Here is a 208,585-nt window from a genome sequence, read left to right as displayed (position 1 = left end):
GCGGATCGCCTCGATCAGGGTTTCGGGAATGCCGCACAGGCCAAAGCCCCCGGCCATGATCGTCATCCCGTCCTTCACCAGTCCCGCCAGCGCCGAACCCGCGTCGCTGTAAACTTTGTTCATTGCTGTCACCATGAATCTTTATGGTCGCGAAGCGCGGAGCTTTGATCGAAGAGGATGCTCTGGGGAATCGACATAGGCCAGCCTACTCGGCATCCGGCTGAACGGCCGGATGCGCGCCCCTGAAGGCCTGATGTTCGCCTGCGAGCTTCTCCACGCGAAGAATGCGCGGATAAGCGCCCAAGGGTACTGCAAACCTTCGCGCAGCATAGAGCTGCGGCACAAGGTAGACATCGGCCAGCGAGGGCTCGGGGCCAAAGCAGAAGCCTCCGTCTCCGATCAGGGCCTCGACCGCGGCCAGCCCCTGCCCCACCCAGGTTGCAATCCAGTTTGCAACGTCCGGCTCATCACATCCGAGAGTTCTCCTGAGATAATTGAGAGGGCCGGCATTGTGCAGCGGATGAATATCGCAGCCGATGAGGGACGCAACCGCCCTGACCTTGGCTCTTGAGGCAGGATCGGACGGAAGGAGTGCAGGCGTCGGGTAGACCTCCTCGATATACTCCAGGATCGCGGGCGACTGAATGAGAACCGCGCCGTCATCGAGTTCGAGGGCCGGCACGCGGCCCTGAGGGTTGAGCGCCCGATAGGCGGGAGCATTCTGCTCGCCGCCGTTACGGACTAAGTGGATAAAAGCCTGCTCCGCCTCGATCTTCTTCAAGGCGAGGGCGATGCGCACACGATAGGAGGATGTGGACCTCCAGTAGGTATAGAGCTTCATCCCTTTCCCTCATCGCGCTGGCAGGATCGTGGCCCGGCATTCGCCGAAGCCGATCGAAGCAAAGCCCTCACGGTAACTGCGGGCCCGGAGGATCACCTCGTCGCCATCCTCGAGGAACCGCCGCTCCTCGCCGGAGGCGAGCACGATTGAATTCTTGCCGCCCAGGGTCGCTTCGAGAATGCTGCCGCAACTCGTGTGATCCGGCCCCGAGATCGTCCCCGTGCCGAGAAGATCACCAGGCTGGAGATTGCAGCCGTTGCTGGCATGGTGAGTGATCATCTGAGCCACTGTCCAGTACATGTGCCGCGCGTTGGAGAGGGCAAGCCGATGTGGCGGCAGTCCCTTCTCTCGCAGAGCGGGGGTGAGGAGCAGAACTTCGAGCTCCACATCGAGCCCACCCTCACGCTGATCGGCCTCGTCTGTCAGGTATGGCAGCGGAGCGGGGTCGCCCTCGGGCCGACGTGGCTGGGGGATGCGAAACGGCGCTAGCGCCTCCGGCGTGACGATCCACGTCGAGATAGTGCTGGCGAAGTTCTTGGCCAGGAACGGACCGAGCGGCTGGTACTCCCAAGCCTGGATATCGCGCGCCGACCAATCGTTCAGCAGACAGTATCCGCCAACATGCTCGGGAGCCTCTGCAATGTCGATCGGCTCGCCGTCGACATTGCCGGGGCCGATCCAGACTCCCAGCTCCAGTTCGTAGTCGAGCCTCTGGCTCGGCCCGAACATGGGGCTCGGTGCATCCGGCGGCTTCGTCTGCCCGCGCGGCCGCCGCACGGGCGCACCGGACGGGCGAATCGACGAGGCACGACCGTGGTAGCCGATCGGAACGTATTTGTAGTTCGGCAATAGCGGATTGTCAGGCCGAAACTGTTTGCCGACATTGGTGGCATGGTGAATGCCGACGTAAAAGTCGGTGTAGTCGCCAATGCGCGCCGGCAAGTGAAGCGCGCACTCGGAAGCCGCGTGCAGGCATGCCTCCACCCTACGCTGCTCAGGGCTGCCCTTTGCCAAGAGCTCGGACAGCCTCGCACGCAGAGCCCTCCGCGCCCTCGTCCCAAGTGCCAGGAATGAGTTGAGCGTTGAGCCTGAAGCCGCTTCCGCTGCCTTGGCGGCCTCACCGGTGAAGAGGCCGGCCGCGAGGGCGGCCGACAGATCAAGAATCCGATCACCGATGGCGACTCCGCCCCGGGGCTCGCTGCCTCCATGACTGAAGATTCCGAGCGGCAAGTTCTGGATCGGAAAATCCGGATGGCCGTTGGCCGAGGCCACCCAGCTTTCGAGCTTCGGGTCGTGTGTTTGATCGAGCTGAGTCATGGTCCCGCTTATCGCTGGTTCGGGTTGAAGTGCTTCTTCAGCTTGTGACCATAGACGCCGTAATCTTTCTGCAGCGACTCGGTCTCAGCCGCGAAGGCCGTCACCTTCTGTGGGAAGCGGGTCTCGAACATGAAGGCCAGCGTCCCCTCCAGCTTGTGAGGCTTGAGTTCCACGTTGCTCGCCTTCTCGAAGGCATCCACATCCGGCCCGTGCGGCAGCATGGTATTGTGCAGCGACATGCCGCCGGGCACAAATCCGCCGCCGGTCTTGGCGTCGTAGACGCCATAGATCAGGCCCATGAACTCGCTCATCACGTTCATGTGGTACCACGGCGGTCGGAAGGTGTTCTCCGCCACAAGCCAACGGTCCGGAAAGATCACGAAATCGATATTCGCCGTGCCGGGCGTCTCGGACGGCGAGGTCAGTACCGTGAAGATCGACGGATCGGCATGATCGTAAAGGATCGGCCCGACGGGCGAATAACGACGCAGGTCATACTTGTATGGAGCATAGTTGCCGTGCCAGGCTACCACATCAAGCGGCGAGTGGTCCATGTCCGCGACCCAGAGCGAGCCGCCCCACTTCACGTACATCTTCGAAGGAGCGTCCTTGTCCTCGTAGGCCGCCACCGGCGTGAGGAAGTCGCGCGGATTGGCAAGACAGTTGGCACCGATCGGCCCTCGCTCGGGAAGAGTGAATGCTCCGCCGTAGTTCTCACATAGATAGCCGCGCGCCGGACCATTCACCAATTCGACACGTATCTTAACTCCGCGCGGGATTACGGCGATTTCACCCGGTTCGATATCGATGATACCGAACTCCGTCCACAGGCGCAGGGAACCCTGTTGCGGCACGAACAGCATTTCGCCGTCCGCATTGTAGAAATACTCATTCACCATCGAGCGGGTGGCGAGATAGACATGAGCGCCCATGCCAGCTTGGCTGCCGGCATCGCCCGCTGTCGTCATGGTGCGGACGCCTTCGAGGAAGGAGACTTGCTCGGTTGGAATAGAGATCGGGTCCCAGCGCATGGGAGCGATCGGCACCTCGACTTCAACAGCCGGTGCCGTGCGCCAAAGCCCGATATCGGCCTTCTGGAACTGCCCCCAATGGGTCACGGTCGGCCGGATCCGGTAAAGCCAAGATCTCTCGTTAGTGGTGCGGGGCGCCGTGAAGGGCGATCCGCTCAGTTGTTCGGCGTAGAGACCGTACGAACACTTCTGCGGCGAGTTGCGTCCGATGGGCAATGCTCCTGGCAGCGCCTCCGTCTCGAAACCGTTGCCGAAGCCCGACATGTAGCCAGGCTGAATGGCGCTCTCCTGCACGATTGACGCTTGCGTCTGGGAGATTGAGTTCTGGACATTCATGGTCGTAACCTCCAAAGTTAGTTACATTCGTAACTGTCATTTTTGTAACTAACAACCCAATGGCGAAACTCGAACTCGAACAATTTTTGCCTTACCGCCTCAACAGGCTCAGCGCCGCCGTCTCTCGGGAGTTCCAATCCGTCTACGGCCCGCATCACGATCTGACGACACCTGAATGGCGGGTCCTCGCAACCCTGGGCCAATTCGGAGAGAGCAGCGCGAAGGAAATCGGGCAGCACTCGTCCATGCACAAAACCAAGGTCAGCCGAGCAGTCCGGGCTTTGGAAATGCGCCGTTGGCTTAAGCGTCGCGAGAGCGAAGAGGATCGCCGCGAGGAGATCCTGTCTCTGACTGCAGAGGGCCGCCGTGCATACAAGGATATCGTGCCTAAAGCCTTAGCATTCGAACAACGTATCCTCCGCGAACTCGGTCCCGAAGGCTCCTTCCTTCTCGTCGCATTGGCGCGGCTTGAGGAAGTCCTTCACCGATGACCTGCGTCGAAACTCAGCAGTAGCTATCGGAAGCCGCATCTCCAGACCCAATTGTACGGCATATACGCGCAGATCAGCCCATTCCGCTGAATCGGCTGCTGCAGGCTATGTTCTGCCGCAGGGGTCTGCGGCAGAACTCCTATCGCGATGCGGCATGGCGTCCAACGATGTAGCCGAATGTGAGTGCCGGCCCCAGTGTAATGCCTGCACCGGGATAGGATCCGCTCATGATCGAATTGACATCGTTCCCGCAGGCATAAAGACCCTCGATCACGCGGCCCGTCGTATCGCGGACCTGACCGTCAGCATTGATGTCCAGCCCCATTGTCGTGCCGATATCGCCCGGAAAGATTTCGACCGCGTAAAGCGTTCCTTCGAGTGGCTTCAGGCACTGGTTCGGTCTGTGGTCCGGATCGCCGAGAGCCGTCTGGTACGCTGTCGAGCCCTTGCCGAATTCGGGATCCACTCCCTGACCAGCAAACTGATTATAACGGCCGATCGTCATTTTAAGGGTCTGAGCATCAATGCCACATTGTTCAGCCAGCTCCTCGACGCTTGAACCGCGCTTGAGATAGCCTGACTTGAGGTATGGCCCGATCCTGCCCGGAAAACACGGGACCGCCCCCAGACCATACCGGCGCAGGGCGTGGTGATCGCAGATCAGGAATGCCGATTTCCGGCCCCCCTCCAACAATTTCTGCACCAATCCCTTGACGAAGTCGTGATAGCTGGCCGCCTCATTGGTAAAGCGCCGGCCGTCATGACCGACGGCAATAATGCCGGGCTTTGCCCTGTCCATGAACAGGTGCGGGAAAGGCCGCTTCGAGCCATCAGGCTGGGGAACGAGTGAGATCGGCGTCCAGGATGCGGCGTCGGAATTGGTGGTTACGAAGGCAGCTCCGATCGCCTCGGCAGCGGAGATCGCTCCTCCTGTGTTCGAGGAAGGAGACATGCTGTAATGGGGCAAGCCGTGACCGACATGTTCGAACGTCTCGGAACGACGTTTCGAATCATGAGGAAAGCCGCCGCCAGCGAGAACCACGCCTTTGATGACGTTGACCGTTCTGTCACCCAGCTTGGTGCGGATAGTCGCGGCCGTTACGCGACCCGCGGCATCCTGCTGAAGTGAGACGAGTTCGTGCTCGGTCAAAAGCGGCATCCTGAGGGCAAAGACCGATTCGGCCAAACGGCCTGCTACAGCCGCACCGAGGCTCAGTCGCGTGTTGCGTCCTGTCACCATCCTGTCCTTGCAGTACCGCAGAACCTGCTTGGTGGCATGCACGAAAGAGGGCCACTGACGCGTCATGCGCACGAAATGGTAGAGATCCATCCGGCCGAGTTGCAGGCCTCCGAGAATAGTGAATTCCTTGATTGGCGGGCGTAGCCGGGCAAGATTCTTACCTAAAGCTCTGCCATCGTATTCCAGTGCATCCAGCACACGTCCGCCCAGAGCAGCTCCATCCTTTTCAGGATGATAGTCCGGAGAATAGGGACGGTGCGCCATCTTCAATGCAGTCTTCTCGTTGAAGAACGCGATGGCCTTAGGACCGTTTTCAAGAAAAGCGTCGACCAGTTCCGCATTGAAGCGATTGCCGGTCTCAAGTTCAATGTAGCGGCGAGCGGCATTGGGGTCATCCTCCATTCCGGCCGCGCGCATGACCGGATTATCGGGCACCCAGATAGCGCCGCCCGAGATGGCGGTCGACCCGCCGAAGTATTCGGACTTTTCAATGATAACTGGCTTCAGACCCGCGTGAGCGGCACTGATTGCAGCAGCCAGACCCGCCGCGCCCGATCCGACAACGAGAAGATCACAACTCGACGGAAGCGTCTCAGCCGACATGGAGCGGCTCCTGTCTGGGGAAGCGCCCAATGGTCCATCCTCCGTCGACGGCCAGGATCTGCCCGGTGATGAAGGACGATTCATCGGAGGCCAGGAAGCGTACGGCGCGAGCAACGTCCTCAGGTTTGCCAACACGCTGTAGCGGACACTGCTCAACCATGATCTGGCGGCGCCAGGTTTCCGTTTGGATGCGATCAGCGGTAAGCGGCGTTTCGATAAGGCCGGGAGCCACGGCATTCACGCGAATGCCGGAGGGGCCGAAATCGGTGGCCATCTGGCGCGTCATTCCAATCACCGCAGCCTTCGATATCGAATAGCCCGCGCTGTTATAGGCACCGACCATGCCGAAGACGGAAGCCGTATTGACGATTGATCCTCCACCGGCCTCCATCATGCGGGCCACGCCCCAGCGCGAGAGGCGAAAAACGCCGAGAATATTAATGTCGAAGTAGCGCTGAAGATCCTCGTCCGAGGTCGCAAGGGCGTGAGCACCGCGCGCGACACCGGCGTTGTTGACTAGAATGCTGAGCGGCAAGCCTGCCCCATCGAGAGTGCTGCCGATTACCTCGGGCAAGCCTGCATCGGTCACGTCGCCTTGAATCGGGATGACCCGATCCGATCTCGCCGCTAGCGCGTTGATGCCAGCAGGTTCCCGGTCAACAGCAATGACGACAGAACCTGCAGAGATGAATGCGTTCGCAATTGCCTCGCCGATACCTTGACCGGCACCGGTAATAACGCCGACTTTTCCCTGAAGGGACGCGACAGGAAGGTCCATATCTGCTCTCCACCTCAGAATGCCGCCGTGCCACCGACTGAGCGGCCGCCGTCTACGATCAAGACCTGACCCGTGACATAGCTTGCACGGGGGTCTACGAAGAAGGAAACGGCATGAGCGATATCTTCTGGAACACCCAGTTTGCCCGTAGGCTGCGCAGCGCGCATCTCATCAAGACCGTCCTTGCGCTCTAGGAGCATATCGGTCTGGATGATGCCGGGAGCGACTGCGTTCACGGTGATCTGCTTCATACCCAGCTCCAACGCAAGAGCCTTCGTGAAACCGGCAACTGCCGCCTTTGAGGCAACGTAATGGGCATAGTGCCGTGCCCCGAAGGCTGCCCGCGAGCATAGATTCACGATACGGCCACCTTCGGGCATCTTCCGGGACGCCTGCTGGGAAAGGGTGAACATCGAAATCAGATTCACCTCGTACATTTTACGGAAATCATCCGCACTCAGCTTGTCGAACTCGATAACCGTGAAAATTCCAGCATTATTGACGAGAACCTGTAATGCTCCAATGCTATCGATTAGGGCCTGCGTTGCCCGCGGATCGGTAATATCGAGTATCGCCACACGGGCCTCATAGCCCTTCTCACGAAGCTGACGGACCGTCTCCTCGGCAGGCAGTTGCGCGCGATCGGCAACAACGATGGCAAAGCCGTCCTCGGCAAGGCGGTGCGCAATTGCTCGGCCGATTCCAGATCCGGCTCCAGTGACGAGTGCAGTGGGTGAATTGTGCTCAGACATAGGTATAGCTTTCCAAACACCTTGAGGGCAAGGCGGGCAAGAGCCGATAGATCAAGCGCAAAAGCTCGAGGCGCAGCAGGAACCCTATCCGCTATACCTCAAGCAACCGGCGCGAGAAGGCTCGCGCCGGTCGAGAAAGATTAGTTCAGGCCGAACTTGTTCTCGTCCAGCTTCGCAAAGATATTCTCGTGCACAACCTTTGCGATGGCTGCGGCATCATTGCGGTCAACGCCTTCGAGGAGCTTTGTCCACTTCTCCTGCAGCGCGAGGAACTCTTTCACGAAATCGGTCGGATCCTCCACGCCGCGCTCCTTCATGGTGCGAGCTGGCGCGTTCTCCACGAGATTACTCCTGAATTTAGCCAGAGCTTCCTTGAGTTCGGGATGAGGATCCTTAATGGAAATCTTGCGTTCCGCCGCACCAGCGAAGGCTGCACCGACGGCTTGGGCATAGGCCACCTGCGAGCGCGCGAGGCCGAGAGCCGTTGCATCAAGGATCTTACGGCGGTTCTCCGGACCGACCTCTTTCCAGAAGTCGCTGTTGTAAACGTAGGTCGCACCGAGAGATGTCCCTTGTTCAAGGGTGGTGATCGATTTCACAACTTCCCAGAACTTGTAGCCCTTATCGAGGTTTGTAGGATCGGAAAGTGTGCAATCCAGGGAGCCACGCTCAAGACCTGAATAAACATCAGGCATCGGCGCCGCGACAGGGATCGCGCCGAGCGAGGCGGCCCATTCATTCTGTGCGGTTCCAGCAGTCCGGACTTTCAGACCTTTGACCGACTTCAGATCGCCAAGATCCCTCATGCACAAGAAGACATAGGCGGGAGTCGAGTAGCCACCGAGGAACAGAGTATTATGCTTCGCATATTCCTTCTGCATTCTCGGGTTGGTCACGCCGATTTCTGTTAAGGCGAAAGCCGTGGCGAAGTCGTCTTTTGCCACAAACGCGAGATCATTGATCAAACCCGAGAGTGGCAGATCCGATGGCGTATACGACGCGGCAACAATACCCATCTGCGCCACGCCATCGCCAATTGCTCCGAGCGTCGTAGGCGCAGGAACCAACGATCCCGAGGAGTAGATCTCAAAGTTGACGCCCCCCTTCGTTGCAGACTTTACATCATCTACGAACTTCACGAAGGCAACCTCATTCAGGATGTGCGTTGGTGCCATCCAGTTGGTTGCCTGATACGATTCCGCTTGGGCCAGACTGGACATCATGGCCATTGAAGCGACAGTCGTCAGGATTCTCTTCATTATTTCTCTCCCTAGATAGGTTCGTTGGGGTCATCAGGCACGCCTTGGAGTGCCCAAGTCTTTCATCGGCCGTCAATTAGCCATGAATGCAGGCAGCCAAAGGCTGAGAACAGGGAAGGCAATCAGGAGAGCCAGCGTTACCAAGTCGATCGCGATGAACCAGCTTACACCCTTGAAGATCTCTCCGAGCGTGACGCGATTGCCCATTGATGATTTGATGACGAATACGTTCATCCCCATCGGTGGCGTGACAAGGCCGATCTCCAGAAGCTTGATCGTGAGGACGCCAAACCAAATCAAGTTCACATCATGCGCAATGAGAAGCGGCCCCAGAACCGGAAGGCAAAGGAGCATGATGGAAATCGATTCGAGAAAAGCACCCAGAATCAAGAAGAGGACGCAGATCAGCATGATCACAGTGAAGGTCGAGTAGCCTTCAAAGAAGCCGATGACAAAGTCCGGAATTGTGGCAAGAGCGACGAAGCGCGCAAAGAGTGCCGCACCGAGCATCACAATGAAGATTTCTGAAGTCCCGGCGGCCGTATCCACAAGAGCGCGTTTCATGATGGCAAAGTTCAGGCGACCGCGTACGAAGGCGAGGAGGAAGGCAAGGAACGCGCCTGCTGCTCCGGCTTCGGTAGCGGTGAAGATGCCGGCGAAGATGCCACCCATGACGCCGAGGATCAGCACCGGCAAGGGCCATGCGTCGGCAACCATCACTCTCCTTTCCTCTGCAGTGACCTTCACTTGGACCTTCGGCGCGAGCGAAGGATTCAGTGCGCAACGGACGGTGATCATTCCGAGAAACATCACCGCGGTCAGGATGCCAGGGATAATTCCTGCGATGAATAGCGTCGAGATTGAAGTGTTGAGCAGCATTCCGAAGACAATCATCAGAACGCTGGGTGGGATCAGCGCGCCGAGGGTGCCAGCTGCCGCGACTGATCCGGTAGCGAGGCCCTTATTGTAGTTTGATCCGAGCATCTCCGGAACAGCGATGCGGGAAAATGCTGCAGCCGTTGCAACCGATGAGCCTGATGCCGACGCGAACAGCGCGCTTGCCGCAACCGTGGACGACGCGAGCCCGCCTGGCAGCCACGACAACATGATGCGGGCAGCACCGAACAGGCCTCGGGTCAGGCCTGCCTCCACGGCGATGAAGCCCATCAGCAAGAACATCGGGATTGCGGACAGATTCCAGTCGCCGATCAGATGGAAGGGAACGGCTTTGGCAATACCGACGGCAGGCCTCCAGCCCATCATGGCCCAGATGCCTATGAAAGCAGTACTACCCATTGCGGCCCCGATCGGTACCCGCACACCGATGAGCGCCAGAACCAGGCCGATACCGAGAAAACCAATTTCAATGCGATCCATGGCAGGCCTCAGTGGCTATGGATTGGGGATGGATTGTCGACCAGGCGTATGCGATCGCCTGCGAAGATCTTGATCAGCAGCACGAGGCAGGCAATTGCGAGCCCAAGGGGCAACATGTACTTCGCAGGCCATACCGTTACGCGCCAAAGACCATCGACGGTCTCGTTAATTTTAAAAGCTCGCACCGCCACGTCCCACGAGAACCAACCCAGCCCCATATAGAAGATCAAAGTGCCGATTTGGCCTATCTTGCGCATGATCCGCTGTGCCGAGGGGCCTACATTGTCATAGATAAGATCAACGGAGATTGCAGATCCTCTTGCCTCGACGAAAGCGAGGATCAGGAACACAGAGGCGATCATATAGTAGTTGGCCACCACCTCGGTCGTGCTGGGCACCGGATAATGAAATACGTACTTCCCGATAACGTCTGCCATGATGTGAAACATCATCAGCGCGACGGATAAGCCAGCCAGAACAGTCAGTGAGTTTATTAGAAAGCGTAGTGTTTTTATCATGAGAGTCCTCCCTCGTGTGTCGTGGCCCCGTTTTGGCCAGGGCCGCGACACGGCTCTTACTGCATGCGATATCCGCCGTTGACGTCGACGACAGCGCCGGTGATGTAGGACGCATCCTTCCCCATCAGGAAGGCAACTGCGCCGGCGACATCTTCAGGCCTACCCACTCTCTTCAGCGGGATATTTCCAGTCACTGTGGAGTAGTTCTTCGGATCGAGCGATTGATGCAGCATCGGCGCATCGATCAGGCCGGGCGCAACGGCATTCACTGTAATGCCGAGGTGGGCCGCTTCCCGTGCACCGGCCTTGATCAGGCCTAGGACTGCGCTCTTCGACGCTATGTAGGCTGAGCTGGAGCGATAACCCCCGAGCTGAGCTGCGACCGAAGCGAATCCCACGAAGCGGCCGCCTCTGAGATTACGACGGTTTGCTCCACGCAGGTATTCGCGCAGCAGCAGAAAAGTCCCGGTTGAGTTCACAGACTGCGTCAAGTTCCAGTCTTTCAACTCGATTTCGGTGATCAGAGGACGCTCGCCGTTCGGGGCGAACAGAAGAATACCGGCAGCAGCAACAACGGCATCAACCGGTGCGCCTGCCTTTTCGGCGCTCTTAAAGGCATCCATGACTGCGTTCTCGTCAGCAACGTCGAGCGCAATGGCACGGTGGCCCTCGCCAGGCAGTTCGCTCAATGCGCCCTGTGCACCCTCAAGTGTGAGATCGGCGGCAAGAATGCTGAAACCATCTTCGGCCAGACGACGAACAACGGCTCTTCCAATGCCACCCGCAGCACCGGTGACGAGACAAACTTGTGACATTCTTGATATATCCTAACAAGCTACGGGCGCAGAAATGAACACATTTTGATCATTGTGGCAAACTCTATGTTTGCAATTACGTCATTTTGGATACATTTTCATCCCTGGCATTGCGCGACTTAAGTTGAATGCTCATAATGTTTCCAGAGGGGGAGCCATTTGACAGACAATCACACCAGTGCAGAAATGGTGGGTGAACGACTGCGTGAGGTGATTTTGCGCGGCGAGCTTCATCCTGGAGAAAAGCTGCATCAGAATCGTTTGGCTGAGCAGCTCGGTGTCTCGCGAACACCACTGCGCACTGCGCTTGCCGCGCTCGCTGATTCCGGTCTCGTCGTGTATGAAAGCAATTGTGGATACAGGGTCCGAGAGTTCTCGCCCGAACAGATCCGCGGAGCCTTTATCGTGCGCGCGGAACTTGAGGCTCTCGCCTGTACACTCGCTGCACCTAACATGAACGATGCCTTGGCGCAGCAATTGTTCGACCTCGTTTCAGAGGGCGATCGCCTGCTCGCTGAAGGGCAGCTTCTCGAAGAGAATCACGCTCCATACCGTGACATGAATGTGAGCTTCCATAAGCTGATCCAAACGATTGCGGGAAATCCGTGGATCGCGGATTTCGTTGCGCGCCTGCATAATGTGCCGCTGACGTCGGACCGCATCATCTTGTGGGAGCACTGGAAAATTATTCATCGCTCTCACGACGACCATCGCCGAATTGCCGAGGCGCTGTCGCGTGGCAACGGCATTCGCGCCGGGTCCATCATGCGGGAGCATGTGCTCTTTGCAATGGATTATCTCTTGAGTCAGCTGAACAGCCAGCCTGGAACCATGCTGCGCATCCTGCCTGAGCGGCCGAAATCCCACACCCGAAAAGCATCAAAAAGGAAGCCTTGATGACGATGAGACTTTTCCACTCCCCTGCGTCCCCATATGTCCGCAAGGTCATGGTGACCGCTTACGAGCGAGGTGTTGAAGATCAGGTTGAGATCCTTGGCTCGGCCGCCGGTCCGATCAAACGGGACCCCGAAATCGTCAAGCACAATTCGTCCGGCAAGGTTCCCTGCGCTTTGCTGGAGAATGATTTACCGTTGTTCGATAGCCGTGTGATCTGTGCTTACGTCGATTCGCTCGCACCTTCGGAAGGAACGGTATATCCGCAAGGAGCCGATCGTTTCGAAGTGCTGACGCTTGAGGCGCATGGAGATGCCATCCTCGACGCTTGTCTTCTGTGTCGCTACGAAACGGTCCTACGCCCTGCAAGTCTACGCTGGGACGAGTGGTATGCCGGTCAGATGGCGAAGGTCGATTCGGGCCTGGATGATCTGGAAGGCAAGTGGTTTGGGAAAGTATCGAGTGCGTTCCATGCAGGATCGATCGCGGCCGCCTGTGCTCTCGGTTATCTCGACTTCCGCTTTCCGGATAAGGACTGGAGAAGCAGCCATCCCAATCTCGCCGCATGGTTTGCGACGGTTTCGGAGCGGCGCTCAATGCAAGAAACCCTCCCGAGAGGATAATCGTATTGGGAGGTATCATTTGGCCCGTCCGCTTTACGGGCGGGCCTAGTTGCAACGCGCAGGCGGCTCACCTTGCATCTATGTATCTCAGCGTCGCCGTTGGAGCGGGATTGTTAGATGTAATAGGAGGAGCAAGAGGTTATCGGAAACATCCTCACGCATAGACCTTACTTGCCGGCGCTCACCGCACTTCCGCTGAGGCGTTCGACAAAGTAGACTTCATTATGGGTCGCAACGTAGAGATCACCCTCGACGGTAACCCAGCCACGGAACATGCCATCTGTATTGTACGGCGCCACGATGTTACCCATTGCGTCGATTGCCGCGAGGCCAGCTCCGATCTTATAGGGAGCCAGATCGCCCATAACGACCTTGTCGGCCGCTTTCTCAAGCGTCTCGCCAAGATAACGCATCCGACTGGCGATCTCGTGACCGACCACATGCCGGATGAAATACTCCCCTTTCCCGGTACCGGACACCGCACAGGCTCCATCACGCGCATAGGTCCCCGCCCCGATAATGGGCGAGTCCCCTACACGCCCGGCGGGCTTGTTGGTGAAGCTGCCTGTGGAAGTAGCGGCAGCGAGATGCCCATCGGCATCGAGTGCGACCGCGCCGACCGTGCCGTGTTTTTCCGCTTCGCTGCACTTAACGACGTCCCCGCCTGTTCATGTGCCTTCATGGAAGCAAGCGCTTCGCGGCGGCGCTCGGTGGTGAAGTAGGCGGGACTGACAATCTCCAGGCCCTGCTCCTGAGCAAAAGTGTCAGCCGCGCTTCCCGCGAGAAGAACGCTTTCGCCACGCTCCATCAGGGCGCGCGCTGCCTTGACAGGGTTACGAATTCGCCGTGCAGCACAAACCGCTCCGGCCCCCAGGGTAGCGCCGTCCATCACAGCAGCATCGAGCTCGTGCTCACCATTGGTATTGAGAGCCGCCCCGTGCCCCGCATTAAAATGGGGCGAATCTTCCATGACAATGACCGCCGCCTCTACGGCATCAAGGGCGCTGGCGCCGGCAGCCAACTTCGACCAGGCGATACGCAAGGCTTGAGCCAAATCGGCGCGCGCTTCGCTCCATTCCGCCTCAGTCAGGTTGAGCTTCGCCATAACGCCACAGCCGCCGTGAATGGCAATTGCGAAATGAGTCATCGGTTTCCTCTTCATACATCTGTCTTGGTAAGCTCGATAGAACCTTCATTCATTTCAGCCCCTAGAGCCATTTCCGGCTATTCCGAGTCAGAGGGGATTCCGCTCTGAGGCCTGATGTGGCCTGCTGGCTTCCAGACATGGAGGCACGGCATGGCACGCGCTTACAGTCAGGATCTGCGGGATCGCGTGATCAAGACAGCCCTGGGTGGCGTCTCAGTGCGGTAGGCCGCCGCCCGCTATGGCGTTGGCGCCTCAACCGCCATTCTGTGGGTGCGCCGCGCCCGATCTGGCGAGGTGAAGGCTCGCCGGCAGGGTCAACCCAAGGGCTCCAAGCTCGATGCGCATGCCGCCTTTCTTCTGGAGTTGATCGGCGCCTCCTCGCATATCAGTCTTCACGAGATGCAGGCCCGCTTAAGGGAGGAGCGCGGCGTCTCAGCCGGCATCGGTACGCTCTGGCGCTTCTTCCACGCGCGGGCGATCACAGTCAAAAAAAACCGCGCACGCCTGCGAGCGCGACCGGCCCGACGTCAGAGCCGCGCGCGGGGCCTGGTTTGACGGTCAGCTTGATCTCGACCTGGAGCGGCTGGTGTTCATCGATGAGACCAGCGCCTCGACGAAAATGGCTCGCCTGTATGGACGCTGCGCGCGAGGGCAGCGCCTGCGGGTTGGCATTCCACACGGGCATTGGAAGACCACCCCCTTTGTAGCCGGTCTGCGCCTGAGCGGCTTCACCGCGCCCATGGTACTGGATGGACCGATGACAGGCCCGTGGTTTGCGGCTTATGTCGAGCAGGTCCTGGTGCCGGCCCTCCGACCGGGCGACGTGGTGATCCTGGACAACCTGCCGCCGCACAAGAGTGCGGCCGTTCGAGAGCGTGTCGAGGCAACAGGCGCCACGCTAAAGCGCCTGCCGCCGTATTCGCCCGACTTCAACCCGATTGAGAATGCCTTTGCCAAGCTCAAGGCGCTGCTGCGCAAGGCAGCAGCCCGCACGAAAGAAACACTCTGGCAGACCATCGGCGAGCTGCTGGACGAGTTCTCGTCTGAGGAATGCGCCAACTACTTCAGGGCCGCCGGATATGAACCGGAGTAAGCGGAAATGGCTCTAGATCTGTTTCCCCAGGCTTGGATTCAGCTCTTCTCTTTGCTCCTGGCGCATTCTCCGACAATGAACTGGATCCCTTTTCCGAAGAGCCTTGAGATAGCGCGGCAGTCTGTGAGGCCTTCCGTGCATCAAGGGGTTCTGAGGTAAAACGCTCTGCGACAACACTCATGTGGTTGATACTAAGGCACCGTTTATAGAACGTCATAACCTCGTAGACGCCATAAACGGACAAAAGCGGCATGTCGAAGAACCGGCCAAGCAGTAGCAGGAGGACGGGTGCGTGGGTCGAGAGCGACCATACGCTTTCTAAAACGTTCGGCACGACGATGAGCCATCGTGCCGAACATCCTCAGGCATTATCTCGCGCGAAACGTGCCACATCGGCATGCGTGGCGAACCACACATCAGCGCGGCTCTTCATGTGAGCAATCAGTTCTTCAAGAATGAAGATTCGCGAGCGATAGGTGATGACATGAGGATGCATGGTCAGTAGGAACAGACCACCTTCCTCATACGCCCGGTCGAATTCACGGCGGAAGATGTCCAGCACTGCAGTCGGCGGCGTATAGGGACGCAACGCCGAGTGACGGTTCATGTTGAAGTACACTGCATCGTCACGGATCCATTCCACGGGTAGTTCAACGATGCCTGTCGGCTCACCACCTTCAAGAATTTCGTAAGGATCATCGTCCGCCATGAGCGAGGAGTCGTAGATGAGGCCGATGGACTCGCCGCCATCCCGCAGCTCATTCGTCTCGTGGTCGCTGTCGAACGAGAGAGCCACCGCGCACCGCGCTCCGTTCTTCCAGGATTGAGGCTTCAGAGAGCGGCCGGCGCGGACCTTGTGGACCTTCCTGCGCCAGACGTCATCCGGCCATTGCCATGGTTCCATCATTTTCTCCATTCGAGATACAGTATAGCGATCGGAATTATGCGAGGTGGCAAGCGGCAGCGCGCCCGGACGCAAGCGATGCCAGAGTCGGACGCTCGCTCCGGCACCGGTCGATGCTCAACGGGCAGCGGGCGTGAAAACGGCAGCCGGGTGGCGGCGATAACGGACAAGGCAACTCGCCCTCGATAGGTTTAAACTGAACGTCGACATCATCGTCGATGACGAGTTTCGGCACGCTATCGAGCAAGGCCCGCGTATAAGGGTGCCGAGGATCACTATAGACCTGCTGCGTCGGTCCCTGCTCGACGATGCGGCCGAGATACATGATTGCGATCCTGTCGCACAAATGGCGGACGACGCCGAGATCGTGCGAGATGAAGAGGAGCGTGAGATTGAGTTCCCGCCGCAGCTTGAGGAACAGATTGATGATCTGTGCCTGGATCGAAACATCAAGGGAAGCGACCGGCTCGTCGCAGAAGAGAACCTCCGACTTCATTGCCAAGGCACGCGCAATGGCGATGCGCTGCCGCTGGCCTCCGGAAAACTGGTGCGGATAGCGCATTACGTAATCAGCATCAAGGCCGACGGCAGTAAGCCAGTACTTTACATACTCTAACGCATCGTTCTTCGTGATCAAGCCGTGGGCAACTGGCCCCTCGGCCAAGGCCTCTCCTATGCGCATTCGAGGGTCCAGAGACGCGAACGGGTCTTGAAACACCATCTGAACCCGGGTTGTCGTTTTCAGCGAGCGCTTGCCCGCCGACATAACCGGCTGGCCATTCAACCGGATCTCTCCTTCCGTGGGTGGCAGGATGCCCGCAATGATGCGCCCGAGAGTAGACTTTCCACAGCCGGACTCGCCCACCAAGCCAACCGCCTCTCCTTTTTCAGGACGAGATCGATCTCATCGACCGCACGGACTGCACGCCTCTCGGGAGCGCTCCCAAGTGCAGCCGCGATCCTGTCGCTGAGCGTGAGTTGCGGCGTGAAGCGCTTGCTGAACATAGATACGGAGAGATATGGTTCCATGATTAAACCTCCGCGCCCAGCGGATAATGGCACCGATATTCCCGTTGGCCGTCCCTATGGACTTGCGACCAGTTTTCTCGGCGATCCCGGAACGATCTCGCTGCGAATGTCGAGTTATCTTGCTGTGATGGAGAACATCCTCGAAAGCCTTTATCGCGGGGCTTCCGCCGCATTGTTATCGTGAATGGTCATGGCGGCAATACGCCCGTGGCAGCCTTCATCTCGGAATGGATGGATCGGCGCCGCGACGCACGTGTGAAATTCCACGATTGGTGGCGTGCGCCTCGTGTCTGGTCCAAGGTCACGGAAGTCGACCCGGCCGCCTCGTGGATGGAGAATTTTCCCTGGACTCGGCTTGCCGGCGTTACCGTGCCCACGGAGCGCAAACCGCCCGTAGATTTTACGCGTCTCGCCATGTCGAACCCTACCGAGAAGCGAGCTCTTCTGGGTAATAGAAACTATCACGGTCTCTATCAGCGGCCGGATGAAGACATGATGGCGATCTGGTCGGTCGCCGTCGAAGAAACGCGCGATCTTATCGCTTCGAATTGGCCCTGAAGCCGATGTGACAGGACGAAATCATGCTAGGATTTCTCATCCAAAGGCTGGCGCAGGCGCTCATCGTTATGCTGGCGATGTCGGGCCTGGTCTTCATTGGCGTCTTTGCCATCGGCAATCCGATCGCCTCCATCGTGACTGCCTGGGCGATGCTCAAGGATAAGGTAACGATCACTCCGCGTTCAGGTGAAGGCACATTGGCGATGAACATCAAGCCGGTGAAGTAACGCTCTTCTATCAAGGGCTGAAGTGGCTCGCGAACTGTACCGTTTGCGAGCCACTGAAGGCAGGCGGTGGCAGGCCCAACTTTGCCAGAATGGCTGCGCACTGCAATCGAAGCGAGCCGATACCGCCACCGGGTCGGATGAATATACCCGCACTCGTGGTGTTTCGCTATTTCAACAATCATTGCATTGGAACAGATACGATCCGGACAAATCGGATCAACTCACATTGAGGCGTGTCGGCTTGCGATGCGTCGCATGAAGGCCAATCGGGGGCAGAATTTGGCACTTCAAAAACCCTCTATACGTTAAAAGCTCGTAGGAGCATTTTCAATTATGTTCCTGCTGTTTATTGAGAGTAGTTTGTTCAGCATCAGTAGCTTAAGTAAGCTCAATCTCAGCGAACGGTTGCCATTGCTAACGAGTGGTTGCCCGGCATAGAAAAGGTGGGAGCGCTTAATGCTGCTGCGGTAGAATACCAGCCGAATTTCCTATGCCACCTTATGGCTACGGATTTTGATCCCAAACGGGAAATCGATACAGCCCTCGAGAAGAAGGCCCAAGAAATCTTCAACGCTCGTAAGCAGTATGAGCAAACTATCACGCGCGATGATGTCCGTGCGTTGTATGAGGGATTCGACAAGGCCTGGAGTATCTATCCAGCAGAAATGAATACAGCCGTCGAGTTCTCCAGAAATTTTCAGGACTCGAAGGCATGGAGCCATAACATTTAGAAAGTGCAGCCTGCTTCATCTAACGTCCGCATAGCACTTGCAAATCTCGTACGTCTCAACGCAGACCTCTCAGCCGACGCACGAACAACGGCTGCGGCGGTCTACACTGCGATCCGAACCACGATCATCGCCATCCTGATCGGCGCAGCTTTGATGACCATTGCGATGTCAATATTGATCATTCGCAGCATCGTGCAAGGAATCACCGATGTGAATGCCCCGATGAGCGCGTTGGCAGCAGGCAATCTCTCAGCCTCAATTCCATTCTGAGGCCAGAAATCGAGATGGGCAGGATTACCGATGTCGTCCAGCTTTTCAAGGAGGCGTTGATTGCGAAGCGTGAAGCCGACGAAAAGGCTTCTCTCGAGGCTGACGCCAGGACATACCGGGCGCAGATGCTCGACAAGCTTACAAAGCGGCTTGAGGAGAATGTCTCCGTCCTGACGAATAACCTTTCCGCTTCGGCAATTGAGATGGAAGAGGCCGCCCGATCGATGGCGAGTGTCGCTGACCGGACCAATGGTCAAACCGTCACGGCAGCATCCGCCGCCGTGCAAACCTCCGCAAACGTCCAAAGCGACTGACGAGATTTCTGTTCAGATCGGATCGGTTCAGCAGGTCACGGAACACGCGGTCAGTGCGGTTGAGCAAATCGCTAGTACCATCACGAAAATGTCGCAGACATCGGTCTCGATTGCAGCTGCCATGGAAGAGCAGGAAGCTCCGCGGCGGAGGTTACCCGCAATGTGCAAGAGTCTGCCCGCGGCACGGAGCAGGTCACGGGAACTATCGCCGATGTGCGTCAGGGGGCCGGACGAGACCGGATCCGCTGCCTCCAAGGTGCAATCGGCGACTCAGGAACTGCGCGACAATCCTCCAACTTGGGGCAGGAGGTCAGCTCGTTCCTGCTTGGCGTCAAAGCAGCTTGAGGTGGGATAATCGGGCGATGCCGAGGCTCAAGGCGGTCTGCCTAGAGCCTCGACTACCTTTTATCACCGGCGCCATACGCAGCAAGCACATCCTTGTCGTTGTCAGATGGATCGCATGACGTTACCGCAAGCGTCTTACTATCGAACAGCACTGAAACAGCGGCCGGCTGCCGCCAGTGGTGCAGGCGCCGTCTTGACGCTCATGCACCGTTTAGATCAATGCGATCTCTTTGGCCTTACTCGCCGCTTCATTTCCTTGCGCCCCCTTCGCCAGAAGCGGCCGCGATGCTATTAGACACATTGCGGAGCATCGGCTGTCTCGGACCGTCCCTCGATCCCTTCATGGCAAGCCTGCTGCGAGGCGGCAGCGATGCCAAGGAAGGGCCTGGCATATTCTTCCCTGCGATTAGGAGGCCAGGCGTCTCCGATCCCTTTTCCCCGAAAGTACACATCTCTAGACAGGCAGCAGAAGCATCGTCACATTCGCGGAACAGGGCTGGGTATCGCTGTATGGACGAAGGCTGGCGATGTCTCATCCTTCGCATCGCGAGGTCAGCCGGGATAGTTCGCCGTTGGACCGAGTGTCCGCTTCGCTATACGCTCTATTTCTGATAAAGGCATTACGCACTATCTTCAGTAGCAGTGTCCCTAACCGGGACGACCCTCGTACCAGTGCGGCAGTTGATGGGAGGCAGCAATGGCGGACAGCGGCGTCGTGCGCGAGGGTGCATGCCGGTGCGGGCAGGTCAGGTTCCGGGTTGAAGGCTCCCCGATTATCACCATGGCCTGCCATTGCACCGGCTGTCAGCGTATGACCGCGAGTGCATTTTCCCTGAGCGCTCTATATCCGAGCGACAGCTTCAGGCTAATCCAGGGCGATCCGGTCATTGGCGGATTACATGGTGCAACTCGACACTACTTCTGCCCGCATTGCATGAGTTGGCTGTTCACTCGGCCCGAAGGCCTGGACGACTTCGTCAATATCCGCGCGACGATGCTAGACAATGCGAGGACGTTCATGCCATTCATCGAAACCTACACCAGCGAAGCACTACCCTGGGCCAGGACGCCTGCAGCCCACAGTTTCGAGCGTTTTCCTCCGTTGGAGCGCTATCCGGACCTGATGGCGGAGTTCGCAGAGCGGGACGATTTTTGATCGGCTCGCCAGCCCTTTGAGTCGCCACATCCCATTGCAGGCTGGGCTAACGACGTCCCGAAGGCACGACAGCCGTTGCCTCGATTTCGACAAGGGCTTTCTGCTCCACCAGTCGCACGACTTGAACCAGGGCCATCGCCGGATAATGCGTCCCGAACACGGCTTTATAGGCCCGACCCAGCTCACGCTGGTTAGCCAGGTAATCGTCGATATCGACCACATACCAAGTCAGCCGGATGACATGTTGGGGGCTCGCCCCGCCTTCCGCCAGAATGGCGCAGATGTTTTCCAACAACTGGCGCACCTGCGCAACGAGCCCCTCTGGAAACTCGCCAGCCTCGTTCCAGCCCACGATCCCGCCCGTCACGACGACCCGCCCTTCCGCCATCATCCCGTTCGAATAGCCCTTGGGAACCGGCCAATTTTTGGGCTGTAGAACCTCGACTCCATTATCGAAGTCTGATGTGGCTTGGGAACCTCTAGAGAGTGTCATTGGCAGTTCTCCTGGTAGCGCTCCAAGGCCGCGCGAAGATCGTCCGGAAGCGGAATGGATTGATGGATTTCAAGCGAAGTTGTTACGATGACGAGTTTCGCTAGGAACACTGGCTCCGAGCCACGGGAGCCATGGATACGAAGCTTAACAGATGACCGTCCTATGCGGTCAACCACGATGGCGAGTTCCAGCTTGTCTCCCATGAAGCTGGAATTGGAGAACTCGGCACCCGCGCTTACATATCCGAGGCCGACCCTGCGCCGCCCGGTCATCTCATGATAATCGATCTGCAGCTCTTGGCAGAACCAGTCCTCGATGACGCCATTGATGAGGTCGAAGTAACGCGCAAAATAAACGATCCCCGCTGGGTCGCAGTGGGAAAACCGGATGGGTACGATGGTTCTCCAGACCATTTCGCCGGGCGCATTATCCCGGGGCTTCGAGGATGCGCTATCCATGTCGCAAATCGCTAGCCGGCGAGCCTCCGGAGCGGACTTCCCTCAGCAGCTTGAGAAGCTCGCGCGCGATCACGATCTTCTGTACTTCCGTTGCGCCCTCATAGATTCGCAGCGCACGGTTCTCCCGATAGAGTTCCTCGACCTTCACGCCCTTTGTAACCCCAAGCCCTCCGAAGATCTGGACTGCTTTATCGATGACGCTTTGGGCGGCTTCGGTAGCGTGCATCTTGGCCATCGCAGCCTCCCGCGTCACCCGAGAAGCGCCCTGATCCTTCGTCCATGCTGCGCGGTAGACAAGAAGTGCTGCAGCGTCGACGTTTGTCGCCATGTCGGCCAAGGCAGCTTGCGTCATCTGGAGCTCCGCCAGCGGAGCTCCGAAGAGATGACGGGAGGAGGCGTGGCGTAAGGCCTCATCCAAGGCCCTGCGGGCAAATCCGAGCGATGCGGCTCCGACGGTTGCACGAAAGACGTCCAGAGTCGCCATGGCGACCTTAAAGCCTTCTCCTGGATTGCCGATCCGCTTCGTCAATGGAACTCTGCAGCCTTCGAATCGCAGTGTCGCGAGCGGATGCGGCGCGATGACGTCGATACGCTCTTCGATGATGAGACCGGGCGTGTCGGCATCGACCACATAAGCGGACAATCCCTTTGCGCCCGACGCCTCACCCGAGCGTGCAAAAACGATGTAGTAATCCGCAATCCCGCCATTGGAGATCCACGTCTTCAATCCATCGATCCGCACATGATCAGGACCATCCGGAACAGCGGTGGTGCTCATGGCGGCGACGTCCGAACCGGCCTCGGGCTCTGACAGGGCGAAGGCCGCAATGACCTCGCCTCGTGCCACCTTCGGCAGATACTGTCGCTTCACATCCTCGGAACCAAAAAGGCTGATAGGCCCGGAGCCAAGCCCCTGCATCGCAAAGGCGAAGTCCGCAAGTCCATCCTGGTAGGCCAGTGTTTCACGGGACAGGCAGAGCGTCCGCACGTCGAGAGTCGGATAGAGACCACCGTAGCATTCCGGGATAACGGCTCTCAGCCATCCATCCGCACCGAGCTCGCGCACAAGACGACGACACGATCCGTCCACGTCGTCATGGTCGACGAGGCTGTGAGATTCGGTTTCGGCCCAACTCCTCAGCGCCTCTGCATAGTGGCGATGACGATCGTCGAAGAAGGGCCACTTCAGAAATGTGGCGTCAATCATATCAGTCTCCCAGAAAGACTGGCTTTTCCTTCGCCGCAAAAGCCCTGTAGGCGCGGGCGAAGTCCTCCGTCGTCATGCACAGAGCCTGGGCGACGGCTTCCGCCTCGATCGCCTCCTCCACAGACATTGCCCATTCCATGGCCAACATGCGCTTGGTCATCGTATTGGCGTAGGTTGGCCCCAAACCAATCTCACGTGCCAAGATCTTCGCTTCGCGCAACAGCTCCGCCTCATCGACGATTCGGCTGAAGAAGCCCCATCGCTCACCTTCCTCGGCCCTCATGAACCGACCTGTGTAAAGAAGCTCCGAGGCCCTGCCCTGCCCGATCAGACGTGGCAGGATCGCGCAGGCACCCATGTCACAGCCAGCAAGCCCTACCTTGTTGAACAGGAAGGCTACCTTGGCGCTTGGCGCCGCGAGCCGCAGATCGGATGCCATGGCGACAATGGCTCCTGCACCGGCGCAGATCCCCTCGACAGCCGCAATCACAGGCTGTGGAGCGGCGCGCATGGCTTTCACCAGCTCGCCCGTCATGCGCGTGAAAGCCGTCAGGCTTTTCGTGTCCATTTCCACCAACGGACCGATAATTTCGAATACATCTCCACCTGAGGAAAAGTTGCCGCCGGCCCCTGTCACGATGATGGCCTTGACATCGTTGTCCTTCGCACAGGCCTGAAAGAAGTCCGTCAACTCGCGGTAGCTCTCGAATGTCAGTGGGTTCTTCTTCTCCGGACAGTTAAATGTGACTGTCGCGACCGGACCTTCCACCGAGAGAAGAAAGTGGCGAGGCGTATACTTGGAAAGGGGCAGTTGGACTGGATTGGCGAACTGCGTCACGAATGCACTCCCATGATGGCGTTTCTGGCGGAGAGTTTCGTCTTGGCGAGCAGGCGCATCAAATCCTTTTGCTCCTTCTGCGTGAGACCGCCGAAGATCTCTGCGATCCATGCCTCGTGCTCGGCAGCCATCGTGCGGAACTCCGCTCGACCGGCCGGTGTCAGGTTGATGATCTGAGCCCGCCGATCGACTGGTGAGACGCGGCGTTCGAGATGCCCGGAGGCAACCAGCCGATCGACCAAGCTGGTGAGATTGCCATTCGATACCATCATGCGCTTCGAGAGGTCCGAGAGCGTCATTCCATCCGAGGCCTTGTCGAGCTGAGCCATCAGATCAAAGCGGGGAAGCGTTACGTCGAACCGGTCCCGCAGACGGCGGCGAACCTCACCTTCGATCAGCGTGGAGCAGGTCAGCAGCCGCAGCCAGAGCCGAAGCTCGTCACGGTGATCCTCCGGCATCTCGATAGCCTTCGTCTCGGCATCAAGCGGGATTGTCTGGTTGCTCATGTCAGATCTCTCCACCAGCTACGGCAATGGCTTGGCCTGTAACGGAGCGAGCCCCCTCCCCGCATAGCCACAGAACTGCATCGGCAACTTCCGCTGGGCTGATCAGCCTTTGCTGAGGGTTATGCTTTATGAGTTCGTTCAGGGCCTGCTCGCGCGTTCTGCCCGTCTTCGCTACGATTTTTTGGAGACTCGCTGCAACGAGGTCTGTGTCGGTGAAGCCAGGGCAGACGGCATTGACCGTCACGCCCGTCGCCGCGGTTTCCAGCGCAAGCGCCCGCACGAAGCCGATGACCGCGTGCTTCGCCGCGCAATAGGCGCTCACGTAGGGATACCCTTTTAGGCCCGCTGTAGAGGCCACTGCGATGACACGCCCGAACTGCCTCTCGATCATGGAGCCGAGCACAGTATGGGTAATATTCGTGATGCCGAGCAAATTGACATCCAGCATCTGCCTGAACACATCCGGCGTGGATTTCAAGAAGGGAGCCGAAGCTGCCGATCCGGCATTGGCGATCATGATGTCGACAGGGCCATGCCAAGAGATCGCGGCCTGAACGGCGGCCTGAACGGCCGCCGGATCGGTGACATCGGCGACAGAGGCCGCATGGGCGTCGCCCTCCGAGACGGCGCGATCCAGAGTTGTCCGATCACGCCCGAGGATGGTGACCTTGGCCCCGGCCCCTACAAGCCCCTTGGCTATGGCCCGCCCTATGCCGCGCCCACCGCCTGTAACAAGGGCGTGGCGGCCCTGAAGAGGGTTCATGTCCATATCATTCCGCGGCGAGAGACTTATCGCCGGCCTCCATCTTCAATTCGGCCCGGGTCTTCGGCTTGGCCTTGATCTTCAGTTCTTCCAGGTCCTGCCGGTCACGAACACTGTTGCGGAAGATCTGATCCTTCCCGGAAAGGTACTGCGGCGGGCACGAGATGTCCTTCACGCCATACCAGGCCGCAGCCTTCATGGTGAAGAACGGGTCCGTCAGGTGCGGACGCGCCAGCGCAACCAGGTCCGCCCGCCCTGCCGCCAGAATGGTGTTGACCTGATCGGCCGTGGTGATGTTGCCGACGCACATGGTGGCGACCTGCGCCTCATTGCGCACCTGATCCGAGAACGGCGTCTGAAACATGCGTCCATAGATCGGCCGTGCCTCCCGCACCGTTTGTCCCGCTGAAACATCGACAAGGTCGACGCCATGCTCGGCAAAGGCGCGCGCGATCTCGACGGCATCCTCTCCCGTTATGCCGCCCTCGGCCCAGTCGGTGGCGGAAATGCGCACCGACATGGGTTTGTGCGCCGGCCAGACCTCCCGCATGGCGTCGAAAACCTCCAGCGGATAGCGCAGACGGCTCGCCAGGGAGCCGCCATATTCATCCGTGCGCCGGTTGGTGAGAGGGGAGATGAAGCTCGCCAGCAGGTAGCCGTGGGCGCAATGGAGCTCGAGCATGTCGAAACCTGCCCGGTCGCCCCGCTTCGCTGCCTCGACGAACTGCGCCTTGATGGTGTCCATGTCCGCACGGGTCACCTCCCGCGGCACCTGACTGTCCAGGAAATACGGAATCGGCGAGGCGGAGCAGATATCCCAGGCTCCGCTTTCGAGGGGGCGATCGATCCCTTCCCACATGAGCTTCGTGGCGCCCTTGCGGCCCGCGTGCCCGAGCTGCAGACAGAACTTGGCTGCGGAATTGCCATGGACGAAGTCGACAATGCGCTTCCAAGCGATCTCCTGCTCGTCGTTCCACAGACCCGCGCAACCGAGAGTGATGCGTGATTCGGGTGAGACGCACGTCATTTCGGTAAAAACTAGACCCGCGCCTCCTGTGGCACGCGAGCCATAGTGAACGAGATGCCAGTCGCCAGGAATACCCTCGTGAGCCGAATACATATCCATTGGAGAGACGACCACGCGGTTCGCGAGGGTCATGTCGCGCAGCCGGAACGGCTGGAACATCGGCACCTTCGGATTCTCAATGGAGACGTCGAACCCCTTGCCTCTCACCTGCTGCGCGAAGGTGCGATCCACGGCAGCGACAAAGTCCGGCGCACGCAGGCGCAGGTTGTCGTAGGTGATCGCCTTGGCACGGGTCATCACCCCAAAGGCGAACTGCACCGGGTCGAATTTCCAGAAGCGCGCGACATGCTCGAACCAGACGAGCGACACGTCAGCGGCGTGCTGGGTCTTCTCGACCTCCTCGCGCCGACCGGTCTCGTAGATGGACAAGGCCCGCTCGACATCGGAAGCGCGGCGGAAGGCTTCATAAAGGGCGATGGCGTCTTCCATGGCCAGTTTGGTGCCCGAGCCGATGGAGAAATGGGCCGACCCCTTGGCGTCTCCGAGCAGCACCTTGTTCCCCATGACCCAGCGCTTGTTGCGGATCATCGGGAAGTTGCGCCAAAGGGAGCGATTGGTGAGAATCTTGTGCCCATTCAGGAACCAGCCGAAGATCTGCTCCATGAGGGTCGCTGTTTCCTCCTCCGTTTTCTGCCCGAGCCCGGCGCGGTCGAAGGTTTCGGGATCCGTCTCAAAGACCCAGGTGGAGCGGTTCGCCTCGTACTGATAGGCATGGGCGATGAACGGTCCCCATTCCGTCTCCTGGAAGATGAAGGTGAAGGCATCGAGCGGGCGGGTCGACCCCATCCAGGCGAACTTGTTGGGCCTCAGATCCACCTCGGGCTGGAAGTGATCGGCATATCGGTCCCGGAAGCGGCTGTTGATGCCATCAGCGACGACAACGAGATCCGCATCGGCGAACAGGCTCTCGTCATCGACATCCACCTGATACCGCAGCCTGACGCCGAGCTCCTCTGCGCGGTCCCGCAGGATCAGCAGCAGCGTACGGCGCGAGCAACCGCAAAATCCATTGCCGCCGATGCGATGCTCGGTCCCTTTGAAATGGATCGCGATGTCGTCCCAATAGGCAAACTCGCGGGTGATCCTCTGGTAGCTCGGCAGATCGTACTTCTCGAAGCCGTCGAGGGTCGCATCGGAAAAGACGACGCCGAAGCCGAAGGTATCGTCGGCGCGATTGCGCTCATAGACCGTGATGTCCGCCCCCGGCTGGAGCTTCTTCATCAGAATGGCGAAATAGAGACCCGCAGGCCCTCCGCCGATGACCGCCGTTTTCATGCCAGACGCCTCCAAGGCAAGGTGTAATTATTTTAAGCATAAAATAATTACGAAGCAACTTCGGGGCAGCGATAAATGTGATCGATCCGGTCATATTTGCGCTTACGTTGCCGTTTTTCTTCTTCGACGCCATGTCGCGGCCACTCTCGTGGCCCAGGCACCGGACTGCCGTATCGTCACCAGGATGCGCCCCTCGGTTCTCACGTGGGGCGCAACTCCTCCGCGCGACGCGGCACCCTTCAGGAAACCATGGCCTCATGAGAGTGCTGCGTGGCCATCTGGCGAAGCTGGAACCGCTGCAGCTTGCCGGTCTGGGTGCGCGGAAGAGCGTCGACATATTCGATGAGGCGCGGATACTTGTAGGGCGCGATCTCCGCCTTCACGTGCTCCTGGAGCGCCTTCGTCAGGTCGGCGCTGGGGCTGGCGCCGGAACGCAGGACCACATAGGCCTTCACGACAGCTCCGCGCCCGTCGTCAGGCGCGCCCACCACGCCGCATTCGGCGACCGCCGGATGGGTGAGGAGCGCCGCCTCGACCTCCGGTCCCGCGATGTTGTAGCCCGCCGAGATGATCATGTCGTCGGAGCGCGCCTGATACCAAAAATAGCCATCCTCATCCATGAGGTAGGTGTCGCCGGTGACGTTCCAGCCGTCCTGCACGTAATTGCGCTGCCGCTCGTCGGCGAGATAGCGGCACCCGGTCGGACCGCGGACGGCGAGGCGGCCGATGCCGCCGGCGGGAAGGGTGCGCCCCTCGTCGTCGATGATCTTCGCCTCGTATCCGGGAACGGGCTTGCCGGTCGCTCCCGGACGGATCTCGTCCTCGGTCGCGGCGATGAAGATATGGAGCATCTCCGTCGCGCCGATTCCGTCCATCAGCTTGATGCTCGTTGCATCCCTCCAGCTGTCGAACGTGTCCTTGGGCAGCGGCTCTCCTGCAGAGACGCATTTCCGCAGCGAGGAGATATCGTGATGTTCCAGCTTGGCCAGCATGGCGCGATAGGCCGTCGGCGCCGTGAAGCAGATTGTGGCTTTGTAGTGCTCGATGGCCGGTAGGAGTTCGTTTGGCCCCGCCTTTTCCAAAAGAACGGTCGAGGCGCCGACCCGCAACGGGAACAGCACGATCCCGCCGAGCCCGAAAGTGAAGGCCAGGGGCGGCGAGCCGATGAAGCGGTCGGTCGCTTCGGGGCGCAGCACGTTGCGGGAATAGGCATCGCAGATCGCCAGCATGTCGCGATGGAAATGCATGGTGCCCTTCGGCTCGCCGGTGGTGCCGGACGTGAAGGCGATGAGGCACACGTCGTCCGCCGCCGTATCGACCGCGTCGAATTCGGGCGAAGCCTCGGCGATCAGAGCCTCGAGACCGTCGGCACGGTCCGAGCCCCAATACGCCACGTGCCGCAACTCCGGCGCCATGGTTCGCGCACGCTCCATCTCTTCTGAGAGGCGATGGTCGCACAGGGCAATGCCGATCCTGGCCTTGTTCAACGGATAGGCGATTTCCTTGGCGCGCAGCAGCGGCATGGTGGCGACGACCACGCCGCCCGCCTTCAGCACGGCGAGATAGGCCGCAACCATCATCGGGGTGTTGGCGGAGCGAAGCAGAACGCGATGGCCCGGCACGAGACCAAAGCGGCGAACCAGCACATTGCAGATCCGGTTCACGCGCTCCTGGAGCGCGCGGTAGCTGAGCGTCTCGGACGGGCTGATGAGGCAGGGCTCGTCGCCCCTGCCCTCATCGACCCAGCGGTCGAGGAAAGCCACGGCGCAATTCAGCCGCTCCGGGTATTGAAGTTCAGGACGAGTGAACAGGAGAGACGGCCATTGATCCCGAGGCGGAAGGTTGTCCCGTGTGAAGGTATCGACATGTGCCGTGTGCGCCATTGCTGCGTTTCCTCTGGTTTCGCCCGACCAACGAAGCGCCGCGAGGAGTGATGAGGCTTGGATCGACCTTTGTCGGGACAATGCGCAGCTTCACGATCACCAGAGCCTCGGCCGGGGTTCGCCGTTCAAGCCCCTCCTGCCACCTGCTTGTTGACCCAATAATTCGGGTGGCTTTCGTGCACATTTATTTAAAGCCTAAAATATTCCTTGGCAATCCCGGAGATCGAATCTACCATTCCTTTACTGTCGAAAACGGAGTATTCGGCAGGATCGTTTTGCGGCAGTATAGCGCCGACCTTCCGTCGAGGCGTCTGAACGTCCCGCCGGGAACAATGATGCAGCACGGCAAACGTGCGCAGGGAACAGCGACTCGGGAGACCATGATGAACGTGACGATCAAGACCCTTGGCTTGGCAGCGGCCGTGACGCTGGCCGCGGCGCCCGCCATGGCGCAGGAGAAGCTGAAGATCGGCCTGCTCCTGACCCTCTCCGGCCCCTCGGCCGTCCTCGGCCAGCACGCGCGGGACGGGTTCCAGCTCGCCGTGAAGGATCTCGGCGGCAAGCTGGGCGGACGGGATGTCGAAGTGATCGTCGTCGACGACGAGCTGAAGCCCGACGTCGCTGTCACGAAGGTCAAGGGGCTGCTGGAGCGCGACAAGGTCGATTTCGTCGTCGGCCCGATCTTCTCGAACGTGGCGGTCGCCACCCACAAGCCGATCGTCGATTCCAAGACGTTCTACATCAGCGTGAATGCCGGGCCATCGAACCTCGCCGGCAAGAGCTGCAACCCTTACTTCTTCGCCACCTCCTACCAGAACGACCAGAACCACGAGGTTCTCGGCAAGGTGGCCCAGGACCGCGGCTACAAGAAGGTTTATCTGCTCGCCCCGAACTACCAGGCGGGCAAGGATGCGCTCGCGGGCTTCAAGCGCCATTACAAGGGCGAGATCGTCGAGGAATCCTATGTTCCTCTCAACACCCTCGATTTCCAGTCGGAGCTCGCGAAGATCGCCTCCATGCAGCCCGACGCGATCTTCACCTTCATGCCGGGCGGCATGGGCGTGAACCTGGTCAAGCAGTATCGCGCCGCAGGCCTTGCCGACCGCATTCCGTTCCTGTCCGCCTTCACGGTCGACGAGACGAACCTGCCCGCGCAGCAGGACGCCGCCATCGGCATGCTCAGCGGCTCGAACTGGGCTCCCAACATGGACAATCCGGACAACAAGAAGTTCGTGAAGGCCTACGAGGCGGCCTACAACACGGTGCCGGCGTCCTACGCCATGCACGCCTATGACGCGGCCCTTCTCATCGACAGCGCCGTCAAGGCGACGGGCGGCAAGACCGACAACAAGGACGCCCTGCGCGCCGCGATCCAGAAGGCGGACTTCAAGTCGCTGCGCGGAGACTTCAAGTTCGGGACGAACGGCTTCCCGATCCAGGACTTCTACCTCGTGAAGGCCGCCAAGCGTCCGGACGGCAAGCTCGAGACGGAAGTGGTGGAAAAGGTGTTCGACGATTACACGGACGCCTATGCGAAGGAATGCACGCCCACGAACTGAGGCGCGAATGGATGGGCCTGTCTGCTCCGGGTGTCGCCTTCGAGCAGACAGGCCTTCCTCTTTCGCCCTATGAGCGTTCTTCTTTTCCGTGAGTGTCCGAGCGGGCGCTCGACCGATCCAGGCCTGCTGCCAACGAAGTGCCGATGACTGCAACATTCTTTGCGATTCAGGCTCTGAACGGCCTTCAATTCGGGCTCATCCTCTTTCTCATCGCCGCCGGGCTGACCCTCGTCTTCGGGGTGATGGACTTCATCAACCTCGCTCACGGCGTGCAGTACATGGTCGGAGCCTATCTGGTCGCCGCCTTCAGCGCCTGGACAGGCAGCTTCGGCTGGGGACTTCTGCTGGCGCTTCCGACCGCCCTCGCCTTCGGCCTCCTGCTCGAAGTCCTGATCTTCCGGCACCTCTACGACCGGGATCATCTCGATCAGGTCCTGGCGACCTTCGGCGTGATCCTGTTCCTGAACCAGGGCGTGAAATTCGTCTGGGGCGCAGCGCCGCTGAGCGTGCCCGTGCCGGAGATCCTGTCGGGATCCGTGGAGATCACGAACGGTCTTCTCTATCCGGTCTACCGCATCGCCATCATCGCGGCGGGCCTGCTCGTCGCGGCGCTCCTCTATGTCGTCGTCAGCCATACACGCGTCGGAATGCTGGTGCGCGCGGGCGCTACGAATGCCGCGATGGTGTCGGCGCTCGGCGTCAACATCCGGCGGCTCTTCATGATCGTGTTCGGCTTCGGGGCGATGCTCGCGGGCTTTGCCGGGGCGATGGTCGCGCCGATCCTCTCCGTGCAGCCCGGCACGGGCGACAACATCCTGATCCTCGCCTTCGTGGTGATCGTGATCGGCGGCATCGGCTCCATCCGCGGGGCCTTCCTGGCAGCCCTCCTGATCGGCCTCGTGGACACGCTCGGGCGCTCGTTCGCGCCCAACCTCCTGCGCCTCTTTCTCGACCCTTCGGCCGCGAGCCAGACCGGACGCGCGATCGCGCCGATGCTGATCTACATCTTCATGGCCGCCGTGCTGTTCTTCCGCCCCTCCGGCCTGTTCCCGGCGAAGCGATAAAGGCAGACCGATGACAGAACTGACCCATACCCGGTCTGCGTCCATGCCCTCCGCCCCTGCGCGGTTCGACCTTCTTCCCGTGGCGATCTTCGCGGCGTTCGCAGCAGCGCCCTTCCTCGCACCAGCATCCGGAGCGGAGGGCTATGTGCTCTCGCTCCTCACCCGCGTGATGATCTTCGGCATCGCGGCCATGTCGCTCGATCTCATTCTCGGCTACGGCGCGCTCGTGAGCTTCGGTCACGCGGCCTTCTTCGGCATCGGAGCCTATGCGGTGGGCATCCTGGCGAGCCACGGCACCGAGGATGCGCTCATTCAGGTTCCGGTCGCCCTGGCGGCGTCGGCGCTCTTCGCCGCGGTGACGGGCGCGATCTCCCTTCGGACAAAGGGGGTGTACTTCATCATGATCACCCTCGCCTTCGCGCAGATGCTCTACTTCCTGGCATCGTCGCTCGCCCCCTATGGCGGCGACGACGGCATGACGCTCCCGTCGCGCAGCCTCGTGGCCGGCGCGAACCTCCTGAAGAGCGACTATGCGCTCTACGGCGCGACGCTCGCCTGCCTTCTCGGCGTCTACATCCTCCTGAGGTCGATCGTGGCCTCCCGCTTCGGGCGTGTGCTACGCGGAACGAAGGAAAATATGACCCGCATGGAGGCCATCGGCTTCCAGCCCTTCTCCTTTCAGCTCACCGCCTACGTGATCAGCGGCATGATCGCGGGGCTGGCCGGATGCCTCCTGGCCAATCAGGCGGAATTCGTGAGCCCGGCCTTCATGACCTGGCAGCGCTCCGGCGAGCTGATCTTCATGGTCGTGCTCGGCGGGCTCGGCTCGCTTCATGGCGCGATCATCGGCGCGGCGGCCTTTCTCCTGATGGAGGAATTCCTGCCGGAAATCCTCCACGCGGCGGGTTTCTTCCTCAACGACGACCTCCGCTGGCGCCTGACGGAAAACTGGCAGATGGTCTTCGGCCCCATCCTGATCCTGATCGTGCTGTTCGCCCGTGGCGGCATCATGGGGCTCCTGCGGCGAGGCCGTCATGACTGAACCTCTTCTCGAACTGCGCGGCCTGAAGAAGACCTACGGGGCGTTCGTCGTCACCGACGACGTCGACCTCGCCGTTCGTCCCGGTGAGGTGCACGCCATCATCGGCCCCAACGGCGCTGGCAAGACGACGCTCATCCACCAGATCTCGGGCACGCTGAGATCGGATTCGGGACAGGTCCTGTTCGACGGCGAGGACGTCACCCGTCTGCCCATGCAGCAGCGGGTCCAGCGGGGGCTCGCCCGCTCGTTTCAGATCACATCCATCCTTCCCGCCTTCTCCGCCCTGGAGAACGTGGCGCTCGCCGTTCAGGCGCGCTCGGGATCGAGCTTCCGCTTCTTCGGGAACGCGGCACAGGAAAGACAGCTGAACGAAGCCGCCATGGAATATTTGAACATGGTCGGCCTCGGGCCCCGTGCGCGGATCGCGGCAGGCCTTCTGTCCCATGGCGAGAAGCGGCAGCTCGAGCTCGCCATCGGGCTCGCGACGCAGCCGAAGCTGCTTCTGCTCGACGAGCCGCTGGCGGGCACCGGCCACGAGGAATCCTTGCGCGTGGTGGAAACCCTGCAGCGGCTCAAGAGCCGCATCACCATCATGCTGATCGAGCACGACATGGATGCGGTCTTCTCCCTCGCGGACCGCGTCAGCGTTCTCGTCTACGGGCGCGTGATCGCCACCGATACGCCTGCGCGCATCAGGGCGAACGAGGAGGTCCGGGCCGCCTATCTGGGCGAGGAGGAGGTGGTCTAGTGCTGTCCGTCCGACATCTTCAGGCATCCTATGGTGCGGCCCAGGTCCTGTTCGACGTCTCTCTCGATGTCGGCGCCGGCGAGGTGGTGACGCTGCTCGGGCGCAACGGCATGGGCAAGACCACGACCATCAAGTCGATCATGGGTCTTCTGCGGCCGCGAGGCGGCGACATCCGGTTCGACGGAGCCGTCGTGACGGGGCTCGCGCCGTACAAGGTCGCGCAGACCGGCATCGGCCTCGTGCCGGAGGGGCGGCAGATCTTCCCGACGCTGACCGTCGAGGAGAACCTCGTTGCGACCGCCGCCGCGCGGAGAGGCGCGCGGCGCTGGAATCTGGACGCGGTGTATGATCTCTTTCCGCGCTTGAAGGAGCGCCGGACCAATCTCGGCACGCAGCTCTCCGGCGGCGAGCAGCAGATGCTGGCGGTCGGCCGGGCCCTCATGACGAACCCGAAGCTCCTCATTCTCGACGAGGCGACCGAAGGGCTCGCGCCCCTGATCCGCGCGGAAATCTGGTCGTGCCTCAAGCGCCTTCGCAGCGAGCGCCAGTCGATCCTGGTGATCGACAAGAACGTGGACGCGCTGACGAGCTTTGCCGACCGTCACGTGATCATCGAGAAGGGCCGCTCGGTCTGGACGGGCACGAGCGCGGAACTCGCCGCCGATCCCGGGATCAAGGAACGGTATCTGCACGTCTGAAAACTGTTGCAGGGAGCCTCTCCCTCGCGTTGGATGAGCGCCGGATGGCTCGATCTCTTGCTGGAGGGCGCATGCTCTATCGTGGAATGGACAGGACCGCGCTGGACGCGGCCTACGACAATCCCCGCGCCGTCGGGCTGCCCAGGCTGCAGGAGATGATGGCCGACTGGACGGCGCGCGGCAGGGACATCGCATCGTCCGGCCGCCTTACGGAAATCCGTTATGGCGAGGGAGAGCGCAACCGCATCGATGTTTTCGAGGCGTCCCGTGATTCAGGCTTCCAAGGCCGCGCGACGCTCGCCTTCATCCATGGCGGCTACTGGAGGAGCCAGGACAAGGAAACCTATCGCTTTCTCGCGAAGGGGGCTCTCGCGCGGGGATTGAACTTCGCGAACATCGAATACACCCTGGCGCCGCAGAAGACCATCGGCGGGATCGTCGAGGAGATCAGGGCGGCGATCGGCTGTCTCGACAGGCATCTCGCCCAGGCTGTTCCCGACCATGCGGTCCTCCACATCTCCGGCCACTCGGCCGGAGGGCATCTCGTGGCGATGAACCTCACCGAGAAAGGCGTTGCGAGCGGCACATCGATCAGCGGGATCTTCGATCTGGAGCCGATCAGCCTGAATTATCTCAACGAGGCGGTAAGGCTGACGCCCGACGATGTGGAGCAATACAGCCCGCAGCGCCGGGTTCCTGCCCCCACCCCGCCCCTCGTGATCACCTACGGCGGGAACGAGCTTCCGGAACTGCGCCGCCAGTCGGAGGATTTCCACGCCGCATGGACGGCCGGACGGCTCGAATCCTCTTTGGTTCCCCTGCCCGGGCACGATCATTTCAGCATCCTCGAGGAGCTTGCGGATCCGGACGGCGTGATCCTGAAGGAGATCGTCTCCCTCATGGCGCGAGGGCCTCTGGACTGACCGCGAGACCTTGATCCGCCTCGACCCACGGCGACCGAAACGAAACCAACATTCCTCTCCTGCGTTCCCCAGCCGTAGCAGTTCGAGTGCGTGAGGTGATGCGTATGCGGCGGTTCCTGCGTGACAACGGGCTATCGATAGCCCTGTTCAGCCTGTTCCTGGTCTCTCTCGTCGGCCAGGCGCTGACCGGATGGAGAACCTATATCGAGGAGCTGCGCCTTCACGATCAGCCTGCCATCGACCTGCTGACCTATCTCCGGAGCGGCCACTTCATCTCCGCCGTATTCGAGAACTGGGAGAGCGAGTTCCTCCAGATGGCGGCTTACGTGGTGCTCACCATTTTTCTGTTCCAGAAGGGCGCCTCGGAATCCAAGAAGCCGGACGAGGCGAATCCCGAAGACGAGTCTCCGTCCGCTCATCGCAGGGACCCGGATGCGCCCGGGCCCGTCCATCGCGGCGGCCTGCTGCTGAAGCTCTATTCCCACTCGCTCAGCCTGGCCCTGGTCGCGCTCTTCCTCGCATCCTTCTGGCTTCATCTGGCGGGGAGCACGCGCCGGATGAACGCGGAGGCGCTTCAGCACGGCCAGCCTCAGCAGACGCTGGTGGAGACCCTGGCGACGCCGGAATTCTGGTTCGAGAGCTTCCAGAACTGGCAGAGCGAGTTCCTGTCCATCGGCGTGCTGCTGGTGCTCGGCATCTTCCTGCGCGAGCGGGGATCGCCCGAGTCGAAGCCCGTCGCGGCCCCGCATACGATGACCGGGCACTAACTCATCAAGGGCGTTGAGGGAGCACAGGGCGGAATGGGAAACGTCCGATCACAGGGGATCGGGAGGGCGCCCTGTGAGCGCCGCCGGGTGCAGGACTGGCGCCGCGGTCGGCCGCCAGCGCATGACGGCGCTTCGCGGGAGACATCGTCTGCTCAGATCCCGAGCGGGATTGATGATGGAGCGGCTCATGCCTGGGATCTCGCCACGAATCAGGCTCGTTTGCCGAAAACATAGACGCATGGGAACAGAACCGAATCGAGCTGGGTCGCCTTCATCCACGCCACCGGTTTTCCATACAGCTTGGAATAATACTGGCCTGAGACGGCGATCGGCTTGGAGCCGAACGCTGCAGAACACAGATCGAACAGTTCCTGCTGCGTGAAGCCCGCATGGGCGCCGGCCTCGTTGCTCCACTGTCCCTTCAAACGCTGCTTGTAGTCGGCGAGGTTCCACTGGAACTTTTCCTTGAAGGACACAGCCGAGCCGACATAGCCGACCAGCCGGCTCTTGTTGGGCGTCCCGATCAGATAACTTCCGCCGGGCTTGAGAACGCGCGCCATTTCGGCGAGAGCCCTCTCCGGCTGAGGAATATGCTCAAGGGCGTGGAACGAGAAGATGAAATCGAACGTCGCGTCGGGAAACTGGAGCTCCCTGGCGTCCATGATCATCAGCTCTGCTGGTTTCGAACCGGCGTAGTCGAAATCGAACTCTCCTCCGATGTCGATTCCGACGGTGCTGGCCTGCAAGCCTCGCGCGAGGAGACCGGCCTCACGGCCGGATCCGCATCCGACGACGAGCGCCTTTTTCACAGGGACATCGGTACATGCCTTGATGACCTCGATCAGAGCCAAGCTCTTGTTGGCCTCTGTCGTTCGATAGGCTGGATCTATATCTCTTTCCGGCATGTCGCGTATCTCCTCTGGATGGGAACTGCAGAACCGCTTGATCATTCGTCACGGAACTCCGGAACAGGACTTCGCTGCCTCCACCGGCGGCCTCAGGCGGGAAGACATTGCCCATCGCCGGTGCGGACAACCCCGCCTTCGAGAGGCCGCGCGGGCTCATGCCCGGCCAAGACCTCCTGCACCCGAGCGTAAAGGTCTCCGCGTTCGAAAAGGATGCCTCTCACCCCGGCCGCTTGCGCTGCCTCCAGATCGGTCGTCTTATCTCCGATAAGAACGCACCGGGAGACATTCAATTCCCAAGCGCGCAGAAGACTCATGATCATCCCCGGTGCCGGCTTGCGGCAATCGCATTGGACCCGGTACGCTTCGACACGCCCATTCGGATGGTGCGGACAATAACGGATGTCGTCCACGGTGCCGCCGAGCTTGCGCACCTCGTCCGTGATAAACGAATGCAGCTCATTCACTGCCGCCTCGGGATAAAAACCGCGCGCGACGCCGGCCTGATTGGTGACGATGAACAGATGCCAGCCGGCGCGGCTTGCAAGAGCCATGGCCTCGCGGGCGCCCTCGATCCATTCAAAACGATCCCGCGTTCCGACCCATCCATGATCGACATTGACGACGCCGTCCCGGTCCAGGAACAGAGCCGGACGGCGCATCCGTTCGGGGACCTCCGTCCCGGCTCTTTGAAAATCGGCCGGAACGCCGATGTCGATGAAGTATCCCTCTCCGACGCGTCCCTCCAGCAATCCTTGAGAGGCGAGGCCTGGAAGAACATCCCGCTCCAGAGAGCAGATCGGCGCTATGGATTCGAGAACCGATTTCCGGAAGAGGTAGACACCGCCATTGATGAGATTCTCACCCGCGTGATCAGGCCGCTCCCTGAACTCGACGATCGTATCGCCCGCCAGCGAGACGGCGCCGTAGCGCGAAGCGTCCGGCACCCTGCGCAGCATGACCCTGCCGACAACGCGATCGTTCCGGAGAGGACGCGAAAGCAGCTCCGCGAGCGCTCCATCGAAGAACGAGTCGCCGTTCAACAACAGGAACTGATCCGACAGGTAATCGCGGGCGTGGTAGAGAGCGCCGCCGGTCCCGGAGCGGACGGGCTCTTCTGATACGAGAATCGAGACCTCGCGCGGCAACCTGGAGCGAATGTGAGGCAGGTCCCGACGGAACTCCTCCGCCATATGTCCTGCCAGAAGCACGACCTCTTCGATCCCGAACCGGACGAGCTCGCGCAGAAGCCAGCTCAGGAAAGGGCGATCGCCGCAGGCCAGCAGAGGTTTCGGCTTTTTGGCTGTCAGGTCGCCGAGACGGGTCCCAAGTCCTCCGACCAGGACGGCGGCTTGTTTCACAGAAGAGGGCATACACGGTCCTAGGTGGCGTGCTGCGGGAATCGATCACGCTCGACCAGGGCGCATATGATGTGGGCGGCAACGATGTGCATCTGCTGTATGATGGGGGTCGCGCGGGACGGAACGGCAAGAACGTAGTCGCACATGTCGTGCATCGGGGAGACGGTCTGCCCTGAAAATCCGAGAGTCGTCATCCCTTGGCGGCGGGCCGCTGCAAGCGCCCTGATGATGTTCTTGGAGGTCCCCGATGTCGAGATCGCAAGGAACACATCGCCCGGCCTGCCGAGAGCCAAGACCTGGCGCTCGAAAACGGTCTCGAAACCGTAATCGTTGCCGATGGCCGTAATGACGGACGTATCGACGGTCAGGGCGATCGCAGGCAGTGCCGGCCGGTCATACATCAGGCGCGAGACAAACTCTCCGGCAATGTGCTGGGAATCGCCCGCGCTCCCGCCGTTTCCAGCGATCAGCAGCTTACCCCCCCGCTCCATTGCGTCGGCAATGACACGCCCCATCCGCTGCATGATGTCCTGGTAGACGCTGTCTGCAGCCAAGGCGTTCAGGCTGTCAGCCGATCGTAGAAGGTACTCTCTGATATAGTCCTGCGCCTGCATGTCCACGACTCAACTCCTCTGGGTGTAAAGTCGGCGCCCGTCGCCACCGCGCCTGCCGTATTCAGAGCCTTGAGAACATCGTACCGGCGTTCGGGATCGACGATCAGCATCAGGAATCCGCCGCCGCCGGCGCCGGAAACCTTCGCTCCGAGCGCTCCCTGCCTGAAAGCATAGTCAAGCAGCTCTTCGATCCGCTCGGTTGATATTCCGCTCGCCGTGCGTTTCTTCGCCCGCCAGGAGCGATTGAGCAGCTCCGCCATGTAGCCGACCTCGCCGGCCAGCATCGCTCGCTTCATCTCGACGGCATCCTGCTTGAGCTGGTGCAGGCTTTCGATGCTTGCGGCATCCGCCTCCTTCATCGAACGCTGCTGCTCGGCGATGATCGCATCCGACCTGCGGGACACCCCGGTAAAGCAGGTGATGAGGGACATCTGGAGCTCATTGAAGTGATCGCTCTGAACCCGCAAAGGATTAACGATCACGCGATCGTCCTGCAGGAACTCGATGAAGTTGATGCCACCGAAGGCCGCAGCATAATGATCCTGCTTTCCTCCGGCGAGGTTGAGCTGCAAGCGTTCGACCTCATAAGCGATACGCGCGATCTCGTAGGGGCCGAGCGGCAGATTGGCGAGCGTCCGGAACGCCTCCACGAGAGCGATCACCAAGGCAGAGGACGACCCGAGCCCCGATCCCATCGGAGCATCGACCATCGTGCTGATCTTGATGGCGGGATATTGGCCGTTCATGTACTGCGACACGATCCGCTGCATCACTCCCGCATGAAGCTGCAGCCTTGCGCGCGAGAGGGTCTTGCCGTTCGCGGGAAAGGATTCTTCGATCCCAAGATCCCGCGCCTGAAAGTGAATGCGGCCATCCGAGGATGGCTCGATCGAGGCGAATGCATACCGATCGATCGTCACATTCAGGACAGCTCCTCCATACTGGTCGCAGTAGGGACTGAGATCCGTCCCTCCTCCAGCGAGTCCCAGTCGGAGTGGAGCTCTTGACCGTATCAAAGTGTCCCCAATCATCGAGATACTCCGAGCCACCTTCGATCTCTAAACAGAAGAGCATACGGACCAGCCGGAAACATGAGGGAAGAGCTTTCTGACAGCTTATCGGTTCTATTTCGTCTGCTTGATCCATAAGGCAGGCGAATTATGACCGCTCCGCCCGTCAAATGGTAGAAGGACGCGGGACATCAAAGGGAGTACTCCCTATTCCGAAGTCCGGATCCGGCGGCAGAAACCACGCCGACCTGAGTCTAATCGCCGTCTCTGCACGACGAGGACGTGCTTTGCTTCGAGCACTTTGCCATTTGCATGATCAGCGCGGGATTCAAGCCCTGCCGCCTGCCGGTCAGGAGAGCTTCCCGAGATCGGCTAGCCCCTTTGTATCCTTTCTTCCAAAGTGCTGCGCATATAAACTTGCAGAAATCTTCGCAGCCTGTTCCGATCGATGAGGAGCCTTCATGAGGGTGATCGTTTCCCCGGCGAACCAGCTCCCCGACAAACTGGCAAGCCGCTGGGCAGAGATTCAGGAGAACAACCCCGGCCTTGCAAGCCCTTTCTTCCGACCGGAGTTCACGCAGGCCGTCGCGCGGGTCCGGGAAGACGTCTTTGTCGCCTGCATCGATGACGGCGCCGCATTCCTCCCGTTCCAACGGAGTTCATTCGGCCTGGGGCGACCTGTGGGAGGCGCCATGTCCGATTATCACGGCCTGATCGCGCCGCCGGACTACACATGCGACATGGTGGAGGTTCTCAGAGCAAGCCGGTTGCAGCGCTGGAACTTCGATCACGTCCCCGCGGATCAAGCCGTCTTCGCGCGCTGGAAGACGGTCAGCACCTCATCGCCCATCCTGGACATTTCGGAGGCTGCTCACGCCGGGTCGACCGGACTGCATTCGAACCACAGGCGCAAGTGGCGCCGCCTCGAGGAGGCGCACGGCGAAATCCAGGTCGACCTGGACGTCCAGGATCCAGCACTTCTCGAGAGCTGCATTCGGTGGAAGTCGGAGCAATATCATCGCACCGGGCTTCTCGATCTTTTTTCGCGTCCGTGGGCGAGAGCCCTGGCAGATGTCATAGCCACTTACCGTGAGCAGCACTTTGCTGGAATTCTATCGGTGCTGCGCGTCGGCGACAGGCCGATCGCCGTGCATTTTGGCATCCGTTCACTCAAGTTCTGGCACTACTGGTTCCCCGCCTACGATCTCGAATTCCAGCGTTTTTCGCCCGGGATACTCCTGCTCTTGAAGATGATCCAAGGTGCACCCGCGCTCGGGATTGAAACAATCGATTTCGGAAAAGGAGACAATCATTACAAGCTACGGCTTTTCAATCGCAGGATCCCACTTCTCGAAGGTTGTGTGACCACAAGCCATCCCCTCTGGATGGTCACTCAGACGCAAACAAAGTTGAAACAGCTTGCCAAGAACTCGCCAGCCTCTGATTACATCATTCCACCCATGAGGAAACTCATGCAGTGGGCTAGATTCAGGTAGATCCGTTTCGCCGCCGACATAAGGCCGAACTCTTCATGGCATGTGCAGATGGCGAACACCACAGTGTCGAGTTGAGTGTCGAGTTGCCGGCTTCATTCCTTTCACGCGGCGCTATCGTCTAAAGCCAGTCGAGATCAGGTCTCCAGAAGGCTTCCGGCGATCAGAAGTTGATCGGTTGATATATCGATGATCAGAAACAGGAAACTTCGCATAGGCATTTTGTCGAGGAGCACAGCTTTATCGACCTATCATGCCGATTTCCTGAAGTGGTGCCTTTCCCATCCAAGCATCGATCTGTCTCACCTGATCGTCATGCGGGAACGTACTGCCGACAGGCACGGTTCCAATGGCCATGCCGCGTCATCTCCAACCCCGAGTATCATGCGCATCCTAGGCTTGATCGAGGAACCGGTTCTGCGAGCCTCGACCCACCACACGGAATATGTGAGCGAGTTCGATATCTCGGAATTGCTTCCATTCAAGATCTGCGCCACCACGTCGCTCTCGTCGCCAGACCTGGCGCACCGTTTCAAAGCGGAAGACGTTACGAAGATCAGGGAGCTCGACCTTGATCTTCTGATCATGCCTGTCGGAGTCAATCTCAGCGGCGACATCCTCGAAGCGGCGCGGCTCGGAATCATCACCGTCCAGTATTCCGACAACCGGGGCGGCCGCGACTCCCCTCCTGGCTTCTGGGATGTGTACTTTCAGAACGAGACGAGTGGCTTTTCCCTCACCTTGTTCACCCAAGAGGCACATGGCGGAGTTCCCCTGCGCCAGGGCCGGGTCTCCACCAAGTTCTTCTGGAAATACAACGAGGCCAACATTTATCAGCGCTCGATGTATCACCTCAAGCGCCTGGTCGAAGACATCGTGGAGAAGGACAGCCTGCCTGCCGCGCGGCCTCAGTTGCCGTATGCTGGCCCCTCGGCGCAAATGCCGACCCCCCTTCAATCTCTCAAATACAGCGGGAACGTCGCGCATCATATATTCCGCAAAGTGGCGATCAAGCTCTTGCGCCGTGCCGGATGGGACTTTCGCTGGAGAGTCGCTTATGTTCCGACCAACTGGGCTGACGCCGTTCTATCGCGCGGCATCGAGATCAAGAATCCTCCTCTGCGTTTTCTGGCTGACCCCTTCGTCGTCAGCCGGGAGGGGAAGCATTACTGCTTCGTCGAGGATTTCTGCTACAAGACGGGTCGAGCCGACATTGCGGTATACGAACTCGCGCCCGAAGGGGACCTACGGTTGGGAACAGCGATCAAGGAGCCCTTTCATCTTTCGTTCCCATACTTGTTCACCTACAACGGCGAATTGTATATGTGCCCGGAAACGGCGAGCAACAGGGATATTCGAGTTTACCGTTGCGTGAATTTTCCAATGGAATGGCGCCTGGAGAAGATCCTTCTGACCGATATCCACGCTGCGGACACGATGTTGTTCGAGCAAGACGGCCGATGGTGGATGCTGACGAACGTCGATCCTTTCGGAAACTACGATCATGGGTCGGAGCTCTCGATCTTCTATGCGGATTCACCTCTGTCCACCGAGTGGACGCCCCACGAGCAGAATCCCGTTCTCATCGACGCGTCGTGCGCAAGAAATGCGGGCCTCGTGCGGGAGGGCGGAAAACTGTACCGCGTGAGCCAATGTCAGGGGTTCGACTTCTATGGCCGACGCAGCCGCATCAACCAGATTGTCGAGCTCACGAGCACGGCGTATGTCGAGGAATGCGCCTTGACCATCAAGCCCGAGTTCAAGCCGAAAGCCAAGGGAACGCATCACCTGCACAGTAACGGGGACGTCACGGCGTTCGACTACATCGCATACGACAATCTCAGGATGTGATCGTACCGCAAGGTGGATTGAAAGATCTGAACCTCGCGAGCCCGGCTCATGGAGGGGCGAGGCCTTGCAAGCTGGAGTATCGGATGTGAAAAGTGGAAAGCCAGTTTCACGTCCGATGCTCTAAAATTGTGCCGTGCCGGCAGACGTTGATAACCGGCACGCACGATCTGAAGAGCCCGCTGCTGCTTACGATGCGCGCGAGACTCCTGCGCCTCGCCCGATCTGCGTCAGCGTTTTGAGCCGTCCCGCGTAAGCGCCACGATTCCGCAGCGACGCCCACTCCGCCGCTCTCGCCTGTGCGAGAGCAGCCGATACCATGATGTATGCGATCACGAAGCAAATGCCATGGATCGACGAGTAGGCCAGGAAGAACGACTCGGTGATATTCGAAAGGACGGTTCCCATGAAGAGCGCGGCGGCGAGCGGAAGAACCAGCCTCTCGTATGGAGCGCGGGACTTGAGGATCTGTACGACTTTGAGAACGAAGGAAGCCAGCACCAGCGCCAGAAGAAGAACCCCCACATATCCAAAATTGATGAACGTTTCCAGGTACCCGTTATGGGCGTTGACCAGGTTCTCCCCCGTGACCGCGAAGAACCGCGGCATGATGGTCTCTTCGAAGCTTCCATAACTAGTTCCGACCCACGGGTGCTCGTTCGCCCATGGCAGAATCGTGCCCCATATCGGCACGCGCCCCGTCAGGTCGGGCTTCTTGCCAACCATTTCGAGGCCGACGGTCAGGACCGGAACGGCGGTGACGAGAATCAGAGCGACGATCAAGGATGCGCTGCCGAGGATGAGCACTCTCGATCCCTGCTTTGCCTCGAGGATCATCGAGAATGCGATTGCAAGAGCGATCATGGTCATTGCGGCGACGAAGCCGGTGACGGATCCGGACCCGAAGAGACACGCGGCGATCGCGATCAGGACAGCGGCTCTGAAGGTGGTGCTCGTGAGCACGCGCTTTGCAAACACCACGTAGACCAAGAGAGCTATGCTGGCTGTGTTCCCCAGCGAGTTTTTATGGCTGTAGATGCCGCGCCAATGGCCCGCCCACCGGGGCTCGGCCCAATCGCTGGCCTGATGGATGCCGAAGGCAGGATCGACGAATACGCAGATCACGCTCAGCAAGATGGCCCAGCCGAGAGCGAGAGACAGCGCCCTGACGATGCGGGGCGGAGGAAGCAGGGCCACTAAGCAAGCGGCGGCGAGGAAGCTGAAAGAGAGTGCATAAGCGCGCCTGAACGTGACCGCTGGGTTATCAGACCAGAGGCATGACAGGAAGGCGAGCAGCGGAAACAGGAAAGGGAGCCATGATGCTCGGATCACGGCGTTCACCGCTCGTGAATGGCTCAAATAAATCCAGAACGTCACAAGGGATATGACGATGGTGTTGGCCCGGCCCAGATAGGAGGCAGGGTCATCCCCGGGCGGCTTCATCGGGCTGGACCCTGTCAGGATGAATACGAAGCCGCCGGTGCTGATCAGAAGCCAGTAAACGAAAAAATAATCGATCCACTTGCTCTGTGTCTGTCCGCCCATGGAATACGTTGCCTGGGGCCTATCGGCCCGCTTCTGGAAGTGGATGATGGCGCGCTCTGTCTCGCGAGAAACGGAATGCGCGGATTTGGACGAACGATCCCTTCGGCCCTGAGATCGCAGCGGGGGCGGCTACCGCCTCCGGATTGCTAGAGAGCCGGCAGCTTGATGGCGACCTCGATGACATCGCCGGGCAGAAGGGACATCGACTCCGTGGCGTTGATCTGTTGTTCCACCCCTGCCTCGTCGACTCTGAAAAGGGTGATCACGGTCGTTCCTGGGCCCTCTGTCCACACGGACTTCAGCGCGCCCGCGATGGCCAGCTTCTGCTGCGCGGCCGATAGCTGCGCCGTGATCCTTGCCCGGCGGGACAGGGCATCCTGCAACTCGGTCAGCAATCGTATCTTGTTTTCGTCCTGCAACTTCTGGGAGTCGCGGGTCGCCTCTTCATATTCCCGCTGCGCGCGGGTTGCCTCGACCGCTGTTTGAAGCGCCCTCGTCGACGACAGAAGCATGGCGCGGCGCGCATCGCTCACGCGCTGTGTCGACACCGTGCCCTTTTCGAACAGGCTTCTGGAACGCTCGAAATCCTCGACATCGGCCTTGCTGCCCTCCTCTTCTCTCGACTTCTGCTCTGAAAGGAGCGTGGCTCGGGAAGAGGCGAACTCGGCGGAAGCGACAACGTAGCGAAGTTGTTTCGTGTAGTCCTGCTGCTGCAGCTTAAGCCGTTCCGCGAGAGCGTTGGCCTCGTCCGAAGGCGTTCCGGCCGGCCGGGGAGCCGCCTCCGCGCCGGCGGCAGGAGCGCCTTGCAGCTGAGCCTGCAGCTGCTTGATCCGCTCGCCTTCCACGGCAAGCTCCTGGACGAGCGTTTTGCTTTGCGCCTGATACTCCACCGTATCGACGTAGGGATTGCTGATCCTCAGGCGCGCGACATCGAAGCCGCCGGCATGTGCGATCGCTTGTCTTACCGACATTCCGGGCCGGTACGGGACCTCGCCGGCGCGCGCGATGTCACCGTGGAGATAGACCGGCCGATACTCGGCGATCTTCACCGAAACGTCCTCCGGCGCCACGGAGGTGAGGACAGTTCTGCCATCCGGCGTACGAGCAGGGATCTGGCGCTTCGTGAACTCTGCTTGCAGGCCCGCCCGCAGATCAGTGAGGGAAAGACCCTTTGCAGGATAGCTCCCGATGATCGGGACGTTCACCGAGCCGTCGAGGTCGACCGGCACGCGCGCCGTCAATTCGGAGACACCCGCAATCGAGAGCTCGACGACATCACCCGTCCCAAGCTTGTACTCGGCCTTTGCGGATGGTGCGTCAGCCAAGGCGAAGACGCAGAGCGACAGGAGAAATGCCGGAAAAGCGGTCGACTTGCGTCGGAGAGGCAGAAACTTGAGCAGCATGGCACCCAACTTGGCTTTGGTGATCAGGATTTTCTCGGGGCTCGATTCAAGACCACTCCCAGGATCTTTCCACTCATGTAGGACCATGGCGCGAGTGCGCTCAGCACCTGCGACTTGTGGGCGGTTGTCGAATTCAGCAGGAGCAGCACGCCATCCGATAAGCTGAGGGATGGGAGCACGTCCAGCCCGTCCTCCAGAGGCGGAGCATCGATGATCACATAATCGAAGACGTTTCTTGCCGTATTGATGACTTTCTCGAGGGTGGGGGCATCGGAGATCATCTCAGCCCGCGTGACCACGATTCCATGCTGGTCCCGGTAGATATCCGAATGACCGGCCTGAGCCTCGCCCGCGCCCGGAGGAGACATGGTCCCCGCTTCTTGCGTGGGATCCGAGCCGCTTATTATGTTGGCGTCGATCAGGGACACCTTTTTGCCCAGTCGGCACAGATTGTGTGCCAATGCCGTTGCTATGCTCGTCACACCCTCCCCTTTCTTCAAGGATGTGACCGTAAGGACTCGTCGATCGAGAGGCTTCGTCTCTGCCAAGACAGCATGAGTCAGATGCGCCAAGCCGCTCTGCATTCTCATCCGGCTGAGGGCCGCTTTCTCGGAGAGATGCGGAGAACCGGGTCCACACAGAGAGAGCAGTTCGGTCTTCCCGGTATCCGGAATGGTGCCCAGGCACGGAAGCTCGAGCGTCGAGGAAACATCGTCCGCCGAACGCAACCTGCGGAACAATCGCTCCCGAATGAGGCCTGCGATGAGCCCCAGCACGCCGCCCAACCCGAGTCCGGCGCCTAAGATCAGGATCGACTTCGGCTCGCTCTTGTTCTGGGGTGGTGTCGCGCGCGTGATGACGCGTGCGCTGAGAGTGGGCGACGACATCTGCTGGTCGACCGCGATATGACGGTCGAGGAAGGTCTCATAGAGCTTTCGATAGGATTGCGCCTGAGCTTCGAGGTCGAGCAGCACCGCGCTCGATTGGCCGCTGCGGTTCTTGGCCTTGAAATCCTGAAGAGCATCCTCGGCATTCTGCGCTTCGGTACGAAGCGCAGCGAGGCGTTCGTCGAGCCACTTGCTTGCTTTGTCCATTGCGTCGCTGCGTGCTCGGGCCTGGTCCGCAAGGTATTCGTCTGCAACCGTGTTGGCGATCTCCGCAGACTTCAGACGATCCTTGGAGAGAATCTCGATCTCGAGAACGTTGGTCGCCCCCACGCGCCGGACTACCAGCGAACGCTGCAACTTTTCGATCGTTGCCTGAACGTCGTCCTGCACCGCAGCGGCACCTGTCTTGTCCTGCGCATCCGGTCGAACGAATGCGACAAGCTGATCCTTCAGTTTCCGCAACGAACTTAGCCCAAGGCCAGGATCCTCCCGAGAGGCTCCGAACTCTGGATCGTCGACCAGTTTCAGCGTTTGTACCACCTGTCGCAGCACGTTGCCGGATCGGCTGACCTCCACTTGCGTCTCGATCGCGAGCGCGTCGAGCTGCCTGTCGGGTCCGCTTGCATTCGAACCGACTTCAACACGCGCCGGATCGATCATGACTTGCGCCGTCGCGCGATAGCGAACCGGCCATACGATCAGGGCACAGATCGAGAGGAGAAGACAGAGAACCAGAAAGCTGGCGATGATCTTCCACTGCCGTCTGAGCACCGTGAGAATTTCGCGGGCGCCGAACTGGGGCTGCAGTTTATCCCATCCCGCAGGGACGGCTTCATACTCGTTTTCGATCGGCCACTTGACTCTATCAAGCATAGTTGAACTGAACCTCGCTGCGCTAGAGCCAATACTGCTGCTTTGATTGCTGCTTGTGCTTTGATGGAAACTTGTATTGCTTATTACGCCGACGAGATGCGCCGAGTATTGCATTATAAACCCAGAACGATCTGCCGCCGTTTGCTTTTTCGGCAACAAGTATCCTTTCCTTGATGATAGTGTTGCGCACATTCGAACGCAACCTGGGTTGCGTCACATAAGTATAGTTTGCTCTACCCACTCAGGATAACTCATTCGGGTGTACAACAACTCGCTGCACCTCCGGACGCCTCGCGGGAGCCTTCTCGGCGTTCTTGCGGGCTGGCCGTGCACCTGGGGCGAGTCGCGATGACGGTCTGCGCGTCCTGCAAGCCGTCGAAGACAATTCTTTCATCGAGACCATTCAGCGAATTTGAGTTGCGGCTAGCGCCGTCGCACTCCATTCCCCGCAGGACTTTGCCATGAGCGCCATGTCGTTGTCCGAACCGGCATGACGAGGGCTCCTTGCCGACGAACTGGCTCGGGAGACATCGATCCCGCCAGTCCTTTCTGCACCTTCATCACATCCGTATGCGCAGTATCTGTGCGCCCCCATGACCCTCCCTTCTTGGATGAGCATATGGGTGAGTGCGGCCCGCTGGGACTGCACGATATCCAAACATGAAGACATTGCGTGGTTCGCATGGAGAGCCACGAGCAAGATCGTACGAGTGGACATGGTCGATAATTCCGACTGTAAAAGAGTGCCGAACCCGCTACGCCAGATGTCCTTACACAGGGCGATAGGAATAACGCACTGCACTAGGAAGAAACTGATGCCCAAACTTCGCCTTATTTGATATTTAAGCCCGATTTGCCAGTACATCGGCAGATAAATAATTAAACTAAATCATATAATGGGCAGATAACCTATGTTTATATTCACATCAAGCAAGACGTTTACGCTTGGTAAGCCGAACGACGAGAGCCCAGTTCTGCGTTAAGCCTTTCGTTCCTGGTTTTTACTCAACCAAATCCTTTCATTCACACGAGCGTTCTCCACCAATCTTGGAATTGCAGCGTCTGGCCGGATCGTTGCTTGATCGTTCTGCTCACGTTTCGGCGTGCTCAGATTCCGGAAAGCGATGACCCGCCTATCCAGCGTTAAGCGGCCACTTGGATTCTTAATGAGCCAAGCGGATCGGCTCGGATGCCCTGCAGGACCTCTTTTCATCTCGGGAACGCTTCCCCGCGCTTCCTGAGCGTGCCTTCACGCGCACAAAGCAAAAAGAAACGGAAATACGTATGGCAAACCAATTGTTTTCGACCGGGTTTGAAGGCTCGGTGTCCCTGTCGTCGCCGCAGGTCAACAGCAACGTCGAGGCGCTGCAGAGCCTGCAGAACGTCGGCACCGTCTGGGGCCGCGCCCCGACCATCCAGATGCTCTCGGGCGCCGGCAACTACGACTCGGTGTTCTCCAACGCCATCACCACCACCACCGGCCATGACGGCGCCCAGACCCGCGCCCTCCACCTCGACGTCAACTCCCGGCCCGCCGACTACACCCAGTCGCCGCTGCTGTTCCAGCCCACCTCCGAGCCCGGCGACTTCTACATGAGCGCCTGGATCAAGCTGCCCGACAACCTCTGGTCGACGCTCGGCTCCGGCGGCTGGCTCGCCGCCCTGCCCGAATGGAAGACCGCCGGCGACTTCCGCGCCGTGGCCTCGATCATCGCGCTCGGCAACGGCGAGCTCGCCTGGAACATGCAGTGGGACACCAACGCCAACGGCAACGTGCCGCTCGAGACCCTCTGGCGCGGCGTCAACACCAGCGTGGCGGTGCCGCAGGGCGAGTGGTTCAAGGTTGAGATGTTCACCCACCGCGACAACACCGACGGCCGCACCTGGTTCAAGGTCAACGGCCAGACCGTGTTCGACCACACCGGCGACAACATCGGCGTCAACAACGCCCCGATCAACCGCGTCTTCATCGGCAATCCTTACGCCAACAAGCCCGTCGATGTCTGGCTCGACGACGTCCAAATCTGGGATGGCGCCCCAACCAATACAGACCAGACGCCGACGCCCACCCCAACGCCTACGCCGACTCCTACTCCCACGCCTACTCCTACTCCTACTCCTACCCCGACGCCCACGACCGGTAAGACGATCAATGGGACGTCCCGGAGCGAAACGCTCACCGGCACCTCGGGCAACGACGTCATCAAAGGTGGCGGAGGCAATGACTCCATCTACGGTCGCGATGGCGACGACGTTCTGACCGGCGGCCGCGGCCGCGACATCTTCGTGTTCGACAGCAAGACCGTCAAAGCCGGCGGGATTGACACGATCACGGACTTCAACCCGAATGACGATACCATCGACCTTGGATTCGCATTCACGTCGCTGACGAACGGCAGCATGCGGGCCGGCGAGCTCCGGATCGGCACGAAGGCGCAGGACTGGAACGACTACGTGATCTACAACCGCTCGACAGGCGCGCTCTACTACGATCCTGACGGCAACGGAGCGGCGGCGCAGAGCCAGTTCGCGAAACTCGCCCCGAACCTCAACCTCACTCACGGCGATTTCTTCGTCTACTAAGCGACCCGGGGGCCGGTCTTTGGACTGGTCTGGCGAGTCACCCCGACGGCGTGCCGTATCTGTGGCCCGCCAGACGTCACAATGGGATCTGCTGTTCTCGAGGAGGCGGGACGCGCGATGCGCCCGCCTCCACGCCGGGCCCTGATCCCACCCGACCATGAACGACCATGTCCCGGGCGGCCTTCATGCGCCGGCCTTTACGACCATCACAGACGCGGTGATATTTCCGTCACTGCGTCTGATATCATGTCGCGCGCCACGGCGTGCGCTCATGCAGAAATGGCTTCACTGCAGGAACTCACCCTGCGGGCTTATCCGTACCGGCATGCCGGCAACGACCTCAAGACGAACACTCAGGACATGCCACTGAACTGATGGTCGCCGACGGTTGAACCTGCAATCCGATTGATGAGGGACGTGTAGCTCCCGCCGATCGCAGTCCAACTGAGTTGGCGGAGCAGAACTCTGCGCGCCATGCGAGCGTCCCGCTCCCAATCCTCCAGAGAACGCTCTTGGAAGAGCTGCAGCGCGCCTGCAATGGCATCGACAGACAGATCGCCGTGAATTCTGACCCCGGCAAGCCCCATCTCGAACAGGTCCGCTAGACCGCCCGCATCGCTCCCGATGACCGGGCGCGCACTCATGCCCGCAAGGACCGCGACGCCGCTTTGCGAATTGAAGTCCCGGTACGGGAGCAGGACGGCATCGACTTCTGCAATGATGGATGGGATCTCCTCTTCCGGAACGAAGCGTATGTCGACTTCGGTGCCGCACGGATCGCGCTTCGCCAAATCCAGGCACTCGCCAGTGTAGGCAGCGGGGCCGCTCGATCCGACGACCAGGAGCCGCAATTGCCCACCATCACGACGATACTTCTGAACGGCGAGAATCGACTCCTTCACCAGCTTGTTGGGCCGAATAAAGCCGAAGACGAGAACCTGTCCGTTTCTCGGCAACGGGCTCGGCTCGCCTAAATCATAGGACCCGTGGGGAATGACCGTTACCCGGTCGGGATCCAGGTTGTATTCCTTGAGCAGGACTTCCCGAGACTTGCTGGACAAGCACACGACGTGTGTCGCAAGAGAAAAGTCGATTTTGTAGATCAATCGCTCCAGACCGCGTGCCCATTGAGGAAGCAGCCACGAATGCGGTGTCGGGTCGTGCACGACGATGACCAGGCGTCGTCCCCACAAGCGCACGAGCAGAGCCATGGGAAACTCGATGCCGACATGCCCAACGTGGTTGAAGAGAAAGACCTGAGCCGAGGACCGGGCTCTCCAGAGTTCCTTGATGTTCGTGACGAAGCGCTTGATCGTCGTCATTCGCCTCTTGATCAAGCCCGCTTCAACTGAGTCAACACGCGGAGTCATCCGCCGATCTATGCCACGACCCGAGGCTTCCTTTGATGGCGGAAGCATCGGGGGGGCGATGAGCGTCACGCGGAGGCCCGCTTGTGCGATGGAACCGGCAAGTTCGTGTGTGAACCACCCGCTTCCGCCTTTCCAGGAATTCGACAAAATGCATACCTCGGTCTCTGCAGCACTGCTTGTTTCCATTCGCGGTGTGTCCCTGGCGCTGATACTTTGGGAGAAAGCTGTGGCCAGCTTGAGAATTTGCGAGGGGTAAATAGTTCGCATCGTCGCGGTCAAGACTTCAAGCATCTGTCGAGCCAACGGACGGATACTCCATCAAAAGCTCCACACATCAAACTACCTATTCGGTATTAAACACTAAGAGCTTTCTCGGATCCTGCACCGGCCGCCGCGTGGGCAGTCGGCGTCGATTTTCTCGTTCAAGGAGAGAAGAACGCTCCGCGCCGCGCAGAGTTCGCGTAGTATCAATGTTTGCATGACCTTCGGATAGCTATTTGGGATAGTTGCTAACGGGGGCCTAGCCTTGTTTACTTTGAAAAGAGCAAGCGACGATCCCAGTCGCCGGATGCCGATACCTCCCACATGCGCAATCAAGCCAAGAGCGGATCGATAGGACAGACGACACGCCCAGGGCGCGCTCCTTATCCTCTGCGCGCGCACCTGATGGCCGATATGCACCGCGTCATAGGACGCTCCTCTCTCGGGGGCTTGCTCCGCCTGACCTTGTTGTCGCGACCCTTTCGCGCAGTCGTCACCATGCGCCTGTGCCAAGCGACCAACGGCAATAGCCTGTGCCGATTGCTGCACAATTGGGCTCAGGGCAAAGCAGGTCTCGATCTCCCCTGGGACATTCAGGTCGGGCATGGTCTGCTGATCGTCCATGGCTGGGGGCTAGTGGTGACGCCCCGTGCGAAGATCGGATCGAATGTGACCCTGCTTCACGGCGCGACGATTGGCGGCAAAGACGACATCCGGCCGGACGGCAGTCGTTCGTCATCGTTTCCGACGATTCACGACGAGGTCTGGATCGGAGCCCACGCTGTCATCATCGGCGGAATCACCATAGGCCATGGCGCCATCATCGCTCCAGGCGCTGTCGTTACAAAGGACGTGCCGCCTCGTACGATCGTGGCGGGCGTTCCTGCGCGGGCGATCAGATCCGACGCCGTCCCGGACGTTCAACATAAGGTTCGGTTCTGAGCGTCTGCTCGGCCGACATTCTGCTAACACATCAGATCACCTGCATCCCGGCGAGATTTACGTCCCTTGCCGCGGCCGATCAGCGTTCAGTATCCCGCATCTCTGCAAGTCGTTGAAATCAACGGCGAGATGGCTTCCCTGAGCTCAGGGCGACTTCCTTCGGCAGGATCCGACACTCACTTTGCGAGGAGGCCGACCATGTTTCCGACACGTGTCGTGTTTCTCGGCGAGATATCGTCGATCAGTTGATGCTCCCGGCGACGGAAGGGCCTCGCTATGAAGAGGGATGACATGAACGCCACGCCTGCAAGCAAACTCAGGCAGATCCTGCCCGCTCCGTCAAAGCCGAAATGCCAGATGATCGCCTCCGTTGCAACGACCAGAAAGATTGCGGGCGCGATTACCAGGGCGAGGCGCGCGGAATCAAAGATCGTCGCCGCACCACGGGTCTTCAACGCATAGATCATGATCGCGAGCTTCACGGCAGTGTCGACGCAAGGCCAGACCAGCAGCGCGGCAGCGCCCAACGACGCGCTCGTAAGATAGACGAGCACAAGGGTCAGCAAGCTTACGGGCAGCATTGCCAGGAACGTCACATGGACCTGTAGAATGCCCCCCAGAATTTCCGCGGCCCTGAAATAGCTCGTTCCAAGAGCCTGGACCAGCAGAATGGGCAGGATGAAGCCATAAGGGGCGAAATCCGGTTTCCCGAGCGTCGTGATGACCAAGGGCCCAAGCGGCGCGGCGACGACAACGGCACCCATGATGACAATCGTTTCCAGCTTGATCAGAACGCTTAGCGTCGTCTCCGCTCCCAACCGATCTCCCTTGACGATCATTTTTCCGACAAGCAGGGGCTCGACGATCGGTGACAACAAATGGACTGGCAGCCCGCGCAACGCGGAGAGCACCAGGGTTTGAACGAAGGATATCGCCGCAAGAGGGACAGCCGGCAGAGCCGTCGCGCTCGCCAGGCGCACGGAGGCCGGGCTCGCCGCGAGCCAAGAAAGAGCTGAAATATAGATGCTCGCCGAGAACTTGAGTTGCTGGCCGAAGGCAGGAATGAGACTGCGATCAATCGCATTGACATCCCGCCCGACGATCCCCTTGTATCTGACACAGAGGATCAGCACGACAAGCATTAACTGTATGGCTGATGTTCCTCCCCAGACGAGCATGAGATCGTTCGGATGAAGTCCATAGAGGCCCGCAATCAACAAACAGATGCCGGCCCTCGCAGCCACTTCGAGGAACGCCGTCACAGCCCAGACGCTATAAGCCTTCAGAGCTTGCGCGGCAGCCTCGATATCCAGCTGAACGGACAGGATGACGATCCAGGTGATCAATATCGTTTGATCGGGTGGATGCCCGCTCCAAAGAGTCACCGTATCAAGTGTTCCAAGCTGCAGCAGAACAGTAACGATCACTCCCAGGCCCAGGGTCTTGATCAAGAGATACGAGGCAAGCGTGCGGAGCAGATCCGAGCCTGTGCCATAGGCGATGACAAGGGGCAGGAACCGAGATAGCGAACGCGCGATCCCTAAACCGGACAGGGTTGCGACGACGACAGAGACGGCGAATGCGACGGAATAGGATGCGTATTCCGCCGTCATCATCGCCTTGGCCACGAGAATCTGGAAAGCGATGCCTAATACAAGGCTCCCCAATCGAGCCGCCGCCGCCAGCGCTACGCCACCTGACCCGCCGTGTGTCAATGTCATACCTTCTCTCTGGATCGCGAGAGGGCTCCGCGATCCCTGCGCTCTGAAGGATCGGCTATGCCCATCGGACGGCCGAATATACGGTACGGGTGCGAACTGCGTCCTCTGGTGATGCGCAAGAGCGGAGACATCATGCCGTCATTCGGTCCATGTGGCACAACAAGCTTCCGATAATCTACGCGCCTAAGCATCGAGCAGATATAGCCCGCCCATGTATCTCAAGGGCTAGTCCGAAATGTCAGCGGCACGAAACGAGCTTCTGTCGTCGATCCATCGAGAGATCGACAGATTGCCTCTCGCTCCCCAGGGGCCTTGACTACAAGATTTAGCCCATGACTCCGCCTTTCCGGGGTGTAGGAAGCCAATCAGAACGCCTCCTGCTTCCGCAGGATCTGCACCGCAGTGACGATAATGATCTTGAGATCGAGCGTCACTGTCCAGGATTTGACATACCAAAGATCAAGCTCGACGCGACGCTTCATCTGACCAAGCTCTGGTGTCTCGCCCCGCGCGCCGTTCACCTGTGCCCATCCCGTTATACCGGGCTTGACCTGCTGGCGCACATTATAATCCCCGATTAGCTGCGAGTAATAATTGTCATGGGCAAGTGCGTGAGGGCGGGGCCCTACGAGAGACATCTCTCCTCGAAGAACATTCACAAGCTGAGGAAGCTCATCGATGCTGGAGCTGCGAAGCCAGCGGCCGACGCTCGTGACGCGGCTATCACCGCGCCTTGCTTGCTGCACCACGTCGCCATCCTCGAGAACGAACATGGTTCGAAATTTCAGAATTCTGAAAGGCTTTCCATGTAAACCTCGTCGCGTCTGGCAGAAGAAGACCGGCCCCGGCGAATCAATCTTGATCATAAGCGCGACGGCGAAGAAAAGAGGGAGACAAAGCAGCAGCGCGCAGATGGAAACGATCAGGTCGATGGCTCGCTTTGCTATTGAGGCGTAAGTACGCCATCCGACAGAACTGCTCGGCCTGTCTGGAGCAGGACCATCATGAAGGAGAAATTGCTTAGCAGGTGCGCTCATGACGTGCATTTTCCGCTTTTATGTCGTGTTTGTTGATTTAGTCGTGAAAGGCTGCCTCTTACGGCGAGTTGCCCGTGTCGCCGACGTTGCGGCCGTCCGCCATGTTTGTGCTCCTGTTTTGAGGAGGCTGTCGCCAGTCACGCATGCAGCTTGTTTATGAGATTTGACCGACCATGCCATAGGGCAGCATTGCGCCCTCCCGACCTGCGCGTGCCAAACATACTTATAAGCTGCAGTATAAAGATGCTGGCGATTGAGCCGAGGCTTATTTCGGAGAATTTGCGTATACGTAAGGGTTACCCGGTTCTGTCAGTCGTGGCCGCTTGGCCACGCAGCGGCGGAACCAAAGACCCCGCTGCCGGTGTGGCGTGCTCCTCTGCTCTCTTATAGCGCAGCAGGAGGGTCGAGCTCGATAGGAGGAGCGTTCGACCGAGTGCTCAGACCTATCTCAACGGCGCCGGCAGCAGCGTTGCAAGACAGCCATAGGAGAAGGCCGCCGGTCATCCGCCTTCGATCACGATTTCGATATTCACAGTTACGAGATGGTCAGGCTCTCATTCTCTTCGGCACCTAGGGGACGTGGGAGCGCACTTTCCACCGGTGGCTTTATTCCAGCTCAATCCTCGTCTTGATCACGTCGCCGGAACGGACATTGACCCGGAGGTCCACTCGGGATGTCGATGCGAGCTTGTTGAATTGCGGAGAGAAGGGCACTGTCGACAGAGAAACCTGCCCCGTTCCAGTGGCGCCTCCAGAGAATGCGAGCCGCCCCAGAACATTCTCCTTGCGGCGCAGAACGACGGAATGGTCGCCCTGCAATTCGGCGCTGACGCTTGCATCCAGAAGATAACTGATGCACGCCTCGACAGGTTGGAAGGATCCCGTCAGCCGATCGCTGATCTCGATGACTCCGTCGTCATAGGACACCCCTCGCCTATGGATGGCTCCATACCGTCTGACGTAGCCGTCGTGCTCTCCTTCTACCTCCCAACCCGGGCCGTAGAAGCCTGATCGGATGATGCGGCCGGAGGCCTTTCGTTTCCAATTGAATGCGCCCGCCGTCTCGCTCTGACTGTCGTGCCCGATATGAAGGGTGCTGTGTGATCCTGTGGATCTGAATACGTCTCTAAAGGGACCGATCGAGTAATACAGATACGTTCCGCAATCTGCGAGGACCGCCTCTCCGTCGATCGATAGCCAGAGCGCCAGTGCATCGGCGTGACCGTGCGCCGCAATGGTTCCGAACCCCAATGGCCCGTGATCGAAGACGAGATGAAGATGCCGCTGTGACGAGCTTTCCTGATACGTCGTGTACCCGCCGATGGCGAACGTCGCGAAGCGAGTCTCGGGAAGGCGGGACGCAGCGCTGCTCCCGAAGAAGAGGTCGCGGATATGTGCATCGTGCAAAGGTGGCGGTTCCGGGTCTCCGGTAATGCCGCCAATTGCCGCAATGACGGAGGCGGTGTATTTCGGCTCGCGCGCGAGCGGCCCCGAAATGACGCGCGTTTCATCGTTATCGCCGATGTTTGGAGGAATTCCCTGTTCATTGAGAAAGCACCGCAGCGTCGATGCGGGCTTGAGCAACAAGGTCGGGTCCAACTGTACCGCTTCGGGAGTCCCCTTGAGGACAAGGGCCGCAAAGGCAAGCATTTCGAGTGTGAACGCCGTGTACGAAGGGGATTGCTCAACCCCTACCCCGTCGGCAAAGAATTGGGTCTGCGCTGCGTTCTGTAGAACCGACAGGGCCTCACGGTAACGCTGAGGTGACTCGGGTAGATCGGGCACGAGTTGGGCCGCCAGAAGGAGACCTAACCCTTCCGCGACACGATGGTTGTTAGCGGAGGAGTAAAGGGACGGATTGCGCTGGAGCCAGAATCCATGCGCCGCAACGAATGTGCGGATCTGACGCTTCTCGTCCGGCGTCAATTGCTCTCCGATACAGGCGACGACAATGGTAATCGAGACCAAACGTAGCGCCAATTCGATCCCGGACGACCAGTTGACCCCGCGAAAGGGCGGATTGGCCTGCATCCAGGACGAAATGATCTGCATGATCCAAGGTATGTCCCTTTGATCGCCTCGAACGCGAGCAAGGACAGCAATAGGGTGCAGCATTTGGAGCCGGTTCAGCTCCCATACGAATTTCGCGTCGCTATGCTGATTGGGATTTCGGTAATTGACATCAAAGCAGAATGCTTCCTTGCCGGGCCATTGCTTCTTTGTGACAGGATCCTGCAGCCACAGATCCGGACTGAGCGTAACCAATGCATCTACGGACCACTCCTCGCCCAGCAGGGTAAGTCCCCTCGTTCGAAGGCCCTCGACCTCGCTCGTCAACAAATCCAGATGCACTTCACGGACTGGTGACGCGAGTGCAGCCACGAGATTTCGATTGGCCTGGAGGTCACCGTCCGGAACATCAAACCTGCGCCACCCCGACCGGTCGAACCTCCATGCAAGGCGTCGTCCCTGTTCCAGAACCCGATGGAGCAGCTCGGGCGGTGACATCGAATGGGCGCGCTGCCAGTACCAGTAATACGTTCCGGCTCGCAGCTTCAGGGTTTTATAGAACTTGCTCATTGCGGGCCAAGCGATGCGCCTTCAATTTGCTGGGGGGCTACGCGTTCTGCAACGCGGATAGCGATTGATACGCGTGTAGCAATTTCGGCGCCTCATGGGGCCAGGAGAGCTCTTGTCTCACGCGGCGGCGTCCTTCAGCTGCCATCGCCACTCGCCGTTCAGGATCGTCGAGAAGATCGAGTATTTTTCCCCCGAAATCCTTGGGATCGGTGTTGCGCGCGTAAACCGACGCATTTTGAGCGGAGACCCGCCCTTCGGTGAGGTCATACTGCACGATCGGACGGCCCAGCGCCATGTACTCCATGATCTTGTTCATGGTCGACTTGTCATTCATTGCGTTCGGGCGGTCTGGATTGACGCAGACGTCCGCGGTGGAGAGCACTGTAAAAAGCGTTTCGTCGTCGACCCTTCCTGGAAACTCCATCCATTCGGACAGGCCCATTTCTGTGGCCTGACGGATCGTCGCGCTCAAGGACGGACCAGATCCCATGATGACGAATTGCACGTCCTTGCGGTCGCGCGCGTTTACGATGTAGTCGACGGAAGCAAGAAGAAGGTCCATGCCCTCCTGCTCGCCGATCACGCCGATATAGGCGACAAGATAAGATTTTCCCTTCTTCCACTGGTCATCGGGTGGGAGCTCCCTGATGCGGCTGAGATTGGGGCCGGAGCGTACCGTGAAGACCCGCTCCGGTTTCATCATCCCTCTTTGTATCGCAACAGATCGGAACGATTCATTGGTTGCGATCGATATGTCGGCGATCTTGAATGTAAGGCGCTCTAAGAGGACGAGCAGGAACCATAGAGGCCCTCGGCGCCCGAACTTCGCCTCAAAAAGCTCTGGGTTGAGATCGTGATGATCAAAAATGAACCTCACGCCGAACAGCAGCTTCCAGAACGCCCCGACGAGGAAGATGAGATCTGGAGGATTACAGGCGTGAATGACGTCAAACCCTCGCTCCCGGTACACTTTAACCGAGAGCGAGAACTGCCAGAACAGGGCATTGGCATATTCCCAAATGTACCCCAGCTTTCTCGAGGCCTCCGGAAGCGGGTGCCGATAGATGTGAATGCCTTCCAGCAGTTCATACTTGGCAGAATAATTGTCGCGTTGAGGGCAGATCACGGATACTTCGTAACCTGCCGCCTGAAGCGTCGTTGCCTCAGACCATACTCTTCGGTCAAACGGGACCGGAAGATTTTCCACGATGAACAGCACGCGGTTGGCTGCCTTGGGTCCGCTCCTCTGAACGAGCACTCCACCTGTAGACGTCATTTCTGCGTCTCCTGCTTCTTCTGGCTGGGTATGTCGGGGGCGAGTTGATGGAAGCATTTGAGCATCGAGCACGATGTTATTCGGACGGCGTGGGGCCGGATTTTCGTGGAGCTGCGGGTTATCTCTTACTGCAGTTCGAATTTATGCCGTCGCGTTCCGGCATCTGACTCGACAGGCTTGAACCGCGGTCGAACCGGCAACTGAAAGTCTCCTGGCCGGTTGAGGGAAACCATTGGCCCGCGTGCAGCCGGTCGTCACACAGGTTCGATCGGTTTGTCTGGACCAGATCATTCAGGTCGCCCCACAGCAAGTTGAGAATTTTTCGCATGCCTGCAGCATCGTATTGTTCGGCGCTATGGTTACATCAGAATTTCCATGCACATTCATACTCGACCCGAACAAGCAATTGTCTATGCAGACTCCATATATTACTATGATGTCCCAGGAGATTGACAAAAGCAAGAAGGCCTCGGGCAAGTCTACTTTAAGAATACGAAGGGTCCATGCTCGATTGAGGTACTCACTTAGTCGATCGAGAGCACGCCTGGCGCAATCCCCATCAGAGAGCGAAGCAAGTCATGTGCGGAATATTCGGCTGGTGCACCCGTCCTTCTCTGGGACCTCACCGCGATTTCATGAACGATGTCCATGCTGCTCTTGAGCACCGAGGACCTGACTCGCAGGGGCACTGCATCCATGAGAGCGGCGACTGGCAAATCGGGCTGGCCCATACCCGGCTCGCGATCATCGACTGCTCTGAAGCCGGAAGCCAACCGATGGCCCTTCAGCCGGGGCGGGTTCTGTCGTTCAATGGCGAGATCTACAACTACGTCGAGCTTAGGAATGAGCTTCCCAACATCAGTTTTCACGGGGGCTCCGACACGGAAGTCCTGTGGCATCTGCTGAATCGGTTCGGCACGGACGCGCTATCCCGCCTGCGTGGCATGTTCGCATTTGCCTTCTGGGACCAGAACAAGTCCGAACTCCTGCTGGCCAGGGATCATTTTGGGAAGAAGCCGCTGTTCTATAGCGAACTCCCGGATGGGGGGATCGTATTCGGGTCGGAGATTGCGGCGCTGCTCCGCTACCCGGGCATCCAACGCGAAATGGATTCGAATTCGATCTCCGAGTACTTTCGCTACCGATATGTTCCTGGCCCGAACACCTTCTTCAAAGGAATCAAGAAGCTTCCCCCAGGTTCCTTCGCCCGCTGGCACGAGGGCAAGCTCAGCATAACGCGGTTCTACACGCCTCCCTTCCAGACGGCGAAAGACCGCGACGCTTCTCCGGAGGATGCAGATGAGCGTTTCCGGAGCACCTTCGAGACGGCGGTGAGAATACGCCTCAGGTCAGATGCCCCTTATGGGGTATTCCTGTCGGGCGGGATCGACTCGGCTGCCGTTCTATCCGAGGTCTCGAGAGCCGTGACGCGCCCTGTGAGAACCTTCACCGCCGTGTTCTCGGGCTCAGACCTGTCCGAATTGTCGGCTGCTCGAGAAACGGCCCAATTCTATGGCTCCGAGCATAACGAGCACGTCATCGAATCGGGCGACCTCTCGGAGCACCTCGTCTCGGCGACCGCGTTCCGAGGAGCTCCCGTGTCGGAGCCTTCCGACATACCGATTTATCTTCTGTCGCGAATGGCTTCGCGCACGGTAAAGATGGTGCTCACGGGAGAAGGGAGCGATGAGCTCTTGGGCGGATATCCCAAGCATAGGGCCGAGCCCTATGTAAGAGTATTGCAAGGCCTGATGCCTGCGGCTCTGGATCCTTTTCTTGCGAGGCTCCTGCAGATGGCCCCGTATAAGAAGCGCGGCCGCATCTCCGTGCTTGCCCGGGCATTGTCGCAACGGGATCCTGTGCAACAGCTGCCGGGTTGGTTCGGCGCACTCAGCAGCGATGAGTGCCGGATCATGATCAACGCGCCGGACGACCGAAGCGGCTCTGACTTTCCGTTTTCAGCGGAAACAACCATGCTCAAGCGCCACTTGTTCTTCGACCAGACGTCATGGCTGCCGGACAACCTGCTCGAGAGGGGAGATCGAATGATGATGGCCCACTCGATCGAAGGACGCATGCCCTTCATGGATGTCGAGCTTGCCCGATGCGTGGCCGACCTCCCGACGCATCACTTCGTCAGCTCGGGTCAGGGAAAGCGCATATTGAGGAGAGCGCTGGGCTCCCGGCTGCCTCCGGCGGTGCTGAACCGGCGAAAGATAGGGTTCAAGGTTCCGGTCGATGAATGGTTTCGCGGGCCGCTCAAGGGCCTCGTTCATGACGCACTCTGCTCACCGACAGCTCTTACGCATCCCCTCTATAAACGAGGGCATGTGGCAAAGATCGTTGATGAGCACGAGAAGAAGCTGCGAAACCACGAAAAGCTTCTATGGACGATGTTGACGCTCGAGATCTTCTGCCGGGAATACAGGATGGCCCTTTAGCCGTCCCGTGCCGCAATTCTGTCGCAGCGATTGGGCGCCTCGCCGAGATGCGAAGCATGGCCCATCCGAAGGGGAGTGATGATGGCAAGCCTTCTTTTTTCGACCGGGTTTGAAGGCCCGGTGTCCCTGTCGTCGCCGCAGATCAACAGCAACGTCGAGGCGCTGCAGAGCCTGCAGAACACCGGCACCGTCTGGGGCCGCGCCCCGACCATCCAGATGCTCTCGGGCGCCGGCAACTACGACTCGGTGTTCTCCAACGCCATCACCACCACCACCGGCCATGACGGCGCCCAGACCCGCGCCCTCCACCTCGACGTCAATTCCAGACCCGCCGACTACACCCAGTCGCCGCTGCTGTTCCAGCCCACCTCCGAGCCCGGCGACTTCTACATGAGCGCCTGGATCAAGCTGCCCGACAACCTCTGGTCGACGCTCGGCTCCGGCGGCTGGCTCGCCGCCCTGCCCGAATGGAAGACCGCCGGCGACTTCCGCGCCGTGGCCTCGATCATCGCGCTCGGCAACGGCGAGCTCGCCTGGAACATGCAGTGGGACACCAACGCCAACGGCAACGTGCCGCTCGAGACCCTCTGGCGCGGCGTCAACACCAGCGTGGCGGTGCCGCAGGGCGAGTGGTTCAAGGTTGAGATGTTCACCCACCGCGACAACACCGACGGCCGCACCTGGTTCAAGGTCAACGGCCAGACCGTGTTCGACAACACCGGCGACAACATCGGCGTCAACAACGCCCCGATCAACCGCGTCTTCATCGGCAATCCTTACGCCAACAAGCCCGTCGATGTCTGGCTCGACGACGTCCAGATCTGGGATGGCGCTCCTTCCAGCACAGACCAGACGCCGACACCCACCCCAACGCCTACGCCGAAGTCCAATACCGCCGACGGCCAAATGCCTGATCCTAGCCGCCAACCATAGGCAGAGTGAGCGCGGTCAGTTCAGGCCTTTGGGATCCCAAGAGCGCGGAGGCCCTTTAGATCACTTGATCCTGGGAGAAGCCTCAGACATCGGCTTCACCTGGTCCGGACAGGCCCTGTCGCACGTTATTTCGTCTGCGCCCGATGCGCGATGATTGTTGTGAATGCGACTCCGAGAAAAGCGCCCAATGCCTTCACCAGCCCATCTGAAAGACGGCCATGTCGGCCCGGGATGTGATTCTGGGCGAGTTCGAGAAATGCGGCTGATCCGATAAGAAAAATCAGAATGGCATACCTGTGCTTCGGGTAGGCGTAGCAAAAGGCAGCCCCAATGAGCGCAAACGCTCCAAGGCGCTCCAAACTGACGGGCGCATGCGTCACGGGCCGCAACTCGATCGGCGAAAGGGTGAAGAACCCAATGACACCAAGCAGCAGCCAAGCTGCTACGCGGGAGACGGTCTGCGACGGCATCTTTATCCGTCTAGGCAGCTTCCAGGTTTCCATATTGATCTTGCACCGTGAGAGTTATGAATTGCGGCGCTTGGAAACACTCCGCAGTTCGGTCTGCGTTGTTCTCTGCATCCGATTCCTATCGTAGCATCGGCCCAAACGGCTTGCTAAATGCCCCAGTTCGAATCCGTCTTCTACAGCAACCCACCTCCTCTCTTCGAATTCGATACGTGGCTACCACCATCGAGCGAGGGGGTACCCACAAAGCAAAAGTCGTAGAATTTACCGAAATCTGTAAGAATAGCGGTAAGACACCGAAATCCATGGAGTATTGTGGCCTGGGGCATCTAACGCGGCAGGAAGGCGTGAAATCTCTTCTCGGGATCGCTGACGAGTCGCAAGGAAGTCGTCGCGTCCGCATTCAGGACGGACTTGGGCAATTCCTGTAGAGCGCGCCCTTCATGTTTTGAAACGCCCTGCCATTCTGCGCCGGGAAGAGTCATACCGGCGGGCATATGACAAACGTCGCTCTCCCTTACCAGAGCCCGTTATGGGGCGATAGGGCGGAAGACGTCATCTTGTCGTTCGTTGGCGTGTCGAACATTCGGTAGCAACAGCGCGCCACGTCCGACTCCGCTCGCACCTATCAACGTAGCGCAATCCTACATCAAAATATCCAGCAACCCTTACTTGCTTCTGCTGTATCTTGAATGCTTCATTGGAGAACTTCGCATGAATGACAATACCACTCCTTAGTTTGATCGGCATTTGCGCATACCGGAATTTCCCCAATCCATGGGATTCACCTATGACTTTGGCAGCTGACCCCAAACCGGGAATTCTCACGCCGGTCTTCGAGAGCGACGGCTTAGAAGTGTTGGCTTGCATGCTCGATGTGGAACATGAGTGCATCCACGAGATGGGCGCTTGCCTGACTGTGGACGAATGTCGCCGCGCCGAAAGCCTAAGGTGGGAGCGGGATCGTCGCCGCTTCGTCCTTACCAGAGGCCAATTGCGCCATTGTCTTGGTTCCAGGTTAGGGATCCCGCCGACTGAGGTCGAGCTGGAGTATGGCTGCCATGGCAAGCCTCACCTCTCACGCCGCATGCCTGTGCGGGATTTGCACTTCGGTGTTTCCCGCTCGGGTGATATGGGCGTCATCGCCCTGTCGAAGACACGCGAGGTCGGCGTGGATATCGAGGAGATACGCCTCGTCCCTGAAGCGGACGACATCGCAGAACTCTGTTTTTCCGCTTCCGAGCATCAATCTTACCGCGTGCTTCCGCCGGAGGAAAAGCCGGAAGGGTTTCTACGGCGCTGGACTCGGCTGGAAGCCGTCTCCAAGGCGCTCGGTTGCGGCTTAGGAGAGCCGGTTCCTACGGATGACCGGGATTGGGATCTCCACACATTCGTACCAAAGGTGGGATATATCGGGTCCTTGGTCGTCCAGAATTGAAGTGCATGCGATGACATCCTTCACTTACGCATCGGCGTGGATGGGCGGGAGCTCAAATTCTGCCATCCGGCAGTGTGCAAACTCATCCAGACCGCACGTCTCCTTCAGGCCCATGAGGAATCGAGCAGCAGCGCGCGGCTTCCATCTGCGGCCAACGGCCGGGCTTTTCCCGTTCTCCCCTTTCCGATGTGCTCCGGGCATACGGAGTGGCCACGAGACGTTCGCTCGCAAAGCCGTCGTGCCGGGGCCGGTACGCGGAAACTCACTGTATCTCCATCGTCAATCATGAAGGTATGATTGGAGGTCTCCTATGAAGACGGACCTGATGAAGATCCCGGACCTTCTCGCGAACCTCGCGGGCAAGGACATCACGGTCTGGGTGGATGGCGACCGCCTGCGTTGCAATGCGCCAGCGGGTGCGCTCACGCCGGAGTTCCGCGACCAATTGCGAGACCGCAAAAGCGAGATCATTGGGTTCCTGAACATGGCCGCGGCAGCGGTCCGGCAGCAGCCTGCCATCGTGCCGCTCCAGGCCTCCGGGACGGGCGTGCCCATCTACGCCGTACCCGGACATAACGGGGCCGTCTTCTCGTTCTCCGATCTCTCGAAACGCCTTGGGGACGATCAGCCGTTCTTTGCACTTGAGCCACCGGGTCTCGATGGGAGGATCGAGCCCATGGAACGCGTTGAAGACATTGCTGAGTACTTCGCCGATCAGATCCTCGAATTCCAGCCGAACGGTCCGTACGTCATCGCCGGCTATTGTTCCGGCGCCGCGACCGCTTTCGAACTGGCGAGGCTCCTGGGTCAACGCGGGGCGAAGATCCAATGCCTTGCCCTCTTCGGCCCCGTCCATCCCAGTACATATCAGGCGCTTCCCCGTCTGCTGTTCTTCTATGGCAGGCGTCAGGCCGGCGCAATCGCCATGCACCTGCGGCATTTGGCGAAACTGCCGTCGCTCGAGGCGCGCTTCCAGTACCTCGGCGAACGCCTGCGCAAACGCAGCGAAGAGGTCCAGTCCCTTCTGTCCAATGGTCGCGATGGCGAGGGATCGGCAAAGGCCGATCCGGTGCTGGAGCGCAGAGCCCGCCTCAAAACCACGGCGATCGCAGCCCTGCGGCGATACAGGCCCGCCCCATACTCGGGTCATATGTGCATATTTCTTCCGAACAAGGCGTGGCTGCGATCAGGTGCAGCGCCGCTCCGATGGCTTCGGGTGGCGCCTCATGCCGAGCTCTATTACGGACCCAAGGACTGCTATGGCCCTCATATGCTCCAGGAGCCGGACGCGCCGGCCATCGCAGAGTTGTATCGGCAGTCGGTCCGCAAGGCCGAAAGAGCCATTTGAGTGAACCCCCACATTGCGCGATGGAGAGAGAATCTCATGATTGAATTCCGGCCTGCCGCAACCGAGAGCTTAGCGCCACCTCTCCTGACAGATCGCGACCATCGAACATTGGTCGTGGATTACAACGCCACCGCGGCGCCTTATCCGTCGGACCGGACCGTCGTCGATCTCTTCCGCGCACAAGTGGAGCGCACCCCCGATTCTGAAGCCGTTCGCTTCGGCGCCGACACTCTAACCTACCAGCAGCTGAATGGGCGCTCCAATCAGATGGCCGCTCGATTGAGGTCGATCGGCATAGGCCCCGGTCGGATCATCGTCGTATTCATGGAGCACTCCATCGAGGTCCTCGTCGCGATCCTGGGCATCCTGAAATCCGGCGCGGCCTATGTGCCAGTGGATGCGGCGACGCCGAAGGGGCGCCTCGCCACGATCCTGAAGGACATCGCCGATGGAACGGACGGGCAGGCCCCGGTCACGATTACGCAGGCACACTTGCAGTCCGTCATCCCGTCCGACCTCGCCAAGGTCATTGTGCTCGATGCCGACTTCCGGTCGATTTCGGGTGAGCCCGCGACCGACCAGCCCTCCGCGGCCACTCCGGACCACATTGCCTATATCATCTTCACGTCCGGATCGACTGGCGTGCCCAAAGGCGTCATGATCGGACATCGAAGCCTCGTGAACTACATCTGGTGGGCCGAACGGGCGTACAGCGCCGACGAGCGCCTTGCGTGGCCCCTGTTTTCATCCCTGGCCTTCGACCTGACCGTCACCACGCTCTTCACGCCTCTGATCTCCGGCGGCCGCATCGTGGTGTATCGCGGCGATCCCGGCGTGCAGAGTCTTGTCGTCCTCAAGGTCATCGACGACAACGCGGTCGATATCGTGAAGCTGACACCTGCGCATCTCGCCATGATCCGGGACCGCGATCTCAGCGCCACGAGATTGCGCAAGTTCATCGTAGGCGGCGAGGACTTCAAGACTGAGCTGGCCCGCGACATCACGAAAGCCATTCCCCATCCCATCGAGATCTACAACGAGTACGGGCCCACCGAAGCCACGGTAGGCTGCATGATCCACCGCTTCGACATGGAGCGGGACCGGTCCCCATCGGTGCCGATCGGCACTCCAGCGGCGAACGCCGGAATCTATGTCCTCGATGAGCAACATCGACCGGTTCCCCCCGGGGTCGCCGGCGAGATGTTCATTGCCGGGGACGGTCTCGCGAAAGGCTATTTCAATCAGCCCGAGCTGACCGACCAGCGGTTCGTTACGACCGCCGATCCCAGGGATCCGGCTTCGAGGCTACGGCTCTACAAGACGGGCGACTTGGCCCGCTGGAACTCGGAGGGACGTTTGGATTTCCTCGGTCGTGCCGACCACCAGGTGCAGATCGGCGGCGCCCGTGTGGAGTTGGGCGAGATCGAGGCCCAGATCCTGAAACACCCGGACATCCAGGAATGCGCGGTCACCACCGTCACCGCTCCGGCAAAAAAACCGAGCACGCAGGTGCGCTATTGCGAGCGGTGCGGCCTTGCATCCGACATGCCGGGCACAACCTATGACGAAGCCGGCGTGTGCAACCTGTGCCGGGCCTTTGATACCTATGTCGGCAAGGCTCAGAGCTATTTCAAAACACCGGAAGATCTCGAAACTCTCATCAAGGATATGCAGGAGAACCGGAATGGACCCTATGACTGCATCGTGCTGCTGAGCGGCGGCAAGGACAGCAGCTTCATGCTGAGCAAGCTCTGCGCGATGGGGGTGAAACCGCTCGTCTTCACTCTGGACAACGGCTTCATCTCGGAAGAGGCCAAGACGAACATCAGGCGGCTGGTGCACACGCTCGGCGTGGATCTCCACTGGGGAAGCACGCCGTACATGAACGAGATTTTCGTCGACAGCCTCAAGCGGTTCGCAAACGTTTGCAACGGCTGCTTCAAGACGATCTATACCCTTGCCACCAATCTCGCACGCGAGAAGGGAATTCGGTACATCGTGACCGGATTGTCGCGAGGTCAGTTCTTCGAGACGCGGCTCACCGAGGAAGTCTTCAAGCGAGACGACTACGATCCCGAACGCCTGGACGCGCTCGTCGTCGAGGCGCGCAAGGACTATCACCGCCGCGAGGATGCCGTGTCACGCTATCTCGACGTAGACATCTTCCGAAATGACTCGCTCTTCGAGGAAGTGAAGTTCATCGACTTCTATCGCTACTGGAGCGTCCCGCTGGAGGATATGCTCGAGTTCCTGAAGACTCAGGTCGGCTGGAACCGCCCCTCGGACACAGGGCGCTCCACGAACTGCCTTATCAACGACCTCGGCATCTACGTCCACAAGAAGCAGCGCGGATACCATAATTACGCCCTGCCCTACAGCTGGGACGTGCGGCTTGGCCAGAAGACGCGCGATGAGGCCATCGACGAGCTGAACGATGAGATCGATGTTCACCGCGTCAGAGAGATCATGGCCGAGATCGGCTACATCGAGCCGGCCGCGGCCGAGGACGGCATCGCACGCCTTGCGGCCTACTACGTCTCCTCAAAGCCCGTGTCCGCGGAAGATCTGCGCGCCCATCTCGCCAAGGATCTGCCGGAGCCCATGATGCCTACGCATTTCGTCCGCCTGGACCGCATGCCGCTCACGACTAACGGCAAGATCGACCGCGCCGCGCTTCCTGATCCGGCAACGGAAAACACCCAGTCCACGCAGGACTTCATCGCCCCTGCGACGGCAACGGAGAAGACCCTCGCCGCCTTGTGGTCCGATCTCCTGAAGGTGGATTCCATAGGCCGCAACGACAACTTCTTCAATCTCGGAGGGCATTCGCTGCTGGTGATGCGGGCCGTGTCGCGCCTGCGGGAAACCTTCGGTGTGGATGTGCAGCTCCGCAATCTCTTCGAGCGTCCGACAGTGGCCGAACTGGCGGAAGTCATCGACGGGATGCTCTGGATGACAGAAGCGCGGATTCCCTCCCGGTCCGAGGGGCCAAGGGAAGAAATCGAACTCTAGTGCATCGGACATGTCCGAAGCGCTCGTCGGCCGGATGATCTTATCAGCGGCCTGCTGAACCAGGAGCGGGGAACGCCATGGACAGAGCCCGGGGAGACGCCCGAGGACCGAAGCTGCCCTGGACGTCGGGGGAGTACGAGATCCTGCGTCGCCAAGTGCGGCGCTTCGTCGAGCAGGAGATCAAGCCTCATGCGGAGGGCTGGGAAGAGAATGGGTTCATACCCCGCCCGGTCTTGCGCCGCATGGGCGAACTCGGATTCTTCGGCATCCGCTATCCAGAGGAATACGGCGGCTCCGGAATGGATGCCGTCGCATCCGCGATCTTCGCCGAGGAGCTCGGGCGCTCGACCTACGGCGGCGTCGGAATCGCGACGCTGGTGCACACCGACATGGCCTCCGTGCACCTCTTCCATGACGGAACCAGAGCGCAGCGGGCACGGTGGATGCCGGGCATCATCTCGGGTGAAGTGATCACAGCGGTTGCCATCACCGAGCCGGATGCCGGATCGGACGTGAAGAGCATCCGCACCCGCGCCCGCCGGGACGGCGGCTCCTACGTGATCGACGGCGCGAAGACCTACATCACGAACGGCGCTTCCGCAGACCTCATCTTCGTCGCCGCCAAGACCGATCCCTCGGCTGGAAGCAACGGAATCACGATGTTCGTTGTCGAGAAAGGAACGCCGGGCTTCAGCGTGGCCCGCGTGCTCGACAAGCACGGATGGCGCTCCTCCGACACTGCGGAGCTCGTCTTCGATGGCTGCCGCATCCCCGCCGAGAACGTTCTCGGAGCGGAGGGGCAAGGCTTCTACTCGATCATGCGCAACTTCCAGAATGAGCGCCTCGTGCTCAGCGCCATGGCGATGGGAGCGGCCCAGGCCGCAATCGAGATGACGCTATCCTGGGTGAAAACCCGCCGCATCTTCGGCGGAACCCTGTGGGATATGCAGACGGTCCGCCAGCGCCTTGCGATGCTTGATGCAAGGGTCGAGGCCAGCCGCCAGTTCATCTATGCCACGGCTTGCCGCATGGCGGCGGACGAGGACTGCATCCGCGAGGTCTCGATGGTGAAAGCCATCTGCGGCGAACTCGTCAACGAGGTCATGTATGCCTGTGTCCAGTTCCACGGCGGCATGGGCTTCATGCGCGAGAGCCCGATCGAGCGCATGGCCCGCGACGCCCGCGTTCTATCAATCGGCGGCGGCGCGACGGAAGTGATGCTGGAGGTGGTCGCGTCCATGTCCTGATAAGAAGTGCTCACGAAGAAATGGCTCCCAGAGAGGGCCTCGAACCCCCACGCCTTTTGGGCCGCGCGTCAACAGCACGCTGCGTCTTCCATTTCCGCCATCTGGGAACAACACGCTGGCCAACGATGATGAGCATTCGGTTCGTACCGGAGAGTCGCGACGTGCTCTTGCCTCATCGTTGAGCCAATTGTATCCAGCTCCGCATTAGCTGGCTATGCCTAGAAAGACGGAGGTATTGCCACCGGGAATTACTCCTGATGATGGCTGCACCGAGATGCTTGCGGAATTGAGCAAGGAGAAGTGATTACCGTTTGGCTTGGATGACCGAGGAAGTGGGATCGCACCTCCGCCCTGAACAGCCGCAGAGGTCGACGGCGGCTGGGCCTTACAGAATGGTGGTAAAGGCCAAGCCTGTTGATGACCGGCCGATCCTCGGCGGCCATGCTGCGAAAGGGCTGTGGTGTAGGGGGCGACAATGTGCCCGTGTCGCCCCCTGCAGGCCGTCCCTCGATTGGTGTGGCGCCCTACTGCTCCTCTAAGCAGGTCTCCCTAAACTACGACATCCACCACTGTCCAACCTAATTGCCGGCTCCTGCAGGCACCAGTCGGATCATTCCTACGGACAGTTCCGCAAGTGTCCGTTCCAGAGGATTCATGCGCTCGCCCGAAAAGCTCTCGAAAGGGTTACGTAAAGATCCGTCGTAATCCTACCCATCAGTATGCGCTTGTTAACCTAAGTTCATTCCGCCATCTCTTGGGCCCAGCAGCAAGGACAAGCAGAGGAAATTATGCGCCACAGGCCGCACCAAATGGACCATCTGCACTCACTCAACCTCACCGCCATGATGAGGGAGGTTGCTCATACTCTCGGAAATATCGACTTTGCCGTCGAGGTCGAGCTGGAGAATACCGATGCGAGTGTTCTTGACCCAATGCTGAAGGAACACATCAAGGGCAGGATCAGAGCCGCTCACCGGGAGAAGCGCCAACCCTATCTCGGCCTCCTGGAGTCGCTGCGGTGGCAACAACACCGCCAGTCCTTCGTATTGTGACCGTGGCAAGCTCAACCAGGATTGCTGATCCGTCTGCTTCATAAAACATGGAAAGAGACTCCACGACAGGCATGCAAAGGCAGACAGGAAGTAGCAGCCGATGAACGGAGGCGCGCAGTGACACGCCATAAAGCAAAGCCATTGACGGCTCTTCAGAGGCGGATCGCCCGGCTTGAGCGCGAGCTTGCCACGGTGGATGCTGAGATCGTGCGTCTCGAGCGGATCAAGAGCTTGGGACGATCTGGTCACGACGACTCTGTGCTCGGGGGGCGGGGCCCCCTCTTTCAGGCCTGCTGCTCTGAACGACGGCACTGAGCAAGCTTTGCCGAACATATCATCACCATTCGATATTGGGAGGAACCATAATGATCGAGAATCGTGAAGAGCTCGGTGCTCTCATCAGAGCCTACGAATCCGCGGCCCAGACGCACATTGCCTATGCGCGGCGGGCCGATACCGAGTTTCAGCGTTCGTTTCATGAGCGGCGCGCTTCGGAAGCGCTCCAGAAAGCCCACAAGTACCGGCAGGAACTGCAGTATATCTCCAACGGCGTGTGAGACACCCCATGGAGGCCGGATCTGGCCAGCGGGATATAAGCTCGGCAGATCCAGAACAAACATAGGTGGAAAAGTGAGGAACGCCTCGGGGTGGTCGGCGCGTTGTATTGTTGATGTCCGGGGCAGCAAGAGACGTTCGCGCGAGAACCTCTACCGTTCCTGCGTGCCTTGCGAGTTCCTGGCGAGTTCTTGCGGCTTCGGTCCGCAGACGACACCAGCATCGCGTTATCGGAATTTTAGACATTCAGCCCACCCCGTTTATTGTTAGGGAGACACGATGTCCGCCACTCAACGATTCAGCCAAGCGCCGCCTGACAAGGCGAACGATCTGTTCGAAAAGCTGCTCGCCACCTCTGATAGCGCGGTCAAGACCCGTGAGCGCCTGTTCGTCAGCCTGAAGGAAGAACTGGAACTTCTGGCCTCTTTGCAGGAGGAGCATCTCTTTCCGGTTCTCCGGCAGCACGGAATGCAGGAGCTCGTGCGCGAGGCCAATAATGACAACGAGCAGACCAGCGCGCTCCTGGACGAGCTCGACACGATGCCGAAGAACAGCACCGAGTTCCTGGCCAAGGTCGCCGAGCTAAGACGCATTTTCCAGCAACACATTCGGGACGACAGGAAAGAACTGCTTCCGGCCGTGCTCAAGGTTCTGAGCGACGAAGAGGTCGAGGCCGTTGTCGAGAAAGTGGAGGATGACATGGCAAGCATCGACGAGGCAAAACGGGCTGAAACACGCCGCGCCCGAGAGCAGATTGCGACGGTTCAACGGGTGACGGAGGACGTGGCCGACACGCTACGGGCCAGCGTCGAAAGTGCTCAGACCTTGGCTCACGCCATGCAGGAGGCCGTGGAGACCAGTTTCGGCGCGCTTTCGGAATTGACCCGCCGCTCGACCGGCCAAGGCCTGCCGCTCGGCGGACGTCACGATAGCGCCGCACTGGGACTGAGCGAAGAGGCGGCACACAACTTGCGTGCGGTGGCTCAGTCCAGCACGGCACTCGCCCGCGGCCTGCAGGAGGTCTCGCGGGAGGTGGTCGACCGCAGCCAGAAGCGCCTGCAGCGGAACCTCGACGGTTTGCAGGCGATGGCTCGCTGCCGGTCGATGACGGACCTCGTTGAGGCGCACACCACGCTCCTGCGCGACAACCTGGAGCAGACGATGGAGAACAGCCGGCGCATCGCCGAGCTCACGATCCAGATGGCCGAGGAGGCCACCCGGACCGTGACTCTGCAAGCTGAGAAAACCGCGGAGCGGGTCGGCCGCGTAGCGTGATCTTTCCAGTTCCATGGGACGCTCCCGACTCACCCCGCCGGGAGCGTCTTTTCGGGTCCGGGATAATAGGGGAGGTTGGCGACCTCATCCGCGGGCTGCCTGTCGCCTGACATTCGCTGAGCGCGGCTCCGATCCGCATGTAAGCCGCAGCAGATGGCGACCTGCGACGCCACGCCCTTTACCAACGGACGGCACAATCCAGTTACACTCTGCTTTCTTCCAACAAGGGCTGGGCGGAAGGACCTTGAGTACCGACACTCTTCAGTCAGAGCGGATTTGCCATGATGCCGCTGTACTATCTCCATATCCGTCATAGGGACAAACTCGAGGTGGATCCAGACGGCGCAGAGCTGCCCCATCTCGATGCCGCAATCGCGGAAGCCCTGAAGGTCGCGCGGGAGCTCCTGGGCGAGGTGGCTGACCTGGGGCGCGACGCCGTGATCGAGATTGCCGATGGAAGCGGCGAAACAATCCTGACCGTGCCATTATCGGATGTTGTCCGGCCGCATTAGGACTGCTTCCACATGCATGAGATCATCTCTTCTCTGGCTCGACGCACCTTATCTGACGACGAACCGGGTCCACGTCACCGACAAGCTCCTCAAGCATCGGATGAGAACGCGTCCCCACGTCCGATGCTTGAAGAAGGCACGTCAGTCCTGCCGGTTTTGCGATTTGGCCTGCAAACCCGCCGTGACCGCGATCTGCACCAACTCGGGCAGGCTCTGGGCGCCCAGGCGTTCCATGATGCGCGCCCGATGCGCCTCGACCGTGCGCGGGCTCAGCCCCAGATCCCGTGCGATCGTCTTGTTGGTGCCTCCGGCCAGCAACCCGTCCAGCACCTCCCGTTCCCGGACAGGCAGCGCTGCAATGAGCCCCTTTACCCGTTCGGTGGCCTGATCCCGCTCAGCCCGCTCCCGGATAGTCGCCTGAGCGGAGGCGAGCGCTTCCAGAAGCTGCTCGGGGCGATGTGGCACGTCGAGAAAATCCGCCGCGCCCGCCTTCATCGCCCGGACACCGACGGTGACATTCCCGTGCGCCTCGCCGAGCACGATCACCGGCAGGCCCGTGCGCCGGGCCTTGAGCTCTGTCGGGATCAGCAAATCGCCGGCCGCCGGTTCCCGGATGTCGAGCACCACGCAGCCGGGCAGCAACACCGGCGCCACCTCCAGGAAGGACGGGGCCGAAGCAAACGTCTTCACCACGTAGCCGGCCTCCTGGAGCAGAAGGCACAGATCCCGGCGTGACGTTGGATTGCTGTCGACGACATAGACCGTAGAGCCGTCATGCAAGGTGATGTCCTTGGCGATTCCAGCGATCCGCCGGACCCTCCCCTGCTCGTCGAGGATCGGGAAACTCGTCGAGTGGATATGACGCATGCTCCCGTCCGGCCGAACGATGCGGTACTCGTGAACGACCGTCTCACCCTGCAGGACGCGCTCGGTGGTCTGGACTGCGCGCTCCCGGTCCTCCGGATGAGTGGCTTCGGCCCATTGGTCCCGGTTTTGGAAATTCTCTGGAGACCGGCCCCAGATCCGCTCCACCGCAGGGCTAACATATTCGATCCGTAAGGTTTCGGCATTCATGATCCAGACCATGTCGGCCGAGTGCTCCGCAAATTGCCGAAAACGCTCCTCGCTCTCCCGCAGGGCTGTTTCCGCCCGGGCTCTGAGGACTGAAGTCCAGGTGCGTTCGGCGACCTCCTGCACCAGCGTCACCTCGTCCTCGCGCCAGTGGCGAGGCTCGCCCTGGTGGACATAGAGCGCTGCGACCAAGCGATTGTCCCGCAGGAGCGGCGCGATGATGCTGGCGCGCTTGTCGGCACGGTGGAACACGACGGCGAGGCGCTCCTCTGCCGTGCGCGGGTCCTCCAGAGCGTCATCGATTTGCACCGTGTGCCCCGCCTTCAACTCTCTCTCGATGAGCGGTCCGAAATCACGGACGCGGTATTGTCCCGCAAAACTCGGGGCTCCCTCCTCGGTCCAGTCGCGCTCGACGGTGAAGGACTCACCGGACTCGCTGAACTCCGCATAGCCGACGCGGCTGGCCTTCAGGTGCCGACCGAGCATCGCGGCGGCTGTCGCCGTGGCGTCACGCGCCTCGGCTATGCCGCGCAGGCGGGTGCTCAGATCGATCAGGAACCGGAGCCGCTGTTCCCCGAGGACCCTCTCAGTGGTCTCATGGATGATGACGAGAACGCCACCCACATCGCCGGCCTCGTCCATGACCGGGCTGAACGAAGCATTCCACCATGTCGACTCAGGATAGCCCTTTCGCTGCACGATCCAGACCGGCACATCCGGGATGTAAATGGCCTCGCCACCACGTGCCCGCGCGACAAGCGGCGAAACGACATCCCAGATTTCGGCGCAGGCTTTCGGCAGGGGCTGACCGAGCGCCTCTTGTCTGATGCCGCGCAACGGGAGACAAGCATCATTGTAGAAGGTGATCAGTTCCGGCCCCCACAGCAGGTAGGTGGGCAGCTTGGATCGAAGCATGTTGCTGAGTGTGATCCGAAGCGAGGGTGGCCAGGTCTCGACCGGACCGAGCGTGGACGACGACCAGTCATACGCCCGGATGCGGGCGCTCATGATGCCGTCGTCGGTCAGAAGCTGCATGGTGCTCAAGCTGCGAACCTCCTGCTCCCGCAGTTGATGATGCCCCCCTAATCTTGACCATATTGCGCTGCCTTCTATGCATCCGAAGTATAGGTCCGCATCGTCCGATGCGGGAGACGGCAGTCAGATCTCGTCGGCAAGGATCGCTCCGCCCTGATCCATAGTGCTTCCTTCCATTCGGTGGAAAAGACAGCACCATCAAGCTCCGGGATCGGACACCCTAGACCTCATAGGCCTTCGCGCATAGCGCGGTGCTGATGCTGGATCAGGCGGCGGGCACGTCTTGACCGGCCTTGCACCATCATGTCCCTGGCTGGGCGATGGGGCGCACCAATGATGATCAGTGAACCTTGGTTTGAGCCACTCCTTGATGGCGGCGCGGCAGATCCACCCTTGATGCTGGCCAAGGTGGGGCTCCCTACGGCTGCCCGTTTCGAGCGGTCTGCAGAACCTGCGCCAAGCTCCTGAATGCGACCGTCAATGTTTCTTGCCTTGTGACGGTTCTACTTGAGAACCACCGGAGTCTTCAGGTGCATTGGAACAGATCGAGATTGGCCTAAGGCTGGGGCAATTCGGCGGCCCCGGACGGTAGTGAAGCATGTCTCCAAACCACCAGAAGCCTGTCGACATACGACTCGATTGTAAGCGATTGCTGATATGTCAGCTTCGCGTTCTGGCCCAGCAACTCTCGAAGAGTGCGGTCAACGATCAGGCGCTCAAGCGCCTTTGCCAAAGCCGTGGCGTCCCGCACGGGGACAAGCAGGCCGTTTTCCTCATGCTTAAGTATGTCCGGGATTGAGCCGACAGGAGTTGCGACAACAGCCAACCCATGGGCGAAGGCTTCTACAACCGCCATTGGCAGATTCTCGAAGTGCGATGGAAGAACAAGAATGTGGGAGCTACTGAGGAGTCTCTCGACCTCTTCTGAATCCACCCAGCCCGGCACCGAGACGCGGCCCGGGAACTTCATATCGGCCAGTGCTCTCGTGTCCTTCACCATTCCATCGCCAGCGAGCACACAATTCCAGTCCTCCAAGTTCGACAGTGCAGAAAGTGCCTCGAGGAGCTCCGGAATTCCTTTGTCCGGCCCCACCCGTCCCAGGAAGAGGATTCTCACCCGCTCGCCGGGAGAATGAGGCATTTGGTTGCGACGGGACGCTCGTGTCGCGTTCGGGAGCACCACGAGACTGTGCGCGCATTCTGGAACATGCTTGAGGATCAACTCCTTCCAGGCTGCTCCCAACACAACCACAGCATTAGCATGCAAGAAGATGCCGCGGATCATTTTCTTATAGAAACTGGGCCTCGACTCCCAGAACTCCCGAAAATTACCAGCGTGCAAGTGGATTGTGTAAGGTTGTCTCAATGAGCGGGCGATGAGGACCAGAAGAAGCTTTCGTGCAGTACTCCCGTAGGACCCGAGGTTGATATGCCACACATCATATGTGCGCATGAGGCCAAACAAGATGGTCTGCAATACGCACAGGATGTACCTCGGCGGCCAAAGCGCGGATCGGCCGCGAGTGGTAATGAAACGCACGCACACATCGTCAGGACTCCGTCGCGACAACTCTTCGCGCAGGCCATCCATCATCCGATCGACTCCTCCTTCGCCACCCGGCCCCAAAGGAGTAAAGACTAGTACTCGCATGTTCTTCGCTCGCGGAAAAGAGAACTTCCAACCTCAGCGCCTGCCCCGACGATATTCTCAGACCTTGCCTCATGAACTGCGTTGAAACCAGAAGAACGCAGCACCCCTCGAGGACGACGGCGAATAAGGCCTCCCGAAATCGGGCAATGGCCGATGTGAACTCCGGCCGATCCTTTCAGATGAACGGGACCGCTAAAATCGAGTGTCGAATGACGCAGCACCGGATTATGGAAGCCATAGACGCTTGCACGCCGGAAGCCAGGCTTCGTCCTCATCGCGCCGGCTTGATTGGTTTCAGATGAACCCAGAGATGCCAGCCGAGCAGGCGACCGAGCGGCAGCCCCGACACGGGCAGTGGTGGCCCATGCATCCAGCGCTTGTAGGCACGGGTGACCTGAAACGAGGGGAAGTCTTGACGCACCTCGCGCAGGCCATAGACCTTCGAATAGGGATTGTCCGGGCCATCGGTGTTGCGGTGGATGAAGTTGCTCATCCTCAAATAGTCTCTCAACCCGATGCGGCGGGCGTTGGCGACATGGCCCCCATAGACACCGCCGGGGTCGAGATTGAGGCCATAGAGGGCCAGCAGACCGAGGCGGCGCAACAGACCGATCGCGACCAGATAGTTGAACGACCATTTGGCGTAGACCATCATGATCAGCTCGCCACCGGGCTTCAGCACGCGGGCAATCTCGCGTTCGGCCAGCCGAATATCGGGGATGTGGTGCAGAACGCCATGGCTGAACACCTTATCGAAGGCATTGTCCGGATAGGGGATGGCAAGCGCGCTGCCTTGCTTCAGCTCATCATAGGGCAACTGGCGCAGTTGTAGCCGGGTGCGCACCCGGGCTACAGACTCCGCGGTGAGGTCTAGCCCCGACCAGTGTGCTCCGCGGCGGATGATCTGTTCCGAATCAGCGCCCTCGCCGAGGCCAATCTCAAGCAGCTTCGCGCCGCGGAAATCAATGCCGTCGAGGCACTCCAGGATGTGGCTCTCATGGCTGTAGCGGAAGGCATCATACTGCCGGAAGAACGCTTCATAATCGCCGCTGAAGGCCTGATCGAGACCGCCGACCTGCTGATCACCGCAAGGATGAGCTTGCCAGAATTCTTGAACCTTTGCCTCGTTCATAAGCCCTCCTTCTTTGCCGATAAGGATGATGCACCTCGATATTGGCTGCAATCAGCTTCAGAGCTTCATTGGTGAAAATTGGAGGTACCGCCAACGCATGCTGCCCCTTGGTTGCGCCCGAACCATCGACAACGGATTGCACCCCTGGCTGATCCGGATTCCTCCGCCGTATGTTTCCGATATGACGAAGCGAACATCCCTGACTATTGAAGACCCACCCGCGTCGTGACTTGCCCCTTCAGGCCGGGCCTTGAAGCGCTCCTTGCGGGGATGAGCGCATTCTTTTTGCGAACGCGGGACTCTTGGAGGCAAGCCCACAGAGCCGGGGGCGGGCTTAGGCTCGCAATTCGCCTCAAATCCAGTTTCCCTGTATTCAAGGGCTCGCCCCATGATTCACTGCGTTTCCCACCAAGATGACATCCGATCTCTTCTCGAAAGCCCAGGAGCAGCGGCCCAAGCCTCTCGCCGCCGAGATCCGCCCGCAAACGCTCGACGAGCTCATCGGTCAGCGGCACATCCTCGGGCCGAACGGGCCGTTGCGGCGCCGTGTCCGGGCCGGGCGGCTCGGGACGGTCATTCTCTTCGGCCCGCCAGGGGTCGGCAAGACGACCATCGCCCGGGCGATCGGCCAGGAGATGAGGAAGGAGTTCCGCTCCCTTCACCCGGCCAGCAGCAACGTGTCCGACATCAAGGCCGTGGCTCAGGAAGCCCGGGCCAAGGACATCCTGGTCTTCATCGACGAGATCCATCGCTTCAGCAGCGCGCAACAGGATTATCTCCTCGATCTCACCGAAACCGGCACGTTCGATCTGATTGCCGCGACGACAGGCAACCCCTATCACGTGCTCACGCCCGCTCTCGTGTCCCGGGCCTCGATCTTCCAGCTGGAGCCCCACTCGCTGGACGACCTGAAACAGGTGGTCGAGCGGGCCGTGTCCTTCCTCGCGGATCACAAGAGCCTGGACATTCGCCTTGACGACGACGCCCTGAAGCAGCTGATCGGACGAGCCGGAGGGGACGCCCGCAGGGTCCTGAATGCACTTGAGACGCTGGTGCTCGGATCGCCCCCCGGGACACCCATCCCGATCACCGGATCCATGGTCGATGAGGTGTACCAGGCCTCACCCCTGCCCTTCGACAGAAAGGGCGACTTTCACTACGATACCATTTCCGCTTTCATCAAATCGATGCGCGGATCGGACCCCGATGCCACCCTCTACTGGCTGGCCCGCCTCATTCATTCGGGCGAAGATCCCCGCTTCATCGCCCGCCGCATTCTCATCCATGCCTCGGAGGATGTGGGCCTTGCCGACAACACGGCCCTTCAAACGGCTGCCGCCGCCCTCGCGGCCGTCCAGCATGTCGGCTACCCGGAAGCCCAGATCGTTCTCGCCCATGCCGCCTTGCACATTGCGCGGGCGCCGAAATCCAACTCGGCCTGTCGCGGCATCGGGGCGGCGATGGCCTATGTCAAATCCCAGCCGATGATCCCCGTCCCCCCGCACCTGCGGGACGGGCATTATGCGGGAGCCGCCAAACTGGGCCACACCGGCTACCGCTTTCCCCACGACGATCCGCGCGGATGGGTCGAGCAGATCTACGCCCCTGGAGTTCGGCCGGGCCAGTTCTACCGCAGTGACGGCCGCGGCGGACAGACGTTCGAAGCGCGGGCGGATGCCTGGTGGGAGCGCGTGACGGGCCAGCCGCAGCCACACAACGGGCAGGACGAATCCGATCGGGGTTGAGGCATTTTCCGTTGAGGTAAGGCTATTGCAGGGATGTGGCGATCTGGCGCCATGGCCGCAACGTCATGCCACGCGTGCGGATTGCACACCCTGCGGCTCCCGCCGCAGGACTCGGCCAGGACGCTCTCCGCTGGGCTTGCCGTCGCGCCACACGACCTTGCCGTTCACAAGCACCGTCTCGATCCCGCGTGACGCGGCGATCGGACGATCATAAGTCGCGACCTCATCGACCGTTTCAGGGTTCAGGATCACCAGATCGGCAAATGCGCCTTCGCGGATGACACCTCTGTCCGGCAGGCCGAAGTTCCTGGCCGTCAGTCCAGTCATTTTGTGAATGGCCGCCTCGAGCGAGAACAGACCGCGCTTGCGGCTGTAATGTCCCAGCACCCGGGGGAACGTGCCCCAGAGTCGCGGATGTGGCTTCTCGTCATGGGGCAAGCCATCCGATCCGATCATCGTCTGATCGAAAGCCAGAATGCGCTCCACGTCACCCTCGTCCATGCGGTAATAGACGGCGCCGGCCGGCAGAAGCCGCCCGATCACCTCCTCTTGCGTCCCACCGAGCTTCTCGATGATGTCGCTCAGATCCCATCCCGCGAATTCGGGCAGTGATTTGGACCAAGTGACCGTCACGCGCGTGGCGTTCGCCGCCAGATGCGGTGCGAGAATCGTGGACGACGCCGCATAGGGATAACAATCGAGGCAGATCTCCTGGGTCGCCATCTGGCATTCGATGAGTCGGAGGGTTTCCGCCGAGCGTCCAAAATTCCTTGCGCCCACCACCTTGTGATGCGAGATGACGACCGGAACGCCGACATCGCGCCCGATCCGGAAGGTCTCGTTCAGCGACTCGACGACCATGTCGCCCTCGTCCCGCATATGCGTGCAGTAGAGGCCGCCGCGGTCCCGCAGCGGCTGGCAGATCTCGATCACCTCTTCCGTTGGAGAGCCGACCGCAGGCGCATAGGCCAGCCCTGTCGAAACACCGATAGCGCCAGCTTCCAGAGCTTCGGAGACCATCACCCGCATCGCCGCGATCTGTTCCGGACTGGCGGGCTGTGCCAGATCATCCATCGTCGCCACGCGAAGCGTCGAATGGCCAACCAGCATGGCGCAGTTGGTGGCTGCAGGATGAGCCTCGAGTTCGGCTACATAGGCGGCAAAGGTCGGAAAGCGATACCACCGGCCATCCTCGTCGAGCAGATTCAGCGGCGGTGTGACGGGATCCGGAATGGGACGCGGCATCGGTGCGAGGGAGATCCCGCAATTGCCTCCGATGACGGTCGTCACGCCCTGGCTCACTTTGGGCGCCATGTCGGGATCAGACAACAACAGCCGATCATCATGCGTATGCGCGTCGATGAAGCCGGGAGCAACCACGAGCCCCGCGGCATCGAAGGTTGCCTCGGCCGTCGCATCGCCCAACATACCGACATGCACAATGCGATCGGCTCTGATCGCCACATCCCCCTCAAATCGATCCGCGCCCGTTCCATCGACAATGGAAGCATTGCGAATAATCACATCGTAGTGGTTGGTCATGATCCTGCCTTTGCTAGATATCGACAACGCCGTTTCGCTCGTGCATCAACAAGCACCCGGGCTCAGAGGACGGAAATTCTGGAAGTCCCAATTGCGTCCAGGCGCGGCGTCGATGAGCGCACGTGTGTATTCCTGCCGAGGCATCGTCAGAACCTCGGATGCGGGGCCCGCCTCGACGACCCGTCCCTTCTGCATCACCACGATGGTGTCGCAAATCTGGGCGGCGACGCGCAGATCGTGAGTGATGAACAGAACGCCGACACCGACCCTGGCCCGTATTTCGTCCAGAAGCTTGAGGACCTGAGCCTGCACGGACACGTCGAGCGCTGAGACCGCCTCGTCGGCCACAAGGATGTCCGGCTCCAGGGCCAGTGCTCGCGCGATGCAGATGCGCTGGCGCTGACCGCCGGAGAACTGATGCGGATATCGCTGCAAGGCGTCTTCATTCAAGCCGACCAGCCCGAGCAGCTCACGCGCCTTCGCAAGAGCTTGATGTCGATCCATACCGAAATTGACGATCCCTTCGATGATCGAGTCTCCCACCTTCATCCGTGGGTTCATGGAGCGATAGGGATCCTGAAAGACGATCTGGACGCGCTGGCGCAATGGACGCAGCTGTTGTCCCGACGCCTTGGCAATGTCCTGACCATGAACCAGCACGCTTCCGGAGGTCGGATCCTGGAGCCGGACCACACATCGCGCCACCGTCGACTTTCCCGAACCGGACTCGCCAACGATCCCGACGATTTCGCCCCTTCGAAGCGTCAGGCTTACATCCTGTGCTGCCGGAATGGGGCGGCCTCTTCCGAAAATCCCCTTACCGGCGTATGTTTTGGTCAGCGTCCTCACATCGAGAACGATCTCGCTCCCAAGCGCCGTCCTCGGCTTCGGCACGAGACTCGGTACGGACGAGACCAGCATGCGGGTATATGGTTCGCTCGGATGGGCGAGAATATCATCCCGCGTCCCGACCTCGACCACCCGCCCCCGGTTCATGACGACGATGCGATCCGCAATTTCGGCAACCACGCCGAAATCATGCGTGATGAACAGCACGGCGGTATTGTGCTTTTCCTGAAGCTCGCTGATGAGCGCAAGAATCTGCTTCTGGGTCGTGACGTCGAGGGCAGTCGTCGGCTCGTCCGCGATCAGAATACGGGGCTCGAGAATGAGCGCCATCGAGATCACGACACGCTGGCGCTGGCCGCCCGAGAGCTGATGCGGGTATGATTTGAAGATGCGTTCGACGTCCGGCATGTGAACGGCTTCGAGCATCTGCAGAATCCTGGCACGTCGCTGCGCCCTACCGAGCTTGCTGTGGATCCTCAAGACCTCATCGATCTGCTCTCCAACTGTCTCGACGGGATTGAGCGCCGTCATCGGCTCCTGAAAGATCATGGCGACCTTTGAGGCCCTGAGCTCTCGTAGACGTGAGGGGCTCGCTGCGAGAACGTCCTCGCCTTCAACGAGGATCCGGCCTCGCGACGGACGCAGAGCTCCGGGCGGCAGCAGCCCCATCACGGCAAGCGAGGTAACCGATTTGCCGGACCCCGACTCTCCGACGACGCAGAGCGTCTCGCCAGGGCTTATATTGAAGCTTACGTTCTCGAGCACGCGGCGCCCCGCCGGATCACCGACAACTTCGACGGCGAGGCCGTCGATCTCCAGAACAGGAGAGTCCCGGCCGGCGATCACACTGGATATTCTTGGATCAGTGGCACGATCGATCATGATTTTTTCGCCATTTTCGGGTCGAGCACGTCTCGCACGACGTCTCCGAGCACATTCACGCTCAGGAGCGTCGCAGCCAGCGCGACGCCAGGATAAAGGATGAGGCCTGGCAGCAACTGGAAGTACATCCGGCCTTCCGACATCATGTTCCCCCAGGATGGGATCTCCGGCGGAAGCCCTGCTCCAAGGAAGCTCAGCGTCGCCTCCGTGAGAATGGCTGCGGCGAACACATAGGTTCCCTGCACGATCAAAGGCGCCATTGTGTTGGGGACCATGTGCCGAACGAGCAATGTGGGCACCCGGGTTCCCAGCGAGATGGCCGCTTCGACATATGGTTCCGTCCGGACCGACAGGATGACGCTTCGGACAAGCCGCACGACGCGAGGAACCTCCGGGATCGTGATCGCCACCAGAACCGTCAGAATGCTTCCGCCGGTCAGCGATACCAGCGCAATGGCAAGCAGAATGCTGGGAATTGCCATGACTCCGTCCATCACGCGCATGATGATGGCATCGGCAGCGCGAAAGTATCCGGCGATGACACCAATCAGAAGACCGAGCAAGATGCTCATGATCGTCGCCCCAGCGCCGACGATCAGGGAAACTCGCGCGCCGTAAATGACTCTCGAATAGATGTCCCGCCCGTAGGCATCGGTTCCGAGCCAGTGCTCCGGCGAGATCCCCCGCAGACGGGACCCTGGATCGATCGCCACCGGGTCAGTTGTCCCGAGAAGCGGCGCAGCGAGAGCTGCCAGAACGATAACGCAAAGGATCGTGAAAGCCGCAAGCACTGGGCCGCTCCTGAGCGTGCCGACCAATTGCCTGGCCATGCCGACCGCTTGTGAAGCGCTCGAGCTCACAGGCGGCTCTCCCGACACTGGCGGGCTGTTGTCTGCGGATACTGGATTGACGATTGCTCGCATGGCATCCCTCAGTAGCGGATACGCGGGTCAAAGACGGGGTAGAGCAGATCAACCAGCAGGTTGATGAGGATATAGACGAACGAGAAGAGCAGGATCAGGCCCTGAATGACCGGGTAGTCGCGCGCCAGCACGGCCTCGACCACCAGACGGCCCAGCCCCGGCAGATTGAAGACGGATTCCGTTACCACCACCCCGCTGATCAGCGAGGCCATTCCGATACCGATAACCGTCAGGATCGGCACAGCCGCATTGCGCAACGCATGACGCATCAGGACCACGCGCTCAGTGGCACCCTTCGCGCGTGCCGTCCGGATGAAGTCCTCGCCCATGACCTCGATGATGCTGCTGCGGGTAATCCTGGCGATCAGTGCGACGTACACCCCGCTCAAGGCGAGAACAGGCAGAACGAGACGCTGAGCGAACGGCCAGAAGCCTTCCGAGAAAGGCTTGTATCCCTGGACCGGGAACCAGCCCATTTTGATTGATAGAGAATAGATCAGCAGATACCCGATCACGAAAGTCGGCACCGAAAAGCCGAGCACCGACAGCGTCATGATGGCCCGGTCCAGCAGCTTGCCCTGCCGCCATGCGGCAATGATCCCGAGAGGGATCGCAATGATCACCGTGACCACGATGGTTCCCAGCGCAAGGGCCAGGGAAGGACCCACACGGTCGCCGATCATGTTCAGCACCGGCGTTCCCGACAAAAGCGAAACGCCGAGATCCCCGTGCAGAAGACGCACGATCCACTGCGCCAATTGGAGATAGATCGGCTTATCGAGCCCCATCGTCTGTCGGATTTTGTCGAGCTGCTCGGCGGTGGCGTCGTCTCCGGCGATGATGGCTGCCGGATCGCCGGGGGTCAGACGCAGAATGGCGAATACGACGACCGCGACCATTGCCATTACCGGTATGGTCGCTACGAGGCGTCGCGCAATGTAGGCCAGCATGGCTATCCTCGCTCCATCCTCTCCTGAGAGGATCGTTTAGGAAATGGAGGCCGCCCTCTCGTCATCCGGACAGAGGACAGCCGCGGAAGATGCAACTCAGGGGATCGTGAGGGCGTTCCCGCCCTCACGGCCTCGGCTCGTTTTCGATGGCGAGAACGGATCTCGGACGAGATCAGTTGTCCGCCTTCTTGATGTTCCAGAACACTGTGATCGGAGACGCCAGAACGCCGGTCAGCTTCTTGCTGTAGGCGGCCGGCACGGAGAACTGCCCGAGTGGCCCAACGACACCCTCGTCGATGGCGAGCTTCTGAATCTGGGCTGTAATCTTTTTGCGTGCGGCCTCGTCGCTCGCGCGGGCGAATTCCAATCGCAGCTTTTCGATCTCGGGCACGTCCGGCCATCCGGCCCAGGCCTTGGTGCCGTTGGCGGCAATCGTCGTATTGCCGAAGGGATTTCCGCTGGTCGCAAGGGTGCTATAGGTCGAGAAGATGTTCCAGCCCCCATCCGATGGCGACTTCTGATTGCCCTGCTGCGTCACGACCGTTTGCCAGTCCATCGTCTTGAGATCGACCTTGAACCCTGCCTTGCGAAGGGCCGATGCAATCACGATGGGCTGCGGCGCCACCATGGCGAGATCCGTCGGTTGCAGAACGACGACCGGGGTTCCGTCGTATCCTGCTTGCTTCAGGAGTTCCTTCGCCTTCTCGGTATTGGAAGGGATGACGACATCCTGACCATAGGAATCCGCGTAGGGTGTGTCGCAACCGAAAACGGCGGCGCAGGTTTTCGCATATTTCGGGTTGCCGACCAGCGCCTTGAGCACGTCGTCCTGACCAACGGCATACATTGCTGCCTGCCGCACGAGCTTGTTGTTGAACGGAGGATGCAGGTGGTTGAACCGGTAATAGGTCCAGTTTCCGAGCTTATCCAGCACCTCGACATTGACGTCGCTGCTGTTCTCGAGCATCGGCAGAAGATCGAAAGGGACCTGCTGAATGAAGTCGATCTCTCCGTTCAGGAGAGCATTCACCGGCGTCATCTGGTCTGGCATGGCCACCCACTGAACGCGGTGTACGTTCACGACCTTGCCGCCTGCGGTCCAGCTTGCCGGCTCGGAGCGAGGCACATACTCCTTGTTCTTCTCGTAAACCACCTTGAGCCCAGGCTTGAACTCTGAGGCGACGAACTTGAACGGCCCCGATCCGACGAACTCCTTGATCGGTTCAGAAGCCGGCGTCTCGGCGATTCGTTTCGGCATGATGAAGGCCGGACGTGAGCTCAGCTTCGCAAGACTTTCCAGAAGGAGCGACGTCGGCTCCTTGAGGACGACCTTGAAGGTCTTGCCGCCGACGACCGCGATCTCGGAGACCATGGTCATCAGGACTTGGCCCGTGGAGTCCTGCTGTGCCCAACGCTTGATGGATGCGACGCAATCCTCAGAGGTGACGGCTGCGCCGTCGTGCCACTTCAATCCTTCACGTAAGGTGAATGTGTAGGCCTTCTGATCCTCGGAGACCTCCCACCTCTCGGCCATTTGCGGTTTGATCTCGAACTTCTCGTTCATCCCCAACAGCGTGTCATAGATCATGTAGCCATGATCGCGGGTAATGAATGCAGTACTGACGACCGGATCCATGACCCTGAGACCGGATTGCATGACGGCCGTTATGGTCTGCGCGGACACAGGCATCGCAAGGAGCGAGGCAACGGACAATGCTGCGACGGCGCCCATGGCCTTGTAACGAGAGGCTCGTTCGACTTTGGTGAACATCATACTTCCCTCTTTTTTGAATGTGCCGTTCGGCACAGGACGTGATTCAAGCCGCGCTTCTTCGAGCGCTTGTTCTTGATCCACTTGACGACAGTTCTTCTTGGATCCCCCGCAATCCGAAGATAGATGCCGGGATGCGGGTTGGCCTTTCAGCGATCTGATCGGCCAGCAAGCGGGCACTCCCTGCCGCGAGCGTGAAACCGAGAGCGCCATGACCGACGTTCAGCCAGAGATTCCGGAAACGGGTCGCTCCGATGATCGGCTTGCCGTCCGGTCTTGCCGGCCGCAATCCCGCCCAGGCCTCCGGCTCTCCCACAGGGTTGAGGTGCGGCAGGAAGGTCCTGACATTCTCCCGGAGCGACGCGATCCTGTGGGGTGCGATCGATACGCTCGTATCCCCGATATCGACCATGCCGGCGACTCGCAGACGGTTGCCGAGCCGCGCGTAAACCACCTTGTTCCGCAGATCACTCACGCTTGTCGTGGGGGCGAGGCTGTCGGGTCCGAGCTGATATGTGAGACTGTAGCCCTTGAGAGGATAAACGTAAGGATCGAGACCGGCCTGTTTCGCAAGGCGCTGTGCTCCGACGCCGTTTGCAATGACATAGCCGTCCGCAGCCATGTCCCCCTGTGATGTCCGCAGACCGGCGATGCGGCTTCCTTCTACCCATAATCCCTCGACCATCGTCTGGTACGAGAACGCAACGGGAGTCGGCCCCGCTCTCATGATCCGCTCCAACTCGGCGCATAGCTGCAGACAATCGCCGGCATCTTCGGTGGGCGTGAAGATGCCGCCCGCAATCGTCTTGCCGATCCCTTCGAGCGCAGGCTCGCGGTCGAGACATTCCCGAGGCGTCAGAAGCGTCTGACGGCACCCTAGGGAGGCCTGATAGGCCAGTTGCGCCCGGGCGGCCGTAAAGGATTTCATATCCTGATAAACGAGCAGCTTGCCTGACGACTCGAACTCAAAATTGGGGCGCTCACGGAGCACGAGCTGGTGAACCAGTTCACGACTATACATGCCGAGCTGCAGGAGCTCCGCCGTTGTCCGCTGCGCCTTGCTCGCCCGACAGGCTCTCAGAAATGCGAAGAGCCATCGCCATTGCTCGAAATCCGCTTTCGGCTGAAAGCTTAGAGGAGAGTTGCGATCAAGGAGCCAGGAAGGAAGCTTTGGCAGCACGCCGGGATCCGCCAGCGGCGACACGAAGCTATAGCTCAATTGCGCTCCGTTCGCTTTGCTGGTCTGTTGCCCGGCTCCCTCGCCACCATCGACAACCGTTACCGAGTGGCCGTCGCGCGCGAGATAGTATGCTGTCGTCAGGCCGATAATTCCCGCACCGATGACGATGATCCTCATGGAGCATGGTCCCGCAATTGAGCGATCGTGGCAGCCGCGGAGATATGCTCGAGGCTCGTGCGGACGGAAATGATCGTCGGTCTTTTCGACGCCAATGCCTCCCGGATTGCGTCTTCGGCTTGGTCGCTGCGGTCTACCAGGATGCCCAAGGCGCCGTACGTCTCGGCGAGCTTCGGGAAGTTCGGATTGACCAGAGCCGTCGCACTGACTCTCCTGGGAAAATGTTTCTCCTGGTGCATTCGGATCGTGCCGTATGAGCCGTTGTCGGCAATGACGAGGATCGGGCGTGCGCCCGATTGCATCGCCGTCGCGAGTTCGTTCCCGGTCATCAGGAACCCTCCATCGCCAACGAAACACACGACGTCGCGGTCGGGGCAGCGGAGGCTTGCGGAGACCGCAGCAGGGACGCCGTATCCCATGGCGCCCGAAGAGGGAGCGAGCATCGTGCGCCCTCCGCCGAACCGCATCAGGCGCTGTACCCACCCCCCGAAGTTTCCAGAATCGATCGTGATGATCGCATCATCGGAAAGGATGCGGTCGGCGGCCTGCACGGCGGCTGCGAAGACGACGCCGTCGTCGGCATCCACGGGGCCGCTTCGGCGCCTGAGTCCCGACGCGACCGCGTGCAGGTGCCGGCTCCATTCCATGCGGTGATCCGGGATATGATCGGGCGCATGAATGCGCAGTCCTTTGAGAAATCGGGCCGGATCACACAGGATGCCGAGATCCACATGGCGGATGCGCCCGACGACGACGGCATCGGGCCAGACGTGAATGAGCGGCTGGGCCGGCCTGGGCGCCGCGGGAAACTGGAAGCCCTGCGTCGTCACATCCCCGAGCCTAGTTCCGACCGCAATGACGAGATCGGCATCCCCAACCGCTGCAGCCAGTTCCTTCGGAGCCCCGTAAGTCAGATGACCTGCATAGAGCGGGTGTATGTTCGGGAGCAGATCCGCATGCCGGACAGCAGTCGCGACCGGAATGCCGAATGCCTCCGCAAGATCGCGCAGAGCGGCCTCACCTTCAGGGTTCTTGAGGAGACCTCCGGCAATGATCAGCGGCTTTCGCGCCTGCGCGATCCGCGCCGCCACATCCTGAAGCATCTCTTGGCACGGACCGGCGAGAGGCAAGGGCAACGGCCGGGCAGGTGCGCGATCGATCCTGTCTTCGAGCATATCCTCGGGCAAGGCGATCACCACGGGTCCCGGCGTGCCGCTCTGGGCGGCATGGAAGGCCGTCGCGACAATATCGGGCAGTCGTTCCGCATGGTCGACCTCGACGACCCATTTCACCATGGACCCGAAAACGCGCTCGTAATCGACCTCCTGAAAAGCACCCATGTGGCGATGCTCACGCTCGACCTGTCCTACGAACAAGATGAGCGGAACGGCATCCTGTTCTGCTGAATGCACGGCGATCGCCGCGTTCATGGCGCCGGGCCCACGGCTCACAAAGGCAACCCCCGGGCGGCCCGTCAGACGCGCGTCCGCCAGAGCCATGAAGCCCGCACCGCTCTCGTGCCGGCAAGTGACGACATCCACCGTCGAGCATTGTGAGAAACCATCGAGCACACTCAGATAGCTTTCCCCAGGAACACAGAATATGCGATCGACGCCATGGAGAATTAGCGTATCGATCAACAGATCAGCTGCCCGTCTCATCGCATCATCATTCCTTCGTTGGGCCTTTCGGGGCTTTGCGGCGCGTTTCCAAGGTCGCCAGGGACTCCCGATTCAGCTCAGGAGGGAATGCCCCGACAATGTGTTCAAGCGCGGCATATATCCGTTGCCATCCCTCGTCCGTGTGCAGCGGGACACCCAGAAAGTGGCTCTCTGTCTTGGAGCGCAGCATCAGGTACAGGACACCAGCCAGCATGATGCTCACGACTGCCGGCACGTCCATGTCGGGGGTCAATCCATCGATGCGATCAATGAAGCCCCGCGCGGCTTTCTCACGGCGGTTCGCCAGTTTGGCGGTCACATCGTTGACTTCGATGAGCTCCCACCGGCGGATCTCGCGGAGCGTTTCATTTCTCCCCAATGCCTCGATCTGGGCTTTGAGCATCGACAGCACGAGCGTTCCCGGCGATTGCTGGCTGGACTCCCCGGAAGCAAGCAAGTCGCGATGGCTCGTCCAAAAGTCCTGCTCCTGCATCCAGGCCAGGAGCAATCCGGGCATGCCATCGAAATACCGGTAGATCAGCTCCTTGCTGACACCCGCCCGGTTCGCGATTGCGTTGATTCCGACGCCACCCATGCCGGTTTCTCGAATCTGAGCTTCGAGGGCATCGAGAATCTGCCTTTCAGTTCGCTCGCGGCGGGACATGCTCTTTTTCAATGTGGTCCGCCCCGATTAGACTGTGAGTACGATGGATGCGGGGTTTCGGAGTTCGTTCGGACGGCCTCCATGACGATAGGCATAGGAGGAGTCTCGGGCTCCTTGCGAATCCATCCTTGCGATGTCTCGGTGAACAGTTCGGTAGCGGCCCGGCCGATCAGTTGCCCACCCTGCCAAACCTCACTGCCGAGATAGATTGCCGTCGCACGACGATGGTTCGATTGCAGCCGGAGGTTTGCACTCTCAATGGCGGTAATCGTGCCGTCGTCCGTCACGTGAACACGATCTCTCGACGAGAGTTGAACGGGAACGCACTCTCTCAGGAAGAGAAGACGGGTATTCGCCTGCCCTCCCACAAGGTGGGACCATGCCAAGTCTGCGAGCTTGTCCGCAAGTGGCCCATCGGAATAGATGGAATTGTGCAGCAGGACGATATGCGATGTATCCGACTTGCGCTCGGCGATGCCGCAATCCGTGCGCCGCGCGACGCGGGCGCTGTTGCCAAAGCCAATTCGGCCCGAAGCATCCATGGCAATTAGCCCTGCATCAATCTCGGGAGACTGAGAAAGAACCGCGTCAATCGCTTCCTGAGGCGCTTCGCCTGCAGCGAGACGTGCCAGCACCGTCTGATTGAGCGGAATTCCCCGAATGTCAGGCGTATTGGGAAGACGGTGCCCCGTGATGAGCCCGACGCGGTCCATACCCGGCAGAAACTGCTCAAGAGGCTCGGGCCGATCCGGCCCGCTCGAAATTGCGGCTGCATAGCGGACCCGAAGCCAGTCTTGCGGCACATCGAGACCACCGATGCCTCCACGCTGCGTAACCCGGTGCTGTACGCGTCCATGCCCGTCGAGGATAGCGAACACAGCGAAACCGCCGATAGCGCCGCGGCCGAGAAGTTCGGCGCCGAGGATCGCTGCCTGCACGGCAGATCCAGCATTCTCACCGCTTGCCGCTATTCCAAGCGTCATCGCCCAAACCCGCTTTTTCACCAGACGAGGCGGCAAACCTCATCATCGATACGTAATGTGACCATGCGGTCACATTCATGTCAACCGGGTGCGGTTGGGAAATTTTGCGGCAGAACGCGGTGATCAAGACGCATCGATAGGCCCTCTCATAAGGGCTCATCTGTCGTGTCCGGCTGAGATTGAGACAGGCACGTGGCGCTGACGACGACACGCGCGATCTCTCGGATGCAGCGCCAGGCTCACGTAGGCAGAACGGAGATCGAGACAGTCGTAACAGTCAAAAGCGCGATACGCGCGCGTCTTCCGTCAGCAACGGCGTTGCGAAACCTGCGGCAGCATCATCCGAGCAAGGAGCGCCTGCTGGCCACCCCGAAATAGCAGAGCCCGTCTCCCGGCTTCGCCGTGCTGTTCGGAAAGATGATGAAGCCATCCCTTGGAGCGGCCAGCACCTCCCCGCCGGCGCGGCGGGCGATCACCTGTCCGGCAGCAACCGCATCCCCCGTCTTCCAGTTGCCTTCGAGCCGATCGCCCTCGGCCTCGCAGACGACGATGTCCGTGACTTGGATCACGGTTTCGGCCGCGACCTTCGGCGCGGGAGCATCGATCAAGCCAAGATGCGCGAGGGCATTGACGATGGCCGCATACCCGACCTCGACGGCATGGGGATCGTCATGCGAGCCGCATTCCAGAGTGACGCCGTAGCCGCCGGAGAACCGCATATATTCCGTGGTGCCGACACCTTCCGAAATCATCCTGTTCGTGTGGCCGAGCCTCTCGCGCTCCTTGAGGAAGCGGCCATAGACCTCGAGCCAGCCATGGATGACGATTGCGGTGCCGAGCCTTGCGGCGAAAGCACCCTCGGCCTTGGAATGCCTGAACGGCTCAACCGGTCCGGTATTGTCGAGGGGACCAGCGAAGATGAACGGTTCACCCTCGCCCCGAAACGAATGGATGTCGAGCAGGACGTCGTGATCCCGCAACAGCGAGCAGATGCGGTTGCCGACCCGGTCCTCGTAATCCTCCGGGATCGTCTTCTCGCGCAGATCCCGGTTCAGGTTGCGGTCGCCTTCCCGCGTCCCTTGGCGATAGGCTTTCATATTGGCGACGGGCAGGAAGGTCACTTCGCCGCGGCGGATCGCGAGACGGCCGGCGCGGCAATCGTCGATTGCCCGCAGGATAGCTTGAGGGCCGCACGTCTCGTTCCCGTGGACCGCGCCGACCACCATCAGCTTCGGGCCCCGGCCGAGCCCGGTAAAGCGCACCGTCTCGACAGGGGTTTCGGGATCGAGCCGTTCGCGATCACCGGCCTGCGCATAGCCGATATCGATCAGCATCCCGGGCCTCAGGCGCCGGACAAGTTCGAGCAGCCTGTCCTTCGGAATACCGATGCACCCGGCGGTGCCGCTCATATCGGCCCGGGCAGCATGGATGAAGATCGCGCTGCCGCGACCGATCTCAGCAACGGCATCGTTGAACCCGATCGGAATGATCACGTCGAAGAGGCGCTCGGCGCGGGGCCTCGACAATCTCTCATCGGAACGCTCGCCGTTTTCGGAGAAGACCAGCCGGTTATAATCGCTCCCCTCCTCCTCCCAGATCATATCGTCGGAAAGAGGAACAAACGGAAAGGCGATATCGCGCGGGAAGTCCGGAAGGGCAACCCGATCGAAAAAACCATAGCGCAGTGGGAAGACGCCAATCGGGGTACACTTGTCACCCTCGCGTTTGAACGACGCTTGAACCAGCCCGCCTGCCCCGACTGTGCATGGGATTGTCCAATCGCCAATCGTCAGCTGACCCAGATGGGCGTTCCCGTCCGTACGGGGGACGCGGACGACGATTTTTGGAGCGCAGGTCATGTCAAGACACTTTCCGGATTATCGTTCAAACTTTGGACGGGGTCTCATGAGGTCTTGTTCGACCCGGCGAGATGAGCATGTCGTCCGGCACGGCGATCTCGTGCACCCGGCGGCACCGGGCAAAATGGGCCTCGCCGATTTCCTCCAGCTCCGGTATCGGCGGGGTGCGACAGACGTCCCGCGCCTCAGGGCAGCGCGGATGGAAGCCGCATCCAGTCGGCATGTTGAGCGGATTGGGAATTTCGCCGCTGATCTTTTCGCCCCGGCTACGCTTGAACGGATCCGGAATCGCCGAAATGAGCGCACGGGTATATGGGTGACGCGGATTCGTGAAGATCGACTCCCAGCCACCCGTTTCGACGATGCGGCCGAGATACATGACTGCGACTCGGTCGCTCATGTGCTCGACGACGCCGAGATCGTGGCTGATCATGACATAGGACAGGCCGAGTGTCTCCTTGATTTCCAGCAGAAGATTGATGATCTGCGCACGAATGGAGACGTCGAGGGCCGAGACCGGCTCATCGAGGATGATGATCTTCGGCTCGAGGATGAGCGCCCGCGCAATGCCGATCCTCTGGCGCTGGCCGCCGGAGAATTCGTGCGGGTAGCGCTCGGCATGATCCGGCCTCAGGCCGACGCGCCGGAGCATCTCGGCGATACGGTCATCGATCTCGCTCGGATTCGTGATGCCATGGAGGCGAAGCGGCGCTTCGAGAGTCTTGCGGACGGTCTGACGCGGATTGAGCGACGAATACGGGTCCTGAAACACCATCTGAGCGATGCGCGCCCGCGCCTTCCTGTCCATCCCCTGGTCGGAGACCTCGTGTCCGTCGAGAACGATCCGTCCGCGGGTCGGATCCTGCAGGCCGAGGATCGTGAGCGCCAAAGTCGACTTCCCGCATCCCGACTCGCCCACAAGGCCGAGACATTCCCCCCCCTTCAATTCGAGATCGACGCCATCCACTGCGTGCAGGAACCGGCGCGGTCCGCCGAACAGCCCGGAGCCTACCGGGAATTGGACGGCGAGATCCTCGACTTTGAGGATCGTATCGGTGGAGGAACTATTCATGGTAGTGGCACCGTACGAAGCCCCCGCCGGGGAACGACGTCACGTTGGGATCTTCCGCCTGGCAGCGCTCGGTAGCGGCATAGCAGCGAGGATTGAAGCGACACCCGGTCGGGAAGGATGACACGGGCGGGACGACGCCAGTGATCTCCTTGAGGCGCTGACGGCCATGCCGCGCGCGGGCTCCGAGCAGCGGCAGCGAGGCTACCAGGCCGCTCGTATACGGATGGCTCGGCGAGCGGAAGACATCCTCCGCCGGCCGCTCCTCGACGAGCTTGCCCGCGTACATGACGCCGACCCGGCGGCACATATTGGCGATGAGGCCGAGATCATGGCTGATCATCAGAACGGCGGTGCCCTTGGCAGCCGAAAGGTCCCGGATGAGATCGAGAATTTCCGCCTGCACGGTGACGTCGAGCGCCGTCGTCGGCTCATCGGCGAGGAGAAGGTCCGGACCGCAGGCCAGCGCGATCGCGATCATGACGCGCTGCCGCATTCCTCCCGACAGCTGGTGCGGGTAATCCTTGACGCGGCGCTCGGGCGCGGGAACACGCACGCTGGCGAGCGCCTCCACAGCCAGATTCTCAGCCTCCCTCCAGCTTGCCCCCTTGTGCAGCACGAACATTTCGGCGATCTGGCGCCCGACGGGGGACAGAGGATTGAGCGCCGTCATAGGCTCTTGGAAGATCATGGAGATGCGGTTGCCGCGAATCTTGCGCATCTCCGAGGGCGACAGGTTCTGGATTTCGCGGCCGTCGAAACGGATCGCTCCGCCGCCGATCATGAGAGGGTTGCGCAGGAGGCCGATCAGCGAGAGAGCCGTGATGCTCTTGCCGCAGCCGGATTCCCCCACGAGGCCGAGCGTTTCGCCACGATGGATGGTGAAGGACACATCCTGCACGGCGGGGAAGCGCTTGCCGCCGAAAGCCAGATCGATCCTGAGGTTCTCGACCTCGAGAAGCGGCTGTCCCGTCATGCGCGCCGTGTCCGTGCTTGAGGATCGAGGATGTCGCGCAGGCCGTCGCCGAGTAGGTTCAACCCCAGGACCGTCATGAAGATCGCGAGTCCGGGAAAGATCGAGATCCACGGTGCGGTGGTGATCTGGTCGCGGGCGTCCGACAGCATGCTGCCCCAGCTCGGATAGGGTGGCCGGATTCCAAGACCGAGGAACGAGAGGGCAGCCTCCGCCAGAACCGCTCCGCCCATGCCGAGCGTGCCGATGACTATGATCGGCCCCAGCATGTTGGGCAGGAGTTGTGTCAGCATGATCCGGATATCGCCGTATCCGAGCACTTTAGCGGCCTGGACATAGCCCTGGCTTTTAAGCGACAGCGCCGATGCGCGCGCCAATCGGCACGTGAACGACCAGTTCGTCAGGCCGAGAGCAATGAGCAGGCTGGTCAGGCCGGGATTGAGAATTGCCATGATTGCCAGAGCGAAGATGAGGGACGGAATCGCCAGCATCATGTTGGTCAGGCCGTTGACGAAATCGTCCCACCAGCCGCCCCAGTAGCCGGCAGAGAGACCCAGGCACACGCCGATGACCGTGTTGATGAGCTGCGAGACGATGCCGACCGTAAGCGAGATCCGGGCGCCATAGAGAACCCGGCTGTAGATGTCGCGCCCCTGCGCGTCGGTGCCGAACCAGAATTCACTCCCGGGCGGTTCCTCCGCATACATCAGATTGGCATCCATCACTGGATCGGTATGCGCGAGCAGAGGAGCGCAGATGCCGGCGATGATCACGCCGACGAAGAGCGCGCCTCCAATCACGAGATTGGCTCTGAACTTCATGTGATGGCCTCACGTGTACTTGATGCGCGGATCAATGATTGCGCAAAGGACATCGACAAGCATGTTGATGAGAAGGAACAGGAGGACAATCACAAGAATCGAACCCTGAACCACGGGAATGTCACGCAAAGTCACGCTGTCGACCAGGAGCGACCCGAGCCCCGGCCATGAGAACAGCTTCTCGACCACCACGGCCTGGCCGATGACCGTGCCGAACTGCAGGCCGATGGTCGTGAGGATGATCACGAGAGCGTTGCGTGTCAGATGCCAGCGAACGACCTTGCTTTCGCTCATGCCCTTCGAGCGGGCGGTGCGAACGAAGTCGGCATTCATGATCTCGAGCACGGCGGCCCTGGTGGTTCGCGCCATCAGGGCTAATGGGGCGACACCGAGCGCAATGGCCGGCAGGACGAGGTACCGCGGGCTCCCGCCGCCATATCCGAAACTCGGAAGCCAGCCCAGCAGCAACGCGAATACGTACATCAGCATCAGGCCGAGCCAGAACTTCGGCAGCGACAGGCCCGATACGGCCCCAACCATGGAGATGGTGTCGATCCAGCTTCCCGGCCGCAAAGCGGCGATGAATCCCAGGGGCACTCCGACGATGATCGCAAACAGCATTGCAGCGATTGCGAGCTGTGCCGTCGGCCACAGACGTTCGGCGATCACATGCGTGACGGGCTGCCGGGTCCGGAAAGAGTGACCGAGATCGAAGGTCGCGAGCTGGGCGACGTATTTGCCGAACCGGACATAGACCGGCTCATCCAGTCCGAATTCCTTGTTCATGCGTTGCATGACTTCAGCGTCCAGCACACTGCGTCCATCGTCGCTCATGCTCGATGCGAAAGTGCCCGGAATGACACTGAACATGACAAAGATCAGGGCCGCAACGGCCAGGACGATAGGCAATGTCTGCAGCAAGCGCCGCACGATGAATAAAAGCATTCAAGGCTCCTGACTGACGTTCCGGGTGATGCACCCGGAACGTCAATATCTGCAATCGTGGAGATGTGCGCTTCGTCGAGCACAGCCTACTTGGCAGCGGGCGATGAAGCATCGACCCACATATCCTCATAGTTCTGAATCGCCAGCTCGGTAGCGTTCGGCTGCAGACCTTTGAGCCAGGGTTGATAGGCCATGATGGCCTTGTTGTAGTTGAACCACCACATCGGCACCTCCTCGCGGAGGATCGCGTTTGCCTTCTTCAGGTTTTCGAGCTTCTTCGCCGCATCGTCAGTCGCAGTGGCCTCGTCCAAGAGCTTGTCGAATTCGGCATTCTTGAAGTGGGTATAGTTGCAGGCCGATTGGGGCGTTGCCGAGTGGAAGCACTTGAGCGACGTCAACGGATCGGGCCCGGAGGTCAGGGACCAGTTGAAGGCCTGATAATCGCCGCTGCGGGCCACCTCGGACAGCACCGTGCCTTCGACAGGCTTGATCTTGACCTTGATCCCAACCTTCTCGAGCATCGGGATTGCGGCCTCGACAATGGGAATGCCCCAGCTTTCGTTGGAGGTCGCCGTCCACTCGAATTCGAAGCCATTGGGATAGCCGGCCTCAGCCAGGAGTTTCTTCGCCTTCTCGGGATCGTAAGGATACGGCTTCAGGTCCTTGTCGTATGCGGGCGACGAGATTGGAAGCCAGCTCGTTGCGCGATAGGCCTTGTCTTTCACGAGCCTCTTGATGATGAGGTCCGAGTCGATCGCATAATTGATGGCCTGCCGCACACGCTTGTCGGAAAAAGGCTTGAAGCTCGGGTTGAAACCCGTGACGCGAGTGTAGACCTCGGCAACTTCGAGCAGCCCTTTCGAGAGCTCCGGATCGGCCTTGTAAGCGACGTACTGAGTCGGACCAAGGATGGAGGCATCGATCTCCTTGTTGCGGAAGGCGACATCCCGGGCAGCGGCTTCTCCCATGATCGAGACCGTCACGCGGTCCGCATAAGGTTTGCCCGTCTGGTAGAACTTTTCCCAGCGCTCCGCCACGAGGCGCGAACCCGGCACATATTCGACGAACTTGAATGGACCGAGGCCGATGGGCTTCGTCGCGAAAGTATCCTTCGAGGCCTCGTCCGCCGGGTAGATCGACGTCATCGCGGCATAGAAGTTGAAGCCGGGATCAACCTTCTCGGTCAGCGTCATCTCGAGGGTGAAGTCATCGATCTTCTTCAGGCCGGAAATTTCCTTCGCCTGTCCCTTCTCGACGTCGATCGCCCCCTTGATGATGCGGACGTAGCGGGCACCCGGATAGGCCTTCGTGCCGTCCATCAGGCGCGTGAAGGTCCAGATCACGTCATCGGCCGTCATCTTGCGGCCGTTGTGGAAATAGGCATCGTCGCGCAGCTTGTAGGTATAGACGAGGCCGTCAGCCGAGACTTTTACCTCCTTCGCCAGATCCAGGACCGGCTTGTTGGCGTTCGCATCCCAGTTGTAGAGCGCGCGATGGATGGCCTTGGCCCAGATCTCGTCTTGGGCTCGGTTCGACGTGTGGATGTCGAGATTCGCGAAGCTCGATCCGTAGGGCGCAGTGAAGCGGATCGTACCGCCTTTCCGCGGTGCCTCCGCATAGGCGCCTGTGCTCATGGCGAGAGCGAGCGCAGTGGTGATGACGAATTTCTTGAGCACGGCTGATCCTCCAAGCTGTGGCAATTGCGGACGCGCCGGCTTGATGCCGGCCCGCAAGATACAGTCCCTCGTCGATGCAGTTCTCTGTCGAGGCGCGTTCCCCATTATGGTTTTAGCTAACGCCAAGACGATCGTGAACGATCGAACCTCCCCGGATCGTAAGATCGCATTGTGTCTTGTCAAGAATATCCTCCGGTGTAGCGTCCAGAAGATTGCGCGAAAAGACAGCAATGTCCGCGAGCTGCCCGGGAACGATGCGTCCTTTCACCTTCTCCATCTTCTGCGAGAAGGCCCCAAACTCGGTATAGGCCTGAAGGGCCTCCTCGATGGATACCCGCTCGCCCGCGTCCATCACCGTCCCTTTCCACGTCTTGCGGGTCAGCATGGCATAGAAGTTCGGGAACGGGTTCGGCTCGCAGACCGGCGCGTCGCTGCCCGTGGCAGGCCTGAGACCGAGATCGATCCAGGTCTTGAAGGGATAGCTCTTAAGGCCCCGTTCCTCTCCCAGCACCGACACGTAGGCGTCGCCGAAATCGTAGATGAAGACCTGCTGCGGGCAAGGATAGATGCCGGCCTTGATCATGCGCTCGTGCTGAGCAGGGGTCGAGAAGCCGCAATGCTCGATGCGATGCCGCCGATCCGGATCGGGTATGGCCGAGAGTGCGCGCTCGTAGGCCGAGATCAGCTGTTCAATGGCGGCATCGCCGATTGCGTGGCAGATCAGCTGATAGCCTTTCGCGTGCGCATCCATGACGAGCTCGTTCAACTCGTCATCGAGCATCATCTGTACGCCGGTCGTATTGTCGTCGCCGAGATAGGGCTTCGACATCCAGGCGGTCCGACCGCCTGCCGAGCCGTCGAGAAAGTATTTGACCCCCCCGACCATGAGCATGTCGTCCCCGGTGCCGGAAACAAGGCCGGCTCCGTAGCATTGGGGAACGATGGATCTGTCTGGATCGCCCAGCAAGGCAAGCCATGTCCGGACCGGCAGGCGGCCTTCACGTTTCGCGCGATGATAGGCTGCGATCTCTCCGAAGCCGCCGCGCTGTCCGACGGCGGCATCCATGCAACTGGTAATGCCATATGAGAGCAAATGACGCCCGCCGCGCTCGATGGCGTCGACGAGGTCATCCTCCGTCGGCGGCGGGATGACGGCCCAAACCGGCGCGCGGGCGTTCTCGGCCAGAAGTCCTGTCAGGCGGCCTTCCCTTTGCTCGATGAGGCTACCGGGCGGAGTCGGCGAGGCCTCATCAATTCCAGCGAGTTCCAGAGCACGGGAATTGCAGATGGAAACGTGTCCGCAGGTCCGCATCAGCATGACGGGATTATCCGGGGCAACCCCGTCGAGTTCATCCCGATGCGGATGCCGTTTCACGTCGAGCTTGGTTTGATCGTAGCCGCGCGCCAGAATCCACTCGCCGGGTTTCACCTTTGAGGCTCGATCGCCGATCGCCCGGAGAAGAGCGTCAAGCGTCGGAGCAGAGGAGGGCTTGGCATCCACCCAGTCCATCATGAGACCGAGGGAGACCAGATGCAGGTGCGAGTCGTTGAGGCCAGGCGTTGCAAGACGGCCGCCAAGATCGATGATGCGCGTCGACGGACCGACGAGGGGTGCGATATCGGATTCGCGGCCTGTGGCCAGAATACGATCCTGCCAGATCGCGACGGCCTCGACGACACCCTCTTCCCGACCGCACCAGATTGGGCCGTTTCTCAGGACGATATCAGCAGCAATGCTCATTCTCTCTCCCCATTCTTGACCTGATGTTCCAGGCCGTCTTCGCACCCTCAGGAGGCGAAGCCCAATCAAGCCACGGAATTCAGATTTCATCCAGGGGCCATATCGGCCGCCTGACCCTCTTATAGGGACGTTCCTTGAAGTTGCGCGTCGACAAGGCGCCCGTGTCGACCTCGAGAACCTCGCGCGCAATCGGCTCGAACGCGGCGCGGAAATGCTGCATCGACTTGACGATAAGGGTCGACTTCCGGGTAGGATCGACCCCCAGCGAGGTGAATTGTCCGAGGTCGGTTGCCTGCCCGTTGTAGCTGATAACGATGATCTCGACGCCGCCGACGCGCAGCAGCAGGCTCAGACCATAGTTCCGCCGGGCGCCTCCCCCCATCGGGCCATAGGCGATGAACGAGCCATCCGTGATGGCAGCCACATGACCAGTGACTTCCAGAGGTGCGCCCCCCATCGTCGGATCGGTTTTCCCGCCGAGCCGGAGCGTCACGCGATTCCCGACCCCTGCCGCCTGTGCCTGCAGCACGGCTTCAGGATCGCAGATCGCATGGAAACCGACATTCTGAAGATCGGCCTCCAACACGGCCTTGAGCAGATTGGTGGCGTCTCCATAGGCGCCGGAGCCGGGATTGTCGGAGTAATCGGCAATGACGAGAGGCTTGGTCGCGCTGGCCTCGCCGGCCTTCGCCCGAGCGATGGCTTCTTCCAGCGGAGTGAAATGAATGGAGGAGTACGTCCGCTGATCCCACACGTAATCCATGAGCTCCTCAGCGACGGCCTGGGCAGCTGAGCGATCATTGGCCGTGACGGCGATCGAGGGTCCGATGTCTTGGACGTCAGCAGACGAAAAACCCGCTTGGACGCTGACCACGAGAGCCTGGCCTGCGGCCTCGATCCGATCCCCCCTGCGCAGAAGCTCCATCATGGGCGGTGACGTGGTGCGCCCGCCATCGAGGGCATACAGGATCGGGCGACGGGCGACCGCGACTTGCGGGGTCGCCTGTTTCAGCAGAGCCTTTTCGAGCAGTTCCGCAGCCTGCCAGGTCCGCTCGTACTGATCGACATGCGGGTAGGTCCGATAGGAGATGAGGGAGTTGGCGTTGTCCGCCATCTTCTGCGTCACGGTCGCGTGCAGGTCCAGCACCGCGATGATCGGCGTGTCGGCGCCAACCCGCGAACGGATGCGGGCGAGGAACTCCCCCTCCCCGTCGTCATGGGACTGAGTCGACATGGATCCGTGCAGGTGGAGCAGAACCCCGTCGACGCCGTCACAGGCCTTCAGAACCCGCTCTGATACGGCATCAAAGAACGCATCCGTGACGCGGCCCGAAGGGTTGGCGGAGGTTACGATGGGGTGGGCCACACTCCAACCGAATTTCTCCGCCGCCTCGAATGCCGCGCCCATCGACGTGCGCGTGCCGGTGAACGCGCCAGGGATGTCGTTATCGAGATAGTAGCAGCTGTTCCTGAAGGCGCCTTCATCCGTCACCTGGACGCTGAACGTGTTCGTCTCGTGCATGAATTCAGCCACAAGAACGCGCTTAGTCATTTTGTTTCACTCCCCCACGGGCCCAGGAGCTTTTGCCCGCCGATTCCGGCCGGTCCTCCCCGTAAGGCGACCAGGCGCAGCCTGTTGGGTGGGATGGTGACAAAGGTGAAATAATTCTTCAAATATCAACTTCTACGCAATACATTCATTTCTGATATGGGGCCTGGAAAAGCGTGACAATATCTCCTCGGCACATCGAGATTTTCCACGCCGTCATGTCGTCGGGCAGCGTTACGCGAGCCGCCGCTGCGCTCCGCACGTCACAACCGACCGTGAGCAGAGAACTCAAGGAGTTCGAACGCTCCCTCGGATTTTCACTCTTCGCCAGAAAAGGCAGGTCCCTCATCCCGACGGAAGCGGCTCTTTCCCTGCATGGGGAGGTGCGCCGCTCCTTTATCGGGCTGGAGGAAATCGGGAGAACCGCCGAAGCCATCCGCGCGAACGCATCTGCTCACATCAAGATCGTGTGCATGCCGGCCTACAGCACGACCCTTCTTCCTCCCCTATGCCGAAACTTTCTCCAGACGAACTCATCGATACGTCTGAGCGTTTCCGCTATCGGAAACGCTGTGACAGCCACCGGCATCTCGGCTCAACACTACGATCTCTGCATCGTGGAGGCGGATCTTGGTTTTGCGGGCTGGACGTCGATCAGCGTCGATGCTGGCGAGCAGGTTTGCATTCTGCCGGAAGGCCATCCGCTGACCCGCAAGCATATTCTTCATCCTGCTGACTTTGAAGGCGTCGATTTCATCTATTTCTCGGCCGACGACATGTATCGGCGTAACCTCGACAATGTCTTCAGGGAGCACGGAGTGACTCGCCGCCTGACGATGGAAGTATCGACGGCGGCAGCCGTCTGCTCCTTCGTGTCCCAAGGGATCGGGGTATCGATCATCAACCCGATCAGCGCAATGCATTGTCTTCATCAGGGGGTGGAGATGCGCCGTCTTTCATTCTCCGTTCCCTATATGGTGCGTCTGCACAAAAACCAGAGTGCAATCAGCCCTCAGCTCCTGAACGCCTTCGCAGAAAGCTGCATCGAGGAGATCAGGAGCGGAAAGCAGAGATTAGAGGAAAGCCTCCAGGGCCATGCCGCCCCGGCCCGAGCCGCTTGAACGCATGGCGGGAGCAGCCGACAATCGACCGGATAACGGCCGAGGGCATCCATGATCGTTGCCGAATTGATGTAGCGGCCCGCCGACCGTACCGTGCGGAACCGGAGTTCAGCAACTCGATGAACATTTCGGAGGCTGCAGCATCAGCCACGAATGTGAAGGTAACTTTTCATATCACGCGCATGACACGATGTAATGTATGATGAGGACGGACTGTGCCCTTTCAACCTCTGAAACGCATGCGGCAGCCGAGAAAGTGCCGCTTGCAGGCACCTCGATAAAATCTGTTTCTTTCTGGGACGTGTTCAGCTAATGCCGAGACACGGCACGCGCCCGTAGCTCAGCTGGATAGAGCACCAGACTACGAATCTGGGGGTCAGAGGTTCGAATCCTTTCGGGCGCGCCATTTTCTTGCAGCTGCGTTTCAAACCGCTCTAGCGGAAATGATCTTTCCGCGAGCAGGCACGCCACTTATGCCGCCTTCGCTTGATCCCATCGTCAAATGCCCGAGGGAACTGCTTCCGTGGCAAGACGCGTCTGCGAGGCAAGGCGGATAGGGGCGTTCACCGCCCCATAGCCTTTGTAGTTCCGTCTCTCGACGATCTCGAAGAAGAACCCACCTTCCAAGTTTTTTGTATAAACCTGAAAATACTCGGCTCCACCCTCCCGATCATAGAGGATATTATTGGCGCGCAGTTGCTCCATTTCCTCGGCGGAGAGATCCGCTCTGACTTCGAGATCGTCGTAATAGTTCTCCGGAATGGGCAAGAGATCGACTCCGCCCGCCTTGATTCGCCGGACGGTCGCGAAGATGTCATTCGTCGCAAGCGCAATGTGCTGGACACCAGACCCGAAGAGATCGCTCAGGAAACGCGACGACAATGTCCGCTGGCTCTGAGACGCGTTGAGGATGAGGCGCAGCGAGCCATCGATATTCTCGATGGCCTGACTCTGCACCACGCCTCCTGGATCAATCACGGTCTGAACCGGCGTCTTTCCCACGTCGAGAAGCGAGGTGTAGAACAGGAGCCAGGTCAGCATCTCCTCGTAATGCATCGACTGGGAGACGTGATCGACAGAAACCAGCCCTGCACCGGAGAAATCGCTCGCTCCAGCCGGCTCAAAATCGACGTCCCAAAGCTGGTCCAGTCCCGTCTTGTGATCCACGAAATACAGCAGGCTTCCGCCGAGACCACGGACGGCCGGAATGTCCATCTCGCCGGGTCCGACCGGCTGCTGAAACGGCAGGTCGAGGAGCGTCAGGGCACGATCCACAGTCGCTGGCGCGTCGTCGACCCGCAGGGCCAAGGCACAGACGGAGGTGCCATGCGTGATGTTGAAGGAATGGGCGAAACCCTCCTTCTCTGCATTCACGACGATATTGATGTCTCCCTGCCGCCAATGGGTCACGGCCTTCGAGCGATGTTTGCCGCCTCTCCTGAACCCGAGGCCGCTCAGAATCCGTTCGAACCCGATCGCGCTTCGTTCATCGACGGCGAACTCGACGAACTCGATCCCGGAAGACGCAGCCTTGGCTGGCAGGACGGGAAGGTGGGGACGAGTTGTTCCTGTTCGGCGGCGAAGTTCATCGAGCATGACGATCAGGGAACGCTGCCCATCGATGGCGACACTGCGTGCGGAGCCCGCACGGAAGCGATCATTGAAGATCTCAAGGGAAAGGAGCCCATTGAAGCCCGTCACACCGAGCGCACCCATGAACTCGTCGATGGGCAGATCTCCCTGCCCGGGGAAGCAGCGGTAATGTCGGCTCCAGGACAGATAATCCATGTTGAGCTTGGGTGCGTCAGCCATCTGTACAAGGAAGATTTTGTCCGACGGAATGGAACGGATCGCAGACAGATCCGTTCCGCGGGCCAAGATATGAAAGGAATCGAGCACCAGCCCGACGGCCGGATGGTTCGCACGCCTTACAACCTCCCAGGCATCACGGTAATCGTGGATGTGCCGCCCCCAGGAGAGTGCTTCGAAAGCCACCCGCATGCCCCGCTTTGCGGCGCGCTCACCGAGTTCATGAAAATCTGCGGCGGCTCGCTCGACTCCACCGAGAGAATCCGGAGAGACGTTGCTGCAAACCATCAGGAGATCGCAGCCGAGCTCCTGCATGACATCGAACTTGCGCTCGGCCCGGGCAAAGACCTTGGACCGCTGCGGCTCGGGCATGCCTTCGAAGTCACGGAAGGGTTGAAAGGTGATCGTCTCAAGTCCGAGGCCTTCGATCATGCGCCTCGCCTCGGCAGGTGTGCCGTTAAAGGACAGAAGATCGTTCTCGAAGATTTCGACGCCCTTGAACTGCGCCCCCGCGATGGCTTCGATCTTCTCGGCGAGAGTGCCGCTCAGACAGACAGTGGCGATAGCTGTGCGCATGCTCGTCGATCCATTCTCTCTCAAGGCATGGGCGCTTCTTGCGACGCAGTGCGCCCCTGCTCCCTTAGCTGATGGTTCCAGTGGCGAGCGCATGCTCGACACCGCCAGCGACATGACGCATCAACACCTCGCAGGCGCGCACCGCATCTCTCGCAAGAGCGTATTCCAACAGAAGTGCATGCTCGTCGGCCGCGATCTCGCCGCGATAACTCAAGGCGATCATTTGGTAGCGCAGATACTTGTCGAAAACGGCGGCGTGGTTGTCGATCAGCATCTTCGACCCGCAGGCGGAGATAAGCGCCTGATGGAACTGCCAGTCGTATCGTTTCCATTCCTCGGTCTGGCTTCTGTCGCCCTGAGCCATCCGTTCCTCCATCCGGGCGAGCCGGTAATGGGCAGCGACGACGCGCCCCTCCCACTCCATGTCGCCCGCACGGAACGACTGCTCCAACGCCCGGCATTCGAGAAGTTGCCGAAGCGCGGCGATTTCCTTCAGGTTCGCGATCGAGACAGACGCCACCTCGAAGCCCTTCTGCCCCTCGGCAACCACGAGCCGCTCCGAGTGGAGGCGGTTGAGGATTTCCCGCAGCGTGCTGACGCTTGCGCCGTAATCGGCTTTCAGGCGTTCAAGTTTCAGCTTTCTGCCCGGCGGCAAGCGGCCGAATATGATGTCGGACCGGATCTTCTGATAAGCGCTCTCCCCAACGGAGGAGGGCTGTTGCATCGCGTGAACATCCTCACTCATGCCAGCACTCCGCTCTCCAGCGTGTGGGTCACACATCCGTTCACATGCCGGGTCAGAACGGCGCAGCCCCGCTCGGCATCGCGTGTCAGGGCGCAATCCAGCAATATCCTATGTTCCTCCGCGGCGACCTCCCCGCGGAAGACAACAGCGATCATCTGGTACCGAAGATACTGGTCGAAAACGCCGCCATACAGGTCGAGCAGGGTCTGGGAGCCGCAGGCCTCGATCAGAGCCTGATGGAACTCGCGGTCATAGCGTTTCCAAAGTTCCGTTCCCTCCTTGTCACCTGTAAGCATCCGCCGCTCCATGGAGGCGAGTTTGTGATGAGCGGCCACGACACGGCCCTCCCATTCGAGATCGCCGGCCACAAAGGACAAAGGCAAAGCATAGGTTTCCAGGAGCAGTCGCATCGCTGCGACATCCTCGAAGCCTTCGGGGGAGACCGGAGCCACCCGGAAACCGCGCTGCCCTTCCGCGATGACCAGCCCCTCTGACGATAGACGGCTCAGGATCTCCCGCAGAGTGCTGACGCTCGCTCCGTAGGTATCCGCCAGACGGTCCAGCCGAAGCCTCGCTCCCGGGATCAGCCTTCCGAACACGATATCGCCCCGGATCCGGTCATAGGCACGATCCGCGATGGAGGTTGCCATCAGTTCGATGCTCATCCCGCCACCTTGTTTTCAGCCATCCTCAATGAAGGCCTCCCGGCTTGCGCACCTGCCGAAAGTCAAACATACGCTAAAACTCAAAATATCAGATGATTTGAATAATGCATATTGATTTTACGATCACCAGAGCGGATAGTTCCCTTCAAGACGCAGACCACTGCGCAGCAAAGCAAAGGAGAGGGAACCATGAGATTTGACATCAGCCGCCGCGTCCTGATGGTTGCAGGCGCCGCCTTTCTGGCATGGAGCGTGGCCGAGCCAGCCAACGCACAAACGTCCACGAACCTGAGATTCTCAGCAGTCTTCTCGGAGCAGGACATCCGGGCCGAGATGATGAAGCGGTTTGGCGAGGAGGTGAAAGCTCAGGGCTTCAACCTCCAGCCCTATTACGGCGGCACTCTGTTCAAGCAGGGCACTGAGCTCGTCGCCATGCAGCGTGGCAATCTCGAGATGGGCAACATCGCACCGCAGGATATCTCGAACCAAATCCCGGAGTGGTCCATCGTCACCTCCGCCTATCTGTTCCGTGATGCCGACCATCTGAAGAAGGTTTTTTCGAGCGACGTCGGCCAACAGCTCAAGAAGATGGCTTCGGACAAGCTGGGCATCCATATTCTCGGGCCCACTTACTTCGGAGCCCGCCACGTCGGTTTGAAGCCGAACAAAAAGATCAACAAGCCGGAGGATCTTTCCGGTATCAAGCTGCGCATGCCGGGCGGCGATGCATGGCAGTTCCTTGGGCAGTCCATCGGGGCCAATCCGACGCCAATGGCTTATGCCGAAGTCTATACCGGTCTTCAGACAGGTGCGATCGACGGACAGGATAATCCGCTGCCGAACGTACAGAACATGAAATTCTACGAGGTGATGTCCCAGATTGCCCTGACCTCGCACCTCGTCGGCTTCGACCTCCTGGCCGTATCCAACAAAGTCTGGAACGCCATGTCACCAGAGAAGCAGGCCGCCTTCCAGGCGACTGCCGACAAGGCGATCGAGTGGAGTACGCAAGAGCACCTCAAGAAGGAGACAGAGCTCGCGACCTTCTTCAGGGAAAAAGGCCTCGACGTCTACACACCCGACCTGAAGGCCTTCCGTGACTTCGCCCAGAAAAAGTACCTTTCTTCCGATTTGGCGAAGAGCTGGCCGGCGGGAATGCTGGATAAGATCAACGCAATGTAGGGCCTATGCCCTGGCCGCCGAGGCGAGACACGCCTGGCGGCCTCACTCCTACTTCTCTACACGTTCTGACGACGGAAACGGCTCCCATGATCTCATCATTGCGGGCAATCGGCCTGTGGTTCGCGAGGCGCGCCGAGAACGTGGCGGCCGCCATGCTGGGCGCGATGTTCCTGGCGTTTCTTCTGCAAATCGCGTTCCGGTATCTTCTTGATCTCCCGATCGGCTGGACACACGAGATCAGCGTCATCCTCTGGATCTGGCTCGTCCTCTGGGGTGCATCATTCGTCATCACAGAGCGTGAGGAGATCCGCTTCGACATCATTTATGGGGCCGTAGGGTCGGGCCCACGCCGCGTCATGTGCCTCATAACGGCCTGCGCGCTGATTGCGCTCTACTCCATCTCGTTTCCGGCAGTCCTCGACTATGTAGCCTTCATGAAGGTGGAGAAAACGGGGTATCTCAAGATCCGCTTCGATTGGCTATTCTCTATCTATGTCATCTTCGTTATCGCCACCATCATCCGCTATCTTTGGCTTGCGTGGCAGGCCCTGCGTGGGGTGGCTCCGGACGAATTCGACCCCACGAAAGCGAGCTCCGGCGTATGAACCTTGCAAGCCCATTCTCCATTTCGCTTGTCGCGATCACCGCTCTCGCATTCCTCGGTCTTCCGATCGGCCATTCAATGATTGCCGGATCGATTCTCTATCTTCTGCTCGCCGGCCTGGACATGGGAACCGCCGCCGAGCAGCTCCTCAACGGGATGTATTCCAACTATGTGATCCTGTCGGTGCCGCTGTTCGTCCTGGCAGCCGAGTTCATGAACATCGGCAGCATGACGGACAGGCTCATGGCGTTCTGCAACGCCCTCGTCGGCCGGTTCCGGGGCGGCCTCGCCCAGGTCAACATCCTGCAGAGCATCATCTTCGCCGGGATGTCCGGTTCGGCCATTGCGGATGCTGCCGGAACCGGGCGCATGATGCAGGTCATGATGACACGGGATGGCCGGTATACACCCAGCTATGCCGCTGCCGTGACAGCCGTTTCGTCGGTTATCGGGCCGATCATCCCCCCATCGATACCGATGGTTCTCTATGCTCTCATCTCAGACGCTTCCATCGGATTTCTCTTCCTGGGCGGCGTCGTTCCGGGGCTCCTGATGGCCTTGAGCCAGATGATCATCGTCGGCATCACAGCCCGCCGCAAGAACTTTCCTGTGGAGAAGCCGGTACCCCTTCGTAAGCTGCCGCGGATCACCTGGAGCGCCTTTCCCTCCCTTATGATGCCGGTCGTTCTGCTCGGCGGCATTTACAGCGGCGTGATGACGCCCACGGAAGCGGCGGCCGTGGCGGCGGCCTATGCGCTCATCATTTCGGCGGGTCTGTATCGAAGCGTGAGCTGGCACGACTTCTATCGCTCGCTTGCGATCAGCGCGCGGACGACAGCCTCCATCGGGATGCTGATCGCGGGTTCGCTCGTGTTCAATTATGTCATAACGGTCGAGAATATCCCGGAACTGGTGAAGGTGCTGCTGGCAGGATGGGATCTCTCGCCAACCGGCTTCCTCATCCTCGTCAATGTCCTCCTGCTGCTTCTCGGCTGCGTGCTCGAAGGGACAGCCATACTGCTCATCGTCGTGCCGGTCTTCATCCCGACTGCTCAGGCCTTGGGCATCGACCTGGTGCACTTCGGCGTCGTCGTCGTGGTCAACATCATGATCGGTCTGATCACGCCTCCTTATGGTCTTCTGCTGTTCATTATGGCGAATATCTCCGGAGAGCCGCTCCGCGACATCGTGCGCGACGTCATGCCGTTTCTCTTCGCCATGATTGTCGCTCTGGCCATCATGACCTTCGTGCCCGAAACCGTGCTCTGGCTGCCGCGCCTCTTCGGCTACCAGGGGTAACCTGCATCCATTGAGAAACACGCCAATGAGCAAGCCGATCTACATTCTCAACGGCCCCAACCTCAATCGTCTCGGAACGCGAGAGCCCGAAATCTACGGGCGAACGACCCTGGCCGAAGTTGAGACAATGTGCCGGGATGCCGCGCAAGGGCACCCGATCGCCTTCCGGCAATCGAACCGGGAATACGAGATCATCGAGTGGGTGCACGAAGCCATTGATGACGGCAGCGGCATCATCATCAACCCGGCCGCTTTCACGTTCACATCCATGGCGATCATGGATGCTCTGAAGATGTTCCCCGGACCGATCATCGAGCTTCACATCTCGAACATCCATCAGCGCGAGCCGATCTACCATAAGTCTTATGTCTCTCCGGTGGCTACCGCCGTGATCGCCGGCCTTGGCACCAGCGGCTATCCGCTCGCTGTGCGGGCGATTCTCGACATAGTCGGTCAATCGCCTTCAAGGGCATGACTTCCATGATGAATGATCCCTCACCCGAACCACCATCTCGGGATGGTGAAACCTCGAATTCACGAGCCCCTACCTCCGTTCTCATAGGCCTAGTGGGGACCGGGATCCAAGCGTCCCGAACGCCCGCACTCCACGAGCAGGAGGGAGCCGAGCAGGGGCTTCGCTACATCTACAAGCTGATCGATCTGGAGACGCTCGGCCTCGATGCAGGTGCCCTTCCTGAGATCCTCACGGCCGCGCAGCGCTTGGGTTTCTCAGGGCTCAACATCACCCATCCCTGCAAGCAGGCCGTCATTCCCCTCCTCGACGAGTTGTCGCCCGATGCTGCCGCGCTCGGAGCCGTCAACACCGTCGTGTTGAGAGGCGGCCGACGCATCGGGCACAACACGGACTGGTGGGGATTTGCCGAAAGTTTCCGGCGCGAACTCACCGGCGCTCGCATCGACCGCATCGTCCAGTTCGGCGCAGGCGGCGCGGGCGCCGCAGTGGCACATGCACTGCTAACCCTGGGAGCGGGTGAGATCACGATCATCGACACAGACGAAGCCCGTGCTCTGACGTTAGCGGCTGCTCTGTGCGAACGGTTCGGAGAGCACCGCGCCTCGACCGGTACCGCCGTAGCGGATGCCGTGGCCGGGGCCGATGGCATCGTCAATACGACGCCTGTCGGGATGGCAAAATACCCCGGCATGCCCGTTCCGGCCGACCTGCTTGTCCCCGACCTCTGGGTCGCCGATATCGTCTACTTCCCGCTGGAGACTGCCTTGTTGCGACATGCTCGGGACCGGGGATGCCGCACCATGTCCGGCGGTGGCATGGCCGTCTTCCAGGCTGTTGGTGCGTTCCGGCTCTTTACAGGTCAGGAACCGGACGCTGCGCGCATGCTCCGGCACTTTAGCGAGATGTGACATTTGGAGCTGGAACTGCACTTAGGCAGTGAGCCCGCGATGTGGAAAGAAAGCTTCAGCTTCCGCGCGATGCACCACCGGAGCAAAAGGGCCGATCCTCTAGGGCTGTTTCAAATTGTGGAAACAGCCCTCTTCATTGCCTTGATGCACATTTTTGAAGGCGGATCAGATCCACTTCGCCGAAAAGTGCTCTAGCCCTGCGGCGTCACATCGACCTTGAACCACTTCATCGACAGGTTCTTGGCAGTGCCGTCCTTGATGGCCGCCTGGATGGCCTCGTTGAATTTCGCCTTCAACTCGGCGTCGTCCTTTCGCAAGCCGATCCCGATGCCGCCTCCCAGCACCCCACCCGTGAGGGAGGGACCGACAAGCGCATACCCGGTCTTGAAGTCGGGCTTCTCCAGCGTGCCCATGATCTGCGTCGCACCCGCAAAGACAGCATCAAGACGTCCGGCCGCAAGGTCGAGATCGTGCTGCTCAACGGTCTTGTACTCGCGGATGTCCACGCTGTCCTTCAGGTACTTGTCAGCGAAGGCGGACTGAATCGTCGAGACCTGCACACCGACGGTCTTGCCTTTCAGCAATGGCTTTATGGCCTCGATAGCCTTTTCAGCCTCGGCGGGTTGGCTGGAGAGATTGTAGGCCTGCCCCGTGCCCGGCATTTTGGCGAGCGGCGAGTCGCTGGCCACAAGGAAACCGTTCGGCGAATCGGCGTAACGGTCGCTGAAGTCGATGGTTTTTCGGCGCTCGTCAGTGATGGTCATGGCATCCATGATGGCGTCGAACTTTTTCGCATTCAGAGCCGGAATCATGCCATCCCAATCCTGAGCAACGATCTCGCATTTCATTTTCATGCGAGCGCAGAGATCATTGGCAAGATCGATCTCGAAACCTTCGAGCTTGCCGCCCGCTCCGGTGAAATTCCATGGTGCGTAGGCGCCTTCAACGGCGATCTTCACCGTTCGATCCTGAGCTGTTGCGGAGCCGATGGCGAGCGGTCCGGAGAGAAGAGCAATGCTGAGGAACTTCACGAATTTCATGGAGGATTTCCCGGATCGGAGGCTGATCTTAGCGCAAAGGCTGTCCAGATTATGGATCTCTATGGACGGGGCTATCGCGTCGCCCATCGTTCGATATGAACCAGGACACTAGAGCATTGGATATAAAAGTGGAACGCACTTTCGGGTGCGATGCGCACCCCTGAACAGAGCGCAATAGCCTCGGTCGAATGGATCGCTAGGACGGGCCATGCAGAGGCACCTTCCTTGAAACCAAGCAAAGGTATTGTTATTAAGTTTCGTACGAGTCCGCGGAGCCCCTCTCTTAAGAACTGTTATTCTGTATAAACTGCCTGATGAGGTAGCGCAGAAGTCGTGCCTGTCGGTCAGAGCCTGGCCCGGTCTTCCCGCTGAGGCCGCGCCGGCCCAGAGCCTCAGTCAGCAGAACCGCCCGACGTCCCTCGTGATCTAAGGAATACTCAAAGCGGCGCAGGTATCGTGTCGGTTGAGCGGGATCGGCATGGACATGCACCATCCCGCTCAACCTCCGTAAGAGGTTCATGCCTGTGTCGGCAGGATGGGCCCGTTAAGCAACCTCGATTGCTCCGACCTCACGCCCCTTGCGGCCCTCCACGACCGCGACCCGGACCGCTTGCCCCTGCGCCAGCTCGCCAAGTCCGGCTCGCTCGACGACAGAGATATGCAGGAAGAGATCCTTGCTTTCACCTTCGACGGTGACAAAGCCGTAACCTTTCGCCCGGTCGAACCACTTGACCACGCCCGGGATCGTCGGTGAGGCCGGCTCCTGACGAATGGCCCCATGCCGTGCGTTGCCACCCGAGTGCCCTACCCTGCTCGAAAACCCACGCCGAGGCGGTTCGGGCGCGGCCGTGCTGGCATCGACACTGAGGACATCCGTCACCTGCGGGCCTTTTTGACCTGTGCCGACCGTCACCCGCAGGGTCGTTCCGGGCTCCAGAGACGAATGGCCGGCTGCCTCGACCTGCCTGATGTGCAGAAAGGCCTCACCGGAGCCATCCGTGAGCTCGACGAACCCAAATCCCTTTTCCGAATTGAACCATTTGACCCGGGCTTCGGCTTCGCTGCCGTAGCCGACGGCTCCCCCCTCCTGACGCGCCGGTCGCGCATACAATGGGGAAGGAGCTTCATCGCCCCAGGAGTCTGTGGATCGAGCGCCGAACTGACGTCGACGATCACGGTGTTCATTGCCCCGGCCCATCAGGAGCATCCTCTGTCTTTGAATACGGAACACATTAACGTGCGGAACACAGACGTACCGCTCCTGTCCTTACAACGCAAGAAGACGATAACCTCCAATGGAACATACGGAGCGCTCATCATAGTTACCACCAGCCGAAAAAGGCTGCCGCCCCGCCGAACCAGCCTATTCCCGGAGGTCGGAAGTCCCGACGGTGGCCGATTGCGGACCGGGAGCATGCCTTGCGGGCGACCGGGAGAGCCCTGCCAAGGCCATTTGCCCCTCGCCAAGGCTCTGAGCCTGGACGCTGACTATGTCAGCATGCTCGTAGGGTGGCAGCGGGGAAATGGCGACCCGTCTTCATCCCCCGACACGCCTCATCCCAGCCGCCCCGACGGCCATGGAAAGGTCCGAAACCCGGCTCCGCAGCAATCTGCATGGATCGAGAAGCGCCCTTACTCCAAAGCCGATCTGACGAGAACGATACACGACCTCCGTCACGAAGAGCTCGTCACGGATGGAGGCCAGCTCTACAGCCCGCCACTGCTCAGGAAGCCGCGATAGGCTGGATTGTCGGTCTCGTCCCAGTAGGGATAGCCGAGAAGATCCAGGCTGCGCTTCAACAATGGCCGTTCGGCAGGCGGAACCTGAACCCCAGCCAAAACCCGTCCGTAATCGGCGCCGTGATTGCGATAGTGAAACAGCGAGATATTCCAAGTGCCGGAGAGTCCGTTGAGAAATTTGAGCAGGGCGCCGGGCCGCTCGGGGAATTGGAACCGGAAGATCAATTCGTCTTCCAGGCCAGGCGCACGCCCGCCAACCATGTAGCGTACGTGCAGTTTGGCCATCTCGTTATCGCTCATGTCGAGCACGGGATAGCCCTGCTCTCGCAGGATCTCGACGATCTGCTGCTTCTCCAGATCTCCCTCAGAAAGTTGTACGCCCACGAAGATCCGCGCCGCGTGAGGGTCAGCATAACGATAGTTGAACTCGGTGATCGAGCGCCTGCCCAGAAGCTGGATGAAACGGCGGTAACTGCCGGGCTGCTCAGGAATGGCCACCGCCAACAAGGCTTCCCGATGCTCGCCGATCTCGGCTCGCTCCGCAATATGGCGGAGCCGGTCGAAGTTCATGTTGGCGCCGCTATTGATAGCGACCAGTCCGTTGGGCTCCGCGCCCTCGCGCTCCACATATTTCTTCAGCCCCGCAAGGCTGACGGCACCGGAAGGTTCGGCGATCGCCCGCGTGTCCTCGAAGATGTCCTTCACGGCCGCGCAAATCTCGTCCGTGCTGACGGTGATGACCTCGTCCAGCAACTCGCGACAGAGCCGGAAGGTCTCCTCGCCGACCTGTCGCACGGCGACCCCATCGGCAAAAAGGCCGACTTGGTTCAGGATGACCCTTTCGCCAGCGGCAAGGGCGGCGGCCATACTGCCCGCGTCTTCCGGCTCAACCCCGATTACCTTCACCGTGGGACGCAGGAACTTGGTATAGACGGCAATACCTGCGGCAAGCCCCCCTCCGCCGATCGGCACGAACACAGCCTCGAGCGGATCGGGATGCTGGCGCAAGATCTCCATCCCGACCGTGCCCTGGCCGGCGATCACGTCCGGGTCGTCGTAGGGATGAATGAAGGTAAGACCCTTTTCGGCCTCGAGCTGGCGGGCATGGGTATAGGCCTCATCGAAACTCTCGCCATGGAGTACTGCGCGACCACCCTGCCCCTTCACCGCCTGGACCTTGATAGCCGGTGTGGTGCGCGGCATGACGATAGTCGCCTTGGCTCCCAGCTTCTGAGCCGCAAGCGCAACCCCTTGGGCGTGATTGCCGGCTGAGGCACAAATCACCCCTCGCTCAAGAATTTCCCGCGGCAGGCCCACCATCTTGTTGTAAGCACCGCGCAGTTTGAACGAGAATACCGGCTGGAGATCCTCGCGCTTGAGGAAAACCGGGCTACCGAGCCGCTGCGACAGGCGCCGCATGGGATCGAGTGGACTTTCGATCGCCACATCATAAACCCGAGCCGCCAGGATCTTTCGTATGTAGTCTTGCACGCTCGACGCGCTCCTGTGACTTGAACCTGTCAGTGCCTTTACCATCAGCGGCAACAGACCAGAACAAGAGTCTCGATGGCTTCTCGGGCCGAGGAAATGATGGGGCGAGAGCGAAGCACTCTCGAAATCGAGCTCCAGTTGGGAGGTGAACGGCAAGAGGCAAGCTAGGGCTAGTTAGCACTCACAGCCATCAGCACCGTAAATCAGCATGTTATCACATGACAATCGCCAAGCGATCTTGATATGGCCGTGTCGTGGGAAAGTAGGTTCTCGTGACCACAGCCGCCAACCCAGTCTGTATTCAATAAGGAAAGAATATAAGCGGCACCTACTTCAGCATCATTCGCCCCAGCGCTGAGGCAACGGTGCGCTGCTCCTCCTTTGAGAGTGCCGCCACAAGCCGTCGCTCGGTTTCCGCATGGTCCCTCATCGCCGGCTCCACCAAGCGTCGTCCTTGCTCGGTCAATTCGACGATGACGCCTCGGCCGTCCATGTCATCCGCCTTCCGGCGAATATAGCCAGCCTTCTCCAGCCTGCGCAGCAGGTTCGACAACCCACCCGAGGTCAGGATCAGCGAATCGAGCAACTGTTTCGGCGACATCTGGTACGGCGCGCCTTCGACCCGAAGCGTCGCCAGAACAGCGAATGCAGGATACTTTAGTCTATGCTTCGCGAGCGTTCGATTGATCGCTGTCAGAAAGATCTCGTGCAGATGCAACAGGCGGCCAACAACGGCTTTGCCGGAGCAGTCCACGTCTGGAAATTCCCGATGCCATCGCTGCATGCCGGCGCCGATGCGATCCGTCTCCACAAACGCAGTTGCCTCTTCGGCCTTAGCATGTCGTAGCGCACCATTGCGCATAGTCGTCCTCCCGATCAGGCCTTTCCAGCCGATACGCGCGCTGCGCCGCAAGCTATCAGAGGCCGAGACCATGCAATATAACTTTCGATTATCTTTCTTGAAAGATAAATCGACACATGCCATGCTCGCTGCAAGAGGGAAGGCAGAAGCTCTGCCTTCGCGGCGCAAGGCCAGGAGAACACTGGCACCTGCTCCGCAACCAGATGGGAGCAGGAACCATGAGCCATTGTCTTCGCTACACGACGGCCGCTTTACTCACGGCCGGCCTGTCCGTCATTGCCCGCGCCGAGGAGTTGGTGGTGGGAGCGTTCGGAGGTTCGTTTGCCGATAACGTCAAGGCGTGCCATGTCGCGGCCTTCGAGAAGGCCACGGGCGCAACCGTATCCCTAAAGCTCGGCAATTCCTCGCAATTCGCGGCCGCGCTCCGTGCGACGGGCGGCAAATCGGACATGGACGTGGTCTATATCGACAACTCGCTGGCGGCTCAGACCCACGGCGAAAATCTCAACGAGCGGATCGATCGGACCAAGCTGAAGAACGCCGGCGACATCATTTCGACGGCCTGGGGCAAGGACGACAGCTACGTTGTCGCCATGGTGAGCGCGACCGCACTCGTGTACAACCCCAAGCTGGTCAAGACGCCGCCGACCTCCTGGCTCGATCTCGCCGACCCGGCCTATGCCGGCAAATATGCCATCGGCGATATCAGCGGCACCGCAGGCCTGCATTATTTCCTGGCCTTGAACAAACTCAAAGGCGGCACGCTGGAAAATGTCGATCCAGGCATCGAGGCGATTAGGCCGATCGCAAAAGGCGCTGCAGTTCTCTACACCCAGGCGGACCAGTTGATCTCGCTCTTCGAGCGGGAGGAGATCGCAATCGCCCCCTGGTACCCGGATCGTGCCGGCGTCGCCATGGACAAGGGACTTTCGCTCGCTGTCGCCTATCCCAAGGAAGGCGCCGTGGGCATCCTGCCGTCCGTGATCATCCCTAAGGGCACCACGAAGTCGGAACTGGCGCACAAATTCCTTGATCAAGTCCTTTCGGCCGAGGGACAAGCCTGCTTCTCCGAGCGTGCCTATATCGGGTCAGTCAACACCAAGGTTCAGCTCTCCGACAAGCTCAAGAAGATCGTTCCTTACGGAGAAACGCTCGAGAAGGCTTGGTTCATTGACCCCGAAATCATTGCCAAGAACTCGCCCACTTGGACGCGTCGCTGGCAGCGTGAGGTGGCACGCTGAGCCAACAGTCTGACTGGCAGGAGCTTCTATGAGCGCGCTATCCTTCGAGCGGCTGGGTAAATCGTACGGAGATGTCGCAATCGTTAGCGACATCTCCCTCACGATTCACGAGGGCGAGTTCGTCTCCCTGCTCGGGCCGTCCGGCTGCGGCAAGACGACGATCCTGAGAATGGTCGCTGGTCTCGTCCAACCGAGCCGCGGGCGTATTCTGATCGGCAGCGACGATATCACCGCATTGCCACCGAACAAACGTGGACTGGGTCTTGTCTTCCAGTCCTACGCGCTGTTCCCACATCTGACAGTATACGAGAACGTTGCATTCGGTCTGCGTCGTCGCAAAGTTGCAGGCGCGGAACTCGACAAACGTGTGAAGGATGCTCTCGCGATGGTTCGGCTCGCAGATTACGGCGAGCGCTATCCGCGTCAACTTTCAGGCGGCCAGCAACAGCGTGTTGCGATCGCCCGAGCCATCGCACCGCAACCTCGCGTTCTGCTGTTTGACGAGCCCCTTTCCAACCTCGATGCGCAGCTTCGGGACGAGATGCAGATCGAGCTCAAGCGTCTGCAGCGCGCACTCGGCATCACAACGCTCTTCGTAACCCATGATCAGAGCGAGGCTCTCTCGATGTCTGATCGCGTCGGGGTGATGGCCCGAGGTGTTATGCAGCAATTCGCAACACCTGAGGATATCTACCGTCGACCTGCGACCGGCTTCGTCGCGAGCTTTATCGGAAAACCGAACCGAATTCCCGGCACGGTCGCCTCTCGTACCGGGAAAGGCGGTGTCGTGCGACTGGGCAACGCCATTGAATTGCCTGCGGCATCCCTGGATCAGCCGGCGGGCACGAAGGTCGACGTCATCATCCGCCAGGAAGCCATCCGGCTCCTGAGCGACGGAAGCGAGCCCGGTGGCCTTCAAGGCACTGTCGCGCTTCGCTCCTTCAGCGGCGCGCGGGTTCAGTATGTCGTGCGCCTGCCAGGAGGTGTGGAACTAATCGCCGAAACACCATCGCATGGGCCGCATGCTGCGCTCTCGCCGGATACGCCGGTGGTGCTGGCGATCAACGCCGATTTGGTCTTTGCCATGCGAACGGAGGGAGCCGGCGCATGATGTCCGTCCGGCAAGGCCTGCTCCTGATCGCGCCCCTGGCGCTGGTGCTCGCAGGCTTCTTCCTGATTCCTGTACTGATGCTGCTGCCCACGAGCTTCGGCGAGTATATGCCGGGTTCAGGTCTGGCCAAGGGCGTCTGGACCCTGGAAAACTACACCCGGATCGTCACTGACGAGTATTACCGCGAAGTAGTCTGGCGGACACTCGGACTCGGCCTATCCGTGACCCTTGTCTGCCTCATGTTGGGATACCCGCTGGCGTTCCTCATTGCACGAGGCCCGGAACGCTGGCGCTTGCCGCTGATCCTTCTCGTGATTTTCCCGATGATGCTGAACCTAGTGGTTAGGTCTTTCGGCTGGATTGCCCTTCTGGCCAATCGCGGCCTCATCAACAATCTCTTGATTCAGATGGGAATGATCTCGGCCCCGATCAAGCTGATGTTCAACCTGACCGGGCTGATGATCGGAATGACGCATATCTATCTCCCCTTCATGGTCCTGATGCTGGTCGCTGCAATCCGGAATGTGCCACGTGATGTCGAAGCAGCGGCCGCGACGTTGGGATCGAACCGGCTTCACGTCTTCACCTCGGTGACGCTGCCACTGTCTGCCCCAGGCATTCTCGCCGGCTCGATCCTCGTATTCGTTCTGACCATCAGTGCTCTTGTGACACCACGCATGTTGGGCGGGCCGACCTACAAGGTCATGGCGACGCTGATCTATGATGAGTATATGCAGCTTCTCGATTGGCCGAGCGGATCGGCACTGTCATTCGCGTTAACGGCCATGGCTATCGGAATCATCTGGCTGTCGAGCCGGTTGACCAAACGATGGGCGGGCATGGCATGAAGGCAGATGGCGAAACTCGTCCAGGCCTTGGCGTGACGATTGCGGCCTTTGCCGTGGTTCTTTTTCTGCAGATCCCGGTGATCGTCGTGGTCCTCGCGGCGTTCTCCACCACGTCCTACCTCACAATTCCGCCACAAGGTCTGACGTTTGCCTGGTTCGGCAAGGTGCTGAGCGATCCGGCCTATCTCTCAGCCATCCGGATGAGTCTGATCCTGGCCTGTGGCTCAACCGCGATCTCGCTGGCACTCGGGGTGGCATCAGCCTATGCCTTGTTCCGCAAGTCGATCCCTGGGTCGGAGGCGATCATCGCCTTTCTCATGGCACCGCTGGTTCTGCCAGCGGTCGTGATCGGTGTCGCGCTCCTCCAATTCTACAGTCTGACAGGATTGCGCGGCAGCTTGGTCGGCCTCCTTCTCGCGCATGTTGTCATCACGGTTCCATATATCGTGCGCTCGGCACTCGCGAGCCTAAGCGGGCTCGACCTTGCAGTCGAGGAGGCCGCACGCGTGCTCGGAGCCAGCGGCTTCGAGGCTTTCCGCCTCGTTACCCTGCCGCTCATTCAGCCCGGTCTCGTGGCAGGCGCTCTCTTCGCCTTCATCACCTCGCTCGATAATGTTCCCGTGACCATTTTCCTGATCGGCGCCAACCAAACGACCTTGCCGGTTCTAATTTTCTCATCCGTCGAAATGGGCGTCGATCCGAGCGTCGCTGCCATCTCGACACTGCTCATCGTCGCAACAGGAATCATCCTCCTGCTCGCGGAACGTCGCGCCGGCTTCCATCGCTTCGTCTGAAAAGAGTTCATATTATGCCGTTGACCAGCAAAGGCTTCCCGCTCTTCCTCACATTCGATCTCGACGCTGAGACCATGTGGACCGCGCGGGACCCCTCCTATGCCAACCGGCCGATCCTGATGTCGCAGGGAGCCTATGGCTGGAAGGTTGGAACCGGACGCATTCTTGACCTTCTCGATCGTTACGGCATCAAAGCCACCTTCTTCGTTCCCGGTCTTATCATTGATCAGCGCGAGGGACTGATCGAGGAAATCTTGAAGCGCGGTCACGAGCTGGCGCATCACAGCTATTCTCACGCGTGGATCCTGTCACTTACGCCGGAGCAAGAGCGCGAGGAGATGGAGAAGGGAATTCAGTCTATCAAGCGGGTCAGCGGCAAGAACCCACGTGGCTGGCGATCACCAGCGGCCGAAATCAGCTCCGCCACCATGCCGATGCTTGTCGAGTACGGCTTCGACTACTCATCCAACTTCTTCGACGACGACTCGCCGTACCTTCATACGGTCGCGGGCAAGGAGACAAATATCGTCGAGTTGCCCTTCCGCTGGGTCCTCGATGATGCCCCCTTCTTTCAATACTCCATCGTACTGCCCGGCCGCACGATGCAGGCGCCATCAGCCCTACTAGAGGCATGGCGGAGCGAGTTCGACGTGCTCTATGCTGAAGACCGCATGATGATGGTCGGCATGCATCCGCAGATCATTGGTCAGCCTTCTCGTATCAAGGTCCTTGAGGGATTGATTGAGCACGCCGTGAAGCACCCGAATGTCTGGATCGGCCGCTGCGACGAGATTGTCGACGACATGCGTCCCAGCCTGGTGAAGGCGAGAGCGGAGGCACGGCGGTGAGCGGTCTTCTGACCCGGCGGCGCATCCTGGTCACGGGAGGCGCAAAAGGAATAGGGCTCGCTACCGTCCAGCGCTTCGTGGACGAAGGAGCGAAGGTTGTTGCGCTCGACCGGGACGTGTCTGCACTGGCGTTGCTGGCACAATCACCAGCGAATCACTCCATCCATGTCGCAACGGCTGATGTTACTGACAGCGCCTCCGTGGCCACTGCCGTCACCTTCGCCGCAGACGTGCTCGGGGGCATCGACGGTGTCGTCAATGCGGCCGGAATCGACCTCGTCGCAGATCTTGAGGCAATGACGCTGGCGGACTGGGACCGCGTTCTCGCAGTCAACCTGACTGGACCAGTGAGCGTGATGCAGGCTGCTCTTCCATATCTGCGTGCTGCGGGGGGCGGCACCATCGTCAATGTGTCCTCTGGAGCGGGATTGTCGCCGCTGAAGCACCGTACGGCCTATTGCGCGTCCAAGGCCGGATTGCAAATGGCGTCGAAAGTCGTAGCCATGGAGGCGGCGACATTCGGCATTCGCGTCAACACGATCTGCCCCGGCGCGGTCGAGACGGAGTTGTTCCGGTCGAGCGTCGACCATGAACCTGATCCTCAAGCTGCTTACGAGGCCGTCCGCGCCCGCTATGCTCTGCAGCGCATCGCCTCACCCGACGAAATCGCCGCCGCGATCCTATGGCTGACAAGCGCGGAATCGTCCTATGTCACAGGGACGGTGATTGCAGTCGACGGCGGGCGAACCTTCCATTGAGGAGACTGCAATGAGCGAGAACCACGGCCGCTTCTCGGGAAAGACGATCGCCATCACCGGTGCCGCGCATGGGATCGGTGCTGAAACGGCCCGGCGCTTTCTGAGCGAGGGCGGGCGCGTCGCCGCCATCGACCGCGAGGAGGATGGGTTCGAGGATTACCGTGGTGGCTTTCCGTCGGATCGATTGATGGTCATGGTTGGCGATTGTACCGAGACCTCCGTTCTCGCCGAGTTCCACACCCGCACCGTCGCAGCCTTCGGCCCTGTCGATATCCTGTTCAATAACGTCGGCCAGAGTGGACGTGAGCGGGCAGCGCTTTTTCATGAATCCGAGGAAGACGTATGGCGCTTCGTTCTCGAGGTCTCACTGCTGACAACTATGCGCCTATCGCGACTCGTCGTGCCGTCCATGCGCGAGCGGGGCGGACGCATCATCAACATGTCCAGCGACGCGGCTCTTGTAGGTGATGCGGGCCTCGCCGATTATGCCGCGGCCAAGATGGGAATTATCGGCTTTACCCGCTCGCTCGCCCGCGAACTCGCGCCCTTCGGCGTCACGGTCAACGCAGTCGCTCCTGGCGCTATTCGTACCCGTGCTCACGACCGGCTCACACCCACTGTTATCGAGAAGATCAAGGCCTCGACCCCCGCCGGATACATCGCAGAGCCGGCAGACGTAGCTGGCTGCGTCGCGTTCCTGGCGAGTGAAGAGGCTCGGTATGTCACCGGTCAGACCCTGCTGATCGATGGCGGCCGGTGGATGATCTGACAAGAGGGCCCGATGACTGCCATTGCCGATCTCTCCGCAAAGGATCTCGCGACCGCGATTCAGACGAGGACGATTTCTCCGGTCGAAGCAGTCGAGGCAGCGCTCGACCGGATCGAGGAGCGCCGTGAACTCAATGCCTTCATGGCGATCTGTGCCGATCGTGCCCGGGAAGAAGCGCGAACGGCGGAGGCCGCCATGATGAGCGGCACCTCACTCGGCCCTCTTCATGGCGTACCGTTCTCGGTCAAAGACCTGACGAATACTGAGGGCGTTGCAACGACACAAGGCTGCGCGCTGTTCGCGAACTCGGTACCCGCAACCGATGCCGTCGCCGTCGCTCGCGCACGAAATGCCGGCGCTATTCTGATCGGCAAGACGACAACGCCAGAGTTCGGTCACAAGCCGTTCACCGAGGGCCCCTTTTTCGGACGGACGCTCAACCCATGGAACTCGAACTATACCTGTGGAGGCTCGTCCGGGGGCGCCGCAGTCGCAGTCGCAGCCGGTATGGGGCCGCTTGCACTAGGCACCGATGGAGGCGGTTCCATCCGTATTCCCGCTGCCTGCTGCGGCGTAGTGGGGCTGAAGGCGACGCTCGGTCTGATCCCGAACCTTCAGGCCCCTGATCTGTTTGGGGCGAACTCTTTCGTCGGTCCGATGGCACGCGATGTCTCTGACACACGACTGATGTTCGACGTCCTGAAAGGGCCTGATCGGCGAGACCCGTATGGACAGATTAGCGCCGTACCGGAGCGTGTGCGTGCGGACGGCGATCGTCCGCGCATCGGCTTCTTGCTCCGATGCGGCAACATCCTCGATCCGGAGGTTGAGACATCCGTCGTCGCCGCGATGAAGCAGGCCGAATCCTTAGGTATGATCGTCGAACCGATCGAACTCGACCTTGTCTCGCTCGAGTCGCATTTTCTGGTGATTTTACGATCCCTCCTGTTGGCGCGGCTAGGTTCGCATGTCGAGCACTCGCCGGAAAAGCTCGATCCGACCCTGCGGGCGACGATCGAGGCTGGGCGCGGCTATAGCGCCGTGGATCTGCATGACGCTCAGTTTGCGAGAACGAAGTGTTTCCTTCAGATCCAGGATATCCTGTCTCGTTTTGATCTGATAGCCTCGCCGACGCTCTCAGCCCCGCCGCTTCCGGTTGATCTCGACCCACTCGGGCGAATCGAGATCGCAGGGCGCGATGCGGGCACGGTCCGGGGAGCCTGGTACCCCTATACATTCCCATTCAATCTGACTGGACATCCGGCGATTTCCTTGCCCTGCGGCTTTTCCAATGCTGGCCTTCCGATTGGCCTGCAGCTCGTTGGCCGCTGGTTCGAGGAAAGCTACCTCCTTGATATTGCATATCAACTGGAGGCGGGTCTCGACTTCAAAGCTCATGCGGCGGAAAAGATGCGCTCCGAAGTTGGAATCGGGCACGCAAGGCCGTCGAGGGGATAAGCACGCTCCACAACGAGCATGCTCCTTTCACATCGTAAGGATCAAGATTAGGGCATCTCGGACCGCAGCGATCCGGCGAAGACCGCGCGTGGACAGGTCAGAACCTTGGTTTTGTGACGATCATGTTCAATGCGCTCCTGCACGAAGCCCGAGCACGTGTGGCCAGAACCGAAACCTCATCAGCCGCGATCGATCGCTTAGGCGTGGGTCCGTTTAGCGAGCGTCCATCAGCAACTCACCGGCACGAAGCTATAACTGAGATTGAGCGTGTACCGAGTACAATTACCAGTAGCTTTCCGTCTTTCGGTGCACTGACCACACATATGCCAGACGCGGAGGCGTCTCTCGGCCATGCATATACTGCGGCGATGCTCCCGCGGCTCAAAGCCACGGCGATGGGCAGGTATGTCTCGTAGGACGCTCATTCCAATGCCGTCAATGAATGCCATCGTCTCCCCTTCAGGGTCGCTATGACCGCAACGTTGCAGTCCGCTCGTAGTGCCCCGAAAGGGCCCTCACGACTACTACGCGTTGACTAAGCTACCTCGCTTGACTGGATGACCTTGGTATGTATTCTGGTCTTACCACGGTAAGAAAGAAATGTCCGCTGATCTTGAGATCACGCGGCTTAGGGAGAGTGGCGGCAAAGGGTTCGAGAAGGTCTTCGCCTTCTTGCGCGAGCGCTTGCTCGCGGGCTCTTTGCGGCCGGGTGACCGGCTCATCCCTGAACGCGATCTAGCTGCGCAGCTCGGCGTGAGCCGGCCGATCTTGCGAGAGGCTTTGCGTGCCTTGACTGTCCTCGGGGTCGTGGAGATCCGTGACCGCGTTGGCACGATCGTTCGGCGCCCCGATCTCAGCGTTCTCAATGACTTCTTTACGTTCGCTTTCGCGCAGCAATCTGAAGTCATCGACGACGTGATGCAGGCGCGTATCGCAATCGAATGTCAGGCGGTCCGGCTTGCAGCCGAGCGGGCCACTGTCACGGATTTCGAGAAGCTTCAGCAGGCGCTCGCCCGCATCATCGAGACCATTGATGACGCCGAAGCCGGCGGCGTCGCCGACTTCGAATTTCATCGCACCGTCGTGATGGCGGGAAAATCCGAAACCCTCCTCGTCCTGCATGATTCCATGTCCGGGATCCTGATGCGATCTCACCAGGGGCGCCGAGAACTCCTCCAGGTTTTCGACACGATGAAAACCTACCTGATCGAGGACCATCGCCGCATCTTCGATGCGATCGTAGGGCGCGACCCCGAACATGCGGAGAAGATCATGCGGGAGCATTTCGCGATCGGCGACGATTTCCGCCGTCGCGCAGCAATCGGCGCACCCGGAACCCGGAACGCCCCGGGACAACACGATACAAGCGAGACGCGCTGATGCAGAAAGATGCTAAAAAATCAGTCGGGTTCGTCGGACTGGGGACGATGGGGCGTGAAATGGCGCTCAACCTGCTCAAAGCGGGCTATGCCGTGTGCGCTTACGACATCCGCAAAGATGCCGTGAACGAGCTCCGCTCCCATGGCGCGACGGCTGCGGAAAGCGTGGCGGACGCAGCGAGGGATGCGGATATCGTCATTTCCATGCTCCCCGATACTCCGCAGGTCGAAGGAATCGTCTATGGCGAAGGCGGCCTTCTGCACGCACCTCCGCAGGGGCGGCTCTTCGTCGACATGAGCACGATCGCGCCTGGCGCGGTCCGGCGCATGCATGCCGATCTCAGGACCGCGGGTGTAGCGTTCCTCGACGCACCCGTCTCCGGCGGTCCGGTCGGCGCGAGGAATGCTTCCCTTTCGATCATGGTCGGCGGCGACAAGGACGCCTTCCTGCGCGCCGAGCCATATTTCCGGGCCCTGGGCACGACGATCACCCATGTGGGCGAGATCGGAGCCGGACAGACCGTCAAGCTTTGCAACCAGCTCGTATGCGCCATCAATCTCCAAGCGATCTGCGAAGCGCTCGCGCTCGGTCGCGCCTCCGGCGTTGATCTCGACCAGCTCCGGGAAGTGCTTCTCGGCGGTTCGGCCGCATCCTGGATGCTCGATAAGCTGGGTCCGACTATGATCGCCGGCGATGTATCTGCTGGCTTTCGGATCGACCTGATGATCAAGGATCTGCGCCTCGTGCAGGAACAGGCCCTCTCGCTTTCAGTTCCGCTGCCGGGGACGGCGCTCGTGACCACCCAGTATGTCGAGGCACGCGCCCACGGCGAGGGCACGAACGGCAATCAGGCTCTTTTCCGGGTCTACGATCGGATGACCAGCCGAACGCCAGCCTGATGAGGGACCGACAAGGATGAACCTCAATCTGGACTTCGGCGCCATCATCGAGCGATGGCCCACCTTCCTCGACGGGGCGCTGCTCACTCTTCAGCTCGCCTTGATCGCGACCGTTCTGGGCACGGCGATCGGAGTTCTCGGCGCCATTGGCAGGCGCAGCCGGAATCCCGTCGCTTCAAGGATCTGCGGTATCTATGTCGAGACAATCCGTAACACGCCGCTTCTGGTTCAGATTTTCCTCGTCTATTTCGGCTTGGCAAGCCTGGGGCTGAAGTTCTCCGCGTTCGCAGTCGCGGCAGCCGCTCTCACGATCAATGTCGGTGCGTACACGACTGAGATCATCCGCGCGGGCTTCGACGCCATCCCTCGTGGACAGATTGAGGCCGCTGAAGGCCTCGCCCTGTCCCGCGGGCAGATCTACTGGCACGTGATCATGTGGCCGGCGATCGAAAAGGTCTATCCGTCCCTAACAAGCCAGTTCGTTCTGCTGATGCTGGCCTCTTCCGTGACCTCCCAGATTTCGGCGGAGGAGCTAACAGCGGTCGCGAACTACGTGCAGTCCGACACCTATCGTGCTTTCGAGACCTACATTCTCGTCGCGCTCGTTTACATCGTTCTATCGCTGATCATGCGCGCTGGTTTCTGGCTGCTCGGACTTGTCATCTTCCCGCGCCGCCGACGCCTTGGCACGCTTTTGTGAGGAGGGGTCGATGGGCGGTTCCCTGAATGCCAATCACCTCATGTTCCTGGGCCACGGGGCATTATGGACGATCGGCCTGTCCCTCATTGGCTTGGTCGGCGGTGGCATCGCCGGGTTCGTCATCGCCCTCTGCCGCATCTCGCCGAACAGGGTCATACGGCTTCTCAGCGCAGGCTATGTCCAGCTTATCCAGGGCACGCCTCTTCTCGTCATCATGTTCCTGACCTACTTCGGGCTGCCGACACTGGGCGTAACGGTCTCGCCGCTGACGGCCGCCGGCGCGTCGCTCACCATCTATGTCGGCGCATATCTTGGCGAGATCTGGCGTGGCAGCATCCAATCCGTGCCACGGCCACAATGGGAGGCTGCGGAAGGGCTCGCCCTCAGCCGCTCTCAGCGGATGATGAAAGTCATCCTGCCGCAAGCCATCCGGATCGCGACACCTCCAACCGTAGGCTTCATGGTGCAGATTATCAAGAACACCTCGCTGGCCTCGGTCGTGGGCTTCGTGGAACTCGCGCGATCCGGTCAGATCATCAATAACTCACTGTTCGAGCCGTTCCTGATCTACACGATCATCGCCGTGATCTATTTCGCTCTTTGCTATCCGATCTCGCGCATCAGCCGTCGCCTGGAAATGCGCAGCGGCCCTGGCCGCCTCTCACTCGGGACCGCCTGACATGCACACGACTTTGAACGCAGCGGCGCAAGCTCCGGTCGTTTCCCTCAAGAACGTGCACAAAAGTTTCGGCACGCTCAAGGTGCTCGATGGTGTCAGTTTCGAGGTGAAGCGCGGGGAAGTCCTCGTCCTGATCGGGCGTAGCGGCTCCGGCAAAAGCACCGCCCTCCGGTGCATTGACCGTTTCGAAACGATCGACAGCGGCGAGATCACCGTGTGCGATCATCGCGTCAGCGACCCGAAGCTCGATCTGAGGGCTCTGCGTCAGGATGTTGGCATCGTCTTTCAGAGTTACAACCTGTTCCCTCACCTCACGATCGAGGAGAATATTACGCTAGCCCCCTGTTCCGTGAAGGGTATCTCGAAGGCCCAAGCGAAGGAGCAAGCGCGGTGGGTCCTTTCCCAGGTCGGCCTGGAGGACAAGCTTCACCAGTATCCCGAGCAGCTTTCCGGCGGCCAGCAGCAGCGTGCAGCGATTGCCCGTTCGCTCGCCATGCAGCCCAAGGTGATGCTGTTCGACGAAGTGACTTCTGCCCTCGACCCGGAACTAACCGGCGAGGTTCTCAAAGTCATTGAGGCACTCGCTGCAAATGGCATGACCATGGTGATGGTTACGCACGAGATGGGATTTGCCAGAGGTATCGCCAATCGGGTCGTCTTCATGCACCGCGGAAAGGTCCACGAGACTGGACCTGCCGGGATCCTGATCTCACCCGCAACACCGGAACTTGCCCAGTTCGTTGGCACAGGGCTCTAAACGAAAACCAAGATCGAGGGAGATAATGAAGATGATGAAACGCCCAGTTTCTGCTGCTGTATTGGCTATGACGTGCATGGTGGCGCTCGGTACCACAGCCGCACAGGCCGACCTTCTCGATGACATCATGAACGCGAAGAAGATCAGGATCGCAACCGACATGGCGATCCCGCCGTCCGGCATGATGGATGCCAATCTCAAGCCGACGGGATCGGATGTGGAGACGGCTCAGCTCCTTGCGAAGGATCTGGGGCTCGAACTCGAATTCGTTCAGACCACCGGTGCGACCCGTATTCCGAATATCCAGACAAACAAGGCGGATATCATCATCTCGACCCTTTCCGTCACTCCGGATCGCGCCAAGGTGATCGACTTCACCAAAGCCTATGCAGCGCTGCAATCCGTCGCCGCCTGCCTGAAAAGTGTCGAAGCAAAGTCCTGGGAAGACTTGAAAGGCAAGACCATCGCGGTCTCCCGCGGAACGACCCAGGATACCGAACTTTCGAACATGAAAGATCGGAACCTCACCCTTGCCCGCTTTGACGACGATGCCACGATGGTGACGGCCGCCGTCTCTGGTCAGGCGGACTGCGTTGCAACTTCGGCGACAATTGCGAATCAGATCGGCGTCAAAAATCCGGCCCGCGTCTTCGAGCCAAAGGTTCTCATCCGTACCTTCGATCTTGCCATCGGCGTTCGCAAAGGTGAGCCTCGTCTGGTCGAGAAGCTCAACGAATGGATCTCGACCAACTTGAAGAATGGCAAACTCAACGAGATATACAAAAAGTTCCATGGCAGCGAACTTCCGCCGGAAATGCGGGGCTAAGCCCTAAGAATTCGAGTGGTGCTCCGGCACCACTCACCCTTCAAGGATCAAGGAAAGGCTCTTCAATGCGCGTCGTAATCGGGTCGGATCATGCCGGATGGCCCCTCAAGAACTCGGTGGTCGAACATGTCCGCTCGCTCGGACATGAGGTCATCGATGTCGGATCTTTCGATGATAAGCCTGTCGACTTTCCGGACATTGCCCGCGCACTGACTCAGAAGGTGAAGTCTGGCGAAGCCGATCGCGGCATCATGGTCTGCGGGACCGGCGTCGGTGCGTCGATTGCCGCCAACAAAGTCAAAGGAATTCGCGCGGCCGTTTGCCACGATATCCACTCGGCGCATCAATCCGTTGAGCATGACGACGTCAATGTCATGTGCATCGGCGCCAAGATCGTGGGATCCTGGCTCGCAGAGGACCTTGTCGCGTCCTACCTTTCGGCGACATTCTCGACTGATGAGGATTGCCGCCGCCGGGTGGAGAAGCTCCACGCGATGGATGCCGAAGGGTGAAAACGACCAATTTCTAAGTTTCGAGGGAGCGCGTGTGACATGATCCTTGTTTTTGGTTCAATCAACATCGATCTTGTTGCCCGCGTTGCCTCAATTCCACGTCCGGGAGAAACCGTTCTCTCCCCGAGCTATAAGACCCTGTTCGGCGGGAAGGGTGCGAACCAGGCAATTGCGGCAGCACGCGCATCCTTGCCGCATCGTGTGGCAATGGCAGCCTGCGTCGGCGATGACGGCTTCGGCCGATCTGCCCGCGACAATCTTGCTCGCAACGGCGTCGCGGCTGATCTTGTCGCCAGCGGCCCCCAACCAACCGGATGTGCTTTCATCACCGTGGATGAGCGAGGCGAGAATGCGATCACCGTTGCAAGCGGCGCGAACGCCTTTCTGACCGAGGCCCAAATTCGCGGTTTTCAACCGGACGCTTCGACGGTTGCAGTCCTTCAGATGGAAGTCCCCTTCGGGGCATCCCTCGATGTCGCCCGGCGGGTACGACAGGCGGGAGGCCGCGTCATCTGGAACTTCGCACCCGCTCCGCCAGCATTTCCGGCGAGTGACCTATCCGATCTGCTCGACGAGACCGACATCTTCGTGGTCAATGAGCATGAAGCCATTACGGCAGCCGGGCTCCTCGGCAGGACAGCCAGAGATTTCGAGGAAGCTGGAGCCTATCTCTCGACACGCGGCTGCACGTGCGTCGTCACGGCAGGCGCGCGCGGCGCCTTTGCGTATCATCCCGACGGGCACAGCGAGAGGGCTGCAGCAAAGCCGATCCGGCCTGTCGATACCACTGGGGCTGGCGACACCTTCGTTGGTATCCTGGCCAACGGCTTGGATGAGGCGCTGTCCTTCACGGCGGCTCTCGAGCGGGCGTGCCGCGGGGCCTCGCTTGCCTGCCTTGCCGATGGCGCTCAGGCCGGCATGCCGACGCGCGAGCAACTCGGAACGGCTTGAACCAGAGACACGGACCGGTTGGCCAAGCTCAAAAGTGACGCATCTGCCTTAATGTAGGCAGCAGGTGTTGCTATGCTGTCTCTGCCTGTGCTTTTGCCAAGGGTATGTCAATGGGAGACGACAGCCTTCAATACACGACGAAGCGGGATAATGTTCTCACAACTTTCGTCACACGAATGGTATCCGCTCCGGTTGTACACGCTATTGGATCCCGCTTAGTCAATGCGGACCACACCTCTTAGATGCCAGTCTCGATGTCGCGCTCTCCATCGTCACTCTTGTTCTGGGCTTTTATCGTCGTGGCATCCGGGATTGGTGGCTCATTAGCCTTCATCTATTCCGGCCTGTACGATGTCTCCGCTACCAGGCAGCACACACCACTAACCTACTGGGCCTTGAGCACAGCACGGCGCCAGTCGATCCACGCACATGCCGCCAAAGTATCGTCACCGCTCGACCTGACCAACGCAGATCTTGTCGCCGAAGGGCTCGTCCTGTTCGATCAGCACTGTTTACAATGTCATGGCGCACCAGGGATCGCGCCGGATGCGATCGGTCTCGGGATGATGCCCTCCCCGCCGAACTTCGCCCAAATGGGTCAGGAACTGCCGGCATCAGAGATCTACTGGGCCGTTTCAAAGGGCATAAAGCTTACAGGGATGCCCGCGTGGGAGTTCCGCCTGAGTGAGCGTGAACGCTGGGCGATCGTCGCATTCCTGAAAAGCTCTCCAGCACTGACGCCCGACGAATACCAAGCACGACGTGACAGACTGATGTCGGCGGACGAGGGACGACAGACGTCTCACGAATCGGAAACCCTCTGGAAAGCGGAAGGCGCGGTGGAGCGGGGCCGCGTTGCAATCCAGCAATACGCGTGTCAGACCTGTCACGTTATCCCTGGAGTTTGGGGCCCCGATGTGCAGGCTGGCCCCCCGCTTAAAGGCATCGCGGAGCAAATCTACCTTGCCGGTGTTCTGTTGAATACGCCCGCTCATATGATCGAATGGCTGCGCGATCCGCAGAAGGTCAAACCGCTTACCGCCATGCCGAAACTAGGCGTGACCGATCACGATGCCCGCGACATCACAGCTTACCTCTATACATTGCGGTAGAGGGCTTTCGCAGCGGTTTCCCATGAAAGGCGGCAGCACAATACGCTGAGCCGACACGATGCCTGGACGCTCCATCAGCTTATAATCGTCGTTGTTGACTACAATCTTCCCCGGTCGAGTGGTTCGGGACGCCTTCAAAGCAGATAGCAAGGTAATGAGAAGATTGAATTCCACACAAAGGAAAACAGCCTTAGCCAAGGGCGTCTCGATTCACTGTCGCAAACGACGAGTTATCCCGCCTGATCCTGGATCGCATAAGACATCGAGTCTCACGACCACCGCAAAACCGGATGCCATCTGTACCAAGTTGGGCGTCAATAATTAGTCCTTTGCCTTGAGATTGCCAGACTTGGTCTGTCAGGTTCAAGCAACAATACCTTAACGACACAAGGGCCGGGGGCAATGTGGCAGCCACTCTGCGGGATTCTGGAAGTTCGTGCGCTTCTCATAAAAGCACTTTGTCCGATAGCGCTGATCTTGATCGGCGGCGGATCCGAAGCCCAAGTTCTCTCTTCCCTCCCATCCCGATCCGATCCACTCGCCATTAAGCGCTATGCCGCTGCTCCAGTGCCGGCCTGGGCCCGCTTCTGTCGGCAAAGGCCCAAGGAATGTGCGGTGAACTCCTCCGAATTGGCGACGATCACGCTGACGCCTGAAGCTTGGGAGACACTCCTCCGGGTCAACCGCCAAGTGAACGCCACGATCAAACCCATGACCGACTTGGAGCATTGGGGGGTTGAGGATCGCTGGGACTTAGCCGAGGATGGTTACGGCGATTGCGAGGACTACCAACTCGTCAAGCGCAAGCGCCTCGTTGCGGCCGGCTTTCCCCAGCGGGCGTTGCGCATGACGGCGGTGATCGATGAGGACGGCGCACCACATGCGGTCATGATGGTACGAACCGACCATGGTGACTTCATTCTCGACAACAAGCGCAACGCGGTCCTGCCATGGCGGGAGACCGGCTACACCTACCTGCAGCGTGAAGGCAGCACAGGATCGACTTGGGTCTCGTTGGGCGGAGCCTATGCCTCACCCGTCGCTACGGCAGGCCGCTGATTGCGGTCGCCGTCAGTCTGTGGGTGTCGTCGCGCAGGGATAGAGTGCTGCCCCATCGATCAGGAACGGGTCTCAGTTTGTATTGACGACGAACGACAGATCCTTCCTGCCCTTCACTGGCGCAAAGGCGACGCTGCCACCGGTTTGAACCAGGATCGCGCGCGGTCGAAACGAGGAGTGCAGCGGTCGGCCTTAATGTTTTGGAGCCGGTCAACCATCGGAGGCTTCGCACAATTCAAGGGACATTGGATCCCCATAAAGAAGGAGGCAGATCATCTGCCTCCTTTGTGTGGCGCATCACGAATATTGCGCCGCTGACCCTTTCAGGCCGATCGTCACCGGATCGGAGGAGCAAATTGAATACCGCCCTTCGTCCAGAGGTTATTCACCCCTCTGGGAAGACCGATCTTGCTCTTTGAGCCGAGATTGCGCTCAAACGACTCACCGTAGTTTCCGACGTGGCGCACGATCCTCGACACCCAATCCGTCGTCAGACCCAAATTCTCGCCGAATTTGCCCTCGGTTCCCAGAAGGCGGCGGATTTCGGGGTTCTCCGTTTTCAGCATTTGATCGACGTTGTCCTGTGTAACGCCGAGCTCCTCCGCATTAATCAATGCGAAAACCGTCCAGCGCACGATGTCGAACCACTGATCGTCACCCTGACGCACATAGGGGCCAATCGGTTCTTTCGAAATCACCTCTGGGAGGAGCATATGCTCCTCCGGATCGGCCATCTTCAGGCGATATGAGACGAGCTGAGACATATCGGTGGAAAGCGAATCGCAACGCCCGCTCTCATAGGCCTTTACGGTGTCGTCAATTCCCTGGAAGGTGACGACATCGTATTTCATCCTGTTCGTGCGGAAGTAATCCGCAAGATTGAGTTCGTTCGTCGTTCCCTGAACAGTGCAGATGGTCGCTCCGTCAAGCTCTTTGACCGACTTGATATTGGCGCTTTCGCGGATCTGAAAGCCTTGTCCGTCGTAGTAGTTCACCGCCGTGAAGTTCAGGCCTTGGCCAGCATCCCGGCTTAGCGTCCATGTGGTCGTGCGCGGGAGCACGTCAATCTCACCGCTCTGAAGCGCTGTCAGGCGATCCTTGCTCGCCAAGGGAATGAATCTGACCTTCGCCGGATCGTTAAAGATCGCCGCCGCCAGTGCACGGCATATATCGACGTCCAACCCCGCCCAATTGCCTTGGCTGTCCGCCAAACTGAAACCCGCAATGCCCGTGCTTGTGCCACATATGAGGTGATCGCGCTCCTTGACCTTCTGAAGCGTGCCCTGCGCCAGCGCGGCGGAGCTCAATAGGATTGATCCCGCCAGTGCGAACAAGGCGGTTTTCACGGTCAGCGGCATGTCGTTTCCTCCTGCAAGAATTGTTGCGGTTGTCGTCCGCCAGGCTCCCTCTGGTGCGGCGCATTCATGGTGCCTGGAAGCGGCTTCCGAAGCATCGGATCGAAAGTGGAATTGCACTCTTTGGATCCATCCGAAGACCCTCCTTTGAAAGGGTGCATCATTTGAGCGCCCTCGAAAGGCCGCACGATGCGCTAAAGATCCATCTGTTCGTAGCGCCGGTGGGCCGTGGGCTTGGGTGTCGGATCCTCACTGATTGCGATGATTTCAGCCGGGCGACTGACCGGCTCGTCCAATCCTTCATGCCAGATCCAATAGTGGTTCTCCGGCAGGCCGTTCACGGCAACAACCTTGTGCCCTCCCGCCGCATCGATCGCGTGAATGGTCACGCGCCCGATCAAGCCGCCCTTGAGAGCACGCATGTCGCTCACGGCTTCGTAAACTGCCTCTTCGACGCTCATGCCGATTTTCATGTAAAGGACGACGGCCCGCGCCGTTCCAGCGCGTATGCTCATCTCGCCGACGCCCGTACAGGCGCATGCGCCGTATCGCGTATCCGCATATGAACCCGCCCCAATGACAGGACTGTCGCCGAGACGCCCAGGATACTTCCAGCCCCACCCCGACGTGCTTGTTCCGGCGGCGATATCGCCGTGTCTGTCCTGACCGATGAAGACCGTAGTGTCGCGACCGATCTCGGGATCGATGGCGTGTCGGCACAGGTCGACCATCGGCACGTTCGGCCAATGCTCGCGCTCACTTGCGTCGACCTCATCATTGAACCAGCGCTGCCAAGCGCTCCGGGCATGTGGCATGAGAAGATCCCCGGCTTCAGCTCCGATTTCCGTCGCGAAGCGTCTTGCGCCGTCTCCGACCAGGAACTCATGTGGGAGCTTCTCAAGAACCTGACGAGCCACGCTCACCGGGTGCAGGAAGCCTTTGAGAGCGCCGACAGCGCCCGTTCGGAGGGTTGTGCCATCCATCAAAGAGGCATCGAGCTCGACCTCGCCGAGAAGGTTGGGCCAGCCGCCACGACCAACGGTTCGAACAGTCTCATCGGCCTCGACCAGGCGGACACCGGCCTCGATCGCGTCGAGGCTAGCGATGCCTTGCGCGAGAAGCCTCGCCGTCGTCGGAATTCCCGATCGCCCTTCGTTATTTGTAACAATGATCATGAATGTCTCTCGTCACGTCGCTATTATGCAAATAGGAATTCATATCGCAAGCTATATTCAAATTTGAATATAGCTTGCATGGGCCTGAAAAGCATCGCCTTGCACGGCGCCGGCCAGGGCTGCCATAGAGGCGCAACTCCATCGGTGAATCTCAAGAGCGACTGTTACCATGATCGATTTCCGCCATATCGACGCATTCCGAGCGGTGATGAAGTCTGAGACCATGGTTCAGGCTGCCAAATTGACCGGCGTATCCCAACCCGGCATCAGCAGGCTCGTCGCCGAGCTCGAGAGACTTAGCGGCCTGAAGCTCTTTGATCGAAGCCGCGGAAGGCTTAGCCCCACACCCGAAGCCTATGCTTTGCTGGAAGAGGTCGAGCGGCGCTACGCAGGGTTGCAGGCGATCCGTGAGTTCGCGCACGGTCTGAAGGGCAGTGCGTCGTCCCCCGTCCGGTTCGGAACCGTCATGTCCTTCGGAATCGGGTTCGCAGCTCGGGCCATTGCCGCCTTCAAGACGGAACATCCGCAGATCCCGATCTCGCACACGACGGGATCATCGGCTCTCATCGCAGATCAGGTCACCATGAGAACCTGTGACCTGGGTCTCGTCACTGACAATGCCGATGTCTCATCGGTCTCCAGTTCGGTATTCGCCTCGATGGACCTGATTTGTGCAGTCCCGAGTGACAGCGCGCTTGCTAGCACCCGAACTGTTACCGCCGCTATGCTGCGGGATCAGACCATCATCGCCTATCCCCGCGAAGACATGATCCGGTGGGGGTTGACGAACGTGCTGGAGCAGGTGGGGGTCAGCTATTCGCGGGCTTCGGTGGAAACACCTTACTCGGTGAACATTTGCGCTCTCGTCCGTGAAGGAGCCGGAATCGGCTTTGTCCATCCCATCGCGGCGTATGACTTCATCGGTCACGGCGTGTCCCTACGGCGGTTCGAGCGATCACTGCCAGTCCGGACGTTGCTCATCAAGGGGATCGGATCCCCACTTTCAGCCGGGGTCGAGCAGCTCGGTGAGATTCTGACCAAGACGCTCACATCGACGGAACAGATCGTCGCCGACGCTCTGTCACCCTGATCGGCTAGTCGCACCGGACGACCCCGAGGCCGAGGGCGAATACAACAGTCCTGGCATCGTAAGGCCTCAGGAGGAGGTCACACGCGGACGGGTGAAGACGTTCCAATAGGTCAACCCAAAGCCGACGAATGCCGCGGCCCAGGACAGGCCGGCGACATGGAGGAACACATCGCTCCAGGCCGGATGAACCGCTGCGCACACCCGCGCGAGCGCTCCGGCGGTGAGCAGGATATAGAGGCCTTGCATGGTCGCCGATGCGACCAGCGGCCTGCCCGTATGCCCGAGGCTCGCCCGCGACATCACCGCCAGGGTCATGAGGCCCATCGCGCCCCCGGTCCAGGCATGAATGCCGGCTGCCCTGGGCAGAACGTCCAGCGCGGCCAGCCCCGTCAGCACGAAGCCGAGTGGCACGAAGGCATAGGCAACATGCAGGATCAGAACAAGGCGGTCGCGCCAAGTGCGCTCGCCCGCCCAGCGAGCCATCCGCACCGCCTGAAGGATGCCGGCGGCGATGAGCGCCGCTCCGGTGAGGTGCCACGCGGGCGCAGCAATCCAGGCCAGGAGCGCCACGCCGGCAGCAATCGTCGAGACCGTGTCAAAGCGCCCGACCGCTGCGGGCAGGCGGCCGGGATTTTCCCGCACAAGCCAATTGCGTGTGAAGCTCGGGATGATGCGGCCACCGATCAGCATGATCAGTATCATGACGGCGGCAATTCCGAGGCGCATTCCGTACTCCGCACTCCCCAGAACATGCGCCTCGACATGAAACGCCCCATTGCCGGCGGCGAGAACCCCAAGCGCAACGAGAACCTTGAGGTTGCGCCAGTTCCTCCCCTTGATGATTTCCCGACCCATGGCAGCCGCGACAAGCAACAGAAACGCGCAATCGACGACAGTGGCGGTTCTCCAGCCGATCCAGGCCGAGAAGGTAACGGCTAGGCGTCCTGCGATCCAGGCCAGCACGAGAACGAGCAGCGGTCGGCCTTGCAGCGGCATACGTCCCGTCCAATTCGGCACTGCCGTCAGGAGAAAGCCGGTGATCACCGCCGGGAGATAACCGTAGAGCATCTCGTGGATGTGCCAGTCACGTGGCGCGAACGACGTGGACAGCTCCAGTTCTTCGTAGAACATCGGCAGCCATGCGAGGATCGCGAGACCGGCATAGAGTGAGCCGAACAGGAAAAATGGACGGAATCCGTATGACAGGAGCGCAGGTCCCGTATAGTCGCGCAAACGAGGGATCGGAGCCATCAACGGCCTCCTTCCATGGGAGTGAAACTATCCTGGACCGTCACGGCCCCTTGCGAGACGATGTCGGTCGCGACGAATACAATGGCTTGACGGTCAGCCGCAGCAGCTGAGACGAGCACGCGCAGCTCGCGCGTGGTGTCGGGGGCAACGGCCACTGTTGCGTCCTCGCCAATGACCTCGACGGAGGCCTCCGGCAATCCGATTACCTCGAGCCAGAATATCCGCTCCACATCGGCCTTGTTATAGAGGCGCACCGTGTAGCCGTTTCTGATCCGGCCATCGGATAGCCGCACCGCGATGGGGTTGCGGTCATGAAGCACTGTAATCTTGGCGTCGCCGCGCATCGAGAGGCTCACTCCCATCAGCGTGAGGAGGGCAATAATGGAAAAGCCGAGGGCGACAGTCTTGGCCCGGACGACGCGGCGGCGCGGCGGCTCGTTCCGACGGCCACGCTCAATGTTGGTCCAGGCTTCGTAGTCGATGAGGCCGCGGGCGCGGTCGAGCTTAACCATGACGCTGTCACAGGCATCGACACACAGACCACAGTTGATGCAGGCGAAGTTCGGTCCCTGACGGATATCGATGCCTATTGGACAGACATTTACGCATTGCAGGCAATCGACACAGTCCCCGGCAGGTTCGCCCATGGCCTTGCGCTCAGCAGCCTTCTTGACGGATCCGCGTGGCTCTCCTCGATAGTCGCGGTAATTGACCGTGAGCGCCTCCGGATCCCAGATCGCGCCTTGCAGGCGCGGCCAGGGGCACATCCAGGTGCAGACCTGCTCGCGGGCGAGGCCAGCCAACGCGTAAGTGGTTCCTGTGAGAATGCCGACCCAGGTGTAGGCGATCGTAGAGGCCTGTCCGGTCACGAGTTCGCCCAGCAATGTCGGCGCATCGGCGAAATACAGCACGAATGCACCGCCCATCGCCATGGCGATGAGGATCCAGATCGCATGCTTCGCCCCGATCTCGAGAACGCGCTTCGGCGAAAGGCCAGCGCCACGCTTCTTCAGGCGCTCGCGGCGATCCCCCTCGATCCAGCGCTCAACGAGAAGGAAAAGATCGGTCCATACAGTCTGCGGACAGAAGTATCCGCACCAGACCCGCCCGGCGACGGCGTTGATCCAGATGAGGATGAGCGTCGCCAGGAGCAGGAGCCCCGTGAGATAATAGACCTCCTGCGGCCAGATCTCGATAAAGAAAAAGTACAGGCGTCCACGCTCGACATCGAAGAGCACGGCCTGGTCCGGCTGTCCGGGTCCGCGTGCCCAGCGGACGAACGGCAGCACGTAGTAGACGGACAGGCAGACGATGAGCGCGATCCATTTCAAGCGGCGATACCGCCCCGAAACCGCCTGCGGAACGACACGCTCGGCGATGACGCCCCGTCTCGGCTTGCGCAGATGAGCGCGCTCGGGTTTAAAGCTGATGTCAAGAGTGGCCATCGAATGCCCCGAAACAATGACGCCGCCGCGACAGGAAAGGCGCGGCGGCAGACTGGAAAACCGCGGGCGAGTGCGCCAGAAGCCGTTACTTCGCGGCCGTCTGGGTGGCGAGCTTGTCAAACAGGGCGCCGAAGACCTGCTTCGCCTTGCCAGGATGCACCACGGCTTTGGCCTGATCCGCATTTGTCGGTTCTCCGACCACCACCATGCCGACCATGCCCATGCCATAGTGCGGCTTGCACTTGTAGCCATAGACGCCGGGCTTATCGAACGTCACGGTGACTTCCTCGTTCATCGCGCCGACGAAGGGCTTCGCACCATCGGGGAGCATGGTCCCAACGCTCTCGACGTTGTGGCCCTTGTCCGCGGGCACGAACTTCACGGTGTCGCCGGGATTGACTCTCACGAGCGCCGGCTCGAACACCATCACACCCTCGGTGCCCTTGTTGAGCATCTTCACCTCGACCTCGGCTGCGCCAGCTGCGCCTGCTACTCCGATAGCCGCCATGAGAGCGCCGAGTACGATAACCTTTCGCATGGTCTTTCTCCTTAGATGCGAATCTGACGAGCCTCACGAGCGGCTCTCGGGGAAAGGTCATACGCGCTTGCAGACATGGGCTGTTTGTTGTGGAGCAAGGAGCACATCGTTTTCCAGATAAGAGAGCCGGCAGCGATCCTTCTGCGCTCCGAAATGCGGATTACCGACGCATGACCCGGCGGTGGCTCCGCCGCGGTTTCGGATCCGACGCGACTTCCTGGTATAGGATTCGAGCGACAGCCTCTATGTCGGCGATCACCAGCCGGCGGCGGTAGCGCCTGATCTGGCGCTGCGTCTCCCAGGCGCGAAGCGTTCTGCTGACCGTGGGCAGAGTGCTGCCGATCAAATCGGCCAAATCCTGGCGGCTCACCGGGAATGGAATTTCGATGCCCTCTCCGGTGTGCTGCCCGAAAGTCTCGACGAGCTTGAGGATCGCACGCGCCAGGCGGTGCTCGACCGGCTCGTTCGAGAGGTCTCGTAGCCTACCTTCCATTTCACGCAGGCGCGCTTCCAGGTCCCCAATGACATTGAGTCCCATATGCGGATGCTGGGCAATGAATGTCCTGACAAGCTCCGAGGGCCATTGAAGCTCAACGCCGTCCGAGACGGCAACGGCCGTGACTGGATAAAACTTGTCCAGCAGAGCCGGGCTGCCGAAGATCTCGCCGGATCTGACGTATTTGACGATTACCCGTGCTCCGCTGGATGTGGTCTGCACCAATTTCGCCGCGCCCAAGGCGAGCACATGCACTGAGCAGGCTGAATGCCCTGCGGTGAAAAGCACCTCGTCGGCGCGCACGATTCGCCGCCGAGCCTGTTTCAGCAGCTCTGCTGCAACGATGGGGTCAAGTCCTGCAAGCAAACCGATGGGCATTCCGGCGGAAGCCATACAGTCGCGTCGCCCGATGTTAGCCGGTTCCTGTGTCAGCATTTCGCAGCGAGGCATGGGATCAGAAGCGGCCGGATCAGGAGACAGCGCGGCACTTCTCCGCCTGCAGAGCTTTGATGGTTTCGTCATTGGGACAGTACCGCCGCACCGCGGTCGCCCGTCCACGCGCGAGATCGTGCCGGCAGCGCCGAGCGACCTCGCAACCGGAGCAGACGATCACCATGTCGCGCACGACGTCCGGCCGCGTGCGCCTCATTCGCTCGGGCTCGAGACCAGCAGCATGCAAGAGCTGCGGCAGCTCCTCACTGCCGTTGATGCCGCGCGCCGCGAGGCGGGCGAGTTGTTCCGTCGAAAGCCCAGCGTCCCGGGCAAGCACCCCAACTTCATTCGGTTCCAGGAAACTCAATTCCTGTCTCGCCTGTCGGTGGGACCGCCATCGTGTGAATAGAGTCATGAAGTCCATGGCAATCTCCATGCTGCTAGACAATAGTGACACAGGTTCTCTCTGTGACTTTGCTCCAGAGCAAATTGAATATGATCGCCTCGAAGATTGCGGCCCTGAGCCATGAGGCAGACTCGGATCAATGGGCAGGCTACGTTTCAGGCGGGCGGCTCATGTCTCCGGCGGTCTAGGAGCCGCCGTCTCATCCAGCCCACGGCGGCAATAGCCGACCTCGGCACATCCGGAGCATCCGAGGACCACGCCTCGTATCGGCTCATTAGCCGCATCCTTTGCAGCGTCCTCCCACTGACCGATGCTCGCTGATGGATTGTCGGCCAGTCCGCTGGACGGTCGCCCACCCGTATCCCATAGCTCAAGGCACATGAGATCCTCCCTGCTGCCCTGAAGAATGCGCAGGTTTACAGGTCGCCCGCTTTGATCTGGCGCAAACGGCACCCTCTGGCGCAAGCGGCCAGAGGGTGCCGGGGCTGATGAGGTGAGGTGCTTCGACCCTCACGGGTCCGCGCGCCGAACGGCAGCAGTGGCCTCTTGCTCCGGCTCGGCCGCAGAGGCCGATCCCCACGCGATGGCGGCCTCCAGATCGGCCAGGAATATCGTGCTATCCATACTGTGCTCGCGGCAAGCGTCGTTCACCGTATGAAAGCAGCCGATCGGGCAGCCAACACATCGCATGTTGTGGTTCAGAAAGACACGGATCGTCGAAGGCCATTGCCGCATGACGTCATCGACGAGCTGGGTAGGTTGAACAGGCATGATCGCCTCCAAGCTGGCATTGATGGCTCGGGTCGTGCGTTGCCCCAAACTATCAGGCTGATGGCCGATGCTCTTTGCGCAGCGACAAGAAACTGAGTGAGGTCTGCCCGAACTTCGCGTTTGTTTGAGGCAGGGCAAAGAAGACCGCGCCTCGTCCGGTCAAGGTCCCGGTATCGAGGCGGAGAATGAGGACCGCTGGGATGCCTTGCGCATCCGCTTTGAGGACCTGTTCCGCCTCGATGCTCAACTGGCCAGACGCCTGTCAGGAGCCCGGCCGTTATCTCGACCGCAGCGAAGAATTCGCAGCCCCTTACTGAGGAATGATGTCCAATGTGCAGTTGCAATGTCACCGAAACTGTCATCGATGTCCGTCAGATCATGCCACGGATGCGCCATCCGTTGATCTTCAATACCTTTGACCAGCTCGTCCCGGGCGAGGCCTTCGTGCTCGTCAACGATCACGACCCCCGGCCGCTGTTCTACCAGTTCAATGTCCAGAGGCCGGGCGAGTTCGGGTGGGACTATCAGGAAGAGGGACCAGACCTCTGGCGGGTTCGCATCAGTCGCGCCGCCTGAGGAAGTCCGGCAGCAGGCCAAGGGTGGAGTCGATCACCGCTCCACACCTTCCTCTATCCGCCGACATCCGACGCATCTCTCACGACACTATCGGCGGCTCCTCGCGGTTCGACTTTCACTGGGTGAGGAACAGGCCGAGTGCGATCACGATCGACAATGTCACGGCCGCTATGGTGCCGGTCGGGCGCAATACACCCATCCGATAGAGCATGATTGCAAAGATGATAATGAGAGGTGTCGCCATCACCAAACCAACTTGGGCGTCGCTCATCGAAAGGCTCTCCTGTGATCGCATCGGTGCGCAATCTCTATGCCTGAGAATGCACGGAACCTGTTTGTGCCAGAGCAACGAAAACCACGACCTCCGGCGGTACGAGGCGCTATCGACAGATCCGCCGAGCCGGAAGTGAGATGAACGCTGCGTCAGAAGACCGCCCCTGGGGGGCCCTCTCGGATCTACCCGGACACCCGATGATGTGGGTGCTCATCCTGACCGAGGTCGTAACCTTCGGGCTCCTGTTCGTGACCTTCGCTGTGACGCAGGCGGTTCATGCCGACATCTTCGCTGCTGGCCGAGCGCAGCTCAATCCCGTTCTCGGCGGCGTCAACACTCTCGTGCTGATCACCAGCGGCTGGCTCGCCGCCCTGGCGGTCGAGGCTCGGACTGTGGGGCGGCGCAGAACTGCGCGGCTGCAGCTTGGAGGAGCCATGGCGCTGGGGTTCGTGTTCATCGCCATCAAGCTCGCCGAGTACATCGCGAAGGCCCAAGCCGGCATCGGCCTGGAGACCGACACGTTCTTCACGCTCTATTTCCTTCTGACCGGATTCCACCTCCTTCACGTGGTGCTGGGGATTGTCATCCTTGCCGCCGTCGCATTCTCGGATAGCCCCGAGAACTTGAAGACCGGTACGGCCTTCTGGCACATGGTCGATCTCGTCTGGGTCGTGATGTACCCGCTCGTCTATCTGATTGGATAAAGTCATGGCACAGACCGCCGCGCGTCGCGTCACCCGGGCCTGGAGCGTTCTTGTCCTATTCACGTTCTTCAGTCTCGCCGCGAGCCATTCAGGTCTTTCCGGATCGATCGTCAATGGACTGATCCTCGCCGCCGCCTTTGCCAAGGGACGATGGATGCTGCTGGATTTCCTCAAACTCCGCAGCGTTCCACGAGGATGGAGGGGTCTGTTTCTCTGCTGGTTGGCGCTGGTCACCGTCGTTCCCTGGGCGACCGCCGCTCTTCCGTTGCTATGGGGCTGAAGCGGCCATTCTCTGCCGGGCTTGCTCTAGAGCAAAGAGGGATCGAGACGCTCCTGTCATCAGAAATGGGACCGCACCATCCGGTGCCTGACACGAACCCAGGGCCCGTTTCCATGTCCAGCTCCGATCACTCAGCCCTCCATTCGCGAAGTCCGCCATGACACCCACGCGCCCGCGGCGTGAGCCGCGCCTGTCACCTACCGCCTCAACAGAAAGGATCGCGTGATGGCCGAAGTCCTCACCAAATCCGCGGCGAGAAACGTGTTCTACGGGGGCTCGTTCTTCTTCTTCGCCATTTTCGTGGGCCTGACCGCCCACAGTCACTACTACATGAACACGACGTCGACCGATGTCTCAACCTTGTCCAATTCCGTCGCGCGCGGCAAGCACGTGTGGGAGAAGAATTCCTGCATCAATTGCCATTCGATCCTGGGCGAAGGAGCCTATTTCGCGCCGGAACTCGGCAATATCTGGGACCGCTGGGGCGGCAAGGAAGATCCGGCCGGAGCCCGCGAGACACTCAAGGCCTGGATGGCGGCGCAGCCGACCGGCATCGAAGGGCGGCGGCAGATGCCGCAGTTCAACCTGACCGACCAGGAACTCGACGATCTCGCCGATTTCCTCGAATGGACCAGCCGCATCAAGACCCAGAACTGGCCGCCCAACAAAGCCGGCTGAGACCAGGAGCCTTAAATCATGAAGTACCAAACCCAAAAGGTGGCCCTGCTCTATTTCTATGGAGCGCTGGCCCTGTTCCTGGCGCAGGTTCTGTTCGGTGTCCTCGCCGGTACGATCTATGTTCTGCCCAACACGCTCTCGGAACTACTGCCCTTCAACATCGTGCGAATGATCCACACCAACGCTCTGATCGTGTGGCTTCTGATCGGGTTCATGGGCGCAACCTACTACCTGATCCCGGAGGAGACCGAGACCGAACTCTTCAGTCCGCTTCTCGCGAAGGTCCAGTTCTGGATGTTCTTCATCGCCGCGGGCATCGCAGTCGTCGGCTACATGTTCAAGATCCATGAGGGCCGCGAGTTTCTCGAGCAGCCCTTCATCATCAAGGTCGGCATTGTCGTCGTCTGCCTGATGTTCCTGTTCAACATCACCATGACTGTGCTGAAAGGGCGCAAGACGGTCGTCACCAACATCCTGCTGTTCGGGTTGTGGGGCGTTGCGATCTTCTTCCTGTTCTCCTTCTATAATCCGTCGAATCTCGCCGTGGACAAGATGTATTGGTGGTACATCGTGCACCTCTGGGTCGAAGGCGTGTGGGAGCTGATCATGGCGTCCGTCCTCGCCTTCCTGATGATCAAGCTCAACGGGATCGACCGCGAGGTGGTGGAGAAGTGGCTCTATGTCATCGTCGGCATGGCGTTGTTCTCCGGCATTCTCGGCACGGGCCACCACTTCTACTGGATCGGCGCTCCCGGCTACTGGCAGTGGATCGGCTCGCTCTTCTCGACGCTCGAGGTTGCTCCGTTCTTCACCATGGTCGTCTTCACCGTGCAGATGACCTGGAAGGCGGGCCGCCGTCACCCGAACCGCGCGGCGCTCCTGTGGTCCATCGGCTGCTCGGTCATGGCGTTCTTCGGCGCCGGCGTCTGGGGCTTCCTGCACACTCTGTCGTCGGTGAACTACTACACCCACGGCACGCAGGTCACCGCCGCGCACGGCCACCTCGCCTTCTTCGGCGCCTACGTGATGCTCAACCTCGCCGTCATGGCCTATGCGATGCCGCAGATTCTCGGACGCAATCCCTACAACCAGATGCTGAGCATCGTGAGCTTCTGGATCATGTGCACGGCGATGTCGGTGATGACCTTTGCGCTCACCTTCGCAGGCGTCATCCAGGTCCACCTGCAGCGCGTGCTCGGCCAATCGTACATGGAAGTCCAGGATCAGCTGGCACTGTTCTACTGGATCCGCCTCGGCTCGGGCGTCTTCGTCCTGATCTCGGCGCTGATGTTCTTCTACGCCGTGCTGGTTCCTGGGCGCGAGACGCCGTCGCGCCTGGCCCAGAACCTGCAGCCTGCCGAGTGAGCCTGATCGGGGCGGCTGTCTGAAGACCGCCCCGACTTCCCTTTCATGAGGATTTGACCGATGAAGCCTCTTCTGCAAGCAATTCCCGAGCCTGCCGTCGAACTGCCCTATTACGTGCCCGCCGGAAATGAGTGCGCTCTTTTCGAACTCGCATGGCGCAAGCGCCTGCCGCTGCTTCTGAAAGGTCCGACGGGCTGCGGCAAAACCCGATTTGTGGCGCATATGGCGACGAAACTCGGTCTTCCGCTCCATACCGTCTCCTGCCATGACGATCTCACGGCCGCCGATCTCACCGGTCGCTATCTTCTCAAGGGCGGCGACACGGTTTGGGCCGACGGCCCTCTCACTCGCGCCGTGCGGGAAGGCGGCATCTGCTATCTCGACGAGATCGTGGAAGCGCGCAAGGACGTGACCGTCGTGCTCCATCCGCTCACCGACGACCGGCGCATTCTGCCGCTCGATCGGACCGGCGAAGAACTTCAGGCGCCGGATTCCTTCATGCTGGTCGTGTCGTACAATCCCGGCTACCAGACCCTGCTCAAGTCCCTGAAGCCGTCCACGCGCCAGCGCTTCGTCGCCATCGAGTTCGACTTTCTCCCCATGGACCACGAGATTGCCGTCGTTGCGGCCGAGAGCGGCCTGTCGGCAGAGCGTGTGCGTCCGCTCCTGGTCCTGGCCCGCCGCCTGCGAGCGCTCAAGGGACAAGACCTGGAGGAAGGCGTCTCGACGCGCCTCCTCGTCTACGGCGCCTCGCTGATCGCCGCCGGCGTCTCGCCGGAAGAAGCCGTGACGGCTTCCATGATCGAGCCGCTGACCGATGACGCCGACGTCAAGAAGGCTCTCGTCGAAGTGGCCTGCGCCACGCTTGCCTGATCCAGAGAACCGCCATGCTCGACTTTCTTGAACTCGAAGAGACCGTCGGCCAGCTCTGGCACCGGCTTGTCGGACGTGCCGTCACCTATCCGCGTCATCCCGAGCATGGTGTCTCTCTTGACGAGGTCCGCGGATATCTCGCCGTCGTCTTTCGCGGCCTCGGGGGCGAAGCCGGGGTGCAGTTGGCGGGAATGGCATCCCGTGCGTCGTCCCATCGGCTGAACTTCCGTCAACGCATCGGGATCGCGGAAGAGAGGCTGGAGCAGCCGGGGCGCGACACGGCCACCCTGTTCCTGCCGCCGAAGATCGAGATCTTCCCTTCGCGTGCATTGAATCGGTCGCTCTATCTCTGGCTTGCAGCCTATTTCGCTTATGTCCCTACGGACCCGATCATCGAAGCCGATCTTCTGCGCCGCGATGTCCTGATCCTGAGGCGGGTGCAGGAGACGACCCGCGCCATTCTGGCGGAGTGTCCTGGCCTCGAGACCGTCTACGAGCGGCTTTGCGCCGCGATGCGCGATGCGCGTCCGATCCGCCCCCTTCCCGCCATGGAGAGTCGAATTGAGCAGATCGTGCTCTCGCTCCTAGGAGACACGAAGGTCGCGCCGCCTGCGCTTTGGGATATGGAAGCCGGTGACGCAGCCCTGCCGCGTCAGGCCCCTGCGGGCTATCAGCCCTTTCTCCCCGTCCCTCTCTGGGGCGACACCTGGGTTCGTGAGATCGGCGCGCCGAACCGCAACAGCGATGATCCGGCGGCTCCGGGCAATCTTGCCGCGTCTGACACCCGCAAGCGCTTCGCCGCACGGCGCGAGGCGGACCAGACCCGGCGCAGCGACCCGTTCATCCTGAACAGGTTCGAGAAGATCCTGGCGATGGCCGAGATGGTCAATGTCAACCGTCCTTCCAACGATGACGAAGACGAGAACGCCGAAAAGGCGCTGGATGAAATGGAGGAGATCCCGCTCTCCCAGCACAAGGGAAAGCCGGCGACCCGGCTCAAGTTCGACCTCGACCTCCCGCCCGAGGCGGTCGACACCACCGCCCTCACCGCCGAGCTGACCTATCCGGAGTGGGACTATACCCGCAAGGCCTACCTGCCGAACCACTGCCGGGTGCTCGCTGCCCCTGCCTCGGAACAGGGCGAAGCCTGGGAGGCGGACGACGAGGCCCACCGGATGATCCGGCGCGTGCGCCGGCAGTTCGAGGCGCTGCGGCCGAAGCACGAGATCCTGCGGGCGCAGCCGGATGGCGAGGAACTCGACATCGATGCTCTCGTGCGCGCCCGCAGCGACCTGCTGTCCGGCGGCTGTGGCTCGGAGCGCGTTCACCTCGCCAGCAAGCGGCAGGCCCATGACTTGGCCGTGACGCTGCTGGTGGACGTCTCGTTGTCGACCGATGCCTGGGTCGACAACAGGCGCGTGCTCGATGTGGAGAAGGAGGCGCTGATGGTGCTGGCGCACGGCATGGCGGCCTGCGGTGACACCCACTCCATCCTGACCTTCACCTCCCGCCGCCGCTCCTGGGTGAGGGTCGAGACCGTGAAGGACTTCGACGAACCCCTGAGCCAGACGGTAGTGCGGCGCATCTCGGCGCTGAAGCCCGGCTACTACACCCGCATCGGCACCGGCATCCGCCATGCCACGGCCAAACTGTCCGATCGCCCGAACCGGCAGAAGCTGCTGCTGGTGCTGACCGACGGCAAGCCGAACGACGTCGACTATTACGAGGGCCGCTTCGGCATCGAGGACACCCGCCGGGCGGTCATCGAGGCCCGGAGAGCGGGCGTGACCGTCTTTGGGGTGACGGTCGACCAGCAGGCGCAATCGTATTTTCCTACCCTCTTCGGCCGGGGCGGCTACGCCATCATCGGCCAAGTGGCGAAACTGCCCTCGGCGCTGCCGGCGATCTACCGCCACCTCGTTCGCTAATGCAGCGGACACAAGACTGGGCATCTGCGTCGCGTGAAAAGATACTCAAAATCAAAAGCCTGAGGCCTTGGATATGGATCCGATCTCATGGCCGATGCTGGAGCCGTTTCCACGAGCGTAGAATCAGCTGTTCTCTTTGCCTCGCCGTATTTTCTGCCGCCAAACAGGTCGAGTTGGTCTGATTTTTTTCCACCAACCATGCCTAGAAAATTGGCATGCATTCAAACCAGGCTATAATTTTTCGTTTGCGCTCTTGCCTTAATCGGTCCAAGCGAACGCGAGATAAGCTAAGCCGATCTGATCATCGCGGGACTGCGGGGCGTCAACGTAGCCTTATTGTCTGCAGGTTTTCCCCTAAGGCAGGAGAGGCATTCTGCTTAGGAAAGGCCTGATGGACTGAGCGAGAATCACAATCGCTCTTGCGGGTTGCACACGGCTCAAAGGTCCGGATGTCGTCACTGCATTGGGATGGCCTCCCAGGTTGCGACGATTCCGAGCACCGGGAAGCGGCCTGTTGGACAAACGTTGTGACATCCACAGGAGTGGAGATTTCCGGTGATGTCTGCGTAAGCCTCTGATGCGCAAGGATGATCGAGGCTGGACCTCCGAGGATGGCGGCGGCTATGAGGCCATGAAGGATTTTTCCCATCGGCATACCTCGGACCTTCATGGTTAAGGCGAAGTTAACCGATATCTCCTGCAATGACAGCAGGGAAGGATCTCGCGCAACCTGCGCCATTCATTTTGAGGAAGTGAGCACATGACCAAACGTCCAGAACACGAGGACGAAAACGCAGAAACCAACGGGAAGCCCAGCACGCCACAACTGGATCGGCTGGAGAGGCTGGCCAGTGCGGCGGCCAATGCTGCTCAGGCGAAGCAGTGGAGGGCGCGCAAGAATGGTTTGCATCAGGAAGAGGAACCGTCTGAGGTGCGCAACCTCAGTCATGATGATGAAGCCAGAGCGCAAGCCGAAGAAGCAATGCGGCAGATGATGGCAAAACCACAAAACAAACGGCGCGGCCGAGTTTGACTCAGCATCCGACGCTTTAGAGGCTCTCTAGGAGTTTCTGATAGGGAGCGCGCCGTTCCCGATACTTCCGGAGCAACTGAGCCTTGATAAAACTCTTCTGCTCGATCTCGAGATCGCAGCAATCAAGGTTCAGGATCTCCTCACTGCACTGGTAATCCATGTTTGTTAATGTGCGTGATATCCAAAGTATTTTTAGATCGCGTTCAGTGATCATCCTCTCTGAAGATGATTTCTTGAAGTGATTTTGCGCCAAGGGAGAGCGTTTGGTCGACATGATAACCCTGCCGATATTCTGATTCTGACAGGCAGGATACCGATTCGATCGTTCAGGCGGCAATCAGTGTACCGCGGGCTTGCGGGGTAGTTGGCACATCTCTGTGTGGGTACTCCGAGGGAGTACACGGTTCCCTGAGGTGATGGAAAGGCTCGGAACCGGTCAGCGTGTGCAAGTCGGGCAGTTTCGAACTCAGCGAACGCATTTGGACCTCACGCAGTGTCCTGTAGCTCAGGCCCTTAAGCATCCCATTATGCTGCTCGCAAATCTTCCCCTGCGCCTCATCGTGAACCCAGCTTCATTTGATCTCGCACGGGTCTGCCGGGCTCGGGTAACTGCGGGCAGGATCATTCAGCCTGCGAGAGCAAACCCTTTGCGTATAAAGGATTTCACACTTCGGCACCCAATTCACCTGACCTTTATATCGGCTCTCAGCAAAGATTTTGACAAGAAGCCTTTAACCGGTGCTGCGCAAAGATCCTCTCGACGAGGAGGATCCCATGCATCCCAATCAACGGCTCGCCCAATTGTGGCTGGATGCGCTTGCGACCGAGATCGGCGCATCGATGGGCACGATTGAGACCTACACCGACGATCTCAACTGCTATCTGGCGTGGCTCGACGAGCACAAGCTCGTGCTCGTCGATGTCGGCCCGGAACAGGTTCGCACCTACATCGCCGCTCTCGATCAGCGCGGGTACGCCGGATCGACCATCGCCCGTCGCATCACGGTGGTCCGGGGACTTCACCGTTTCCTGATGGCCGAGGAGCTTGGCTCCCGCGATCCGACCGCCACCCTCTCGGCCATGAAGCGGTCGCGGAAGCTGCCCTTCGTTCTCTCAATCGGCGAGACCGAGGCTCTGCTGGAAACGGCCCACGCGCTCGCCGCCGACCCGTCGGTCGGTCTTTACCGCCAGGCCGGATATGCGCGCCGCGCCGCCCTGTTCGAGACGCTCTACGCCTCCGGCATGCGCATCAGCGAGGCGCTGTCCCTGCCCTCCGACGCGGCTCGTCCCGGCACCCGGATGCTGATGGTCCGCGGTAAGGGCGACAAGCAGCGCCTCGTCCCCCTTCATCCCCGCGCCGTGGAAGCCATCGCCCACTGGCGGAAGCTGTCTGCGGCCTATTCGGGAGGGGAGCCATCCCCCTGGCTGTTCCACTCGGTCAGGAACGGCGCCAAGGCCCTGACGCGCCAGGCCGCCCTCCTCGAAATCAAGGCCGCCGCAGCGGCGGCAGGGCTCGCCAGCCCGGACCGCGTGTCCCCTCATGTCCTGCGCCATGCCTTTGCCACCCACATGCACGCTGGCGGCGTCGATCTGAGGGTGTTGCAGGAGCTTCTGGGCCACGCTGTCATCGAGACGACCCAGATCTATACCCATCTCGATACGTCCCGCCTCAATCAGATGGTCCGGGATCTTCACCCCCTCAACGTGCAGGAGCAGGATGAGCCCGGGAGCACGGTCTGAACAGCAGGAGCATCCCGCTCCGAGACTGGATCGTGATTGCCGTTCCAATCCTTCAGCCTGCCTTGCAGCAGGACGGAACTCGACAACATCGTTTCTCTCCTCCAGAAGCAGCCATCAATGCGCTGTTGAGAAATCCGAATGGCCCAGCATCACCTTATCGCCTCCCCCGAGACTTGCCACTGGGGCTACTTCGATGCCCGACAGCCGGCTGCCCTGACCATCCGCAGTGGCGATCGGGTCACGATCGATACGGTGAGCGGAGGCCCGAATGTCCTGCCGCCGCAAGGCTTTCATGTGCCTCCTGAGCTTCTTGCCATCCATGCGGCCGAACCGGGATTGCCGTTCGGCCCCCATATTCTGACCGGCCCTGTCGCCATCGAGGGCGCGGAACCGGGCGATGTGCTGGAAATTCGCATCCTGGACATCAAGCTCCGCCAGGATTGGGGCTATAACTTCAGCAGCCCCCTCGCGGGCACTCTACCGGACGATTTCGCAGCCCATCACCTCATGCACATCCCCCTTGACCAGGATCGCCTCGTCGGGCGTCTTCCCTGGGGCCTAGAGCTTCCGCTACGCCCATTCTTCGGCGTGATGGGCGTCGCGCCGCCACCGGAGTGGAATCGCTGCACGTCGGTCGTCCCGCGCGCGTTCGGCGGCAATCTGGACAACAAGGAACTCACACCCGGGGCGTCGTTGTTTCTTCCTGTCTTCGTTCCCGGTGCCCTGTTCTCCTGTGGCGACGGCCATGCCGCGCAAGGGGACGGTGAGGTGAACGACACGGCGATCGAGACCGCCCTGTCCGGCACTTTCGAGCTCCTGGTCCGCAAGGACCTACCCTATACCTATCCATGCGCCGAAACGCCCACCCACGTCCTGACGTTCGGGATGGACCCGGATCTCGACAGATGCGTCGAGCGGGCGCTGCGAAACATGATCGCGCTGATCGTGGAGCGCCGCGGCCTCTCTCGCGAGGACGCCTATGCTCTGTGCAGTATCGCAGCCGATCTGCGCGTGACACAGATGGTCAACCAGCACAAAGGTGTGCACTGCATGCTGGAAAAGCGGCTCCTGGAAGGGTGAAGCCGCATCATGTGAATGATCTCGATGCGGCCCTTCGAATGGCCGTCGACGATCCGTTTCGGTTGAACATGCCGTTGGGGAAGAAGGTCAGACGCCGCTCTTCGCGGTCGTCCCGTCACCACGGAGGGCCATCCTCGTCTATCCGGCGTTTGCGAGAAACTGCCGAATTTCGTCGGCCAGCCAGTCGCGCACGGCACAGACCTTGGGGTGCTCCCGATTGTCCGGACGATAGACAAGGTCGTAGCCGCGTTCGGACTTGAGTCGAAGCTGCGGGAAAAGTGCTATCAAACGTCCTGCGGCGATGTCCTCCGCCACCAATGCGCTGCGCCCGAGCGCCACGCCCTCCCCGCGAATGGCTGCCTCGATGACCATGCTGCCGTGACTGTAGATCGGGCCTCGACCGCTGGAGACGTCATCGACCCCGGCCATGGCAAACCATCGCTCCCAATTGGCCAGCCAGCGGTCTTCGTAGAGCAGACGGTCTTCGTGCAGCAGCCTGCACGAGGCAAGGCTCTCGACCGACGGCAAGCCACCCATGTCCGTCCGATAGGCCGGGCTGCACACCGGCGTGAGGGTTTCTTCCAGAATCCGCTCCGCGACGACGTGCGGATAGCGTCCACTGCCGTAGCGCACCGCCGCATCGACCTGGCCATTGTTCAGATCAACGTCCGTATCGGTGATGTCGAGATGAACATCGAGTTCGGGGTTGCGGGCTATCAGGCGATGCAGGCGTGGTCCCAGCCACTTGCTCGCGAATGAGATCCCCGTGCTGATGATCAATCGCTCTGCGCTTTTCGGTCCACGGAGACGCTCGGCCTCCCGCGTCAGTTCTCCCAGCAGGCGGGTCACGACAAAAAGGAATTCGGCCCCCTCGTCGGTCAGGACGATCCTCCGGGTCATGCGCCGAAACAAGGCAACGCCAAGATAATCTTCGAGGGACTTGATGTGCCGGCTCACCGCGCCGTGGGTCACGTGCAGTTCCTGGGCGGCCAGAGTCATGCTCAAGAGGCGTCCGGTCGCCTCGAAAGCGCGCAGGGTCTGCAGAGGGGGAAGCCGATCGAACATAGCGCCTTACGTGTGAGTTTGGCTCACATGTTACGTGAGAACAAATGGTTTGTCAGCCGGCACCGGCAGGCCTAGCACTTGGGAAAGCCGCAATAGCGGCGCCTCTTTTCACGCAGGCCTGTTCCATGTCGAGCCACAGCGCAGCGGGCACCCCTCCGAATCCCTCTATTTCGCCCATCGCGCACCATAACGTGGCGCCCTCCGTGCGCAGCTTTGCCGCCATGCTGCTGCTCGCCGTGATGTGGGGACTGTCCATCCCCGTCACGAAGCTCGGCCTGCTGACGCTGCCGCCATTGACGCTGACCGCGCTGCGCTTCGCCGTCGCCGTGCCCCTGTTGATGCTCCTTGTCCTCGGCAGGCAGCGACTGCCGCGGCAGGCTCTGTCCCGCCTTGCCGCACTCGGGGTATTGGGCATCGGCGTGGGCCAGGTCGCCCAGACCTTCGGTGTGGCCGGTACCTCGGCCTCGGTCGGCACCATCATCTCGGCCACCATTCCGGTCTTCATCGTGGTTTTCGCCGCGTTTCGCCTCAAGCAAGCCGTATCGGGCCGGCAGAAATTGGGGTTGCTGGCGGCCTTCGGCGGCATTGCGCTGGTTGCGCTGGGGCATGGGGAGGGAGCGACGGGCCTGTTCGATTCCAGTGTGAGCGGCGCAGCCTGGGTGCTGCTGTCCGCACTGACGATCGCGTTCTATTACGTCTGGAGCGTCGAACTCACCGAGCAATACGGCGCCGTCGCCGTGGCGGCCTGGAGCACTTTGTTCGGCTTCATCGCATTGCTGCCCTGGGCGGGCTGGGAAATGTGGCTCGTTCCGATCCAGATCACAGGCCAGGCCCTGGCGGTCGCAGCCTATCTCGGTCTTGCAGTGACGGTTGCAGGCCTGTTCCTGTGGCTGAAAATCCTGCGCGTCGTCCCGGCCCGGATCGCGGCGAGCGTTCAGTACCTTCAGCCGGTCATCGGCGTCGCCGCTTCATCTGCGATGTTCGGCGACAGGATGGGGCCTCTCTTTATTGTCGGCGTCATCCTGGTCCTGGGCGGTCTCGCGCTGACCATGAGCTCCGGCAGGAAGGCGGGCCAAGCGATTCCGCGGTGAGCGCGACGGGGGCACGCCCTTTGGATATGAATCTTGCCCGATCTCTCTATCCGATGGCCGCCGCCCCGCGAACCGGGGACGGCAGCGCTTTGTTGCCGGCGATCTTGTTCCTGATCGCCGCTGGCGGAATCAGGCGACCCGCTTCAAGGCTCCAGACAACGTCTCGATGAGGGCATCGACCTGAGAGGTCTCGATGATCAGCGGAGGCGACAGAGCAATGATGTCGCCGGTGACGCGGATCAACAGGCCTTTCTCGAAGCAGTCGACGAAGGCATCGTACGCTCGGCCTCCCGGAGCGCCCGCGCGGCTTTCCAGCTCGATCCCCGCGATGAGACCGATGGTCCGGATGTCGGCGACATGCGGCAGTCCCTTCAGGCTATGGATCGCATCGTGCCAGTAGCTCTCGATCTCGGATGCCCGGGTGAGCAAGTCTTCCTCGCGATAGATGGAGAGCGTCGCCAGGCCCGCGGCGCAGGCGGCCGGATGGCCCGAATACGTATAGCCGTGGAACAGCTCGATCTGGCTTTCGGGTCCGTGCATCAGCGCATCGTGAACCTTCCGGCTGGCGAATACGGCTCCCATGGGAATGGCGCCGTTGGTCAGGCCCTTGGCCGTGGTCACGAGATCCGGAATGACGCCGAAGTAATCGACGGCGAACGGTGCGCCGAGACGCCCGAAGCCCGTGATGACCTCGTCGAAGATCAGCAGGATGCCGTGGCGGTCGCAGATCGCCCTCAGGCGCTCGAGATAGCCCTTCGGCGGAATGAGAACGCCGGTCGAGCCTGCCACCGGCTCAACGATGACGGCAGCGATCGTCTCGGCCCCATGGAGGGCGACGAGGCGCTCGAGATCGTCGGCGAGTTCGGCGCCGTGCTCGGGCTGCCCTTTCACGAAGGCATTGCGAGCCGGATCATGGGTGTGCCGCAGGTGATCCGCGCCGGGCAGCTGCGGGAACACGCGGCGGTTGTTGACGATGCCGCCGACGGAAATGCCACCGAAGCCGACGCCGTGGTAGCCGCGCTCGCGCCCGATCAGGCGCGTTCTCGTGCCCTGGCCGATGGCGCGCTGATAGGCGATGGCGATCTTCAGAGCCGTATCGACAGATTCCGAGCCGGACCCGGTAAAGAACACCCGGTCGAGACCGGCACTCGGCCCGCCCGGCGCGATCTCGGCAAGACGCTCGGCGAACTCGAAGGCAATCGGATGCCCCATCTGGAACGAGGGGGCAAAATCCAGCGTGGAAAGCTGCCGCCCCACCGCGTCGGCGATCTCGCGGCGGCCGTGACCGGCGTTCACGCACCACAAGCCCGCCGTGCCATCGAGGATCTGACGGTTGTCATCGCTCGTGTAGTACATCCCTTCCGCTCCTGCGAGCAGGCGGGGCGAGGCTTTGAACTGACGATTTGCCGTGAAGGGCATCCAGTAGCTGTCGAGCCGGAAGCTGTTGTGTCTCTGTGGAGCGTACATGTCCGAGATCCTTTCGATGGCGGATCATGGCCATGAGCGGGAGACCCCAACAAGTCCTTTTCTTTGTTCTGCTAATGCCTTGATATTGCTAACCTGGAATCTGCGTGTTTGTGTTATTCCGAACAACCGAAACACACGGCTTATGGGGATGAGATGGAATTCGATCTGGGCGGTCGGCTGCGCTATGTCCGGGGGCTGCATAACCTGTCCCAGCGCGAGCTCGCCAGGCGCGCAGGCATCACCAATTCGACGATCTCGTTGATCGAGTCCAACCAGAGCAACCCCTCCGTCGGCGCGCTCAAGCGTATCCTGGACGGCATCCCGATCGGGCTGGCGGAATTCTTCGCTCTGGAGCCCGAGAAGCCGAAGCAGGCCTTTTACCGCTCCGACGAACTGGTCGAGATCGGGAAGGGCAAGATCTCGTTCCGCCAAGTCGGCAACAACCTGTTCGGCCGGGCGCTCCAGATCCTCAAGGAGCGCTACGAGCCCGGCGCCGATACCGGCAAGGTTCCCCTGACGCATCAAGGCGAAGAGGGCGGCATCATCCTGAGCGGACGCCTGGAAGTCACCGTCGACGACGAGCGGCGGATCCTTGGGCCGGGCGACGCCTACTACTTCGAGAGCTGGAGGCCGCACCGCTTTCGATGTGTCGGCCCGGTGCCCTGCGAGGTCGTCAGCGCCTGCACGCCGCCGACGTTCTGACCATCTTGGTCAGATCGATGGGTTTGAAGAGGCAGGGCCCTGTTCAGGCGGCCTGGAACCGCCACTCGTCCCTGTAGCGATCGACCGCGAGGTCCGTATGGGACACCTCCGGCGCCCGGCGGGAGATGAGGTCGGCAAGCACGCGGCCGGAGCCGCAGGCCATGGTCCATCCCAGCGTGCCGTGTCCAGTGTTCGTGTAAAGGTTCCCGTACCGGGTGGGGCCCACCACGGGGGTGCCGTCCGGCGTCATCGGCCTCAGGCCCGTCCAGAAGATCGCCTGCCTGACGTCGCCGCCCTGCGGGAACAGGTCGGTGACCGAATGCTCCAGGGTCGCCCGCCGGGGCGCCCGCAGGCGCTGGCTGAAGCCGGCCAGCTCCGCCGTGCCGCCGACCCGGATCCTGTCGCCCAGGCGAGTGATCCCGACCTTGTAGGTCTCGTCCATCACGGTGGAGACGGGCGCCGCGTCCGGATTCGTGACGGGCATGGTCAGGGAATAGCCCTTCACCGGGTAGACCGGCAGGTGGATCCCCAGGGGCTTCACCAGCTGGGGCGTGTAGCTGCCCATGGCCGCCACATAAGTATCGGCGGTGAGCACCTCGCCGCCATTCACCTGAACGCCGGAGATCCGGTCGCCTTCGGTGAGCAGCCTCTGAATGGACGTGCCATACCGGAACCTGACGCCCAGCCCCTCGGCGATCGCGGCGAGACGCTGCGTGAACAAGTGGGCATCACCGGTCTCGTCGCCGAGGAGGCGCAAGCCCCCGGCCACCTTGCCTTTGACGAGGCCCAGGGCCGGTTCGACAGCGACGCATCCGGTGGGATCCAGGATTTCGTAGGGAACGCCATAGGCGTCCAGAACGGCCGTGTCCTCGCCGATTCCGTCGAGCTGCTTCTGAGTGCGGAAGAGCTGGAGCAGCCCCTTCTCCCGATGATCGTAGGTGATGCCGGTCTCCTGCCGCAGCTCGCGCAGGCAATCCCGGCTGTACTCCGCCAAGCTGACCATCCGGCTCTTGTTGCGCCGGTAGGCCTCCTCGGTGCAATTGGCCAGCATATGGGCGAGCCAGCCCCAGAGGCGCAGCTCGGTGCGGGGCCAGAGCACCAGCGGACGGTGCTTCATCAAGAGCCATTTCATGGCCTTGACCGGGATGCCCGGAGCGGCCCAGGGCGCGGAATAGCCGGGCGAGACCTGTCCCGCATTGGCAAAGCTCGTCTCCATGCCGGCGGCGGGCTGGCGATCCACCACCGTCACCTCATGGCCCTGCCTGGCGAGATAATAGGCGGACGTGACGCCGACGACGCCGCTGCCGAGAACGAGAACGCGCATGGTTCCTGAACCTCACGAAGGAATGGAATGACGGTGGGAGCGGCCGGCAGCTGTCGACGGCGGGACTGAACGGGTCACGGCAGGAAGCGTCGAACGGAGAAGCGGCACGGGGGGCACCTCAAAGGATGACCTAAGGTGACGTAAATCGTCGCGAAGATCCTGCCGAAGCGTCGCAGACTTCGCGTATTTGCATGGCTTCGCCGTCATAAAATTCGATTGAATCGAACTTTCTTCCGCCGTTGGCCGCGCCCGCAAACTTCCGCAAGGGAAGATCGAGCAGGACATGGGACGGCCGCTCGTGTCTTCGGCTGAAAGCTAAAGGTCCGGCGGCTTGATCACGGCCCGGATCGCGAAGCTCGATTGGATGCGGGCGACGCCGGGCAGGCAGGACAGAACGTCGGTGTGAATGCGCTCGTAGCTCGCCGCATCGGGGACGGTCACGCGCAGAAGGTAGTCCGACGTCCCGGTCATGAGATAGCACTCCCGGATGTCGGGACATTGGCAGGCGGCCTTCTCGAAGCGCCTGAGATACTCGTCCGTCTGGCGCTCCAGGGTGATCTGCACGATGACGACGGTCTCGGGCGCGGCGGTCCTGTCGTTGATGAGGGCGGAATATCCGCGGATCGTCCCGCTTTCCTCGAGAAGCCGCACCCGGCGCAGGCACGCCGAGGGAGACAGCCCGACCTTCTCGGCGAGGTCGGCATTCGTGATGCGCCCGTCGGCCCGGAGAATGCTGATGATGCGCTGGTCTATCGCGTCCATGGCGGCTCAAGGATCGGTAACGTCGAACGGCTTCGACACAGAGGCGTCATCGCATAGCGCCATCGCCGGCGCAAAGCGAGCGATCTCACGTCGTGCTCAGCAGATCGGAGCGGAAGGACGCGTCGAGGCGCTGCATGAAACTTTCCGCGCAGCACATGTGCTCGCGCATGATCCGGCTGACGGCGCGGCGGTCCTTGGCGCGGAAGGCCGCCACGAGATCGCGGTGGCTCGTCACGTTGTGCTGGCCGAAGGCCTCGTGCTCGTCGTAGCGGTCGCTGCGGAATTCGACGAGGTCGCGCAGGAGACCGTTCAAGAAGCGGCAGATGAAGGCGAGCAGGGGATTGTCGCAGCTCTCGCAGAGGATGTCGTGGAACTCGATCTCGAGCCGGCGGCCCGCGACCCGGTCGCCGCTGTCGCGGGCTTCGACGCATTGCTCGATATTGGCCTCCAGCCGCTTGAGCTGATCCTCCGTCAGGCGGCCGACGACGCTTTCCGCGAGTGACACTTCGAGGCTGCGCCGGAGCACGTAGATCTGCTCGAAATCGAGAACCTGGAAATGGAGATAGCTGCGCAGTTGCTGCATCGCCGCGTCGATGGACACGGGCTGGATCTCCGCGCCGCCGTTCGGGCCGGTCTGCATCTTCACGAGGCCCTGCACCTCCAGGGCCTTGAGCGCCTCGCGGAGCGTGCCCTTCGCGCAGCTGTAATGCTGCATCAGCGTCTTCTCGTTGGGCAGCCGGTCGCCCGGCTTCAGGCCCTCGCGCGCGATCCAGCGCCTCAGGTCCTCGGCTATCTGGTCCGAGAGCTTGGTGCGCTGCATCCGTCCGCGCCCGGGGGCCGGGACGCTTTCCCTGTCGTGTGTCATAGTCGAGCCGCCTCAGGTCTCCACGGGATGTCTTCCCGGAGAGGGTATACCGGACGGGCGAGCTTTTCGAAACGGAATAACTTATAATCCGAGCTCGTCACCCCGCGGCTCGCGCATTCGATGACGGCTCTCGCGATGGGCTCGAAAACGGGGCGGCAATACATGCGCGATTTCAGGATCAGGGTGCGGCACGCATGGGGATCGAGACCGACGCTCGTGAACACGGCGAGGTCCCACGGCTCGTGGGGCAGCTCCGTGACGAGCACCCGCGCGCGGCCGGTATCCAGCACGGCGGCCCGCCCCATCAAGCAGCGCATGCCCGTATAGGTCGGCCCGCTGATCGTGTATTCCCCGTCGCCCAGAACGCGCACCACGCCTTCGAGCCGCAGCGGTTCCTTGGAGACGCCGATGCGCGGCATGGCCACGCGGTTGCCGATTCCGATCTCGATCCGTGCGCCGACGCCCGCCGCGATCATCGCCGCGACAGCTTCCGGATCGCAGATCGGACCGGCGATGATGTCCTCGAGCCCCTGCGCCAGCGCCTCGCCGAGCACGTCCATGGTGTCGCAGGTGCCGCCGGACATGCAGTTGTCGCCGTGATCGAGCAGAAGCACGGGCCCCTGCCCCGCGCCCTCGCCCGCGGCGCGCGCCGCGGCGACCGATTGCCGAAGCGGCTCCTCGTGATAGACGAACTCGGCGCGGCGCTCCCACAGAAGCCTGCCCATCTCGCGCGCGACCTCCGCCGCGAGATCAGACGTTTCCGCGACCGTGATCACCGAGACGCCGGCTTCCGGAATATCCGCGATGGGAAAGCCGCCGAAGACGCTGACCGCGAGCACGCCGGGCCGCTCCTCCGCCCGTCGCGCGGCCGCGATCGCGTCCTGCATGGCGCCGGGAATTCCGGTGTTCATCTTCAGGGTATGGGCCAATTGCGGCGGATGGCACCACGCCCGCTTCGGCGCGAGCCCCTCGTCGAGCATGCGCCCGATGAGCCGGGCCACATGGGCGCCGGTCTCATGCATGTCCACATGGGGATAGGTCTTGAACCCGACCAGCACGTCGGCATTCGCGACCATGCGCTCGGTGATGTTGCCGTGCAGGTCGAGGGCGACGCCGAGCGGCACATCCGGCGCGACGGCGCGGACCCGCGCGAGAAGCTCGCCCTCGCCGTCGTCGAAACTCTCCGTCACCATCGCTCCATGGAGATCGAGGAGAACGGCGTCGCATCCGTTCCGGACCGCCTCGACGATGGCGGCCGCCATGGCTTCGAAAGCCTCGTCGGCCACGGGGCCGCTCGGGTTGGCGGTGGCGAAGACCGGCGTCACCACCTCCGCGCCGCGCGCTTCCGCGAAGGCCAGGAACGCGCCCATGGCCGTGCGGGAGCCGTTGCCGGCCTCCAGCGCATCTTGCGCCCAGCGCGGGCTGAACGACGCGAGCGGCGTCGGCACCGGCGAGAACGTGTTGGTTTCGTGATTCATGCGGGCGACGACGAAGCGCATGCCGGTTTATCCTTGTAAAGGCGCTGCCCAGCGCCGATGGGTTGTGTGCATCCGGATTCTTACTGACGCCTGTCAGCTCAGGCGTTCCGTCCCGCGCCCGTCGTAATCGAGCACGGCGCCGAGGAGCACCTGCGCCCCCGCGGCGCATTCCGCGAAGGACGTGCTCTCTTCCTCGTTGTGGCTCAGCCCGCCCGCGCAGGGCACGAAGATCATGGCGGTCGGCGCGACGCGGGCGATGTAGGCCGCATCGTGGCCCGCGCCCGAAATCATGCCGCGCGCCGGATATCCCGCCGCCTCGGCGCTCTTCCTCACGGAAGCCAGGCAGCCGGCATCGAATTTCACGGCGGGCGATTCCCAGACTTTTTTCGACTCCACGGCGAGATGTCCTTTGCCGGTCATCTCGTCGATGGCGGCCTGGAGCTTCTGCTCCATCACGTCGAGGACGCCGTCCTCGGGATGACGGAAATCCACCGTGAAGAACACCTGGCCCGGAACGACGTTGCGCGAATTGGGCTGCACCTCGATCAATCCGACGGAGCCCACGGCGGACGGCGCATGCTCCAGCGCGATGCCCTCGATCCGGTCGATGAGCCGCGCCGCGCCCACGAGGGCGTCGCGCCGCATGGGCATCGGAGTCGAGCCCGTATGCGCCTCCCGGCCGGTGACGGTGATCTCGTACCAGCGCATGCCCTGCACGCCTTCGACGATTCCGATGACCTTCTCCTCCTGTTCGAGGATGGGCCCCTGCTCGATATGCAGCTCGAACATCGCGCCGAACGGGATCGATCCGGCCTTGGCTTCGCCCCGATAGCCGATCGCCTCGATGGCGTCGCCGAAGGTGACGCCCTGGCGATCCTCCCGGCTGTCCGCATAGGCCCGGTCGAAGACGCCCGCATAGACGCCGGATCCGAGCATCGCGGGCGCGAAGCGCGAACCCTCCTCGTTGGTCCAGTTCACCAGCATCAGAGGCGCGTTCGTCTCGTAGCCGGAATCCTGCAAGGTTTTGAGAACCTCCAGGCCGCCGAGCACCCCGAGGATCCCGTCGAACTTTCCGCCCGTGGGCTGCGTGTCGAGATGGCTGCCGATGGCGATGGGAGGCAGATCGTTGCGCCGTCCGGGGCGAATGGCGAACATGTTGCCGACCTCGTCCACCATCACGGTGCAGCCGAGCCTTTCGCATTCATCCTTCAGCCAGTCGCGCACCTGCCGGTCGGTCTCCGTCAGTGTCAGGCGCGACACGCCGCCCTTCGGCGTTCCGCCGATCCTGGCGGTGTCCATCAAGCTGTCCCAGAGGCGCTGGGCGTCGATCTGAAGATTGGGAATCATTCGGTTTACCAAAACGCGGGGTCAATGGGCCTTCACGCCCAGATAGCGGTCCTTCGTCGCCTCGTCGGCGGCGAACTCGTCATGCGTGCCGTGATAGACGACGCGGCCGAGCTCCAGGATGTAGTGGCGGTCGGCGAGTTCGGTGCAGACGGCGAGGTTCTGCTCGACGAGCAGGATCGGCACTCCCGTCGCGCGGATCTTCTTGATCTGCTCGACGATCTCGTCGACGATCACGGGAGCCAGGCCTTCGACCGGCTCGTCCAGCATCAGGAGCTTCGGCGCGTTGAGAAGCGCGCGGGCGATGGCGAGCATCTGCTGCTCGCCGCCCGAGAGCTGGCCGCCGCCGTTGCGGCGGCGCTCTTCGAGGCGCGGAAAGATCCTGTAGACGTCCTTCAGCGACCAGGGCGAACCCTTGCGCTCCGCGATGCGCAGATTCTCCTCGACGCTGAGCAAGCCGAAGATGCCGCGGTTTTCGGGCACGAGGGCGAGGCCGCGCTGGGCGACCCTGTGAGGACGCCATCCCGTGACGTCCGTTCCCGCGAAGCGCACGCGCCCGGCGCTCGGCGACAGCAGGCCGCTGATGCTCTTGAGGGTCGAGGTTTTTCCGGCGCCGTTCCGGCCGAGCAGCGTCACGACTTCGCCCGCCCGCACTTCGAGCGTGACGCCCTGCAGGATATGGCTCTTGCCGTAATAGCCGTGCACGTTTTCGATTTCGAGCAATGCCGAGGTCATGCGAGATCACCCGTGATCATGTTGCCGAGATAGGCGCGCCGCACTTCCGGATCGTCGCGCACCAGGACCGGCGGCCCCTCCACCAGCACGCGGCCCGCGCGCATGACCGTCACGGTGTCGCTGATGTTCATGACGATGCCCATGTTGTGCTCGATGAAGAGCACCGTGTGGTCGCGGCCGAGATCGCGGATCAGGGCCTTCATCGCCTCGACGTCGTCGATTCCCATTCCCGATGTCGGCTCGTCGAGCAGGATCAGCCGCGGCTTCGCGGCGACCGCCATGCCGACTTCGAGCCGCCGCTGCTGCCCGTGCGAGAGTTCGCCCGCCGCCCTGTCCGACACATGGGTGAGTTCCATGCGCTCCATGACTTCGTCGGCGATGGCGAGCGCCTGGCCGCGCGGATCGACTCCGCGCCACGGCGCGAGCGCCTGCAGCGGCGTGCGCCCCTGCGCCGCGAGGCGCAGATTCTCGCGCACGCTCAGGTTCTGGAAGAGGCTCGTCACCTGGAAGGAGCGCGCGATGCCGAGCGGCACCCTTTTGTCGTCGGAGACATGCGTGATGTCCCGCCCGTCGAGGGAGATCCGCCCGCTCGATGCCCGCACGCGGCCGGTGAGGGCGTGGAACAGGGTGGTTTTTCCGGCGCCGTTCGGGCCGATGACGGAATGGATCGTGTTGGGCCGGATGGTCAGCGTGACGTCCGAGAGCGCGACGAAGCTGCCGTAGCGGACGCCGAGCTTCTCGGCCGCGAGAATCGGAGCCTGGGTGCTCATATGCCCCTCCCCTCGGATTCCGGCTGGATCGTCGTTTCCGGCATGGAAGACTTGCGGCCCGTGCGCAGGGCCTCGACGAGCCGTTCGATGAGCCCCCACAGGCCCTTCTGCATGAAGAGCGCCACCACGATGAGAAGCCCGCCGAGCAGGAGAAGCCAGCGCGGCCAGATCGACGAGAGCAGGTCCGACACGATCACGTAGAACCCGGCTCCGAGCACGGAGGCAAACAGGTTTCCGCTGCCGCCGATGATCGTCATGATCAGGATGCTCTCGCTCATGTGGTATTCGATGTTCGACAACGGCGCGACGCCGATGAGGAGCGCATGGAGCGCGCCTGCGAGCCCCGTCACCGCGCCGGAAATGGCAAAGGCCGTGATCTTGAAATTCCGGACGGGAAAGCCGATGGCGCGCGCGCGTTCCTCGTTGTCGCGCACTGCGAGCAGGGTGCGTCCGAAGGTGGATCCCGCCACCCGCTGCAGGGCCGCGAAGACGAGGAGGAAGAGCACGGCGACGAAGGCGTAGTAGGACCAGGAATCGCTCAGGGAGAACGGTCCGATGGCGGGCCGGGGAATGTTGAGCAGGCCATTGTCGCCGCCCGTGACGTCCTTGAACGTGTAGGCGAGGAAGTAGAAGAACTGCGAGAAGGCGAGCGTCAGCATGACGAAGTAGACGCCCTGCCGGCGGATCGAGAGCCAGCCCACTCCCGTGGCGACGACGGCTCCCGCGAGCGCGGAGAACACGAGCGCGAGGCCGAGCGGGAGCGAGGTATGCAGCAAGGTGAGACCCGCCGCATAGCTCCCGAGGCCGAAGAAGATTCCCTGGCCGAAGGACAGAAGGCCCGTATAGCCGAGGAGGAGATTGCAGGCCGCCGCCGCCATGGCGAAGATCAGCACCTCGGACGCAAGCGTGCCGGAGCGCATGAAGAGCGGAAGCGCGATGGCGACGAGCGCCGCGAGAACGAAATGCAGAGAGGCGCGGTTCATCATGGCGACTCTCATGCCCGGCCGAGCAGGCCGCGGGGCATCGTCAGAATGACGAGACCCATGCCGAGATAGATCATCAGGCGGGCGCCCTCGGGCCAGAGCGTCGTCATGACGCTCTGCACGATCCCCACCAGAAGACCTGCGATGAGCGCGCCCGTGTAGCTGCCCATGCCGCCGATGACGACGACAACGAAGGCGATGCCGAGGGCCTCGACGCCCATGAAGGGCTCGACGCCGCGGATCGGCGCCGCGAGCGCTCCGGCGAGGCCCGCGAGGCCCGCGCCGAGGGCGAAGACGGCGGTGTTCACCCGCAGGATGTCGATGCCGAGGAGCGAGACCATGTCGGTCGATTCCGAGCCCGCGCGCACCACCGCGCCGAGCCGCGTGCCCTCCAGGAGCCACCACAGGCCGACGGCGAGGACGAGGGTCAGGCCGATGACGAAGAGGCGGTATTGCGGATAGATGAAATCACCCAGGATGAGCACGCCGCTGAGCGCGTCCGGAGTCGGGACGTTGCCGCCCACAGGGCCCCACAGGATGATGACGAGTTCCTGCACCATCAGGGCGAGCCCGACGGTCACGAGAATGTGGAACGTATGCGGCAGATGATAGATGCGCCGCAGAAGGACCGCCTCCGTCAGGGCGGCGAGCCCCCCGACGATGATCGGCGCCACGAGAAGCGCCGCCCAGAAATTCAAGCCGCGCTCGGTCATGTCGTACACGAGGTAGGCGCCCAGAAGATAAAATGCGCCGTGGGCGAAATTCACGAAATGAAGCAGCCCGAAGATGATGCTCAATCCCACCGCGAGCAGGAAGTAGAGCATTCCCAGGCCGATGCCGTTCACCAGCTGAAACAGATAAATCACGCGGGCACCTGACGTTGGAGCCGATCAATATTCGCAAGAGAAAGGGGACGGCCGCGTGCCGTCCCCGCCGATGGTCAGGCCATCTTGCACTGAGCCTGCTCGGGAGACTGGAACGACTTGCCGAAGCTGATGATGTCGGCGTAATCGTCCTTGTCCTTCATGGCGCTCTTGGCCTTGCCCTTGAGCAGGTAATAGTTCTTGATCACCTGATGGTCCGCGGCGCGGATCTCCTCGTCGCCCGTGAGGCCGGCATATTTCATGCCCTCCATGGCCTGGATGACGGCCGGGCCTTCGGTGCTGCCCGCCTTCGCGGCCGCGTCGATGAGGATCTTCGTCGTCAGATAGGCGCTGGCGAAGGCGTAGTTCGGGTTCATCTTGTGCTTGGCCTGCACCTTGGCGACGAGCTCGCGGTTGAACGGCGAGTCGATGCCGTGCCAGTACTGCGCCCCGAAATAGACGCCTTCCATCAGGTCGGGCCCGAGGGTCTCGAACTGCTCCAGGCCCGAGGCCCAGGCGAGCAGGATCGTCATGCGCTTCTTCATGCCGAAGCTGACGGCCTGGCGAAGCGTGTCGGAGGATTGCGAGCCGAAATTGAGGATGAGGAGCGCGTCGGGCTTGGCCGCCATGGCGTTGGTCAGGTAGCCGCTGAACTCCTTCTCGGTGAGGGAGTGATAGCTGTTGCCCACATGCTCGATCCCCTTCTCCTTGAAGATCGCTTTCGCGGCGTTGAGCAGGCCGTCGCCGAAGACGTATTGCGGCGTGATCGTGTACCAGCGCTTCGCATTGGGAAGCTGCTCGATGAGCGGGCGCACGGTCTGCTCGATGGCGCCGAAGGTCGGCACGCTCCACCGGAACGTGCTCTTGTTGCACTCGGAACCGGTGATCTCGTCCGCGCCCGCGGTGGTGATGAAGACGCCTTTGCCCTTCTCGACCTCCTTGCCCATGGCGAGGGCCTCGGAGGACAGGATGCCGCCGGCGAACAGCGTCACGCCGCGCTCCATCGCCTCCTGCACCTTGCGCACCGCCGTCGCGGGCTTTCCTTCCGTGTCGATCTCGAGATAGCCGAGCTTGCGGTCGAGGACCTTGCCCACCTCCTCGACGATCATCGCGGTGCCCATGGAGCCGAACTTGCCGTTGGCCGCGAAGGGGCCGGACATGGGCAGCGGCGCCCCGATGGTGACGTCCCCACCGGCGGCGAAAGCCGGGCGGAGCCCTGCGGGCAGGAGCAGCGAGCCCGCGGCCACGGAGGACAGTTTCAGCAGATCACGACGGTTGAACATGGATACCTCTGGATTGGCTTATTTGTTCTATTTATACGTATAGTTATCATAGAATGCGGGGTGTCAAGGGGGCCATCGGTCGGATCGGCGGGCTCGTTTGGCGGCGGAAGGTGGACGGGCTCGGCGTGACCATCGATGCCGGGAGCAGCCTCGTTCGCCGCCCGCTCTCTTGGCGGAATGCGCGACGAAGCAGCGGCCGCGATGCCGGAGCGCGTCGGCGCGCATGGGATCAGGCCATAAAAAAGCCGGGCCAAAAAGGCCCGGCGAAGTTGAGGTCCGACAATTCAGTCAAAACCTTCCAGAGGGAACGGCCGATACGGCGACGCCGGGAGGAAGAAGAAAGCGCCGCCGCGTTGAAATCAGCCGCTGTTGATATGGGCCGCGCGCGATCCGTTTGCAATGCGGGCGGCCTCATGAAAGGGCTGCGCCACGCACATGTCACGCAATCGTCAACCCATGCAGTGACAGGAATCCCATGCGGAATTTTCATTCTCAGATTCAGCGTCGCGTGCGCGCCGCGAGTCGATCCTGCAGGGTGAGCCATGCGAAGACGGCGGGCATGAACCAGGCCTTGCCGTTGAAGAACGGAACGGCGGCGGGCGGCCTGAAATCGAGCGCGGAGCCGCCCTCGTCGAGCCCGAGCACCTGCATGGCGGCCTTCTGCCCGGCCCATCGCGCCCACACGACGCCAGAGCCGCAATAACCCGCCGCATAGCGGATGCCGCGCCGGGAGAAGATCCGGGGCACCATGTCGCGATTCATGGCCACATGGCCGTACCAGCTATGCGTGATCTCGGTCCCCGCGAGTTCGGGGAACAGGTCGACGAGCGTGCGGCGGAGCGCCTCGGTCGGCCAGTCCGGCTCCCCGGCGATGGTGCCGTCCCGCCCGCCGAACAGGATCCGCCGGCCGTCGGGCGACGGACGGTAGTAATAGCTGAGCTGGCGCGTGTCGCTGCACATCATGCGCCGCGGCATCAGCTCGGCCATCAGGTCCGCCGAAAGCGGAGCGGTCGCGATGATCCGGCTGCGGACGGGAACCAGCCGGCGCCGGAGCCAGCGGTCGGACTCGTCCGTATAGCCGTTCGTTCCCGTGATCACGTCGCGCGCGCGGACCTTGCCCCGCGCGGTCGCGACCTCGTAGCCGTCGCCCTGCGCGTCGATGCCGAGAACGGGCGTCTCGCCATGGATCACGGCGCCCGCCTGCTGGGCGAGCCGCAGCATCCCGGCATGGAGCTTCGCCGGATGCAGGCCGCCCATGTCCATCCGGACATATCCGCCATGATACAGATCCGTGCCGAGGAATGTGCGCTGCTCGCTTCTCGGCACCGCATAGGCGTCGATTCCGAGCGTGCGCCGAAGGTGCTCGGCGCCCCGGGCGAGCCCGTCGTAGTCGCGGGGAGACGCCGCTCCTGTGAACCGCCCGACCAGTTGCAGATCGCAATCGATGTTCTCTTCGGCGATGAAGCGGTAGAGATCCTCGCGCGCGACCTTCGCCTCGGCCTCGATCGCCGTGGCCCTCGCCTCGCCGAAGCGCCGGGTCAACTGCGCATGGCCGAGACGGAGATTCCCGCTCGTGATTCCGCCGTTGCGCGTCGAAGCGCCCTCGCCCGGCCGCAGCTTGTCGAAGACCTGCACCGAGCGCCCGGCCCGCGCGAGGGTGATCGCGGCGCTGAGCCCCGTATAGCCGGCGCCGACGATCACCACGTCGCTCGCGGGCGCAACGGCTCGCTGCTCGACGGTGGCGAGCGGCGCGGTTTCCCACCAGAGCGGTTGGCTGTGTCCCATCATGGCATCATCCCGGTTCGATGTCTTCGATTGCTGTTCCATTGAGATCCGAACGCCACCCCGCCGCAAGGGGGATGTCAGCCGACGATGCAGAAGACCTTGCGGATCGTCGCGTCGCTCGACCATTCGTTCGTGGCGCCCGCCGGCACGATAACGGTCTCGCCCGCGCTGACCGTGCACGAACGGCCCGCGCTTTGCGTGAACGTGACGGTCCCCGACAGGATGTGCATCAGTTCGCAATAGGCGGGCGTCAGGGCCTTGCGGGAGTAGGGCGTGCATTCCCACACGCCGATCTGGAGATCGCCCGACGCGTCCTCGTACCAGACCCGGCTCTGCGCGACGGGCGGCGGGCTCGTGAGAAGAAGATCGCGCGCGGGCCCCTTCGAGGCCTGAAGATCCGATTGCGGGTCGATCTTGACGATCGTGGATGACGATCCGTTCCGCAGGCCGGGAAAAACCATGAAGGTGCGGCTGACGGGTCCCGCCTGCGTCCAGCGCGCAGAGAGTCCCGCGGGAAGGACCGCGCAGTCTCCCGCCTTCAGGGTCACGGTCGTTCCGTCGCTTTGCAGCAGCGACATTTCCCCATCGGTGACGACGGTGAATTCCGTATGCGCGAGCGTCACGTCCGCATCGCGCGGGCCCGACCGGCTGACGCCTGCGCGGTAGCCGAGAGTTTCGTCCGACAGGTAATAGCTGCGCTCATCGGCGAGCGGGTCGCCGGCGAGCGCCGGAATGGGCAGGGGCGACGTCGTGCTGTCCGCCGGGATACCGGCGCGCAGATGCAGGCATGACGGTGTCAGGTCGTGTTCCATCGCGATGCTGAGCCTCGATTGAGCGATCTTGTGAATGAAGCGCGACTGCGATCCCTAGCGCATCGTGCGGACCCGGCGGCCCGCACCAACGATGCGCCCCTTTCGAGAGAGGGCATCGGATGGGCCCCAAAAGTGCCAATCCACTTTCGGGTCCGATGTTCTAGAGCCCGCCGTCGTTGAGGCGGTACCAGGCAATGACCGCCGAGACGTAGAGCTTGTGAAGCGCATGGAGCGGCAGGGGCTTGATCGGCGTGAGCGGAACCGGAAGCACGCCTTCGTCGCCGGTGGCGATGTATTCCGCCATGGCCCGCCCCATCGCGGTCTGCATGCCGACGCCGCGCCCCTGGCAGCCGATGTCGATCAGGAGGCCCGGCGCGGGTTCGTGCAAGTGGGGCATGAAATCCCGCGTGATCGCCACGCGGCCGCACCAGCGATACTCGATCGGCACGTCCTTGAGCTGCGGGAACATCTTGCCGACGATCCGCTCGAGATGCGCCCAATCCTCCGGCCCCTTCGGCTCGCGGAACGGCCCGCGGCCGCCCATGAGTAGGCGCCCCGTGTGATCGAGCCGGAAGTAGAGCAGCAACTTGCGGGTGTCGGAGCTGACATGTCCCTCGGGCAGAATCGTGCGCCGCAGGTTGTCCGACAGCGGCCTGGTCGCAACCTGGAAGGAGTTCGCCGGAATGATGGTTTCGTGCAGCCGCGGCCAGAGCCCCTTGGTGTATCCATTGGTGCAGAGAACCACGCGATCCGCGGTGACCGTCGCTCCGGACGCGGTCTTGACAATCCAGCGCCCTTTCTCCTGAGCGAGACCTGTCGCGCGAGTGCGCGTGTGGATGGTCGCCCCGGCCTTCTGCGCGGCCCGCGCGAGACCGCGGGCATAGCTCAGGGGCTGAATCCCGCCGCCCCGTCCGTCGATCCAGCCGCCCACATAACGCTCGGAGCCGAGGAGGCGTCCGGCCTCGGACCGATCGAGAATGCGAACCGGCGCGCCGCGCCTGCCCCACTGCTCCGCGCGGCGGCGAACCTGCTCCAGGCCCTCGGGCGTGTGCGCACCCTGGATCCAGCCGTTGCGCACATGCGGCACATCCATGGCGTATTTGTCGATCAGGCCGAAAACCGCATCGGCCGTGCCGCCGGCGAAGGCGATCAGCTTCTCGCCCTGCTCGCGGCCGAACTTGGCGATGAGTTCGTCGGGGTCGTATTTCAGGCCCGGGATGACCTGACCGCCGTTGCGGCCCGAGCCGCCGAAACCGATCTCCTCGGCTTCGAGCACGATGGGCTTGAAGCCGCGCTCGGCCAGATGCAGCGCCGTCGACAGGCCCGCATAGCCGCCGCCGATGACGACGATCTCGGTCGAGACGGACGTCTCCAACGGTACGGTTGGCGGCGTTGCGGCGGCGGTCGCCGCCCAAAGGGAGGGCTCAAGGGGGAAGGGGCTGGCCATGAGGCTTCTCGCAGGTCTGGAGCATTGTCGGCGGAAGGGCCGGTTTCACTGAAGTGGAACCTGCTCTAAAGGGGATGCAGGACGCGTCTCAGGAAATCCTGCGTGCGCGCGTGCTGAGGATGATTGAGGACTTCCTTCGCGGGGCCCTGCTCGACGATGACGCCGCCGTCGATGAACAGCACCCGGTCGGCGACCTCCTTCGCGAAGCCCATCTCGTGGGTGACGACCACCATCGTCATGCCGTCGTCCGCGAGCTTGCGCATGACGCCGAGAACCTCGCCGACCAGTTCGGGATCGAGGGCGGAGGTCGGCTCGTCGAAGAGAATGGCCTTGGGCTGCATGGCGAGCGCCCGGGCGATGGCGACGCGCTGCTGCTGTCCGCCGGAGAGCTGCGGCGGATAGGCCTCGGCCTTTTCCGCCAGCCCGACCTGGGCGAGCAGCATGCGGGCGCGCTCGATGGCCTCCTTGCGCGGCTCCTTCTTCACGAACACCGGACCCTCGATGACGTTTTCGAGCACGGTGCGGTGAGGAAAGAGATTGAAGCGCTGGAAGACCATCGACACCTGCGTCCGGATGGACACGATGGACGGCGCGTCGCGATCGACCCGCTGACCTTCGATGGTGATCTCGCCGCTGTTGTAGCTCTCGAGCCCGTTGATGCAGCGCAGGATCGTCGACTTGCCGGACCCGGACGGACCGATGATGCAGACGACCTCGCCTTTCTCGACGGAGGCCGAAATGCCTTTCAGCACCTCGAAGCTGCCGTAGCTTTTGCGGATGTCCTTCAGCTCGATCATGGGCGGCCTGCTTTTTTCTCGAAGTGACGGACGAAGAGGATGAGCGGAATGCTCATGACGAGATAAAGGATCGCCACGAGGGTGAAGACGCTCGTGTTCTTGAAGGTGGACGAGGCGATCAGCTTGCCCTGCAGCGCGAGCTCGGCGACCGTGATGGTGGACGCCTGGGACGAATCCTTCAGCATCATGATCATGGTGTTGCCATAGGGCGGCAGGACGAGCCGCACTGCCTGCGGCAGGACGACCCGGCGCATGGTCATCCACCAGCCCATGCCGATGGACTGGGCGGCCTCGATCTGTCCCTTGTCGATCGCCTCGATGCCGGCGCGGAAGTTCTCCGCCTGATAGGCCGAATAGGCGATGCCCAGGCCGATGATCGCGGCCTGCAGGGCGGTCAGCGACACGCCCAGATCCGGCATCACGAAGTAGATGTAGAACAGCTGGACGATGATCGGGATGCCGCGGATCACGTTGATGATGCCCGCGCTGATCCGAGAAATGAGCTTGATGCTCGAAACGCGCATCACGGCCCAGACGAGGCCCAGAAGAGTGGAGAGGATGAGCGAGCCGATGGTGACGAGAATCGTCAGCCTCACGCCTTCGAAAAGAATGGGGAGGAATTCTGTGGCATCGCGCAGAAAGGCTTGCATGAGCGCGGGTATCCGGGAGGGTCGGGAAAAGGTGGGAAGCGGCGGCGCGGATCAAGCGCCGCCGGAGGCTGTCGAAATCAGGAAGCCTTGAGGCCCCACTTTTCGAGGACCTTGTCGATCGTGCCGTTCGCCTTCAGCTTGGCGAGCGACGCGTTGATCTTCGCGAGGAGTTCCTGATCCTCCTTGCGGGTGCCGATGCCGACGGAGCCGAGCATGGTGGGCTTGTAGCTCTCGACGAGGCGCGCCTGCGGGAACTGGCCCTGCTTGAGGCTGTAGGCGACGACCGGGTAATCGGCGAACCCGGCCTTGAGGCGGCCCGCGTTCACGTCCCGCATGATGTCGGGGATGGTGTCGTAGATCTTCACCTCGGAGAACAGGCCGGTTTTCTTCAGCGGCTCGACGAAGGCGGTGCCGACCTGGGCTCCGACGGCTTCGCCCTTCAGATCGTCAAAGCCGGCATAGTCCTTCGTGTCGGACTTCGGAACGAGCAGCCCCTCGCCGTAGGTGTAGACCGGCTCGGAGAAGCTGATGACTTCCTTGCGCGCCGGGGTGATGAACATCGCCGCCGAGATCACGTCGATCTTCTTGGAGGTCAGGGCGGCGATCAGGGCGGAGAACTGCATCGGCTCGATCTGAACCTGGAAGCCGGCGTCCTTGCCGACTTCCGTGATGATGTCGACCATCACGCCCTGAATGCTGTTCGTCTTGGTGTCGAGGAAGGTGAAAGGAACGCTTGTCGGCGTCGAGCCGACCTTGACGACCTGCTGGGCCAGAGCGGGCGCTCCCGCACCCAAGGCAAGCGACAGACAGGTCACTTGCAAGACGGATTTAAGCATGATGGTCTCCCTCAATTGTCGCGACGCGAAGGGGGCCCTTACCCCCGTCATGTTGATCGCGTTTGACATATTTTCACATATGTGAAAAAATCAGTGCATATTTCGTAAGGTAATGCAAGCAATTTTCACTTAGGTGAAAAAGAGGGCAGAGATCAAGGCAATTTCCGCGTGAGCAGCCACAGCACCAGCACTCCACCGTCCGAGAGCCCCGTCGATCAGGCGGTCGGGCGCCGCCTTCGCGACCTGCGCCGCATGCGCGGCCTGTCGCTCGAGACCGTCGCAGCGCGCGCGAACCTTTCGGTGGGCTTCATCAGCCAGATCGAACGCGGATTGTCGTCCCCGTCCCTGCGCGTGCTCGCCACCCTGGCCGACGTGTTCGAGGTGAGCATCGCAGCCCTGTTCGATGCCGCTCCCCAGGAGAGCAGCCCCGTCGAGATCGTGAGACGGGAGCACGAGCGCGCCGAGCTCAACCTGTGGCGGTCGGGCGTCTCGAAGCAGCTCCTGAGCCCTCCGGGCTCGGACGGCCGCCTCAACCTGTTCCTGACCTTCCTGGAGCCGGGCGCCAGCACCGGCGACGAGCTTTACACCCATGACGGCGAAGAGGCCGGACTCGTTCTCGAGGGCGAAATGGTCCTCACCGTCGACGCCGCGACGATGTCACTCCGGAAGGGCGACAGCTTTCGCTTCGCGAGCCGCAGGCCGCACCGTTTCGGCAACCCGTCCGCCACCGCGAAAGCGGTCGTCCTGTGGGTGAACTGCGTCTGAGGCCCCGCACCGGGATCGCGGGCGGGAGCAGGTCGGCGAACATGAGACGCGTGACCAGCTCGGAGCGGATCCTGTACCGTCCCTCGGAGGCGATGAGCGAAGCGGCCATCGCCTCGGGGGTTCTGCGAAACGGGATTGGCTGATAAGCCCTTCCCGAACCACATCATGCCGAACATCTCCATGCTCCCCATGCCGCCCGTGACCATCAAAGAGACAGAATGCCGGATTCCGACCGAGGAGGGCCGCCTCTTCGCCAAGACCTGGGTTCCCGATACGCCCGACGCCGAGGATATCGCGCCGATCCTGCTGTTCCACGATTCGCTGGGCTGCGTGGACCTGTGGCGCAGCTTTCCGAAAGCGCTCGCCAAGGCCACGGGACGGCGCGTCATCGCCTATGACCGCCTCGGCTTCGGCCGCTCGGATCCCTATCCGGGACGGTTGCGCTCCGATTTCATCCGCACCGAAGCGCAGCGCATCGTTCCGCACCTGTGCGAGCGGCTCGGCGTGGAGGACTTCATCGCCTGCGGCCACAGCGTCGGCGGCGGCATGGCCGTCGAGACGGCCGCCCGCTTCCCGGACCGTTGCCGGGCGCTCGTGACGATTGCGGCGCAGGCCTTCGTCGAGGACAGAACGCTCGAGGGAATCCGCATCGCGCAACGCGATTTCCAGGACCCCGCCAATCTCGCGAGAGTCGCGAAGTATCACGGCGACAAGGCCCGCTGGGCGCTCGATTCCTGGATCGAGACATGGCTTTCGCCCGAATTCGCGGACTGGACCCTGGACGAGGCCCTGGCGGCTGTGCGCTGCCCTGTGCTCGCGATTCATGGCGAGCGCGACGAGTACGGATCCGTCGAGCAGCCCCGACGCATCGCCGCGGGACGCGGCACCGCGCACATCCTTCCGGAGACCGGACACGTGCCTCACCGCGAGCAGGAGACGCTTCTGATCGACGTGATCCATCGGTTTCTCACGTCGGTCGAGCCGCTGCGTCGATGATCCGCGCGACATCGTCGGTTCGCGCGGTGCAGGATCGGCTTTGACGATGATGATCCCCGCCGAAGGTCTGTCGTGCCCGGCGAGCAGACCAAAGTCTCACGGGCTGCATCCCTTGCCATCGAGGTCCAAACCACTAGGATGACCTCAAGCGCCGCCGACAGGCGCGGGAAACGCCGAGCCTCATGCCGACATCATCTATCGCTCCAGCCGTCTCACTCCGCAACATGGCCATCACCTTCGGATCGAAGGTGGAAGGCTACACCGCCGTGCAGGGAATCGATCTCGCGGCGCAGCCGGGCGAGTTCATCGCGATCGTCGGCCCGACCGGATGCGGCAAGTCCACCCTGCTCAACGCGTCCGCGGGGCTGCTCAAGCCGTCGGGCGGGGACGTGGAAATTTTCGGCGCGCCGTTGCAGGGACTGAACGGCCGCGCAGGCTACCTCTTCCAGCAGGATGCCCTGATGCCGTGGAAGACGGCGCTTCAGAACGTGGCCATCGCCCTGGAGCCGAAGGGAATATCGCGGGCCGACGCCGAGGCGAAGGCGCGCGAGTGGCTGCGCCGGGTCGGCCTGGCGGCCTTCGTGGACCGCTATCCGCACATGATGTCCGGCGGGCAGAGAAAAAGAGTCGCCCTGGCGCAGATGCTGATCCGCGATCCCGAGATCCTGCTGATGGACGAGCCTTTCGGGCCGCTCGACGCACAGACCCGGCAGATCATGGGCAATCTGCTCCTCGACCTGTGGGCGGCCAATCGCAAGGCGGTGCTGTTCGTCACGCACGATCTGGAGGAGGCGATCGCGCTTGCCGATCGCGTCGTGGTGATGTCGGCGGGCCCGGCGGCCCGCATCATCGGGGACTTCCCGGTCACGCTGCCGCGTCCGCGCGACATCGCGGAGATCCGGCTCGAACCCGCTTTCCATCACATTCACAAGGAGATCTGGGCGAGCCTTCGCGCCGAGGTGCAGAAGGCCTATGCGCAGGGAGAAGGAGCCACCGCATGAAACGGATGAAGCTGGTCCTGCTCCAGGTCGCGGTCGGTCTGGGCTTTCTGCTGCTCTGGCACGTCCTGACGGCCTATCCCATTCTCGCGCCGACGAAGCAGACGCAGTTCTTCTTCTCGACGCCGGCCGATGTGCTGGCGCGCGTCTGGAAGGAATTCACCTCCACCGAGATCTGGGGGCATCTCTGGATCACGCTGGTCGAAACGATTCTCGCCTTCGCGTTCGGCGCCGGAGGCGGCATTCTGTTCGGCTTCCTGTTCGCCCGGCGCGAATTGCTGGCCGCCGTGTTCGATCCCTACATCAAGGCCGCGAACGCCCTGCCGCGCGTGGTGCTCGCGCCCATTTTCGCCCTGTGGTTCGGGTTGGGCATCTGGTCCAAGGTGGCCCTCGGATTCACGCTGGTGTTCTTCATCGTGTTCTTCAACGTGTACCAGGGCGTGCGCGAGGTGAGCCCGGTGGTGCTCGCCAATGCGCGCATGCTCGGCCTGAACGAGCGCCAGCTCCTGCGTCACGTCTATTGGCCGGCGGCCCTGACCTGGATGTTCTCGTCCCTGCACACTTCGGTGGGATTCGCGCTCGTGGGCGCGGTCGTGGGCGAATATCTCGGCTCATCGGCGGGGCTCGGCTACAAGATCCACGAGGCGGAAAGCGTCTTCGACGTGACCGGCGTCTTTGCCGGCATGGTCATCCTTTCGATCTTCGTCATCCTCATCGACGCCTTCGTGACGATGATCGAACGGCGGCTCCTCGTCTGGCGCCCCGCACCGTCGACAAACGGGCAGGGATAGGGAATCCTTCGCTGCCACAATCTGCATCCAAGCAGGGAGATCAGGATGGAACGCCGTACATTTCTCATCGGAGCGGGCGCGGCCGCTCTGACCGCAGGGCTCAGCCATAGCGCCTTCGCGCAGGAAAAGCCCGAGAAGAGCAAGGTCACTCTCGGCGTGGGCGGCAAGCCCCTGCTCTATTACCTGCCGCTGACGATCGCCGAGCGGAGAGGCTTCTTCAAGGAGGAAGGGCTCGACGTCGAGATCAACGATTTCGGCGGCGGCGCCAAGTCGCTCCAGGCGCTCATCGGCGGCTCCGTCGACGTGGTGACAGGCGCCTACGAGCATACCATCCGCATGCAGGCCAAGGGCCAGGACGTGCGCGCCATCACCGAGCTCGGCCGTTTCCCGGCCATCGTGATCGCGGTCAAGAAGGACAAGGCGGGACAGATCAAGTCCGCGGCCGATTTCAAAGGCCTCAAGATCGGCGTGACGGCGCCGGGCTCCTCCACGGCTCTGACCACGCAATACGCCATGGTGAAGGCCGGCCTGAAGCCGACCGACGCCGCCCTCATCGGCGTCGGTTCGGGCGCGAGCGCCGTCGCTGCCATGCAGAAGGGCGAGATCGACGTGATCGCGCATCTCGATCCGGTGATCTCGAAGCTGGAATCGGAAGGCGATATCGCGATCCTGATCGACACCCGGACCGAGGCGGGCACGCGGGCGCTGTTCGGCGGCTCGAACCCGGCCGCGACGCTCTACACCAAGAAGGACTTCATCGACGCCAATCCGGTGACGACGCAGCGCCTCGTCAACGCCTTCATGAAGTCGCTCAAGTGGCTCCAGACGGCCAAGCCCGAGGACGTCGCCGACACGGTTCCGCCCGAGTATCACCTCGGCGACAAGCCGCTCTACATCAAGGCGGTGCAGAGCTCGCTGGAAAGCTATTCCCGGACCGGCATTGTTCCCCCCGACGGCATGGCGAGCGTCATGGACATGCTCAAAACCCTCGATCCGGAACTGAAGGACGCCAAGGTCGACCTCGCCGCCACCTTCGATGACCGGTTCGTCAAGAAGGCGTCGACCTGAAGCATCGGGCCCGAAAGCGGATCTGCACTTTCGGGGCCCACCCGCTGCGCCGCTCTTCGGACGAGAGCATCGGGCAGGCCGAACCGCGCGACGAGAGTATTTTTCGGCGAAGTGGATCCGGTTCGCCGTCAAAAAATGCGGCAAGGCAAAGGAGAGAGCTGATTCCACGCAAGGGGAAACGGCTCTAGGCTCTACCGCACGACCGACAAGGGGATCCGCTCCGCCGGCCGGGTCTCGGCCTCTCTCGTCCCGCGCCCGCGGAACAGGGCCGCGACGAGGTCGGATTGCGTCACGATGCCGACCAGCAGGCCCTCCCCGTCGACGACCGGAACCTGATGCAGCCCCGCGTCAGCCATGCGGGGAACCAGTTCCGCCAGGGCCGTGTCCTGCCGGGCCGCCTGAACCGGCGACGTCATGATTTCCCCGACCTTGCGGTCGAGCCGGATGACCCGCCGGGCGATCTGAGGCACGTTCATTCTCAATCCCGGGCGCGAATCCCAGTCGCTGTGCCGGATCAGGTCCGTCTGCGTGACGATCCCGATCACCTTGCGCGTGCCGGAGACGACGGGCAGGGCTTTGATGCGGTGCTGCTGAAAAAGCTTCCATGCGTCGCGCAGGCGCGTCTCCGGCGTGACCGCCGCCACGTCCCGCGACATGATCTCGGCGCAGGTCATCCCTTCGAAACGCCGGTTGTAGGCCTGCATCTCCACCTGCCGGAACAGGTCCTCCAGGCTGTCGCGATCCATGTCGATGACCTGGTCGTACTGGTTGAGAACACGATCGATGTCGCTTGTTCTGACTCCCACCCGCTCCATGGGCGCGGGATCGGAGGTCTGATGCCGGCTCACCGGAGCGGGCTTGGCGAGATGCGGATAGCGTTTGCCGGTCAGGTTGTTGAAGACGAGCGCGACCGCGAGCATCATCAGCGAACCGGCCCCGACCGGCCAGATCACGAAGCCGAACCCCGCCGCCTTGACCGCCGGGCCGCCGAGAACGGCCATGAGCGCCAGAGCGCCGCTCGGCGGATGAAGGCAGCGCAGGACGAACATCGCCGCCACCGACAGGGTTCCGGCCATGGCGGCCCCGAGGAACTCCTGCGGAACCCATTGGGCGCAGGTGACGCCGATGGCGGCCGAGATCATGTTGCCGCCGAGAATCGACCAGGGCTGCGCCAGCGGGCTCCCCGGCAGCGCGAACAGGAGGATCGCGGAGGCTCCCAGGGGAGCGGTGAGAAGAGGCAGCCCGTCCACCAGGCCGTGGGATCCCAGCCCGATGAGGCCGAGGGCGATGATGCCCATGAGGACGCCGGCGCAGACCCGGACCTGCTCGGCGCGGCTGACATGGGTGAGATCGGGAATGAGGCGTTTGAAAAGAGACACAGATGAAAGCACGTGATTGTCCGAAGGCTGCGGAGAGAACAGGCGTCCTATCCGAGCCTTCCGTCTTCGCGCGGACGCGTTCTTAGTTCAGGAAATGGGCGATGCCAACTATTGTCTAAGCCACAACGGAACGCCTCGGCTTGACTTGCCCTGGGACAGAAACGAGTGTTCGGCGTTCCGTCGGAGACGGGCCGGCTATCGCCTCCCCTGCTATGTAGTATATTGCCTTGACCGCTTTCCTCCCCAGTGGACGCCCGTTCTTGAAAATGCACGGTCTTGGCAACGATTTCGTCGTCGTCGATGGTCGCAGCGAGCCGTTCCGGCCCCTGCCGGAGGAGATCCGCTGGATCTGCGACCGCCATGTCGGGATCGGGGGAGATCAGCTGTTGGTGATCGAACCGGCCACGGCAACGGGCGCCGATGCGCGCATGCGGATCTACAACGTCGATGGCGCAGAATCTCAGACATGCCTGAACGCGACGCGCTGCGTCGCATGGCTCCTGCTGCAGGAGAGCGGCAGCGACACCCTTGTCCTGGAAACCCTGGGAGGCCTCGTCGCGGCCGCGCGCGCGGGCGAGCGTGAGGTCTCCCTCCGTCTGGCCGCCCCGAAATGGGACTGGCGCAGCATCCCTCTCGCGTCCGTGGCCGACACCCTCGCGCTCGATCTCGTCTCCGGTCCGCTCGCGCATCCCACGGCGGTGAATGTCGGCAACCCGCATGTCGTCTGCTTCGTCGACAGCCGCGATGAAGTCGACGTGCCGCGCTGGGCTCCGGCGATCCAGAACGACCCCATGCTCCCGGAGGGAGCCAATGTGGGCGTCGCGGAAATGGCCGCCCCGGACCTGATCCGGCTGGTGGTGTGGGAGCGTCCGGGCATCCTGACCCGCGCCTGCGGCAGCGGGGCCTGCGCCGCCGTGCTCGCGGCGCGCCGCCGCGGGCTCACGCGCGAGAACCGGATCACCGTCGACATGCCGGGAGGGCGATTGCGCATCGACGTCCATGACGATGAGAGCCTGACCCTTACCGGACCGGCGGCCGTCGCATTCGCCGGCCGGCTTCCGATCGACCTAAAGGTAGCATGATGTCCGCCAACCCCATCGTCGTCGTCGACCAGGTTTCGAAGACATTCCGCTCGGCTCACGGGCGCGGCGAGCATCGCGCCCTCGACAAGGTGTCCCTGTCCATCGATCCGGGACAGGTGCTCGTCATCATCGGCCCGTCGGGCTCCGGCAAGAGCACGCTGCTGCGCACGCTCAACGCCCTGGAGAGCTTCGACAGCGGCCGCATCGTCATCGACGGCGTCTCGCTGAGCGACAAGAAGACCGATCTCAACCACCTGCGGGCCGAAATCGGCATGGTGTTCCAGCACTTCAACCTGTTCCAGCACAAGACGGCGCTCGACAACGTCGTGCTGCCCCAGGTTGTCGTTCGCAAGCGCTCCCGCGAGGAGGCGGTCGCGCGCGCCCGCGACCTGCTGGCGAAGGTCGGCATCGCGGACCGCGCTAACCACTATCCGAGCCAGTTGTCCGGCGGTCAGCAGCAGCGCGTCGCGATTGCGCGCGCGCTCGCCATGGATCCCAAGATCATGCTGTTCGACGAGGCGACCTCGGCCCTCGACCCGGAAATGGTCGGCGGCATTCTGGACCTCATGCGCAAGCTCGCGGACGACGGCATGACGATGGCGGTCGTGACCCACGAGATGGGCTTCGCCCGCGAGGTGGCGGATCGCATCGTCTTCATGGACGAGGGACGGATTGTCGAGGAAGGAGAGCCCGGCCCCTTCTTCGCGTCGCCGTCCCACGAAAGAACCCGGGCGTTTCTAGATCAGATCCTCTGAGCCGACGGCTCCGGGGGACACGCCGAACAACTGACAGAGGGAGACCCTACGATGAAACTACGCACCTTGATCATGGCGGCCGTCACGGCCTGCCTGGGCTTCGCCGGCGCCGCGCAAGCGGACGAGATGGACGATATCCTGAAGCGCGGCGAGCTTCGCGTCGCCGTTCAGACGCAGGGCGCACCGGTCAGCTTCGTCGACAAGAACGGCGAGCGCACCGGTCTCGCGGTCGAGCTCGCCAAGATGATGGCGGCGGATCTCGGCGTGAAGGTCACGTTCCAGGACTACGACTGGAAGGGCCTGATCCCGGCGCTCCTGTCCGGCAAGGTCGACATGATCGCCGCCGACATGACCCCGACGCCCCAGCGCGCCGCTCAGCTCCTGTTCTCGCGCCCGATGTTCTATCAGGAAACCGTCGCAGTCGTCGCCAAGGACGCGCCGTACAAGACCTGGCAGGACATCAACAAGGACGGCCTCAACATCGGCGCCACCCAGGCCAGCTCCTACGGCGACGCCGTGAAGAAGTTCATGCCCAAGGCGAACCTCAAGGAATTCGCCGGCGGCACGGCCGCCGTGGCCCAGGCTCTCTCCAGCGGCCGTCTCGACGGCGCGGTGTCGGACCTCGGCAACGTCACCAACTTCGTGCGCGAGTTCGGCAACCTGAAGATCCTCGAAGGCGTCATCACCCGCGAGCCTCTCGCCTTCGCCACCCAGGCCAACGCCTTCCACCTGAAGCTCTGGCTCGACAATTATGTGGAGCTGATCACGGCCGACCGCCGTCTCGAGAACCAGGTGAACTACTGGTGGAATTCCAGCGACTGGGAAAAAGACCACAAGTAAGCGGCTCATCGCCGGACAGCCGGCCTCCGGGCCGGCTGCACTCCCCGCACGAGAATTCTCCCAAGCATCTTTCGGCGAAGTGGACCCGGTTCGCCGAAAGATGCGGCAACGCAAAGAAGAGAGATGGTTCCACCCGCGTGGAAACAGCTCTGGACAGTGATGACCTGGCTCCTCGACTACTACAATTACCGCATCGTGGCGCAGTATCTCGGCCGCTTCGCAGAAGGGCTGAGCAACACGCTGACGGCTGCCGGGGTGAGCCTCGTCCTGTCGCTCCTGCTCGGCACGCTCGTCGCCCTCTCGCTCCTCTCGAGCCGCACGGGTCTCCGCAAGCCGGTCGAAGGCTACGTGGCCTTCATCCGGGCGACGCCGCTCCTGGTCCAGATCTATCTCGTCTATTACGGCCTTCCCGCTCTCCTGCCTTTCGCGAAGAGCTGGAACGACATGTATTTCGGGATCGCCGCCCTGACCCTGAACAGCGCTCCCTACATGGGCGAGATCATCCGCGCGGGCATCGAATCCGTCCCCCGCGGCCAGATCGAGGGCGCCAAGGCGGTCGGGATGAATTACGGCCAGCGCATGCGCTACGTGGTCCTTCCGCAGGCCTTCGCCAACACGCTTCCGCCGCTGATCGGCCAGACGGCGGTTCTCATCAAGGACACGTCGCTGTTGTCCATCATCACGGTCTTCGAGTTCACGAGCGCCGGCATTCTCCTGAACAGCGAGCGGGTGCGGCCCAACGAGAGCTTCCTCACCATCGCTCTCGGCTACCTGCTGATCTATCTCCTGATCCTCCTCCTGTCCCGCGGTGTGAAGCAATGGCTAGCCGGTCCCGCCTGGAACGCGCAAGGCTGATCCGATGCTCGAACGCTACTGGTCCATCACCACGTCCCTGCTGCCGTTCCTGTGGAAGGGATTCCTGGAGACCCTCTACGTCTCCCTCGTGGCCATCGTCGCGGGCTCGCTGATCGGGGCTGTGATCGGCCTCGTGCGCAGCCAGCGCGTGCCTCTCCTTACCGGGCTTTTCGGCCTCTACATCCATATCCTGCGCGGAACGCCGTTCCTCGTTCAGCTCTATGTCTTCTACTTCGTGCTGCCGAACACCAAGATCTCCTGGCTCAGCTGGGACTCGCGCACCGCAGCCTTCGTGGCGCTCTCGGTCTACACATCGAGCTATGTGGCCGAGATCGTGAAGGGGGCCATCGAGGCCGTGCCGCGCGGCCAGTCGGAGGCGGCGACCGCGCTCGGCATGAACCGCCTTCAGCGCCTCTGGCACGTCGTCATCCCGCAGGCGCTGAAGCTGACCGTGCCGCCGATGAGCGGCGTCTATGTGATGATCATCAAGAGCACCGCGATCCTCTCGGTCGTGGGCATCTCGGAGCTGACCCGCCAGGGCGAGGTGTCGATCCTGCGCTTCCCCCGCGACGTTCTGTTCATCTACGGGCTCATCGCGTTCATCTACTTCCTGTACTGCTATCCCGTCCTGCGGTTCGCGCGCTGGGCCGAGCGCCGCGTGGGAGCAGCCCGGACAGTCGATCTGGATTGAGCGAATGCTGAACGCCTTCCCACGCGTGCCGCTGCTCCCGGGGCCGACGCCCCTGGAGCCCATGGCGCGGGCCGGCGCCCATGCCGGACATCCGCAGCTCTGGGTCAAGCGCGATGATTGCATGCCCCTCGCCTTCGGCGGCAACAAGGTGCGCAATCTCGAATTCTGGCTCGGCGAGGCGCTGGAGCGCAACAGCGACCTTCTCGTCATCGCAGGCGGGTCCGCATCGAACCAGATCAGGCTGACGGCCGCCGCCGCCGCCAGGCTCGGCCTGGAATGCCTGGTGCTCTATGCAGGTCCCGAATCCTCGCCCGTGCACAGCAACCGCCTGCTGACGGACATGATGGGCGCGCAGATCCGCCCCCTCGGCGAGGTCGATGAGGCGGAGCGCGGGCGGCTGGCGCGCGAAGCCGTCGCGGAACTCGCCGCCGCCGGGCGTCGCCCCTATCTGGTGGGAGATCCGGTGATCGGCGCGCTCGGCTATGTCCGCGCCGCTCAGGAGCTCCACGAGCAGGCCGTCGCAGCGGGCCTCGACCTGCGCCACATCGTTCTTCCCGGCTCCATGGGCGTCACGGAGGCCGGGATGATCCTGGGCGCGGCCATGCTCAGCCTGCCATGGACCTTTCATCTCGTCAGCGTCGAATATGAAGCGGATGAACTCGAAGCGCGGATCGGGGCCATTCTTGCCGGCCTGTGCCGGCTGGCCGAGTTCAGGCCCCCGCACGACATGCTGAGCCGCGTGCGCATTCACATGGATCAACTGGGTGCGGGGTACGGCCGGCCGACCGAGGCGTCCATCGAGGCAGCGCGTCTCTTCGCACGCACCGAGGCGCTTTTGCTCGAACAGACCTATGTGGCGAAAACCTTCGCGGGGCTGCTCGGCTGCGTCGCCCGAGGGGATATTCCCGGCCACGAGGCAGCATGCGTCGTCCATACGGGCGGCACGCCGGCCCTATTCAGTCCGCCGTCGCCGTTCGTCGGGTAGGGATGGAGCCGGCCCCTCATGGCCGAGAAGCCTGCCGCCATTGCGAGTCGCATAGACTCCACCTGCGATCACGAGGCTTCGGCACCGTTGGATTCCTCGCGCGCCTCCATTGTCCCGATCTGTGATCGCCTCGCCCATCGGGCCGGACACCTCGGCAGGATTTTCGGATGGGTCCCCAAAGTGCAAGTCCACTTTTGAGGCCGATGCTCTAAGCTACGACGCAAGGGTGGCGAGTGGGCAGGCGGTTCACGGCGCCTCTATCCTATGGGCGGTCCGCTGGCGCCTGCTCGTCGACTCGCCATCAGCGTGACGGTACCGGCCGCATGGCGCCCGGGCGATCGCGCCTGATTGGGAGGCTGCGATGGTTGAGCTCATTCCCGATGCGGACAGGCTGTCGAAAGTTTTCACCGAGGCAGCCGCACCGGCTTTCTTCCTGGGAGCGGTCGCGGGCTTGATCTCGATCCTCATGACCCGCCTGTCGGACGTGATGGATCGGATGAGGAAGGGTGATGCGGAGGCTTCTGACGATCGCGCCTATCTCCTGAGGCGCGCGCAACTTCTGCTGAGCGCGATCAGGCTGTCCCTGGCCGGGGGGCTCTGCACCACGCTGCTCCTGGCCTTGGCATTCCTCGGCGCGTTCATGCAGATGCAGCACATCTATGGCGCGGCCCTGCTGTTTCTTCTGGCGACGGCCTTCGTCGGCCTCTCCCTTCTTCGCTTCTTTCAGGAGGTGTATGTGAGCCTCGACGAGTTGAAGCGCTTCCGCCGCGAGTGACGGCCCCCCTGTCCTCGCCCTGAATCTCTGCCCGCAGCACCCGTTGCTGTCGCGCTTGCTATTGCCGCGCCATCGCCACCCTCAACTTGTCCTCCGGTGTGATCAGATGACTGAAGTTGTCCTGGCCCACATCGAGCTGCACCCAGTGGATCGTGCCCGTGAAGTGCCCATTGTGCGCCGCGTAGTCCGGAACTACCAGGGATCCGCTTTCGTATCCGATGTCGGTGCTTTCCTCGGCAGAGAAGATCAGCGGCTGTGTCTGCGGGATGCGGTCCCGGCCGACCTCCTGGCCATCATAGTACAGCGTGAGCGTGCCGCCCCTGCCGACACCGCCGCCGTCATAGGTGAATTCCGCCCGCACCTGATGCGTTCCCGCCGGAATGGGCTGCTGAGCCTGCACCCGGTAGAGGTTCAGGCCGAAATAGTTGTAAGCGAAAATCGCCTTGCCGCCCTCGGCATAGAGGCTCCAGCCGCCGAACCGGCCGCCCTGGGCGATGATGATTCCCTCCGTGGCACGATCGGCGACGGTGATCTCCGCCGTGATCGAGTAGGACACGTTTTTCATCGGCAACACGGCATGCTCCGAGAGCCGGCCCATGCCGGGAAACAGCATCTGGGAACGTCCCTGCACGAGAATCGGACGTCCGGCAACGGCAGGGTTGAAGCGCTCCACGAGCCGGTCATCGAGCGGGAAGACGTTGTACTTCACCGCCTCGATGGCGAACATCAGGTGCAACTCCTTGAGCTTCTCCGGCATCTGCTGGGCGAGATCGTGCGCCTGTGTCCAGTCCTTGGTTCCGTCGTAGAGTTCCCAGACGTCCTGATCGAAGGGGATCGTGCTGGTGGCCGTCACGACCCAGGGCGTCCGGTGCTTGGTGATCGCGCTCCAGCCCTTGTAGTAGATGCCGCGGTTGCCGAACATCTCGAAATACTGCACGTCGTGGCGTTCCTCCGCGTCGGCGTCGTCGAAGCTGTAGAGCATGGAGGCGCCCTCCATGGGACTCTGGGTGATCCCGTGCACCATCTCGGGTTCGGGCAGGCCCGCCGCTTCGAGGATCGTCGGCGCCACGTCGATCACGTGGCTGAACTGATGGCGCAGCTCTCCCTTGGCCTTGATGCCGTTCGGCCAGTGCACGAGCGTGCCGTTGCGGGTGCCGCCCCAATGCGAGGCGATCTGCTTGGTCCACTGGTACGGGGTGCACATGGCATGCGCCCAACCGACCGCATAATGATTGTACGCCGCCGGCGAGCCGAACTCGTCGATATGCGCCTTCAGGAAATCCGGAGTCTCGATGCCGGTGACGCCGTTGAGCAGCACCGCCTCGTTGAACGTGCCCTGCAGCGTGCCTTCGGCGCTCGCGCCGTTGTCGCCGATGATGTAGTAGACCAGCGTGTCGTCGAGGATGCCAAGGTCCTCCAGGGCATCGATCAGGCGCCCGACATGATGATCGGCGTGCTCCAGAAACCCGGCATAGACTTCCATTTCGCGGGCGAGCACCGGCTTCAGATCGTCGGGCATGTCGTCCCATGCGGGGATCTCGTCGTGGCGCTTCGTGAGCGCGCAATCCGCAGGGATCACACCCAGCTCCTTCTGGCGCGCGAAGGTCAGCTCGCGCTGCCGATCCCATCCATGATCGAATTTTCCCTTGTACTTGTCCGCCCATTCCTTCGGCACGTGGTGGGGCGCATGGGTCGCGCCGGGCGCGAAGTAGAGGAAGAAGGGCTTGTCGGCGCCTGCCAGCGCCTTTAGCTGGCGCACCCAGTTGATGGCCTTGTCGGCCAGATCCTCGGTCAGGTGGTAGCCTTCCTCGGCCGTTCTCGGCGGCGTGACGGCCGTGGTTCCTTCAAAGAGTTCCGGTTCGTATTGATTGCACTCGCCGCCGATGAACCCGTAGAAATACTCGAACCCGCCGCCGCCCGTGGGCCATTGATCGAACGGTCCGGTTGGACCGGTCTGCCAGGTCGGCACCTCGTGGCACTTGCCGAAATGAGCTGTCGCGTAGCCGTTCAGCTTCAGGATCTCGGAGATCGGCGCCTTGGTGTTGGGCCGCAGCGAGCTGTACCCGGGCGCGGAGGTCGCCGCTTCCGTGACGCAGCCCATGCCGACGCTGTGGTGATTGCGTCCGGTCAGGAGGGCGGCGCGAGTGGGAGAGCACAGCGCCGTGGTGTGAAACCGCGTATATTTCAGCCCGCCGGCCGCCAGACGCTCGGCAGTCTGCGTGTTGACGGGCCCGCCGAAGGCACTCGATGCACCGAAGCCGACGTCGTCGAGCAGCACCACCAGCACGTTCGGCGCTCCCTTGGGCGGCCGCAACGGCTCGATCGGCGCGAACCTCGTGTTGGGGTCCTTCGCGTCGTAGGTCGTCAGGCGAACCTGGGTCCGGTCGGGAATGGGGAGGATCGAACGCTGAATGCCGTTTGGTCCGTGGGTCATGGTGCGCTTCCTTCCGGCCTGGCTCGCTGATGAAAATGCTTTGGGGACGCGGCCCTCAAGTCGCTATGGCGATCGCAGCCTTGGCGCGCCTGATCTCTTCTTCGTCCTCGGGGGTGAGCTGGGTGCCGGCGAGCCCGATCACGACGCGCCTCAGATCGCCGGTGAACCGGAACGGCACCTCGTAGTCATCACAGACGGACGTTCCGGTGTCCTCGCCGATGTCGAAGGTCTCGTCGATGGAGACCCTGACAGGGATCGTGCGCGCCACGCGGCCTTCTCCAACCGCTTTCTCATCGACGCTGAGCACGACATGGGCGCCTTTTCCGATGCCGCCGCCGTCATACTGGAAATCCACCATCACCACATGATGGCCGGGCGGCAGCGCATCCGGCGCCGCGATCGTGGTGCGCTGCACGCCGCCGAGATTGTAGTGGAACACCGGCTTGCCGCCGAGCAGATAAAGGCCCCAGCCGTTGAAGCGGCCGCCCTGCGTCGCGATCACGCCCTCCGCGCCCCCGGCAGGGATGTTCACATCGGCCGCGATCTTGAACGACTTGTTCTTCAGGTCGGGCGCGGCCCCTTCGGGAATGCGCGTCTGGCCGGCATAATAGGTGAAGACCGAGCGGCCGTGGGTCAGACTGGGGCGGAGGCTCACATCGAACCGCTCGCCCGCACTGTTGTCGAGCGGAAGCACGTTGTACTTGGCCGCCTCGACCCAGAACAGATCCTGCATCTCGCGCAGCTTCTCCGGCTCGCTGTCAGCCACGTTCACGGCTTGCGTGAAGTCTTCGTCGACCTTGTAGAGCTCCCACCGGTAATCGAGAACGTTCGCTTTTCGCCCGAGACTGACCCATGGCGCGCCCGCAGGCGTCGTGGCGGCAATCCAGCCGTCATTGTAAATGGCGCGGTTGCCGAGCATCTCGAAATACTGCGTGCGACGAGGCGATGCTGCCGTCGCATCGTCGAACGAGTACACCATGCTCACGCCTTCGATCGGCTTTTGCGGCACGCCGTTCAGGATCGCGGGCGCTTCGACGCCGACGGCCTCGAGGATCGTCGGGGCAATGTCGATGACGTGGTGGAACTGCGTGCGAATGCCGCCACGGTCCTTGATGCGCGCGGGCCACGAGATCACCAGACCGTTGCGGGTGCCTCCGAAATGCGATGCGATCTGTTTCGTCCATTGGAAGGGCGTGTCCATCGCGTGAGCCCAGCCGACGGGATAATGGTTGAACGTCGTGGGCCCGCCGAGTTCGTCCATGCGCCGCAGGACCTCGTTGAAATCTTCGGTGATGCCATTGAGGAGAGCGATCTCGCTGAGCAGGCCCTGAGGGGTGCCCTCGCCGCTCGCGCCGTTGTCGCCCTGGATGTAGATCACCAGCGTGTTGTCCAGCTCACCCATGTCCTCGATAGCGTCGATGACACGCCCCATATGGTGATCGGCATGCGCGAGCGCCGCGGCGTAGACCTCCATCATGCGGGCGAACACTTTCTTGTGGTCGGCATCGAGGGAATCCCAGGCCGGAATCTCCGGGTGGCGCGGCGTCAGTTTCGCATCCTGCGGGACGATGCCCATCTGCTTCTGGCGGGCGAAGGTCTCTTCGCGGAGCTTGTCCCAGCCTTGGTCGAACTGGCCCTTGAACCTGGCGATCCAGTCCTTGGGGGCGTGGTGCGGCGCGTGAGACGTGCCGGTGGCGTAGTATTGCAGCCAGGGCTTATGCGGCGCGACCGCGCGTAGCATGCGGATACGGGCGATCGCGTGATCGGCGAGGTCCCGGTCCAAGTGGTAGTCCGGATCGTCCCGCGGCGGCTCAACGGGCTTGATGTTCTCGACGAGCGCGGGAGCCCACTGGTTGGTGTCGCCGCAGATGAAGCCGTAGAAATATTCGAAGCCGAGTCCGGTCGGCCAGAGATCATACGGCCCTGCCTGGCTGGTCTGCCAGTCCGGCACGTTATGGTTCTTGCCGTACCAGGCCGTGCTGTAGCCGTTCTGCCGGAGGACTTCGGCGAAGGATCCCACGCTCTTCGACATCACCGAGTTGTAGCCCGGATATCCCGTTCCGAGTTCCATCACCACGCCGGTCGAAGCCGAGTGATGATTGCGGCCGGACAGCAGGGCGGCGCGGGTGGGCGAGCACAGGGCCGTCGTATGAAAGCGGGTATAACGCAGCCCCGATTGCGCCAGGCGCTCGAAGGTTTTGGTAGGGACCGGGCCCCCGAAGGGGCTGGCGGCGCCGAAGCCGACGTCGTCCGTCAGGATGAGCAGAATGTTGGGAGCGCCTGTCGGCGCCTGTACCGCCTGGGGGAAGTCGGGAGTGGACTCGCTCGCCTGACGGGCGATGAAGCCCCTGAAGGGCTGTTCCGGCCGCGGCAGGACCGCGCCAATCTGCGAGGGCGCCACGTGCGGGACACTGCTGACGCTGGCGAGAAGGTCTGACTTCTTGGGCACGGCAGCCTCCCGGGTTCGTTCAGGCGGGGAGATAGCGATCCTACTCGGTCAGAAACATTGACGGTCGCACGGCGTGGACGGCGAGGGTCAGCGGCGAGGCACCTCTTCCCCGACAGCAGCGTGAGCGTCGGGAACCACGAGAGGCGAGAGGGATGTCGGATCGACGGCACCCGGAGAATGCTGACGCCTCATCGCTTCAGAAAAATTTTCGCACCTTGTGGAGGGTGGTCAATGGGGCATCGGGATAAGCTTCGTCGTCATCGTCACCACGTGGTCGATGATGGCCCGACCAGGATGGCGCCCCGAAGGGGCTCGCGAGCTGCCTTCGCTCCACCTTTGCCGGAACCCGCGTGAGCCGCCAGGACGAGTTACCCCGGCCGTTTCGTTGCCGAATATCCAGAATTGCCCTTCAGGCGTCCTGTTCGGTCAAGCAGAGACCCGCGATCCGGCCATACTGGAACCCAAGGGATGCAAGGCTTTGAGCGGAAGGAGGCGCTGCCGCACGGCCCTCAACCCCTCTGTGGCATCCTGCGTCGTTGATCCGTTCGGTCACGATGCGGCACGCTGCCAAAGCCCACGCATTCCTTGCACAGTGAGGTTCCCTCATGGCGCTGATCGACCCTGGAGCCGCCCCCGCATCGCCGAAGACGAACCCGCCGCATCCCGGCATGGTGTGGATTGCCGGCGGGACGTTCCGGATGGGATCGGACCAGCATTATCCCGAAGAGGCGCCGGTCCACCGCGTCACCGTCGACGGCTTCTGGATCGACGCCACCCCAGTCACGAACCGGCAGTTCCGGCGCTTCGTGCAGGCGACCGGCCACGTCACACTGGCCGAGACGAGGCCCGATCCGAAGGATTATCCCGGCGCGCTGCCGCATATGCTGCAGGCAGGCTCCCTCGTCTTCAGCCCGCCGGATCATCCGGTGTCCCTGAACGACTGGAGCCAATGGTGGGCCTTCGTGTTCGGGGCGAACTGGCGCCGGCCCTACGGCCCCGGCTCCTCGCTCAAGGGCCTCGACGATCACCCGGTGGTGCATGTCGCCTACGCCGATGCCGAGGCTTATGCGGCGTGGGCCGGCAAGAGCCTGCCGAGCGAGGCCGAGTGGGAATTCGCCGCCCGCGGCGGGCTCGACGGAGCAGAATTCGCCTGGGGCGACGAGCTGACGCCCGGCGGGCGGTACATGGCCAACACCTGGCAGGGCGTATTCCCGTTCCAGAACACGAAGCTCGACGGCTACGAGCGCACCTCGCCGGTGAAGATTTATCCGCCCAACGGCTACGGGCTCTCCGACATGATCGGCAATGTCTGGGAATGGACCTCCGACTGGTACGTGCCGAAGCACACGGTCGATGCGCAAAAGCCCTGCTGCATCCCGGTGAACCCGCGCGGCGGAGGCGAGGAGGCAAGCTACGATCCCTGCCAGCCGGAGATCCGCATTCCGCGCAAGGTGCTCAAGGGCGGCTCGCATCTGTGCGCTCCCAGCTACTGCCGCCGCTATCGCCCCGCCGCGCGCCATCCCGAGCCGGTCGACACCTCCACCAGCCATGTCGGTTTCCGCTGCATCGTCAGGGAGAAGGAGCCCCTCTGATGGCCGAGGCCCCGTCCAGGACAGGGCTCCTCCAGGCTCGCTTGGCTGTGGTGCTGACGATCGTCCTCATCGTCCTCGGCGCAATCTGGTACGGGTTTTCCACCGAGGTCTACCAGCGCCTGTGGCGGGACGTCGCTGCGCGCGCCGGCGGCCCTATGACATTCCGCTTTTTCTTTCAGCCCATGATGGCTGCGGCCGCGGCCATCCATGACGGCATCAAGGATGCTCGTCTCGGACGCTCGCCCTATTTCTGGGCCGCCCTGCACGATCAAAGGGAATTCGGCGCACGGCTGCGCGAGGGGCTGATCTCCACCGCCCGGATTGTCCTTCTCGGGCTCGCAATCGACGCTCTCTATCAGCATCGGGTGCTGAAGACGTTCTATCCCGGCGAGGCCGTGTTGATGGCGCTTCTGCTCGCCGTCCTGCCCTACCTGCTGCTTCGCGGCCCGACCGCGCGGCTCGCCCGCTGGTGGTCCAGGCGCGTGGCTTCCCTGGACCCCGAAGATCAGCGGCCTCGGCCATGACCGTGCCTCCCGCCCGTCCCGACCGCAACCCGGAAGAGATCTCCGTTGAGCTGTCGTCGCGGCGGACAGGAATGTCGTTTCAGCGAACCCGCATGAGCGCCGACCGCACCCTGATGTCGGTGATCCGCACCTCATTGTCGCTGATCAGCTTCGGCTTCACGATCTACCAGATCTTCCAGAAGCTCCGGGAGCAGCAGATCGTGTCGCACGCCGCCGCGGCGCGCAACTTCGGCGTGGCACTGGTCGGACTCGGAATCACGATGCTGGTCATCGGCATCATCTACCATGTGCAGTTCATGCTGGGACTGCGCAGGGAACGCCAGGCCATGAAAGCCGCCGGCCTCATCCATGGCGAGAGCCGCTTCCCGCCCTCGCTCACGCTCGTCACGGCCTTGATCCTGCTTCTCATCGGGATCAGCGCGATCGTGAGCATGACCCTGCAGGTCGGCCCGTTCGGTTGAGGGAGTTCCGCGCGGGTCACATCGAGCGCCCGTCGTTTCGTCACACCGTGAGAGGAGGAGCCAACCATGGCACAGCAACCGAAGGACACGCGCAGGCCCAATATCCTCGTCATCTGGGGCGACGACATCGGCATCTCGAATTTGAGCTGCTACAGCCACGGCCTCATGGGTTACCGAACGCCCAATATCGACCGCATCGCGAAGGAGGGCATGATGTTCACCGACTCCTACGGCGAGCAATCATGCACGGCCGGGCGCTCCTCCTTCATCACCGGACAGAGCGTCTACCGGACCGGCTTGTCGAAGGTCGGCTTTCCGGGCGCGCCGATCGGGATGTCCGACAAGATCGTCACGATTGCCGCGCTGCTCAAGAACCAGGGCTATGCGACAGGGCAGTTCGGCAAGAACCATTTGGGCGATCGCAACGAGCACCTGCCGACCGTGCACGGTTTCGACGAGTTCTTCGGAAATCTCTATCATCTCAATGCCGAGGAGGAACCGGAGCGGTATGACTATCCCTCAGACAAGGACTTCCCGAACTTCCGGAAGATGACGGGGCCGCGCGGAGTGATCCATTCCTGGGCGCAGAAGGAGGACGACCCCACCGAAGAGCCGCGCTGGGGCCGCGTCGGGAAGCAGAAGATCCAGGACACCGGCCCGCTCACCAAGAAGCGAATGGAAACCTGCGACGACGAGTTCGTGTCCGCCGCGAAAGACTTCATCAAGCGCCAGCACGATTCCGGAACGCCGTTCTTCGTGTGGTTCAACACCACGCATATGCATCTCTACACCCACACGAAGCCGGAAAGCCTCGGCCAGGCCGGACGCTGGCAATCGCCCTATCACGACACCATGATCGATCATGACCGGAACGTGGGCGCGATGCTCGATTGGCTCGATGAACTCGGCATCGCCGACGATACCTTCGTGATGTACTCGACCGACAACGGTCCGCACATGAATTCCTGGCCCGACGGGGCGATGACTCCGTTCCGCAGCGAGAAGAACACCAATTGGGAGGGCGCGTTCAGGGTGCCGCTGATGGTGCGATGGCCGGGCAGGATCAAGCCCGGCGCGGTCTCGAACGAGATCGTCCAGCACCACGACTGGCTGCCGACCTTCCTGGCCATGGCCGGCGATCCCGATGTCACGGAGAAGCTGAAGAAAGGGTATCAGGCCATCGGCAGGACGTACAGAAACCACATCGACGGCTATAATCTCCTGCCTCTCCTGACCGGTGAAACGAACCAGAGCCCTCGCAAGTTCTTCGTCTACATCAGCGACGACGGCGACGTCCTCGGCGTCCGCTTCGACAACTGGAAGGCGGTTTTCATGGAGCAGCGCTGCCACGGCACCATGCAGATCTGGATGGAGCCGTTCACGCGGCTGAGGTTGCCGAAGCTCTTCAATCTACGCACCGATCCCTACGAGCGGGCGGACCAGACCTCGAACACCTACTACAACTGGTTCCTCGAGCACGATTACATCCTGTTCGCTTCGTGGATGATCGTGGACGAGTGGGCCAAGACGTTCAGGGAATTCCCACCGGTCCAGAAACCGAACACCTTCACGATCGACGATGCGTTGCGGATGCTGTCCGAGGCGGCGAGCGGCGGAAAATCGTGATGTCCTGACCAAGCGGCAGTGATCGGACCGGTTCTCGCCCCGATCGCTGCCGCACACTCATTCCGTCATCATCTGTGGCAGGTCAGAAACGACAGGCAGCGCCGCGACGGCCGGTCTGGCGAACAGAAAGCCTTGAAACAGCCGTATGCCGGCTGCGTGCAGCGCCTCCAACTCGGCCCTTGTCTCGATCCCTTCCGCGATCACCGTGACGCCCAACTCCTGCGCGATGGCCAGAATGCCCCCTATGATGCTTTGCCGCGCCGGGGAGGTCGCAATCCCGCGGATGATCTCCATATCGACCTTGATGATATCAGGCTGGAAATTCGCCAGAAGATTCAAGCCCGCATAGCCTGCCCCGAAGTCGTCGATCGCTGTCGTGAAGCCAAGCCGCTTGTATTCCGCGATGATGCGCCCGACATGCCGCGTATCCGTGATGCGCTCGTTCTCCGTGAACTCGAACATGATGCGGGAAGGGTTGAAGTTGCAGCGCTGCGCCGCCTCCAGGGTCGCTCGAATACAGGCGCTCGGCTCGTACACCGCATTGGGCATGAAGTTGATGGACAGGCGTGTCTCATCGTCGGCCGCGAAGAGCTGACCGGCCAGCTCGATCGCCTTCACGCGACAGGCCTGGTCGAACTTATAGCGGTTTGCGTCATCCACGAGGCTCAAGACGTGGCCGGCGGATTGGCCCTCGGTCCCCCTCACGAGCGCCTCGTAACCCCAGATTGCTTTCTTCCGGAGGTCAACGATGGGATGAAAGGCCATGGTGAAGGCGAACGGTAACGGCTCGCCGGAGCGGCAGCCCCGACAACTGGTCCTGGTATCCACTGGCCTTCCTCCGCCCCTGACTCGTCGCTTAGGGCATCGGACGTGAAAAGTGAATTCCACTTTCACATCCGATGCCCTAAGCGATGGGAGCGTCCACAATGCAGGTGACGCCGGACTCGGCGAACTCGATTTGGACATTGCCGCCAAGGTCCTGCGCGAGGCTGCGCTCGATCAGACGGGACCCGAACCCTCTTCGCGTCGGCACTTGGACAGGCGGCCCTCCGCTCTCCGTCCAATGGAGGTGAAGGCGCGCAGGTGTGCCACCGTCGATTCTCCAAGCGATCCTGATTTCGCCCGTCGCATTGGACAGCGCACCATATTTCACCGCATTCGTTGCCAGCTCCTGGAGCACCATGGCCAGCGCCAGCGCCATGCGCGGCGGCAGACGCACCCTGGGTCCGCTCAGATGCAGGCGATCCTCACCGCGGTTGCTGTAAGGCTCAACCGCCTGAGCTGTGATTTCGCGCAACTCCGCCCCCTCCCAGTTTTCCCGGGTGAGCACGTCATGGGCGCGGGAGAGCGCCAGGAGGCGCCCCTCCAGCGCCATCTTGGCCTCCTCCATCGTGGGCGCATTCCGGAGGGTCTGCCCGGCGATGGACTGCACCGTCGCGAGCGTGTTCTTCACGCGATGATTGAGCTCGTTGATCAGGAGCCGCTGGTGCTCTTCGCTGCGCTTGATCTCGTCAATGTCCACGATCACCGCCAAGGCGCCGCTCATACGCCCATCGGGATCGCGGAGAGGGATGCCGCTCACCCGGGTCCAGCTCTCCTTGCCATCGGACAAACGGTGCAGGAACTCGATGCCGGTGACCAGCTCTCCCTGCAGCGCGCGTGCACTGGGATAATGGCTCTTCGGCACCTGACGGCCCTGATCATCATGAGCGATCCACTGCTCCTGGTCATCGGGCACTTGCGATGGAATGACGCCGTCCGGCCGGTAACGGCGAAAGGCCGGGTTCGACAGCACCGTCGTCCCCTGCGGATCGACGAGAGCCACGCCCACCGGGAGGGTCTCGATCAGGGTGACGAGGCGGGTTCGCTCCTGCGCGAGCTGGGCCGCAAGCTCCTCGATGGCGTCTTCGGCCTGCCTGCGGGCCGTCACATCGCTTGCGGCTCCGAACCATTCGAGGATCTCGCCGTCCTGGCGGAGGATCGGAAGCGCACGAGAGTGCATCCACCCGAACGTCCCGTCGGCCCTTCGCACGCGAAGCTCCACCTCGAACATGCTCGCTGTCTGGATAGCTTTCTGGATTGCCGCCGTGACCTGCGGCTGGTCGTCGGGATGAACATAGCTGCCGAGCCAGGCCTCATTCGGGCCTTCCGCGTCCAGGAGGATCCCTCGTCCGTCGAGCTGGCGCATCTCGGTCCAGTCGGGGCTCATGCGGTACACCACGTCGGAGCTGGCCGTCACGAACGCGCGGAAGCGCTTTTCGCTGTCCGCGAGGGCCGCCTCGGCCCGGGCCCGTTCGACGGCGGACCAGGTTCGCTCGGCAATGTCCTCGATCAGCGCCACCTCCTCTGGGGACCAACGGTGGGGATCCCGGAAGTTCACGTACAGAGATGCCGTGAAACGGCCATTGCGGACCAAGGGCACCGACACGAAGGCGCTTGTCTCGATCGCCGCCCAGGTTGCGTGAACCTGCGTCAGGTCGGCCCGAAGATCGTCGCAGACGTCGACCTGCCCCTTCCGCTGGCGTGCAATGCTGTCCGCGCCGAATGCGCGAAGCGAAAAGGTCCCGACGAGCGGCTCCACGCCGTCGGCGAAACACGTCTCGCAGACGATGGTCTCATCGTCCTCCTGCACCTCGCTGTAGCCGACCCGGTTGGCGCCCAGGTGCCGCCCGAGCGCCTCGACCGCCGCGGCCATGATGGCGCGGGGATCGGTGAGAGCGCGAAGCGTCTCCTCGATCTTGATGCGAAAGGCCTGCCGCCGCTCGGCGAGCATCTGATCGGTTGTCTCGGCGACGGCGCAGAACATGCCGGCGACCCGGCCGCTCTCGTCGCGCACCGGCGAATACGAGAAGGTGAACCAGGTCTGCTCGTCGAAGCCCTTGCGGTTCATGACGAGCGGCAGGTTCTCCCGATAACTCGCCTCACCGGCCAGGGCCGTATCGATCAGCGGAGAGATGTCCTGCCAGATCTCGGCCCAGATGTCCTGGAAGCGTGCCCCGAGCGCCTGGGGATGCTTGGCGCCGAGGATCTCGGCATAGGCATCATTGTAGAGGAAGCCGAGTTCCGGTCCCCAGGCCACGAACATCGGGAATTTCGAGCCCAGCAGCAGGCCGACCACCGAGCGCAGCGACTGAGGCCAGGTCGACGGCGCGCCGAGCGGCGAGGACGACCAGTCGTGCGCCCGCATGAGGGCGCCCGTCTCGCCGCCGCCCGAGAGGAAATCGAGGGCTCCGGGGACTACCCCGCTGGGCAGCCTATCGTGCATCAGGAGGATCCTGGGCAGGGTGCAGCCTGCGCTCCGCCCGCCGCTCCCGCTCGCCGAGCGGTCGCAAGGCGGCGCGAACGGCCTCGCTTGCGCTGCGACGGCGGCCGGAGGCGATTGTGCTGTCGACGCGCGCTTCGAGCTCAGGGGTGAGCGGGACGTGGCGGGTTTTGCGGGTTCTCATAGGCCGTGAACAGGAGAGCCGGGATTGGTATCAACTTTTGAAACCTGAACTAGCCCTTGGCCTCACCAAAACAAGAGGCCATCCCTGGACACATCCTCTCACACCCTCCCGCCAAGCTCGACAGGAATCATGCAGGAGAGCCTGAGCGCACGGGAACCATCAGTGCCGAGACGGTCCGAAGCGGGTCACCCTGAGCCATTGAGCCCTCGCCGATGACGGTCGGCTCAAGCCGCGAATGCGGAACCTGGGCTAAGATCTGCCTGGTGCCGGAAGGAGACATTCTTGGCTTTCGGTTCGGTTTCGCGCATGGCCCTTTGTGGAATATCCGCTACCAAGCAAAGGGCATGGCCGACGAGTGCTCGATGGCTCCGCGTTTGAACCGATCCCACTGTGCAGCAGTTGTACCTTCTACCTGCTGGGCGGCTCAAGCGACGCCGGAGGTTATATCATGGAATCTCCACACGAGGCGGTCACAACAGTTGATGCCTTAATGGCCGCAGCCAAGGACGAAACCACCCGGCGCATCGTCGTCAGCGGCGCGTTGGCCAATGTGCCAACCGTCAGCCTTTCGCCAGGACAATCCCTGCACGGAGCGGACGAACAATCTTCCATCAGTTTCGCTGATGGCGGCGATGGCCTTCAGCTTTCCTCGGATAACCGGGTTCACCATATTCGTCTCAATGTTGCTCCGGAAAGGCGCGCGATCTTCAACGACACCTCTGTCCCGAGCCTGGGGCGGATCGAGCTGCGCGCCGTCACCACCATCGGCCGTGTTCAGATCCTCGCGCGCGACAAGGTGCGGGGCGGGCATGTCGACGTGAACGGCCTCGACATCATCAAGGCCGACGCGCGGGGCGAGAGCGAACGACCACACGGCTACGGCGTCGATGTCCTCCAGGGCGCCTTCACCCTGTGGAACATGCAGCCGGAGGCCGATGTGGTCGTCAGCGCGGACCTCGTCGGCCTCTCGGCTGGCCGCAGCGGCGCGCCGGTTCTGGGCTCCGGTATTTTCGTGAGCGGTGGCGGTGACAAGGGCGGCCGGCTGATCATGCGCCGCCTGGAAACCGAGGCGGTTTACAGCGACGGCCGAATTGCCCCCGGGACGCCTGACCAGATCACCGGCGGCGTTTTCACGGTTCATGGGGCTCATGTCGATGTCGTTCGCAACCGCGGCCCGGTCGTGACCTACGGCGTCAACGATATGGCGCTCGACAATTGGGGCGTGGTCGACCGCTGGATCGCTGAGGAGAAGATCACTTCCTATGGTCCGAGCGGCATCGGCTTCGTCAATTTCGGGATCGTGCATGAACTGAAAGTCAACGCGCTGATCGAAACCTTCGGCCAGGGTGCGCGCGGGTTCAACGTCTATACCGGCACGGTCGATCTGGCGGAGTTCGATCGCATCACGACCCATGCAGACGGAGCGGTCGGCATCCAGATCAGTCAGCCCATCGGCCGGCTGGTCGTGCGGCGCGGCATTGAGACATTTGGCGGGACTGGTCCGTCGCTGGTCAAGGGGAAGGTGGTGACGCTGTCCGCGATCGGCCTGAGCATCAAGCCGGGCGGCTCGGCCCGCGAGATCGAGATCATCGGCGGCATCAAGACCCACGGACCCGGTGTGGCTCCAATCGAGCAGCATGGCGCAATTGAGTCCTTGCGCATTTCAGGAGGCATGACTGCGGCGGGCGGCGGCTTTGATGAGATCTGATGAGCAGGACACGAGCCACAACGGATAAAGATTGATGACCCCTTCATGCGCTGTTTGGCTCTGCAATTCCGGTAAGCCCATCCGAGGAACCGAATAAAGCTGCAATGCAGCGAACTCGGAATACCGCATCGGGACAGTCTGACGTGAGACAGTATCGAAACATTCCAAGCTGTCGCTTTGCCTGCCCTGATAGGGGCGCAGATGCCGAAGTGCACATGGAGAACCGCTGACGCCGAGCTGTCCAAGAGAGCGTCGTGCGTACACGGCAAATGGTCCCGACCAGTGCAAGTCTCCTTGGGGTCAAGCGTTCACGTTCCGTCCGCTTAACGGACGTCGGCGCTTGAGTGCCGAAGCGGACCAAACACTTACGTCTCAGGCGCGCCAGAAGGAGACATTCTGGGCCAGACCTGCTTTCACGATAAACCGCCTTGTTGTCGGAATGAAAACTCAAAGGTTGTTTATGACATGATCCCAGGCATGGCGGACAGTTCCTCGATCAGGCGCTTGGCGAGAAAGGCGCGGCGATGTCCTCGGGGTTGCTCCGCAGGACCATTCGTCAAAACTCCAAAGGGCTCGTAACCAAGCTTGATGTAGAACCGCTCGGCTCTTGCGCTGGATGTATCGAGCCATGCTCCATGACAGCCGCGCGACCGAGCGATGGTCTCGGCTTCTGCCATGAACCTTGCTCCAAACCCCTGCCCCCGAAGTTCCTCGGAGACCCAGAGCATCTTCACAAGAAGCCAGCCATAGGATGTCGAGCCGATGAGGCCGGCGATCATACTTCCCTGCAGGTCCCGAGCGATCAGCGTGAGCGGCTTCCCATCGCTCGGGGGAACATTCTGTCGAAGTGCGTCGAGGAGCTTGCGCTCCACTTCATCAGCAAGAGCTCCGCTTGGATCATCCTCAAACGTTATGGTCATCAACTTGAGGCTCCGACATGCCATCGCACGCCCCATGCATGATCCGATATCACGCAAGAAGAGAGCTGCGCAGTTCGCAGAACGGCCCATATGAACACGGTAAACAGGGTGAATGCCCTGTCTTCCGTGAACCTACCTGCGGCCGCTGAGAACAAGATAAGCGGCGGCCGTCCAGGAGAATGCATCCCCGCCCAGGCCCTCGCCTGTCGTCGGATCGAAATACTCACAGAAGCCGGCGCTCTCGATGGCCCGAATGGTGGTCTGCTCGATCCGGCGAGCGAGATCCTCGGATCCGTTCAGGCGTAAGCCGTCCGAGATGAGCCAGTTGATGACGGCCCAGACCGGACCACGCCAATACCGCTTCGGTTCGAAGGACGGTGAGAAGGACGGCGCTGAGGGAACGCCGACGACCATGCCGTCGAGCCAACGCTCAATCTCCGCCGTGGCAGCATCACGCTGAGCCTTGTCGAGCTTCAGGGCGACAAGGGGAATGAAGGCGGCCTGCGTTGGCACCTCGATGTCATGCCCCGATATCAGGTCGAGAGAGACGAAGCGCGAGAACTCTGGACGCCAGCGGCGGGCGAGGCCATTCAGCAACGTCTCATGCATGCGCGAGAGCTCGGCCTTCTCCTCGTCAGTCCCGAAGGTTCCGGCCAGATGCATGAGATCGGCCGTCGCGCGCGCCAGAATTCCGGTCATCTGCACGTCGGCCACCTTGAAGGGAGCGGCCGCCCATTGCCGCTTCGGATCCCAGCCGCAATCCCGATAGATGTCGACGAGATGGATGAAGCGCTGGTAGTCCTCGTCCCGCGGACGCATGGAGGCGTCCACGTGGCCCGTGTCCTTGCGGCGGATGGTAGTTGTCGTGGTGGTCGGGACGCGGGCCAGGGCCTCATCCCAAGCCGGCGAGTTGTCGCTGCCGCTTTCCCAGGGATGAAGGATCGACACGAGGCCGAGCCCTTCCGGATCGCGCGCGCTCAGCCACCAGCGGTGTGAGCGTAACGCAGCCTGGAACAGCATTCGTGTGCGATCCATTGCGCCGGGCGCGCCACTTGCGAGAGCGGCCTCGTGAACGTTTCGCAGGGCCATGCCGAAGACCGCCGGCTGCGTAATGCCGGAAGTCGGAATGCGGTGGCGCGTGCCCCATACATCCGGGCCGGGAAAATAGGTGTCGCTCGGCGCGTGGAACACGATGTGCGGGATCATACCATCATCCCACTGGCCTTCGACCAGACGCTCCAGCTCGCGGTAGGCTCGGTCTATGTCGAAGATCGCAAAGCCCATGGCGACGAAGGCGGAATCCCAATTCCACTGGAACGGATAAAGCCGGGCGGTCGGCACCGTGTAGCCGCCGCGATCGTTGCGGGCGAGAATGGCACGCGCGGCTTCTTCCTTCGGAGGCATGTTCATATCAAAGGTCCTTCAATTCGCAACTCAGGCCCGGGCAAGGGCACGCCCGGTAGTGCTGTCGATCCATGTCACGCGCGCAGGATCCACGGTCAAACCTACACGCTCGCCGGTATTCACCTTTGCCGTCGGCGGCGCGACGATGCGGGCGAGCTGGCCATCGATGGAGCCTGTGAGAAGGAGGTACGATCCCATCGGTTCCACGACGCGCACATCGAAGGGGATACCCGAGCCGTCGGGGCTCAGGATCGCATCCTCGCCGCGCAAACCAAGCTCCAGGTTCTGCGTCGTCGAGGGGCAAGGCAGCGTGGCATCCCCGATCCTGGCGGCGCCGTGACTGCTCTGGACCCTGATGAAGTTCATGGGTGGCGAGCCGATGAAGCCGCCGACGAAGCGGGTGGCGGGCGTGGTGTAGATTTCGAGCGGCGAGCCGATCTGGTCGATCTTGCCGCCATGCATCACGGCGATGCGGTCGGCGAGGCCCATGGCCTCGGTCTGGTCGTGCGTCACATAGATCGTCGTGGTCCCGGCTTCGCGCAGAACCGCCTTCAGTTCCGTGCGCATCTCCAGCCGCAGCAGCGCGTCGAGATTGGAGAGCGGCTCGTCCATGAGCAGCACGGCGGGCTCGACAGCCAGCGCGCGGGCTACCGCCACGCGCTGACGCTGACCGCCCGAGAGTTTCGCCGGATAGCGGTCGAGATAGGCTTCGATATGGAGCAGGGCCGCTGCGCGCTCGACCTTGCGTTTCACGTCCGCTTGCGAGGCCTTCTGCATGCGCAAGCCGAAGGCGACGTTCTCGAACACGGTCATGTGCGGGAAGACGGCGTAGTTCTGGAACACCATCGCCAGCCTGCGCTTGCGGGGAGCGAGATCGCTCACGTCCTGCCCACCAATGACCACGCGCCCGGAAGTTTGCGTCTCGAGGCCGGCAATGATGCGCAAGAGCGTGGTCTTGCCGCAGCCCGAGGGGCCGAGGAGGGCCACGAACTCGCCGTCGTTGACGGTAAGCGAGACTTCCTGCAGGGCGCGGAAGGAGCCGAATTCCTTGACGACCCGGTCGATGACGATGTCAGCCATGAGGTGATCCGTTACTTGCTGGCAATGCCCCACACCGCGAAGAGGTATCGTCTCACGGCAAAGATGAAGAGCACGGAGGGAATGATGAGAATGAAGCCGCCGGCGAAGCGGTAATGAAGAGGGCTCTCGGCCAGAATCCGGAGCAGATAGGCGGTGAGCGTCCGCTCACGCACGGTGAGGATCGAGGCGGCGAACACCTCGTTCCACGAGATCACGAAGGCGAAGATCGCGGTTGCGGCAAGGCCCGGCAGGGCCAGTGGCAGGACCACCTTCATGAAGGCCTGGAAGCGCGTGCAGCCGAAGACCCAGGCCGCCTCTTCGTATTCGCGCGGGATACCCATGAAAAGGCTCTGCGTCACGAGTGCTGCGAAGGGCAGCGCCAGCACCGTATGGATCAGCGACACGCCGAAGGGCGTGTCGTAGAGGCCAAGGCGGATGAACGAGACGGTGAGCGGCAGCGCCAGGATCGCGAGCGGGAAGGCGCGGGTGAGGAGAACGAGCAGGCGATAGGCATTTTGCCCGCGGAAGGTATAGCGCGCCAGCGCATAGCCGGCGGGAGCGCCGAGCGCGATGGAGAACACCACGGTCAGCCCGGCGGCGATAAGGGAATTGACGAGGGCGTTGAACACGCCCTCGATGGCGAGGAACTGGTTCATGGCCGCGAAGGACAGGTCCGAAGGCCAGATCGATTTCGGCCAGCGGAACACGCCGAGCCTGCCGCCGAAGGCGCCGAGCGCCACGAGATAGATCGGCACCAGCACCCAGGCGATCAGCACCGCAAGACCTGTCCAGAGCAGCAGGCGCCGCGCCGAGGGAAGAGCCATGACGCGGCTCGCGGAGGCGGGTTCGAGTTTTGCGGCGCTGGTCGTCATGGGAGCTGCTCCGGACGCGTTCTCAGCACGCGCAGGTAAAGGGCCGTCGCAGCGAGAGAGATCGCCATGATGAGCACCGCGTAGGCGGCGGCGACGCCGTAATTCTGGTTGTCGTTCTGCCAGACATAAGCCTCGCCGGCGAGGACGGGGAAGTTGCGTCCGCCGAGCGCATAGACGACGGCGAAGACCTCGAAAGCGAGAACCGTGCGCAAGATCAGGGCCGATTGCAGGCTGGGCTTCAGAAGCGGCAGGGTGATCTTGGTGAAGCGCGTCCAGGGCTTGGCGCCGAAGATCTCGGCCGCTTCCGCGAATTCCTTCGGGATCAGCTGCAGGCCCGCGATCAGGATCACCAGCACGATGGCGGTGGCGCGCCAGAGTTCCGCGAGCACGATGCCGAAGAACAGCGCGACGGGCGTTTCCTGCGAGAGCCATCCGGCCGGCCCCTGGATGAGGCCGAGAGCGTAAAGCGCGGAGTTCAGGTAGCCCGTGTTCTGGAGCAGGGCGAGCCAGGCGAGACCGGCTGCGAGATCCGAGATTCCGAGAGGAATGGTGAGCACCCACAGGACCAGATCGCGGCCCTTGTCGAGTTTCGCCACCATGGTGGCCATGCCGAGCGCCAGAACGACCTGGAGCGGCACGACCACGAGGGTAAGCAGGAACGTGTTCTTGACGGCGAGCGCGAAATTCAGGTCGCCGGCCATGCGCTGGTAGTTTTCGAGCGACAGGCCTTCGCCTGCGAAAAAGGACAGCCAGATCGTCTGCACGAGCGGCACGAGAAACAACGCGCCGAGAAAGACGACCGATGGCGCGATCAGTGCATAGGGAATCCAGGATGTGCGCGCAGGCATGAGGCCGCTCCACTCGCAAGGGGATGAGCCCGGCGCGTTGTCTTCGCCGGGCTCAAGCATCAGGTTATTGGACCGAGCAGGCGCCCTGGCTCGGCTTGTCCGGAGCCCAGCAGGGCGCGCCGGTTTCCTTCATGAGCGTGTCGAGAACCTTCGCCTGCGCTTCGAGCACGTCCTTGACCGGCTCGTTGCGCAGCACGATGCGCTGGAAGCTGTCCATGTAGACCTTGTTGAACTCGCCACCCTTGGCGCCGAGGCCCACGGGCAGGAGCGACACGAGCGCATCCTTGGCGTTCTGCGTCGCGGCCACCGCGCCGGCGAGCGCCTTGATGCCGGGCGCGAGATCCGCCGGCAGCTCCGCCTTCACGACTGGGAAGAAGCCGACCTCGGCAGCCGTGGCCAGCTGCGTCTCAGGCTTGGTCATGTGCTCAATCACCGCCACGGCGCCTGCGCGGTTCGGCGCATCCTTCGGGATGGCGAGGCCGGCGATCACCGGCATGTAGCCGCGTCCCTTCGGTCCGGCCGGGGCCGGGAACGCGATGAACTGATCGGGCTGTAGGGTGAGCGCTTCCTTCACGCGGGCGATGTGATCCCACGCGATCCACACCTCGCCGGAGAGCAGCGGCTCCTGCATGAAGTTGTAGTTGGTCGAATTGGGATTCGACACTGCCCACAGGTCCTTCAGCGCGTTCCATCCGGCTTCCGCGTCGGGCGACTTGAAGGTCGTGACCACACCGCCGGTGAAGGACGGATAGAAATAGCCCTGGAAGAATCGCGGCATGAGCCCCGTCGGACCCGCCGGGAAGCCGAGGCGGCGCTGACCTGTCCTGTCGACGATGTTCTTGCCCCATTGCTGAAGCTGCGCATAGGTGAGGGTGTTCACGTCCGCGCCGGGCGGCAGGTATTGCAGCGCCTGCTTGTTGGCCACCATCACGTAGGTGGCCTGCATCCACGGGATGTATTGCTGCTGGCCTGTGCCGAGCTTGCCGAGGTCCATCAGGCTCGCCGGAATGCCGCGATCGGTCAGCTTCGCGGCGACGTCATCGACGGGCTGGAGATCGGCCGGAACGTGCGGCTGCAATTCACCGTGCAGCGCGCCGACGACGCTCGCCGTGCGCTTGCCGGCCTGCGTCTCCGCCTTCATGCGGACAGCAAACGCGGGCGGCTCGTCCACCACATAGGTGGTCTTGCCCGGAATGCCTTTCAGCAAGACTTCGCGGACTTTCGTCGCTTCCTCGATGGGACGAAGCTGCGTCGAGTAAAAGATCGTTTCCTGCGCCTGCGCGACCGAGAGCCCCCCGAAAAGGGCTGCCGCGGCAGCGATGGCGCGAAGCGATACCGGATGCGTCATTTCCTTCCTCCATCGGTCCCTTCTTGTTGCCGCTCGATCCGGGGCCGGAAGATCGAGGGCCTCAGACTCAGTTCGCCGGTCCGTGGGTGGCCCTCGGAACCTGCCGAACCGGCAGAATGGTTTGCAATTCGCGGGCGTCGCGTCCGCCGAGCCGGGCAATCAGGATCTCGGCCAATTGCCGGCCTACATCGGGAGCGGCGATTTCCATGCTCGACAGAGGCGGATCGGTGAAAGCCGCGGAGGGCAGATTGTCGTGGCCGATCACCGAAATATCACGCCCGGCGGTGAAGCCGTGCTCCTTGAGCGCGCTGAGGGCGCCGATCGCCATGCTGTCGGTCGCGCACAACAGTGCCGTGGGACGCGCGCTCTGCTGGAGCAGCCGTTGCGCGGCCTCATAGCCGCCCTCTTCCGTCGGTTGCGCCGTGTATTCGAGCGCTTCCGGGGAGCCGATATCTTCGAGCGCCGCGAGCCAGCCCTTGCGGCGGAGGTGAGCGAAGGTAAGGTCCTGCGGCGCAGCGATATGGGCGATGCGCCGATGGCCCAAGGACGCGAGCTTTCGTGCAGCTTCCCTGAAACCGGCCTCGCCGTCGCCGTCGATGAAGGCGTGCTCCTGCGACCGGGCGGTCCTTCCATGGGTCACGAAAGGGATGCCGCGTTCCTTCAGGAAGGCGACGCGCTCATCCTCGAGCCTTGTGCGCACAACGATCACCGCATCGGCGCGCCTGCCGTCCAGAAGCCGCCGGTAGGTGTCCATCTCCCCCGCCCGGCCGGCGGTCGGCAGCAGCATCAGGTCCAAGCCCTCCTCGGCAAGACGCTGCCCGCAGGCCGTCAGCATGTTCAGGAAGATCGGAGGTCCGAACCGGCCCGGTTCCGTGGGCAGGGTCACGGCCACGGCTTCGGCTTTGCGCCGCCGCAAGCTGCGGGCCGCTGGATTCGGCCGGTAATTCATGGCCTGGGCAGCCGCCTGAACGCGTTCGCGGGTGGCCAGGGCGACGTCGGAATAGCCGTCGAGGGCCCTCGAAACCGTCGTGGTCGAGAGGCCGAGTGATTGCGCGAGAAGCTTCAGGTTCGACAAAGCGCAATCCCTCCGTAGATGGAAGATTGATTCCCAAAACGTTTTGGAAAGTCAAGCTAGCTTATGCAATTTTGTTGCATTGAGTCAACTCTGGTCGGGAGCGAGTGCCAAGCATCAGGTTATGACGACTAGAGCAGATTCGACTTAGACGGGCTCATACCCGCAGTTCCTGATGTAGTTCTGGCACTCATTCGGCTCGAAGGCGTCCAGCAGTTCTCCGATGGTGGTCCAGAGCGCCTCCTTGGTACGTGC

General features: G+C 61.4%; 186 protein-coding genes, 2 tRNA genes and 2 pseudogenes. 85 read left to right on the top strand and 105 right to left on the bottom strand.

Going from position 1 to position 208,585, the window contains the following annotated elements:
* From ACS5Q0_RS09295 to hmgA, 4 genes are all read right to left on the bottom strand, one after another.
* Nucleotides 1-123 (bottom strand): CoA-transferase (locus tag ACS5Q0_RS09295; protein ID WP_473126343.1); only part of this gene is annotated, 123 nt, incomplete at its 3' end.
* Between the two features lie 82 nt (nucleotides 124-205).
* The gene (gene maiA, locus ACS5Q0_RS09290) at nucleotides 206-841 is read right to left on the bottom strand and encodes a maleylacetoacetate isomerase (RefSeq protein ID WP_473126328.1); all 636 of its coding nucleotides are present in this window, start codon (nucleotides 839-841) and stop codon (nucleotides 206-208) included.
* Nucleotides 842-850: 9 nt separating this feature from the next.
* On the bottom strand, nucleotides 851-2,158 hold the full coding sequence (gene fahA, locus ACS5Q0_RS09285; RefSeq protein WP_473126327.1) for a fumarylacetoacetase: 1,308 nt from the start codon (nucleotides 2,156-2,158) through the stop codon (nucleotides 851-853).
* An 8-nt stretch (nucleotides 2,159-2,166) separates the two neighbouring features.
* A complete protein-coding gene (gene hmgA / locus ACS5Q0_RS09280; protein WP_473126326.1) occupies nucleotides 2,167-3,525 on the bottom strand; it encodes a homogentisate 1,2-dioxygenase in 1,359 nt (452 codons plus the stop codon).
* Between the two features lie 59 nt (nucleotides 3,526-3,584).
* Here hmgA and ACS5Q0_RS09275 point away from each other — a divergent pair, with 59 nt between their 5' ends.
* Nucleotides 3,585-4,016 (top strand): MarR family winged helix-turn-helix transcriptional regulator, encoded by a 432-nt coding sequence (locus tag ACS5Q0_RS09275; RefSeq protein WP_473126325.1) that lies wholly within the window; start codon nucleotides 3,585-3,587, stop codon nucleotides 4,014-4,016.
* A gap of 139 nt (nucleotides 4,017-4,155) precedes the next feature.
* Here ACS5Q0_RS09275 and ACS5Q0_RS09270 read toward each other — a convergent pair whose 3' ends face one another.
* From ACS5Q0_RS09270 to ACS5Q0_RS09240, 7 genes are all read right to left on the bottom strand, one after another.
* Nucleotides 4,156-5,859, bottom strand: coding sequence for an FAD-dependent oxidoreductase (locus tag ACS5Q0_RS09270; RefSeq protein WP_473126324.1), 1,704 nt, complete (start codon nucleotides 5,857-5,859; stop codon nucleotides 4,156-4,158).
* A complete protein-coding gene (locus ACS5Q0_RS09265) occupies nucleotides 5,849-6,637 on the bottom strand; it encodes an SDR family NAD(P)-dependent oxidoreductase (RefSeq protein ID WP_473126323.1) in 789 nt (262 codons plus the stop codon). Before ACS5Q0_RS09265 ends, ACS5Q0_RS09270 begins: the two co-directional genes overlap by 11 nt.
* 14 nt (nucleotides 6,638-6,651) lie before the next feature.
* On the bottom strand, nucleotides 6,652-7,389 hold the full coding sequence (locus tag ACS5Q0_RS09260) for an SDR family NAD(P)-dependent oxidoreductase (protein ID WP_473126322.1): 738 nt from the start codon (nucleotides 7,387-7,389) through the stop codon (nucleotides 6,652-6,654).
* A gap of 140 nt (nucleotides 7,390-7,529) precedes the next feature.
* The gene (locus ACS5Q0_RS09255; protein ID WP_473126321.1) at nucleotides 7,530-8,648 is read right to left on the bottom strand and encodes a C4-dicarboxylate TRAP transporter substrate-binding protein; all 1,119 of its coding nucleotides are present in this window, start codon (nucleotides 8,646-8,648) and stop codon (nucleotides 7,530-7,532) included.
* A gap of 72 nt (nucleotides 8,649-8,720) precedes the next feature.
* Entirely contained in the window at nucleotides 8,721-10,025 is a 1,305-nt protein-coding gene (locus ACS5Q0_RS09250) for a TRAP transporter large permease (RefSeq protein ID WP_473126320.1), read from the bottom strand.
* 8 nt (nucleotides 10,026-10,033) lie between these two features.
* Nucleotides 10,034-10,543, bottom strand: a complete 510-nt coding sequence (locus ACS5Q0_RS09245) for a TRAP transporter small permease subunit (RefSeq protein ID WP_473126319.1) — start codon at nucleotides 10,541-10,543, stop codon at nucleotides 10,034-10,036.
* Between the two features lie 56 nt (nucleotides 10,544-10,599).
* Nucleotides 10,600-11,358, bottom strand: coding sequence for an SDR family NAD(P)-dependent oxidoreductase (locus ACS5Q0_RS09240; RefSeq protein WP_473126318.1), 759 nt, complete (start codon nucleotides 11,356-11,358; stop codon nucleotides 10,600-10,602).
* 159 nt (nucleotides 11,359-11,517) lie between these two features.
* On the opposite strand from ACS5Q0_RS09240, the gene ACS5Q0_RS09235 reads away from it, so the two are divergent.
* The gene (locus tag ACS5Q0_RS09235) at nucleotides 11,518-12,255 is read left to right on the top strand and encodes a GntR family transcriptional regulator (RefSeq protein WP_473126317.1); all 738 of its coding nucleotides are present in this window, start codon (nucleotides 11,518-11,520) and stop codon (nucleotides 12,253-12,255) included.
* The gene (locus ACS5Q0_RS09230) at nucleotides 12,255-12,875 is read left to right on the top strand and encodes a glutathione S-transferase family protein (protein ID WP_473126316.1); all 621 of its coding nucleotides are present in this window, start codon (nucleotides 12,255-12,257) and stop codon (nucleotides 12,873-12,875) included. The genes ACS5Q0_RS09235 and ACS5Q0_RS09230 overlap by 1 nt, the downstream gene beginning before the upstream one ends.
* Nucleotides 12,876-13,042: 167 nt before the next feature.
* Here the strand turns inward: ACS5Q0_RS09230 and ACS5Q0_RS09225 are convergent.
* A pseudogene (locus tag ACS5Q0_RS09225) lies at nucleotides 13,043-14,022 on the bottom strand (isoaspartyl peptidase/L-asparaginase family protein).
* 150 nt (nucleotides 14,023-14,172) lie between these two features.
* Between ACS5Q0_RS09225 and ACS5Q0_RS09220 the strand changes: the two are divergent.
* Nucleotides 14,173-15,115, top strand: a pseudogene (locus tag ACS5Q0_RS09220) (IS630 family transposase).
* 361 nt (nucleotides 15,116-15,476) lie between these two features.
* Here ACS5Q0_RS09220 and ACS5Q0_RS09215 read toward each other — a convergent pair.
* Nucleotides 15,477-16,022 (bottom strand): polysaccharide deacetylase family protein, encoded by a 546-nt coding sequence (locus ACS5Q0_RS09215; RefSeq protein ID WP_473126342.1) that lies wholly within the window; start codon nucleotides 16,020-16,022, stop codon nucleotides 15,477-15,479.
* A gap of 34 nt (nucleotides 16,023-16,056) precedes the next feature.
* Nucleotides 16,057-16,884 carry an ABC transporter ATP-binding protein gene (locus ACS5Q0_RS09210; protein WP_473126341.1) on the bottom strand — a complete coding sequence of 276 codons (828 nt, stop codon included), beginning with the start codon at nucleotides 16,882-16,884 and terminating at the stop codon, nucleotides 16,057-16,059.
* A 120-nt stretch (nucleotides 16,885-17,004) separates the two neighbouring features.
* On the opposite strand from ACS5Q0_RS09210, the gene ACS5Q0_RS09205 reads away from it, so the two are divergent.
* The 4 genes from ACS5Q0_RS09205 (at nucleotide 17,005) to ACS5Q0_RS09190 (ending at nucleotide 18,564) form a co-directional block, all read left to right on the top strand.
* The gene (locus ACS5Q0_RS09205; protein WP_473126315.1) at nucleotides 17,005-17,232 is read left to right on the top strand and encodes a hypothetical protein; all 228 of its coding nucleotides are present in this window, start codon (nucleotides 17,005-17,007) and stop codon (nucleotides 17,230-17,232) included.
* 23 nt (nucleotides 17,233-17,255) lie between these two features.
* Complete coding sequence (locus tag ACS5Q0_RS09200; RefSeq protein ID WP_473126314.1) at nucleotides 17,256-17,606, top strand: hypothetical protein; 351 nt, start codon at nucleotides 17,256-17,258, stop codon at nucleotides 17,604-17,606.
* Between the two features lie 23 nt (nucleotides 17,607-17,629).
* On the top strand, nucleotides 17,630-17,833 hold the full coding sequence (locus ACS5Q0_RS09195) for a hypothetical protein (RefSeq protein WP_473126313.1): 204 nt from the start codon (nucleotides 17,630-17,632) through the stop codon (nucleotides 17,831-17,833).
* A gap of 410 nt (nucleotides 17,834-18,243) precedes the next feature.
* Nucleotides 18,244-18,564 (top strand): MCP four helix bundle domain-containing protein, encoded by a 321-nt coding sequence (locus ACS5Q0_RS09190; protein ID WP_473126340.1) that lies wholly within the window; start codon nucleotides 18,244-18,246, stop codon nucleotides 18,562-18,564.
* A gap of 101 nt (nucleotides 18,565-18,665) precedes the next feature.
* Here ACS5Q0_RS09190 and ACS5Q0_RS09185 read toward each other — a convergent pair whose 3' ends face one another.
* A complete protein-coding gene (locus ACS5Q0_RS09185; RefSeq protein WP_473126312.1) occupies nucleotides 18,666-19,091 on the bottom strand; it encodes a hypothetical protein in 426 nt (141 codons plus the stop codon).
* Nucleotides 19,092-20,190: 1,099 nt separating this feature from the next.
* On the opposite strand from ACS5Q0_RS09185, the gene ACS5Q0_RS09180 reads away from it, so the two are divergent.
* A complete protein-coding gene (locus tag ACS5Q0_RS09180) occupies nucleotides 20,191-20,649 on the top strand; it encodes a GFA family protein (RefSeq protein ID WP_473126311.1) in 459 nt (152 codons plus the stop codon).
* A gap of 46 nt (nucleotides 20,650-20,695) precedes the next feature.
* On the opposite strand, the gene ACS5Q0_RS09175 is transcribed toward ACS5Q0_RS09180, so the two are convergent.
* The 8 genes from ACS5Q0_RS09175 to ACS5Q0_RS09140 form a co-directional block, all read right to left on the bottom strand.
* Nucleotides 20,696-21,142, bottom strand: a complete 447-nt coding sequence (locus ACS5Q0_RS09175) for a RidA family protein (protein ID WP_473126310.1) — start codon at nucleotides 21,140-21,142, stop codon at nucleotides 20,696-20,698.
* Nucleotides 21,139-21,600, bottom strand: a complete 462-nt coding sequence (locus tag ACS5Q0_RS09170; RefSeq protein WP_473126309.1) for an acyl-CoA thioesterase — start codon at nucleotides 21,598-21,600, stop codon at nucleotides 21,139-21,141. Before ACS5Q0_RS09170 ends, ACS5Q0_RS09175 begins: the two co-directional genes overlap by 4 nt.
* Nucleotides 21,593-22,807, bottom strand: a complete 1,215-nt coding sequence (locus tag ACS5Q0_RS09165; RefSeq protein WP_473126308.1) for an acyl-CoA dehydrogenase family protein — start codon at nucleotides 22,805-22,807, stop codon at nucleotides 21,593-21,595. The genes ACS5Q0_RS09170 and ACS5Q0_RS09165 overlap by 8 nt, the downstream gene beginning before the upstream one ends.
* A gap of 1 nt (nucleotide 22,808) precedes the next feature.
* A complete protein-coding gene (locus ACS5Q0_RS09160) occupies nucleotides 22,809-23,645 on the bottom strand; it encodes an enoyl-CoA hydratase family protein (protein ID WP_473126307.1) in 837 nt (278 codons plus the stop codon).
* A complete protein-coding gene (locus ACS5Q0_RS09155; RefSeq protein WP_473126306.1) occupies nucleotides 23,642-24,151 on the bottom strand; it encodes a MarR family winged helix-turn-helix transcriptional regulator in 510 nt (169 codons plus the stop codon). Before ACS5Q0_RS09155 ends, ACS5Q0_RS09160 begins: the two co-directional genes overlap by 4 nt.
* Before the next feature lies 1 nt (nucleotide 24,152).
* Complete coding sequence (locus ACS5Q0_RS09150; RefSeq protein ID WP_473126305.1) at nucleotides 24,153-24,914, bottom strand: SDR family NAD(P)-dependent oxidoreductase; 762 nt, start codon at nucleotides 24,912-24,914, stop codon at nucleotides 24,153-24,155.
* A 7-nt stretch (nucleotides 24,915-24,921) separates the two neighbouring features.
* Complete coding sequence (locus tag ACS5Q0_RS09145) at nucleotides 24,922-27,276, bottom strand: bifunctional salicylyl-CoA 5-hydroxylase/oxidoreductase (protein WP_473126304.1); 2,355 nt, start codon at nucleotides 27,274-27,276, stop codon at nucleotides 24,922-24,924.
* Between the two features lie 239 nt (nucleotides 27,277-27,515).
* A complete protein-coding gene (locus ACS5Q0_RS09140; protein WP_473126303.1) occupies nucleotides 27,516-29,159 on the bottom strand; it encodes a benzoate-CoA ligase family protein in 1,644 nt (547 codons plus the stop codon).
* Nucleotides 29,160-29,542: 383 nt separating this feature from the next.
* Here ACS5Q0_RS09140 and ACS5Q0_RS09135 point away from each other — a divergent pair, with 383 nt between their 5' ends.
* The 7 genes from ACS5Q0_RS09135 (at nucleotide 29,543) to ACS5Q0_RS09105 (ending at nucleotide 35,960) form a co-directional block, all read left to right on the top strand.
* The gene (locus tag ACS5Q0_RS09135; protein WP_473126302.1) at nucleotides 29,543-30,718 is read left to right on the top strand and encodes an ABC transporter substrate-binding protein; all 1,176 of its coding nucleotides are present in this window, start codon (nucleotides 29,543-29,545) and stop codon (nucleotides 30,716-30,718) included.
* Nucleotides 30,719-30,861: 143 nt separating this feature from the next.
* On the top strand, nucleotides 30,862-31,782 hold the full coding sequence (locus tag ACS5Q0_RS09130) for a branched-chain amino acid ABC transporter permease (protein ID WP_473126301.1): 921 nt from the start codon (nucleotides 30,862-30,864) through the stop codon (nucleotides 31,780-31,782).
* Between the two features lie 10 nt (nucleotides 31,783-31,792).
* Nucleotides 31,793-32,824: a branched-chain amino acid ABC transporter permease gene (locus ACS5Q0_RS09125; protein WP_473126300.1), complete on the top strand. Its 1,032-nt coding sequence runs from the start codon at nucleotides 31,793-31,795 to the stop codon at nucleotides 32,822-32,824.
* Entirely contained in the window at nucleotides 32,817-33,572 is a 756-nt protein-coding gene (locus tag ACS5Q0_RS09120) for an ABC transporter ATP-binding protein (RefSeq protein WP_473126299.1), read from the top strand. The genes ACS5Q0_RS09125 and ACS5Q0_RS09120 overlap by 8 nt, the downstream gene beginning before the upstream one ends.
* A complete protein-coding gene (locus ACS5Q0_RS09115) occupies nucleotides 33,572-34,270 on the top strand; it encodes an ABC transporter ATP-binding protein (RefSeq protein ID WP_473126298.1) in 699 nt (232 codons plus the stop codon). Before ACS5Q0_RS09120 ends, ACS5Q0_RS09115 begins: the two co-directional genes overlap by 1 nt.
* A gap of 71 nt (nucleotides 34,271-34,341) precedes the next feature.
* Complete coding sequence (locus ACS5Q0_RS09110; RefSeq protein WP_473126297.1) at nucleotides 34,342-35,193, top strand: alpha/beta hydrolase; 852 nt, start codon at nucleotides 34,342-34,344, stop codon at nucleotides 35,191-35,193.
* Between the two features lie 104 nt (nucleotides 35,194-35,297).
* Nucleotides 35,298-35,960: a DUF6766 family protein gene (locus ACS5Q0_RS09105; RefSeq protein WP_473126296.1), complete on the top strand. Its 663-nt coding sequence runs from the start codon at nucleotides 35,298-35,300 to the stop codon at nucleotides 35,958-35,960.
* Nucleotides 35,961-36,169: 209 nt separating this feature from the next.
* Here ACS5Q0_RS09105 and ACS5Q0_RS09100 read toward each other — a convergent pair whose 3' ends face one another.
* From ACS5Q0_RS09100 to ACS5Q0_RS09085, 4 genes are all read right to left on the bottom strand, one after another.
* Nucleotides 36,170-36,865, bottom strand: a complete 696-nt coding sequence (locus ACS5Q0_RS09100) for a class I SAM-dependent methyltransferase (protein ID WP_473126295.1) — start codon at nucleotides 36,863-36,865, stop codon at nucleotides 36,170-36,172.
* Between the two features lie 92 nt (nucleotides 36,866-36,957).
* Complete coding sequence (locus tag ACS5Q0_RS09095; protein ID WP_473126294.1) at nucleotides 36,958-38,238, bottom strand: HAD-IIIA family hydrolase; 1,281 nt, start codon at nucleotides 38,236-38,238, stop codon at nucleotides 36,958-36,960.
* Between the two features lie 8 nt (nucleotides 38,239-38,246).
* Nucleotides 38,247-38,780, bottom strand: coding sequence for a D-sedoheptulose 7-phosphate isomerase (locus ACS5Q0_RS09090; RefSeq protein ID WP_473126293.1), 534 nt, complete (start codon nucleotides 38,778-38,780; stop codon nucleotides 38,247-38,249).
* Nucleotides 38,781-38,785: 5 nt separating this feature from the next.
* Nucleotides 38,786-39,760, bottom strand: a complete 975-nt coding sequence (locus ACS5Q0_RS09085; RefSeq protein ID WP_473126292.1) for a GHMP family kinase ATP-binding protein — start codon at nucleotides 39,758-39,760, stop codon at nucleotides 38,786-38,788.
* Between the two features lie 551 nt (nucleotides 39,761-40,311).
* On the opposite strand from ACS5Q0_RS09085, the gene ACS5Q0_RS09080 reads away from it, so the two are divergent.
* Together ACS5Q0_RS09080 and ACS5Q0_RS09075 are read left to right on the top strand one after the other, a co-directional pair.
* Nucleotides 40,312-41,346, top strand: a complete 1,035-nt coding sequence (locus tag ACS5Q0_RS09080; RefSeq protein ID WP_473126291.1) for a GNAT family N-acetyltransferase — start codon at nucleotides 40,312-40,314, stop codon at nucleotides 41,344-41,346.
* A gap of 381 nt (nucleotides 41,347-41,727) precedes the next feature.
* Nucleotides 41,728-43,194, top strand: a complete 1,467-nt coding sequence (locus tag ACS5Q0_RS09075; protein ID WP_473126290.1) for a glucosamine inositolphosphorylceramide transferase family protein — start codon at nucleotides 41,728-41,730, stop codon at nucleotides 43,192-43,194.
* Between the two features lie 186 nt (nucleotides 43,195-43,380).
* Here the strand turns inward: ACS5Q0_RS09075 and ACS5Q0_RS09070 are convergent, their stop codons facing one another.
* The 3 genes from ACS5Q0_RS09070 to ACS5Q0_RS09060 all read right to left on the bottom strand — a co-directional run bounded on the left by ACS5Q0_RS09070 (nucleotide 43,381) and on the right by ACS5Q0_RS09060 (nucleotide 48,058).
* On the bottom strand, nucleotides 43,381-44,736 hold the full coding sequence (locus tag ACS5Q0_RS09070; RefSeq protein WP_473126289.1) for an O-antigen ligase family protein: 1,356 nt from the start codon (nucleotides 44,734-44,736) through the stop codon (nucleotides 43,381-43,383).
* A gap of 146 nt (nucleotides 44,737-44,882) precedes the next feature.
* On the bottom strand, nucleotides 44,883-46,139 hold the full coding sequence (locus ACS5Q0_RS09065) for a polysaccharide biosynthesis/export family protein (RefSeq protein ID WP_473126288.1): 1,257 nt from the start codon (nucleotides 46,137-46,139) through the stop codon (nucleotides 44,883-44,885).
* 23 nt (nucleotides 46,140-46,162) lie between these two features.
* Nucleotides 46,163-48,058 (bottom strand): Wzz/FepE/Etk N-terminal domain-containing protein, encoded by a 1,896-nt coding sequence (locus tag ACS5Q0_RS09060; protein ID WP_473126287.1) that lies wholly within the window; start codon nucleotides 48,056-48,058, stop codon nucleotides 46,163-46,165.
* A 1,125-nt stretch (nucleotides 48,059-49,183) separates the two neighbouring features.
* Here ACS5Q0_RS09060 and ACS5Q0_RS09055 point away from each other — a divergent pair.
* Nucleotides 49,184-50,482 carry a calcium-binding protein gene (locus tag ACS5Q0_RS09055; RefSeq protein ID WP_473126286.1) on the top strand — a complete coding sequence of 433 codons (1,299 nt, stop codon included), beginning with the start codon at nucleotides 49,184-49,186 and terminating at the stop codon, nucleotides 50,480-50,482.
* 353 nt (nucleotides 50,483-50,835) lie between these two features.
* Here ACS5Q0_RS09055 and ACS5Q0_RS09050 read toward each other — a convergent pair whose 3' ends face one another.
* Nucleotides 50,836-52,143, bottom strand: coding sequence for a glycosyltransferase family 4 protein (locus tag ACS5Q0_RS09050; protein ID WP_473126285.1), 1,308 nt, complete (start codon nucleotides 52,141-52,143; stop codon nucleotides 50,836-50,838).
* Between the two features lie 384 nt (nucleotides 52,144-52,527).
* Here ACS5Q0_RS09050 and ACS5Q0_RS09045 point away from each other — a divergent pair, with 384 nt between their 5' ends.
* Nucleotides 52,528-53,055, top strand: coding sequence for an LbetaH domain-containing protein (locus tag ACS5Q0_RS09045; protein WP_473126284.1), 528 nt, complete (start codon nucleotides 52,528-52,530; stop codon nucleotides 53,053-53,055).
* A 176-nt stretch (nucleotides 53,056-53,231) separates the two neighbouring features.
* On the opposite strand, the gene ACS5Q0_RS09040 is transcribed toward ACS5Q0_RS09045, so the two are convergent.
* The 4 genes from ACS5Q0_RS09040 to ACS5Q0_RS09025 all read right to left on the bottom strand — a co-directional run bounded on the left by ACS5Q0_RS09040 (nucleotide 53,232) and on the right by ACS5Q0_RS09025 (nucleotide 59,669).
* Nucleotides 53,232-54,506 (bottom strand): hypothetical protein, encoded by a 1,275-nt coding sequence (locus ACS5Q0_RS09040; RefSeq protein WP_473126283.1) that lies wholly within the window; start codon nucleotides 54,504-54,506, stop codon nucleotides 53,232-53,234.
* A 635-nt stretch (nucleotides 54,507-55,141) separates the two neighbouring features.
* On the bottom strand, nucleotides 55,142-55,813 hold the full coding sequence (locus ACS5Q0_RS09035) for an exopolysaccharide biosynthesis polyprenyl glycosylphosphotransferase (RefSeq protein WP_473126282.1): 672 nt from the start codon (nucleotides 55,811-55,813) through the stop codon (nucleotides 55,142-55,144).
* Nucleotides 55,814-56,419: 606 nt separating this feature from the next.
* Nucleotides 56,420-58,393: a heparinase II/III family protein gene (locus ACS5Q0_RS09030; RefSeq protein WP_473126281.1), complete on the bottom strand. Its 1,974-nt coding sequence runs from the start codon at nucleotides 58,391-58,393 to the stop codon at nucleotides 56,420-56,422.
* A gap of 37 nt (nucleotides 58,394-58,430) precedes the next feature.
* Nucleotides 58,431-59,669, bottom strand: coding sequence for a glycosyltransferase family 4 protein (locus ACS5Q0_RS09025; RefSeq protein WP_473126280.1), 1,239 nt, complete (start codon nucleotides 59,667-59,669; stop codon nucleotides 58,431-58,433).
* 578 nt (nucleotides 59,670-60,247) lie between these two features.
* Here ACS5Q0_RS09025 and asnB point away from each other — a divergent pair.
* Together asnB and ACS5Q0_RS09015 are read left to right on the top strand one after the other, a co-directional pair.
* Complete coding sequence (gene asnB / locus ACS5Q0_RS09020) at nucleotides 60,248-62,110, top strand: asparagine synthase (glutamine-hydrolyzing) (protein WP_473126279.1); 1,863 nt, start codon at nucleotides 60,248-60,250, stop codon at nucleotides 62,108-62,110.
* A gap of 78 nt (nucleotides 62,111-62,188) precedes the next feature.
* Nucleotides 62,189-63,043 (top strand): hypothetical protein, encoded by an 855-nt coding sequence (locus ACS5Q0_RS09015; RefSeq protein WP_473126278.1) that lies wholly within the window; start codon nucleotides 62,189-62,191, stop codon nucleotides 63,041-63,043.
* Nucleotides 63,044-63,168: 125 nt separating this feature from the next.
* On the opposite strand, the gene ACS5Q0_RS09010 is transcribed toward ACS5Q0_RS09015, so the two are convergent.
* Nucleotides 63,169-63,546 (bottom strand): VanZ family protein, encoded by a 378-nt coding sequence (locus tag ACS5Q0_RS09010; RefSeq protein WP_473126277.1) that lies wholly within the window; start codon nucleotides 63,544-63,546, stop codon nucleotides 63,169-63,171.
* Nucleotides 63,547-64,300: 754 nt separating this feature from the next.
* On the opposite strand from ACS5Q0_RS09010, the gene ACS5Q0_RS09005 reads away from it, so the two are divergent.
* The 4 genes from ACS5Q0_RS09005 (at nucleotide 64,301) to ACS5Q0_RS08990 (ending at nucleotide 70,555) form a co-directional block, all read left to right on the top strand.
* Nucleotides 64,301-64,948 carry a 4'-phosphopantetheinyl transferase family protein gene (locus ACS5Q0_RS09005; protein ID WP_473126276.1) on the top strand — a complete coding sequence of 216 codons (648 nt, stop codon included), beginning with the start codon at nucleotides 64,301-64,303 and terminating at the stop codon, nucleotides 64,946-64,948.
* A gap of 310 nt (nucleotides 64,949-65,258) precedes the next feature.
* Entirely contained in the window at nucleotides 65,259-66,296 is a 1,038-nt protein-coding gene (locus ACS5Q0_RS09000) for an alpha/beta fold hydrolase (protein WP_473126275.1), read from the top strand.
* A gap of 36 nt (nucleotides 66,297-66,332) precedes the next feature.
* Nucleotides 66,333-69,308, top strand: coding sequence for an amino acid adenylation domain-containing protein (locus tag ACS5Q0_RS08995; RefSeq protein WP_473126274.1), 2,976 nt, complete (start codon nucleotides 66,333-66,335; stop codon nucleotides 69,306-69,308).
* 77 nt (nucleotides 69,309-69,385) lie between these two features.
* Nucleotides 69,386-70,555 (top strand): acyl-CoA dehydrogenase family protein, encoded by a 1,170-nt coding sequence (locus ACS5Q0_RS08990; protein ID WP_473126273.1) that lies wholly within the window; start codon nucleotides 69,386-69,388, stop codon nucleotides 70,553-70,555.
* A 21-nt stretch (nucleotides 70,556-70,576) separates the two neighbouring features.
* On the opposite strand, the gene ACS5Q0_RS08985 is transcribed toward ACS5Q0_RS08990, so the two are convergent.
* Nucleotides 70,577-70,662, bottom strand: a tRNA-Asn gene (locus ACS5Q0_RS08985).
* 717 nt (nucleotides 70,663-71,379) lie between these two features.
* Nucleotides 71,380-71,856, bottom strand: coding sequence for a hypothetical protein (locus ACS5Q0_RS08980; protein ID WP_473126272.1), 477 nt, complete (start codon nucleotides 71,854-71,856; stop codon nucleotides 71,380-71,382).
* Between the two features lie 116 nt (nucleotides 71,857-71,972).
* Between ACS5Q0_RS08980 and ACS5Q0_RS08975 the strand changes: the two genes are divergently transcribed.
* The 3 genes from ACS5Q0_RS08975 (at nucleotide 71,973) to ACS5Q0_RS08965 (ending at nucleotide 73,949) form a co-directional block, all read left to right on the top strand.
* Nucleotides 71,973-72,164 (top strand): hypothetical protein, encoded by a 192-nt coding sequence (locus ACS5Q0_RS08975; RefSeq protein WP_473126271.1) that lies wholly within the window; start codon nucleotides 71,973-71,975, stop codon nucleotides 72,162-72,164.
* Between the two features lie 277 nt (nucleotides 72,165-72,441).
* Nucleotides 72,442-73,437 carry a phasin family protein gene (locus ACS5Q0_RS08970; RefSeq protein WP_473126270.1) on the top strand — a complete coding sequence of 332 codons (996 nt, stop codon included), beginning with the start codon at nucleotides 72,442-72,444 and terminating at the stop codon, nucleotides 73,435-73,437.
* A gap of 281 nt (nucleotides 73,438-73,718) precedes the next feature.
* Nucleotides 73,719-73,949, top strand: a complete 231-nt coding sequence (locus ACS5Q0_RS08965; protein ID WP_473126269.1) for a DUF6894 family protein — start codon at nucleotides 73,719-73,721, stop codon at nucleotides 73,947-73,949.
* Nucleotides 73,950-74,090: 141 nt separating this feature from the next.
* Here ACS5Q0_RS08965 and ACS5Q0_RS08960 read toward each other — a convergent pair whose 3' ends face one another.
* The 3 genes from ACS5Q0_RS08960 to ACS5Q0_RS08950 form a co-directional block, all read right to left on the bottom strand.
* The gene (locus ACS5Q0_RS08960; RefSeq protein ID WP_473126339.1) at nucleotides 74,091-76,055 is read right to left on the bottom strand and encodes a PAS domain S-box protein; all 1,965 of its coding nucleotides are present in this window, start codon (nucleotides 76,053-76,055) and stop codon (nucleotides 74,091-74,093) included.
* A 556-nt stretch (nucleotides 76,056-76,611) separates the two neighbouring features.
* Nucleotides 76,612-77,649 carry a glycosyltransferase family 4 protein gene (locus ACS5Q0_RS08955; protein ID WP_473126268.1) on the bottom strand — a complete coding sequence of 346 codons (1,038 nt, stop codon included), beginning with the start codon at nucleotides 77,647-77,649 and terminating at the stop codon, nucleotides 76,612-76,614.
* Between the two features lie 328 nt (nucleotides 77,650-77,977).
* The gene (locus ACS5Q0_RS08950; RefSeq protein ID WP_473126267.1) at nucleotides 77,978-78,838 is read right to left on the bottom strand and encodes a class I SAM-dependent methyltransferase; all 861 of its coding nucleotides are present in this window, start codon (nucleotides 78,836-78,838) and stop codon (nucleotides 77,978-77,980) included.
* Nucleotides 78,839-79,251: 413 nt separating this feature from the next.
* On the opposite strand from ACS5Q0_RS08950, the gene ACS5Q0_RS08945 reads away from it, so the two are divergent.
* Nucleotides 79,252-80,583 (top strand): replication-associated recombination protein A, encoded by a 1,332-nt coding sequence (locus ACS5Q0_RS08945; protein ID WP_473126266.1) that lies wholly within the window; start codon nucleotides 79,252-79,254, stop codon nucleotides 80,581-80,583.
* A gap of 63 nt (nucleotides 80,584-80,646) precedes the next feature.
* Here ACS5Q0_RS08945 and ACS5Q0_RS08940 read toward each other — a convergent pair whose 3' ends face one another.
* From ACS5Q0_RS08940 to ACS5Q0_RS08860, 17 genes are all read right to left on the bottom strand, one after another.
* Nucleotides 80,647-82,125 carry an N-acyl-D-amino-acid deacylase family protein gene (locus tag ACS5Q0_RS08940; RefSeq protein WP_473126265.1) on the bottom strand — a complete coding sequence of 493 codons (1,479 nt, stop codon included), beginning with the start codon at nucleotides 82,123-82,125 and terminating at the stop codon, nucleotides 80,647-80,649.
* A gap of 45 nt (nucleotides 82,126-82,170) precedes the next feature.
* A complete protein-coding gene (locus ACS5Q0_RS08935) occupies nucleotides 82,171-83,856 on the bottom strand; it encodes an ABC transporter ATP-binding protein (RefSeq protein WP_473126264.1) in 1,686 nt (561 codons plus the stop codon).
* The gene (locus tag ACS5Q0_RS08930) at nucleotides 83,853-84,686 is read right to left on the bottom strand and encodes an ABC transporter permease (RefSeq protein WP_473126263.1); all 834 of its coding nucleotides are present in this window, start codon (nucleotides 84,684-84,686) and stop codon (nucleotides 83,853-83,855) included. The genes ACS5Q0_RS08935 and ACS5Q0_RS08930 overlap by 4 nt, the downstream gene beginning before the upstream one ends.
* A 101-nt stretch (nucleotides 84,687-84,787) precedes the next feature.
* Nucleotides 84,788-85,729 (bottom strand): ABC transporter permease, encoded by a 942-nt coding sequence (locus ACS5Q0_RS08925; protein ID WP_473126262.1) that lies wholly within the window; start codon nucleotides 85,727-85,729, stop codon nucleotides 84,788-84,790.
* A 172-nt stretch (nucleotides 85,730-85,901) separates the two neighbouring features.
* Nucleotides 85,902-87,500 (bottom strand): ABC transporter substrate-binding protein, encoded by a 1,599-nt coding sequence (locus tag ACS5Q0_RS08920; RefSeq protein ID WP_473126338.1) that lies wholly within the window; start codon nucleotides 87,498-87,500, stop codon nucleotides 85,902-85,904.
* 46 nt (nucleotides 87,501-87,546) lie between these two features.
* Entirely contained in the window at nucleotides 87,547-88,857 is a 1,311-nt protein-coding gene (locus tag ACS5Q0_RS08915) for a D-amino acid dehydrogenase (protein WP_473126261.1), read from the bottom strand.
* Entirely contained in the window at nucleotides 88,854-90,518 is a 1,665-nt protein-coding gene (locus ACS5Q0_RS08910; RefSeq protein WP_473126260.1) for a thiamine pyrophosphate-dependent enzyme, read from the bottom strand. Before ACS5Q0_RS08910 ends, ACS5Q0_RS08915 begins: the two co-directional genes overlap by 4 nt.
* A 7-nt stretch (nucleotides 90,519-90,525) precedes the next feature.
* Nucleotides 90,526-91,182, bottom strand: coding sequence for a TetR/AcrR family transcriptional regulator (locus ACS5Q0_RS08905; RefSeq protein WP_473126259.1), 657 nt, complete (start codon nucleotides 91,180-91,182; stop codon nucleotides 90,526-90,528).
* A gap of 8 nt (nucleotides 91,183-91,190) precedes the next feature.
* Nucleotides 91,191-92,165, bottom strand: a complete 975-nt coding sequence (locus ACS5Q0_RS08900; RefSeq protein WP_473126258.1) for a DUF6963 family protein — start codon at nucleotides 92,163-92,165, stop codon at nucleotides 91,191-91,193.
* Between the two features lie 338 nt (nucleotides 92,166-92,503).
* On the bottom strand, nucleotides 92,504-94,024 hold the full coding sequence (locus ACS5Q0_RS08895; protein ID WP_473126257.1) for a L,D-transpeptidase family protein: 1,521 nt from the start codon (nucleotides 94,022-94,024) through the stop codon (nucleotides 92,504-92,506).
* A gap of 25 nt (nucleotides 94,025-94,049) precedes the next feature.
* Complete coding sequence (locus ACS5Q0_RS08890) at nucleotides 94,050-95,096, bottom strand: ABC transporter ATP-binding protein (RefSeq protein ID WP_473126256.1); 1,047 nt, start codon at nucleotides 95,094-95,096, stop codon at nucleotides 94,050-94,052.
* Nucleotides 95,089-96,069, bottom strand: coding sequence for an ABC transporter ATP-binding protein (locus tag ACS5Q0_RS08885; protein ID WP_473126255.1), 981 nt, complete (start codon nucleotides 96,067-96,069; stop codon nucleotides 95,089-95,091). The genes ACS5Q0_RS08890 and ACS5Q0_RS08885 overlap by 8 nt, the downstream gene beginning before the upstream one ends.
* Entirely contained in the window at nucleotides 96,066-96,887 is an 822-nt protein-coding gene (locus ACS5Q0_RS08880; RefSeq protein WP_473126254.1) for an ABC transporter permease, read from the bottom strand. Before ACS5Q0_RS08880 ends, ACS5Q0_RS08885 begins: the two co-directional genes overlap by 4 nt.
* Nucleotides 96,888-96,896: 9 nt before the next feature.
* On the bottom strand, nucleotides 96,897-97,832 hold the full coding sequence (locus ACS5Q0_RS08875; protein ID WP_473126253.1) for an ABC transporter permease: 936 nt from the start codon (nucleotides 97,830-97,832) through the stop codon (nucleotides 96,897-96,899).
* Nucleotides 97,833-97,918: 86 nt separating this feature from the next.
* The gene (locus ACS5Q0_RS08870; RefSeq protein ID WP_473126337.1) at nucleotides 97,919-99,466 is read right to left on the bottom strand and encodes an ABC transporter substrate-binding protein; all 1,548 of its coding nucleotides are present in this window, start codon (nucleotides 99,464-99,466) and stop codon (nucleotides 97,919-97,921) included.
* Between the two features lie 154 nt (nucleotides 99,467-99,620).
* Nucleotides 99,621-101,249: an amidohydrolase gene (locus ACS5Q0_RS08865; protein WP_473126252.1), complete on the bottom strand. Its 1,629-nt coding sequence runs from the start codon at nucleotides 101,247-101,249 to the stop codon at nucleotides 99,621-99,623.
* A gap of 79 nt (nucleotides 101,250-101,328) precedes the next feature.
* A complete protein-coding gene (locus tag ACS5Q0_RS08860; protein ID WP_473126251.1) occupies nucleotides 101,329-102,801 on the bottom strand; it encodes a M81 family metallopeptidase in 1,473 nt (490 codons plus the stop codon).
* Nucleotides 102,802-102,974: 173 nt separating this feature from the next.
* Between ACS5Q0_RS08860 and ACS5Q0_RS08855 the strand changes: the two genes are divergently transcribed.
* Entirely contained in the window at nucleotides 102,975-103,919 is a 945-nt protein-coding gene (locus tag ACS5Q0_RS08855) for a LysR family transcriptional regulator (protein WP_473126250.1), read from the top strand.
* A 329-nt stretch (nucleotides 103,920-104,248) separates the two neighbouring features.
* Nucleotides 104,249-104,325: transfer RNA gene (locus ACS5Q0_RS08850), tRNA-Arg, on the top strand.
* A gap of 92 nt (nucleotides 104,326-104,417) precedes the next feature.
* On the opposite strand, the gene ACS5Q0_RS08845 is transcribed toward ACS5Q0_RS08850, so the two are convergent.
* The 3 genes from ACS5Q0_RS08845 to ACS5Q0_RS08835 form a co-directional block, all read right to left on the bottom strand.
* Complete coding sequence (locus tag ACS5Q0_RS08845) at nucleotides 104,418-106,304, bottom strand: bifunctional sugar phosphate isomerase/epimerase/4-hydroxyphenylpyruvate dioxygenase family protein (protein WP_473126249.1); 1,887 nt, start codon at nucleotides 106,302-106,304, stop codon at nucleotides 104,418-104,420.
* A 64-nt stretch (nucleotides 106,305-106,368) separates the two neighbouring features.
* On the bottom strand, nucleotides 106,369-107,028 hold the full coding sequence (locus ACS5Q0_RS08840; protein ID WP_473126336.1) for a GntR family transcriptional regulator: 660 nt from the start codon (nucleotides 107,026-107,028) through the stop codon (nucleotides 106,369-106,371).
* A gap of 17 nt (nucleotides 107,029-107,045) precedes the next feature.
* Entirely contained in the window at nucleotides 107,046-107,714 is a 669-nt protein-coding gene (locus tag ACS5Q0_RS08835; RefSeq protein ID WP_473126248.1) for a GntR family transcriptional regulator, read from the bottom strand.
* Nucleotides 107,715-107,903: 189 nt separating this feature from the next.
* Between ACS5Q0_RS08835 and ACS5Q0_RS08830 the strand changes: the two genes are divergently transcribed.
* From ACS5Q0_RS08830 to ACS5Q0_RS08810, 5 genes are all read left to right on the top strand, one after another.
* Nucleotides 107,904-108,896: a sialic acid TRAP transporter substrate-binding protein SiaP gene (locus tag ACS5Q0_RS08830; RefSeq protein ID WP_473126247.1), complete on the top strand. Its 993-nt coding sequence runs from the start codon at nucleotides 107,904-107,906 to the stop codon at nucleotides 108,894-108,896.
* Between the two features lie 86 nt (nucleotides 108,897-108,982).
* On the top strand, nucleotides 108,983-109,501 hold the full coding sequence (locus ACS5Q0_RS08825; RefSeq protein WP_473126246.1) for a TRAP transporter small permease: 519 nt from the start codon (nucleotides 108,983-108,985) through the stop codon (nucleotides 109,499-109,501).
* Nucleotides 109,498-110,799, top strand: a complete 1,302-nt coding sequence (locus tag ACS5Q0_RS08820) for a TRAP transporter large permease (RefSeq protein WP_473126245.1) — start codon at nucleotides 109,498-109,500, stop codon at nucleotides 110,797-110,799. The genes ACS5Q0_RS08825 and ACS5Q0_RS08820 overlap by 4 nt, the downstream gene beginning before the upstream one ends.
* 25 nt (nucleotides 110,800-110,824) lie before the next feature.
* Entirely contained in the window at nucleotides 110,825-111,274 is a 450-nt protein-coding gene (locus tag ACS5Q0_RS08815; protein WP_473126244.1) for a type II 3-dehydroquinate dehydratase, read from the top strand.
* An 8-nt stretch (nucleotides 111,275-111,282) separates the two neighbouring features.
* Nucleotides 111,283-112,182 (top strand): shikimate dehydrogenase, encoded by a 900-nt coding sequence (locus ACS5Q0_RS08810; RefSeq protein ID WP_473126335.1) that lies wholly within the window; start codon nucleotides 111,283-111,285, stop codon nucleotides 112,180-112,182.
* Nucleotides 112,183-112,373: 191 nt separating this feature from the next.
* On the opposite strand, the gene ACS5Q0_RS08805 is transcribed toward ACS5Q0_RS08810, so the two are convergent.
* From ACS5Q0_RS08805 to ACS5Q0_RS08790, 4 genes are all read right to left on the bottom strand, one after another.
* A complete protein-coding gene (locus ACS5Q0_RS08805) occupies nucleotides 112,374-113,222 on the bottom strand; it encodes a lysine/arginine/ornithine ABC transporter substrate-binding protein (RefSeq protein ID WP_473126243.1) in 849 nt (282 codons plus the stop codon).
* Between the two features lie 544 nt (nucleotides 113,223-113,766).
* Nucleotides 113,767-114,333 carry a cold-shock protein gene (locus ACS5Q0_RS08800; RefSeq protein WP_473126242.1) on the bottom strand — a complete coding sequence of 189 codons (567 nt, stop codon included), beginning with the start codon at nucleotides 114,331-114,333 and terminating at the stop codon, nucleotides 113,767-113,769.
* A 596-nt stretch (nucleotides 114,334-114,929) separates the two neighbouring features.
* On the bottom strand, nucleotides 114,930-116,609 hold the full coding sequence (ilvA, locus tag ACS5Q0_RS08795) for a threonine ammonia-lyase, biosynthetic (RefSeq protein ID WP_473126241.1): 1,680 nt from the start codon (nucleotides 116,607-116,609) through the stop codon (nucleotides 114,930-114,932).
* A gap of 172 nt (nucleotides 116,610-116,781) precedes the next feature.
* Complete coding sequence (locus ACS5Q0_RS08790; RefSeq protein WP_473126240.1) at nucleotides 116,782-117,315, bottom strand: MarR family winged helix-turn-helix transcriptional regulator; 534 nt, start codon at nucleotides 117,313-117,315, stop codon at nucleotides 116,782-116,784.
* 218 nt (nucleotides 117,316-117,533) lie between these two features.
* On the opposite strand from ACS5Q0_RS08790, the gene ACS5Q0_RS08785 reads away from it, so the two are divergent.
* From ACS5Q0_RS08785 to ACS5Q0_RS08700, 18 genes are all read left to right on the top strand, one after another.
* Entirely contained in the window at nucleotides 117,534-118,556 is a 1,023-nt protein-coding gene (locus ACS5Q0_RS08785; protein ID WP_473126239.1) for an ABC transporter substrate-binding protein, read from the top strand.
* 28 nt (nucleotides 118,557-118,584) lie between these two features.
* A complete protein-coding gene (locus ACS5Q0_RS08780; RefSeq protein WP_473126238.1) occupies nucleotides 118,585-119,667 on the top strand; it encodes an ABC transporter ATP-binding protein in 1,083 nt (360 codons plus the stop codon).
* A complete protein-coding gene (locus ACS5Q0_RS08775; RefSeq protein ID WP_473126237.1) occupies nucleotides 119,664-120,515 on the top strand; it encodes an ABC transporter permease in 852 nt (283 codons plus the stop codon). The genes ACS5Q0_RS08780 and ACS5Q0_RS08775 overlap by 4 nt, the downstream gene beginning before the upstream one ends.
* On the top strand, nucleotides 120,512-121,309 hold the full coding sequence (locus ACS5Q0_RS08770) for an ABC transporter permease (RefSeq protein WP_473126236.1): 798 nt from the start codon (nucleotides 120,512-120,514) through the stop codon (nucleotides 121,307-121,309). Before ACS5Q0_RS08775 ends, ACS5Q0_RS08770 begins: the two co-directional genes overlap by 4 nt.
* Before the next feature lie 74 nt (nucleotides 121,310-121,383).
* The gene (locus tag ACS5Q0_RS08765) at nucleotides 121,384-122,157 is read left to right on the top strand and encodes a polysaccharide deacetylase family protein (RefSeq protein ID WP_473126235.1); all 774 of its coding nucleotides are present in this window, start codon (nucleotides 121,384-121,386) and stop codon (nucleotides 122,155-122,157) included.
* The gene (locus tag ACS5Q0_RS08760; RefSeq protein ID WP_473126234.1) at nucleotides 122,154-122,915 is read left to right on the top strand and encodes an SDR family NAD(P)-dependent oxidoreductase; all 762 of its coding nucleotides are present in this window, start codon (nucleotides 122,154-122,156) and stop codon (nucleotides 122,913-122,915) included. Before ACS5Q0_RS08765 ends, ACS5Q0_RS08760 begins: the two co-directional genes overlap by 4 nt.
* 10 nt (nucleotides 122,916-122,925) lie before the next feature.
* Entirely contained in the window at nucleotides 122,926-123,684 is a 759-nt protein-coding gene (locus ACS5Q0_RS08755) for an SDR family NAD(P)-dependent oxidoreductase (RefSeq protein ID WP_473126233.1), read from the top strand.
* A gap of 12 nt (nucleotides 123,685-123,696) precedes the next feature.
* Nucleotides 123,697-125,142, top strand: coding sequence for an amidase (locus tag ACS5Q0_RS08750; RefSeq protein WP_473126232.1), 1,446 nt, complete (start codon nucleotides 123,697-123,699; stop codon nucleotides 125,140-125,142).
* Nucleotides 125,143-125,742: 600 nt separating this feature from the next.
* On the top strand, nucleotides 125,743-126,522 hold the full coding sequence (locus ACS5Q0_RS08745) for a FadR/GntR family transcriptional regulator (RefSeq protein WP_473126231.1): 780 nt from the start codon (nucleotides 125,743-125,745) through the stop codon (nucleotides 126,520-126,522).
* Nucleotides 126,522-127,421, top strand: a complete 900-nt coding sequence (locus tag ACS5Q0_RS08740) for an NAD(P)-dependent oxidoreductase (RefSeq protein WP_473126230.1) — start codon at nucleotides 126,522-126,524, stop codon at nucleotides 127,419-127,421. Before ACS5Q0_RS08745 ends, ACS5Q0_RS08740 begins: the two co-directional genes overlap by 1 nt.
* 16 nt (nucleotides 127,422-127,437) lie before the next feature.
* Nucleotides 127,438-128,121 carry an amino acid ABC transporter permease gene (locus tag ACS5Q0_RS08735; RefSeq protein WP_473126229.1) on the top strand — a complete coding sequence of 228 codons (684 nt, stop codon included), beginning with the start codon at nucleotides 127,438-127,440 and terminating at the stop codon, nucleotides 128,119-128,121.
* Nucleotides 128,122-128,131: 10 nt separating this feature from the next.
* Entirely contained in the window at nucleotides 128,132-128,800 is a 669-nt protein-coding gene (locus ACS5Q0_RS08730; protein WP_473126228.1) for an amino acid ABC transporter permease, read from the top strand.
* A 1-nt stretch (nucleotide 128,801) separates the two neighbouring features.
* Nucleotides 128,802-129,557 carry an amino acid ABC transporter ATP-binding protein gene (locus ACS5Q0_RS08725; protein ID WP_473126227.1) on the top strand — a complete coding sequence of 252 codons (756 nt, stop codon included), beginning with the start codon at nucleotides 128,802-128,804 and terminating at the stop codon, nucleotides 129,555-129,557.
* A gap of 34 nt (nucleotides 129,558-129,591) precedes the next feature.
* Nucleotides 129,592-130,383 (top strand): transporter substrate-binding domain-containing protein, encoded by a 792-nt coding sequence (locus ACS5Q0_RS08720; RefSeq protein ID WP_473126334.1) that lies wholly within the window; start codon nucleotides 129,592-129,594, stop codon nucleotides 130,381-130,383.
* Between the two features lie 65 nt (nucleotides 130,384-130,448).
* Nucleotides 130,449-130,895, top strand: coding sequence for a ribose 5-phosphate isomerase B (gene rpiB / locus ACS5Q0_RS08715; protein ID WP_473126226.1), 447 nt, complete (start codon nucleotides 130,449-130,451; stop codon nucleotides 130,893-130,895).
* Nucleotides 130,896-130,934: 39 nt separating this feature from the next.
* Entirely contained in the window at nucleotides 130,935-131,846 is a 912-nt protein-coding gene (locus tag ACS5Q0_RS08710) for a ribokinase (protein WP_473126225.1), read from the top strand.
* Nucleotides 131,847-132,100: 254 nt separating this feature from the next.
* On the top strand, nucleotides 132,101-132,958 hold the full coding sequence (locus ACS5Q0_RS08705; RefSeq protein ID WP_473126224.1) for a c-type cytochrome: 858 nt from the start codon (nucleotides 132,101-132,103) through the stop codon (nucleotides 132,956-132,958).
* A 402-nt stretch (nucleotides 132,959-133,360) separates the two neighbouring features.
* On the top strand, nucleotides 133,361-134,017 hold the full coding sequence (locus ACS5Q0_RS08700) for a transglutaminase-like cysteine peptidase (RefSeq protein ID WP_473126223.1): 657 nt from the start codon (nucleotides 133,361-133,363) through the stop codon (nucleotides 134,015-134,017).
* A 335-nt stretch (nucleotides 134,018-134,352) separates the two neighbouring features.
* Here ACS5Q0_RS08700 and ACS5Q0_RS08695 read toward each other — a convergent pair whose 3' ends face one another.
* Together ACS5Q0_RS08695 and ACS5Q0_RS08690 are read right to left on the bottom strand one after the other, a co-directional pair.
* The gene (locus ACS5Q0_RS08695; RefSeq protein ID WP_473126222.1) at nucleotides 134,353-135,375 is read right to left on the bottom strand and encodes an amino acid ABC transporter substrate-binding protein; all 1,023 of its coding nucleotides are present in this window, start codon (nucleotides 135,373-135,375) and stop codon (nucleotides 134,353-134,355) included.
* Between the two features lie 191 nt (nucleotides 135,376-135,566).
* On the bottom strand, nucleotides 135,567-136,547 hold the full coding sequence (locus ACS5Q0_RS08690; protein WP_473126221.1) for a glycosylasparaginase: 981 nt from the start codon (nucleotides 136,545-136,547) through the stop codon (nucleotides 135,567-135,569).
* Nucleotides 136,548-136,716: 169 nt separating this feature from the next.
* Here ACS5Q0_RS08690 and ACS5Q0_RS08685 point away from each other — a divergent pair, with 169 nt between their 5' ends.
* A complete protein-coding gene (locus ACS5Q0_RS08685; protein ID WP_473126220.1) occupies nucleotides 136,717-137,637 on the top strand; it encodes a LysR substrate-binding domain-containing protein in 921 nt (306 codons plus the stop codon).
* 66 nt (nucleotides 137,638-137,703) lie between these two features.
* Here ACS5Q0_RS08685 and ACS5Q0_RS08680 read toward each other — a convergent pair whose 3' ends face one another.
* From ACS5Q0_RS08680 to ACS5Q0_RS08655, 6 genes are all read right to left on the bottom strand, one after another.
* Nucleotides 137,704-138,888 (bottom strand): NnrS family protein, encoded by a 1,185-nt coding sequence (locus ACS5Q0_RS08680; protein WP_473126219.1) that lies wholly within the window; start codon nucleotides 138,886-138,888, stop codon nucleotides 137,704-137,706.
* Nucleotides 138,888-140,333 (bottom strand): cytochrome c oxidase accessory protein CcoG, encoded by a 1,446-nt coding sequence (gene ccoG / locus ACS5Q0_RS08675; protein ID WP_473126218.1) that lies wholly within the window; start codon nucleotides 140,331-140,333, stop codon nucleotides 138,888-138,890. Before ccoG ends, ACS5Q0_RS08680 begins: the two co-directional genes overlap by 1 nt.
* Nucleotides 140,334-140,418: 85 nt before the next feature.
* Nucleotides 140,419-140,871 (bottom strand): pseudoazurin, encoded by a 453-nt coding sequence (locus ACS5Q0_RS08670; protein ID WP_473126217.1) that lies wholly within the window; start codon nucleotides 140,869-140,871, stop codon nucleotides 140,419-140,421.
* A gap of 160 nt (nucleotides 140,872-141,031) precedes the next feature.
* Nucleotides 141,032-141,802 carry a Crp/Fnr family transcriptional regulator gene (locus ACS5Q0_RS08665; RefSeq protein WP_473126216.1) on the bottom strand — a complete coding sequence of 257 codons (771 nt, stop codon included), beginning with the start codon at nucleotides 141,800-141,802 and terminating at the stop codon, nucleotides 141,032-141,034.
* A 34-nt stretch (nucleotides 141,803-141,836) separates the two neighbouring features.
* On the bottom strand, nucleotides 141,837-142,136 hold the full coding sequence (locus ACS5Q0_RS08660; protein WP_473126215.1) for a DUF6455 family protein: 300 nt from the start codon (nucleotides 142,134-142,136) through the stop codon (nucleotides 141,837-141,839).
* A 579-nt stretch (nucleotides 142,137-142,715) separates the two neighbouring features.
* Nucleotides 142,716-142,976, bottom strand: a complete 261-nt coding sequence (locus ACS5Q0_RS08655) for a DUF1858 domain-containing protein (RefSeq protein WP_473126214.1) — start codon at nucleotides 142,974-142,976, stop codon at nucleotides 142,716-142,718.
* Nucleotides 142,977-143,306: 330 nt separating this feature from the next.
* Here ACS5Q0_RS08655 and ACS5Q0_RS08650 point away from each other — a divergent pair, with 330 nt between their 5' ends.
* Nucleotides 143,307-143,552: a DUF2249 domain-containing protein gene (locus ACS5Q0_RS08650; protein WP_473126213.1), complete on the top strand. Its 246-nt coding sequence runs from the start codon at nucleotides 143,307-143,309 to the stop codon at nucleotides 143,550-143,552.
* Between the two features lie 115 nt (nucleotides 143,553-143,667).
* Here the strand turns inward: ACS5Q0_RS08650 and ACS5Q0_RS08645 are convergent, their stop codons facing one another.
* The gene (locus ACS5Q0_RS08645) at nucleotides 143,668-143,823 is read right to left on the bottom strand and encodes a hypothetical protein (RefSeq protein WP_473126212.1); all 156 of its coding nucleotides are present in this window, start codon (nucleotides 143,821-143,823) and stop codon (nucleotides 143,668-143,670) included.
* Nucleotides 143,824-143,963: 140 nt separating this feature from the next.
* Between ACS5Q0_RS08645 and ACS5Q0_RS08640 the strand changes: the two genes are divergently transcribed.
* From ACS5Q0_RS08640 to ACS5Q0_RS08600, 9 genes are all read left to right on the top strand, one after another.
* Nucleotides 143,964-144,530 (top strand): cytochrome c oxidase subunit 3 family protein, encoded by a 567-nt coding sequence (locus ACS5Q0_RS08640; protein ID WP_473126211.1) that lies wholly within the window; start codon nucleotides 143,964-143,966, stop codon nucleotides 144,528-144,530.
* A gap of 4 nt (nucleotides 144,531-144,534) precedes the next feature.
* Nucleotides 144,535-144,810, top strand: a complete 276-nt coding sequence (locus ACS5Q0_RS08635) for a cytochrome C oxidase subunit IV family protein (RefSeq protein ID WP_473126210.1) — start codon at nucleotides 144,535-144,537, stop codon at nucleotides 144,808-144,810.
* Between the two features lie 225 nt (nucleotides 144,811-145,035).
* Nucleotides 145,036-145,488 carry a c-type cytochrome gene (locus tag ACS5Q0_RS08630; protein ID WP_473126209.1) on the top strand — a complete coding sequence of 151 codons (453 nt, stop codon included), beginning with the start codon at nucleotides 145,036-145,038 and terminating at the stop codon, nucleotides 145,486-145,488.
* Between the two features lie 18 nt (nucleotides 145,489-145,506).
* On the top strand, nucleotides 145,507-146,853 hold the full coding sequence (locus ACS5Q0_RS08625; RefSeq protein ID WP_473126208.1) for a cbb3-type cytochrome c oxidase subunit I: 1,347 nt from the start codon (nucleotides 145,507-145,509) through the stop codon (nucleotides 146,851-146,853).
* A 60-nt stretch (nucleotides 146,854-146,913) separates the two neighbouring features.
* Nucleotides 146,914-147,726, top strand: coding sequence for an AAA family ATPase (locus ACS5Q0_RS08620; protein WP_473126207.1), 813 nt, complete (start codon nucleotides 146,914-146,916; stop codon nucleotides 147,724-147,726).
* Nucleotides 147,727-147,740: 14 nt separating this feature from the next.
* Nucleotides 147,741-149,654 (top strand): nitric oxide reductase activation protein NorD, encoded by a 1,914-nt coding sequence (locus ACS5Q0_RS08615; protein ID WP_473126206.1) that lies wholly within the window; start codon nucleotides 147,741-147,743, stop codon nucleotides 149,652-149,654.
* 760 nt (nucleotides 149,655-150,414) lie between these two features.
* Nucleotides 150,415-150,687, top strand: coding sequence for a hypothetical protein (locus tag ACS5Q0_RS08610; RefSeq protein WP_473126205.1), 273 nt, complete (start codon nucleotides 150,415-150,417; stop codon nucleotides 150,685-150,687).
* Nucleotides 150,688-151,461: 774 nt separating this feature from the next.
* Complete coding sequence (locus tag ACS5Q0_RS08605; RefSeq protein ID WP_473126204.1) at nucleotides 151,462-152,427, top strand: tyrosine recombinase; 966 nt, start codon at nucleotides 151,462-151,464, stop codon at nucleotides 152,425-152,427.
* Between the two features lie 138 nt (nucleotides 152,428-152,565).
* Complete coding sequence (locus tag ACS5Q0_RS08600; protein WP_473126203.1) at nucleotides 152,566-153,507, top strand: acetamidase/formamidase family protein; 942 nt, start codon at nucleotides 152,566-152,568, stop codon at nucleotides 153,505-153,507.
* Between the two features lie 138 nt (nucleotides 153,508-153,645).
* Here ACS5Q0_RS08600 and gcvA read toward each other — a convergent pair whose 3' ends face one another.
* Nucleotides 153,646-154,572 carry a transcriptional regulator GcvA gene (gene gcvA, locus ACS5Q0_RS08595; protein ID WP_473126202.1) on the bottom strand — a complete coding sequence of 309 codons (927 nt, stop codon included), beginning with the start codon at nucleotides 154,570-154,572 and terminating at the stop codon, nucleotides 153,646-153,648.
* A 221-nt stretch (nucleotides 154,573-154,793) separates the two neighbouring features.
* Between gcvA and ACS5Q0_RS08590 the strand changes: the two genes are divergently transcribed.
* Nucleotides 154,794-155,663 carry a DMT family transporter gene (locus ACS5Q0_RS08590; RefSeq protein ID WP_473126333.1) on the top strand — a complete coding sequence of 290 codons (870 nt, stop codon included), beginning with the start codon at nucleotides 154,794-154,796 and terminating at the stop codon, nucleotides 155,661-155,663.
* A gap of 129 nt (nucleotides 155,664-155,792) precedes the next feature.
* Here ACS5Q0_RS08590 and aptA read toward each other — a convergent pair whose 3' ends face one another.
* Entirely contained in the window at nucleotides 155,793-157,130 is a 1,338-nt protein-coding gene (aptA, locus tag ACS5Q0_RS08585) for an omega-aminotransferase AptA (RefSeq protein WP_473126201.1), read from the bottom strand.
* A 153-nt stretch (nucleotides 157,131-157,283) separates the two neighbouring features.
* On the opposite strand from aptA, the gene ACS5Q0_RS08580 reads away from it, so the two are divergent.
* Nucleotides 157,284-157,832 (top strand): cupin domain-containing protein, encoded by a 549-nt coding sequence (locus ACS5Q0_RS08580; RefSeq protein WP_473126200.1) that lies wholly within the window; start codon nucleotides 157,284-157,286, stop codon nucleotides 157,830-157,832.
* 43 nt (nucleotides 157,833-157,875) lie between these two features.
* Here ACS5Q0_RS08580 and ACS5Q0_RS08575 read toward each other — a convergent pair whose 3' ends face one another.
* From ACS5Q0_RS08575 to ACS5Q0_RS08500, 16 genes are all read right to left on the bottom strand, one after another.
* Nucleotides 157,876-159,156 (bottom strand): D-amino acid dehydrogenase, encoded by a 1,281-nt coding sequence (locus ACS5Q0_RS08575; protein ID WP_473126199.1) that lies wholly within the window; start codon nucleotides 159,154-159,156, stop codon nucleotides 157,876-157,878.
* A 315-nt stretch (nucleotides 159,157-159,471) separates the two neighbouring features.
* A complete protein-coding gene (locus ACS5Q0_RS08570) occupies nucleotides 159,472-159,918 on the bottom strand; it encodes an Lrp/AsnC family transcriptional regulator (RefSeq protein ID WP_473126198.1) in 447 nt (148 codons plus the stop codon).
* Nucleotides 159,919-160,003: 85 nt separating this feature from the next.
* Nucleotides 160,004-160,783 (bottom strand): FadR/GntR family transcriptional regulator, encoded by a 780-nt coding sequence (locus ACS5Q0_RS08565; RefSeq protein WP_473126197.1) that lies wholly within the window; start codon nucleotides 160,781-160,783, stop codon nucleotides 160,004-160,006.
* Complete coding sequence (locus ACS5Q0_RS08560; RefSeq protein ID WP_473126196.1) at nucleotides 160,780-162,282, bottom strand: M81 family metallopeptidase; 1,503 nt, start codon at nucleotides 162,280-162,282, stop codon at nucleotides 160,780-160,782. Before ACS5Q0_RS08560 ends, ACS5Q0_RS08565 begins: the two co-directional genes overlap by 4 nt.
* Before the next feature lie 72 nt (nucleotides 162,283-162,354).
* Nucleotides 162,355-163,608: a M20 family metallo-hydrolase gene (locus ACS5Q0_RS08555; protein WP_473126195.1), complete on the bottom strand. Its 1,254-nt coding sequence runs from the start codon at nucleotides 163,606-163,608 to the stop codon at nucleotides 162,355-162,357.
* A gap of 21 nt (nucleotides 163,609-163,629) precedes the next feature.
* Complete coding sequence (locus ACS5Q0_RS08550; protein WP_473126194.1) at nucleotides 163,630-164,340, bottom strand: ABC transporter ATP-binding protein; 711 nt, start codon at nucleotides 164,338-164,340, stop codon at nucleotides 163,630-163,632.
* On the bottom strand, nucleotides 164,337-165,110 hold the full coding sequence (locus tag ACS5Q0_RS08545) for an ABC transporter ATP-binding protein (protein ID WP_473126193.1): 774 nt from the start codon (nucleotides 165,108-165,110) through the stop codon (nucleotides 164,337-164,339). Before ACS5Q0_RS08545 ends, ACS5Q0_RS08550 begins: the two co-directional genes overlap by 4 nt.
* Nucleotides 165,107-166,096, bottom strand: a complete 990-nt coding sequence (locus ACS5Q0_RS08540; protein WP_473126192.1) for a branched-chain amino acid ABC transporter permease — start codon at nucleotides 166,094-166,096, stop codon at nucleotides 165,107-165,109. The genes ACS5Q0_RS08545 and ACS5Q0_RS08540 overlap by 4 nt, the downstream gene beginning before the upstream one ends.
* An 8-nt stretch (nucleotides 166,097-166,104) precedes the next feature.
* The gene (locus ACS5Q0_RS08535) at nucleotides 166,105-166,959 is read right to left on the bottom strand and encodes a branched-chain amino acid ABC transporter permease (protein ID WP_473126191.1); all 855 of its coding nucleotides are present in this window, start codon (nucleotides 166,957-166,959) and stop codon (nucleotides 166,105-166,107) included.
* A 74-nt stretch (nucleotides 166,960-167,033) separates the two neighbouring features.
* Nucleotides 167,034-168,239: an ABC transporter substrate-binding protein gene (locus tag ACS5Q0_RS08530; RefSeq protein ID WP_473126190.1), complete on the bottom strand. Its 1,206-nt coding sequence runs from the start codon at nucleotides 168,237-168,239 to the stop codon at nucleotides 167,034-167,036.
* A 498-nt stretch (nucleotides 168,240-168,737) separates the two neighbouring features.
* Nucleotides 168,738-170,027, bottom strand: coding sequence for an NAD(P)/FAD-dependent oxidoreductase (locus ACS5Q0_RS08525; protein ID WP_473126189.1), 1,290 nt, complete (start codon nucleotides 170,025-170,027; stop codon nucleotides 168,738-168,740).
* 74 nt (nucleotides 170,028-170,101) lie between these two features.
* A complete protein-coding gene (locus ACS5Q0_RS08520) occupies nucleotides 170,102-170,836 on the bottom strand; it encodes a cupin domain-containing protein (RefSeq protein WP_473126188.1) in 735 nt (244 codons plus the stop codon).
* Between the two features lie 160 nt (nucleotides 170,837-170,996).
* On the bottom strand, nucleotides 170,997-172,283 hold the full coding sequence (locus tag ACS5Q0_RS08515) for an NAD(P)/FAD-dependent oxidoreductase (RefSeq protein WP_473126187.1): 1,287 nt from the start codon (nucleotides 172,281-172,283) through the stop codon (nucleotides 170,997-170,999).
* Between the two features lie 65 nt (nucleotides 172,284-172,348).
* Nucleotides 172,349-173,080, bottom strand: a complete 732-nt coding sequence (locus tag ACS5Q0_RS08510) for an amino acid ABC transporter ATP-binding protein (RefSeq protein ID WP_473126186.1) — start codon at nucleotides 173,078-173,080, stop codon at nucleotides 172,349-172,351.
* On the bottom strand, nucleotides 173,077-173,730 hold the full coding sequence (locus tag ACS5Q0_RS08505) for an amino acid ABC transporter permease (protein ID WP_473126185.1): 654 nt from the start codon (nucleotides 173,728-173,730) through the stop codon (nucleotides 173,077-173,079). The genes ACS5Q0_RS08510 and ACS5Q0_RS08505 overlap by 4 nt, the downstream gene beginning before the upstream one ends.
* A gap of 77 nt (nucleotides 173,731-173,807) precedes the next feature.
* Nucleotides 173,808-174,566, bottom strand: a complete 759-nt coding sequence (locus tag ACS5Q0_RS08500) for an ABC transporter substrate-binding protein (protein WP_473126184.1) — start codon at nucleotides 174,564-174,566, stop codon at nucleotides 173,808-173,810.
* Between the two features lie 168 nt (nucleotides 174,567-174,734).
* On the opposite strand from ACS5Q0_RS08500, the gene ACS5Q0_RS08495 reads away from it, so the two are divergent.
* The 5 genes from ACS5Q0_RS08495 (at nucleotide 174,735) to ACS5Q0_RS08475 (ending at nucleotide 179,184) form a co-directional block, all read left to right on the top strand.
* The gene (locus ACS5Q0_RS08495) at nucleotides 174,735-175,331 is read left to right on the top strand and encodes a helix-turn-helix domain-containing protein (protein WP_473126183.1); all 597 of its coding nucleotides are present in this window, start codon (nucleotides 174,735-174,737) and stop codon (nucleotides 175,329-175,331) included.
* A 135-nt stretch (nucleotides 175,332-175,466) separates the two neighbouring features.
* Nucleotides 175,467-176,327 (top strand): alpha/beta fold hydrolase, encoded by an 861-nt coding sequence (locus ACS5Q0_RS08490; RefSeq protein WP_473126182.1) that lies wholly within the window; start codon nucleotides 175,467-175,469, stop codon nucleotides 176,325-176,327.
* Nucleotides 176,328-176,509: 182 nt separating this feature from the next.
* Entirely contained in the window at nucleotides 176,510-177,328 is an 819-nt protein-coding gene (locus tag ACS5Q0_RS08485) for an ABC transporter ATP-binding protein (RefSeq protein ID WP_473126181.1), read from the top strand.
* Nucleotides 177,325-178,116, top strand: coding sequence for an ABC transporter permease (locus tag ACS5Q0_RS08480; protein WP_473126180.1), 792 nt, complete (start codon nucleotides 177,325-177,327; stop codon nucleotides 178,114-178,116). The genes ACS5Q0_RS08485 and ACS5Q0_RS08480 overlap by 4 nt, the downstream gene beginning before the upstream one ends.
* Before the next feature lie 45 nt (nucleotides 178,117-178,161).
* Nucleotides 178,162-179,184: an ABC transporter substrate-binding protein gene (locus ACS5Q0_RS08475; RefSeq protein WP_473126179.1), complete on the top strand. Its 1,023-nt coding sequence runs from the start codon at nucleotides 178,162-178,164 to the stop codon at nucleotides 179,182-179,184.
* 191 nt (nucleotides 179,185-179,375) lie between these two features.
* Here ACS5Q0_RS08475 and ACS5Q0_RS08470 read toward each other — a convergent pair whose 3' ends face one another.
* The gene (locus tag ACS5Q0_RS08470; RefSeq protein WP_473126178.1) at nucleotides 179,376-180,563 is read right to left on the bottom strand and encodes an HPP family protein; all 1,188 of its coding nucleotides are present in this window, start codon (nucleotides 180,561-180,563) and stop codon (nucleotides 179,376-179,378) included.
* 266 nt (nucleotides 180,564-180,829) lie between these two features.
* Here ACS5Q0_RS08470 and dapF point away from each other — a divergent pair, with 266 nt between their 5' ends.
* From dapF to ACS5Q0_RS08435, 7 genes are all read left to right on the top strand, one after another.
* Complete coding sequence (gene dapF, locus ACS5Q0_RS08465; RefSeq protein ID WP_473126332.1) at nucleotides 180,830-181,645, top strand: diaminopimelate epimerase; 816 nt, start codon at nucleotides 180,830-180,832, stop codon at nucleotides 181,643-181,645.
* A complete protein-coding gene (locus ACS5Q0_RS08460) occupies nucleotides 181,645-182,400 on the top strand; it encodes an amino acid ABC transporter ATP-binding protein (RefSeq protein WP_473126331.1) in 756 nt (251 codons plus the stop codon). The genes dapF and ACS5Q0_RS08460 overlap by 1 nt, the downstream gene beginning before the upstream one ends.
* Before the next feature lie 51 nt (nucleotides 182,401-182,451).
* Nucleotides 182,452-183,240, top strand: a complete 789-nt coding sequence (locus ACS5Q0_RS08455; protein ID WP_473126177.1) for an ABC transporter substrate-binding protein — start codon at nucleotides 182,452-182,454, stop codon at nucleotides 183,238-183,240.
* Nucleotides 183,241-183,399: 159 nt separating this feature from the next.
* Nucleotides 183,400-184,095, top strand: a complete 696-nt coding sequence (locus ACS5Q0_RS08450) for an amino acid ABC transporter permease (RefSeq protein WP_473126330.1) — start codon at nucleotides 183,400-183,402, stop codon at nucleotides 184,093-184,095.
* Nucleotides 184,096-184,099: 4 nt separating this feature from the next.
* Complete coding sequence (locus tag ACS5Q0_RS08445) at nucleotides 184,100-184,786, top strand: amino acid ABC transporter permease (protein ID WP_473126176.1); 687 nt, start codon at nucleotides 184,100-184,102, stop codon at nucleotides 184,784-184,786.
* A gap of 4 nt (nucleotides 184,787-184,790) precedes the next feature.
* The gene (locus tag ACS5Q0_RS08440) at nucleotides 184,791-185,771 is read left to right on the top strand and encodes a 1-aminocyclopropane-1-carboxylate deaminase/D-cysteine desulfhydrase (protein ID WP_473126175.1); all 981 of its coding nucleotides are present in this window, start codon (nucleotides 184,791-184,793) and stop codon (nucleotides 185,769-185,771) included.
* 361 nt (nucleotides 185,772-186,132) lie between these two features.
* Complete coding sequence (locus tag ACS5Q0_RS08435; RefSeq protein ID WP_473126174.1) at nucleotides 186,133-186,546, top strand: DUF2721 domain-containing protein; 414 nt, start codon at nucleotides 186,133-186,135, stop codon at nucleotides 186,544-186,546.
* A gap of 58 nt (nucleotides 186,547-186,604) precedes the next feature.
* Here ACS5Q0_RS08435 and ACS5Q0_RS08430 read toward each other — a convergent pair whose 3' ends face one another.
* Nucleotides 186,605-188,980, bottom strand: coding sequence for a sulfatase-like hydrolase/transferase (locus tag ACS5Q0_RS08430; RefSeq protein ID WP_473126173.1), 2,376 nt, complete (start codon nucleotides 188,978-188,980; stop codon nucleotides 186,605-186,607).
* A gap of 55 nt (nucleotides 188,981-189,035) precedes the next feature.
* A complete protein-coding gene (locus ACS5Q0_RS08425) occupies nucleotides 189,036-191,429 on the bottom strand; it encodes a sulfatase-like hydrolase/transferase (RefSeq protein ID WP_473126172.1) in 2,394 nt (797 codons plus the stop codon).
* 668 nt (nucleotides 191,430-192,097) lie between these two features.
* Here ACS5Q0_RS08425 and ACS5Q0_RS08420 point away from each other — a divergent pair.
* The 4 genes from ACS5Q0_RS08420 (at nucleotide 192,098) to ACS5Q0_RS08405 (ending at nucleotide 195,632) form a co-directional block, all read left to right on the top strand.
* The gene (locus ACS5Q0_RS08420) at nucleotides 192,098-193,021 is read left to right on the top strand and encodes a formylglycine-generating enzyme family protein (protein ID WP_473126329.1); all 924 of its coding nucleotides are present in this window, start codon (nucleotides 192,098-192,100) and stop codon (nucleotides 193,019-193,021) included.
* Nucleotides 193,021-193,545: a hypothetical protein gene (locus ACS5Q0_RS08415; RefSeq protein ID WP_473126171.1), complete on the top strand. Its 525-nt coding sequence runs from the start codon at nucleotides 193,021-193,023 to the stop codon at nucleotides 193,543-193,545. The genes ACS5Q0_RS08420 and ACS5Q0_RS08415 overlap by 1 nt, the downstream gene beginning before the upstream one ends.
* A complete protein-coding gene (locus ACS5Q0_RS08410) occupies nucleotides 193,542-194,006 on the top strand; it encodes a YidH family protein (protein WP_473126170.1) in 465 nt (154 codons plus the stop codon). The genes ACS5Q0_RS08415 and ACS5Q0_RS08410 overlap by 4 nt, the downstream gene beginning before the upstream one ends.
* Before the next feature lie 66 nt (nucleotides 194,007-194,072).
* Nucleotides 194,073-195,632 (top strand): arylsulfatase, encoded by a 1,560-nt coding sequence (locus ACS5Q0_RS08405; RefSeq protein ID WP_473126169.1) that lies wholly within the window; start codon nucleotides 194,073-194,075, stop codon nucleotides 195,630-195,632.
* 57 nt (nucleotides 195,633-195,689) lie between these two features.
* Here ACS5Q0_RS08405 and ACS5Q0_RS08400 read toward each other — a convergent pair whose 3' ends face one another.
* The 3 genes from ACS5Q0_RS08400 to ACS5Q0_RS08390 form a co-directional block, all read right to left on the bottom strand.
* Nucleotides 195,690-196,460, bottom strand: coding sequence for an EAL domain-containing protein (locus tag ACS5Q0_RS08400; protein WP_473126168.1), 771 nt, complete (start codon nucleotides 196,458-196,460; stop codon nucleotides 195,690-195,692).
* 76 nt (nucleotides 196,461-196,536) lie between these two features.
* Complete coding sequence (locus ACS5Q0_RS08395) at nucleotides 196,537-198,897, bottom strand: HWE histidine kinase domain-containing protein (RefSeq protein WP_473126167.1); 2,361 nt, start codon at nucleotides 198,895-198,897, stop codon at nucleotides 196,537-196,539.
* Nucleotides 198,887-199,078, bottom strand: coding sequence for a ribbon-helix-helix domain-containing protein (locus tag ACS5Q0_RS08390; protein ID WP_473126166.1), 192 nt, complete (start codon nucleotides 199,076-199,078; stop codon nucleotides 198,887-198,889). Before ACS5Q0_RS08390 ends, ACS5Q0_RS08395 begins: the two co-directional genes overlap by 11 nt.
* 355 nt (nucleotides 199,079-199,433) lie before the next feature.
* On the opposite strand from ACS5Q0_RS08390, the gene ACS5Q0_RS08385 reads away from it, so the two are divergent.
* Complete coding sequence (locus ACS5Q0_RS08385) at nucleotides 199,434-200,786, top strand: hypothetical protein (RefSeq protein ID WP_473126165.1); 1,353 nt, start codon at nucleotides 199,434-199,436, stop codon at nucleotides 200,784-200,786.
* A gap of 458 nt (nucleotides 200,787-201,244) precedes the next feature.
* On the opposite strand, the gene ACS5Q0_RS08380 is transcribed toward ACS5Q0_RS08385, so the two are convergent.
* From ACS5Q0_RS08380 to ACS5Q0_RS08350, 7 genes are all read right to left on the bottom strand, one after another.
* A complete protein-coding gene (locus ACS5Q0_RS08380; protein WP_473126164.1) occupies nucleotides 201,245-201,706 on the bottom strand; it encodes a GNAT family N-acetyltransferase in 462 nt (153 codons plus the stop codon).
* Nucleotides 201,707-201,838: 132 nt separating this feature from the next.
* Complete coding sequence (locus tag ACS5Q0_RS08375) at nucleotides 201,839-203,116, bottom strand: MGH1-like glycoside hydrolase domain-containing protein (RefSeq protein ID WP_473126163.1); 1,278 nt, start codon at nucleotides 203,114-203,116, stop codon at nucleotides 201,839-201,841.
* A gap of 24 nt (nucleotides 203,117-203,140) precedes the next feature.
* On the bottom strand, nucleotides 203,141-204,190 hold the full coding sequence (locus tag ACS5Q0_RS08370; RefSeq protein WP_473126162.1) for an ABC transporter ATP-binding protein: 1,050 nt from the start codon (nucleotides 204,188-204,190) through the stop codon (nucleotides 203,141-203,143).
* A gap of 11 nt (nucleotides 204,191-204,201) precedes the next feature.
* Nucleotides 204,202-205,062: a carbohydrate ABC transporter permease gene (locus ACS5Q0_RS08365; RefSeq protein WP_473126161.1), complete on the bottom strand. Its 861-nt coding sequence runs from the start codon at nucleotides 205,060-205,062 to the stop codon at nucleotides 204,202-204,204.
* Nucleotides 205,059-205,910 carry a carbohydrate ABC transporter permease gene (locus tag ACS5Q0_RS08360; RefSeq protein ID WP_473126160.1) on the bottom strand — a complete coding sequence of 284 codons (852 nt, stop codon included), beginning with the start codon at nucleotides 205,908-205,910 and terminating at the stop codon, nucleotides 205,059-205,061. Before ACS5Q0_RS08360 ends, ACS5Q0_RS08365 begins: the two co-directional genes overlap by 4 nt.
* Nucleotides 205,911-205,974: 64 nt before the next feature.
* A complete protein-coding gene (locus tag ACS5Q0_RS08355) occupies nucleotides 205,975-207,258 on the bottom strand; it encodes an ABC transporter substrate-binding protein (RefSeq protein WP_473126159.1) in 1,284 nt (427 codons plus the stop codon).
* A gap of 67 nt (nucleotides 207,259-207,325) precedes the next feature.
* Entirely contained in the window at nucleotides 207,326-208,333 is a 1,008-nt protein-coding gene (locus ACS5Q0_RS08350; protein ID WP_473126158.1) for a LacI family DNA-binding transcriptional regulator, read from the bottom strand.
* Nucleotides 208,334-208,585 lie beyond the last annotated feature (252 nt).

Source organism: Microvirga sp. HS2 (assembly GCF_055792805.1).
This window is presented reverse-complemented; position numbering and strand designations above follow the sequence as displayed.

Bases quoted from the DNA above. Each gene is read 5' to 3' on its own strand.
- ACS5Q0_RS08445 (WP_473126176.1), top strand. From the start codon at position 184,100: ATGCTCGAACGCTACTGGTCCATCACCACGTCCCTGCTGCCGTTCCTG.
- ACS5Q0_RS08460 (WP_473126331.1), top strand. From the start codon at position 181,645: ATGTCCGCCAACCCCATCGTCGTCGTCGACCAGGTTTCGAAGACATTC.
- ACS5Q0_RS09000 (WP_473126275.1), top strand. From the start codon at position 65,259: ATGAAGACGGACCTGATGAAGATCCCGGACCTTCTCGCGAACCTCGCG.
- ACS5Q0_RS08355 (WP_473126159.1), bottom strand. From the start codon at position 207,258: ATGACGCATCCGGTATCGCTTCGCGCCATCGCTGCCGCGGCAGCCCTT.
- ACS5Q0_RS08950 (WP_473126267.1), bottom strand. From the start codon at position 78,838: ATGAACGAGGCAAAGGTTCAAGAATTCTGGCAAGCTCATCCTTGCGGT.
- maiA (WP_473126328.1), bottom strand. From the start codon at position 841: ATGAAGCTCTATACCTACTGGAGGTCCACATCCTCCTATCGTGTGCGC.
- ACS5Q0_RS09015 (WP_473126278.1), top strand. From the start codon at position 62,189: ATGATGGCAAGCCTTCTTTTTTCGACCGGGTTTGAAGGCCCGGTGTCC.
- ACS5Q0_RS08730 (WP_473126228.1), top strand. From the start codon at position 128,132: ATGGGCGGTTCCCTGAATGCCAATCACCTCATGTTCCTGGGCCACGGG.
- ACS5Q0_RS08640 (WP_473126211.1), top strand. From the start codon at position 143,964: ATGAACGCTGCGTCAGAAGACCGCCCCTGGGGGGCCCTCTCGGATCTA.
- ACS5Q0_RS09155 (WP_473126306.1), bottom strand. From the start codon at position 24,151: ATGAGCAACCAGACAATCCCGCTTGATGCCGAGACGAAGGCTATCGAG.
- ACS5Q0_RS08480 (WP_473126180.1), top strand. From the start codon at position 177,325: ATGAAACGGATGAAGCTGGTCCTGCTCCAGGTCGCGGTCGGTCTGGGC.
- ACS5Q0_RS08910 (WP_473126260.1), bottom strand. From the start codon at position 90,518: ATGAGACGGGCAGCTGATCTGTTGATCGATACGCTAATTCTCCATGGC.
- ACS5Q0_RS09180 (WP_473126311.1), top strand. From the start codon at position 20,191: ATGGCGGACAGCGGCGTCGTGCGCGAGGGTGCATGCCGGTGCGGGCAG.
- ACS5Q0_RS08745 (WP_473126231.1), top strand. From the start codon at position 125,743: ATGTCCGCTGATCTTGAGATCACGCGGCTTAGGGAGAGTGGCGGCAAA.
- ACS5Q0_RS08880 (WP_473126254.1), bottom strand. From the start codon at position 96,887: ATGAAGTTCAGAGCCAATCTCGTGATTGGAGGCGCGCTCTTCGTCGGC.
- ACS5Q0_RS08635 (WP_473126210.1), top strand. From the start codon at position 144,535: ATGGCACAGACCGCCGCGCGTCGCGTCACCCGGGCCTGGAGCGTTCTT.
- ACS5Q0_RS08420 (WP_473126329.1), top strand. From the start codon at position 192,098: ATGGTGTGGATTGCCGGCGGGACGTTCCGGATGGGATCGGACCAGCAT.
- ACS5Q0_RS09135 (WP_473126302.1), top strand. From the start codon at position 29,543: ATGAACGTGACGATCAAGACCCTTGGCTTGGCAGCGGCCGTGACGCTG.
- ACS5Q0_RS08940 (WP_473126265.1), bottom strand. From the start codon at position 82,125: ATGACCAACCACTACGATGTGATTATTCGCAATGCTTCCATTGTCGAT.
- ACS5Q0_RS08690 (WP_473126221.1), bottom strand. From the start codon at position 136,547: ATGATCATTGTTACAAATAACGAAGGGCGATCGGGAATTCCGACGACG.
- ACS5Q0_RS08570 (WP_473126198.1), bottom strand. From the start codon at position 159,918: ATGGACGCGATAGACCAGCGCATCATCAGCATTCTCCGGGCCGACGGG.
- ACS5Q0_RS09195 (WP_473126313.1), top strand. From the start codon at position 17,630: ATGCTAGGATTTCTCATCCAAAGGCTGGCGCAGGCGCTCATCGTTATG.
- ACS5Q0_RS08825 (WP_473126246.1), top strand. From the start codon at position 108,983: ATGATCTCATCATTGCGGGCAATCGGCCTGTGGTTCGCGAGGCGCGCC.
- ACS5Q0_RS08590 (WP_473126333.1), top strand. From the start codon at position 154,794: ATGCTGCTGCTCGCCGTGATGTGGGGACTGTCCATCCCCGTCACGAAG.
- ACS5Q0_RS08805 (WP_473126243.1), bottom strand. From the start codon at position 113,222: ATGAAATTCGTGAAGTTCCTCAGCATTGCTCTTCTCTCCGGACCGCTC.
- ACS5Q0_RS08375 (WP_473126163.1), bottom strand. From the start codon at position 203,116: ATGAACATGCCTCCGAAGGAAGAAGCCGCGCGTGCCATTCTCGCCCGC.
- ACS5Q0_RS08665 (WP_473126216.1), bottom strand. From the start codon at position 141,802: ATGCTGACACAGGAACCGGCTAACATCGGGCGACGCGACTGTATGGCT.
- ACS5Q0_RS09120 (WP_473126299.1), top strand. From the start codon at position 32,817: ATGACTGAACCTCTTCTCGAACTGCGCGGCCTGAAGAAGACCTACGGG.
- dapF (WP_473126332.1), top strand. From the start codon at position 180,830: ATGCACGGTCTTGGCAACGATTTCGTCGTCGTCGATGGTCGCAGCGAG.
- ACS5Q0_RS08510 (WP_473126186.1), bottom strand. From the start codon at position 173,080: ATGATCGAGCTGAAGGACATCCGCAAAAGCTACGGCAGCTTCGAGGTG.
- ACS5Q0_RS09055 (WP_473126286.1), top strand. From the start codon at position 49,184: ATGGCAAACCAATTGTTTTCGACCGGGTTTGAAGGCTCGGTGTCCCTG.
- ACS5Q0_RS08565 (WP_473126197.1), bottom strand. From the start codon at position 160,783: ATGACACACGACAGGGAAAGCGTCCCGGCCCCCGGGCGCGGACGGATG.
- ACS5Q0_RS08680 (WP_473126219.1), bottom strand. From the start codon at position 138,888: ATGGCTCCGATCCCTCGTTTGCGCGACTATACGGGACCTGCGCTCCTG.
- ACS5Q0_RS08505 (WP_473126185.1), bottom strand. From the start codon at position 173,730: ATGCAAGCCTTTCTGCGCGATGCCACAGAATTCCTCCCCATTCTTTTC.
- ACS5Q0_RS08840 (WP_473126336.1), bottom strand. From the start codon at position 107,028: ATGCAACAGCCCTCCTCCGTTGGGGAGAGCGCTTATCAGAAGATCCGG.
- ACS5Q0_RS09100 (WP_473126295.1), bottom strand. From the start codon at position 36,865: ATGCCGGAAAGAGATATAGATCCAGCCTATCGAACGACAGAGGCCAAC.
- ACS5Q0_RS08785 (WP_473126239.1), top strand. From the start codon at position 117,534: ATGAGCCATTGTCTTCGCTACACGACGGCCGCTTTACTCACGGCCGGC.
- ACS5Q0_RS08650 (WP_473126213.1), top strand. From the start codon at position 143,307: ATGTGCAGTTGCAATGTCACCGAAACTGTCATCGATGTCCGTCAGATC.
- ACS5Q0_RS08630 (WP_473126209.1), top strand. From the start codon at position 145,036: ATGGCCGAAGTCCTCACCAAATCCGCGGCGAGAAACGTGTTCTACGGG.
- ACS5Q0_RS09065 (WP_473126288.1), bottom strand. From the start codon at position 46,139: ATGCTGCTCAAGTTTCTGCCTCTCCGACGCAAGTCGACCGCTTTTCCG.
- ACS5Q0_RS08450 (WP_473126330.1), top strand. From the start codon at position 183,400: ATGACCTGGCTCCTCGACTACTACAATTACCGCATCGTGGCGCAGTAT.
- ACS5Q0_RS08475 (WP_473126179.1), top strand. From the start codon at position 178,162: ATGGAACGCCGTACATTTCTCATCGGAGCGGGCGCGGCCGCTCTGACC.
- ACS5Q0_RS08845 (WP_473126249.1), bottom strand. From the start codon at position 106,304: ATGCGCACAGCTATCGCCACTGTCTGTCTGAGCGGCACTCTCGCCGAG.
- ACS5Q0_RS08895 (WP_473126257.1), bottom strand. From the start codon at position 94,024: ATGACCTGCGCTCCAAAAATCGTCGTCCGCGTCCCCCGTACGGACGGG.
- ACS5Q0_RS08810 (WP_473126335.1), top strand. From the start codon at position 111,283: ATGAATGATCCCTCACCCGAACCACCATCTCGGGATGGTGAAACCTCG.
- ACS5Q0_RS08620 (WP_473126207.1), top strand. From the start codon at position 146,914: ATGAAGCCTCTTCTGCAAGCAATTCCCGAGCCTGCCGTCGAACTGCCC.
- ACS5Q0_RS09145 (WP_473126304.1), bottom strand. From the start codon at position 27,276: ATGAAAACGGCGGTCATCGGCGGAGGGCCTGCGGGTCTCTATTTCGCC.
- ACS5Q0_RS08735 (WP_473126229.1), top strand. From the start codon at position 127,438: ATGAACCTCAATCTGGACTTCGGCGCCATCATCGAGCGATGGCCCACC.
- ACS5Q0_RS08750 (WP_473126232.1), top strand. From the start codon at position 123,697: ATGACTGCCATTGCCGATCTCTCCGCAAAGGATCTCGCGACCGCGATT.
- ACS5Q0_RS08605 (WP_473126204.1), top strand. From the start codon at position 151,462: ATGCATCCCAATCAACGGCTCGCCCAATTGTGGCTGGATGCGCTTGCG.
- ACS5Q0_RS08610 (WP_473126205.1), top strand. From the start codon at position 150,415: ATGACCAAACGTCCAGAACACGAGGACGAAAACGCAGAAACCAACGGG.
- ACS5Q0_RS08555 (WP_473126195.1), bottom strand. From the start codon at position 163,608: ATGATTCCCAATCTTCAGATCGACGCCCAGCGCCTCTGGGACAGCTTG.
- ACS5Q0_RS08520 (WP_473126188.1), bottom strand. From the start codon at position 170,836: ATGGAACACGACCTGACACCGTCATGCCTGCATCTGCGCGCCGGTATC.
- ACS5Q0_RS08370 (WP_473126162.1), bottom strand. From the start codon at position 204,190: ATGGCTGACATCGTCATCGACCGGGTCGTCAAGGAATTCGGCTCCTTC.
- ACS5Q0_RS08410 (WP_473126170.1), top strand. From the start codon at position 193,542: ATGACCGTGCCTCCCGCCCGTCCCGACCGCAACCCGGAAGAGATCTCC.
- ACS5Q0_RS08515 (WP_473126187.1), bottom strand. From the start codon at position 172,283: ATGGCCAGCCCCTTCCCCCTTGAGCCCTCCCTTTGGGCGGCGACCGCC.
- ACS5Q0_RS08865 (WP_473126252.1), bottom strand. From the start codon at position 101,249: ATGAGCATTGCTGCTGATATCGTCCTGAGAAACGGCCCAATCTGGTGC.
- ACS5Q0_RS08920 (WP_473126338.1), bottom strand. From the start codon at position 87,500: ATGTTCACCAAAGTCGAACGAGCCTCTCGTTACAAGGCCATGGGCGCC.
- hmgA (WP_473126326.1), bottom strand. From the start codon at position 3,525: ATGAATGTCCAGAACTCAATCTCCCAGACGCAAGCGTCAATCGTGCAG.
- ACS5Q0_RS08875 (WP_473126253.1), bottom strand. From the start codon at position 97,832: ATGCTTTTATTCATCGTGCGGCGCTTGCTGCAGACATTGCCTATCGTC.
- ACS5Q0_RS08990 (WP_473126273.1), top strand. From the start codon at position 69,386: ATGGACAGAGCCCGGGGAGACGCCCGAGGACCGAAGCTGCCCTGGACG.
- ACS5Q0_RS08970 (WP_473126270.1), top strand. From the start codon at position 72,442: ATGTCCGCCACTCAACGATTCAGCCAAGCGCCGCCTGACAAGGCGAAC.
- ACS5Q0_RS08485 (WP_473126181.1), top strand. From the start codon at position 176,510: ATGCCGACATCATCTATCGCTCCAGCCGTCTCACTCCGCAACATGGCC.
- ACS5Q0_RS09255 (WP_473126321.1), bottom strand. From the start codon at position 8,648: ATGAAGAGAATCCTGACGACTGTCGCTTCAATGGCCATGATGTCCAGT.
- ACS5Q0_RS08870 (WP_473126337.1), bottom strand. From the start codon at position 99,466: ATGAGCACAGGCGCCTATGCGGAGGCACCGCGGAAAGGCGGTACGATC.
- ACS5Q0_RS08500 (WP_473126184.1), bottom strand. From the start codon at position 174,566: ATGCTTAAATCCGTCTTGCAAGTGACCTGTCTGTCGCTTGCCTTGGGT.
- ACS5Q0_RS08905 (WP_473126259.1), bottom strand. From the start codon at position 91,182: ATGTCCCGCCGCGAGCGAACTGAAAGGCAGATTCTCGATGCCCTCGAA.
- ACS5Q0_RS08685 (WP_473126220.1), top strand. From the start codon at position 136,717: ATGATCGATTTCCGCCATATCGACGCATTCCGAGCGGTGATGAAGTCT.
- ACS5Q0_RS08615 (WP_473126206.1), top strand. From the start codon at position 147,741: ATGCTCGACTTTCTTGAACTCGAAGAGACCGTCGGCCAGCTCTGGCAC.
- ACS5Q0_RS08890 (WP_473126256.1), bottom strand. From the start codon at position 95,096: ATGAATAGTTCCTCCACCGATACGATCCTCAAAGTCGAGGATCTCGCC.
- ACS5Q0_RS09165 (WP_473126308.1), bottom strand. From the start codon at position 22,807: ATGATTGACGCCACATTTCTGAAGTGGCCCTTCTTCGACGATCGTCAT.
- ACS5Q0_RS08790 (WP_473126240.1), bottom strand. From the start codon at position 117,315: ATGCGCAATGGTGCGCTACGACATGCTAAGGCCGAAGAGGCAACTGCG.
- ACS5Q0_RS08600 (WP_473126203.1), top strand. From the start codon at position 152,566: ATGGCCCAGCATCACCTTATCGCCTCCCCCGAGACTTGCCACTGGGGC.
- ACS5Q0_RS09125 (WP_473126300.1), top strand. From the start codon at position 31,793: ATGACAGAACTGACCCATACCCGGTCTGCGTCCATGCCCTCCGCCCCT.
- ACS5Q0_RS08755 (WP_473126233.1), top strand. From the start codon at position 122,926: ATGAGCGAGAACCACGGCCGCTTCTCGGGAAAGACGATCGCCATCACC.
- ACS5Q0_RS08915 (WP_473126261.1), bottom strand. From the start codon at position 88,857: ATGAGGATCATCGTCATCGGTGCGGGAATTATCGGCCTGACGACAGCA.
- ACS5Q0_RS09175 (WP_473126310.1), bottom strand. From the start codon at position 21,142: ATGACACTCTCTAGAGGTTCCCAAGCCACATCAGACTTCGATAATGGA.
- ACS5Q0_RS09260 (WP_473126322.1), bottom strand. From the start codon at position 7,389: ATGTCTGAGCACAATTCACCCACTGCACTCGTCACTGGAGCCGGATCT.
- ACS5Q0_RS08550 (WP_473126194.1), bottom strand. From the start codon at position 164,340: ATGACCTCGGCATTGCTCGAAATCGAAAACGTGCACGGCTATTACGGC.
- ACS5Q0_RS08380 (WP_473126164.1), bottom strand. From the start codon at position 201,706: ATGACCATAACGTTTGAGGATGATCCAAGCGGAGCTCTTGCTGATGAA.
- gcvA (WP_473126202.1), bottom strand. From the start codon at position 154,572: ATGTTCGATCGGCTTCCCCCTCTGCAGACCCTGCGCGCTTTCGAGGCG.
- ACS5Q0_RS08770 (WP_473126236.1), top strand. From the start codon at position 120,512: ATGAAGGCAGATGGCGAAACTCGTCCAGGCCTTGGCGTGACGATTGCG.
- ACS5Q0_RS09230 (WP_473126316.1), top strand. From the start codon at position 12,255: ATGACGATGAGACTTTTCCACTCCCCTGCGTCCCCATATGTCCGCAAG.
- ACS5Q0_RS08390 (WP_473126166.1), bottom strand. From the start codon at position 199,078: ATGAGAACCCGCAAAACCCGCCACGTCCCGCTCACCCCTGAGCTCGAA.
- rpiB (WP_473126226.1), top strand. From the start codon at position 130,449: ATGCGCGTCGTAATCGGGTCGGATCATGCCGGATGGCCCCTCAAGAAC.
- ACS5Q0_RS09275 (WP_473126325.1), top strand. From the start codon at position 3,585: ATGGCGAAACTCGAACTCGAACAATTTTTGCCTTACCGCCTCAACAGG.
- asnB (WP_473126279.1), top strand. From the start codon at position 60,248: ATGTGCGGAATATTCGGCTGGTGCACCCGTCCTTCTCTGGGACCTCAC.
- ACS5Q0_RS09035 (WP_473126282.1), bottom strand. From the start codon at position 55,813: ATGAGCGCACCTGCTAAGCAATTTCTCCTTCATGATGGTCCTGCTCCA.
- ACS5Q0_RS08440 (WP_473126175.1), top strand. From the start codon at position 184,791: ATGCTGAACGCCTTCCCACGCGTGCCGCTGCTCCCGGGGCCGACGCCC.
- ACS5Q0_RS08925 (WP_473126262.1), bottom strand. From the start codon at position 85,729: ATGCTGGCCTACATTGCGCGACGCCTCGTAGCGACCATACCGGTAATG.
- ACS5Q0_RS09270 (WP_473126324.1), bottom strand. From the start codon at position 5,859: ATGTCGGCTGAGACGCTTCCGTCGAGTTGTGATCTTCTCGTTGTCGGA.
- ACS5Q0_RS08455 (WP_473126177.1), top strand. From the start codon at position 182,452: ATGAAACTACGCACCTTGATCATGGCGGCCGTCACGGCCTGCCTGGGC.
- ACS5Q0_RS08900 (WP_473126258.1), bottom strand. From the start codon at position 92,165: ATGACGCTTGGAATAGCGGCAAGCGGTGAGAATGCTGGATCTGCCGTG.
- aptA (WP_473126201.1), bottom strand. From the start codon at position 157,130: ATGTACGCTCCACAGAGACACAACAGCTTCCGGCTCGACAGCTACTGG.
- ACS5Q0_RS08775 (WP_473126237.1), top strand. From the start codon at position 119,664: ATGATGTCCGTCCGGCAAGGCCTGCTCCTGATCGCGCCCCTGGCGCTG.
- ACS5Q0_RS08700 (WP_473126223.1), top strand. From the start codon at position 133,361: ATGTGGCAGCCACTCTGCGGGATTCTGGAAGTTCGTGCGCTTCTCATA.
- ACS5Q0_RS08525 (WP_473126189.1), bottom strand. From the start codon at position 170,027: ATGATGGGACACAGCCAACCGCTCTGGTGGGAAACCGCGCCGCTCGCC.
- ACS5Q0_RS08625 (WP_473126208.1), top strand. From the start codon at position 145,507: ATGAAGTACCAAACCCAAAAGGTGGCCCTGCTCTATTTCTATGGAGCG.
- ACS5Q0_RS08405 (WP_473126169.1), top strand. From the start codon at position 194,073: ATGGCACAGCAACCGAAGGACACGCGCAGGCCCAATATCCTCGTCATC.
- ACS5Q0_RS09215 (WP_473126342.1), bottom strand. From the start codon at position 16,022: ATGATGGAACCATGGCAATGGCCGGATGACGTCTGGCGCAGGAAGGTC.
- ACS5Q0_RS09070 (WP_473126289.1), bottom strand. From the start codon at position 44,736: ATGGGCGGACAGACACAGAGCAAGTGGATCGATTATTTTTTCGTTTAC.
- ACS5Q0_RS08725 (WP_473126227.1), top strand. From the start codon at position 128,802: ATGCACACGACTTTGAACGCAGCGGCGCAAGCTCCGGTCGTTTCCCTC.
- ACS5Q0_RS08435 (WP_473126174.1), top strand. From the start codon at position 186,133: ATGGTTGAGCTCATTCCCGATGCGGACAGGCTGTCGAAAGTTTTCACC.
- ACS5Q0_RS09110 (WP_473126297.1), top strand. From the start codon at position 34,342: ATGCTCTATCGTGGAATGGACAGGACCGCGCTGGACGCGGCCTACGAC.
- ACS5Q0_RS08835 (WP_473126248.1), bottom strand. From the start codon at position 107,714: ATGAGCATCGAACTGATGGCAACCTCCATCGCGGATCGTGCCTATGAC.
- ACS5Q0_RS08710 (WP_473126225.1), top strand. From the start codon at position 130,935: ATGATCCTTGTTTTTGGTTCAATCAACATCGATCTTGTTGCCCGCGTT.
- ACS5Q0_RS08975 (WP_473126271.1), top strand. From the start codon at position 71,973: ATGATCGAGAATCGTGAAGAGCTCGGTGCTCTCATCAGAGCCTACGAA.
- ACS5Q0_RS08670 (WP_473126217.1), bottom strand. From the start codon at position 140,871: ATGCGAAAGGTTATCGTACTCGGCGCTCTCATGGCGGCTATCGGAGTA.
- ACS5Q0_RS09250 (WP_473126320.1), bottom strand. From the start codon at position 10,025: ATGGATCGCATTGAAATTGGTTTTCTCGGTATCGGCCTGGTTCTGGCG.
- ACS5Q0_RS08740 (WP_473126230.1), top strand. From the start codon at position 126,522: ATGCAGAAAGATGCTAAAAAATCAGTCGGGTTCGTCGGACTGGGGACG.
- ACS5Q0_RS08415 (WP_473126171.1), top strand. From the start codon at position 193,021: ATGGCCGAGGCCCCGTCCAGGACAGGGCTCCTCCAGGCTCGCTTGGCT.
- ACS5Q0_RS09095 (WP_473126294.1), bottom strand. From the start codon at position 38,238: ATGCCCTCTTCTGTGAAACAAGCCGCCGTCCTGGTCGGAGGACTTGGG.
- ACS5Q0_RS08965 (WP_473126269.1), top strand. From the start codon at position 73,719: ATGATGCCGCTGTACTATCTCCATATCCGTCATAGGGACAAACTCGAG.
- ACS5Q0_RS08365 (WP_473126161.1), bottom strand. From the start codon at position 205,062: ATGACGACCAGCGCCGCAAAACTCGAACCCGCCTCCGCGAGCCGCGTC.
- ACS5Q0_RS08530 (WP_473126190.1), bottom strand. From the start codon at position 168,239: ATGTTCAACCGTCGTGATCTGCTGAAACTGTCCTCCGTGGCCGCGGGC.
- ACS5Q0_RS08560 (WP_473126196.1), bottom strand. From the start codon at position 162,282: ATGCGCTTCGTCGTCGCCCGCATGAATCACGAAACCAACACGTTCTCG.
- ACS5Q0_RS08945 (WP_473126266.1), top strand. From the start codon at position 79,252: ATGACATCCGATCTCTTCTCGAAAGCCCAGGAGCAGCGGCCCAAGCCT.
- ACS5Q0_RS09265 (WP_473126323.1), bottom strand. From the start codon at position 6,637: ATGGACCTTCCTGTCGCGTCCCTTCAGGGAAAAGTCGGCGTTATTACC.
- ACS5Q0_RS09170 (WP_473126309.1), bottom strand. From the start codon at position 21,600: ATGGATAGCGCATCCTCGAAGCCCCGGGATAATGCGCCCGGCGAAATG.
- ACS5Q0_RS09130 (WP_473126301.1), top strand. From the start codon at position 30,862: ATGACTGCAACATTCTTTGCGATTCAGGCTCTGAACGGCCTTCAATTC.
- ACS5Q0_RS08360 (WP_473126160.1), bottom strand. From the start codon at position 205,910: ATGCCTGCGCGCACATCCTGGATTCCCTATGCACTGATCGCGCCATCG.
- ACS5Q0_RS08395 (WP_473126167.1), bottom strand. From the start codon at position 198,897: ATGCACGATAGGCTGCCCAGCGGGGTAGTCCCCGGAGCCCTCGATTTC.
- ACS5Q0_RS08995 (WP_473126274.1), top strand. From the start codon at position 66,333: ATGATTGAATTCCGGCCTGCCGCAACCGAGAGCTTAGCGCCACCTCTC.
- ACS5Q0_RS08540 (WP_473126192.1), bottom strand. From the start codon at position 166,096: ATGATGAACCGCGCCTCTCTGCATTTCGTTCTCGCGGCGCTCGTCGCC.
- ACS5Q0_RS09140 (WP_473126303.1), bottom strand. From the start codon at position 29,159: ATGGCGCACACGGCACATGTCGATACCTTCACACGGGACAACCTTCCG.
- ACS5Q0_RS09030 (WP_473126281.1), bottom strand. From the start codon at position 58,393: ATGAGCAAGTTCTATAAAACCCTGAAGCTGCGAGCCGGAACGTATTAC.
- fahA (WP_473126327.1), bottom strand. From the start codon at position 2,158: ATGACTCAGCTCGATCAAACACACGACCCGAAGCTCGAAAGCTGGGTG.
- ACS5Q0_RS08720 (WP_473126334.1), top strand. From the start codon at position 129,592: ATGAAACGCCCAGTTTCTGCTGCTGTATTGGCTATGACGTGCATGGTG.
- ACS5Q0_RS08545 (WP_473126193.1), bottom strand. From the start codon at position 165,110: ATGAGCACCCAGGCTCCGATTCTCGCGGCCGAGAAGCTCGGCGTCCGC.
- ACS5Q0_RS09025 (WP_473126280.1), bottom strand. From the start codon at position 59,669: ATGACGTCTACAGGTGGAGTGCTCGTTCAGAGGAGCGGACCCAAGGCA.
- ACS5Q0_RS09045 (WP_473126284.1), top strand. From the start codon at position 52,528: ATGCACCGCGTCATAGGACGCTCCTCTCTCGGGGGCTTGCTCCGCCTG.
- ACS5Q0_RS09080 (WP_473126291.1), top strand. From the start codon at position 40,312: ATGAGGGTGATCGTTTCCCCGGCGAACCAGCTCCCCGACAAACTGGCA.
- ACS5Q0_RS09050 (WP_473126285.1), bottom strand. From the start codon at position 52,143: ATGCTTGAAGTCTTGACCGCGACGATGCGAACTATTTACCCCTCGCAA.
- ACS5Q0_RS08645 (WP_473126212.1), bottom strand. From the start codon at position 143,823: ATGAGCGACGCCCAAGTTGGTTTGGTGATGGCGACACCTCTCATTATC.
- ACS5Q0_RS08955 (WP_473126268.1), bottom strand. From the start codon at position 77,649: ATGATGGATGGCCTGCGCGAAGAGTTGTCGCGACGGAGTCCTGACGAT.
- ACS5Q0_RS09005 (WP_473126276.1), top strand. From the start codon at position 64,301: ATGACTTTGGCAGCTGACCCCAAACCGGGAATTCTCACGCCGGTCTTC.
- ACS5Q0_RS08765 (WP_473126235.1), top strand. From the start codon at position 121,384: ATGTGGACCGCGCGGGACCCCTCCTATGCCAACCGGCCGATCCTGATG.
- ACS5Q0_RS08820 (WP_473126245.1), top strand. From the start codon at position 109,498: ATGAACCTTGCAAGCCCATTCTCCATTTCGCTTGTCGCGATCACCGCT.
- ACS5Q0_RS08860 (WP_473126251.1), bottom strand. From the start codon at position 102,801: ATGACTAAGCGCGTTCTTGTGGCTGAATTCATGCACGAGACGAACACG.
- ACS5Q0_RS08935 (WP_473126264.1), bottom strand. From the start codon at position 83,856: ATGATCGATCGTGCCACTGATCCAAGAATATCCAGTGTGATCGCCGGC.
- ACS5Q0_RS09150 (WP_473126305.1), bottom strand. From the start codon at position 24,914: ATGAACCCTCTTCAGGGCCGCCACGCCCTTGTTACAGGCGGTGGGCGC.
- ACS5Q0_RS09105 (WP_473126296.1), top strand. From the start codon at position 35,298: ATGCGGCGGTTCCTGCGTGACAACGGGCTATCGATAGCCCTGTTCAGC.
- ACS5Q0_RS08930 (WP_473126263.1), bottom strand. From the start codon at position 84,686: ATGGCCAGGCAATTGGTCGGCACGCTCAGGAGCGGCCCAGTGCTTGCG.
- ACS5Q0_RS08655 (WP_473126214.1), bottom strand. From the start codon at position 142,976: ATGCCTGTTCAACCTACCCAGCTCGTCGATGACGTCATGCGGCAATGG.
- ACS5Q0_RS08960 (WP_473126339.1), bottom strand. From the start codon at position 76,055: ATGCAGCTTCTGACCGACGACGGCATCATGAGCGCCCGCATCCGGGCG.
- ACS5Q0_RS08780 (WP_473126238.1), top strand. From the start codon at position 118,585: ATGAGCGCGCTATCCTTCGAGCGGCTGGGTAAATCGTACGGAGATGTC.
- ACS5Q0_RS08885 (WP_473126255.1), bottom strand. From the start codon at position 96,069: ATGACGGGACAGCCGCTTCTCGAGGTCGAGAACCTCAGGATCGATCTG.
- ACS5Q0_RS09240 (WP_473126318.1), bottom strand. From the start codon at position 11,358: ATGTCACAAGTTTGTCTCGTCACCGGTGCTGCGGGTGGCATTGGAAGA.
- ACS5Q0_RS09075 (WP_473126290.1), top strand. From the start codon at position 41,728: ATGCGCATCCTAGGCTTGATCGAGGAACCGGTTCTGCGAGCCTCGACC.
- ccoG (WP_473126218.1), bottom strand. From the start codon at position 140,333: ATGGCCACTCTTGACATCAGCTTTAAACCCGAGCGCGCTCATCTGCGC.
- ACS5Q0_RS08705 (WP_473126224.1), top strand. From the start codon at position 132,101: ATGTCGCGCTCTCCATCGTCACTCTTGTTCTGGGCTTTTATCGTCGTG.
- ACS5Q0_RS08575 (WP_473126199.1), bottom strand. From the start codon at position 159,156: ATGCGCGTTCTCGTTCTCGGCAGCGGCGTCGTCGGCGTCACGTCCGCC.
- ACS5Q0_RS08580 (WP_473126200.1), top strand. From the start codon at position 157,284: ATGGAATTCGATCTGGGCGGTCGGCTGCGCTATGTCCGGGGGCTGCAT.
- ACS5Q0_RS08430 (WP_473126173.1), bottom strand. From the start codon at position 188,980: ATGACCCACGGACCAAACGGCATTCAGCGTTCGATCCTCCCCATTCCC.
- ACS5Q0_RS08815 (WP_473126244.1), top strand. From the start codon at position 110,825: ATGAGCAAGCCGATCTACATTCTCAACGGCCCCAACCTCAATCGTCTC.
- ACS5Q0_RS08830 (WP_473126247.1), top strand. From the start codon at position 107,904: ATGAGATTTGACATCAGCCGCCGCGTCCTGATGGTTGCAGGCGCCGCC.
- ACS5Q0_RS09010 (WP_473126277.1), bottom strand. From the start codon at position 63,546: ATGGAAACCTGGAAGCTGCCTAGACGGATAAAGATGCCGTCGCAGACC.
- ACS5Q0_RS08695 (WP_473126222.1), bottom strand. From the start codon at position 135,375: ATGCCGCTGACCGTGAAAACCGCCTTGTTCGCACTGGCGGGATCAATC.
- ACS5Q0_RS09245 (WP_473126319.1), bottom strand. From the start codon at position 10,543: ATGATAAAAACACTACGCTTTCTAATAAACTCACTGACTGTTCTGGCT.